General features: G+C 70.9%; 194 protein-coding genes, 5 tRNA genes, 1 other RNA gene, 8 pseudogenes and 1 riboswitch (2 of these 209 only partly in view). Of the genes and pseudogenes, 85 read left to right on the forward strand and 123 right to left on the reverse strand.

Features of this window, described 5'->3' with window-relative positions; translation table 11 throughout:
* The 6 genes and pseudogenes from AC0L6Y_RS09050 to otsA form a co-directional block, all read right to left on the reverse strand.
* On the reverse strand, positions 1-253 hold the 5' portion of the coding sequence (locus AC0L6Y_RS09050) for a Na(+)/H(+) antiporter subunit C (RefSeq protein WP_473551180.1). Its footprint begins 218 nt before the window's first position; only the first 253 of its 471 coding nucleotides appear in the window; its start codon is at positions 251-253; its stop codon lies beyond the left edge, outside the window.
* Positions 250-1,080, reverse strand: coding sequence for a hydrogen gas-evolving membrane-bound hydrogenase subunit E (gene mbhE / locus AC0L6Y_RS09055; protein WP_473558411.1), 831 nt, complete (start codon positions 1,078-1,080; stop codon positions 250-252). The genes AC0L6Y_RS09050 and mbhE overlap by 4 nt, the downstream gene beginning before the upstream one ends.
* A gap of 135 nt (positions 1,081-1,215) precedes the next feature.
* Positions 1,216-1,344 (reverse strand): annotated as a pseudogene (locus AC0L6Y_RS09060) (hydrogenase subunit MbhD domain-containing protein); the annotation flags it as partial.
* A gap of 703 nt (positions 1,345-2,047) precedes the next feature.
* A pseudogene (locus tag AC0L6Y_RS09065) lies at positions 2,048-3,181 on the reverse strand (proton-conducting transporter transmembrane domain-containing protein); the annotation flags it as partial.
* A 61-nt stretch (positions 3,182-3,242) separates the two neighbouring features.
* Entirely contained in the window at positions 3,243-4,028 is a 786-nt protein-coding gene (otsB, locus tag AC0L6Y_RS09070; protein WP_473551183.1) for a trehalose-phosphatase, read from the reverse strand.
* On the reverse strand, positions 4,025-5,482 hold the full coding sequence (otsA, locus tag AC0L6Y_RS09075) for an alpha,alpha-trehalose-phosphate synthase (UDP-forming) (RefSeq protein ID WP_473551187.1): 1,458 nt from the start codon (positions 5,480-5,482) through the stop codon (positions 4,025-4,027). Before otsA ends, otsB begins: the two co-directional genes overlap by 4 nt.
* 127 nt (positions 5,483-5,609) lie before the next feature.
* Between otsA and AC0L6Y_RS09080 the strand changes: the two genes are divergently transcribed.
* The 5 genes from AC0L6Y_RS09080 to AC0L6Y_RS09100 all read left to right on the forward strand — a co-directional run bounded on the left by AC0L6Y_RS09080 (position 5,610) and on the right by AC0L6Y_RS09100 (position 8,767).
* Entirely contained in the window at positions 5,610-6,506 is an 897-nt protein-coding gene (locus AC0L6Y_RS09080; RefSeq protein ID WP_473551190.1) for a sugar phosphate isomerase/epimerase family protein, read from the forward strand.
* A 26-nt stretch (positions 6,507-6,532) separates the two neighbouring features.
* Complete coding sequence (locus tag AC0L6Y_RS09085) at positions 6,533-6,724, forward strand: hypothetical protein (RefSeq protein ID WP_473551192.1); 192 nt, start codon at positions 6,533-6,535, stop codon at positions 6,722-6,724.
* 113 nt (positions 6,725-6,837) lie between these two features.
* Positions 6,838-7,521, forward strand: coding sequence for a hypothetical protein (locus AC0L6Y_RS09090; RefSeq protein ID WP_473551196.1), 684 nt, complete (start codon positions 6,838-6,840; stop codon positions 7,519-7,521).
* Between the two features lie 82 nt (positions 7,522-7,603).
* A complete protein-coding gene (locus tag AC0L6Y_RS09095) occupies positions 7,604-8,365 on the forward strand; it encodes an alpha/beta hydrolase (RefSeq protein ID WP_473551199.1) in 762 nt (253 codons plus the stop codon).
* A gap of 33 nt (positions 8,366-8,398) precedes the next feature.
* Positions 8,399-8,767: a cupin domain-containing protein gene (locus AC0L6Y_RS09100; protein ID WP_473551202.1), complete on the forward strand. Its 369-nt coding sequence runs from the start codon at positions 8,399-8,401 to the stop codon at positions 8,765-8,767.
* Positions 8,768-8,833: 66 nt separating this feature from the next.
* Here the strand turns inward: AC0L6Y_RS09100 and AC0L6Y_RS09105 are convergent.
* Positions 8,834-8,906: transfer RNA gene (locus tag AC0L6Y_RS09105), tRNA-Lys, on the reverse strand.
* A gap of 89 nt (positions 8,907-8,995) precedes the next feature.
* On the opposite strand from AC0L6Y_RS09105, the gene bcp reads away from it, so the two are divergent.
* Positions 8,996-9,475, forward strand: a complete 480-nt coding sequence (bcp, locus tag AC0L6Y_RS09110) for a thioredoxin-dependent thiol peroxidase (protein WP_473551205.1) — start codon at positions 8,996-8,998, stop codon at positions 9,473-9,475.
* Between the two features lie 8 nt (positions 9,476-9,483).
* On the opposite strand, the gene AC0L6Y_RS09115 is transcribed toward bcp, so the two are convergent.
* Positions 9,484-9,876 (reverse strand): hypothetical protein, encoded by a 393-nt coding sequence (locus AC0L6Y_RS09115; RefSeq protein ID WP_473551209.1) that lies wholly within the window; start codon positions 9,874-9,876, stop codon positions 9,484-9,486.
* A gap of 204 nt (positions 9,877-10,080) precedes the next feature.
* Here AC0L6Y_RS09115 and AC0L6Y_RS09120 point away from each other — a divergent pair, with 204 nt between their 5' ends.
* Positions 10,081-10,329, forward strand: coding sequence for a WhiB family transcriptional regulator (locus AC0L6Y_RS09120; protein WP_294179310.1), 249 nt, complete (start codon positions 10,081-10,083; stop codon positions 10,327-10,329).
* Positions 10,330-10,350: 21 nt separating this feature from the next.
* Here AC0L6Y_RS09120 and AC0L6Y_RS09125 read toward each other — a convergent pair whose 3' ends face one another.
* From AC0L6Y_RS09125 to AC0L6Y_RS09135, 3 genes are read right to left on the reverse strand one after another with little or no spacing between them, the layout of a single operon-like run.
* On the reverse strand, positions 10,351-11,847 hold the full coding sequence (locus AC0L6Y_RS09125) for a sensor histidine kinase (protein ID WP_473551215.1): 1,497 nt from the start codon (positions 11,845-11,847) through the stop codon (positions 10,351-10,353).
* A gap of 4 nt (positions 11,848-11,851) precedes the next feature.
* Complete coding sequence (locus AC0L6Y_RS09130; protein WP_473551218.1) at positions 11,852-13,123, reverse strand: nucleotide-binding protein; 1,272 nt, start codon at positions 13,121-13,123, stop codon at positions 11,852-11,854.
* Positions 13,120-13,743, reverse strand: coding sequence for a hypothetical protein (locus AC0L6Y_RS09135; RefSeq protein WP_473551221.1), 624 nt, complete (start codon positions 13,741-13,743; stop codon positions 13,120-13,122). The genes AC0L6Y_RS09130 and AC0L6Y_RS09135 overlap by 4 nt, the downstream gene beginning before the upstream one ends.
* A 123-nt stretch (positions 13,744-13,866) precedes the next feature.
* Between AC0L6Y_RS09135 and AC0L6Y_RS09140 the strand changes: the two genes are divergently transcribed.
* Positions 13,867-14,142 (forward strand): helix-turn-helix domain-containing protein, encoded by a 276-nt coding sequence (locus AC0L6Y_RS09140; RefSeq protein WP_473551225.1) that lies wholly within the window; start codon positions 13,867-13,869, stop codon positions 14,140-14,142.
* Here the strand turns inward: AC0L6Y_RS09140 and AC0L6Y_RS09145 are convergent.
* A complete protein-coding gene (locus tag AC0L6Y_RS09145; protein WP_473551229.1) occupies positions 14,136-14,735 on the reverse strand; it encodes a hypothetical protein in 600 nt (199 codons plus the stop codon). The two genes, AC0L6Y_RS09140 and AC0L6Y_RS09145, sit on opposite strands and share 7 nt — an antisense overlap.
* A gap of 148 nt (positions 14,736-14,883) precedes the next feature.
* On the opposite strand from AC0L6Y_RS09145, the gene AC0L6Y_RS09150 reads away from it, so the two are divergent.
* Positions 14,884-15,333, forward strand: coding sequence for an Rv3235 family protein (locus AC0L6Y_RS09150; protein ID WP_473551232.1), 450 nt, complete (start codon positions 14,884-14,886; stop codon positions 15,331-15,333).
* Here AC0L6Y_RS09150 and secA read toward each other — a convergent pair.
* The 6 genes from secA to mtrA form a co-directional block, all read right to left on the reverse strand.
* Positions 15,330-18,149 (reverse strand): preprotein translocase subunit SecA, encoded by a 2,820-nt coding sequence (gene secA, locus AC0L6Y_RS09155; protein ID WP_473551235.1) that lies wholly within the window; start codon positions 18,147-18,149, stop codon positions 15,330-15,332. The genes AC0L6Y_RS09150 and secA overlap by 4 nt on opposite strands.
* Before the next feature lie 117 nt (positions 18,150-18,266).
* Entirely contained in the window at positions 18,267-18,944 is a 678-nt protein-coding gene (gene hpf / locus AC0L6Y_RS09160) for a ribosome hibernation-promoting factor, HPF/YfiA family (RefSeq protein ID WP_473551238.1), read from the reverse strand.
* A 153-nt stretch (positions 18,945-19,097) separates the two neighbouring features.
* Positions 19,098-19,814, reverse strand: a complete 717-nt coding sequence (locus AC0L6Y_RS09165) for a ComF family protein (RefSeq protein ID WP_473551242.1) — start codon at positions 19,812-19,814, stop codon at positions 19,098-19,100.
* A gap of 62 nt (positions 19,815-19,876) precedes the next feature.
* The gene (locus tag AC0L6Y_RS09170; protein ID WP_473551246.1) at positions 19,877-21,547 is read right to left on the reverse strand and encodes an LpqB family beta-propeller domain-containing protein; all 1,671 of its coding nucleotides are present in this window, start codon (positions 21,545-21,547) and stop codon (positions 19,877-19,879) included.
* A complete protein-coding gene (mtrB, locus tag AC0L6Y_RS09175; RefSeq protein WP_473551251.1) occupies positions 21,544-23,160 on the reverse strand; it encodes an MtrAB system histidine kinase MtrB in 1,617 nt (538 codons plus the stop codon). Before mtrB ends, AC0L6Y_RS09170 begins: the two co-directional genes overlap by 4 nt.
* 10 nt (positions 23,161-23,170) lie before the next feature.
* Positions 23,171-23,851 (reverse strand): MtrAB system response regulator MtrA, encoded by a 681-nt coding sequence (gene mtrA, locus AC0L6Y_RS09180; RefSeq protein WP_473551256.1) that lies wholly within the window; start codon positions 23,849-23,851, stop codon positions 23,171-23,173.
* Positions 23,852-23,985: 134 nt separating this feature from the next.
* On the opposite strand from mtrA, the gene AC0L6Y_RS09185 reads away from it, so the two are divergent.
* The 5 genes from AC0L6Y_RS09185 to AC0L6Y_RS09205 are packed head-to-tail and all read left to right on the forward strand — an operon-like array spanning position 23,986 to position 29,373.
* Entirely contained in the window at positions 23,986-25,170 is a 1,185-nt protein-coding gene (locus AC0L6Y_RS09185) for a DUF7847 domain-containing protein (protein ID WP_473551260.1), read from the forward strand.
* 21 nt (positions 25,171-25,191) lie between these two features.
* Complete coding sequence (locus AC0L6Y_RS09190; protein WP_473551263.1) at positions 25,192-25,839, forward strand: DUF4129 domain-containing protein; 648 nt, start codon at positions 25,192-25,194, stop codon at positions 25,837-25,839.
* Positions 25,836-27,044, forward strand: coding sequence for a DUF4350 domain-containing protein (locus AC0L6Y_RS09195; RefSeq protein WP_473551267.1), 1,209 nt, complete (start codon positions 25,836-25,838; stop codon positions 27,042-27,044). Before AC0L6Y_RS09190 ends, AC0L6Y_RS09195 begins: the two co-directional genes overlap by 4 nt.
* 49 nt (positions 27,045-27,093) lie before the next feature.
* On the forward strand, positions 27,094-28,053 hold the full coding sequence (locus tag AC0L6Y_RS09200) for an AAA family ATPase (protein WP_473551272.1): 960 nt from the start codon (positions 27,094-27,096) through the stop codon (positions 28,051-28,053).
* Between the two features lie 6 nt (positions 28,054-28,059).
* Positions 28,060-29,373 (forward strand): DUF58 domain-containing protein, encoded by a 1,314-nt coding sequence (locus tag AC0L6Y_RS09205; protein WP_473551275.1) that lies wholly within the window; start codon positions 28,060-28,062, stop codon positions 29,371-29,373.
* Positions 29,374-29,403: 30 nt separating this feature from the next.
* Here AC0L6Y_RS09205 and katG read toward each other — a convergent pair whose 3' ends face one another.
* The 3 genes from katG to AC0L6Y_RS09220 are packed head-to-tail and all read right to left on the reverse strand — an operon-like array spanning position 29,404 to position 33,122.
* Complete coding sequence (katG, locus tag AC0L6Y_RS09210) at positions 29,404-31,626, reverse strand: catalase/peroxidase HPI (RefSeq protein WP_473551278.1); 2,223 nt, start codon at positions 31,624-31,626, stop codon at positions 29,404-29,406.
* A complete protein-coding gene (locus AC0L6Y_RS09215) occupies positions 31,619-32,086 on the reverse strand; it encodes a Fur family transcriptional regulator (protein ID WP_473551281.1) in 468 nt (155 codons plus the stop codon). The genes katG and AC0L6Y_RS09215 overlap by 8 nt, the downstream gene beginning before the upstream one ends.
* A 40-nt stretch (positions 32,087-32,126) precedes the next feature.
* Positions 32,127-33,122 carry a stage II sporulation protein M gene (locus tag AC0L6Y_RS09220; protein ID WP_473551285.1) on the reverse strand — a complete coding sequence of 332 codons (996 nt, stop codon included), beginning with the start codon at positions 33,120-33,122 and terminating at the stop codon, positions 32,127-32,129.
* Positions 33,123-33,153: 31 nt separating this feature from the next.
* Between AC0L6Y_RS09220 and AC0L6Y_RS09225 the strand changes: the two genes are divergently transcribed.
* Positions 33,154-34,014, forward strand: coding sequence for an RDD family protein (locus AC0L6Y_RS09225; protein WP_473551289.1), 861 nt, complete (start codon positions 33,154-33,156; stop codon positions 34,012-34,014).
* 18 nt (positions 34,015-34,032) lie between these two features.
* Here the strand turns inward: AC0L6Y_RS09225 and ahcY are convergent, their stop codons facing one another.
* Positions 34,033-35,514, reverse strand: a complete 1,482-nt coding sequence (gene ahcY, locus AC0L6Y_RS09230) for an adenosylhomocysteinase (RefSeq protein ID WP_473551292.1) — start codon at positions 35,512-35,514, stop codon at positions 34,033-34,035.
* Positions 35,515-35,639: 125 nt separating this feature from the next.
* Between ahcY and AC0L6Y_RS09235 the strand changes: the two genes are divergently transcribed.
* The gene (locus AC0L6Y_RS09235) at positions 35,640-37,385 is read left to right on the forward strand and encodes a cell wall-binding repeat-containing protein (RefSeq protein WP_473551294.1); all 1,746 of its coding nucleotides are present in this window, start codon (positions 35,640-35,642) and stop codon (positions 37,383-37,385) included.
* A gap of 10 nt (positions 37,386-37,395) precedes the next feature.
* On the opposite strand, the gene AC0L6Y_RS09240 is transcribed toward AC0L6Y_RS09235, so the two are convergent.
* Positions 37,396-37,611, reverse strand: coding sequence for a DUF3499 family protein (locus tag AC0L6Y_RS09240; RefSeq protein ID WP_473551298.1), 216 nt, complete (start codon positions 37,609-37,611; stop codon positions 37,396-37,398).
* A gap of 42 nt (positions 37,612-37,653) precedes the next feature.
* Here AC0L6Y_RS09240 and AC0L6Y_RS09245 point away from each other — a divergent pair, with 42 nt between their 5' ends.
* The gene (locus AC0L6Y_RS09245) at positions 37,654-38,097 is read left to right on the forward strand and encodes a metallopeptidase family protein (RefSeq protein WP_473551302.1); all 444 of its coding nucleotides are present in this window, start codon (positions 37,654-37,656) and stop codon (positions 38,095-38,097) included.
* Between the two features lie 40 nt (positions 38,098-38,137).
* On the opposite strand, the gene AC0L6Y_RS09250 is transcribed toward AC0L6Y_RS09245, so the two are convergent.
* The 4 genes from AC0L6Y_RS09250 to galE (AC0L6Y_RS09265) all read right to left on the reverse strand — a co-directional run bounded on the left by AC0L6Y_RS09250 (position 38,138) and on the right by galE (AC0L6Y_RS09265) (position 44,089).
* Positions 38,138-39,715, reverse strand: a complete 1,578-nt coding sequence (locus AC0L6Y_RS09250) for a DUF5719 family protein (RefSeq protein ID WP_473551305.1) — start codon at positions 39,713-39,715, stop codon at positions 38,138-38,140.
* Positions 39,708-42,554, reverse strand: a complete 2,847-nt coding sequence (locus AC0L6Y_RS09255) for a glycosyltransferase family 2 protein (RefSeq protein WP_473551309.1) — start codon at positions 42,552-42,554, stop codon at positions 39,708-39,710. The genes AC0L6Y_RS09250 and AC0L6Y_RS09255 overlap by 8 nt, the downstream gene beginning before the upstream one ends.
* Before the next feature lie 94 nt (positions 42,555-42,648).
* Positions 42,649-42,978, reverse strand: a complete 330-nt coding sequence (locus AC0L6Y_RS09260; protein WP_473551313.1) for a WhiB family transcriptional regulator — start codon at positions 42,976-42,978, stop codon at positions 42,649-42,651.
* Positions 42,979-43,108: 130 nt separating this feature from the next.
* The gene (gene galE / locus AC0L6Y_RS09265; protein ID WP_473551316.1) at positions 43,109-44,089 is read right to left on the reverse strand and encodes a UDP-glucose 4-epimerase GalE; all 981 of its coding nucleotides are present in this window, start codon (positions 44,087-44,089) and stop codon (positions 43,109-43,111) included.
* A gap of 177 nt (positions 44,090-44,266) precedes the next feature.
* Here galE (AC0L6Y_RS09265) and AC0L6Y_RS09270 point away from each other — a divergent pair, with 177 nt between their 5' ends.
* Positions 44,267-45,250 (forward strand): GlxA family transcriptional regulator, encoded by a 984-nt coding sequence (locus tag AC0L6Y_RS09270; RefSeq protein ID WP_473551318.1) that lies wholly within the window; start codon positions 44,267-44,269, stop codon positions 45,248-45,250.
* Between the two features lie 13 nt (positions 45,251-45,263).
* Here AC0L6Y_RS09270 and manA read toward each other — a convergent pair whose 3' ends face one another.
* Entirely contained in the window at positions 45,264-46,364 is a 1,101-nt protein-coding gene (manA, locus tag AC0L6Y_RS09275) for a mannose-6-phosphate isomerase, class I (RefSeq protein ID WP_473551321.1), read from the reverse strand.
* A 109-nt stretch (positions 46,365-46,473) separates the two neighbouring features.
* Between manA and AC0L6Y_RS09280 the strand changes: the two genes are divergently transcribed.
* The 4 genes from AC0L6Y_RS09280 to AC0L6Y_RS09295 all read left to right on the forward strand — a co-directional run bounded on the left by AC0L6Y_RS09280 (position 46,474) and on the right by AC0L6Y_RS09295 (position 51,445).
* Complete coding sequence (locus AC0L6Y_RS09280) at positions 46,474-47,652, forward strand: acyl-CoA dehydrogenase family protein (protein ID WP_473551324.1); 1,179 nt, start codon at positions 46,474-46,476, stop codon at positions 47,650-47,652.
* A gap of 82 nt (positions 47,653-47,734) precedes the next feature.
* Positions 47,735-48,868 (forward strand): glycosyltransferase, encoded by a 1,134-nt coding sequence (locus AC0L6Y_RS09285; protein ID WP_473551326.1) that lies wholly within the window; start codon positions 47,735-47,737, stop codon positions 48,866-48,868.
* A 10-nt stretch (positions 48,869-48,878) separates the two neighbouring features.
* Positions 48,879-50,150 carry an O-antigen ligase family protein gene (locus AC0L6Y_RS09290; RefSeq protein WP_473551329.1) on the forward strand — a complete coding sequence of 424 codons (1,272 nt, stop codon included), beginning with the start codon at positions 48,879-48,881 and terminating at the stop codon, positions 50,148-50,150.
* Positions 50,147-51,445 carry an O-antigen ligase family protein gene (locus tag AC0L6Y_RS09295; RefSeq protein WP_473551332.1) on the forward strand — a complete coding sequence of 433 codons (1,299 nt, stop codon included), beginning with the start codon at positions 50,147-50,149 and terminating at the stop codon, positions 51,443-51,445. The genes AC0L6Y_RS09290 and AC0L6Y_RS09295 overlap by 4 nt, the downstream gene beginning before the upstream one ends.
* A gap of 46 nt (positions 51,446-51,491) precedes the next feature.
* Here the strand turns inward: AC0L6Y_RS09295 and galE (AC0L6Y_RS09300) are convergent, their stop codons facing one another.
* Positions 51,492-52,451: a UDP-glucose 4-epimerase GalE gene (gene galE / locus AC0L6Y_RS09300; protein WP_473551335.1), complete on the reverse strand. Its 960-nt coding sequence runs from the start codon at positions 52,449-52,451 to the stop codon at positions 51,492-51,494.
* 19 nt (positions 52,452-52,470) lie between these two features.
* A complete protein-coding gene (locus tag AC0L6Y_RS09305; protein WP_473551338.1) occupies positions 52,471-54,192 on the reverse strand; it encodes a cell wall-binding repeat-containing protein in 1,722 nt (573 codons plus the stop codon).
* Positions 54,193-54,376: 184 nt separating this feature from the next.
* Here AC0L6Y_RS09305 and AC0L6Y_RS09310 point away from each other — a divergent pair, with 184 nt between their 5' ends.
* Positions 54,377-55,675: an oligosaccharide flippase family protein gene (locus tag AC0L6Y_RS09310; protein WP_473551341.1), complete on the forward strand. Its 1,299-nt coding sequence runs from the start codon at positions 54,377-54,379 to the stop codon at positions 55,673-55,675.
* A gap of 696 nt (positions 55,676-56,371) precedes the next feature.
* Positions 56,372-56,578, forward strand: a complete 207-nt coding sequence (locus AC0L6Y_RS09315) for a hypothetical protein (protein WP_473551343.1) — start codon at positions 56,372-56,374, stop codon at positions 56,576-56,578.
* On the opposite strand, the gene AC0L6Y_RS09320 is transcribed toward AC0L6Y_RS09315, so the two are convergent.
* On the reverse strand, positions 56,530-57,714 hold the full coding sequence (locus AC0L6Y_RS09320) for a glycosyltransferase family 4 protein (RefSeq protein ID WP_473551347.1): 1,185 nt from the start codon (positions 57,712-57,714) through the stop codon (positions 56,530-56,532). The genes AC0L6Y_RS09315 and AC0L6Y_RS09320 overlap by 49 nt on opposite strands.
* 40 nt (positions 57,715-57,754) lie before the next feature.
* Here AC0L6Y_RS09320 and AC0L6Y_RS09325 point away from each other — a divergent pair, with 40 nt between their 5' ends.
* The 3 genes from AC0L6Y_RS09325 to AC0L6Y_RS09335 are packed head-to-tail and all read left to right on the forward strand — an operon-like array spanning position 57,755 to position 59,994.
* Positions 57,755-58,456, forward strand: coding sequence for a glycosyltransferase family 2 protein (locus tag AC0L6Y_RS09325; protein WP_473551350.1), 702 nt, complete (start codon positions 57,755-57,757; stop codon positions 58,454-58,456).
* 29 nt (positions 58,457-58,485) lie between these two features.
* Entirely contained in the window at positions 58,486-58,857 is a 372-nt protein-coding gene (locus tag AC0L6Y_RS09330; RefSeq protein ID WP_473551353.1) for a DUF2304 family protein, read from the forward strand.
* 6 nt (positions 58,858-58,863) lie between these two features.
* The gene (locus AC0L6Y_RS09335) at positions 58,864-59,994 is read left to right on the forward strand and encodes a glycosyltransferase family A protein (RefSeq protein WP_473551356.1); all 1,131 of its coding nucleotides are present in this window, start codon (positions 58,864-58,866) and stop codon (positions 59,992-59,994) included.
* On the opposite strand, the gene AC0L6Y_RS09340 is transcribed toward AC0L6Y_RS09335, so the two are convergent.
* The 3 genes from AC0L6Y_RS09340 to AC0L6Y_RS09350 are packed head-to-tail and all read right to left on the reverse strand — an operon-like array spanning position 59,991 to position 63,937.
* The gene (locus tag AC0L6Y_RS09340) at positions 59,991-61,511 is read right to left on the reverse strand and encodes a DUF2142 domain-containing protein (RefSeq protein ID WP_473551359.1); all 1,521 of its coding nucleotides are present in this window, start codon (positions 61,509-61,511) and stop codon (positions 59,991-59,993) included. The two genes, AC0L6Y_RS09335 and AC0L6Y_RS09340, sit on opposite strands and share 4 nt — an antisense overlap.
* A complete protein-coding gene (locus AC0L6Y_RS09345) occupies positions 61,508-62,866 on the reverse strand; it encodes a glycosyltransferase family 4 protein (RefSeq protein WP_473551362.1) in 1,359 nt (452 codons plus the stop codon). Before AC0L6Y_RS09345 ends, AC0L6Y_RS09340 begins: the two co-directional genes overlap by 4 nt.
* A 33-nt stretch (positions 62,867-62,899) precedes the next feature.
* A complete protein-coding gene (locus AC0L6Y_RS09350; RefSeq protein ID WP_473551365.1) occupies positions 62,900-63,937 on the reverse strand; it encodes a glycosyltransferase family 2 protein in 1,038 nt (345 codons plus the stop codon).
* 43 nt (positions 63,938-63,980) lie between these two features.
* Here AC0L6Y_RS09350 and AC0L6Y_RS09355 point away from each other — a divergent pair, with 43 nt between their 5' ends.
* Complete coding sequence (locus AC0L6Y_RS09355; protein WP_473551367.1) at positions 63,981-64,883, forward strand: glycosyltransferase family 2 protein; 903 nt, start codon at positions 63,981-63,983, stop codon at positions 64,881-64,883.
* Between the two features lie 6 nt (positions 64,884-64,889).
* On the opposite strand, the gene AC0L6Y_RS09360 is transcribed toward AC0L6Y_RS09355, so the two are convergent.
* The 6 genes from AC0L6Y_RS09360 to AC0L6Y_RS09385 all read right to left on the reverse strand — a co-directional run bounded on the left by AC0L6Y_RS09360 (position 64,890) and on the right by AC0L6Y_RS09385 (position 72,573).
* Entirely contained in the window at positions 64,890-65,636 is a 747-nt protein-coding gene (locus AC0L6Y_RS09360; RefSeq protein WP_473551369.1) for an ABC transporter ATP-binding protein, read from the reverse strand.
* Positions 65,633-66,451, reverse strand: coding sequence for an ABC transporter permease (locus tag AC0L6Y_RS09365; protein WP_473551371.1), 819 nt, complete (start codon positions 66,449-66,451; stop codon positions 65,633-65,635). The genes AC0L6Y_RS09360 and AC0L6Y_RS09365 overlap by 4 nt, the downstream gene beginning before the upstream one ends.
* A gap of 69 nt (positions 66,452-66,520) precedes the next feature.
* Positions 66,521-68,680, reverse strand: coding sequence for a glycosyltransferase family 2 protein (locus AC0L6Y_RS09370; RefSeq protein ID WP_473551373.1), 2,160 nt, complete (start codon positions 68,678-68,680; stop codon positions 66,521-66,523).
* The gene (gene rfbA, locus AC0L6Y_RS09375; protein ID WP_473551375.1) at positions 68,670-69,539 is read right to left on the reverse strand and encodes a glucose-1-phosphate thymidylyltransferase RfbA; all 870 of its coding nucleotides are present in this window, start codon (positions 69,537-69,539) and stop codon (positions 68,670-68,672) included. Before rfbA ends, AC0L6Y_RS09370 begins: the two co-directional genes overlap by 11 nt.
* 71 nt (positions 69,540-69,610) lie before the next feature.
* Positions 69,611-71,566, reverse strand: a complete 1,956-nt coding sequence (locus tag AC0L6Y_RS09380) for a dTDP-4-dehydrorhamnose 3,5-epimerase family protein (protein WP_473551379.1) — start codon at positions 71,564-71,566, stop codon at positions 69,611-69,613.
* Between the two features lie 77 nt (positions 71,567-71,643).
* Positions 71,644-72,573 (reverse strand): O-methyltransferase, encoded by a 930-nt coding sequence (locus tag AC0L6Y_RS09385; RefSeq protein WP_473551383.1) that lies wholly within the window; start codon positions 72,571-72,573, stop codon positions 71,644-71,646.
* 185 nt (positions 72,574-72,758) lie between these two features.
* On the opposite strand from AC0L6Y_RS09385, the gene AC0L6Y_RS09390 reads away from it, so the two are divergent.
* The 3 genes from AC0L6Y_RS09390 (at position 72,759) to AC0L6Y_RS09400 (ending at position 76,081) form a co-directional block, all read left to right on the forward strand.
* Positions 72,759-73,781 (forward strand): nitroreductase family protein, encoded by a 1,023-nt coding sequence (locus AC0L6Y_RS09390; protein WP_473551386.1) that lies wholly within the window; start codon positions 72,759-72,761, stop codon positions 73,779-73,781.
* A gap of 3 nt (positions 73,782-73,784) precedes the next feature.
* On the forward strand, positions 73,785-74,765 hold the full coding sequence (locus AC0L6Y_RS09395) for a lysylphosphatidylglycerol synthase domain-containing protein (RefSeq protein WP_473551389.1): 981 nt from the start codon (positions 73,785-73,787) through the stop codon (positions 74,763-74,765).
* Positions 74,766-74,845: 80 nt separating this feature from the next.
* A complete protein-coding gene (locus AC0L6Y_RS09400) occupies positions 74,846-76,081 on the forward strand; it encodes a polysaccharide pyruvyl transferase family protein (protein ID WP_473551393.1) in 1,236 nt (411 codons plus the stop codon).
* 10 nt (positions 76,082-76,091) lie between these two features.
* Here AC0L6Y_RS09400 and AC0L6Y_RS09405 read toward each other — a convergent pair whose 3' ends face one another.
* A complete protein-coding gene (locus AC0L6Y_RS09405) occupies positions 76,092-77,036 on the reverse strand; it encodes a glycosyltransferase family 2 protein (RefSeq protein WP_473551397.1) in 945 nt (314 codons plus the stop codon).
* Between the two features lie 133 nt (positions 77,037-77,169).
* On the opposite strand from AC0L6Y_RS09405, the gene AC0L6Y_RS09410 reads away from it, so the two are divergent.
* The 5 genes from AC0L6Y_RS09410 (at position 77,170) to rfbD (ending at position 82,500) form a co-directional block, all read left to right on the forward strand.
* Complete coding sequence (locus AC0L6Y_RS09410; protein ID WP_473551401.1) at positions 77,170-77,664, forward strand: hypothetical protein; 495 nt, start codon at positions 77,170-77,172, stop codon at positions 77,662-77,664.
* Positions 77,665-77,688: 24 nt separating this feature from the next.
* Entirely contained in the window at positions 77,689-79,155 is a 1,467-nt protein-coding gene (locus AC0L6Y_RS09415; protein ID WP_473551404.1) for a hypothetical protein, read from the forward strand.
* A 150-nt stretch (positions 79,156-79,305) separates the two neighbouring features.
* The gene (locus AC0L6Y_RS09420; protein ID WP_473551406.1) at positions 79,306-80,628 is read left to right on the forward strand and encodes a hypothetical protein; all 1,323 of its coding nucleotides are present in this window, start codon (positions 79,306-79,308) and stop codon (positions 80,626-80,628) included.
* Between the two features lie 22 nt (positions 80,629-80,650).
* Positions 80,651-81,646: a dTDP-glucose 4,6-dehydratase gene (rfbB, locus tag AC0L6Y_RS09425; RefSeq protein WP_473551409.1), complete on the forward strand. Its 996-nt coding sequence runs from the start codon at positions 80,651-80,653 to the stop codon at positions 81,644-81,646.
* A gap of 8 nt (positions 81,647-81,654) precedes the next feature.
* Positions 81,655-82,500, forward strand: coding sequence for a dTDP-4-dehydrorhamnose reductase (gene rfbD, locus AC0L6Y_RS09430; protein ID WP_473551412.1), 846 nt, complete (start codon positions 81,655-81,657; stop codon positions 82,498-82,500).
* A 19-nt stretch (positions 82,501-82,519) separates the two neighbouring features.
* On the opposite strand, the gene AC0L6Y_RS09435 is transcribed toward rfbD, so the two are convergent.
* Genes AC0L6Y_RS09435 through AC0L6Y_RS09445 form a run of 3 tightly spaced genes read right to left on the reverse strand, consistent with a single transcriptional unit; the run spans position 82,520 to position 85,492 of the window.
* Entirely contained in the window at positions 82,520-83,869 is a 1,350-nt protein-coding gene (locus tag AC0L6Y_RS09435; protein WP_473551415.1) for an LCP family protein, read from the reverse strand.
* Positions 83,870-83,882: 13 nt separating this feature from the next.
* Positions 83,883-84,350, reverse strand: a complete 468-nt coding sequence (gene purE / locus AC0L6Y_RS09440; protein WP_473558415.1) for a 5-(carboxyamino)imidazole ribonucleotide mutase — start codon at positions 84,348-84,350, stop codon at positions 83,883-83,885.
* Between the two features lie 50 nt (positions 84,351-84,400).
* Positions 84,401-85,492, reverse strand: a complete 1,092-nt coding sequence (locus AC0L6Y_RS09445) for a 5-(carboxyamino)imidazole ribonucleotide synthase (RefSeq protein ID WP_473558418.1) — start codon at positions 85,490-85,492, stop codon at positions 84,401-84,403.
* Positions 85,493-85,632: 140 nt separating this feature from the next.
* Between AC0L6Y_RS09445 and AC0L6Y_RS09450 the strand changes: the two genes are divergently transcribed.
* The gene (locus AC0L6Y_RS09450) at positions 85,633-86,241 is read left to right on the forward strand and encodes a GtrA family protein (protein WP_473551417.1); all 609 of its coding nucleotides are present in this window, start codon (positions 85,633-85,635) and stop codon (positions 86,239-86,241) included.
* On the opposite strand, the gene AC0L6Y_RS09455 is transcribed toward AC0L6Y_RS09450, so the two are convergent.
* From AC0L6Y_RS09455 to AC0L6Y_RS09465, 3 genes are read right to left on the reverse strand one after another with little or no spacing between them, the layout of a single operon-like run.
* Positions 86,140-87,453, reverse strand: a complete 1,314-nt coding sequence (locus tag AC0L6Y_RS09455) for a UDP-glucose dehydrogenase family protein (protein WP_473551420.1) — start codon at positions 87,451-87,453, stop codon at positions 86,140-86,142. The genes AC0L6Y_RS09450 and AC0L6Y_RS09455 overlap by 102 nt on opposite strands.
* A gap of 48 nt (positions 87,454-87,501) precedes the next feature.
* Positions 87,502-87,999, reverse strand: coding sequence for a PH domain-containing protein (locus AC0L6Y_RS09460; protein ID WP_473551423.1), 498 nt, complete (start codon positions 87,997-87,999; stop codon positions 87,502-87,504).
* Complete coding sequence (locus tag AC0L6Y_RS09465; protein WP_473551425.1) at positions 87,996-88,802, reverse strand: biotin--[acetyl-CoA-carboxylase] ligase; 807 nt, start codon at positions 88,800-88,802, stop codon at positions 87,996-87,998. The genes AC0L6Y_RS09460 and AC0L6Y_RS09465 overlap by 4 nt, the downstream gene beginning before the upstream one ends.
* A gap of 68 nt (positions 88,803-88,870) precedes the next feature.
* On the opposite strand from AC0L6Y_RS09465, the gene AC0L6Y_RS09470 reads away from it, so the two are divergent.
* From AC0L6Y_RS09470 to AC0L6Y_RS09480, 3 genes are read left to right on the forward strand one after another with little or no spacing between them, the layout of a single operon-like run.
* Entirely contained in the window at positions 88,871-89,707 is an 837-nt protein-coding gene (locus tag AC0L6Y_RS09470; protein WP_473551428.1) for a polyprenol monophosphomannose synthase, read from the forward strand.
* Between the two features lie 10 nt (positions 89,708-89,717).
* Positions 89,718-91,316 (forward strand): acyl-CoA carboxylase subunit beta, encoded by a 1,599-nt coding sequence (locus AC0L6Y_RS09475; protein WP_473551431.1) that lies wholly within the window; start codon positions 89,718-89,720, stop codon positions 91,314-91,316.
* Positions 91,313-91,534, forward strand: coding sequence for an acyl-CoA carboxylase subunit epsilon (locus AC0L6Y_RS09480; protein WP_473551434.1), 222 nt, complete (start codon positions 91,313-91,315; stop codon positions 91,532-91,534). The genes AC0L6Y_RS09475 and AC0L6Y_RS09480 overlap by 4 nt, the downstream gene beginning before the upstream one ends.
* Positions 91,535-91,985: 451 nt before the next feature.
* Here AC0L6Y_RS09480 and AC0L6Y_RS09485 read toward each other — a convergent pair whose 3' ends face one another.
* From AC0L6Y_RS09485 to AC0L6Y_RS09500, 4 genes and pseudogenes are all read right to left on the reverse strand, one after another.
* Positions 91,986-93,044: a hypothetical protein gene (locus AC0L6Y_RS09485; protein ID WP_473551437.1), complete on the reverse strand. Its 1,059-nt coding sequence runs from the start codon at positions 93,042-93,044 to the stop codon at positions 91,986-91,988.
* Positions 93,041-94,249: a sensor histidine kinase gene (locus AC0L6Y_RS09490; protein ID WP_473551441.1), complete on the reverse strand. Its 1,209-nt coding sequence runs from the start codon at positions 94,247-94,249 to the stop codon at positions 93,041-93,043. The genes AC0L6Y_RS09485 and AC0L6Y_RS09490 overlap by 4 nt, the downstream gene beginning before the upstream one ends.
* A gap of 64 nt (positions 94,250-94,313) precedes the next feature.
* A pseudogene (locus tag AC0L6Y_RS09495) lies at positions 94,314-95,022 on the reverse strand (response regulator).
* Positions 95,023-95,107: 85 nt separating this feature from the next.
* Complete coding sequence (locus tag AC0L6Y_RS09500; RefSeq protein ID WP_473551445.1) at positions 95,108-96,418, reverse strand: class I SAM-dependent RNA methyltransferase; 1,311 nt, start codon at positions 96,416-96,418, stop codon at positions 95,108-95,110.
* 21 nt (positions 96,419-96,439) lie between these two features.
* On the opposite strand from AC0L6Y_RS09500, the gene AC0L6Y_RS09505 reads away from it, so the two are divergent.
* Together AC0L6Y_RS09505 and AC0L6Y_RS09510 are read left to right on the forward strand one after the other, a co-directional pair.
* Positions 96,440-97,111, forward strand: coding sequence for a Maf family protein (locus AC0L6Y_RS09505; RefSeq protein WP_473551448.1), 672 nt, complete (start codon positions 96,440-96,442; stop codon positions 97,109-97,111).
* A 70-nt stretch (positions 97,112-97,181) separates the two neighbouring features.
* The gene (locus AC0L6Y_RS09510; RefSeq protein WP_473551451.1) at positions 97,182-98,942 is read left to right on the forward strand and encodes an acetyl/propionyl/methylcrotonyl-CoA carboxylase subunit alpha; all 1,761 of its coding nucleotides are present in this window, start codon (positions 97,182-97,184) and stop codon (positions 98,940-98,942) included.
* Between the two features lie 74 nt (positions 98,943-99,016).
* Here the strand turns inward: AC0L6Y_RS09510 and AC0L6Y_RS09515 are convergent, their stop codons facing one another.
* Positions 99,017-99,898: a DUF559 domain-containing protein gene (locus AC0L6Y_RS09515; RefSeq protein WP_473551455.1), complete on the reverse strand. Its 882-nt coding sequence runs from the start codon at positions 99,896-99,898 to the stop codon at positions 99,017-99,019.
* A 182-nt stretch (positions 99,899-100,080) separates the two neighbouring features.
* Positions 100,081-101,520: an NAD(P)H-quinone dehydrogenase gene (locus tag AC0L6Y_RS09520; RefSeq protein ID WP_473551458.1), complete on the reverse strand. Its 1,440-nt coding sequence runs from the start codon at positions 101,518-101,520 to the stop codon at positions 100,081-100,083.
* 54 nt (positions 101,521-101,574) lie between these two features.
* Between AC0L6Y_RS09520 and AC0L6Y_RS09525 the strand changes: the two genes are divergently transcribed.
* Together AC0L6Y_RS09525 and AC0L6Y_RS09530 are read left to right on the forward strand one after the other, a co-directional pair.
* Entirely contained in the window at positions 101,575-102,411 is an 837-nt protein-coding gene (locus AC0L6Y_RS09525) for a purine-nucleoside phosphorylase (RefSeq protein ID WP_473551461.1), read from the forward strand.
* A 38-nt stretch (positions 102,412-102,449) separates the two neighbouring features.
* A complete protein-coding gene (locus AC0L6Y_RS09530; RefSeq protein ID WP_473558421.1) occupies positions 102,450-104,057 on the forward strand; it encodes a phospho-sugar mutase in 1,608 nt (535 codons plus the stop codon).
* Positions 104,058-104,067: 10 nt separating this feature from the next.
* Here AC0L6Y_RS09530 and AC0L6Y_RS09535 read toward each other — a convergent pair whose 3' ends face one another.
* From AC0L6Y_RS09535 to AC0L6Y_RS09545, 3 genes and pseudogenes are all read right to left on the reverse strand, one after another.
* The gene (locus AC0L6Y_RS09535) at positions 104,068-104,838 is read right to left on the reverse strand and encodes a GDSL-type esterase/lipase family protein (RefSeq protein ID WP_473551463.1); all 771 of its coding nucleotides are present in this window, start codon (positions 104,836-104,838) and stop codon (positions 104,068-104,070) included.
* Between the two features lie 247 nt (positions 104,839-105,085).
* Positions 105,086-105,838 (reverse strand): PTS sugar transporter subunit IIA, encoded by a 753-nt coding sequence (locus AC0L6Y_RS09540; protein WP_473551466.1) that lies wholly within the window; start codon positions 105,836-105,838, stop codon positions 105,086-105,088.
* Positions 105,838-106,951: pseudogene (locus tag AC0L6Y_RS09545) on the reverse strand (adenosine deaminase). The gene AC0L6Y_RS09540 and the pseudogene AC0L6Y_RS09545 overlap by 1 nt, the downstream one beginning before the upstream one ends.
* Before the next feature lie 66 nt (positions 106,952-107,017).
* Here AC0L6Y_RS09545 and uriH point away from each other — a divergent pair.
* On the forward strand, positions 107,018-107,956 hold the full coding sequence (gene uriH / locus AC0L6Y_RS09550; RefSeq protein WP_473551469.1) for a uridine-preferring nucleoside hydrolase UriH: 939 nt from the start codon (positions 107,018-107,020) through the stop codon (positions 107,954-107,956).
* Positions 107,957-109,708: 1,752 nt separating this feature from the next.
* Here uriH and AC0L6Y_RS09555 read toward each other — a convergent pair.
* The 7 genes from AC0L6Y_RS09555 to AC0L6Y_RS09585 form a co-directional block, all read right to left on the reverse strand.
* On the reverse strand, positions 109,709-111,004 hold the full coding sequence (locus tag AC0L6Y_RS09555; RefSeq protein ID WP_473551472.1) for a thymidine phosphorylase: 1,296 nt from the start codon (positions 111,002-111,004) through the stop codon (positions 109,709-109,711).
* Positions 111,001-111,405 (reverse strand): cytidine deaminase, encoded by a 405-nt coding sequence (locus AC0L6Y_RS09560; RefSeq protein WP_473551474.1) that lies wholly within the window; start codon positions 111,403-111,405, stop codon positions 111,001-111,003. The genes AC0L6Y_RS09555 and AC0L6Y_RS09560 overlap by 4 nt, the downstream gene beginning before the upstream one ends.
* Positions 111,406-111,407: 2 nt before the next feature.
* The gene (locus tag AC0L6Y_RS09565) at positions 111,408-112,682 is read right to left on the reverse strand and encodes an ABC transporter permease (protein WP_473551478.1); all 1,275 of its coding nucleotides are present in this window, start codon (positions 112,680-112,682) and stop codon (positions 111,408-111,410) included.
* Positions 112,679-113,902 (reverse strand): ABC transporter permease, encoded by a 1,224-nt coding sequence (locus AC0L6Y_RS09570; RefSeq protein WP_473551481.1) that lies wholly within the window; start codon positions 113,900-113,902, stop codon positions 112,679-112,681. Before AC0L6Y_RS09570 ends, AC0L6Y_RS09565 begins: the two co-directional genes overlap by 4 nt.
* A complete protein-coding gene (locus tag AC0L6Y_RS09575) occupies positions 113,899-115,410 on the reverse strand; it encodes an ABC transporter ATP-binding protein (protein ID WP_473551484.1) in 1,512 nt (503 codons plus the stop codon). Before AC0L6Y_RS09575 ends, AC0L6Y_RS09570 begins: the two co-directional genes overlap by 4 nt.
* The gene (locus tag AC0L6Y_RS09580) at positions 115,325-116,635 is read right to left on the reverse strand and encodes a BMP family lipoprotein (protein ID WP_473551488.1); all 1,311 of its coding nucleotides are present in this window, start codon (positions 116,633-116,635) and stop codon (positions 115,325-115,327) included. The genes AC0L6Y_RS09575 and AC0L6Y_RS09580 overlap by 86 nt, the downstream gene beginning before the upstream one ends.
* A 191-nt stretch (positions 116,636-116,826) precedes the next feature.
* Positions 116,827-117,951 carry a mannose-1-phosphate guanylyltransferase gene (locus AC0L6Y_RS09585; RefSeq protein ID WP_473551491.1) on the reverse strand — a complete coding sequence of 375 codons (1,125 nt, stop codon included), beginning with the start codon at positions 117,949-117,951 and terminating at the stop codon, positions 116,827-116,829.
* A 102-nt stretch (positions 117,952-118,053) separates the two neighbouring features.
* Between AC0L6Y_RS09585 and AC0L6Y_RS09590 the strand changes: the two genes are divergently transcribed.
* From AC0L6Y_RS09590 to AC0L6Y_RS09610, 5 genes are all read left to right on the forward strand, one after another.
* On the forward strand, positions 118,054-119,211 hold the full coding sequence (locus AC0L6Y_RS09590; protein ID WP_473551494.1) for a glycosyltransferase family 4 protein: 1,158 nt from the start codon (positions 118,054-118,056) through the stop codon (positions 119,209-119,211).
* A gap of 207 nt (positions 119,212-119,418) precedes the next feature.
* Positions 119,419-119,754 (forward strand): succinate dehydrogenase, cytochrome b556 subunit, encoded by a 336-nt coding sequence (gene sdhC / locus AC0L6Y_RS09595; protein ID WP_473558424.1) that lies wholly within the window; start codon positions 119,419-119,421, stop codon positions 119,752-119,754.
* Positions 119,754-120,188 carry a succinate dehydrogenase/fumarate reductase transmembrane subunit gene (locus AC0L6Y_RS09600; protein WP_473551497.1) on the forward strand — a complete coding sequence of 145 codons (435 nt, stop codon included), beginning with the start codon at positions 119,754-119,756 and terminating at the stop codon, positions 120,186-120,188. Before sdhC ends, AC0L6Y_RS09600 begins: the two co-directional genes overlap by 1 nt.
* A gap of 3 nt (positions 120,189-120,191) precedes the next feature.
* The gene (gene sdhA / locus AC0L6Y_RS09605; protein ID WP_473551501.1) at positions 120,192-121,976 is read left to right on the forward strand and encodes a succinate dehydrogenase flavoprotein subunit; all 1,785 of its coding nucleotides are present in this window, start codon (positions 120,192-120,194) and stop codon (positions 121,974-121,976) included.
* On the forward strand, positions 121,976-122,740 hold the full coding sequence (locus AC0L6Y_RS09610) for a succinate dehydrogenase iron-sulfur subunit (protein WP_473551503.1): 765 nt from the start codon (positions 121,976-121,978) through the stop codon (positions 122,738-122,740). Before sdhA ends, AC0L6Y_RS09610 begins: the two co-directional genes overlap by 1 nt.
* A 175-nt stretch (positions 122,741-122,915) precedes the next feature.
* On the opposite strand, the gene AC0L6Y_RS09615 is transcribed toward AC0L6Y_RS09610, so the two are convergent.
* A complete protein-coding gene (locus AC0L6Y_RS09615) occupies positions 122,916-124,499 on the reverse strand; it encodes a sigma-70 family RNA polymerase sigma factor (RefSeq protein WP_473551506.1) in 1,584 nt (527 codons plus the stop codon).
* 217 nt (positions 124,500-124,716) lie between these two features.
* Here AC0L6Y_RS09615 and AC0L6Y_RS09620 point away from each other — a divergent pair, with 217 nt between their 5' ends.
* The 10 genes from AC0L6Y_RS09620 (at position 124,717) to AC0L6Y_RS09665 (ending at position 134,469) form a co-directional block, all read left to right on the forward strand.
* Positions 124,717-125,817 (forward strand): YihY/virulence factor BrkB family protein, encoded by a 1,101-nt coding sequence (locus AC0L6Y_RS09620; protein ID WP_473551509.1) that lies wholly within the window; start codon positions 124,717-124,719, stop codon positions 125,815-125,817.
* Positions 125,818-125,827: 10 nt separating this feature from the next.
* Positions 125,828-126,661 carry an exodeoxyribonuclease III gene (locus AC0L6Y_RS09625; protein ID WP_473551511.1) on the forward strand — a complete coding sequence of 278 codons (834 nt, stop codon included), beginning with the start codon at positions 125,828-125,830 and terminating at the stop codon, positions 126,659-126,661.
* A 97-nt stretch (positions 126,662-126,758) separates the two neighbouring features.
* Positions 126,759-127,763, forward strand: coding sequence for a tryptophan--tRNA ligase (gene trpS / locus AC0L6Y_RS09630; RefSeq protein WP_473551514.1), 1,005 nt, complete (start codon positions 126,759-126,761; stop codon positions 127,761-127,763).
* Complete coding sequence (locus AC0L6Y_RS09635; protein WP_473551517.1) at positions 127,760-128,332, forward strand: GNAT family N-acetyltransferase; 573 nt, start codon at positions 127,760-127,762, stop codon at positions 128,330-128,332. Before trpS ends, AC0L6Y_RS09635 begins: the two co-directional genes overlap by 4 nt.
* Entirely contained in the window at positions 128,329-129,051 is a 723-nt protein-coding gene (locus AC0L6Y_RS09640; protein ID WP_473551520.1) for an HAD family hydrolase, read from the forward strand. Before AC0L6Y_RS09635 ends, AC0L6Y_RS09640 begins: the two co-directional genes overlap by 4 nt.
* 230 nt (positions 129,052-129,281) lie before the next feature.
* A riboswitch (FMN riboswitch) is annotated at positions 129,282-129,411 on the forward strand.
* Between the two features lie 81 nt (positions 129,412-129,492).
* The gene (ribD, locus tag AC0L6Y_RS09645; RefSeq protein ID WP_473551523.1) at positions 129,493-130,551 is read left to right on the forward strand and encodes a bifunctional diaminohydroxyphosphoribosylaminopyrimidine deaminase/5-amino-6-(5-phosphoribosylamino)uracil reductase RibD; all 1,059 of its coding nucleotides are present in this window, start codon (positions 129,493-129,495) and stop codon (positions 130,549-130,551) included.
* A 1-nt stretch (position 130,552) separates the two neighbouring features.
* Positions 130,553-131,182: a riboflavin synthase gene (locus AC0L6Y_RS09650; protein ID WP_473551526.1), complete on the forward strand. Its 630-nt coding sequence runs from the start codon at positions 130,553-130,555 to the stop codon at positions 131,180-131,182.
* Positions 131,179-132,444 (forward strand): 3,4-dihydroxy-2-butanone-4-phosphate synthase, encoded by a 1,266-nt coding sequence (gene ribB / locus AC0L6Y_RS09655; protein ID WP_473551529.1) that lies wholly within the window; start codon positions 131,179-131,181, stop codon positions 132,442-132,444. The genes AC0L6Y_RS09650 and ribB overlap by 4 nt, the downstream gene beginning before the upstream one ends.
* 2 nt (positions 132,445-132,446) lie before the next feature.
* The gene (gene ribH, locus AC0L6Y_RS09660; protein WP_473551533.1) at positions 132,447-132,929 is read left to right on the forward strand and encodes a 6,7-dimethyl-8-ribityllumazine synthase; all 483 of its coding nucleotides are present in this window, start codon (positions 132,447-132,449) and stop codon (positions 132,927-132,929) included.
* A 151-nt stretch (positions 132,930-133,080) separates the two neighbouring features.
* The gene (locus AC0L6Y_RS09665; protein WP_473551535.1) at positions 133,081-134,469 is read left to right on the forward strand and encodes an MFS transporter; all 1,389 of its coding nucleotides are present in this window, start codon (positions 133,081-133,083) and stop codon (positions 134,467-134,469) included.
* Between the two features lie 30 nt (positions 134,470-134,499).
* On the opposite strand, the gene AC0L6Y_RS09670 is transcribed toward AC0L6Y_RS09665, so the two are convergent.
* The 3 genes and pseudogenes from AC0L6Y_RS09670 to AC0L6Y_RS09680 all read right to left on the reverse strand — a co-directional run bounded on the left by AC0L6Y_RS09670 (position 134,500) and on the right by AC0L6Y_RS09680 (position 137,060).
* A complete protein-coding gene (locus tag AC0L6Y_RS09670; RefSeq protein ID WP_473551538.1) occupies positions 134,500-135,315 on the reverse strand; it encodes an ABC transporter permease in 816 nt (271 codons plus the stop codon).
* The gene (locus AC0L6Y_RS09675) at positions 135,312-136,136 is read right to left on the reverse strand and encodes an ABC transporter permease (RefSeq protein ID WP_473551541.1); all 825 of its coding nucleotides are present in this window, start codon (positions 136,134-136,136) and stop codon (positions 135,312-135,314) included. The genes AC0L6Y_RS09670 and AC0L6Y_RS09675 overlap by 4 nt, the downstream gene beginning before the upstream one ends.
* Positions 136,133-137,060: pseudogene (locus AC0L6Y_RS09680) on the reverse strand (ABC transporter ATP-binding protein). Before AC0L6Y_RS09680 ends, AC0L6Y_RS09675 begins: the two are co-directional and overlap by 4 nt.
* A 118-nt stretch (positions 137,061-137,178) precedes the next feature.
* Between AC0L6Y_RS09680 and AC0L6Y_RS09685 the strand changes: the two are divergent.
* On the forward strand, positions 137,179-139,056 hold the full coding sequence (locus tag AC0L6Y_RS09685) for an ABC transporter ATP-binding protein (RefSeq protein ID WP_473551543.1): 1,878 nt from the start codon (positions 137,179-137,181) through the stop codon (positions 139,054-139,056).
* Positions 139,057-139,137: 81 nt separating this feature from the next.
* On the opposite strand, the gene AC0L6Y_RS09690 is transcribed toward AC0L6Y_RS09685, so the two are convergent.
* The 10 genes from AC0L6Y_RS09690 to topA all read right to left on the reverse strand — a co-directional run bounded on the left by AC0L6Y_RS09690 (position 139,138) and on the right by topA (position 150,940).
* Positions 139,138-139,941, reverse strand: a complete 804-nt coding sequence (locus AC0L6Y_RS09690; protein WP_473551546.1) for a TrmH family RNA methyltransferase — start codon at positions 139,939-139,941, stop codon at positions 139,138-139,140.
* A 140-nt stretch (positions 139,942-140,081) separates the two neighbouring features.
* Entirely contained in the window at positions 140,082-140,660 is a 579-nt protein-coding gene (locus tag AC0L6Y_RS09695; protein WP_473551548.1) for an isochorismatase family protein, read from the reverse strand.
* A gap of 9 nt (positions 140,661-140,669) precedes the next feature.
* Complete coding sequence (locus tag AC0L6Y_RS09700) at positions 140,670-142,250, reverse strand: D-alanyl-D-alanine carboxypeptidase/D-alanyl-D-alanine-endopeptidase (RefSeq protein WP_473551550.1); 1,581 nt, start codon at positions 142,248-142,250, stop codon at positions 140,670-140,672.
* A 92-nt stretch (positions 142,251-142,342) separates the two neighbouring features.
* A complete protein-coding gene (locus AC0L6Y_RS09705) occupies positions 142,343-143,326 on the reverse strand; it encodes a Gfo/Idh/MocA family protein (protein ID WP_473551553.1) in 984 nt (327 codons plus the stop codon).
* Positions 143,327-143,436: 110 nt separating this feature from the next.
* Positions 143,437-144,264, reverse strand: coding sequence for a hypothetical protein (locus AC0L6Y_RS09710; protein ID WP_473551556.1), 828 nt, complete (start codon positions 144,262-144,264; stop codon positions 143,437-143,439).
* A 491-nt stretch (positions 144,265-144,755) separates the two neighbouring features.
* A tRNA-Thr gene (locus AC0L6Y_RS09715) sits at positions 144,756-144,831 on the reverse strand.
* A 67-nt stretch (positions 144,832-144,898) separates the two neighbouring features.
* Complete coding sequence (locus AC0L6Y_RS09720) at positions 144,899-146,431, reverse strand: alpha/beta hydrolase (protein ID WP_473551559.1); 1,533 nt, start codon at positions 146,429-146,431, stop codon at positions 144,899-144,901.
* Positions 146,428-147,567, reverse strand: a complete 1,140-nt coding sequence (locus tag AC0L6Y_RS09725; protein ID WP_473551561.1) for a DNA polymerase III subunit delta' — start codon at positions 147,565-147,567, stop codon at positions 146,428-146,430. The genes AC0L6Y_RS09720 and AC0L6Y_RS09725 overlap by 4 nt, the downstream gene beginning before the upstream one ends.
* Positions 147,568-147,576: 9 nt before the next feature.
* A complete protein-coding gene (tmk, locus tag AC0L6Y_RS09730; protein ID WP_473551564.1) occupies positions 147,577-148,197 on the reverse strand; it encodes a dTMP kinase in 621 nt (206 codons plus the stop codon).
* A gap of 1 nt (position 148,198) precedes the next feature.
* Positions 148,199-150,940 (reverse strand): type I DNA topoisomerase, encoded by a 2,742-nt coding sequence (gene topA, locus AC0L6Y_RS09735; protein WP_473551568.1) that lies wholly within the window; start codon positions 150,938-150,940, stop codon positions 148,199-148,201.
* 178 nt (positions 150,941-151,118) lie between these two features.
* Here topA and AC0L6Y_RS09740 point away from each other — a divergent pair, with 178 nt between their 5' ends.
* The 6 genes from AC0L6Y_RS09740 to AC0L6Y_RS09765 all read left to right on the forward strand — a co-directional run bounded on the left by AC0L6Y_RS09740 (position 151,119) and on the right by AC0L6Y_RS09765 (position 161,267).
* Positions 151,119-152,552: an InlB B-repeat-containing protein gene (locus tag AC0L6Y_RS09740; protein ID WP_473551571.1), complete on the forward strand. Its 1,434-nt coding sequence runs from the start codon at positions 151,119-151,121 to the stop codon at positions 152,550-152,552.
* A gap of 76 nt (positions 152,553-152,628) precedes the next feature.
* Entirely contained in the window at positions 152,629-154,071 is a 1,443-nt protein-coding gene (locus tag AC0L6Y_RS09745) for an InlB B-repeat-containing protein (RefSeq protein ID WP_473551574.1), read from the forward strand.
* A 238-nt stretch (positions 154,072-154,309) separates the two neighbouring features.
* Positions 154,310-156,124: an InlB B-repeat-containing protein gene (locus tag AC0L6Y_RS09750; protein ID WP_473551577.1), complete on the forward strand. Its 1,815-nt coding sequence runs from the start codon at positions 154,310-154,312 to the stop codon at positions 156,122-156,124.
* 215 nt (positions 156,125-156,339) lie between these two features.
* Positions 156,340-157,803, forward strand: coding sequence for an InlB B-repeat-containing protein (locus tag AC0L6Y_RS09755; RefSeq protein WP_473551580.1), 1,464 nt, complete (start codon positions 156,340-156,342; stop codon positions 157,801-157,803).
* Positions 157,804-158,011: 208 nt separating this feature from the next.
* A complete protein-coding gene (locus AC0L6Y_RS09760) occupies positions 158,012-159,619 on the forward strand; it encodes an InlB B-repeat-containing protein (protein WP_473551582.1) in 1,608 nt (535 codons plus the stop codon).
* 85 nt (positions 159,620-159,704) lie between these two features.
* Positions 159,705-161,267 (forward strand): InlB B-repeat-containing protein, encoded by a 1,563-nt coding sequence (locus tag AC0L6Y_RS09765; RefSeq protein ID WP_473551585.1) that lies wholly within the window; start codon positions 159,705-159,707, stop codon positions 161,265-161,267.
* A 103-nt stretch (positions 161,268-161,370) separates the two neighbouring features.
* On the opposite strand, the pseudogene AC0L6Y_RS09770 reads toward AC0L6Y_RS09765, so the two are convergent.
* The 8 genes and pseudogenes from AC0L6Y_RS09770 to AC0L6Y_RS09805 form a co-directional block, all read right to left on the reverse strand.
* Positions 161,371-161,748 (reverse strand): annotated as a pseudogene (locus AC0L6Y_RS09770) (Rv3654c family TadE-like protein); the annotation flags it as partial.
* Positions 161,655-162,002, reverse strand: coding sequence for a TadE family type IV pilus minor pilin (locus AC0L6Y_RS09775; protein WP_473551589.1), 348 nt, complete (start codon positions 162,000-162,002; stop codon positions 161,655-161,657). The gene AC0L6Y_RS09775 and the pseudogene AC0L6Y_RS09770, both read right to left, overlap by 94 nt.
* A complete protein-coding gene (locus AC0L6Y_RS09780; RefSeq protein WP_473551592.1) occupies positions 161,980-162,210 on the reverse strand; it encodes a DUF4244 domain-containing protein in 231 nt (76 codons plus the stop codon). The genes AC0L6Y_RS09775 and AC0L6Y_RS09780 overlap by 23 nt, the downstream gene beginning before the upstream one ends.
* Positions 162,211-162,393: 183 nt before the next feature.
* Positions 162,394-166,656 (reverse strand): metallophosphoesterase, encoded by a 4,263-nt coding sequence (locus tag AC0L6Y_RS09785; protein WP_473551596.1) that lies wholly within the window; start codon positions 166,654-166,656, stop codon positions 162,394-162,396.
* 102 nt (positions 166,657-166,758) lie between these two features.
* Positions 166,759-167,463 (reverse strand): hypothetical protein, encoded by a 705-nt coding sequence (locus AC0L6Y_RS09790; protein WP_473551599.1) that lies wholly within the window; start codon positions 167,461-167,463, stop codon positions 166,759-166,761.
* Entirely contained in the window at positions 167,460-168,734 is a 1,275-nt protein-coding gene (locus AC0L6Y_RS09795) for a HupE/UreJ family protein (RefSeq protein WP_473551602.1), read from the reverse strand. Before AC0L6Y_RS09795 ends, AC0L6Y_RS09790 begins: the two co-directional genes overlap by 4 nt.
* A gap of 66 nt (positions 168,735-168,800) precedes the next feature.
* Complete coding sequence (locus tag AC0L6Y_RS09800; RefSeq protein WP_473551606.1) at positions 168,801-169,709, reverse strand: type II secretion system F family protein; 909 nt, start codon at positions 169,707-169,709, stop codon at positions 168,801-168,803.
* The gene (locus AC0L6Y_RS09805) at positions 169,706-170,716 is read right to left on the reverse strand and encodes a TadA family conjugal transfer-associated ATPase (protein WP_473551609.1); all 1,011 of its coding nucleotides are present in this window, start codon (positions 170,714-170,716) and stop codon (positions 169,706-169,708) included. The genes AC0L6Y_RS09800 and AC0L6Y_RS09805 overlap by 4 nt, the downstream gene beginning before the upstream one ends.
* Positions 170,717-171,222: 506 nt before the next feature.
* On the opposite strand from AC0L6Y_RS09805, the gene acs reads away from it, so the two are divergent.
* Entirely contained in the window at positions 171,223-173,202 is a 1,980-nt protein-coding gene (acs, locus tag AC0L6Y_RS09810; RefSeq protein WP_473551612.1) for an acetate--CoA ligase, read from the forward strand.
* 36 nt (positions 173,203-173,238) lie between these two features.
* Here acs and AC0L6Y_RS09815 read toward each other — a convergent pair.
* A pseudogene (locus tag AC0L6Y_RS09815) lies at positions 173,239-173,701 on the reverse strand (RidA family protein).
* Positions 173,698-173,865 (reverse strand): DUF4177 domain-containing protein, encoded by a 168-nt coding sequence (locus AC0L6Y_RS09820; protein ID WP_473551615.1) that lies wholly within the window; start codon positions 173,863-173,865, stop codon positions 173,698-173,700. The pseudogene AC0L6Y_RS09815 and the gene AC0L6Y_RS09820 overlap by 4 nt, the downstream one beginning before the upstream one ends.
* Before the next feature lie 53 nt (positions 173,866-173,918).
* On the opposite strand from AC0L6Y_RS09820, the gene AC0L6Y_RS09825 reads away from it, so the two are divergent.
* The 3 genes from AC0L6Y_RS09825 to AC0L6Y_RS09835 all read left to right on the forward strand — a co-directional run bounded on the left by AC0L6Y_RS09825 (position 173,919) and on the right by AC0L6Y_RS09835 (position 177,557).
* Entirely contained in the window at positions 173,919-176,486 is a 2,568-nt protein-coding gene (locus AC0L6Y_RS09825; RefSeq protein WP_473551618.1) for a transglycosylase domain-containing protein, read from the forward strand.
* Entirely contained in the window at positions 176,483-177,451 is a 969-nt protein-coding gene (locus tag AC0L6Y_RS09830; RefSeq protein WP_473551620.1) for a metallophosphoesterase, read from the forward strand. The genes AC0L6Y_RS09825 and AC0L6Y_RS09830 overlap by 4 nt, the downstream gene beginning before the upstream one ends.
* A gap of 29 nt (positions 177,452-177,480) precedes the next feature.
* Positions 177,481-177,557: transfer RNA gene (locus tag AC0L6Y_RS09835), tRNA-Pro, on the forward strand.
* A 183-nt stretch (positions 177,558-177,740) separates the two neighbouring features.
* On the opposite strand, the gene AC0L6Y_RS09840 is transcribed toward AC0L6Y_RS09835, so the two are convergent.
* The 4 genes and pseudogenes from AC0L6Y_RS09840 to AC0L6Y_RS09855 form a co-directional block, all read right to left on the reverse strand.
* Positions 177,741-178,409, reverse strand: coding sequence for a thymidine kinase (locus tag AC0L6Y_RS09840; protein WP_473551622.1), 669 nt, complete (start codon positions 178,407-178,409; stop codon positions 177,741-177,743).
* Positions 178,410-179,084: a helix-turn-helix transcriptional regulator gene (locus AC0L6Y_RS09845; protein ID WP_473551625.1), complete on the reverse strand. Its 675-nt coding sequence runs from the start codon at positions 179,082-179,084 to the stop codon at positions 178,410-178,412.
* Between the two features lie 90 nt (positions 179,085-179,174).
* Entirely contained in the window at positions 179,175-180,440 is a 1,266-nt protein-coding gene (locus AC0L6Y_RS09850; RefSeq protein WP_473551628.1) for an aspartate kinase, read from the reverse strand.
* Between the two features lie 91 nt (positions 180,441-180,531).
* A pseudogene (locus tag AC0L6Y_RS09855) lies at positions 180,532-182,023 on the reverse strand (malate:quinone oxidoreductase).
* Positions 182,024-182,143: 120 nt separating this feature from the next.
* Here AC0L6Y_RS09855 and AC0L6Y_RS09860 point away from each other — a divergent pair.
* Positions 182,144-184,111, forward strand: a complete 1,968-nt coding sequence (locus AC0L6Y_RS09860) for an acyltransferase family protein (protein WP_473551632.1) — start codon at positions 182,144-182,146, stop codon at positions 184,109-184,111.
* 37 nt (positions 184,112-184,148) lie between these two features.
* Here AC0L6Y_RS09860 and AC0L6Y_RS09865 read toward each other — a convergent pair whose 3' ends face one another.
* From AC0L6Y_RS09865 to AC0L6Y_RS09880, 4 genes are read right to left on the reverse strand one after another with little or no spacing between them, the layout of a single operon-like run.
* Positions 184,149-185,216, reverse strand: a complete 1,068-nt coding sequence (locus tag AC0L6Y_RS09865; protein WP_473551634.1) for an aspartate-semialdehyde dehydrogenase — start codon at positions 185,214-185,216, stop codon at positions 184,149-184,151.
* Positions 185,217-185,227: 11 nt separating this feature from the next.
* Complete coding sequence (locus tag AC0L6Y_RS09870; RefSeq protein ID WP_473551637.1) at positions 185,228-186,001, reverse strand: HAD-IIB family hydrolase; 774 nt, start codon at positions 185,999-186,001, stop codon at positions 185,228-185,230.
* A gap of 38 nt (positions 186,002-186,039) precedes the next feature.
* The gene (gene recR / locus AC0L6Y_RS09875; RefSeq protein WP_473551641.1) at positions 186,040-186,642 is read right to left on the reverse strand and encodes a recombination mediator RecR; all 603 of its coding nucleotides are present in this window, start codon (positions 186,640-186,642) and stop codon (positions 186,040-186,042) included.
* A 2-nt stretch (positions 186,643-186,644) separates the two neighbouring features.
* A complete protein-coding gene (locus AC0L6Y_RS09880; RefSeq protein WP_473551644.1) occupies positions 186,645-188,993 on the reverse strand; it encodes a DNA polymerase III subunit gamma and tau in 2,349 nt (782 codons plus the stop codon).
* A gap of 81 nt (positions 188,994-189,074) precedes the next feature.
* Here AC0L6Y_RS09880 and ffs point away from each other — a divergent pair.
* The 3 genes from ffs to AC0L6Y_RS09895 all read left to right on the forward strand — a co-directional run bounded on the left by ffs (position 189,075) and on the right by AC0L6Y_RS09895 (position 189,940).
* Positions 189,075-189,171, forward strand: an RNA gene (ffs, locus tag AC0L6Y_RS09885) — signal recognition particle sRNA small type.
* Positions 189,172-189,256: transfer RNA gene (locus tag AC0L6Y_RS09890), tRNA-Ser, on the forward strand.
* A gap of 63 nt (positions 189,257-189,319) precedes the next feature.
* The gene (locus tag AC0L6Y_RS09895; RefSeq protein WP_473551648.1) at positions 189,320-189,940 is read left to right on the forward strand and encodes a hypothetical protein; all 621 of its coding nucleotides are present in this window, start codon (positions 189,320-189,322) and stop codon (positions 189,938-189,940) included.
* A gap of 9 nt (positions 189,941-189,949) precedes the next feature.
* Here the strand turns inward: AC0L6Y_RS09895 and AC0L6Y_RS09900 are convergent, their stop codons facing one another.
* From AC0L6Y_RS09900 to AC0L6Y_RS09920, 5 genes are all read right to left on the reverse strand, one after another.
* The gene (locus tag AC0L6Y_RS09900; protein WP_473551650.1) at positions 189,950-191,596 is read right to left on the reverse strand and encodes a helicase HerA-like domain-containing protein; all 1,647 of its coding nucleotides are present in this window, start codon (positions 191,594-191,596) and stop codon (positions 189,950-189,952) included.
* A gap of 29 nt (positions 191,597-191,625) precedes the next feature.
* Entirely contained in the window at positions 191,626-192,903 is a 1,278-nt protein-coding gene (locus tag AC0L6Y_RS09905; protein WP_473551652.1) for a saccharopine dehydrogenase family protein, read from the reverse strand.
* Between the two features lie 49 nt (positions 192,904-192,952).
* Positions 192,953-193,663, reverse strand: coding sequence for a FadR/GntR family transcriptional regulator (locus AC0L6Y_RS09910; RefSeq protein WP_473551656.1), 711 nt, complete (start codon positions 193,661-193,663; stop codon positions 192,953-192,955).
* Between the two features lie 8 nt (positions 193,664-193,671).
* Positions 193,672-195,681: an alpha-amylase family protein gene (locus AC0L6Y_RS09915; RefSeq protein ID WP_473551658.1), complete on the reverse strand. Its 2,010-nt coding sequence runs from the start codon at positions 195,679-195,681 to the stop codon at positions 193,672-193,674.
* Positions 195,682-195,744: 63 nt separating this feature from the next.
* Entirely contained in the window at positions 195,745-197,118 is a 1,374-nt protein-coding gene (locus AC0L6Y_RS09920; protein ID WP_473551662.1) for a sulfatase-like hydrolase/transferase, read from the reverse strand.
* A gap of 113 nt (positions 197,119-197,231) precedes the next feature.
* On the opposite strand from AC0L6Y_RS09920, the gene AC0L6Y_RS09925 reads away from it, so the two are divergent.
* Positions 197,232-198,812, forward strand: a complete 1,581-nt coding sequence (locus AC0L6Y_RS09925; RefSeq protein ID WP_473551666.1) for a GH39 family glycosyl hydrolase — start codon at positions 197,232-197,234, stop codon at positions 198,810-198,812.
* Here AC0L6Y_RS09925 and AC0L6Y_RS09930 read toward each other — a convergent pair.
* From AC0L6Y_RS09930 to AC0L6Y_RS09950, 5 genes are all read right to left on the reverse strand, one after another.
* Complete coding sequence (locus AC0L6Y_RS09930; protein ID WP_473551669.1) at positions 198,800-199,486, reverse strand: phosphatase PAP2 family protein; 687 nt, start codon at positions 199,484-199,486, stop codon at positions 198,800-198,802. The genes AC0L6Y_RS09925 and AC0L6Y_RS09930 overlap by 13 nt on opposite strands.
* A gap of 4 nt (positions 199,487-199,490) precedes the next feature.
* Positions 199,491-200,762 (reverse strand): multidrug effflux MFS transporter, encoded by a 1,272-nt coding sequence (locus AC0L6Y_RS09935; RefSeq protein WP_473551672.1) that lies wholly within the window; start codon positions 200,760-200,762, stop codon positions 199,491-199,493.
* Positions 200,763-200,771: 9 nt separating this feature from the next.
* On the reverse strand, positions 200,772-202,214 hold the full coding sequence (locus AC0L6Y_RS09940; RefSeq protein WP_473551675.1) for a GH1 family beta-glucosidase: 1,443 nt from the start codon (positions 202,212-202,214) through the stop codon (positions 200,772-200,774).
* A 123-nt stretch (positions 202,215-202,337) separates the two neighbouring features.
* On the reverse strand, positions 202,338-203,615 hold the full coding sequence (locus tag AC0L6Y_RS09945; protein ID WP_473551677.1) for an FAD-binding protein: 1,278 nt from the start codon (positions 203,613-203,615) through the stop codon (positions 202,338-202,340).
* A gap of 10 nt (positions 203,616-203,625) precedes the next feature.
* Complete coding sequence (locus AC0L6Y_RS09950; RefSeq protein ID WP_473551679.1) at positions 203,626-204,807, reverse strand: ROK family transcriptional regulator; 1,182 nt, start codon at positions 204,805-204,807, stop codon at positions 203,626-203,628.
* Between the two features lie 113 nt (positions 204,808-204,920).
* On the opposite strand from AC0L6Y_RS09950, the gene xylA reads away from it, so the two are divergent.
* Together xylA and xylB are read left to right on the forward strand one after the other, a co-directional pair.
* Entirely contained in the window at positions 204,921-206,111 is a 1,191-nt protein-coding gene (xylA, locus tag AC0L6Y_RS09955) for a xylose isomerase (RefSeq protein WP_473551683.1), read from the forward strand.
* Positions 206,112-206,205: 94 nt separating this feature from the next.
* Positions 206,206-207,630: a xylulokinase gene (gene xylB, locus AC0L6Y_RS09960; RefSeq protein ID WP_473551686.1), complete on the forward strand. Its 1,425-nt coding sequence runs from the start codon at positions 206,206-206,208 to the stop codon at positions 207,628-207,630.
* Positions 207,631-207,768: 138 nt separating this feature from the next.
* On the opposite strand, the gene AC0L6Y_RS09965 is transcribed toward xylB, so the two are convergent.
* The 7 genes from AC0L6Y_RS09965 to AC0L6Y_RS09995 form a co-directional block, all read right to left on the reverse strand.
* Positions 207,769-208,941, reverse strand: coding sequence for a cystathionine gamma-synthase (locus AC0L6Y_RS09965; protein ID WP_473551689.1), 1,173 nt, complete (start codon positions 208,939-208,941; stop codon positions 207,769-207,771).
* A 16-nt stretch (positions 208,942-208,957) separates the two neighbouring features.
* Positions 208,958-210,313: a cystathionine beta-synthase gene (locus AC0L6Y_RS09970; protein ID WP_473551692.1), complete on the reverse strand. Its 1,356-nt coding sequence runs from the start codon at positions 210,311-210,313 to the stop codon at positions 208,958-208,960.
* Positions 210,314-210,343: 30 nt separating this feature from the next.
* Positions 210,344-212,275, reverse strand: a complete 1,932-nt coding sequence (locus tag AC0L6Y_RS09975; protein ID WP_473558427.1) for an ABC transporter ATP-binding protein — start codon at positions 212,273-212,275, stop codon at positions 210,344-210,346.
* Between the two features lie 89 nt (positions 212,276-212,364).
* A complete protein-coding gene (locus tag AC0L6Y_RS09980; RefSeq protein WP_473551695.1) occupies positions 212,365-213,291 on the reverse strand; it encodes a carbohydrate ABC transporter permease in 927 nt (308 codons plus the stop codon).
* Entirely contained in the window at positions 213,288-214,295 is a 1,008-nt protein-coding gene (locus AC0L6Y_RS09985) for a carbohydrate ABC transporter permease (protein ID WP_473558430.1), read from the reverse strand. Before AC0L6Y_RS09985 ends, AC0L6Y_RS09980 begins: the two co-directional genes overlap by 4 nt.
* Before the next feature lie 122 nt (positions 214,296-214,417).
* Positions 214,418-214,591 carry a hypothetical protein gene (locus AC0L6Y_RS09990; RefSeq protein WP_473551698.1) on the reverse strand — a complete coding sequence of 58 codons (174 nt, stop codon included), beginning with the start codon at positions 214,589-214,591 and terminating at the stop codon, positions 214,418-214,420.
* Positions 214,563-215,765 carry an ABC transporter substrate-binding protein gene (locus AC0L6Y_RS09995; protein ID WP_473551702.1) on the reverse strand — a complete coding sequence of 401 codons (1,203 nt, stop codon included), beginning with the start codon at positions 215,763-215,765 and terminating at the stop codon, positions 214,563-214,565. The genes AC0L6Y_RS09990 and AC0L6Y_RS09995 overlap by 29 nt, the downstream gene beginning before the upstream one ends.
* Before the next feature lie 294 nt (positions 215,766-216,059).
* On the opposite strand from AC0L6Y_RS09995, the gene AC0L6Y_RS10000 reads away from it, so the two are divergent.
* Positions 216,060-217,073 carry a LacI family DNA-binding transcriptional regulator gene (locus AC0L6Y_RS10000; protein ID WP_473551704.1) on the forward strand — a complete coding sequence of 338 codons (1,014 nt, stop codon included), beginning with the start codon at positions 216,060-216,062 and terminating at the stop codon, positions 217,071-217,073.
* A gap of 75 nt (positions 217,074-217,148) precedes the next feature.
* Here AC0L6Y_RS10000 and rplL read toward each other — a convergent pair whose 3' ends face one another.
* The 3 genes from rplL to AC0L6Y_RS10015 form a co-directional block, all read right to left on the reverse strand.
* Positions 217,149-217,538, reverse strand: coding sequence for a 50S ribosomal protein L7/L12 (gene rplL / locus AC0L6Y_RS10005; RefSeq protein WP_473551707.1), 390 nt, complete (start codon positions 217,536-217,538; stop codon positions 217,149-217,151).
* 39 nt (positions 217,539-217,577) lie between these two features.
* Complete coding sequence (gene rplJ, locus AC0L6Y_RS10010) at positions 217,578-218,093, reverse strand: 50S ribosomal protein L10 (RefSeq protein ID WP_473551712.1); 516 nt, start codon at positions 218,091-218,093, stop codon at positions 217,578-217,580.
* A gap of 294 nt (positions 218,094-218,387) precedes the next feature.
* A complete protein-coding gene (locus AC0L6Y_RS10015) occupies positions 218,388-219,335 on the reverse strand; it encodes a hypothetical protein (RefSeq protein WP_473551714.1) in 948 nt (315 codons plus the stop codon).
* A 105-nt stretch (positions 219,336-219,440) separates the two neighbouring features.
* On the opposite strand from AC0L6Y_RS10015, the gene AC0L6Y_RS10020 reads away from it, so the two are divergent.
* A complete protein-coding gene (locus tag AC0L6Y_RS10020; RefSeq protein ID WP_473551716.1) occupies positions 219,441-220,049 on the forward strand; it encodes a YqaJ viral recombinase family protein in 609 nt (202 codons plus the stop codon).
* On the opposite strand, the gene AC0L6Y_RS10025 is transcribed toward AC0L6Y_RS10020, so the two are convergent.
* On the reverse strand, positions 220,026-220,787 hold the full coding sequence (locus tag AC0L6Y_RS10025) for a Pr6Pr family membrane protein (protein ID WP_473558435.1): 762 nt from the start codon (positions 220,785-220,787) through the stop codon (positions 220,026-220,028). The genes AC0L6Y_RS10020 and AC0L6Y_RS10025 overlap by 24 nt on opposite strands.
* Before the next feature lie 63 nt (positions 220,788-220,850).
* Here AC0L6Y_RS10025 and AC0L6Y_RS10030 point away from each other — a divergent pair, with 63 nt between their 5' ends.
* From AC0L6Y_RS10030 to AC0L6Y_RS10040, 3 genes are read left to right on the forward strand one after another with little or no spacing between them, the layout of a single operon-like run.
* Positions 220,851-221,831, forward strand: coding sequence for an NADP-dependent oxidoreductase (locus AC0L6Y_RS10030; protein WP_473551719.1), 981 nt, complete (start codon positions 220,851-220,853; stop codon positions 221,829-221,831).
* 23 nt (positions 221,832-221,854) lie between these two features.
* A complete protein-coding gene (locus AC0L6Y_RS10035) occupies positions 221,855-223,285 on the forward strand; it encodes an NAD(P)/FAD-dependent oxidoreductase (RefSeq protein WP_473551721.1) in 1,431 nt (476 codons plus the stop codon).
* Positions 223,282-223,638, forward strand: coding sequence for a cupin domain-containing protein (locus tag AC0L6Y_RS10040; RefSeq protein WP_473551724.1), 357 nt, complete (start codon positions 223,282-223,284; stop codon positions 223,636-223,638). The genes AC0L6Y_RS10035 and AC0L6Y_RS10040 overlap by 4 nt, the downstream gene beginning before the upstream one ends.
* Here AC0L6Y_RS10040 and AC0L6Y_RS10045 read toward each other — a convergent pair.
* From AC0L6Y_RS10045 to AC0L6Y_RS10075, 7 genes are all read right to left on the reverse strand, one after another.
* Entirely contained in the window at positions 223,631-224,164 is a 534-nt protein-coding gene (locus AC0L6Y_RS10045) for a GNAT family N-acetyltransferase (protein WP_473551727.1), read from the reverse strand. The genes AC0L6Y_RS10040 and AC0L6Y_RS10045 overlap by 8 nt on opposite strands.
* Positions 224,165-224,272: 108 nt before the next feature.
* A complete protein-coding gene (gene rplA, locus AC0L6Y_RS10050; protein WP_286720011.1) occupies positions 224,273-224,962 on the reverse strand; it encodes a 50S ribosomal protein L1 in 690 nt (229 codons plus the stop codon).
* A gap of 2 nt (positions 224,963-224,964) precedes the next feature.
* Positions 224,965-225,396: a 50S ribosomal protein L11 gene (gene rplK, locus AC0L6Y_RS10055; RefSeq protein ID WP_286720013.1), complete on the reverse strand. Its 432-nt coding sequence runs from the start codon at positions 225,394-225,396 to the stop codon at positions 224,965-224,967.
* Positions 225,397-225,545: 149 nt separating this feature from the next.
* Entirely contained in the window at positions 225,546-226,394 is an 849-nt protein-coding gene (locus AC0L6Y_RS10060; protein WP_473551731.1) for a DUF368 domain-containing protein, read from the reverse strand.
* Positions 226,395-226,501: 107 nt separating this feature from the next.
* The gene (gene nusG, locus AC0L6Y_RS10065) at positions 226,502-227,458 is read right to left on the reverse strand and encodes a transcription termination/antitermination protein NusG (protein WP_473551735.1); all 957 of its coding nucleotides are present in this window, start codon (positions 227,456-227,458) and stop codon (positions 226,502-226,504) included.
* 37 nt (positions 227,459-227,495) lie between these two features.
* Complete coding sequence (secE, locus tag AC0L6Y_RS10070) at positions 227,496-227,777, reverse strand: preprotein translocase subunit SecE (protein ID WP_286720020.1); 282 nt, start codon at positions 227,775-227,777, stop codon at positions 227,496-227,498.
* Positions 227,778-227,826: 49 nt separating this feature from the next.
* Positions 227,827-227,899 (reverse strand) — tRNA-Trp (locus AC0L6Y_RS10075).
* Positions 227,900-228,529: 630 nt separating this feature from the next.
* Between AC0L6Y_RS10075 and AC0L6Y_RS10080 the strand changes: the two genes are divergently transcribed.
* Both AC0L6Y_RS10080 and AC0L6Y_RS10085 read left to right on the forward strand, forming a co-directional pair.
* Positions 228,530-230,206, forward strand: a complete 1,677-nt coding sequence (locus tag AC0L6Y_RS10080) for a choice-of-anchor G family protein (protein WP_473558440.1) — start codon at positions 228,530-228,532, stop codon at positions 230,204-230,206.
* A gap of 100 nt (positions 230,207-230,306) precedes the next feature.
* A protein-coding gene (locus AC0L6Y_RS10085) for a pyridoxal phosphate-dependent aminotransferase (protein WP_473551741.1) crosses the window boundary here: on the forward strand, positions 230,307-230,686 show its beginning. 811 nt of this gene lie beyond the right edge of the window; the window shows 380 of its 1,191 coding nt (coding positions 1-380); its start codon is at positions 230,307-230,309; its stop codon lies beyond the right edge, outside the window.

The following is a 230,686-nucleotide window of genomic DNA, read 5'->3' on the forward strand; positions in this document are numbered from 1 at the left end:
CGGCGAAGGTGATCACGATCGCGGTGAGGATGAGCGCCTGCGGCAGCGGGTCGCTGATCGCCTCGGTGCTCTCCTCGTCGTAGATCGGGGCCGCTCCCGGGCGTCCGGCGACGATGAGGATGAGGAGGTTGGTGGCGTTGCCGACCAGCAGGAAGCCGAACAGCACGCGCGTCATGCTGCGCTCCAGCAGCAGGTACACGCCGCAGGCGTAGAGCACGGCCATCACGACCAGCAGCACGAGTGAGACGCTCATACCGATACCTCCCCGGATGCGCGTCGGCTCGCCGTCCCCGCCTCGGCGTCCTCGCTCTGGCGGTCGACCTCGGCGCCGAGGCTGCGCAGCACGTCGAGGGCGAGCCCGACGACCACGAGGTACACGCCGATGTCGAAGAACATCGAGGTGACCAGGTCGATCTCGCCGAAGACCCCGAGCGACAGGGTGAACCAGGTGGAGGTGAGCGCGTCGACGCCGAAGAACAGCGGGATCACCGCGGTGGCGGCCGCGGTGAGCAGCCCGACCCCGAGGATGACGCCCGCGTCGAACGGCGCGGCGGCCCCCAGTTCACGGCGGCCGCCCGCGAGGTAGCGCGCGGTGAGTGCGAGGCCGACCACGAGTCCGCCCGCGAAGCCGCCGCCGGGAGCGTTGTGCCCCACCAGCAGCAGGTACACCGAGACGACGATGAGCGCGTGGAAGATCAGCCGGACGACCACTTCGAGCAGGATCGAGCGGTTCTCGGGCGACAGCGTGCGCCCCGCCAGCAGCCACGATCCGCGGGCGACCGGCACGTGCAGCGGCTCCTCCTGCTGCGCGCGGCGCTTGCGGACCGACGCGCGCGCGGCCCGCCGCCCGACGCGCGGCAGGTCGTCGCGGCGCGAGCTCACGAAGATCAGGCTGGCGACACCGGTCGCCGCGGCGATCACGACCGACAGCTCACCCAGCGTGTCCCAGGCTCGGATGTCGACGAGCGCCACGTTGACGACGTTGCGTCCGTGACCCTGCACGTAGGCGAGCTCGGGCCAGGCGAGCGAGATGGGCTCGTCGACCCGCACCCCGGTCGCCACGATCGCGACGGAGGCCATCGCGAGCCCCACGGTCACGCCGAGCAGCGCGCGCGGAACGCGGTTGGTGCTGCCGTTGTGCTCGCCGAGCCGCGCCGGCAGCCGGCGCAGGACGAGCACGAAGGCGACGAGCGTGACGACCTCGACGAGGAGCTGGGTGAGCGCCAGATCCGGCGCTCCCTGCGTGGCGAAGATGGCGGCCATGCCGGTGCCGGTGACCCCGACGAGGATCGCCCCCGCGAAGCGCTTCTGGGCACGTGCCGCCGCGAGCGCGCCGACGATCATGACCAGGCCCGCGGCGAACTGCACCGGCCCCTGCGCGAGCTCCCAGTTCTGCGACCAGGATTCGACGTTCAGCAGCGCGCCGACGAGCGCGAGCGCCACCACCAGGTAGATCACGCCGAGATAGAACGGCAGCGATCCGCGCTCGCAGCTGCGCGGTCAGCCACGCCGCCACCCGGTCGGTCGCACCGACGATGGCGCGGTACACCCGCTCGGCGAGCGGGGCCCGCGGGCCGCGCTCTTCGCGTCGCCGCAGCACGGCGGCGAGGCCGAGGCCGAGCGCGATGCTGACGCCGGAGGCGGCGAGCGCGAGCCCGACGCCGTGCCAGAACTCGACGTGCGGCGCCTCGGCGGCATCCGCGTATCCGGCGATGGTCGCCGTCGCGAGCGGGTCGACGACCGCGGCGAACGGGCCGAGCGCGAGGGTGAGCACGACGAGCACGACGGCGGGCCCGACCATGAAGCCGCGCTCGGAGCCGCTCGGCACTCGCATCGTGCGGATGCCGCCGGTGTCGCGCGGGACCACCCGCTCGGGCCGCTTGTCGCCGAACGCGCCCCAGACGAAGCGGATGCCGTAGGCGAGCGTCAGCACCGCCCCGGCAACGAGCGCGGCCAGCACGAGCCACGCCACCGGGTCGCCGGCTTCGGCGACCTCGAGAACCGCGGCGAACACGGCCTCCTTCGCCACGAACCCGAACAGCGGCGGAAGCCCGGCCATCGAGGCGACCGCGATGATCGCGGCCGCTGCGAGGACCGGAGCGCGCCGCCCGAGCCCGGTGATCTCGCGCAGGTCGCGCGTCCCCATCCGCTGATCGACGATGCCGACGATGAGGAACAGCGCCGACTTGAACAGCGCGTGCGCGAGCAGCAGCACGATGCCGGCGAGCGCCGCCTCGGCCGTGCCGAAGCCGGCGATCGCGATGAGCATGCCCAACTGGCTGACCGTGCCGTGGGCGAGCACCTGCTTGAGGTCGGTCTGCCGCAGCGCCTGGATGCCGCCGAGCAGCAGCGTGACGAGACCCAGCGTCACGAGCACTTCGCTCCACCCGGGCGTCTCGGCGAAGCCCGGGCCGAGGCGCAGCACCAGGTACACGCCCGCCTTCACCATCGCCGCGGCGTGCAGGTAGGCGCTGACCGGGGTCGGGGCGGCCATCGCGCCGGGCAGCCAGAAGTGGAACGGGAAGATCGCCGACTTGGAGAGCGCGCCGACCAGCACCAGCATGATCGCGACGGTCACGACGGGACCGCTCGGGGACGCGGCGATCAGCTCGCGCAGCGAGGTCGTGCCGCCCTCGGCGACCAGCAGCACGAAGCCGACCAGCATGACGAGCCCGCCGAGCGTGGTCACCAGCAGCGCCTGCAGCGCGCCGCTTCGGCTCGCGCGCTTCTGGTGCGAGTGGCCGATCAGCAGGTAGGAGAAGACGCTGGTCGCCTCCCAGAAGATGAAGAGCAGGTAGACGTCGTCGGCCAGGACGAGGCCGTACATGGCACCGGCGAAGGCCATGAAGGTTCCCGCGAACACCCCGATGCGGGCGTCATCTCCGCGGAAGTACCGCGTGCAGTAGAGCAGCACGAGCGCGCCGACGCCGGTCACGACGAGCGCGAGCAGCAGACCCAGCGGATCCACGACGAAGGAGACGCTCAGGTCGAGCTGGTCGATCCAGACCATCGACTCGACGAGCACCCCGCCCGCGGCGACCTCGGGGGCGCGCACGAGCGCCTGGACGAATCCGGCGGCGGCCACGAGCGCCGCGAGCGGAAACACCCCCCGGCCGATCCAACGTGCAAGGGCGGGCAGCACGACTGCGGCGCCGATGAACGCAAGAAAGATGGAGAGCATCCCGTCCCTTCCGCGCCGCCGGATTCCAGATTACTGAGAGAAAACTGTGAAGAAGCCGCGCTCAGGTGCGAGCGGCCCTCCGCAGGGTCGCCAGCTCATCGAGCACCTGGGCGACCTCGTCGGGGCCCCCGACGCGGAAGCTCGCCGCCGTGTCGCCCGGTCCGCTCTTGAGACCGAGGTCCGCGTCGCCGAGTACGCGGAACGCATCCTCGTCGGTCACATCGTCGCCGGCGAAGAACACGGCGTCGGCGTGGGTGTAGCGGCGCAGGTGCTGGACCGCTTCGCCCTTGTTCGCTGAGCGCACCGAGAACTCGAGCACGTTCTTGCCGCCGCGCACGGTGAGCCCGTCGAGGCGCTCCTCGGCCCGCGCGCGCGTCTCGCGCTGGGCGCGCTCGGCGTCGTCGGGCGTCGCGAGTCGGCTGTGCACCGCGAAGCCGGCGGGCTTGTGCTCGAGCCAGACCTGATCGATGTCGGCGACGGCGGCCTCGAGCACGTCGTGCAGCACCTGGACGCGCTCCAGCTCGTGCGGCTCCAGCGGGTCGCCGTCCCCGTCGGCGTCGAGCCGGTACTCGACACCGTGCGAGCCGACCAGGAGGGTCTCGGGGGTGGCACCGGTCACGTGCTGCAGGCTTCCGAGCGCGCGCCCGGAGATGAACGCGACCCGCGTCTCGGGCAGCGCCAGCAGCCGCTCGACGGCGGCCTGGGCGGCCGGAATCGCGCGGGCGTCCTCGGGCGAGTCGACCTCGGGCGCGAGCGTGCCGTCGAAGTCGAGCGCCACCAGCAGGCGGGGCACCCCGGCGATCGCGCGCAGAGCGTCGCGCAGTGCGGGGGTCACCTCGGTGCTCACGGTGCCGCGACCTGGGCCGGGGCGGCGTCGGCGGCGTCGCGCCCCTTCGTCGCCTCCAGCACCCGCAGGAACTTCGCCGACCAGTTGGCGACGTCGTTCTCGTTGACGCGGCGCCGCATGGCGCGCATCCGCTTGCGGCGGTCTGCCCGCGGCATCGCGGCGGCGCGCATGATCGTGTCCTTCAGCCCCTCGATGTCGTGCGGGTTGACCAGCAGCGCGCTCTTCAGCTCGTCGGCGGCGCCGGCGAACTCGCTCAGCACGAGCACGCCGTCCTCGTCCTTGCGGGCAGCGACGTACTCCTTGGCCACCAGGTTCATGCCGTCGCGCAGTGCGGTGACGAGCATGATGTCGGCGGCGAGGTAGAGCGCCGCCATCTCCTCGCGCGGGTAGCCGTGGTACAGGTAGTGGATCGGCTGGTGGCTGATCGTGCCGAAGTCGCCGTTGATGCGCCCGACCATCAGCTCGATCTCGTCGCGCAGCTGCATGTAGGCCTCGACCCGCTCGCGGCTGGGGCTCGCCACCTGCACCAGGGCGACCTCCTCCACCGACATCCGCTGCTCGCTGAGCAGCTCGCCGAAGGCCTTCATGCGGTGCCGGATGCCCTTGGTGTAGTCGAGCCGGTCGACGCCGAGCATGATCGTGGTCGGGTTGCCGAGGTCGCGTCGGATCTGCGCCGCGCGCTCCTGCACCTCGGGGCGCTGGGCGAGCTCTTCGAACGCGGTGGCGTCGATCGAGATCGGGAACGCCTTGGCGATCACCTGGCGCTTCTCGCCGTCGTCGGTCTTCGGCACCTCGATCGAGGTCGAGCTCGTCTTGTAGGCGAAGAGCCGGCGCACCGCCCGGGTGAAGTTGCCCGCATCGGCGACGCGCTGGAATCCGATCACATCGGCGCCGAGAAGGCCCTCGATGATCTGCCGACGCCAGGGCAGCTGCGAGTAGATGCCGTATGCGGGGAACGGAATGTGGTTGAAGAAGCCGATCGTCAGGTCGGGCCGCAACTCGCGCAGCATGCGCGGGACGAGCTGCAGCTGGTAGTCCTGCACCCAGACCGTCGCCCCCTCCGCCGACACCGCGGCGGTCGCCTCAGCGAAGCGGCGGTTGACGTGCACGTAGCGGTCCCACCACTCGCGGTGGTAGCTCGGCTGGGCGATGACGTCGTGGTACAGCGGCCAGATGGTGTCGTTGCTGAAGCCCTCGTAGTAGAGCTCGATGTCGGTCACCGACAGAGGAACCGGCACGATGCGGATTCCGTCGTTGTCGAAGGGCGCCAGCTCGAGATCGGGCTGACCGGCCCAGCCGACCCAGGCGCCGTCGGCGGCGCGCATCACGGGCTCGAGGGCCGTCACCAGACCGCCGGGAGACTGCCTCCAGGTCGTCGCACCGGACTCGTCGACGACGCGGTCGACGGGGAGACGATTCGAGACGACAACAAAGGAATACAGTTCATCGTCCATGCCGATACGGTATCAGCCGGCCCCTGCCCGAAACCCGAGAAGTCCCCGGGTCCGACGACGGCGCCGCGGTCGCAAACCTTTGCATGGACGACACATCGGCGACATCTTCGCTGGGTAGCGTGCCGCCATGATCGCCATCGGAATGAGCACCTCGTGCGTCTTCCCCCTCGGGGTCGAGCAGGCGTTTCGCCTGGCCCGGCTTGCGGGCTTCGACGGCATCGAGGTCATGGTCACGAGCGACGCCGTCACCCGGGATGCCGCCGCCCTGCGCGCGCTCAGCGAGCGGTACGAGCTTCCGATCCTCGCCATCCACGCCCCGGTGCTGCTGCTGACCCCGTTCGTCTGGGGCCGGAACCCCGCGGTGAAGCTCGAGCGCTCGGCCGAGCTCGCGGCCACGCTCGGCGCGCCGAGCGTCGTGGTGCATCCGCCCTTCCGCTGGCAGTCCGGCTACGCCACCGACTTCGAGCGGATCGTGCGCCGCACGGCCGCCGATGCGGGGGTCGAGATCGCGGTCGAGAACATGTTCCCGTGGAAGGTCGCGGGCCGACAGCTCACCGCCTACGCGCCGAGCCCCGACCCGCTCGACCTCGACGTCGACGCGATGACGCTCGACTTCTCGCACGCCTCCCTCGCCGGGCGCGACTCGCTCGAGATCGCGATGGCGATGGGCGACCGCCTGCGCCACCTTCACCTCTGCGACGGGCGCGGCTCCGTCGAGGACGGCACGGTCTTCGACGAGCACCTGCTGCCCGGGCGCGGCACCCAGCCGGTCGGCGAGACCCTCGACTGGCTCGCGAGCACCGGCTGGTCGGGATCGGTGGTCGCCGAGGTGAAGCCCGCGACGTTGACGAGCGACGCCAAGCGCCTCGCCCAGCTGATCGAGACGGTCGCGTTCGCGAAGCACCACCTCGGCCAGGAGCACGCCACGCGCGAGCCGCTGCTGACCGGCGCCGCCCCGCGCTTCGGGAGGCGCCGACGCGATGAGTTCGACGCCGAGGTCCCGCCCACAGGCGATGCGCGATAGCGTGGAGTAACAGTCAGGAGGCGTCGATGCGCAAGTTTCTCTTCAACACGAGCGTGTTGAGTTCGGTCTTCGGTGCTGTGGGCATCGCCAAGCAGACGAAGGACGGCCCGCGCGACTGGCGGCTGATCCTGATGTGGATCAGCTGGGCCATCTCGGTCGCGATCGCCGTCGGCACGGTCGTCGAGTCGAGCCGCGAGCACGAGCTCGACGAGTACTAGGCCCGCGCGCGCCCGAGGGCGACGAGGGCGCAGCGAAGCCCCAGAAACATCCCAGCGTCGGTTGCTACCGTCGCCCAGTTCGCACTCATCGTGAGCGCGAACGCCCTTCGCCTATGGCCACCTTCTTTCGCCCCCACTACGTCGCGCGCGTGCAGCGGCACTCGCCGCGCACGCGCTTCCGCCTGCCCCTGCTGCTGGCGCCCGTCGCCGCCATCCTCGGCCTGGCGATGATCGTCGTGAACGCTCCGCCCGCGCCGGCCACCGATGCGCAGCTGATCGCCGCCTACAACGACCGCTGGGGGCAGTCGCTCACCGTGCCGTCGACCGTCGAGACGCCCGAGATCGTGCGCGACAGCTACGACGCGACCCCGGGCATCGAGACCCTGAAGGCGAGCGGCACCAACTACGACTGGGCGACGATGGTGCTGCTGTTCGCCGACTTCCCGGTCACCGAGGACAGCGTCACCGTCATCACGCGCTGGATGCGCCAGGAGAACTACGTCGACAACTGGTGGCTGCGCAACAACCCGCTCAACAACGGCTGGGGCGCGGAGGGCGGGACCTTCCTCGGCGGCAACCCCGATCTGGTGGACGCCGCGCAGGATGTCGCCAACGCGCTGACCACCTACGCCGGCTACGCGGGGATGCGCGCCGCCTTCGAGCGGGGCGCCTCCGCCGCGGAGATCGAGAACGAGATCTGGTTCGGCCCCTGGGCGACCGGGCACTACAACGACGGCGCCCACTGGAGCTACGTCGAGGTGCCGGTCGTGACGGCGCCGGCAAGCGCCTGGGGCTGACCTGAGCCTGACGGCCTCGCTCGTCTGATCGAGCCCGTCCCGGAGAGCCCGCCCCGCACGGCTCGCCCCGTAGAGTGCGAGCGTGACTTCTGACTCCCGCGCGCCGCGCCTCCGTCGCATCGTGCGCCGCACCGGTCTGATCGCCCTCGCGCTCGGCGTCGCCGCCCTCGGCGGAGCCGTGATCTGGGCCGCCAACCCGATGCCCGCCGAGCCCGAGCCGCTCGCCGCGGTCGCGGCGGACCCGTCGCTCACCGTGATCGACGGCGACGGCGTCATCGTGCTCGACCCCGCCGAGCCGTCCGGCATCGGCCTGGTGTTCCTGCCCGGCGCGCGCGTGGCGCCCGCCGCCTACGAGTTCAAGCTCTCCGCCCTCGCCGACGACGGCGTCACGGTGGTCATCGCCGAGGTGCCGCTGAACTTCGCGATCCTCGAGACGCGCGACCTCGACGCGCTCACCGCGAGCGCCCCCACGGTCGACACCTGGTACCTCGGCGGGCATTCGCTCGGCGGCGTGCGCGCCTGCCAGCACGCGGCCGACAGCCTCGACCGGGTGGCCGGGCTCATCCTGTTCGGGTCGTACTGCGCGAGCGACCTCGCGGGCTCCGGCCTCGACGTGCTGAGCCTGGCCGGCGAGAACGACGGGCTGAGCACCGCCGAGAAGATCGCCGACGCCGCGGACCTGCTGCCGGCCGACACCGAGTTCGTCGAGATCCGCGGTGCGACGCACGCCCAGTTCGGCGACTACGGCGAGCAGCCGGGCGACGGCGAGGCGACCACGACGGATGCGGAGGTGCGCGCCGCGATCGCCGCATCCATCGCGGCATTCCTGGCCAGCGCCGGCTGACCGCACGGTTCCCGATGACGAAGGAGTCCCGACATGACCACGCCCCCCGACCGCGCTGAACTGACGGTCGTCGCGACCTCGCTCGACGAAATCATCGAGTCGCATCCGATCGTGGCGGATCGCGTCGCGCCGACGCGCCTTCTCACCGCTGATCGCGCGCGCATCATGCACCTCGCCTTCGACACGGGTCAGGAGCTCCGCGAGCACATCGCACAGGTTCCGATCCTGCTGCAGGCGATCGCCGGCCGGTTCACCGTCGATGCCGCCGGACGCCGCGTCGAGCTCGGCCCGGGCGGGATCCTCCACGTCGCCGCCCGAGTCCCGCACGCGGTCTCCGCCGCCGAGCCGTCGCGGCTCCTCATCGTGCTGCTGGACGCGCCGCAGCCCGACGACACGAAGTAGCTCGCCGAACCGCGTCTGGACGGCAAAAAACCCCGGCATCTGGCGAGAGATAGCCGGGGTTTTCCGTACACCCCCCGGGACTTGAACCCGGAACCCACTGATTAAGAGTCAGTTGCTCTGCCAATTGAGCTAGAGGTGCGCGATCCGGAAAGACCGGACCGAGGGACTACGATAGCACCTCCAGGACGGCCTCGCGAACGCGCCGTCTCCCCGCACCGAAAGGCCCCCGTGACCGCTCCGCTCCGCCTCGAACCCGGAACCCTCGCCCCCGACTTCACGCTGACCGATCACGAGGGCGCGAGCGTCACCCTGAGCGAGCTGCGCGGGCAGAAGACGATCCTCTACTTCTACGGCGAGGCGATGACCCCGGGCTGCACGACGCAGGCCTGCGACTTCCGCGACAGCCTCGGCGACCTCGCCGGGGCCGGCTACCGAGTGATCGGGATCTCCCGGGATGCGGTCGCCAAGCTGGAGCGCTTCGCCCGCGAGGAGCACCTCACCTTCCCACTGCTGAGCGACCCCGACCACGCCGTGCACGACCTGTACGGCACCTTCGGCGAGAAGCAGCTCTACGGCAAGACGGTGACCGGGGCGATCCGCTCGACCTTCGTGCTCGACGAGGCGGGCGTCATCGAGCTGGCGCTCTACAACGTCAAGGCCACGGGGCACGTGAACATGCTCCGCAAGAAGCTCGGCCTGGCCGCGTAGCGCGGCGCTCAGCCCCGAGGGGCGAGCCAGCGCCCGGTCACGGGCGACATCAGCAGCAGGAACCCGAGCACCGAGGCGATCACGAGGGGCCAGCCCCAGCCCGGCTGGGCGAAGGCGCCCTGCAGCGCGCCGACGCCGACCGCGAACTGCAGCACCTGCCAGACGAGGGCGGCCGAACGGCTCCAGCCGGCGCCGCGCCACATGCCGACGACGATCGCGCCGACCCAGATCGCGGCGATCGCGACGACGACCGTGAGGGCGATCGCGGACGACAGGGAATCCGGCCGATCCACGAGCAGCTCGAACACCAGGAACACGGTGTAGCCCGCGACGAGCGCGAACTCCGCGAGCAGGATAGACAGAAGGGTCCAGACGGCGGCCGGACGAGGTCGAGAACTCACAGGGTCATCCCATTCAAAACTATTGATTCCACGTTACATCTGTGTAAACCTTGTCCACGGTTGATGTGACGCCGACATCGAGGTTGGCGAGTCCCGAAATCCCACACCCCATTGCCTTTTCGGTCACTCTCGACCGCGCGCGCGCGGTTCTCCTCGGAGATCCGCGGTGCGACCGCGTCCAGCACCACTCGAAGGAGCACCACTATGGATTGGCGTGACAAAGCCGCCTGTCTGACCGTTGACCCGGAATTGTTCTTCCCGGTCGGCAACACCGGACCCGCCGTCGACCAGATCGACAAGGCGAAGGCGGTGTGCGGTCGATGCACGGTGACCGAGATGTGCCTGCAGTACGCCCTCGAGACCAACCAGGACTCCGGCGTCTGGGGCGGCCTCAGCGAAGATGAGCGCCGCGCCCTGAAGCGTCGCGCCGCGCGCGCCCGCCGCGCCTCCTGACGCGCTCCCCCGCAGCACCGGCTAGCGCTCCGCGCGCAGCCACTGCAGGGGAACCTTGATCGTCACCTCGGTCCCTTCCCCCTCCAGCGTGTGCCAGTCGATGGTGCCGCCCAACTCCCCCTGAATCAGCGTGCGCACGATCTGCGTGCCGAGCCCCGCGCCGACCTTGCCCTCGGCCAGGCCCACGCCGTCGTCGCGCACGCGCACGCTCAGCTCGCCATCCTGACGGCGGGCCGAGATCTCGACCTCGCCGTCGCGTCCGGCCAGACCGTGCTCGACCGCGTTCGTCACCAGCTCGGTGAGCGCCAGCGACAGCGGCGTCGCGTACTCGCTGGGCAGGACGCCGAACGAGCCGGTCTTCTTCGGCCGCACCGTCGTGTTGTGGGTCGAGGCCACCTCGGCGACGAGCTGCAGCACCCGATCGAACACGTCGTCGAAGTCGACGTTCTGGTCGAGACCGCCCGAGAGCGTGTCGTGCACGACCGCGATCGCCGCCACGCGCCGCATCGCCTGGGTGAGCGCATCGCGCGAGGCGTCGCTGTGCGCGCGCCGCGCCTGGATGCGCAGCAGGCTCGCCACGGTCTGCAGGTTGTTCTTGACGCGGTGGTGGATCTCGCGAATCGTCGCGTTCTTGGTGATCAGCTCCTGCTCCTGGTGCCGCACCTCGGTCACGTCGCGCACGAGCACGATCGCGCCGGTGCGGGTGCCCCGTTCGCGGATCGGGATGGTGCGCAGGGTGACGGTCACGCCGCGCGCCTCGATGTCAGCGAGCCACGGGGCACGCCCGGTCACCACGAGCGGGAGGGACTCATCCACCTCGAGTCGGCCGGCGAGGATCTGCGTCGTGACGTCGGCGAGCGACTCCCCCTCGAGCTCGCCCGAGAACCCGGCGCGGTTGAACGCGGAGAGCGCGTTGGGGCTGGCGAAGGTGACGATGCCGCCCGGGTCGAGACGGATCAGGCCGTCGGCGGCGCGCGGGGCGCCGCGGCGTGGGCCGGACGGGGCTGCCAGGTCGGGGAAGTCGCCGGAGGCGATCATGCCGAACAGGTCGTTCGCGCACTGGTTGAAGGTCAGCTCCTGACGTCCCGGCGTGCGGGCCTCGCTCAGGTTGCTGTGCCGGGTGAGCACGGCGATCGGGTGCTCGGTCGTCTGGGCGCCCGACGGCGACAGGCGCCGCAGCACGGGCACCGCGCGCACGCGCGTCGGCGTCTCCTCGTACCAGTCGGGGTTCGCGGTGTCGACGATCTTGCCGGTCGTGAACGCCTCGGTCACCTGGGCCCGCCACTCGGGCTTGATCTGCTGCCCGACGATGTCGCGATAGAAGATCGTGGCCGCGGAGCTGGGACGCGAGTGGGCGACGGCGAGGAAGCCGTCGTCCTCGGTGGGCACCCACACGACCACGTCGGCGAAGGCCAGGTCGGCGATCAGCTGACCGTCGCCGACGAGAAGCTCGAGCCACTCGGCGTCCGCCTCGGACGATCGTCCCTGGGCCTGAACGAGGTCGGTGAGCGTCGACATGCTCTCAGGCTAGTCGCCTCTCCCGGGTGAAGAATCCGCGTCGGCCGGGACGCGTCGCCGAGGATTCGAGGATGCGCTCATCGACCAGCGCCCCGAGAGCGGCGCGCGCCGCGGACCGCGGGGCCGCCTCGCCGAGCGGCCGGCCGGCAAGCAGGGCCGCATCGAATCCGCGCGGGTCCCACGGGATCAGCACCGGATCGTCGATGCCGGCGAAGCGGGCGAGCGACTGGCGCACCTGCGCCTCCGGGTTGACGCCGATCGCGCTCGCGCGCACCTTGTTGACGACGACGGTGACACGCTCCGGCGGCACGTGCTCGAGCAGCTCCAGGCGGGCGCGCACCAGCCTCGTGAGGCCGATCGCGTCGGCCGCGCCGACGAGGGCCACCCGGTCGGCGGCGCGCACCGCCGCGAGCGCGGCGGCGTTGCGGCGCGGGGCATGCAGGTCGCTGGAGATCTCCTCGTCGTGCTCGAGGCTCGCGGCGGTGTCGAGCACGAGGGTCGACACCCAGGAGCGCGCGGCTGTGATCGTCGCCGTCACCCGCTCGGCGGTGAGCTCGGGCCAGCGGCTCGCGCGGCCGAGCCCCGTGAGCACCGACATGCCCCCGCGCGACAGCGGAACCCACTCGGCGACCCGCTCGAACTCGTCGCGGGTGAGGGCGTCGTGGCCGGCGAGCCGACACGCGGCCGCGAACCCCGGTGCCTCGTCGAGGAGCCCGAGCGACGGCGCGACCGCGGCGGCGTGCGTGTCGGCGTCGGCGAGGCCGACGACTCCCCCGCGCGCGGCGAGCTCGGCGGCGAGCGCCACCGCGATGCTGGTGCGACCCGGCGCCCCGGCCGGACCCCACACCGCGATCACCTCACCCCGCGCCGGAGTCGCCGCCGCGGGTTCGGGGGCGGCTGCTGCGGGCGCGGGCCCGCGGGGTGCCGGCTCGGTCTGCGCATCCCACTCGAACGGCGCCGCGAGCGTGTCGATGACGCCGAGATCGGCCGCCAGCCGCTGCTCGTCCCGCGTGAGCGCCACCACGATCAGCTTCGCCCCGTGCTCGTCGCACGCGGCCACGAGCGCCGCGTCGAGGTACTGCGGCTGCGCCGCCGTCACGACCGCGTCCGGGCGCAGCGCCGGGATCCGCGCGGCCAGCTCGCTCGCGCCGGAGCAGCGCGCGACCACGCGCACGCCGTGCCGTCGCGCGCTCGCGTCGAGTCGCTGCTCGTCGTCGAGGGGCAGACACAGCGCCACCCCGCCGCCGCGCGGGGCCGGGTCGACCGGCTCGCTCACGGTGCCGTCCAGGCGAGGCCCGCGGGAACCAGCGCGAGGTCCACATCGTCCGCGATCGCCTGCAGGATGCGCGCGACGCGCGCCCGCGGCACGAGAACCTCCACCGTCGCCCCCTGCTCCGAGGCGACGAACCCGTCGCTTTCGCGCACTTCGACGAGCACCGCGTCCGCCACCAGCACGGCGGGCGGAACGGCCGCGCCGTCGGTCACGGCCGCGGCCATCCAGACGTCGACCCGGCTCCCCGGCTCCAGGGAGCGGCTCACGGGCGCGGCGAGCGTCAGCACGAGCGCCGTCGACTCGATCGCGCTCGCGTCACCGAGAGCCGAGAGGCTCAGCAGCTCGCCCGCGCGGATGGGCTCCGTCGCGACGAGGCCCTGCTCGGGGATCTGGCCGACGGCGAGGTAGAGCCCCTCACCGCCGTCGAGGTCGACACGACGCTCCACCAGGTCGGTCGCGAGGATCCGGTCGCCCGGCTGCAGCGCCCCGCTCGCCACGTAGACGCTCGATCGCTGGTCGAATGCGGACACGATCCCCACCACGCCGAGCACCGACACCGTCACGAGGGCGAGGCCGATGAACAGCCGCGGGTCGGCGGCACGGCGTCGCGGCTGGCTCGGCATCGCGACTCCTCTCCTGTGGTTCGAGGCGGATCGGACGGTGCCATGCTGACCGCTCGACCCGGCTCCCGCGGCGACTTATCCACATCACCGTCCGGGCCCGGGGCCGCGCTGGATAATCGAGGCATGACGACGTCCGACACCCCTGACGTGGGTCGTTTCCTGACCCTCGCGGACACCGCCGAGATCCTCAACATCTCGCCGCGCCAGGCCTATTCGCTCGTGCGCTCGGGCGAGCTGCCGGCGATCCAGATCGGCGCCCGCGGAGCTTGGCGAGTGGAACGCGCCATGCTCGACAGCTACATCGCCGCCAAGTATGAGGAGTCACGGCACCTCGCGCGCTGGCGCCAGGCGAACTTCGCCGACGTCGCCGAGCTGTTCGCCCCGGAACGCACTCAGTAGCGGATCACGACGAGCTGGCCGAACGGCACGAGGCGCACCCCGCGCACCGCGGAGGCCCGGCGCGGCTCACCCGGCTCGTGCTCGGCGAGGTCGAGGTGATCGCGCGCGACACGATCGAGGGTGCCGAAGTGCGAGCCGCGCGCCGTGACCAGCTCCACGGGGACCCGGCGACGGCAGAGATCGCGCGCCACGAAGGCGAGCCCGAGCCGCGCCGAGAGCGATGCCGCCGTGGCCGGGACCGCCTCGGCCTCCAGACCGCGCGCGAGCTGGGTGGGGCTCGGGCGCACGGCGGCGATCGACGCCAAGGGGATCACCGCAGATGCCCGCGGCCCGGCGTCGGCGACGAGCTCGCCGGCGATCCAGTCCCGGCCGAGCGCGCTCGCGCGCAGCACGCAGGCGGCGCCGGTCGTCAGCTCGAGAACGATCGGCTCGCGGTCGGCCTGCTCCGGCGACGCCATGGCGAGCACCCGCTCACGCAGGGTCAGCCGTGCGAGGCGGAGCCGCTCCTCCTCCGCCACCAGGTCGGTCTCCTCGGCGTCGAGCTCGTGCTCCAGTTGAGACTCGAGGTCGTCGAAGAGCCGGTCCCAGCGCATGGCGAGACGCTAACCGCGCACTCGACAGATGACGCCGGTTATCCACAATCGACAAAAACTCTAGACACGGCGACGGGTGCGTGATTGAGTGTGCCTACCCCCGGATGGGGGTCAACTCCTGCTCCGATCCCCCGGGGAGTCACCGACGATGAGCGATGTCGCGACCGATCACCTGCCCTCCGACGCAGCCTCCCGCGCCGCGCGCTTGCGATTCGATCCCGAGGACTTCTTCGGCCGTCAGCCCACGCCGACCACGGCGCTTCCGGACCCCGCCCCGCTGCTGGAGAACCTGACGCGCTGCGTCGTCGAGATCCTCGCGGGCGCCCGCGAACTCGAGCAGATCGCCCGGTGGGTGACCGACGACGTCTACCGCCACCTGCTGAAGCGCGTCGTGCTCTCCACGCGGGCACGCCAGGCGCGCGGCGAGACCGTGGTGCGGCCCACCTTCGCCATCGGCACCACCCGCATCTGCGAGCCGCGCGACGGCGTCATCGAAGCCACCGTGATCGTGCGCGGACGCGCGCGCACGCGCGCCGTGGCGATCCGGCTCGAAGGCCTGGACCACCGCTGGCGCGCGAGCGCCATCCACGTGCTCTAGCGGCGCTTGTCCTGTGCTCGTCGCTGGGCGCGGTTGAGGGGCGCCTCGGCGCCCTTGCCGTCGTCGGTGCGCTGCCCGAACGCCCCGCGCGCGGCGGGGGTCGCGGGGGCCGCCTGCTGCGGCGCCTGCGGCGGACGCGCCGGCTGCGCGGACGCCGCCTGCTGCCGCTGCGCACGCGCCGTGGCGGCCTGCTGCAGCTGTCCGCGCTGGTTGCGCACCTCGACCTCGCCATCGGCGGTCGGCGCGGAGTACTGAAGCCCCTGCGCCGGAGCCGCCTGACCTCCCAGCCCCTTCGCGGCGACGCGCGCCGTTCCGTCGGCGGAGGTCACCTCGACCTCGAGGTTGAACAGGAACCCGACCGTCTCCTCGCGGATCTGGCCCATCATGTTCTGGTACAGCGAGAAGCCTTCGCGCTGGTACTCGACGAGCGGATCGCGCTGGGCCATCGCCCGCAGGCCGATTCCGTCCTTCAGGTAGTCCATCTCGTAGAGGTGGTCGCGCCAGCGGCGGTCGATGACGCTCAGCACCACGCGGCGCTCCAGTTCGCGCATCGCGGGTGACCCGAGCTGCTCCTCGCGGCGCTGGTAGGCGAGGGTCGCATCCGACATGATCTCGGCGCGGAGGTCCTTGACGCTCAGGCGGCCCTTGCTGCCGGCCTCGCTCAGAACCTCGTCGATCGTGATCGACACCGGGTAGAGCGTCTTGAGCTCCGTCCACAGCGCCTCGAGATCCCAGTCGTCGCTCGTGCCCTCGACGGTGTACTCGTCGATGACCTCGTCGAGCACCGTGCTGAGGAAGCTCTGCACGCGCTCGTGCAGGTCGTCACCCTCGAGAATGTGCCGGCGGTCGGCGTAGATCGCCTCGCGCTGCCGGTTCAGGACGTCGTCGTACTTGAGGACGTTCTTGCGGATCTCGGCGTTGCGGCTCTCGACCTGCGACTGCGCGGAGCGGATCGCGCGCGACACGGTCTTCGACTCGATGGCGGTGCCCTTGGGCGCGCGCGCCATGAGCGCCTCGGCCGCGCCCGCGTTGAACAGGCGCATCAGGTCGTCCTGCAGCGACAGGTAGAAGCGGCTCTCGCCGGGGTCTCCCTGACGGCCGGAGCGGCCGCGCAGCTGGTTGTCGATGCGGCGCGACTCGTGGCGCTCGGTGCCGAGCACGTACAGCCCGCCCGCCTCGCGCACCTTCTCCGCCTCGGACTCGACCTCGTCGCGGACCGTCTCGAAGACGGCATCCCACTCGGCCTCGTACTCCTCGGGGGTGTCGATCGGGCTCAGGCCCTTGTCGTGCATCCGCGCGACGGCGATGTGCTCCGCGTTGCCGCCGAGCATGATGTCGGTACCGCGACCGGCCATGTTGGTGGCGACGGTGACCGCGCCGAGCCGTCCGGCCTGCGCGATGATCGAGGCCTCACGCGCGTGGTTCTTCGCGTTGAGCACCTCGTGCTTGACGCCGCGCTTGGCGAGCAGGCGCGAAAGGTACTCGCTCTTCTCGACGCTGGTCGTTCCCACCAGCACCGGCTGGCCGGCGCGGTGGCGCTCGACGATGTCCTCGACGACCTGGTCGAACTTGTCGGTCTCGCTCGCGTAGACCAGGTCCGCCTGGTCCTTGCGGATCATCGGACGGTTGGTCTCGATCGCGACGACGCCGAGCTTGTAGGTCGCCATGAACTCGGCGGCCTCGGTCTCGGCGGTACCGGTCATGCCGGAGAGCTTCGAGTAGAGCCGGAAGTAGTTCTGCAGCGTGACGGTCGCGAGGGTCTGGTTCTCGGCCTTGACCTGCACGCCCTCCTTCGCCTCGATCGCCTGGTGGATGCCCTCGTTGTAGCGACGCCCGACCAGGATGCGGCCGGTGTGCTCGTCGACGATGAGCACCTCGCCGTTCATCACGACGTAGTCCTTGTCGCGCTTGAACAGGGCCCGGGCCTTGATCGAGTTGTTGAGGAACGAGATGAGGGGGGTGTTGGCCGACTCGTACAGGTTGTCGATGCCGAGGTAGTCCTCGACCTTCTCGATGCCCGACTCGAGCACGCCGACGGTGCGCTTCTTCTCGTCGACCTCGTAGTCCTCGCCCTCGACCAGCCGCTTGGCGATGTTCGCGAACTCGCCGAACCAGCGGTTGGCCTCGCCCGAGGCCTGACCCGAGATGATGAGCGGCGTGCGCGCCTCGTCGATGAGGATCGAGTCGACCTCGTCGACGATCGCGAAGTGGTGGCCGCGCTGGACCATGTCGCTCGCCTGCCACGCCATGTTGTCGCGCAGGTAGTCGAATCCGAATTCGTTGTTGGTGCCGTACGTGACGTCGGCCGCGTACTGCTCGCGACGCTGCTCCGGCGTCTGACCGCTCAGGATGCATCCGGTCGTCATGCCGAGGGCGCGGAAGATGCGCCCCATGATCTCGGACTGGTAGCTGGCCAGGTAGTCGTTGACCGTGATGATGTGCACGCCGCGCGAGGTGATCGCGTTGAGGTAGGCGGGCAGCACCGCGGTGAGCGTCTTGCCCTCACCGGTCTTCATCTCGGCGATGTTGCCGAGGTGGAGCGCCGCACCACCCTGCACCTGCACGTCGAAGGGACGGAAGCCCAGCGTGCGCTTCGCCGCCTCACGGACGGCGGCGAACGCCTCCGGGAGCAGATCGTCGAGCGACTCGCCGTCGGAGTAGCGCTCGCGCAGCTCCGCCGTCTCGTTGCGGAGCTCGTCGTCCGTCAACTCGGCGAACGCCTCCTCGAGGTGGTTGACCGCCTCGGCGTAGTTCTTGAGGCGACGCAGCGTGCGCCCCTCACCGACGCGGAGAACTCTCTCCAGCACATTTGCCACGGATGACTCCACTCCTCGTGCGGGGCACGACGGCGCCCGCCGTTACCAGCGCGTAACTCTAGCAATGGTAGTGCGGCGGGCGCCTGAGGCTCGGCTGTGTGCGGAGCGGCGGAAAACCTACCGCCGTCGCGCCCGCGCCTTCGCCAGCTCATCGGTGCTGTCGGACTCCTCGTCGAGGGCGATCACGCCGTAGTCCCAGCCGGTGCGCCGGTAGACGACACTTGCGCGGTCGGTCTCGGCGTCGATGAAGAGGAAGAAGTCGTGCCCGACCAGCTCCATGCGGTCCAGCGCGTCGGCGGAGGTCATCCGCTCGGCGGGGAAGACCTTGCGGCGGATGACCACCGGGCTCCAGTCCTCGGCCTCCTCCGGCTCGACCGTCGGGATGGCGCCGGTCGCCACGCGCTCGAGCGTCGCCACGCTGGCGGGCACCACGTCGCCGACCCGGCCGGCGCTCATCGCCTCCTGGAACGACGGCGGGCGGTGCTGGCCGCGGTGGACCTTCTTGCGGTCCTTGGCCTGGCGGATGCGCTCGACGAGCTTGTCGAACGCGAGGTCGAAGGCCGCGTACTTGTCGGCGGCGGCGGCCTCGGCCCGCACCAGCGGACCCGGGCCGATCAGGGTGAGCTCCACACGATCATCGCCCGACTGGCCCCGCGATTCGTGGTGGCGGACCAGCTTGATCTCGAGGGCGAGGGCTCGCTCGGCGAGCTTCTCGATCTTCTCGGACTTCTCCGTCGCGTAGTCCTCGAATCGATCGGGAACGTCGACTCCGCGGCCGGTGATCGTGATGTCCATGGGACCCTCCAGTCAGTTGTCACTCGGGTCGCACGGACTCGTGCGACCCGTTAAGACCGGGGCACCAGGGGGAGCCCCGTGTCTTGCTTGGCGCTTCTCCCGTCAGGCGTTTGAGCGCCTTTGGCCCCACCGTAGTCCCGTGCGCGCGGGTTGTCACGAGGGACTCGGTGGGAGTTCGGTGGGCGTCTCCTTTCGATTCGGAATGCGCCGCGGCGTGGCTGCCACCACGGCCGCCGCGACCACGATCGCTCCCGCGCGCTCGAGCTCGCGCGCGGCCTCGCGCAGCGTCGCACCGGTGGTCACGACGTCGTCGAGGAGCACCACGCGGCGCCCTCGCGCCCGCCCGGTCGCGCGGAAGGCGCCGCGGGTGTTCTCGGCCCGCTCGCTCGCGCCGAACGACTTCTGGGTGCCGCGCCGGGCGTTCGGCACCGGCACGAGCAGGCGCTCCCCGCGCACCCCGACGGCCGCGGCGAGACGCTCCACCGGGCGGAACCCGCGCCGCCGCACCGCCCGTGCGCGGGAGGGAATCGGGCACAGCGCGAGCGCGTCGTCGCCGCCGCTCGCCCGTGCCAGCCGCAGCGCGCCCTCCAGCGCCGCCGCGAACGGCGGGGCGAGAGCGCGCGCCAGCCCGGGTCGGTCGCCGTCCTTGAACGCGAGGATGACGGCACGCAGCTCCCGCTCGTAGCGCGCCCCGGCGACGACCGGGAACTCGCCGGGCAGCACCAGGGTCTGCGGACGCAGCGCCTCGCGACAGTCCGGACACAGGTCGCGGTCGGGCAGGCCGCAGCCGGCGCACTCCACCGGCAGGACCAGCGCGACCGCGTCGAGCAGCACCTCACCGAGCCACGCCCCGCGGTGCCGTGCCGTCATGCCCCCAGTGTCCTCGCGCGGTCGAACGTCGGCGACGCCGCGCGGGGCAGGTGGGGAGACCGCTACTGCTGCGTCGCGAGGAAGGAGGCGCGCAGCCCCGTGTCGAGCCAGCTCGAATCTCCGCTCGGCCGATGCACGACGCCGTCGGCGTCGAGCACGCGGATGCCCTCCACCCCGTTGCCGCCGACGATCTGCTCGCCGTTCTCGAGCGCGCCGAGGCTCTCCAGGCGTCCGCCGAGGGTCGCCGTGGAGACCGTGGTGGACTGCCCCGAGCGCAGCAGCAGCGCGATCGTCGTGCCGTCGACCCAGCTCAGGTCAAGTAGCTCGCCCGCCCCGATCGAGACGAGCGTCGACTCGACGATCGCGATCGGGGCGCCGCTGGCATCCCGGACGATGCCGGCCACGACCAGTCGCGATCCGTCGTCCGTCGCGACCGCGAAGACCACGCGGGTGCCGTCGCGCGACACCGTCACGCCGATCACACGGCCCTCGATTCCGATGCCGATCGGCAGCGGGGTGCCGTCGGGCGAGACCGCGAACAGCTGCTCCAGCTGGTCTTCGGGCCCCGTCCAGATGTAGCCCCACGGGTCGATCGTGGGCGCGATGAGATCCGTCCCCGCGGCGGCGAGTTCGACCCCGTCGGCTGTCACACGGCTGACCCCCTCCGCGGTGAGCACGGCGACCGTCGACCGGTCGCGGCTCACGCTGGCGGCGGTCGCTCCGAGCGCGTCGATCGCGGTGCCGATCTCGTCCAGCGGCCGCACCTCCGACTCGCCGATCGAGCCGAATTCGCCCGCCAGCATCCCCACCGGAATGGGGTCCACCTGCAGGAAGCGGTCGGCGGTGCCGCCGACCTCGGAGATGTCGGCGGGGAAGCCCCCGGAGATGACGGCGGCGCTGTGCACATCGCTCAGCGAGCCGAGGCTCGCCGTGAGCTGCTGCAGAATGCGCCACTGGGTCGCGCTGGAGACCGCCAGGATGTCGGAGCTGAGGGTGACCGTGGCGGTGCCCGACTCGATGTCGACGCTCTCGAGGCGCTCCAGCCCGTTCGGGACGGCCGTGATCAGCACGCCGGATTCGAGCAGCGGCGACTGCCCGGCGATGAGCTCATCGACGATGCGGTTCGAGATGGTCCGCGACACCAGGAACCAGCGGAGCTCGGGAACCAGGAACTCGAAGTCGGGCGAGAAGTAGTACAGCTCGACCGGCTCGAACAGCAGGTCGAAGAACGTCGGCGACAGCACCGTCCCGTCGGGCGCCGCCGAGATCCGCCACTCGCCGTCCTCCTGCGTGAACTCGAAGCTCAGTTGGCGGCTCGACCCCGCGCCGGCGAGGTCGTAGTGCCCCGAGGAGTCGACCTCCGCGGTCACCTCGAGGCTCACCTGAAGCCCGGTCTCGGTCTCGGTCGGGACGACCGCCGAGGTGCTGACGAGCACACCGGCGTTCGGCCGCCACTCGGCCGCGAAGGCATCCGTCAGATACTCGGTGGCGACGGCGTAGCTGTTCTGCGGGCCGCGCCCGGCGCGCAGGAAGCCGATCAGGATCTCACGCGGGGTCGCGCCGACCGTCGGCCCTTCCGGCACCGGGAGCAGGGCCTCGGTGTCCCCCTCATCGGGAATCGCGACCGTGCTGACGCCGCTCGAATCGGGGATGCGGACGCATCCGCTGAGCACGCCGACGACGGCGAGCGCCGCGAGCGCGCGCCACCACCAGCGTGAACGGGTCCGGCTCACTTCGGCGCCTCCAGTCCATCGGTCGGTCGCAGCTCGACCGAGTCGTCCGGCGGAAGATCCAGCGGCGAGCCGAGCACGCGGTCGCCCGGGGTGCGCGGCAGCGTGAGGCGGAAGCAGGTGCCCTGCCCCGGTTCGCTCCACACCTCGAGGACGCCGTCGTGCAGCACCGCGTCCTCGAGCGAGATCGCGAGACCGAGGCCGGTGCCGCCGGTGCGTCGCTGCCGTGAGGGATCGGCGCGCCAGAAGCGATCGAAGACCCGGTCGAGCTGCTCCCCCTCCATGCCGACCCCGTAGTCGCGCACCGCGATGGCGATCGCGGTCGCGTCGCTGTCGACGTAGGCGACGATCGGCCGCCCCTCGCCGTGATCGATCGCATTGCCGAGCAGGTTCTGCAGGATGCGGCGGATGCGCCGCGCATCCACTTCGGCCTCGAAGTAGCCGCCGGGCGCGACCAGGCGGATGTCGCTGCCGTGCTCCGCTGCGAGCGGCGCCATCGCCTCGATCGCGTCCTCGACGAGGCGCACCAGGTTCGTCGGCTCGGTCTCCAGGGTGACCGCCCCCGCGTCGTAGCGGCTCATCTCGAGCAGATCGGCCAGCAGCACCTCGAACCGCTCCGTCTGCGCGTGCAGCAGCTCGGCGGTGCGGGCGGTCGCCGGCTCGAACGCGGCGCGCTTGTCGTAGAGCACGTCGCCAGCCAGCCGGATCGTCGTCAGCGGGGTGCGCAGCTCGTGCGAGACGTCGCTCACGAAGCGCTGCTGAAGTCGCGAGAGCTCGGCCAGCTGGCGGATCTGGCGCTGGAGGCTGTCGGCCATGCGGTTGAACGAGCGCGCCAGCGTCGCGAGCTCGTCCTGGCCGCGCTCCGGCAGCCGCTCCTCGAGCTGGCCGTCGGCGAGCTTCTCGCTGGTGGCGGCGGCGACGCGCACCGGCCCGACCACCAGCCGCACCACGAGGTAGCTCACCAGCCCGATGAGCACCACGAGGGCGATGCCGCCGACGACGAGGGTGAGCTGCACAAAGTCGAGCGTGCCCTGCACATCCGAGAGGTCGTAGACGATGTAGAGCTGGTACAGCCCGGCCTGCGGCACCGTGAGCAGGCTGCCGACGATGATGCCGGGCGCGGTGTCGTCGCCGACCCCGTCGGCGATCACGATCGACTGCCAGGAGAGCTGGGTGCCCGCCGAGGCGGTCGTGCTCTCGGCCAGCTCGGTCGAGACCAGCGTCTCGCTGAAGTTCGGGCTCTGCGCTCCCTCCAGCAGGACGGGACCCTCCTGGTCGGGCACCCGCAGGAAGGCGATCAGCGGGTCGGTCGAGACGGTGTTGCGCACGGCCAGGATCGCGGACTCCTGCGCGCCGACCAGGTCGCCGTCGCTCGTCGACTCCCCCGCCTGCGTGAACTCCTGCTGCGCCAGCAGCGTCGCGCGCCCCGCCTCATCCAGGAGCAGGTCGCGCCGCGACTCGAACAGGTTCGAGCGGACGCTCGCCGTGACGAACAGCCCGATGATGGTGACGGCCAGGGTCGACAGCGCCACCGTCAGGAAGATCGTGCGCAGCTGCAGGGAGCCGCGCCAGCGCCGCCCCAGTCGCTCGAGCCATTCGCGCCCGTCGAACCGCACGGAGGTCTGCCTAGCTCACGGCGCCCGCGCGGTAGCCGACGCCGCGAACGGTGGTGACGATGCGGGGGTTGTCGGGATCGTGTTCGACCTTGGCGCGCAGCCGCTGCACGTGCACGTTCACGAGCCGGGTGTCGGCCTTGTAGTGGTAGCCCCAGACCTGCTCGAGCAGCATCTCGCGCGTGAACACCTGCTGGGGCTTCGCGGCGAGCGCCAGCAGCAGCTGGAACTCGAGCGGCGTCAGCGACAGCTTCTCGTCGCCGCGGCGCACCTCGTGCGCGGCGACGTCGATCGTGAGGTCGCCGATCTCCACCGTCTCGCTCGTCGTCGGCAGCGTCGGACGCAGCCGGGTGCGGATGCGCGCGACGAGCTCCTTGGGGTTGAAGGGCTTCACGACGTAGTCGTCGGCGCCGCTCTCGAGGCCGACCACCACATCCGTCGGCTCGCCCTTCGCCGTGAGCATGATGATGGGCACGCCGCTCTCGGCGCGGATGCGCGAGCACACCTCGATGCCGTCGATGCCCGGCAGCATCAGGTCGAGCAGGACGAGGTCGGGGCGCAGCTCCTGGAAGCGGCTCAGCGCCGAGGTGCCGTCGGCCGCGAACGACGGCTCGAAGCCTTCGCCCCGCAGCACGATGCCGATCATCTCGGCAATCGCCGGGTCGTCGTCGACCACCAGGATGCGCGCGCTCATGAACCTCGCCGATTCCCAAGGCGACCCGGGATTTCGGATCGCGTTGAACTTTCGCTCCAGCGTAGTCGAGCGTGAGAACATGAACGTGAGTGTTGCCCGCATCAGCCGGGATTCTGCCCACGGGAGGGACCGCCGTGACCGACGACCATCAGTGGCATGCCCCGGACGCGCCGCGGGAGCCCGCGGCGTCGCCGTATCACGCGGCCCCCGGGCCGAGCGCCGCGAACGGCGCGACGCCGGCGGGGACTCCCGCGAGCGCGAACGGCTGGGCTCCGCCGCCGAAGCCGGGACTCGTGCCGCTGCGCCCGATGACCCTCGGCACGATTCTGGGCGCCTCGTTCCAGGTGCTGCGCCGCAACCCGAAGCCGACGCTCGGGCCGGCGCTGCTGATCTCGCTGGCGACCGTGCTCCTCACGCTGCTGGTGACCGGGGCGGTGACCGCGTGGTCGATCGGCCGCATCGAGTCGGCGCAGTCCGCGGCCGACCAGGACGCGCTGCTGGCGGGCGGCTTCGCCCTCGGCGCGGTCGGCGTGCTGCTCGCGGCGCTGCTCTCGATCGTCGGGACGGCCGTGCTGCAGGGCATCATCGTCGCGGAGGTCGCCCGCGCCACGCTCGGCGAGAAGCTCGGCTTCCGCGCCCTCTGGGCGCACCTGCGGGGTCGACTCGGCGCGCTCATCGGCTGGGCGTTCGTGCTGGCGGCGGCTCTCGCCGTCGCGATGCTGATCGTGATCCTCCTCATCGCGGGCCTGAGCCTGCTCGGCGAGGCGGGTGTCATCCTCAGCGTGCTGGTCGCCGTCTTCGCGATGCTCGGCGGAGCCGTTCTCGTCGCGTGGCTGTCGACGAAGCTGCTGTTCGTCCCGGCTGCCCTCGTGCTGGAGCGGCGCACCCTCGGCGCCGCGATCGGCCGGTCGTGGACGCTGATCCGAGGTTCGTTCTGGCGCGTGTTCGGCATCGTGCTGCTGGTCGCCGTCATGCTCTCGATCGCCGGTCAGGTCGTCACGACTCCGGTGAGTCTGCTGTTCGGACTGGGCACGGCGTTCCTCACCCCGTCCGGCATGGACGAGTCGGGCTTCATCGCGATGACCATCATCAGCTACCTCGTGCTGTTCCTGGTCTCGGCGGTCGTCGGCGCGATCACGCTCGTGGTGCAGACCGCGACCTCGTCGCTGCTCTACCTCGATCTGCGCTTCCGCACGGAAGGACTCGACCTCGAGCTGGCGCGGACGGTCGAGGCACGCCAGCGAGGCGAGAGCGTCGCGGACCCGTACGCCGCGCCCGCTGCGGGTTCGCCGTCGCCCGGCTCCCCGGCCGCGAGCTGAGGCATGCACCGACTGCGGGGCGTGTGGCCGAGGGAGGTCCCCGTCGATCCGGACGCGCCGGAAGCGCGCGACTGGCTGGTGCGCGAGCTCGCGAACCCCGAGTACGAGGCGGCGCGCCCGACCTGGTTCGACCTGCTCGCCCAGCGCGTGCTCGAGTGGTTCGAGTCGCTGCGCTTCACGCCCGGCGAGGGCGGCTTCCCGTGGTGGCTGGTGATCCTGCTCGGCATCGTGGTGCTGGTCGTGCTGGTGGCGTTCTGGATCTACGGGGCGCCTCGGCGGAACCGGCGCAGCGCCGCCGCGGAGTCGCTGTTCGGCGACGATGACACGCGAGATTCCGCCGCCCTCCGCCGCGCCGCCGAGCAGGCCGCCGCGCGGGGCGACTTCACCCTCGCCGTCACCGAGCTCTACAGGGCGCTCGCGCGCGGCCTGAGCGAGCGCACCCTGGTGTCGCTGTTTCCCGGCACCACGGCGCACGGCTTCGCCCGCGAGGCCGGGGTGGTGTTCCCCGCCGCGCGAGACCGCCTCGAGTCGAGCGCGAGCGACTTCGACGCGGTGCGCTACCTCGACGAGGCGGGCACGCATGCGCAGTGGGAGGCGCTGCGCGCGCTCGAAAGCGAGCTGCGCGCCACCCGTGTCGCCGCACCCGAGACGGCGGGGTCGAGCACGTGAGCGTCACCGCGGCACCGGAGGTGCTCACCCCCACACTTCGCGCCACGGGCGCGCGCGCCCGGTTCTGGATCATCGGCATCGCCCTGATCGTGCTGGTCGGCGTCGTGGCGCTCGCCACCGAACGCGGCGCCAGCACCGCGGCGAACTGGCTCGATCCGGACAGCGCCGCCCCGGACGGCACGCGGGCGCTGGTGGAGGTGCTGCGCGAGCAGGGCGTGGAGGTGCACGTCGCGACGAGCTTCAACCAGATGCGGCGCCTCGTCAACGCGGCCGCCAGCGCCACGGTGGTGCTGCACGATCGCGACGCCGTGCTCGATGAGGAACAGCGCGCGCGCTTTCTGCGCACCACCGCCCGGCTCGTCGTGCTCGAACCCGGACTCGCCGCCACCGCCGATCTCGCCCCCGCGGTCGGGCTGGCCGGCAATGCGCTCGACTCCGAGGAGCGACTGGCGGCCGACTGCTCCCTGCCGGCGGCTCAGCGCGCGGACGAGATCCGCGGCAGCGGATTCGGCTACCGCATCCTCGACGCGTCGAGCGGCGCCGTCGGATGCTTCGCGAATGAGGACGACATCGTCGCCGTCGTGGAGGTTCCCCACGAGGACCGCGGGCTCATCCTGCTGGGGGCGACCTCGCTGCTGACCAACGACGAGATCGCGCTCGCGGGCAACGCGGCCCTGGCCCTCAACCTGCTCGGCGAGGACGCCACGCTGGTCTGGTACGTGCCGGGGGTGGACGATCTGCGGGCGGGCGAGGAGCTCCCCTCGATCCTCGACCTCACGGCGACCTGGGTCACCCCGCTGGCGAGTCTGGCGCTGCTCGTCACGATCGCCGCGGGCATCTGGCGCGGCCGCCGGTTCGGCCCGCTGGTGCGCGAGCGCCTGCCGGTGATCGTGCGCTCGAGCGAGACGATGGAGGGGCGCGCCCGGCTGTACGAGCGCGCCAACGCGCGCCTGCACGCGCTGGATGCGCTGCGCATGGCGGCCCTGGGGCGCCTCGCCACGCGTGTCGGCCTGTCGCGCACCGCGAGCGTCGACGAGATCGTCGCCGCCGTCGCGGCCCTGACCGGCCGCAGCCGCTCCGAGCTCGGCGAACTGCTCGTCGGCGCGCTCCCGTACTCCGATGCCGAGCTGCTTCGGCTCTCCGACGAGCTGAGCCGCCTCGAGCACGACGTCGCCCGGGTCACCGGCGCCCCGCCGACGCGCTGACACCGGACCCACCGCCGCAAACGACCACGACCCCGAGAGAATGAGGACCATGACCGACTCCGCTCCGCTCCGCGACGCCTTCGCCCAGGTTCGAACCGAGGTCGGCAAGGCCGTCGTCGGTCAGGACGGCGCCGTCACCGGCATCCTGATCGCGCTTCTCGCGGGGGGCCACGTGCTCCTGGAGGGGGTGCCGGGAGTCGCCAAGACCCTGCTCGTGCGCACCCTCAGTCAGACCCTGAACCTGCAGACCCGACGCGTGCAGTTCACCCCGGACCTGATGCCGGGAGACATCACCGGCTCGGTCGTGTTCGACCCGAAGTCGGGCGAGTTCGAGTTCCGCGAGGGGCCGGTGTTCACCAACATCCTGCTCGCCGACGAGATCAACCGCACCCCGCCGAAGACGCAGTCGGCGCTGCTGGAGGCGATGGAGGAGCGCCAGGTCTCGACCGACGGCGTGACGCGGGCCCTGCCCGAGCCGTTCCTGGTGGCCGCCACCCAGAACCCGATCGAGTACGAGGGCACCTACACGCTGCCCGAGGCGCAGCTCGACCGGTTCCTGGTGAAGCTCGTGCTCGAGCTTCCCGAGCGCGACCACGAGACGGAGATGCTCGCGCGCCACGCCGCCGGGTTCAACCCGCGCGACCTCGACGCCGCGGGCGTGCGGCCGGTCCTGGACGCCGCCGGGCTCGCCGCCGCCCAGGCCGATGTGCGCACCGTCACGGTCGCCCCCGAGGTGCTCGGCTACGCCGTCGACCTGGCGCGCGCGACGCGCCAGAGCCCCTCGGTGCGGCTGGGGGTCAGCCCGCGCGGCACCACGGCGCTGCTCGCCGCCGCTCGCGCCTGGGCGTGGCTGACCGGCTCCAGCGGCGTGACGCCGGATCACATCCAGGCGATGGCGATCCCGGTGCTGCGCCACCGCATCCAGCTGCGACCCGAGGCCGAGCTGGAGGGCGTCGCCGCCGACTCCGTGCTGCGCTCGATCCTGCAGCAGGTCCAGGTTCCGATCTAGGCGCGCATGGCTCTCTCCGGATGGTTCGTCGCGCTCCTCGCGCTGGGAGCGGTTCCCACGATCGCGGTCGGGGGCCCCTGGGGCCTGCTCGGCTGGCTCACGCTCTGCGGCGCGCTCGCCGCCGTGGACCTGCTCGCGGCGGGGTCGCCGCGGGAGCTGCGGATCTCGCGCGAGACTCCCGCCCGCGTTCGACTCGGCGAGTCGGCCCCCTCGCGCCTGCTGATCGCCAACGAGGGCCGGCGCGCGGTCCACGGCGTCGTGCGCGATGCCTGGCAGCCCTCCGCGCGGGCTTCCCCCGCCCGCCAGCGGATCGTGCTCCCCGCCGGCGAGCGCCGCGCGCTGACGACGACGCTGACGCCGACCCGCCGCGGGGAGCGCCGTGCCGCGCACGTCACCGTCCGCGCGTTCGGGCCGCTGCGACTCGCCGCCCGCCAGGCCACGCTGGCGGCTCCCGGCGCGATCCGCGTTCTGCCGCCGTTCCACTCGCGTCGCCACCTTCCCTCGCGCCTCGCCCGGCTGCGCGAACTGGACGGTCGCACCAGCGTCATGCTGCGCGGGCAGGGCACCGAGTTCGACTCGCTGCGCGAATACGTGCGCGGCGACGACGTGCGCTCGATCGACTGGCGCGCGACGGCCCGGCGACGCGACCCCGCGGGCGGCGGGCTTCAGCTCGTGGTGCGCACCTGGCGTCCCGAGCGCGACCGCCGGGTCGTCATCGTGGTCGACTCCGGTCGCACCTCCGCGGCCCGGATCGACCGTGAGCCGCGCCTCGACACGGCGTTCGAGTCGAGCCTCCTGCTGGCCGCGCTGGCAAGCCGCGCGGGCGATCATGTCGACCTGGTCGTCTTCGACCGCCGCGTGCGCGGGCGGGTTCAGGGCGCGACGGGACCGGAGCTGCTGTCGCGCATGGTCGACGCGATGGCGCCGATCGAACCCGACCTGATCGAGACCGACTGGAGCGCCGTGCCCGGTCTGGTGCGGCACATCACCCCGCACCGCGCCCTGGTCGTGCTGCTCACCTCGATCGACACGCCGGGCTCCTCGCGAGCCCTGCTGTCGGCGCTCCCGCAGCTCACCCGCCACCACACCGTGCTGGTGGCCTCGGTCACCGACCCCGAGATCCAGGCGGCGACGGCGCAGCGTGGGAACCGAAGCGAGGTGTATCGCGCCGCGGCCGCCGAGCGCGCGCTGCTCGACGCCGCCCGGGTGGCCAGCGCCATCCGCCAATCGGGCGCCGAGGTCGTCACCTCGACCCCTGCCGAGTTGCCGCCGGCCGTCGCCGACCGCTACCTGGAGCTGAAGGCGGCGGGCCGACTCTGAGAGCCGGCCCGCCGTCCGCGGTGAGCCCGATCAGACCAGGTCGAAGCGATCCAGCTCCATCACCTTGGTCCAGGCCGAGACGAAGTCGGCCACGAACTTGGCGGTCGCGTCGTCGCTCGCGTACACCTCGGCGAGCGCGCGCAGCTCCGAGTTCGAGCCGAACACCAGGTCGACGCGCGTGCCGCGACCGAGGACCTCCCCGGTGGCATCCGAGGTCGCCTCGAAGGCGTGCTTGCCCGGGTCCAGGGGCTTCCACGTCGTGCCGAGGTCCAGCAGCCGGACGAAGAAGTCGTTGCTGAGCACCCCCGGCCGCTCGGTGAGCACGCCGTAGGCGGAGCCGTCCCAGTTCGCCCCGAGCACGCGAAGACCGCCGACGAGCACGGTCATCTCCGGTGCGCTGAGGGTCAGCAGGTTCGCCTTGTCGACGAGCAGGTATTCGGCCTTCAGCGTGGCGTCGGGGCCGGTGTAGTTGCGGAAGCCGTCGGCGATCGGCTCCAGGTAGGCGAACGAGTCGATGTCGGTGTCCTCCTGGCTGGCATCGACGCGGCCCGCACGGAACGGCACCTCGATCGGGTGACCCGCGTCGGCGGCGGCCTTCTCGACCGCGGCGTTGCCGGCGAGCACGATAAGGTCCGCGATCGACACGTGGGCGCCGCCCTCGGCGTTGAACGCCGCCTGAATGCCCTCGAGGGTGTCGAGCACCTTCGCGAGCTGGGCCGGGTTGTTGACCGCCCAGTTCTTCTGCGGCTCGAGTCGGATGCGCGCGCCGTTCGCGCCGCCGCGCTTGTCGCCGCCGCGGAACGTCGAGGCCGCCGCCCAGGCGGTCGAGACCAGCTCGGAGACGCTCAGCCCGGAGGCGAGCACGCGCTGCTTGAGCGTTGCCGCGTCAGCGGCCGTGATGGGCTCCGCGACGGGGGCGGGAAGCGGGTCTTGCCAGCTGAAGCGCTCCGCCGGCACCTCGGCACCCAGGTAGCGGTCCACCGGGCCCATGTCGCGGTGGGTGAGCTTGAACCAGGCTCGGGCGAACGCGTCCGAGAAGGCGTCCTGGTCTTCAGCGAAGCGGCGGGAGATCTTCTCGTACTCGGGATCGAACCGCAGCGAAAGGTCGGTCGTGAGCATGCGCGGCTCACGCGTTCCCGCGGAGTGCGCGAGCGGCACGGTTCCGGAGCCTGCGCCGCCCTTCGGCCGCCACTGCTTCGCCCCCGCGGGGCTCTCCATGAGCTCCCACTCGTAGGCGAAGAGGATCTCGAAGAACTCGTTGTCCCAGCGCGTCGGGTGGTAGGTCCAGGTCACCTCGAGGCCCGAGGTGATGGTGTCGTCGCCGTGTCCGGTGCCATGGGAGTTCGCCCAGCCGAGGCCCTGGCTCTCCATGTCTGCCGCTTCCGGGTCGGCTCCGACGTGCTCGTCGGAGGCGGCGCCGTGCGTCTTGCCGAAGGTGTGACCGCCGGCGATCAGCGCGACCGTCTCCTCGTCGTTCATGCCCATCCGCGCGAAGGTGTGGCGGATGTCGTGCGCGGCTGCGATGGGGTCCGGAACCCCTTCCGGGCCTTCCGGGTTGACGTAGATGAGGCCCATGTGGGTCGCTGCGAGCGGGCGCTCGAGCTCACGGTCGCGACCGAAGCGCTTGTCGCTGCCGAGCCATGCCGTCTCCGCGCCCCAGTACACGTCGTCATCCGGCTCCCACACGTCGGGTCGGCCGCCGCCGAACCCGACGGTCTTCAGCCCCATGTTCTCCAGCGCGACGTTGCCGGCGAGAATCATCAGGTCGCCCCAGGAGATGCTCTGGCCGTACTTCTTCTTGACGGGCCAGAGCAGACGGCGCGCCTTGTCGAGGCTGACGTTGTCGGGCCAGCTGTTGAGGGGCGCGAACCGCTGCTGTCCGGTGCCGCCTCCACCGCGGCCATCGACCGCGCGGTAGGTGCCTGCGCTGTGCCAGGCCATGCGGATCATGAGCGGTCCGTAGTTGCCGAAGTCGGCAGGCCACCACGGCTGCGAGGTCGTGAGGGCGGCATCGATGTCGGCCTTGACGGCGTCGAGGTCGAGGCTGGCGAACGCGGCCCGGTAGTCGAAGTCGCCGCCGAGCGGGTTTCCGACCTCCGGGTTCTTGGCCAGGATCCGAAGGTTCAGACGCTCCGGCCACCAGGTGGCATTGGCGGATCCCCGGGTCGGGTGCGGCTGCTCACCGTGGACGACCGGGCAGCCCTCCGCCGGCTCTTCCTCGCCGGTGACGATCGGGGCTTCGGTATCAGACATGGTTTCTCCTCGGTGATTCGATGGGGTCAGGGGTGTGAACTCCGCGCGCGCGGCAGTCGGGGCACAGGCCCCAGAAGACGACCTCGGCAAGGTCGATCTCGAAGCCGCCCGCGTCGGAAGGGGTCAGGCACGGAGCATGGCCGGCGACGCAGGCGACGTCGCTGATGGCGGAGCAGCCTCGGCACACGACGTGGTGATGGTTGTCACCGACCCGTGTCTCGTAGAGCGCCGCTGAGTCCGCGGGTTCGATTCGTCGGAGAACCGCGTGCTCGGTGAGATCACGCAGGACGTTGTGAACCGATTGCACGGACAGCACAAGCCCGGCCGAGGTCGCGAACCGCCGAATCGTGTCGGCGTCGGAGTGCGGGTGAGCCTCTACGGCGGCCAGCACGGCGAGTCGCGGCTCGGTCACGCGCAGCCCGGCCGAGCGAAGCCGGTCGGGGTGCTCGGTGCGTGCCATGCCGCGAGCCTATCGTGAATGACTCAAAACAACGAATCGTTCAGGCGCTGACGATCTCGCGGGATCCGGACTCGAACTCGGTGAGATCGCCCGTCTCCCCCGCGCGCACGGCACGACGACCGACGCCCCACTGGTAGCCGACGACGGCGAGCAGGGCGACCGTGCCGATGCCGATCTTGATCGCCCAGGGCCAGTCCTGGCGCGTGACGTAGCCCTCGATGACGCCCGAGATGAGCAGGGCCAGCGCGGTCCCCACGACGATCGTGAAGAAGGCGCGGCCGTCCTCGGCGAGCGCCTGCGCGCGGGTGCGACCGCCGGGGGCGACCCACGACCAGAAGATCAGCAGCCCCGCGGCAGCCGCGAGGAAGATCGCGTACAGCTCGAGCTGACCGTGCGGGGCGATGTAGAGGAAGAAGTGGTCCAGCCGGTCGTAGTGGTCCATGATCGCGGCGGTGATGCCGAGGCCCTGCGCGTTGCTGAAGATCACGTAGGGCACCCAGACGCCGACGATTCCGAACATGATGCACTGGGCCGCGATCCACGCGTTGTTCGTCCAGACCTGCCCGGCGAAGGCCGCCTCGGAGTTGTTCGAGTAGTAGGCGACGAACTCCTGCTCGGCGTAGCGCCGCAGCGTCGCCTCGGGGCCGAGCGAGGCGAACACGGCGGGATCGTTCGCCACCCAGACGGCGTAGGCCGCCGCGATCGCGACGGTCGCGACCGCGACCGCGAGGGTCGCCCAGCGGATCCGGTAGAGCGCCGCGGGCAGCTGCAGTGCGAAGAAGCGGGTCACCTGCTCCAGCGGGTTGCTCGGGGCCCCGGTGAACCGCAGCCGCGCGCTGGACAGCGCCAACGACAGCCGCGTCGCGGGGACGGATTCGCCCACCGTCGTCTTCATCGCCGACAGCTGCGTCGCCCCGGACTGGTAGAGCTCGATCAGCTCATCCGCCTCGGCCCCGTCGAGGTGCCGCTGCTTGGCCACCTGGGCAAGCCGGTCCCAGTCCGCACGGTGGGCGGCAGAGTAGGCGTCGAGGTCCATCTGCTGTCAGGATAACCACATGGAACGTGCGGTGACACCGACTCACCTTGGTTCCGACGAGTCCGTCGATGACGTTGACCGCCGCGAGCTGCTGACCGGCGAGGCGGTGGGCCTCGACCTGCGACCGGCCGGCTTCGCCCTGCGGGCGGCGGGCGCCATCATCGACTTCGTCGCGCTCGTGCTGCTCTATGTCGCGCTGTGGCTCGGCCTGGCCTTCCTCGCCGCGGAATCCGGAGCTGAGGAGGCCGTGTTCACGATCATCGCGATCGCCTCGCTCGTGCTCTGCATCGTCATCATCCCGGTGCTCGTCGAGACCCTCAGCCGAGGCAAGTCACTCGGCAAGCTCGCCGTCGGCGCCCGAATCGTGCGCGACGACGGCGGCGCGATCGGGTTCCGCCACGCCGCCATCCGCGCTCTCGTCGGCGTGCTCGAGATCTACATGACCTTCGGCGGGCTCGCCGCCATCGTCGGGCTCATGAGCGAGCGCAGCAAGCGGCTCGGCGACCTGCTCGCTGGCACCTACGCCCAGTACGAGCGGGTCGACCGCGCCGAGGCTCCGGTGTTCGGGGTGCCGGCGGAGCTCGCCGCGTGGGCGAGCACGGCCGACGTCGCGCGACTGCCGGACGCGCTCTCGCGGCGCATCGCGCAGTTCCTCGCGCACGCGGGCAAGTTCACGCCGGAACGGCGGACCGCCGTCGCCCAGGGCCTCGCCGCCGAAGCAGCCGTGTACGTCTCGCCGATTCCGCACGTCGACCCGGAGCTGCTGCTCGCCGGGATCACCGTCGTGCGGCGCGAGCGCGAGAGCGCTGCCCTCGCGCTCGAGGCCGAGCGCCTGCACCGCCTCGACGCCGCGCTGCGGGACCGCCCGCACGGCTTCCCCGAGCGCGGCTGAGTCTCGCCGCCGCGCCGCCTAGTAGCGGTAGTGGTCGACCTTGTACGGACCCTCGACCTCGACGCCGATGTAGGCGGCCTGCGAGGGGGTGAGGCGAGTCAGCTCGACGCCCAGGGCATCCAGGTGAAGCCGGGCCACCTTCTCGTCCAGGTGCTTCGGCAGCACGTACACGCCCACCGGGTACTCCTCGCCGCGCGTGTAGAGCTCGATCTGCGCCAGCACCTGGTTGGTGAACGAGTTCGACATCACGAACGACGGGTGGCCAGTGGCGTTGCCGAGGTTCATCAGTCGGCCCTCGCTCAGCACGAGGATGCTGCGACCGTGCGGCAGTCGCCACTCGTCGACCTGCGGCTTGATCTGGATGCGCTCCGCGCCCGGCAGCGACTCCAGACCGGCCATGTCGATCTCGTTGTCGAAGTGGCCGACGTTCGCGACGATCGCCTGGTGCTTGAGCCCCAGCAGGTGGTCGAGGGTCACGACGTCCTTGTTGCCGGTCGCGGTCACCAGGATGTCGATCTGATCGATCACGCTCTCCAGGCGCGCCACCTGGAAGCCGTCCATCGCCGCCTGAAGGGCGTTGATCGGGTCGATCTCGCTGACGATGACGCGCGCACCCTGGCCGCGCAGCGCCTCGGCGCTGCCCTTGCCGACGTCACCGTAGCCGGCGACGAAGGCGACCTTGCCGCCCATCAGCACATCGGTGGCGCGGTTCAGGCCGTCGGGCAGCGAGTGCCGGATCCCGTACTTGTTGTCGAACTTCGACTTGGTGACCGAGTCGTTGACGTTGATCGCGGGGAAGAGCAGCCCGCCCTCGCGGTGCAGCTCGTAGAGGCGGTGCACGCCCGTGGTGGTCTCCTCGGTGACGCCCTGGATCTCGTCCGCGACGCGCGTCCACCGACCCGGCTCCGCCTCGATCGTCTGGCGCACCGTCTCCAGGAACACGCGCCACTCGGCGCTCGCGTCGGCCTCCGGCTGCGGAACCGAGCCGGCGAGCTCGAACTCGCGCCCCTTGAGCACGAGCATCGTGGCGTCGCCGCCGTCGTCGAGGATCATGTTCGGGCCGACGAAGTCCTCGCCCGCGGCGGCGGCCTCGGCGCTCCAGTCGAAGATCTGCGTGGTCGCCCACCAGTACTCCTCCAGGCTCTCGCCCTTCCAAGCGAACACCGGGATTCCCGCGGGCGCCTCGGCGGTGCCCGTCGGGCCGACCGCGACCGCGGCGGCGGCCTCGTCCTGCGTGGAGAAGATGTTGCAGCTCGCCCAGCGCACCTGCGCGCCGAGCGCCACGAGCGTCTCGATCAGCACGGCGGTCTGCACGGTCATGTGCAGCGAGCCGGCGATGCGCGCCCCGGCGAGCGGCGCGCTCGCGGCGAACTCCTCGCGCAGGGCCATGAGGCCGGGCATCTCGTTCTCGGCGAGACGGAGCTGGTGACGTCCTGCCTCAGCGAGGCCGAGATCGGCGACCTTGTACGGCGAACGGGTGGAGGCAGCGGGCGTTGTCATGCTCCTATTCTCGCAAGGATCTGCGCCGTGTTACCTGATCACGTCCGCGGCGTTGCTCGGCGACACCCGATCCACTAACTTGAGCAATGCGCGACAAATCGCGGCAATTCTCAGGACGGGATTCCATGCGATCCACACAGTTCACGGTGCGTCGGCATCTCATCGGCACCGCAATCGCCGCGCTCGTCGCGACCACGGCACTGTCGCCGGCGGTCCCCGCCGCTGCGGCCACGACGATGGTGACGATCTCCGGCACCGTGTACTTCGAGCAGCCCGACGGAACACCGGGGCCGATGGCTGGCGGCGTCACGATCTCGGCGCAGGAAGCCCACACCTCGGAACGGCGCTACACCACCAAGCCGGACAGTTCCGGGCAGTTCAGTCTCACCGTTCCGGCGGGCGAGTGGCGGCTCCGCGCGCTCCTCGGAACGCCCATCACATCGCTCGACACCTACCGCACCTGGTGGTACGGCGATTCCCCCGACAGCCTCGACGCCGCCGTCATCGTCGCGACGACCGACACCAGCCATCGCGACATCACGATCCCGCTGGGCTCGTCGCTGGCGGGGACGGTCACGGTGCCGTTCACCGCGCCGTCCGGACACTACGTCCGTGCCACCGCGTATCGCGTCGAGGATGGCCTCGCGGTCGAGGCCTACACGCACACCGTGACCGCAAGCAGCACGGGCAGCGTCTTCACCGTCCGAGCCCTCCCTGCTGGCGACTACGTGCTCCGCTTCGCCGACTCGAAGGCGACCGACCCCGCCTTCCAAGACCAGTTCTGGCCGGAGGGCAGCTTCGGGGCCGACGCCGAGTTGATCGAGGTTCCCCCGCGGAGCGCTCAGACCGGGTTCGACGCGGAACTCGACCCGTTCGAGGCGCTCTATGTCGGCCGCGTCGCCGGGGCGGATCGCATCGCCACCGCGATCGAACTCTCGCGCTGGGCATACGACAGCGCGGACACCGTCTTCATCACCAACGCGTACAACTACCCCGACGGCCTCTCGGCGGCGCCCGTCGCCGGCGACCTGGCCGCTCCGGTGCTGCTCTCGTCCCCCACCTCGCTTCCCTCGTCGGTCAAGTCCGAGATTCGACGGCTCGGAGCATCCCAGATCGTCATCGTGGGCGGGCCTCCCGCGATCAGCAGATCGGTGGAGTCCTCGCTGCGTGCGATTTCGGGCGTGGACAGCGTCACCCGCGTGTCAGGCGCGGACCGGTACGCGACCTCGCGGGCCATCGCACGCTACGGCTTCCCCGACGGCGCCGATGTCGCATTCATCGCCACCGGCCGAAACTACCCCGACGCTCTCGCGGCGGGCCCCGCGGCAGCGCACGTCGGAGGACCCGTCATCCTTGTCGACGGAGACGCGAAGAGCATCGACTCGGCGACGCGTGCGCTCCTGAAGGAGTTGGGCGTTCGCAAGGTCTACATCGCGGGCGGACGCCCGGCGGTCACGTACCAGCTCGAACAGAGCCTGTGGTCGATCTCGGAGATGCGAGAGGTCATCCGCCTCGAAGGTGACAACCGAGAGGAGACCGCCGCGATCATCAACGAGCGCATCTTCCCGTTCGCCGACTTCGCGTTCCTCAGCTCGTCACAGAAGTTCCCGGATGCGCTCGCTGCCTCGGCGATCGGCGCGGCGTTCGATATGCCTGTCTACCTCGCGTCGAAGGAGTGCGTGCGCGCCGATGCGATCGACACCTGGCGCTCGGCCGGCGGTCTCGTCATGATCTCGACAGGGAGCAAGGCCGTCCTCAGCAGCGCCGCCGCGAACCTCACGACGTGCAGCTCCCGGTCGTCCGCAGAGCTCGACTTCGGCGCCGTTCACGATGCGTCGACGCTCGAAACGGAGGTCAGACCCGAGCCGTAGCGCCCGCTCCTCAGGCGACCGTGTTGCGCGAGATCGAGTGCCGCACGACCTGCCAGCCCTGCGGGGCCGAGAGCCGCTCCGCGTGGCGCGCGCACAGGTCGTAGCTGTGCGGTTCGTGCCGACCGGCGAGCGGACCGAGCACCGCCATCGCGTCCGCGTAGTCATAGGTGAGCGTCGCCACGGCGTCCTCGCCGCAGGCGACCTTGCTGCACGGCCGACTCGTCACGAGTGCCAGGCTACCCCTCGATCCGCGTCGTACACTGGCGACATGCCCCGCCCGGTCTCCCGCTCCCTCGACTCGGTCGCCCGCGGTCGAGGCCGCGACCGGCACGGGCGCGGGCTGCGCTCCGCGGTGACCGGCCCCCATCTTCCGCTGCTGCGGTCGCGGGTCGGATTCTTCGACAACTGCGTCTCATCGTCGCTGGAATACGTGCGCGACCTGTGGCCGAACGAGCTGGCGAACGTGACGGTGCACATCGCCAACGCGCCGACCGGACCGCTCGCCGCCTCCGGTGTGGATCGCTGGCATGTTGATCGGCGGGCGCGCGCGATCGTGCTCTACCGCATCCCGATCGAACGGCTGACGCGGCTGCACCGCGACGACGACTGGCACCGGCGCTCGCTCATCGAGAGCTGCGTGTTCCGGGCCGTCGCCGAACTGCTCGGCAAGGACCCCTGGGACATCGCGCCGGAGCGCTACCGGCACTTCTGAGCCGCGTGGAGTCGTCCGCCCCGGCTGCGCGCGCGCCTCGCTACGGGTAGACGGTGATCGGGTCGGCGAGCGGGCGCGACCCGAGGAGCACCCCGGAGGCGAGCTCGCCCGCCTCGGCGTAGCTGAGCGAGGCCCGCAGCCCGGCGGCACCGCTCACCCGGAGGGTGGCGCCGGCGGTCACGGCCGACGAGATCGCCGACCCCGCCGGCACGACGAAGTCGGCGGTCACGCCCCCGACGGTCGCGACGGCGAAGCTCACAGCGGCGTCCGTCGGGTTCACGAGCGTGATCATCGGCTGCGGCGCGTTCGCGACCGCGACGAGGAGGTCGGCGGGCAGCGCGGGCGCCGCGGCGAACCAGGCGAAGTCGCTCGCGGGCGCCGCCACGAAGGGATCGAGCGCCGCGTCATCATCCGAACCCGTGTCGACGGCCGTCGTCGCCCGCGCCGCGGCCACCACGGGGACCTCGGCGTCGACGTAGACGGTGTAGATGCCGTCCGGCAGGGCCGACAGCGCTTCGGCATCGATCCCGGCGCCGAGATCGACCTCGGCGACGCGCTGCGGCTCGAGTTCGAGCGCGAAGGTCGACACCACCTCGGCCGCGGCGCCGTCGATCGGCTCCGCCACGACCCGCACGGTGACCGAGCCCTCCTCGTCGCCCGGGATCAGGAGCCGGATCGCCGCACTCGCGTCGCCCCAGTCCTCGCGCGCGCTGGCCCGGCTGACGCCCAGCGAGTCCTCGATGCGCACACCGGGGATCACGAGCGAGGTGCCCGGCTCGTCCGTCGAGCCGATGATCTCGACGCCGCCGTCGTCCAGACCGCGCACGATCGACTGCTGGAGGGCTGCCGTGATCCGCCCGCCGCGCGCCTCGACCTCGACCACGGGCGAGGCGACGCCGGGCGCGAACCCGGCGAGCGAGACGACGCGCTGCGCCCCCGCCGGGACGGAGATCCCGCTGAGCCCGGGCGCGGTGAGCGCGCCGGTCTCGCCCCACAGCCGGAGCGTCACCTCGGCGTCCACGTCGCTCGGGTTGCTCAGCACGAGGGCGGTGCTGCGCCCCAGGCTCAGCGAGCCGCCGACCAGCCAGGTCGAGCCGCTCGGCTCGACGCACGGCGAGGCCGCGAGTCCGGAGAAGGCGGAGACGGCGGACGTCTGCGCGGTGGCGCCGGCGAGCAGCACGCCGTCGCCCGCGGGCGCCGAGACGACGATCGGCGCGGCGTCCAGACCGTTCAGATCGACCCCCGGGTCCGCGAGCACGGTCTCGTTGGCGGAGGCGCCGCTCGCCGCCGCGACCAGCTCCGCGCTCGACACCGCGACCGCCGTCTCTGCGTTGCCGCCGGTCTCATCGCCGAAGCGCACGAGCCCGCCCGAGCACACGCGCAGCTGATCGGCCGGCTCCGGGGTCACCACGATTCCGGCAGAGGTCGCGCCGATGTCCGGCACCGAGACGAGCCCGACGGCCGCGACCGTCGCCGCCGCGACGGCGAGAGCGACGGTCCCCGCGGCGACGCGTCCGCCGACGCGGACGGCGCGGCCGACGGCTCCGGGCCCATGCCGCGTGTCGGAACCCGGCGTCGGCTCCGGCTGCGGCGTGTCGGACTGCGTCGGCTCAGGCATTGTCGTCCTCCGCGAACGTGTCGGCGGGATCCTCGCCGGGGAGCGCGGCGGGGCTCACCACGCGACGGCGCGGACCCGTCGGCAGGGCCAGCAGCACCGTGATCAGGAGGATGCCCGCCTGCAGCGCCAGCGTGCCCCGCGCGATAACGCCGACGCCCTCCGACTCCGACGTCGTGGCTCGCGGAACCTCGGTGCGCCACAGCGCACCCGACGTCGTCTCGCCGATCGCCACGAGCCGTGAGTTCGCGTCGAGGGCCTCCGTGACGCGCTGGGCGGTGGCGGTCGCGTCCGCGTCGACGGTCGGCAGCAGCACGTACCCGATGCCGAACTCCTCGAGCGCGGCGGTGGGGTCGAAGCCTCCGAACGAGGCCAGGTTGCCGGCCAGCTCCGCCAGCAGGAGCTCCTCCTCGGTGCGCGCCGTCGCGTCGCTCGCCAGGTCGGTGGCGTCGAGCGTCGAGATGGCATCCAGCGTCGTGCCGGCGCCGCGTTCGATGCGGACGGCGATCGACCCGTCGGCCTGGGCCTCGATCACGAGCGTGCCGAGGCTCGGATCCCCCGCCGCCTCCGCGGCGACGAGCGCGGGCAGGGTGCGCTCCCCCGCGGTCACCACCGGCGAATCGTCGAGGGCCACCGCGACGACGGCGGGCGCGACCCCGACGACCGCGAGGGCGATCAGCACGCTGGTCGCCACGACCGAGATCGGTCGGAGCGCGTCGATCGCCAGCACCGCCGCGGCGACGATCCCGAACCAGTAGAGGCTGAGTCCCGAGCCGGGCCACGGCGTCATCGCCTCGGCGCCGGCGGTCGCGACGGTCAGGTGGGCCGCGGCGACGGCGGTGGCCAGCCCGATGACGGCGATCGCGAGCGCGGGAATCGCGCGGCGCGCGCCCGGCAGGACGACCGAGAGAAGGGCGAGCAGTCCGAGCGGCACCAGCAGCAGCGCCGGCAGAGCGAGGCTCGCGGCGGCGGCGAGCGACCCATCCGCGCCGACGAGGCCGAGCGCGGCTCCCCAGGCGTCGAGACCGGCGGCGGGATGCCCGAGCAGCAGCTCCCAGCCGCTCGGCTGCGCGAACGCCGTCGGCACTCCCGGGTCGGCGAAGATCCCGAACGGCGTGCCGCGCGTGATCTGCACCACGGCGAGGGGCGCGAGCATCGCCAGGCCCAGCACGGGGATGCCGACCAGACGCAGCACGGAGCGCGGGCGGAGCGCGATGGCGAGCAGCACCAGCAGCAGCAGCGCCGGGGCGAGGGACGGCGCACAGGCCGCGACGGCCGCGAACAGCAGCGCGGCCCCGGCGGCGGCGCTCCACGAGCGCACCGCCTCGATGCCGGCGAAGATCAGCCACGGGATCAGCACGTGGGCGAGCAGCGCGCCGGGCCGTCCGTCGGCGAGCGCGAAGATGAGCGGGGGCGCGAGCCCCCACAGCACGGCGGCGACGAGCGGCGGTGCGACCCGCTCGCTGACGCGCGTCGCGCACCACCACGCCCCGAGTGCGGCGAGCGGCATCGCCGCGAACCACAGGGCGACGAGCGAGAGCGACGGATCCCACCAGATGAGCGAGCCGAGCACGCCGAGCATGACCGTGAAGGGATCGGCGGGAGCCCAGCCGAGCACGGTGTCGGCGGATCGCCCCACGACGTTCGACCAGAGGAGCTCGACGGTCGCGCTCAGGGGGCGCAGCGCTCCGCCGGTGAGCGCCGCGGCGCCGACGAGACGCCACAGCATCGCCGTCCCGAGCACGGCGAACACCACCAGCAGCGCCACCCCGCCGCCCGCCACGAAGCCGGAGCGCACGATCTCGAGCGACTGCCCGCGCGCCTCGCGCTCGCGCTCGCGGGAGGCCGCACGGCGTTCGCGCAGCTCGCTCCACGACATGCGCAGCGGGGCGATCGCGGCCCAGCCGACCCGGCGACCGCGGCGTAGCCGGATGCGGGCGCCCGGCACCGTGCCGTCGAAGGCGGCACGCAGCGCGGCGCCGATCTCGCCGAACACCGCGCCGGGTCGTTTGGCCAGCAGCTGGCCGAGGGCGCGCACGAGCGCCGTCGGCACCAGGGCGAGCCACAGCCACGGCAGAGCCCAGCCCGGAGCCCAGACCAGCCGGCGATGCAGCTGCGCGACACGGGCCAGCCGGCGACGCGTCGAAGCGGAGGCCGGCGTGCGCCGTGCCGCATCCTCCGGTCGCACGGCGCGCGCCACGCGTGCTCCCGCGACGCGGATGACGCGATGGCCGGCGAGACGGACGCGAACGCAGAAGTCGAGTCCCGCATCCACCTGGGGCAGCCCCGGATCGAAGCCGCCGACCTCGTCGAAGACCGCACGGCGCACCAACATGCCCGCGGTCTGGACGGCCAGGACGTCGGGGCCGCGGTCGTACTGCGCCTGATCGAGCTCATCCTCGACGAGCGGGACGGTCGCACCCCACGGGGACACCGTCTCGCCGAACGAGCGCAGCATGCCGGCATCGTCGGGGTCGACGAGCTTGGGCCCGGCGACGGCGACCGAGGGCGCGATCTCGACGGCGGCCAGCATGCGCTCGAGCGCGTCGGGTGCGGGGATGCTGTCGTCGGCGAGAAGCCACAGCCACTCGTCGCGCGATTCGACCGGCCCGAGGGCGCGCAGCGCCGGGGCCAGCACATCGCCCATGCCGGTGCCGCGCGCCGAGACCTGGCGGGCGGGGGCGGCGGCCGCGAGCGATTCGGTGAGATGCGGGTCGACCGCCGCATCCACCGTGATGAGGGCGTCGACCCGTCGGGTCTGGGCGCTGATCGCCGCGAGCGCGCGGTCGAGGCCGCGATCGTCGCGGCGGACGACCAGGATCGCGGTGACTCGGGGTTGCATCGAGTGAAGGCTAAGCGGGCGCGCGCCGCGCGGACCGGACGACACGCACGGCCCGGCGATCACTCAGCGCGCGGGCCCCGGATCCCGGGATGGATCAGGCGGTGCGGCTGCGGCGAAGGCGACGGCGCTCGCGCTCGGAGAGGCCGCCCCAGATGCCGAAGCGCTCGTCGTTGGCGAGGGCGTACTCGAGGCACTCGGCCTTCACCTCGCAGGTGGTGCAGATCTTCTTCGCGTCACGGGTCGAGCCGCCCTTCTCCGGGAAGAAGGCCTCAGGATCGGTCTGGGCGCAGAGCGCGTCGCTCTGCCAGGAGAGGGCGTTCTCGTCGTCGTCGGCAGCGATCGGTCGCAGGCCCGGCACCCCCAGGCGCACCGGATCGACAAACCAGTCATTGGGGACATTGGGGCGATACTCGTTCGCGGCCATGTCACCCTCCTCTCGCGACGCCCCCCCATGGTTGCTCCCGTTCGGGCGCTGCGTCGTTGGTGATAATTACACCGTTGTGATTAGCCCACGTCAAGTCGCGCATCATATTTAGTCGCGCGGGTTTTGCCCGTTACGACGCGCCGGGCGTGTCGGCTGCGGTCAGCCGAGCGCGCCACGCGCTCTCCACCATCTCCTCCAGGGAGTGCCGCATGCGCCACCCGAGGTCCCGCGCGGCGAGGTCGCCGGCGGCCACGATCCGTGCGGGATCGCCCGCCCGACGCGGACCGATCTCGGGCTCGAATGCCATTCCGGTCACCCGCGCGACGGCGGTCATGATCTCCCGGACCGAGACGCCGTCCCCGCTGCCGAGGTTGTACGCGGTCTCGATCGGCTCACCCGTCTCGAGACGCCGGGCGGCGGCCACGTGGGCCAGCGCCAGGTCGGCGACGTGGATGTAGTCGCGCACGTTCGTGCCGTCGGGGGTCGGATAGTCGTCGCCGTTGATCCGAGGCGTGCGCCCGTCGACGAGTGCGTCGAACACCAGCGGGAAGAGGTTGTGCGGGCTCGTGTCGTAGACCGTCGGATCGCCCGAGCCGACGACGTTGAAGTAGCGGAGGCTGGTGTGGCGCAGACCGTTCGAGATCTCGAGATCGCGCAGCATCCACTCGCCGATGAGCTTCGACTCGCCATACGGCGACTCGGGAGCCTTGGCGGTGTCCTCGGTGACGAGGTCGACGTCGGGTGTGCCGTACACGGCGGCGCTGGACGAGAAGACGACCCGCTCGACGCCGCGATCGACGGCGGCGGCAAGCAGCCGGGCGAATCCGGTCACGTTCTGCTCGTAGGTGTGCAGGGGCCGCTGCACGGACACCCCGGCGTACTTGAACCCGGCGAGATGGATGATGCCGGTCACCTCGTGGCCGTCGAGGGCGCGCTCGACGAGCCCGCCGTCGAGGATGCTGCCGCGCACGAACGGCGTGCCCGCGGGGACGAAGCTCTCGCGACCGCTGGACAGGTCGTCGAGCACCACGCACGCCATGTCGGCGTCGAGGAGCGCGCGTGCGACGTGCGCGCCGATGTAGCCGGCGCCGCCGGTGACAAGCCAGGTCATGCCTTCAGGCTATCGGGGCGTCCGCGTGGGAATCGGACGGTAGCCGTCGCGGGCGACCACGACCAGCGTGGCGATCGTCGCAGCGAACGCCGCGCCGCCGAGCAGGGAGAGGAGAATGAGTGCCATGGCAGAAAATCTATGAATTGCGAGAAAGTGCCGCGAGTGGCAGGATTGCCAGTGTTCATCGATTTTCCGCCAGGAGGCGTCGTGCTGCAGAAGGTCGTCCTGCTCGCCATCCCCGGCGTCGCGCCGTTCGAGTTCGGCGTCATCTGCGAAGTGTTCGGCATCGACCGCAGCGACAGCGGTGCCCCGGCGTTCCGATTCACGATCGCCACCGCCGACCCCGGGCCCGTCCGCACGAGCCTCGGATTCGACATGGTGGTCACCGACGACCTCTCGGCCGCCGCCGACGCCGACTTGGTCGCGGTCACCGCGCAGGCGATCGGGCCGATCGATGAGCGCTACCTGGACGTGATCCGCGCCGCCGAGGCGCGCGGCGCCTGGGTGCTGAGCGTGTGCAGCGGCGCCTTCGTGCTCGCCCAGGCGGGCATCCTCGACGGGCGCCGCTCGACGACGCACTGGATGTACTCGGATCGCCTGGAGCGCGAGTTCCCGGCGACGACCGTCGACGCCGACGTGCTCTTCGTCGACGACCGCAAGGTCGTCACGGGAGCGGGAACCGCGGCCGGCATCGACGCCGCGCTGCACGTGGTGCGCGTCGAGCACGGCGCGGCCGCCACCAACGTGATCGCGCGCCGCATGGTCGTGCCCCCGCAGCGCGACGGCGGGCAGGCCCAGTACATTCCGACCCCCGTCGCCGAGGTCACGGACGACTCGCTCGCGGGCGTCCTCGAGTGGATGCTCGGCCACCTCGACGAGGATCTGACAATCGACCAGCTCGCGCGACGTGCCCTGATGTCGACGCGGACCTTCGCGCGCCGATTCCGGGCCGAGGTGGGCGAGACGCCCGCCGCCTGGGTCAACGCGCAGCGCATTCTGCGCGCCCGCGAACTGCTCGAGCACAGCGGCGAGGGGCTCGAGCAGATCGCCCAGAAGGTCGGCTTCGGCACGGCGGCCGTGATGCGGCACCACTTTCTGAAGACCCTTCAGACGACGCCGACCGCCTACCGCCGAGCCTTCGGCGAGCGCGCCTCCGCGTGAGCCGCGATCGCCGTCAGGAGGCGACGATGAGCGTGCCGCTGCCGGTGGCGGTCAGCCCCGGCTCGCCCTCCAGGTAGGCGCTCGCGCCCGCGGCGAGCGTGCGGTCGCCCAGCCGGACCTCGCCGTCGAGGGCGAGGACGATCGCCGGACCCGCCAGCGGCAGCGCCACGCCGCGCTGGAGCGCGGTCGCATCGACGACCGTGAGCCGGAAGTCGGGCACGTCCGGCCGGAACACGCGCACCCCCGGCTCCGGCTCCTCGGGGTCGAGGTAGGGCGCCGGCAGCGGCCGGAAGTCGAGCACGCTGAGCAGCTCGGGGACGTCAATGTGCTTGGGCGTGAGGCCGCCGCGCAGCACGTTGTCGCTCGCGGCCATCAGCTCGATGCCGAGGCCCTCGAGGTAGGCGTGGATGTTGCCGGCAGGCAGGTAGAGCACCTCGCCCCGCTTCAGCACGACGGTGTGCAGCAGCAGCGAGATCACGATTCCCGGATCGCCCGGGTAGTGCTCGGCGAGACTCCGCACGGTGTGCCAGGACGGCCCCTCGCAGACGGCGGACGCCTCGACGACGGCGGCGATCAGGTCGTCGACCCCCTCCCCGCGCGAGATCAGCCACTGGAACACCTCGCGCAGCGCGGCGTCGTCGCCGATCCGTTCGATCAGCGGCGCGATCCGGGCGTCGTCGGCGACGGGCGCGAGCACGGATCGCGTCTCGGCGACGGTGCGGAAGCCGCTCAGCGCGCGGAACTCGGGCGAGAGCGCGAAGATCAGCTCGGGCTTGTGGTGCACGTCCTTGTAGTTGCGGAACGGCGCGTCCGCGGGCACCCCCGCGGCGTTCTCGCGCTCGAAACCGGCGCGCGCCTGCTCCGGCGTCGGATGCGCCTGCAGCGACAGCGGCGCGCCCGCCGCGAGCACCTTCAGCAGGAACGGCAGCGGCGAGTCGACCGCCTCAGCGAGCGTGCGGTCCTCCCCCACGATGCGCGCCGGAGACCCGGGATGGGTTCCGAGCCACAGCTCGGCCTCGGGCCCCCCGCTCGGCTCGCGCCCCAGAAGCTCCGCGATCGCGGTGCGCGAGCCCCAGGCGTAGTCGCGCGGGGTGTTGGTGATTTCGACGAACACAAGGTCTCCTCGGGCGGGTGGCGTTGCACCAAAGTACCAACCCCTTTGGGTGCCTCGGGTCGCGCGCGTAGGCTCCCGGTGTTCGACGACGACACCGGCGGAGGCCACCATGACATTCAGTCCCCTCGTGAGCGACTTCTACGGATTCGAGGACCAGCTCAGCGCGCCGGAGAAGGAGGCGCTCGCCGGCCTGCGCCGCTGGCTCGAGGCCGACGTCGCCCCGATCGTCGACGAGCACTGGGAGCGCGCCGAGTTCCCGCGTCACCTCCTTCCCGCCTTCCACACCCAGCCGGTGTTCGGCATGCAGTGGGACGAGACCAAGAGCTTCGACAACTCGGCGCTGTATCGCGGGTGGACGGCGCTCGAGATGTCGCGGGTGGATGCCTCGATCTCGACCTACGTCGGCGTCCAGAACGGCCTGGCGATGGGCTCGATCGGCGTCGCCGGAAGCGCCGAGCAGCGGGCCGAGTGGCTTCCCCGGCTCGCCCGCGGCGAGGTGATCGGCGCGTTCGGGCTCACCGAGCCGCTCTCCGGCTCCGACTCGGCGCGCGGGCTCCGCACCACGGCCACGCGCGAGGGCGACGAGTGGGTGCTGAACGGCGCCAAGCGCTGGATCGGCAACGCCACGTTCAGCGACATCACCGTGATCTGGGCGAAGGACACCGCCGACGGGCAGGTCAAGGGGTTCCTCGTGCCGACCTCGACGCCCGGCTACGTCGCCACCAAGATCGAGAACAAGATCGCGCTGCGCATGGTGCAGAACGCCGACATCACCCTCACCGACGTGCGCGTGCCGGAGGAGCTGCGCCTGCAGAACGCCAACTCCTTCCGCGACACCGCGGCCGTGCTGCGGCTCACGCGCGCCGAGGTCGCGTGGGCTGCCGTCGGGGTGTCGGTCGGCGCCTTCGAGGCGGCGCTGCGCTACTCCACCGAGCGCGAGCAGTTCGGCAAGCCGATCGCGCAGCACCAGCTCATCCAGCAGCACCTCGCCAACATGATGGGCAACATCACCGCCTCGATCGCGATGTGCACGCGGGTGTCGATCATGCAGGACGAGGGCACCCAGAAGGATGAGCACGCGGCCCTGGCGAAGGCCTACGCCACGAGCCGGATGCGCGAGACCGTCGCCTGGGCGCGCGAGTCGATGGGCGGCAACGGCATCGTGCTCGACTACGGCGCCGCGCGCCACTTCGCCGATGCCGAGGCGCTCTACAGCTACGAGGGCACCAAGGAGATGAACTCGCTCATCGTCGGGCGCGCGCTCACCGGAGCCGCCGCCTTCGTGTAGTCGGGGCCGCTCGCCTGGCGGGCGCTGAGGACATGTCGCATACTGGGGCCGACGCTGTCGACGACCCGGAAGACCCTCTCGCGTGACGAGCCCTGCCCACAGCGAAGCCCCCGAAGCCGAGTCGAGCGCGCCGCGAACGCTCGTGACCTTTCCCGAGTGGCGGGGCAATCCGTACCAGCGAATGCTGAGCGCCGAGGCGCGCGACCGGGGCTGGCAGAACCGCGGAACGCGCTTCTGCGAGGCCTTCCTGGACGAGATCCGGGCCGCCTCGCCCACGACCGTGCTCCACGTGCACTCGACGGCTCCGATCACCGAAGGCGGCGCCGACGACGCCGACGCGCTGCACCGTGCCGAGCTCGTCGCCGCCGAGCTTCGGCAGGCGCGTGAGCGCGGCGCCCACGTGGTGTGGACGGTCCACAATGAGCACCCGCACGACGCGCGGTTTGTCGACGCCGCCCGGCGACTCCAGCGCGAACTCTGCGAGCTCGCCTCGGTCGTGCACGTCCTCGGTCGTCCCGACGTCGTCGAGGCGCTGACCGGCGTAACGCCGCGCGCCGTCGCACGGATCCCGCACTCGAGCTACCTCGGCGTCTACGGCCCGCGCCGTCGGCGGTCCGCGGCGCGGCGCGCACTCGGCGCGAAGCCATTCCGCGACGCGGTGCTGTTCTTCGGGCGGATCCGCCCCTACAAGGGCGTCGAACTGCTCCTCTCGGCGATGGAGCGGGCGCGCACCGAGGGCTATCGCGGCCAGCGCCTGCTCGCCGGGAAGCCGAGCCGCGAGGTCGACCTCGACGGGATCCTCGGCCGCCTCGAGGGCGCCGCCTTCCCGCACACGGTGGTGCCTGCCTCGATCCCCGACGAGGAGGTCGCCACCTGGTTCTCGGCCGCCGACGTCATGGTGGTCCCGTACCGGCGCGTCCTCAACTCCGGCTCGGTCGAGCTGGCGGCCACCTACGGGGTGCCGTGCATCCTTCCTCGACTGCCGCACCTCGTCGACGCGTTCGCGAACGAGGCCTGGGTGCGGTTCTACGACATCGACGATGCGGATGCGAGCATCTCCGAACTGCTGCGCAGCGGCTTCCACCGATCGCGGCACGCCCGCCGGAGCGCTCGGGATCACGCGCGCCGCTGCACGCCGCAGATGATGTCGTCGGACTTCGCCGATCTGCTCGACGGGATGGTCGCCCGCGACACGGCGGGGGACGCACCCCGATAACCTGAGCACCATGGAACAGGCGAGCAGCTACCACCGCATCCTCGCCACCTTGGGCTTCTTCACTCTCGCCGCCGGCGACTTCTGGCGCAACCTGCTGTCGTGGTGGGGCTGGGGGGCGATCGTCGCCCTGATCCTGATCGCCGTGGTGGTCGAACTGGTCCGGCTGCGCCTCCGGCTGCGCGACCTGCCGGCGACGCTGCTCGTCTTCGTCGCCCTCGCCACCGTCTCGATCGCCTGGTCGGCGTACCCGTCGGCGAGCGCCGCGGGGGTCGCCGCACTGCTGGCCACGGCCGCGTTCGGGGTCTTCGTCGCGACCGCGCTTCCGCGACGGGATGCGCTGGCGGCGCTCGGGACGGCGCTGCGCTGGGTGCTCGGGCTCTCGCTCGTGTTCGAGGTCGTCGTCGCGACCGTCATCCGCGAGCGCGTGCTGCCGTTCTGGGTGGACTGGTCCGGACTGGAGAAGATCCCGGCGGCGTTCTACTGGTCGCGCAACGCACTCCTGGAGGGCGATCGCATCCAGGGCATCGTCGGCAACGCCAACCTGCTGGCGATGATCGCGCTTCTCGCGGTGGTGGTGTTCGCCGTGCAGCTGGCAGCCCGGGAGGCCTCCCCCGCGTGGCTCGTGCTGTGGGGTCTCGTCGCGCTCGGCACGCTGGCGCTCACCCGGTCGACGACGGTCATCCTCGCCGGCGTGGCCGTGGCCGCCGTCGCGGTCTTCGTGCTGCTCGTGCGCCGCAGCCACGGCACGGCGCGCCGCATCCTGGTCGTCTCCGGCGTCGCGCTCGCCGCGCTCGGCACCGCGGCCGCCGTCGTGTTCCGGGCGCCGCTGCTCGAGCTGCTCGGCCGGAGCCCGGACCTCACCAACCGTCTCGGCATCTGGGAGTCCGTCACGCAGCTGGCGCTGGAGCGCCCCGTCGCCGGCTGGGGATGGGTCGGCTACTGGGCCCCGTGGGCCGAGCCGCTGAACGACCTGGTCGTCATCCGCGGCGTCACCTATCTCCAGGCGCACAACGCCTGGGTCGACGTGTTCCTGCAGCTCGGCGTGCTCGGGCTCGTCGCGTTCCTCGGGCTCGTCGCCTGGACGACGCTGCGGGCCTGGCTCACCGCGATCGACGCGGAGGTGCCCGCACCCGTCGCGCTGGCGCCGCTGCTGCTGATGGTGGCGCTGCTGCTGCAGAGCCTCGCCGAGAGCCGACTGCTGACGGAGCTCGGCTGGGCGCTGCTCGTGGTGGTCGCGCTCGGCACCTCGAGCCTGACGCGAGTGCGGGTGGACGCCCGGTGACGCCCCCGCGGTGGCCCGTACGGCTCGCGCCGACGCTGATCGCCTTCGCCGCGTCGCCGCGGGTCACCGCCGCGCTGACGACCGCCGCGATCGGGGTCGCCGCCTCGACGTTCCTCGTGCGTCGCCTGATCGGCTGGCCGGGGCTGGTCGCGATCCTCGTGACGCTCGGTCTGCTCATGGCCGCCTCCTTCGCCGCGCGCCGCCGCGAGATCGCGTGGCGCGGCGTGCTCCCGCTGTCGCTGCTCGGCTTCCTCGGCTGGGCGGTGCTGTCGCTGATCTGGAGCGAGTACCAGTGGGCGACCCTCGGCGGGCTGGCATATCTGGGCGCCTTCACGCTCCTGGCCCTGTACATCGCACTCTCGCGCGACACCATCCAGATCGTGCGCGCCACCGGCGACGTGCTGCGCGTCATGCTCGCCGCCTCGCTCATCCTGGAGGTGTTCTCCGGCATCCTCATCGACGCCCCCATCAGGTTCCTCGCGATCGACGGCCGCATCGCCGAGCTGGGGCCGATCACCGGGATCGCCTCCACCCGCAATCAGCTCGGGCTGCTCGCGATCATCGGCGCGGTGACGTTCGTCATCGAGTGGCGCACCCGATCGGTGACGCCGCTGGTCGGGGGCCTGTCGAGCGCCGCCGCACTGCTCACGATGGGGCTCACGGCGTCGCCGATCATCTACGTCGCGGCGGCGATCGTGCTGCTCGCCGCCGCCGCCGTGTATCTCGTGCGCCGCGTGCGTCCGGAGCGACGCCCCGCCTGGCAGCTCTCCGTGCTCGGCGCCGGCGCGGTGCTCGCGGTCGTCGCGTGGCTGTCGCGCTCCTGGGTCGTCGATCTGCTCTACGCGAGCGGCGAGATCAACTATCGCCTCACCGTGTGGCGTCAGGTCTCGGCGCTGTCGAACATCAACCCGCTCGAGGGCTGGGGCTGGATCGGGCGCTGGGATCGCGAACTCGTCCCGTTCATCGCCATCACCACGCCGACGGCGCACGACCCGCTGTCGGCCTCCAACGCGTTCGTCGACGTCTGGTTCCAACTGGGACTCGTGGGCCTGGCGCTGTTCACCGGACTCGTCGGGCTCGCCGCCGCGCGATCCTGGCTGCTGGCCGGTCGCCGCCGCAGCGTCGTCTACGCGTGGCCCGCCACGGTGCTGGTCGCGCTGATCGTGCTCTCGGCCGCCGAGAGCACCGTCCTGGTCGACTTCGGCTGGCTGATCTTCGTCGTCTGCTGCATGAAGGCCTCGCAGGAGCTCAGCTGGCGCACGGCGCTCAGCTCGGCTCCCACCGCTCAGCCCTGACCACGCAGGCCTGACCCCTCAGGCCTGACCCCGCGGGCCTGACCCCTCAGGCCTGACGCGCCGCCCAGGCGGAGCCGACGATGTCGTCGACGCCCCAGCGCGCGGTCCAGCCGAGCTCGTCGCGGATGCGCGACGGATCGGCCACCACGATCGCCGGATCGCCGGGACGGCGATCGCGCACCTCCGCCTCCAGCGTCGATCCGCTCACGCGCAGCATCGCGTCGACCATCTCGCGGACGCTGGCGCCGCGCCCCGTGCCGACGTTGTACACCGGCGAGGTCGGCGCCTCGCCGACCAGCGCATCGAGCACGACGAGGTGGGCCCCGGCGAGGTCGGCGACATGGATGTAGTCACGGACGCAGGTGCCGTCCGAGGTGTCGTAGTCGTCGCCGAAGATCAGCGGCGGCTGCCCCGCGTCGAGGCGATCGAACACCATCGGCACGAGGTTGTACGCGCCGACATCGGCGAGGTCGGGACTGGCCGCCCCGGCGACGTTGAAATAGCGCAGGCTCACGGCGCGCGCACCCGTGCGCTCCGCGAACTCGGCGACGCGGCGCTCGCCCTCGAGCTTCGTCTCGCCGTAGGGGTTGGCCGGCCGCGTCTCGTCGTCTTCGCGCACCGGCCGCGCGGCAGAGGCGTAGACGGCGGCGGTCGACGAGAACACCAGGCGCGACACGCGCGCCCGCTCGGCGGCGGCGAGGAGGTGAGTCAGGCCTCCGACGTTCTGCGCGCGATACCAGTCGGGCCGCTCGACCGACTCGTCGACGCGCTTGCGCGCGGCGAAGTGGATGATCGCCTCGACCCGGTGCTCGACGAGGAACTCGAACACGGCGTCCGTCGCCGTCTCGTCGGCGAGGTCGCACGCCAGCTGCGGCCAGTCGGCGACGCGGTCGCGCACGCCGGAGACGAAGTCGTCGACGATGACCGGCTGGTCGCCGCGCTCCGCGAGAAGGCGAACGACGTGCGCCCCGATGTAGCCGGATCCCCCGGTGACGAGAACGCGCACGACGCCGAGACTAACCGACTCAGCAGGGCTTGAAGCTGTACGCCGAGGAGGTGAGAACCTTCTTGCTGCCGACGAACACGAGCTGCTCGACGCCCGCGGACGTGAGGTGCGCGACCGACGACGAGGTCAGGCAGGAGCCCGGCGACAGGTGCAGCGCGGCGCCCTGCGCGCCAGCCACGGCCGCCGCCGAGAGCGCATCCGGGAAGTTGACGCCATACGCCAGATACGAGGCGGTCGCCTCGGGGAAGGCGTACTCGTTGATCAGCGTGGCCGTGTCGTAGCGGTCGTCGCCGCCGAGCCGGATCAGCTCCGTGACCGAGGTGCCGGACTTGAGCGAGGTCAGATAGCTGCTCTTGATGACGCTCTTGCTTCCCGCGGCGACCACGCGCGTGGCCCCCAGGTCGGCGATGAGGCTTCGGGTGGCCGAATCCGCGGAGCTCGCCAACGACGGCACCAGGATGACCGGGGCGCCCAGCATGCCGGCCGCGGCGCTCGCCGCCAGGGCATCCGGGAAGTTGTTGCCGATGGCGATGAAGACCTCATCGGCGCCGTCCGGGAACGCGGCGCGCGCGATCGCCCGCGCGGTGGCGTAGCGATCATCGCCCGAGAGCCGGGTCACGGGTGCGATCGCATTCAGTTTCGATGCGACCGAGGACGAGACCGCGGGCGTTCCGCCGACGACGTAGATGATGTCCGGCGCGAGTCGCTCGATCTCGGCGCGAGTCACCGAGGGAAGCGACGACTTCTCGGTCAGCAGCAGCGGAGCGCCGGCGATCGCCGCCGCGGGGCCGGCCGCGAGGCCGTCCGGGAAGTTCTCGCCGCTCGCGACGAAGACGACGGAGACCGACTCCGGGTCGGGATAGGCGCTCTGCGAGACCGCAACCGAGGTCTCGTAGCGGTCGTCGCCGTAGACGCGCGACGCGGTCACGTCCGACGAGAGCTGCCCGGTGGGGCTGCCGAACCAGTCCGTGTAGATCCGCCAGAAGTTGCGGTTGCCGTACGAGGAGCACGAGTTGCCGGTGCCGTAGAGGTTGTCGAGCGCCGCGGAGTTCGGGGTGTACGGCGTGTAGTTGTAGAGCGCGGCCGTGGCCTCGTTGCGGATGGTGACCGTCTTCGAGCCGCAGCTGGCCGAGGGGTGGTAGCGCACCGCCTGCGTGCCGACCTCGTGCCCATCGGATCCGCGGTACTCGCCCGAGGCGTTGGGGTTGTGGATGCGGTAGTAGCCGAAGGCGCGACCGGCCCAGTAGATCTGGTTGTCGATGCCGTAATAGGCGGTGTCGCACGGGGCGGTGTCGGGGCAGCCGTAGCCCATCGCGATCTTCAGCTGAACGGAGGTGGGAGCGCGCGAGGAGACGAGCCCCTGCTCCTTCTCGAGCGTCACGAGCAGCACGCGCGCGCTGATCCCGCACAGCGACTGGATCCGGTACAGGATCGTCGAGACGCGTTCGTTGTCGGCCCCCGAGTAGGCCTTGCACGCCCAGCTCGACGACTTGTCGCTCGTGTCGACGCGCAGGATGTCGAGGCACGAGGAGTTGCTGCAGGTGCCCGACTTGGCTTCCAGGAACGACTGGATCTGCGATTCGGTCATCGCGTCGTCGTCGAAGAACAGATCGTCGCTGATGATGTAGCCGGCGTCGAACTCGCTCGCGACGGCGGCCTCGGCTTCGGTGACGCCCGGGCCGATGACGGTCAGCAGCGTGCCCAGCAGCGCGGCCGAGGCGGCGCCGGCGACGGCTTTCACCGGAGAGAAACGGGATCGAGACGACGAGCGATAACGCAGCATGTCGCCCCCTCCCCAGGTTCCGGAACTGCCGAAACAACAATAACCCCACGTGTCACATTTCCAACAGGCGCCTTTTCGGGGTACACCGGCGTGTCGATAGAGTTGTGCGGGGCGTCCGAGCAGCCCGCAGGATGGGTTCGAGGTGTCAGTCAGCCGCAGCATCGCGATCAACACGGTGGGCAAGCTGATTCCGCCGGTCCTGGCCCTCGCGACGCAGCCCCTTCTCGCGCTGGGACTCGGGGTCTCCGGCCGTGGCGAGCTCGCGGCCGCCACGGCACCGCTCATGCTCGTCACCGCGATCCTGACCTTCGGGGTGCCGGACGCATTCACCCACTACATCGCCCGCCGCGTCGGAGGCGCCCGGCAGCTCGTCCGGCGCGGATTCATCGTGCTCGCCCTGGCGGGCGTGCTCGGTTCGGGGATCGTGGCGGCGCTCGCGCCGGTGCTCGCGCAGGACGAGGAGGGCCTGGCCGCCCTGATCACGATCGCCGGCGCCGGAATCATCCCCTCGCTCCTCGTCTCCGGGCTGCGCGGAATCGCGGCCGGCCACCACCTGTGGCACCGGATCGCCTTCGAGCGCATCCTCGGCGCCGTCCTCCGCTTCATCGGCGTGCTGGTGCTGTTCCTCCCCGGACTGCTCACGCCCCTCACTGCCACGATCGTCTTCGCGGTGACGAACTTCCTGAGCGGAGTCGTGTTCCTGTGGCCGCGGCGCGGTGCCGCCTCGGCCGCCCCGCTCCCCGAGGCGAGCGGCGAACGCGTCTCGGTGGTGAGCTACGGATTCCGGATCTGGCTCGGAACCGCGGCCGGCGCGCTGATGGCGCGGGTCGATCAGGTCGTGATGACGCCGTTGTCGACGCTCGAGCAGCTCGGACTGTATGCGGTGGCCGCGAGCGTGAGCGAAGTGGCGCTCGTGTTCAACACGGCCATCCGCGAGGTGCTGTTCTCCGCGGAATCCGAGAGCCCGCAGGAGCGCCGCATCGCCCTCGCGTCGAGGCTGTCGACCCTCATCACCTTCACGATCGCGCTGGGGATCGCCGTGGTCTCGCCGTGGGCGTTCCCGCTGCTGTTCGGCGAGGGCTTCGCCGCGGGGGTTCCGGTGCTGTGGGTCCTGCTGCTGGCCGTCGTGCTCGGCAACCCGGGCTCCGTCGCCGGCGTGGCCTTGAGCTCGCGCGGCAAGCCGGAACTGCGCAGCGCGGCGCTGGCGATCGCCGTCACCGTGAACGTGGTGCTGGTGGCTCTCCTCGCGGCGCCGTTCGGAGCTCTCGGCGTCGCATTCGCCACCCTCGCGGGCAATGTCGTCGCGGGAAACCTGTGCATGGTGTTCCTGCGCCGGCGCTTCGGCGTGCCGATCCGGTCGTTCTACGCCTTCCAAGTGAACGACCTGCGCGAACTCCGTGTGATGCTGAACAACCTGCTGCGCAGAAAGGCCACCCCGTGACCGACCCCCGCCCGACCCCGCGACTCAGCCTCGGCGCCCGCTTCTGGCGTCTCGCCTCGACGGCGGAGAGCGCGCTCGGGATGCTGCGCGCGCCGGGCCTGGTCCGCCGCTTCGCGCGCCGGAACCGATCCTCGACCTCCCCCGTCACCGGAACCGCGCCCGTGGTCGTCAGCCTGACCACCTACGGCGCGCGACTGGCGAAGGTGCACCTCACGATCGAGTCGATCGCCGCCGGCCAGGTGCGGCCGCGCCGGCTGATCCTGTGGGTCGACGATGAGTCGACCGCGACCGATCCGCCGGAGGAGCTTCGCCGCCTTCGCGACCGCGGCCTGGAGGTGCGTGCGACGCGCGACCTCGGGCCGTACAAGAAGTTCTATCCGACGCTGGCCCTGCGCGAGCCCGGCGAGTCCCTCGTGACGGCCGACGACGACGTCCTGTACCCGGGCTGGTGGCTCAAGCGGCTGGTCGCCGCGCATCGCACCGCCCCCGACGCGGTGCACTGCTACCGCGCCCGCGAGTTCACGTTCGAGGGCACCGCCATGACCTCGTACTCGACTTGGCCGCTGTGCTACTCGACCCGCCCGGGCCTGCACCACTTCCCGACCGGCGTCTCCGGGGTGCTCTACCCGCCGCACGTGCTCGACGCCCTGACCGCCGCGGGAGAGGCCTTCCTGAAAACGGCCCCGCGCAGCGACGATGTCTGGTCTGCACTTCACCTCGGTCTCCTCAGGGGCGTCGATCCACCAGCTGTCGCGTCTGCCGCGCCACTTCCCCGAGATCCCGGGCAGCCAGAAGGTGTCGCTGTTCGCCACGAACCTGCGCCAGGGCGGCAACGATCCGCAGCTGCAGGCGACCTACACGCCCGAGGTGCTGGAGCTCATCCGCCAGTCGCGGTCGGCGTAGCGCTCTCGACCGCATCGGCGGCGGTCTTCGCCACCGCCGTGAGCGCGACGCGGGGAGCCGCCCACGCCGCAAGGGCGGCACGGTCCTCCTCGCTCGCGAGGCCACGCGCTCGGCGCTCGCAGCTCTGCGGCGATCGCGGTCGCGTCGTAGGGCACGGCCGATCCGAGCGGGGCCGCCTCGGCGAAGGCGGCTCCGGCGCCTCCGCCGGCGTGCAGCACCGGCGTGCCGGCGGCCACCGCGGCGTGCAGCTTCGCGGGGAAGAACGGGTAGGCGGCACGACTCCCGGACGGCGGGGAGGCGCTCGACAGCGCCACCGCCGCCCCGCGCAGCCAGCTTGCGGCCTCCTCCGGCGGCACCGGCGCGAGCACCGTCACCAGGCCGGGATCCAGACGTCGCCCCTGCGCGCGGATCGCCTCGATGCGCGAACCCGAGCCCAGAAAGACGAGGCGCAGGCCGTCGACGCTGCCGATCGCGTCGACGAAGATCTCGGCCCCGTGCGCGTCCGAGGCGGTGCCGGCGTAGAGCGCGTAGGGCACCTCGGAGTGCTGGCGCGGGCCCTCGGGGCGGAAGATCGAGGTGTCCGCGCCGTTGCCGATCTCGACGACGCGCTCGGGCGCGGCGCCGAGTTCGCGCACCCGCTCGGCGAACACCGAGGAGACCGCGAGCACCCGAGCCGCGTGCCGGAGCGCCCGGGACTCCATCCAGCGCACCGCGGCGACGATGGCGCCGGGCACCCCGGCCTGAGCGGCCGCATCCGAGACGATGTCCGCCGCGTAGTAGACGTAGGGGATCCGGCGAATCCCGGCCGCCCAGCGCACGGCCGTCCCGGTGGTCGGCGGCGGCTCCACGACGATGACGTCCGGGCGCGGGGCGCGCAGCAGGCGGAAGAACAGCGGCACGTCGAAGCTGAGATACGAGACGTAGCCGCGCACGGCGCCGCTGCGATCCCGCAGCACGGGCCAGCGCCGGATGGTCATGCCAGGCTCGTCCGTCGCGGCGAGTCCGCGCGGCGGCCGCGAGGTGACGACGTTGACGGTGTGCCCTCGCTCGACGAGCTCCCGCGCGAGGGCGGCGAGCCGCACCGCTGCGACGCCGGTCTCGGGGACGAACAGCCTCGTCGCAATCAGGATTCGCATGGCACCGATCAGGCTAGCGTCCTCTGTCAGAATGGCACCCATGCTCAGCACCTCTTCCTCACCCCAGCGCGCCCCGGATCCGGCGGTGTGGGTGGTCGTCCCGCTCTACAACGAAGCGACCATCATCGGCGACGTGGTGACCGAGCTCCTCGAGCACTTCGGCGCCGTCGTGTGCGTGGATGACGGCTCGAGCGACGGGTCCGCGGAGGCCGCGGCACGCGCCGGCGCCCGGGTCGTCCGCCACCCCCGCAACCTCGGTCAGGGCGCCGCCCTGCAGACCGGCATCAGCTACGCGCTGAGCGAGCCGAGCACCGAGTTCATCGTCACGTTCGACGCCGACGGCCAGCACCGCGTCGATGACGCGATCGCGATGGTCGCGCGGGCACGCGAGGAGGACCTCGCGATCGTCTTCGGATCGCGGTTCCTGGACCAGCGCACCAAACCGGGCGCGCTGAAGACCCTCGTCCTGAAGACCGCCGTCACGATCACCAACGTCAGCACCGGGCTCAAGCTCACCGACGCCCACAACGGCCTGCGGGTGCTGCGGCGCGACGCGGCGGCGCGCATCAACCTCGTGCAGGACCGCATGGCTCACGCCACCGAGATCGTCGTCCAGCTGGGCCGAACGCGGCTGCCGTGGGCCGAGCACCCCGTCCACGTCATCTACACCGACTACTCCCGGGCCAAGGGGCAGTCGCTGCTCAACTCCGTGAACATCCTCGTCGACCTCATCGCGAGCTGACCCCCGACCTCGAAAGAGACCTCTGACATATGTGGTTCCAGATCGTCCTCGTCGTCGCGCTGCTCGTGATCGCCGGATACCTGCTGCGCTCGACGCCCGGCCCGCGCCAGCTCGCGATTCGCCGCCTCGTCATGCTCGCCGGACTGCTGGCGGGCATCGTCGCCATCATCTGGCCCGACCTGCTGACCTCGCTCGCGCGCCTGGCCGGCGTCGGTCGCGGCTCCGACCTGCTGTTCTACCTCGCGATCCTCGGCGGGCTGCTCTACGCGGTCAACGAGTACAAGCGCTCGGTTCGGCTCTCGCAGGCCAACACGCAGCTCGCCCGCGAGCTGGCGCTCACCGACGCCAAGCTCCGCGATCGGATTCGCGAGCTCGAGTCGCGGCTCGACGACCGGGGCTGACCGCTCGTGAGCCGCACTCCCGCCGTCGAGGTCATCATTCCGGTGCATGACCCCTCCCGGCCGCTCGGGCGAACGTTGCGCTCACTCCGCCCGGACACGGCGGCGCTCGGCGAGCGGCTTCGCATCACGGTGGTCTGCCACAACGTGGCGGCGAAGGTGATCGCCGACTCCCTCTCGCCGGAGGAGCGCGCCGACGTCCACCTGCTCGAATGCCACGACGGCCGGTCGACCCCCGCGGGGCCCCGCGCCGACGCGATGGCGGCATCGCAGGCGCGCTACGTCAGCTTCATCGACTCCGACGACTGGCTGGAGCCGGGCGCCCTGACGTCGTGGCTGGCGCTCGCGGAACGGCACGACGCGGCGGCGATCATCGCCCCGGAGCGGCACGCGAGCGGACGCCCGGTGCGCAACCCGCCGCTGCGCCCCGGGCACCGCGGCGCGCTCGATCCGCGACGCGACCGTCTCCCCTATCGCAGCGCCCTGCGGGGGCTGTTCTCCCGCCGCACGGCCGAGGAGCTGAGCATCGGATTCGGGACCGCGCCCGGCAACGGCTCGGATCTCGCGTTCACGCTCGGCTACTGGTTCTCCGGTCGCCCCGTGCACTTCGCCACGCGCACCCCGGCCTACGTTCTCGGCGACGACGCCCAGGACCGGGTCACGCGCGCACCGCGACCGCTGGTCGAGGAGATGGCCGCGACGCGCGAGCTGCTGGGCGGCGAGTGGTTCGCCGGGCTTGAGGCCGCCGACCGCCGCCTGATCGCGACCAAGTTCGTCCGCGTGCACCTCCTGCCCGGGCTGGCGCTGCGCACGAAGGCCGCGGCGACCGACGAGCTGCGCGCCGCCGCCTGCCGCGATGCGGCCGACTTCCTCGCCCTTGCCGAGGACGCCGCGCCCGGCTTCGAGCGCTCGCTCTCCTCCCGCGACGCGCGACTGTGCGCGCTGCTTCGAGCCGAACCGGTCTCGTCGCCGCCGCTCCGCGGCGCACTCGACGCCTGGTGGCGCTTCCGCCCCGTGTCGGTCATGCTGACGCCGCGACTGCGCGACCAGCTGCGCCGGGATGCACCGCTGCGCTGGGTCGCCGCGATGCTGCTGCTCTCGCTGCGCCTGCGCCCGGCTGCCCCGCGGCCGAGCCGCTAGTCGGCCTGCGGCGCCCGCTCCTCGGCGGGCGTCACCAGCAGCCGGACGGCGAGAGCCATCAGTCCCGCGAATGCGAGGGAGCCCGCGATCCAGACGACGTTGGGGCTCACGACTCCCGTCCACCACCACTCGGCGCCCGTGGCGAGGTCGATGCTCGCCCCGTCGATCCCGGTGATGAAGCGCCGCATCGTCACCTGCAGCGCGACGAAGTTGGCGCCGGCGAGCGCCGCCGCGAGCAGCCACGCCTGCAGCGGCGTGAGTCGGATCGCGCGCCCGTCCGCTCGGGTGAGCAGCGCGACACCCGCGAAGAGCACGACAAGCGGAAGCAGGTAGCGCGGCTGCACCTCCTGCCCGACCCGATCTCCCCCGGCCTGGAGCACGTACAGCGGAAGCGCGATCAGCACGGCGCCGACGAGCGCGAGCGCGAGCGCCTTGCGCGACCACATGCGGGAGAGCCCCACGAAGACGAGCGCCAGGAACACCCCCACCGCGGCGTAGGAGACGAGGGTCGGCATCGGGGTGTCGAGCCACCCCAGCCCGCCCTCGGTCAGCATGCCGGACCACAGCGACGGCAGGTGCAGGATGTTGTAGGCCAGCAGCGCGGGACCGGTGATGACGGCGTCGAGCCCGCCGCTCGGCGCCGGGGCGCCGCCGAATCCCTGCAGGCCGCTCAGCGACTGGCGCGCGGTGGCGAACAGCACCAGCGCGATCAAGCCGACGATGGCCGGGAGGACGGCCCGCAGCGCCCAGCGGCGCGTGCGCTCGGCCGTGAGGATCGCCACGACGGCGATCGCCAGGCCGACGTAGAGCGCCGCGTCGCCGCGCGAGCCCGCCGCCATCAGCGCCGCGATCGTGAAGCTGATGCCGAGCAGAACGGTGTGCGACCGTCGCGTGCTCTCGACGTAGCCGAGCAGTGCGAGCCAGCTCGTTCCGACCCCGATCACGGCCCAGGCGCTGGGGTTGTTGGAGGCGATCAGGAACAGCCCCAGCGGAACCACGGTGATGAGCCAGCCCCACACCAGGGCGGGGCGCCGGAAGGCGGGAAGCAAGAACCAGAGCGCCGCGCCGAGCCCGAGGAACAGCGCCGCCGACAGCACCCGCATCAGCACCGCGGAGGTCTGGATGTCGCTCGAGGCGAGCAGGCCGTTGACCGCGTAGTAGCCCGGCGGGTACCCGCCGCCGACGTTGCTGCGGCGCGTCTCGACGGTGTCGGTGATGGCCCAGGAGAACTCCGTGCCCTGGCACCCGGCGCTCGCCTCCGGGTCGTAGGCGTAGCACGCGATCCCCGCGAGCGCGCCGGGCACGGTCCGCTCGCCGGGCTCCGCGTTCGCCGGCTCGGCGCACCACTCGCCGGCGCCCGGCGAAGCGCACCAGGTGCTCGTCAGGTGGTAGTCGTCGTCGGGCGCGCTGCCGACGGGCGACGCGAACACCCAGGCCAGCAGGGAGAGCGCGGCGAGCACCGGTACGAGGATCGCCAGCAGCCGGCGCCGGAGGGGGACGCCTCGCGCTCCGCTCATGAACCGGCCCCGCGGCGGGCTCGGATGCGGCGCAGCACCTCGCGCGGGCCGGAGTGCTTCAGGTGGTGCAGCGCCATGCGGACGTTGTGCAGCGGCCCGGCGGTGCGGCCCCCACGGCCGCGTCCGAGCCCCATCCGGTCGCGGCCGGCGCGGTAGTCGGCCGCGTGGTGCGGGTGGTCGACGAACGCGACGAGGGGGGCGAGCACGACCGACCAGGCGAAGCGCTCCCGCACGCGCGCGACGTTGGCGCGGTAGCGCTCGCGCGCCTCGGCGTCGCCGAAGGCGGTCAGCAGCGCGTCGGCCAGCGCGTCGACGTCGTCGGCGGGAACCACGAGGCCCAGCTCCTCGTCGCGCACCAGGTCGGCGAACGCGTCGCCGTCGGTGACGATCATGGGCAGCCCGGCCCACAGGTAGTCCAGGATCCGGGTGCGGAACGCGAAGGTGGTCTCGACGTGCGAGAAGTGCGTGCTGACACCCCAGTCGGCATCGAGCAGATACGCGCCGCGTTCGGCATACGGCACCCAGGTGTCGTTGAACACGACGGCGGTTCCCTCGACCCCGAGCTCCGTCGCCAGGTCGACCGCCTCGCGGACGATTCCCATCTCGTCGACCTTCGGGTGACGGGTTCCGAGGAAGAGCAGCCGCACGTCGGGAACCTGCTGGTGCGCGCGCGCGACCGCGCGGATCAGCGACAGCGGATCGAACCAGTCGTAGACGCCGCCGCCCCAGATGAGGACCTGTGACGCGTCGTCGAACCCCGGCCGAACCCCGCGCAGCGCCGGGCCCGCCGTCGGCGGCGCCTGCTCGAGCCCGAACGGAACCAGATCCAGGAGCCCGCGCAGATCGCGGTCACCCGCGTACGTCGCCGGGGAGATCCGTCCGAGCGCACCGAGGTGGCCGAGGTAGAACTGTCGCTGGCGCTCGCTGGCGCAGACGATGAAATCGGCCCGGGCGAGCTGGTCGCTGAGCGAGTCGCGCGCCGTCGCCACCCGCAGGTCCCAGGTGGCGGGCGCGAGGCCGGTGCCCTGTTCCAGCGTCTCCAGGTGCATCGGCGCGTACACGTCCGCAACCAGGTACCGGTCTGTGGAGCGCAGCGATGGGAACTGGCCGAGCGCGTAGCCCTGGAAGACGATCACCTCGGCCCAGCGCTCGTGCGGGCGGAAGGCTCGATCATCGCCCGCCGCGACGGCGAAGACCGGAACGGCACCCTCCGACGCTTCGACGCGATCGGTCGAGACGATCCGCACCTCGTGCCCGTGGCGCTGAAGCTCCCGCGCCATGTTCCAGACCCGAATCGCCGGCCCCGCCATGCGCTCGCCGACCGGATCGCCGGTCAGGATCACGACGCGCGTCATCGAATCCCCTTCCGGATGTGCCGCCGCTCCATCCTAGGGGCGACCCGATCTGCGGGCCGGTTGGACCAGGTCGCGCAGGATGTCGATCGGTCCGCGACTGTAGCGCGCGTAGCGGCCCGAGAGCGCGCCGCCGATCAGGTAGGGCAGCCGGGCGATGCGCCAGCGCGACAGGTCGCGACGGCACGCCTCGTGGCGGTGCTTCGCCTCGGCGCGGGCGAGCTGCTCCGGCGGCGCGCCCAGCGCCGCCAGTCGCTCGGCGAGCAGCCGCGTGCGCTCGGCCAGCTTGGGGGCGCGCTCGTCCCGCGGCTCGCGCAGCTTGGCCCAGCGATCGGCCATCGTCGGCCGCCGCGCGCCGATCTCGTTCGCGCCGTGCTGGCGGTAGTCGATGAGCGGCTCCTCGACGAGTCTCAGGGCGCCGGGCTCGGCGCTGGACCCGGCGGCGATCGCGGCGAGCCACTCGTCGTGCACCCAGCTCTTCGGGAACGGCGCGGCCGCCGCGGCGAGCTCGCGGCGGAACACGACCGTCGCCCCGGTGACCAGGTTGCGTCGCAGCAGCACGCCGAACGCGTCGCCGCGTGCCAGACCGTCGCGCTCCGCGGCGGTCGCCTCGAGGGCCTCGAGAAGGCGGAGGCCGAGCGGCTGGCCGTCGGCGTCGACGAGTCGGGCATCCGAGTGGACGAAGCGCAGCAGCTCATCGCGCGCGAAGCGCGGCACGATCGTGCCCAGCTTCTCGGCGTGCCAGACGTCGTCCTGGTCGCTCAGCGCGATCAGGTCGCCTCGGCAGGCGGCGATCGCGTCGGCGAAGTTGCCGACGACGCCGAGCGCGGGCGCGTGCCGCCGCACCACGAGCTCCGTCGCGAACGCGGGGTCGGTCGCGCGCGCCTCGGCGAAGATCCGCTCGACGATCGCCACGGTGTCATCGCTCGAGTCGTCGTCGCCGAGCACGATCTCGATGGGCGCCGGAACCTGGGCGAGGATGCTGCGCACCTGCTCGGCGACGAAGCGGGAGCCGTTGTGCGTGCACAGGGCCACCGAGACCGTCGGCAGCGTCGCAAGGTCGCCCGCATTCACGACGCCAGCCTAGGCGAGGCGCACCAGTAGAATCGTCCCCACGATGTCTTCCCCCGCGCCGCTCCCGGATGCGACGTCGCCGCGGATCGGCGTCGTCACCGTGGCCTTCCGCGCCGACGAGGTGCTGAAGGCGTTCCTCGAGACGCTGCCCGGATCTTCGAGCGAGCACCTGGCGTGCATCGTCGTCGACAACTCCCCGACCCCGGTTCCCCGCACGCGGGAGCTGACCGAGGCGGCGCACGCGACCTACGTGCCGATGCCCTCGAACCCCGGCTACGGCGCGGCCATCAACGCGGGCGTCGCGCTCCTGCCGGCCTCGGTCGAGTGGATCCTGATCTCGAACCCCGACGTCGAACTCGCGGCGGGCGTCGTCGACGCGCTGCGGGCCTCGGGTGAGGCGGACGCGAAGATCGGCGCCGTCGGTCCCGCCGTGCTGAACTCCGACGGCAGCATCTACCCCTCGGCCCGCTCCGTCCCGTCGCTGCGCACCGGGGTGGGGCATGCCCTGTTCGCGAACCTCTGGCACGCGAACCCCTGGACGCGGCGGTACCGGAGCGAGACGACCGGCGCGCCGACCGCGCGGAACGCCGGCTGGCTCTCGGGGTCGTGCCTGCTGGTGCGCCGCTCCGCCTTCGACGCGGTGTCGGGCTTCGACGACGGCTACTTCATGTACTTCGAGGACGTCGATCTGGGCTATCGGCTCGGGCTCGCCGGATACCTCAACCGGTATGAGCCGGGCGTCACCGTCATGCATCTGGGCGCCCAGTCGACGGCGACCGAGTCGGCGGCGATGGTGCGCGCGCACCACGACTCGGCCCGGCGCTTCCTGGCGCGGAAGTACTCGCGGTGGTACCTGTGGCCGGTCCGGGCGGCGCTGTCGGTCGGGCTGTCGCTGCGCAGCGCCTGGGTCGCGCGTCGCGCCCAGAAGCAGTCGCGCACCGGCTGAACCGGCTCAGGCCGCGTCGGCCTCGAGCGACTTCTCGTAGCGTGCGGTGACCTCGTCGGCCGGTCCGATGTCGCGCAGCTCGCCCTTGTCCAGCCAGGCGACGCTCTGGCACATCTCGCGCACCTGCGTGAGCGAGTGCGAGACGAAGATGACCGTGCGCCCTTCGCCGGTGAACTCGAGGAACTTCTGCCGCGACTTCTCGCGGAACGCCCCGTCGCCCACCGCGAGCACCTCGTCGACGACGAGGATGTCGGGCTGCGTGTGCACGGCGACCGAGAACCCGAGGCGCACGTACATGCCGGAGGAGTAGTTCTTCACCGGCTGGTCGATGAACTTCTCGACCCCCGAGAACTCGACGATCTCATCGAAGCGCGCGGCGACCTGCTTGCGGCTGAGCCCGAGGATCGAGCCGTTGAGGAACACGTTCTCGCGCCCGCTCAGCTCGGGGTGGAACCCGGAGCCGACCTCGAGCATCGACGCCGCCTTGCCGTTCATTTTCACCGACCCCTTGTCGGGGTAGTAGATGCGGGCGAGCGTCTTGAGCAGGGTCGACTTGCCGGAGCCGTTGCGGCCGATGATGCCGAAGGTCTCCCCGTGCGGAACGGTGAAGGAGACATCCTTGACGGCCCAGAACTCGTCGGCGACGGTCTTGCGGCCGCGCATGATCGCCGACTTGAGCGTCTGGTTGCGCTCGCGGTAGAGGCGGAATCGCTTCGACAGGTGGTCGACGACGACGGCAGGTTCTTCACTCACAGCAGTTCCGCCAATCGTTTCTCGTTCTTGGCGAACACCAGGAATCCGAGGGTGAACACCAGCCCCGCCGCCCCCACGCAGTACAGGGTGTCGGCAAGCTCCGGGAACCGATTGTCGTACAGCAGGTTGCGGAAGACCTGGACGAAGCGCTCCATCGGGTTCAGCTGGTAGACGGTGAGGATCCAGGAGCCGCGCTCGGCGGCGACATCCGCCACCAGGCTGACGGGGTAGATGATCGGCGTCAGATACATCCACATCTGCAGGATGATCGTGACGAAGTGCTGGGTGTCGCGGAAGTGCACGTTGAGGATCGCGAAGATCATCGAGAAGCCGACCGCCATCAGCGCCAGCAGCGCCATGAACAGCAGCGCGACCGGGATCCACGGCAGCGGGAACGCGCCGAACACCCACAGCGCGGCGACCAGGACGCCCATCTCGATGAGCCAGGTGAACCCGACCGACAGCATCACCGAGAGCGGCAGGTGCACGCGTGGGAAGTAGACCTTCTTGATGAGGTTGGCGCTGGTCACCATCGTGGTGAGTCCGCCGTTGATGACGCGACTGAAGTAGAGCCACGGCAGCAGACCGCACATCAGCCACAGCGGGTAGATGTCCAGGCCGCTGGGATCGCCCTGGTCCGGGCGGGCGCGGAAGATCACCGAGAACACGACCGTGTAGACGAGCATCGTCGCGATCGGGTTGAGGAGCGACCAGAGCTGCCCGAACACGGTGCGCCGGTACTGCCCCTTGACCTCCCGCATGGTGAGGTTGATGAGGAGCTCGCGCGTCGCGAGCAGCTCCTTGAGGTAGTTCATTGTGCGCTTTCAGCCAGCCGAAAAGTCAGGTCACAGTGTAGGCGACCGCGGAGGGTCGCCCGTGCACGGTCAGTTCGCGACCTCGATCTCGCCCAGGGCGAGACGCTCGCGGAACTCGGCCGGGCTGAGCCGCTTCGGCGTGTGGCCGAAGCGGGCGGCGCACAACTGCGCCGCGAAGGGATCGGTGACGATCGGGTCGTCCACGCCGGTGATGAGCACCGTGTCGTCGGCGGTCACGCCCACATTCTCCGGCACCCCGAGCATGGCCCCGCGCCCGAGCACGACGACGGTGCGGGCGCGGATCGTCTCGCCGCGCGAGATGAACTCGACGACGCCGTCCTCCTCGACCAGTCGGTGGTAGTGCGCGCACATGAGCTTCTCCTGCCCGCCGTGCATGAAACCGGGGGCATGCATGATCGCGACACGTCGGCCGCTCCCGGTCAGGGCGCGCACGGTCGCGCGGACGGCCGCGCCGTTGTGGTCGAGGGTGCCGCCGCGCCGCGCGTCGACGACGAGCAGCATATCGACCTCGCCGCGGTCGGGGCTCTCCCCGGTGATGCGGGTGGGGGCGCTGCACAGACGCTTCTCGAGCGGGAACGGCATGCGAAGACCGGTCGGGCGGGTGCCGCCGGACTCGATCCAGTTCTTGTACGAGCTGCGGTAGGCGACCCGGGCCGGATGCGTCCAGCCGTCGGCGAGATCGGATCCGCTCAGCGAGGCGAGATCGAAGCGCATGAACATGAGCGGCCCGCGGGTGGTGAGGTGCGGGACCTCGTGGCCGAACGCCGCGCCGATGCGGACGCGGTACTCGGAGTCGGCCGACTTGCGGGTCGAATCGAAGTAGCCGATGCGCCCGACCACCAGCTCGCGACGGAACATCAGCGACGGCTCGCTCAGCCGCAGATACAGGCCGCGGCCCTGCGTGAAGAGCAGGTCGCTGGTCACCCGCAGCGCCGAGGTGAGGTTCGCGGGCTCGTGCGGGTGCGCGAGCAGATGCTGCACCTGGACTTCGAGTCGCCGCGGGTGGCTCCAGTCGTCGGAGTCCTGCATCGTGACGAAGTCGCCGGTGGCGAGGTTCAGCGCCTCGTTCCGCCGCACGTAGGTGCCGCCGTTGACCTCGGAGCGCACCACCGTGATTCGCTCGTCGAGGGCCGCGATGCGCGCGAAGATGTCGTCGAACTCGGGACCCGAGGCGTCGTCCATGACGAGCAGCTCCCAGTCGCGCCAGGTCTGGTGCGTGATCGCCCGGACCGCGTGGATGGTGTCCTCGTTGGGCCGGAACGCGCTCATGATCACGGTGACGCGCGGGCCGGAGGCGCTGGACGGGATCGCCGTCGGCGCCGACAGCCGGTCGAAGGCGACGCCGGTGTTGTTCGACAGCGCCACCGGCTCGAGACCCGAGGCGGCGAACGAGGGGTTGACGAGTGCGAGCCAGGCGGCCTCGTGCTCGGGGCCGGCGCCGGGGGCGACCGGGTTCACCAGGTCGGCGAGCAGGAGGCGACGGTGCCACGAGTCGGACTCCACCAGGTCGAGCACCCGCGCGGCGTCGTCCCAGCGGCGGGCGCCGATGCACAGCTCGGCGAGCCGAACGCGCGTGGTGTCGCTCGCGGCGGCGCTCCGATCGACGGCCAGGTCGAGCAGCCGTGCGGCGGCCGACTCCCCCAAGTCGTGGATCTGGCCGACGCGGGCGAGTCCGACGAGCAGGTCGGCATTGGCTGCGCCGAGCGCCCGCGAGCGCTCGGGCTCCGCGAGACCGCCGAGCGCGACCAGCGCCGCGACATCGAGCGCACCGTTCGTCGCGCGCAGGGCCAGCGCGTCGATGACGGGCCGCGTGCCGGCGTGCAGGGCGTAGGCGAGCAGCTCGTCGGGGGTCGCGGTGGCGATCAGCCGGTTGACCGAGCGGCGGGCCGCGGCGGGGGCGCCGCTGAGCACCGCGCTCTCGGTGGGGTCATCGAGGAAACCGTCCGAGAGGAACCCGGTCACCTGGGGGTTGTGCCGCACGGCGACGCGCGTGGAGAGCCGGCGCCGCAGGAACACCAGCGCGATCACGACCAGCGCGACCAGCTGCAGGAACCACACCAGCAGCAGCCAGGGGTACTCGATCGCGGCGATCACCAGCGCGAGCAGGATCAGCACGAACGGCTGCGCGGCGAGCGCCAGGATGGTCAGGATCTCGGCGCGGCTGAAGCGGAAGAGCGGCGCCAGTCGCTTCTTGATCTCAGCGCGCACGGTGCAGAAGCCTTTCCAGGTAGACGCCGTACCCGCTCTTGCGGAGCGGTTCCGCCAGTGCGGCCAGCTGCTGGTCGTTGATCCAGCCGGACCGCCAGGCGATCTCCTCGATGCAGCCGATCTTGTGGCCCTGACGGCTTTCGATCACGCGCACGTACTCGGCCGCCTCCATCATCGAGTGGATGGTGCCGGTGTCGAGCCACGCGGTTCCGGGCGCGAGCGGGCGCACGGCGAGGCGGCCGGCGTGCAGGTAGTGCTCGTTGACCGACGAGATCTCGAGTTCGCCGCGCGCGCTCGGCGTGATGCCGCGGGCGATCTCGATGACGTCGTTGTCGTAGAAGTAGAGACCGGGAACGGCGTAGCTGCTCTTGGGCTCGACCGGCTTCTCCTCGATCGACAGCGCGTTCATGTCGACGTCGAACTCGACCACGCCGTAGGCGGTCGGATCGGCCACCTCGTAGGCGAAGATCAGCCCGCCCACGAGCTCGGTCTTGGCGTCGAGCGCGCGGTCGAGGTCGGCGCCGTGGAAGATGTTGTCGCCGAGCACGAGCGCGACGCTGTCGTCGCCGATGAAGTCGGCGCCGATGATGAAGGCCTGGGCGAGCCCGTCGGGGCTCGGCTGCACCGCGTACTCGATCGTCATGCCGAGGCGCGAGCCGTCGCCGAGCAGCGCCTCGAACTGGTCGCGGTGCTCGGGGGTGGTGATGACGAGCACGTCACGGATCCCCGCCGTCATCAGGGTCGACAGGGGGTAGTAGATCATCGGCTTGTCGTAGATCGGCATCAGCTGCTTGGAGATGCCCTGCGTGATCGGCCACAGCCGCGAGCCGGAGCCGCCCGCCAGAATGATGCCGCGCATCAGCGGATCGCCAGGTGATCGCGAGAGTCCATTCGGACATCGTATCGACGCACGGGGAACCAGCCTGTGAGTCAGCGCGCGAGGAGCGCCCGCAGCGCCCGTGCGGCACGCACCGGGTGTCGCACCGCGCGCAGTCCGCGGCGCACCAGACGCGTAGCGCGCGCTCGCGCGCGCAGGGCGCCGGTGCCGCGCGGCGCGGCGATGTCGTCGAGGTCGCGACACCAGTCCTGCCAGCGCGCCGGAAGCTGTGCCGGATGCGCGCTGAGCGCCGCGGTGAGGGTGCTGATGGCGGCGGGAAGCGTGAAGGGGCCGGACGCGATCGTCTCGGCGCGGACGGCGGCGGCGCGGCCGTGCCGCGCGACCAGGTCGGCATCCGCCGCGTAGTCATCGAGCGCGCGCGCGAGGGCTGCGATGTCGTCGGGCGCGACCAGGCGCCCGCTCTCCCCGTTGACGATGAGCTCGGCGCCCGCCCCCGAGCTGGTCGCGATGACCGGCCGTCCGAGGGCGAGGCACTCGAGGGTGGATCGCCCGAACGCCTCCTTCTCGGAGGGGATCACGCAGATGTCGGCGGCTGCGACCGTCGGGAACGGGTTCTCCCGCTCCCCCGCGAAGCGCACGCGCGCCGTCGGCGCGATGGTCTGCGCCCGCCGGATGAGCGCCGCATCCGCCCCACGATCGAGAACCTCGCCGACGAAGGTGACGTTGATGCGGTCGTGCGTCGTCGAGCCGAGCGCCTCGATGACCCGCCACTGCCCCTTGCTGTGCGTGACCCGGCCGAGGACGCACACCCGCAGCGCCGGCGACGGCTCTTCCGGCGTCGCCTCGTTGACGTCGAGTGCCCGCGAGCGCACCGCGGCGAGATCGACGGGCGGGTAGACGACCGAGACCTTCTCGGGCGGCATGTGCTCGTCGAGCATCGCCTTCACCGCGAACGAGTTCGCGACGACGGCGTGCGAGAGCTCCCCGATCTCGCGCAGGGCCGCCTCACGGCCGCCCGGGTAGAAGAAGCCCTGGACGCGTTCGCCGAACTCGCGCACGAACCAGACGTGAGGGATGCCGAGCGCGGCGGCGGCGATCGCCCCCCACGGCACGACGAGAGTGTTGGTGACGACGAGCCGGACCTCGCGCTCGGTGAGCAGGCGCCGGATCGCGGCGGTCGCGGCGGCGTTCTCGGCGTCGCGCAGTCGGCGCTGCGCCGATCCGCCGTTGACGTCCCAGACCGCCCAGCCGGTCATCGGCACGTCGAGCGATTCCCACCCGCGCCGGCGCACCTCGTCCGCCAGCGCCGCCGCGGGCGCCGGGCCGATCACGATCGGCTCGAGCTCGGGGTCGGCGGCCCGCCAGGCGTCGATGATCGCCAGCATCGATCGCTCGGCGCCCCCCAGGTGCGCCGACGACTGATGGCTGACGAACGCGACGCGCATCAGGGGGCGAGGTCGCGGTAGCGCGCCTGGCAGTCGTCCCAGGTCGACAGCAGGCCGGCCTCGCGCGCCTCGGCCAGCGTCGGCGCGTCGAGATCCTTCGGCGAGAGCTCGCAGCTCCTCGCGCTCGAACCGCAGATCGAGAGCGATCTCGGGGTCGAACGGCGTGATGCCGTGCTCGCGCTCGGGACGGAACACGTCGCTCACGAGGTAGGTGACGACGGTGTCGTCGGCGAGCGCCACGAAGGCGTGTCCGAAGCCCTCGGGAACGAACAGCGCGGCACGGTTGGCGGCGGAGAGCTCGGCCGAGTCGGACTGGCCGAAAGTGGGCGAGCCGACGCGCAGATCGACGACGTAGTCGATGATCGCGCCGTGCGCGACGGTCACGTACTTGGCCTGGCCGAGCGGCACCTCGGCGAAGTGGATGCCGCGCACGACGCCGCGCGCCGACACCGAGGTGTTGGTCTGCACGACCGGCATCGTGCGCCCGGTCGCCTCGGCGAGCCGGTCGGCGCGGAAGGACTCCATGAAGGCCCCCCGCTCGTCGCCGAAGATGCGCGGCTGGATGAGCTTGGCATCCGGAATCGAAAGCGGGGTGATCAGCACGTCAGGAGCCTAACAACCGACGGCACCGCGCTCGCTGGCGCGCTCGCTTCGGCAGTGCGCACGACGCCTCCCCTAGTTCAGGCCCGCAACGTGAGGCTCGCGGTGCGCTCCCGCTGCTCGCGCGCAACGACCGTGCCCGCCGGAAGCTCGGCTGCCAGCCAGCGTTCGACCATCTCGCGCTCGTCTGGGCGATCGACATCGTCGATGACGATCGTGGCACCCGGAGCGAGCCGATTCCCGAGCAGCTCGAGAGCGGGGTACCGCGCGAGCGGCCCCGTGGAACCGGGAGGCCCATCAACAAACAGCAATGCGATCTCGGTGAGGTCACCCCATCCGGATTCGTCGTACCAGAGCTGTTGCCCCTCGGCGGTCGCCACCGGTGACAGCTGGGCGATCCGGAGCTCAACCCGGTCAGCCACGCCATTTCGCTCAAGCGCGCGCAGTGTCACCTCGGCCCACTCCTCCGAGGTGTCGAGCGACACGATTCGGACATCGCCACCGCGACGAGCGGCGGCGAGCGCCATCCAGAGGGTCGTGGCGCCACTCCCGAGTTCGAGCACCGTGGAGCCGGATGGCAGTTCGCGCACGTACTCGGTCAGCAGCAGTGCCGTGCCGGGAAGCGCGGAGTAGCTCGTGAGCGGGACGTGCTCCGCCTCGCTCGGAAAGCTGTCGTGCAGGGTGCGCAGCGCCGAGGCGTCGCGAAGCACATCGTGCCGAAGCCTGCTCTGAAGGGAGCCGGGTTCACTGCTCAGCAGGCGACGAACTCGCTTGAGATCGGCCTGAAGGATTTCGACCCCGCGCGCGTTCGCGGCCACCCGCGACTCGACCCGAATGGCGATCACGATTGCGACGACGAGGAGCCCCGCGAGCACGGCCGCCACCGCCAGCCAGCCGAGCGCGCGAAGGAGCGAAGAGCCGGTAGCGCCCCCGGCGATCGCGGCTGCCGCGCCGAGCGCGAGCCCGACGGCGGCGACGGCGAGCAGCTGCTGAAAACGACGAGACGACATGGCTCTCACCCTACGGCGTTGACGCCTCGGGCAGGAGGACCGCGGTTCCCGCGTCGGCTAGGCTCTGCACGTCGTGCGTGCCACACGCCGTCATCGCGCCGAAGGACCCCCTCATGCTCAGTCGTCTCAAAAACCTCGCAAAGACTTTGCTCGCAATCACGTGGATTCGCCGCAGCTACGAAGTCGTGAACACTGTCACCCTTGAGGTCTTCGGCTCGAGCCGCGTGCTCACACACCTGCTGTACTTCGTCTGGCCGGTGAGCTTCAATCGCGAGCAAGCCGCCGTCGTGCGCGGTCGACGCGACTACTACCGGAACAAGCGCAGCCGCTCCCGGCGAAGCAACGTCGAACTCCGCCGAAACATTCACCGCTTGGAAAAGGGACTGACGATGCGGCCGCGGCGCGATGTCTTCGCGCTGGACTACATCGGTGAAACGATCGAGTTCTACGAGCACGCGCACGAGCAGAGCCGCCTGGGGACTTCGGAGATGGATTCCAGCGAGCTCAGGTGGGCGCACGATGTCCTGGACGCCTACTTCGCCGCGTGCACCGGGTCCGCTCCCGCGCTCGACGATGCGCGCGCGCGCTTCGCCAGTCTGTCGCCGATCGAGCACGAGGGGCACGCGCTTGCGCCGTTCACTCGCCAGGAGAGCATCGAGTCGTCGGTGACCCTGGAGCAGCTGAGCCAGTTGGCGATGCGACGGCGTTCGGTGCGCTGGTTCGAGCAGCGCCCCGTCGAGCGCGAGAAGATCGACGCGGCCCTCGAGGTCGGAGTCCAGTCGCCAACCGCATGCAACCGACTTCCGTACGAGTTCCGCATCTTCGATGAGCCGGAACTCGTCCGAAAGGTCGCAGGGATCCCGTTCGGCGCTGCGGGCTACTCGCAGAACATCCCGGTCATCATCACCGTCATCGGCAAGCTCGACTCCTACTTCAGTCCGCGCGACCGGCACGCGATCTACATCGATGCGTCGCTCGCCGCGATGGCGTTCATGCTGGCTCTTGAGACGGAAGGGCTCTCGTCGAGCGTCATCAACTGGCCCGACTTCGAGCCTCTCGAACGTCGCATGGAGAAGACCTTGGGTCTGCGCACAACAGATCGCGTGGTGATGCTGATCGCGGTCGGCTACGCGGACCCGCTGGGGGTCATCCCGCGGTCGGTCAAGAAGGAGCTCGGCACCATCCGCAACTACAACCGACTGGGCTGAGTGGTGGCCTTCCGCTCGGCCAACGCGCGCTCCGTGCTGCGGTACTCCCTCAGCGCGATCGTCATCGGCGTCGTCGTGTGGTTCTTCGCCAATTCGCTGATCGCCAATTGGGACCGTGTCCAGGACATCGAAATCACGATCGGCCCCGCCACCATCCTGGGAGTGACGATCTGGGTGGCGGCGGTGCTCGTCTCCGGGTGGCTCTGGGGCGCGACGATGCGAGCGATGGATCCGAACGCCGAGTTCACGAGCCGAGACGCGATCGCCACGCACTGCCTCTCGTGGGTTCTCAAGTACATCCCGGGCCAGCTCGGTTCGTTCGCGAACAAAGTGCTGTGGGCCACCAAACGCGGCATCAGCCGAGCGCTCGTCAGCGTGTCCTTCATCTACGAGAACGTCTTCCTGCAGATCGCGTCGATCGTTCCGTCGGTCATCATTCTTCTTCTGTCGCTCGGCGGCGAGCTGTTCCTTGACAACCCCGTGACGCTCGTGCTGCCGCTTCTGGTGCTCGTCCCGCTCGCGATCGTGGCCATCGGCCCGGTATTCCGGCCGCTCACGGTGTGGGTGGCGCGGCGAGTGCTCCGGCGCGATGTCGATCCGGGTCTGTTCTTGCCAACAGGACGGACTCTCGGTCTCATCGCCGGCTACACGGTCCCGAGATTGCTCAACGGCGCGGGCTTCGTCCTCATCGCCACCGACATCACCGACGTGCCCGCGGAGGCAGTTCTCCCGCTCGCCGCCGCGTATGTTCTGGCGGGCGCGATCGGGATCTTGGCGATCTTCGTGCCGTCCGGGCTCGGGGTACGAGAAGCTGTCATCGTCCTCATCGCGTCGCAGTACCTTCCCGTCGCGGATGCGATCGTGCTGTCCGTCCTCGCGCGCCTCTACGCGACGCTCGCCGACGGATTCGTCGCGGCCGCGTACTTCGCTCTCCGGCCCCGCACCCCCGGCGCTTCGCCGGTAGGCAGCTCCACACCGGACTGAGGAAACGTCGGCGCCGAAGCTGGCCTAATCTGTTCACGGGCGCCCGCGTCGGCGCCACGACCACCACCAGAGAGACCCGCATGACCCACTTCGTCATTATCGGATCGGCCCTGGCGGGCAACAAGGGTGCCGCCGCCATGCTCGAGAGCTCGATCGCCACGCTGAGCGAACGCGTCGACGACCCGACCTTCACGCTGTTCAGCATGTACCCGCGCGAGGACGCCCGACTCAACCGGAACCACAATGTGGAAATCGTTCCTGCCACCCCGCGCCAACTGGGAGTGACGATCAACCTGCTCGCGCTGACCTACCGCGTGCTTCCCCCGGTTCGGCCGCTTCTCCGCAAGCGATCCGCGTCGATCCGCGCCCTCACGCGTGCCGCGGCGCTGCTCGACCAGGGCGGCATCACCTTCTCGGATGGTCGCGAGAAGTTCCTGCTGTACAACGTGGCCTCCATCCTCCCTGCGCTCAACACGCAGACGCCGGTGATCAAGTGCGCCCAGGCGATCGGCCCGTTCACGGGCAAGCTCAATCGCGCCGTGTCGAAGGTCTTCCTCCCGAAGGCCGAGCTGATCGTGACGCGCGGCGCCATCACGCACGACTTCGCGGACGGCCTGGGGCTCACGAATACCGCCCGCGGGGCCGACTACGCCTTCTCGCTTGAGCTGGACGGGACTGAGCGGGCGGAGGTCGAGCGCCTCGTCGATCTGAGCTTTTTCGAGGCCGGGGCTCCGGTCATCGGTTTCTCGCCGAGCGTCGTCATGCAGAAGAAGGTCGATGCCCGCGGCGGCGACTACGTGGGCGGAATCGTCGAGGCGATCCGTGCCGAACTCGCCAAGGGCCACCGGGTCGCCATCATCCCGCACAGCGTGCGGGTGAACACCGACAAGACCCACAACAACGACCTGCCGCTGTGCCGCGTCATCGCGGAGCAGGTCGGCGTCAGCGAGAACGTGCTGTTCGTCGAGGATGACCTGAGCTCCCAACAGCTGCGCTACCTGATCGGCCTGTGCACTCGTTTCGTCACGAGCCGATTCCACGCCATGATCTCGAGCCTCTCGATGGCGGTCCCGACCGTCGTGATCGGGTGGAGCCACAAGTACAAAGAGGTCCTTGACCTCTTCGGGCTCAGCGAGTGGGCGTTCGGCAGCGACGAGTTCTCGGCCGACAAGATCACCTCCGAGCTGGGCCGGCTCGCCGAGCACGATGCCGACGTGCGCTCGGCGATCGCCGGCGCTCTGCCTTCGGTCAAGGAGCTGTCGCTGTCTCAGGCAGACCTGATCGCCGAGGTGGCTCGCCGCTCACCCCGCGCGTAGCGCCCGCGGGTCAGCGCGCGTCGTACTGCAGGCGCTTCGACCGTTCGAGCCCGTCTTCAAGCAGGACGCGGTTGATCCGCAGGAGGTCCGCCAAGAGCCCGAGTGCGAAGCTGAGCAGCCCCCCGACAAGCAATGCGCTGCCGAGGATCAACGACTGGATGTGGTCGCCGGCCGTGTCGCTCAGCCACAGCACGAGGTAGCGCACGAAGGGGATCGCGGAGCCGATGAGGAACACCACGCCGAGCGGCACGAAGAACGCCAGCGGGCGGAACATCAGGTAGCTGCGGACGATGGCGCGACCCGACTCGAGGATGTGCTGCCACATCGAGGAGAAAAGTCGCGACTCGCGCGTCTTCGGGTTCGTGACGATCGGGACGCTTGCCACCTTGAGGCGCTTGTGCCCAGCCTGGATGATGGTCTCCATGCAGTAGCTGAACTCGGTCACGATGTTGAGCTTGAACAGCGCTTCGCGAGAGTACGCGCGGAAGCCGCTGGCGGCGTCCGGCACGTTCGTGCCGGCGGCCTTGTTGACGACCCAGCTTCCCATCCGCTGCAGCAGCTTCTTCAGCGGCGAGAAGTGGGCGATCGTCGAGGTCTGACGGTCGCCCACCACGATGTCGGCTTCGCCGCGCAGCACTGGCGCGATGAGGTCAGGAATCCGATCCTGTGGGTACTGGTTGTCGCCGTCCGTGTTGACCAGGATGTCGGCGCCGTGGGCGAGTGCGTAGTTCGCGCCGTCGGCAAAGGAGCGGGCAAGGCCGCGATTGCGAACATGGTGCACGAAGTGAGTCACGCCGTGCTCGCGCGCGACCTCCACCGTGCGATCGCTGGACCCGTCGTCCACCACCAGAAGATGAAGCTCGTCGACGCCCTCGATCTCGCGAGGGATGCTGGACAGAACCAGCGGGAGAGTCTCTTCCTCGTTGAGGCAGGGGACCTGCACGAAGACCTTCATGGCGCACCTCTGAAAAGCTGTAGGAGGGCTACCTGCCCCGGATGCAAGCGTACCGGGCATCCTTGCAGCCACGATCGCGCACGGCGGCGGCTACAGTAGCGGTTGGTCCAATCGAGGAGAGCTGCAGACTGGTATGACGACTTCCCCGCGCGTGCTGAGCGCGATCCCCGTTCTCGTGATTGCGCTCCTCGCCGGAGCAACGGTCGCGAACGCGACAGGATTCGTCGCCGCCGACGATCGCGTCGACAGCTCGTGGCGGGCCGGCTTCGTCGACAACGGCGGCGACGTCGAACGCGCGTCGTTCTCAACCGCCCGGTACGGCGTCTACTTTGCGCTTTCTGAGCACGCCGCCGGCGCCGCATTCGTGAGCCCCACGCCGTTCAAGGGGAACATCACCGGTCGCATCCTCGGCCTCGCCCGCGCCTCGACGTTCGAGTCGTTCGATTACGACTCCGTCGCGATCGCCGCTGAACTCGAACTCGACGAGTTCGTCGCCGCAGAAGGGGCGTACGCGGATGGGCGAGGCAGCTACGTTCTTGCGGTCCTGGACGACAACCCCGAAACGATCGTGCTCCTTGAACTCGCCGAGTTCGAGTGGCTTCTCGTTCGATCGTCGGCTGATCCCTGACGCCCTAGCCGAGGAGTACGGCCTGTGATCATCGAACTCGTGACCGCGGTCGCCATTCTCACTGGTGGGGTGCTCACGCTGCTCGCCGCGGGAGTGCGCAGCCGGCTGGCGCTGATCGCACTGACCATCCCGACCGGACTCGCTGTGATGATCACAGTCGGGTCGGCACAGGCGATCCTCACCCTTCAGCAGTGGCCCGTCGCCACCCTGCTCCTCACATCGTTCATCCCGGCGTTCGCGGCTGTTGCTCGCCGCCGCGCGATCTCAGCGCCCGAACTTCGTTCGGCCGCGTTGGTGGTCGCAGCCGGCACGGCCCTGGCCGCGGCCTTTGCCGCGATCGACCGCATCAATGTGCACTCCGACACGTTCGAGTACCTGACCATCGGTCTGCTGCTGCAGAACGGCAGCCTGATCGAGGGCGTTTCGTTCTTCCAGCTCGAGAAGCGCCAGCTCGCGCTCGGAGTCCTTCACTCGCCCGCTGGCCTGCTCGGCGAGGACTTCCTTGTCAGCGTCACCCCGATGATCGCCGCGGGATGCGTTGCCGTGCTCGTCGCGATCGCGGTCGCGTCCGCGCGCCGAGCGAGCTTCCCGACCTGGGCGACTGTGGTCCTGGCGACCGCCACCGTGACGGCCTTGCTCTCGATCAATCGAGTGTGGTTCCACGCGTTCTACCTCAACGGCCACCTGCTGTTCGGCCTCTGCGTTCTCGTCCTCGCCGGGCTCTCGTGGCTCGTCGCAACCTCATCGCCGATGATCTCCAGCCGCGCCGCCACGGTCGTGCAGGCCCTGATGGTCGCGGCGATGGTCGTCACTCGCCCCGAAGGCTCGATCATTGCGGGGCTGGCGCTCCTTCCCACGCTGCTCGACAGCTCGCGTTCAACTCGCGAACGACGGCTCCTGCTCGGCGCTCTGGGTGTGGCCATCCTCGTCTGGCAGATCTGGCTCGCCAGCGTCACGTACGTCATCGCGGGCGAGTTGACGCGTTCCATGATGGGCATGATCGCGGCAGGCGTCGTCGCGCTCGCCGTGATCCCTCTGGTCGGGCGCAACTGGGTGGACGGGCGAGCCAAGGTCTGGCTGCTCGCGACTGAAGCTCTGCTCTGGCTCGCTCTGATCGGCCTGGCGGTGCGCGAGCCGCAGGTGCTCACCGCCTCGCTCAAGGCGACATGGCAGAACGTGATGCTCGGAGGGTGGGGGCCCGCGTTCGCCGTCACGATCGCGCTCGCTGCCGTTGTGATCCTGGTGACGAAGATGCCCTCGCGACTGTATCTCCGCTACGCCGTCACGACGTTCATCCCGCTTGCGTACCTCCTCGCGTACCTCCGCGACGCCGCGTACCGATTCGCCGAAGCAGACTCCCTCACCCGGATGATCATTCAGGTGCTCCCGCTCGCCCTTGCCGCCCTCGTCGCCAGCGTCGGGGCGCAGTGGCGGTGGCAGAAGAAGGCGATCGGCGCCGAGGAGAAGGAGCCCGCGTCGCTGCCGGCGTAGTGGTTGCACCCGGGAACCGACTGCCGGCGAGGGCGTGGGGATTCGACACGCCTTCGATCTGGCCGCGGCCCGACGCGGCGACCCGAGCCTTCGCACCATGGCCGCTGAGCTCGATGCCCACCTGCCGGTAGGTTCGACGCGTGATGATCAATGTCTAGCCGCCGCCATCCTCTCGAGCGCTTTCCTCGGACCCCGTGGCTGTCTCGCTCCGATGCGCCGTGGTTCCTGATCGGCGAGCACGCCCGGAACGAGTCCCTGCTGCGGTTCGCCGCGTTCGGCCTCTTCGCCGACGACGAAGCCGCGTCCGCGGGGATCGCCGCGATCAATGCCGCACGGCGCGACTGGGCCCACACGCGCGGCGGCGACGACCTGAGCGACGCCGAGCTCGCGGAGCTCCTGGTGACGGTCGTCCGCGACGCGCTCGCGGCCTCGGGCGACGGTCCGCTGACGCAGGGCATCAGCGGCGGCTTCGACTCGCGCCCGCTGACCTACGCGCTGCGTGAGCTCGGCGAGAGCACGACGATGTACTCCATCGGCCAGCACGGCAACATCGACTACGACGTGGTCGAGTACCTGCGCGCGCACAGCGGCCTCGAGATCGAGATGATCGACACCAACACCTGGGAGTGGAGTCTCGACATGCTCGACGACTACGCCCGGATCAGCGTCAACCTGCAGCTGACGCCCCTGGCGATCACGCGCCTCCTCTTCGACGAGCGCCTCCCCGGGCGTCGCGACGTCAACGGCTACCTCAACGACGTGATCTCCGGCGACAATCGCGAGAAGCGCCCCGGCGCCGTGGTCGAGGACCCCCTGGATGCGTTCGCCCTGCGCAACGACGGGTTCTCGCTGCAGTCGCTGATGGCGCCGCGCGTCGTTCGGAGCCTCGTCCCCACGGCGGCCGTCTCCGACGAGTACGAACTCGACACCTACCGCCAGATCGACCTCGGATACCGCCAGGAGTCGCGGCTCAAGCCGACGCCGTCCGCCGCCGCCACCTTCGTGACCCCCTACGAGGACCCGCGCTGGCTCGGCTACTGGTTCAACCGCACCCCCGACGAGCTCGCCGGGCAGAATCGCTGGATGCGACTGGTGCGCTCGCTGCCCGCCGACCTCTTCCCCGACCTGGTCGGTCTCGATCCCGAACTCGACGGCAAGCTCCTGCGACGCGCGCGCCGCGACCGCATGTACGGGCTGAAGCGCTTCGAACCGCTGGTGGCGATGCCCGACGGCGTCGAGCTCCCCCGCAACCCGCTGCACCACTTCGACGCCTACAGCTGCTCGCGCAACAACGCGGGCTTCCAGGCGATGCTGCGCGAGAGCATGCGCCGGCTTCGCGGCCGCCGCGTGGTGCGCCCGGAGCTCATCGACCGGGTCGAGCAGCTCTTCTTCGGCGCCCACGACCAGACGGCGATCAACATGCTCGGCGGGCTCGTCGCCATTGACGTCGGCTTCGCGGCGAACCGGTTCTGAGCCCCGCCGGTAGGCTGAACCCGTGAAATTGCTCGTCACCGGTGGCGCCGGATTCATCGGCTCGAACTTCGTGCACCATGTGCTCGCGCACAGCGATCACCGTGTCACGGTGCTCGACAAGCTGACCTACGCCGCCAGCCGCGCCTCGCTCGACGGCCTGCCCGAGGACCGCTTCGAGTTCGTGCTCGGCGACATCGGCGACGCGGCCCTCGTTGACGAGCTGATGCCGCGCCACGACGCCGTCGTCCACTTCGCCGCCGAGAGCCACAACGACAACTCGCTGCACGACCCGCGGCCGTTCCTCGACACCAACATCGTCGGCACCTTCACCCTGCTGGAGGCCGCGCGCCGCCACGGCACGCGCTTCCACCACATCTCCACCGACGAGGTGTTCGGCGACCTCGAACTCGACGACCCCGAGCGCTTCACCGAGTCGACCCCCTACAACCCGTCGAGCCCGTACTCGTCGACGAAGGCGGGCAGCGACCTCCTGGTGCGGGCCTGGGTGCGCTCCTTCGGCATCGAGGCGACCATCTCGAACTGCTCCAACAACTACGGGCCGTACCAGCACGTTGAGAAGTTCATCCCGCGCCAGATCACCAACGTGATCCGCGGCGAGCGCCCGCGGCTGTACGGCTCCGGACAGAACGTGCGCGACTGGATCCACGCCGAAGACCACTCCGCGGCGGTGCTCACCATCCTGGAGCGCGGCGCCATCGGCGAGACGTACCTGATCGGCGCCGACGGCGAGAAGGACAACCGCACGGTCGTCGAGCTGATCCTGGAGCTCATGGGCCAGCCCGCCGACGCCTACGACCTGGTCACCGATCGCCCCGGCCACGACCTGCGCTACGCGATCGACTCCCGCAAGCTCCGCGCCGAGCTCGGCTGGCTGCCCCGCTTCGACAACTTCGAGGCCGGGCTCGCCGCGACGATCGAGTGGTACCGCGCCAACGAGGACTGGTGGGCTCCGCAGAAGGACGGCGTCGAAGCCCGCTACCGCGCGCAGGGCCAGTGAGCTCGGCGGTGCGGTGGTTCGTCGCCGGCGCGGGCGGGATGCTCGGGCGCGATCTGCAGGCAACCCTCGAAGGCCGTTCCGTCACACCCGCGACGCGCACTGACCTCGACATCACCGACGTGGAGGCGTGCCGTCGCGCCGTCGACGGCCACCAGGTCGTCGTCAACGCCGCCGCCTACACCCGCGTCGACGACGCCGAGAGCGACGAGGACGCCGCGTTCGCGATCAATGCCACCGGCGCCGGCAACCTGGCCGCCGCCGCGGCCGAGGTCGGCGCCCGGTTCGTGCAGGTGTCCACCGACTACGTGTTCCGCGGTGACGCGAGTAGCCCCTACCCCGAGTCGGCGCCGCGCGACCCGCAGAGCGCCTACGGCCGCACCAAGGCGCGCGGGGAAGAGGTCGTCGAGGAGCATCACCCCGCCGCCCACCTCGTGCGCACGGCGTGGCTCTACGGCCGTCACGGCGCCAGCTTCCCCGCCACGATGCTGCGCCTGGCCGCTGACCGCGAGACCGTCAGCGTCGTGACCGACCAGCTCGGCCAGCCCACCTGGACCCGCGATCTGGCCGACGCGATCGTCGCGCTCATCGACGCGGAGGCCCCCGCCGGCATCTACCACGGCACCAACTCCGGTCAGGCGAGCTGGTTCGACCTGGCCCGGGCCGTGTTCGAGCTCCACGGACTCGATCCCGCCCGCGTGCTGCCGACCGACAGCTCCGCGTTCCCGCGCCCCGCACCCCGACCGGCGTACTCGGTGCTCGGGCACGATGCCTGGGCCGCGGCCGGGCTGGCGGCCCCGCGCCCGTGGCGTGACGCGCTCGAGGCCGCGGTGCGCGCCGGCACCTTCCCCGTCTGAGCCTCGTGCGACCCGCGGGTCACTCCTCCGGCGCGGGCGTCGCCGGGGCGAGAGCCTCGGCCACGCGCTCCCGGATCGCCTCGATGTCGGGGGCGTCCGGATCGAACTCCGGCGGAACGAAGTCCACGGTGGCGATCGGCTGCTCGCGCGACTGCTCGGCGAGTTCGGCGAAGAAGCTCAGCATCGCGGAGGGAATGTCGGTCGACACCACATCACCGCCGGCCTCGGCGATCGCCCGGAAGTTCACGATCACGTTGGCGGGGTTCGCCTGCGCCAGGATCGCCTCCTGCACCTGGCGCTGCCGCTCCATGCGCTCGTAGTCGTTGGAGCCGTACCGCGTGCGCGCGTACCAGAGCGCCGTCTCGCCATCCATGTGCTGAAGCCCGGCCTCGATGTACCCGATCGGGTCGGCGGGCGTGCCGTCATCGAAGGTGTTCGCGCCGATCGGCAGTCGCTCGGCGACGTCGATGTCGATGCCGCCGAGCGCATCGATCAGCTCCTCGAAGCCCTCCATGTCGATCAGCACGTAGTACTGCAGCGAGAGGCCGAGCGTTCCGGACACGGCGTCGCGCATCGCCTCGATGCCGGCGTTGCTGCCGGCGGCCTCGGCATCCGGATACAGCTCCGGGTGCTCCTGCCCGTAGGTGTAGAGGTAGCTGATCAGGCACTCGACGCCGCAGTTGTAGCCCTCGGGAAAGGCCTCGAGCATCGGGGAGTCGGCCGAGAACTGCGCGTTCTCGAGGTTGCGGGGAACGCCGAAGATGGTCACCGCGCCGCTGGCAGCGTTGATGCTGACAACCGAGATGCTGTCGGGGCGCAGCCCCACCCGGTCCGGCCCCGCATCGCCGCCGAGCAGCAGGATGTTGTACCGGCCGTCGACCGGCTCGGCGATCTCGGCGTTCGAGAACGTGCCGGTCAGCAGCGACATCGCCGAGACGGCGTTCACGGCCGCGAACCCGGCCCCGCCGCTCGCGATGACAAGACCGCTGACAGCCAGCAGCGCGACCCCGGCGCGGGCCAGACCCGAGACCCGCACGAAGCGCACGAGTCGCAGCGTGTCGAGCGTCAGCACCACCCACAGCGTCGCGTAGAACGCCAGCACCCCGATGAGCACCGCGAGCACGACCGGATTGGTGACGGCCCGGATCAGGATCGACCGGTCGAGCAGAGCGGCCGCCACGACGACGAGCGCGATCCCCCAGGACACGATCGTGGCGGCGAGGCCGAAACGGCCGAGGCGGCGACTGCCCGCGAGAACCTGCGCTGAGCCGGGCACGAGAAGGTTCAGCCCGACGAGCCACCACGCGCGGCGCGTCATGATCTCCGGGGAGCGGAGGTCCGGGTTGCGGACGGGGCTGGTGGTGCTCACGCCGGGGTCCGCGTCACAGCTCGCGCTGGAGCTTCGCGTTCTTCTCGGCGACGAGGGTCTCCAGGCTCGCGGCGTACTCGGCGAGTCGGGCGGCCAGCGCCGCATCTGTCGCCCCGAGCATGCGGGCGGCCAGCAGGCCCGCGTTGCGCGCGCCGCCGATCGACACCGTCGCCACCGGGATCCCCGCGGGCATCTGCACGATCGACAGCAGCGAGTCGAGACCGTCGAGCTTCGCCAGCGGCACCGGCACTCCGATCACCGGCAGCGTCGTCACCGAGGCGAGCATGCCCGGCAGGTGCGCGGCACCGCCGGCACCCGCGATGATCGCGCGCAGGCCGCGGTCCGCCGCCTCCGTGCCGAACTCGATCATGCGGTGCGGGGTGCGGTGCGCCGAGACGACCTCCACCTCGTGCGGGATGTCGAATTCGGCGAGCGCCGCGGCGGCATCCTTCATCACGTTCCAGTCCGAGTCGGACCCCATGACGACGGCAACGAGCGGCTTGACTTCTGGCACGTCGCCCATGCTACGACTCAGCCCTCGAAGAACCCTGCTGCGGCGCGCGCACCGGCGCGGACGGCCTCCAGGTCGTCGCCCACCGCCGTGACGTGCCCCACCTTGCGTCCGGGACGGGACGGCTTGCCGTAGGAGTGGAACTTGACGGCCGGTTCGGCGGCGAGCGCCGCCCCGTAGCGCTCCGGCATCGAGGATCCGACGGGACCGCCGAGCACGTTGACCATGACGCTCCACGCCGCGTGCGGGCGGGTGTCGCCGAGCGGTTGATCGAGCACCGCGCGCAGGTGCTGCTCGAACTGGCTGGTCACGCAGCCGTCGATCGTCCAGTGGCCGGTGTTGTGCGGGCGCATGGCGAGCTCGTTGACCAGCAGTCGGCCGTCGGCGGTCTCGAAGAGCTCCACGGCGAGCACGCCGGTGACGCCGAGCCCGGTGGCGATCGTCTCCGCGAGTGCGGCGGCCTCGGCGATGAGCTCGGCCGAGGCGCCGGGGGCCGGCGCGGTGACCTCCGCGCACACCCCATCGCGCTGCACCGTCTCGACCAGCGGCCACGACGCGAGCTCGCCGCTCGGGCGACGCGCCACCAGCTGCGCGAGCTCGCGCCGGAAGTCGACCAGCTCCTCCACCAGCAGCGCCCCGCCGGAGGCGTGCTCGTCGACCACCGCGAACCAGTCGGCGACCGCGTCGGCGCTGCGCACCACGCGCACGCCCTTGCCGTCGTAGCCGCCACGGGGCGTCTTCACGACCGCGGCGCCGCCGTGCGCCTCCAGGAACTCGGCCAGCTCCGCCTCGTCGTGCACGGCGGTCCAGTCGGGAACCGGGGCGCCCAGCTCGCTCAGCCGCTCGCGCATCCAGAGCTTGTCCTGCGCGACGGCGAGCGGAACCGGGCCCGGGTGCACCGACACCCCGCGCTCCAGCAGCGCGGCCAGCACCGGCTGCGGCACGTGCTCGTGGTCGAAGGTGATGACGTCGACCTCGGCCGCGAAGGCCAGCACCGTCTCGGCATCCCGATAGTCGCCGACCGCCGTCGCGGCGATCTCGGCCGACATGCCCGGAGCCTCCGCCAGCACCCGGATGTCGATCCCGAGCGCCACCGCCGGGGGCACCATCATGCGGGCGAGCTGCCCGCCGCCGATCACGCCGACTCTCACCGATACTCCTCCAGGATCGCCCCACGCAGTCCGGTTAGACTGCCGCCTCTACGACCCTAGTTGCCCGCATCGGGCGCCAACCCCGAAGCGAGGAATGCCGCGTGCGAAAGCTGTTCGGACAGTTCACGCGCTTCGGCCTCGTGGGCGCGATCGGGCTCGTCATCGACATCGGCCTCTTCAACCTGCTGCGCCTGACCGTGCTGAGCCCGGATGAGCTGCACGAGGGTCCCGTGCTGGCCAAGATCATCTCCACGACGATCGCGATCGCGGCGAACTGGGTCGGCAACCGGCTGTGGACCTTCCGCGAGCACCGCGGTCGCCAGCTCGTGCGCGAGGGCGTCGAATTCGCGCTGGTCAGCGTCGGCGGCATGCTGATCGGGCTGGCCTGCCTGTGGGTCTCGCACTACGCGCTGGGCTTCACGAGCGTGCTCGCCGACAACATCGCCAGCAACGTCGTGGGCCTCGGCCTCGGCACGGCGTTCCGCTTCACGCTCTACCGCGCGTGGGTGTTCGCGCCGCACCGCACCGACACGGCGCCGGCGCTGTTCCCCGACCAGGCCGAGTACGGCGCGCCCGCGCGGCCCGAGTCCGAGCCGCGCGAGACCGCGCTACGGACGGCCGAGGCTCTGGAAGGTCCAGCCGGCCGCGCGCCACGTCGCGGGCTCGAGGCAGTTGCGGGCGTCGATCATGTGGGGCCGCGCGACGCGTGAGGCTGACGCCGCCGCATCCAGCTCGCGGAAGTTCCGCCACTCGGTCGCCACGATGACCAGTTCGGCGCCGTCCAGCGCGTCGTCGATCTCGGCGACGTAGTTCAGCTCGGGGTGCACGCGGCGCGCCGTCTCGATCGCCTCGGGGTCGGTCGCGCGCACGTCGGCGCCGAGGTCGTGCAGCCGGTACGCCACGTCGAGCGCCGGCGCATCGCGCACGTCGTCCGAGTCGGGCTTGAAGGCGAGACCGAGCACCGCGACCTTGCGACCGGTCATGTCTCCGTCGAAGGCGTTCAGCGCGAGCTCGATCACGCGATCGCGGCGGCGCATGTTGATCTCGTCGACCTCACGCAGGAACCCGACCGCGCGCCCGACGCCGAGCTCTTCGGCGCGGGCCGAGAAGGCGCGGATGTCTTTGGGCAGGCAACCGCCGCCGAAGCCGATGCCGGCGTTCAGGAAGCGGCGGCCGATGCGCGCATCGTGGCCGATCGCGTCGGCGAGCTGCGTGACGTCGGCACCGGTCACCTCGGCGATCTCGGCCATCGCGTTGATGAACGAGATCTTGGTCGCGAGGAAGGCGTTGGCGCTGACCTTGACGAGCTCGGCGGTGGCGAAGTCCATCACCAGACGCGGGATGCCGCCCTCGATCGCGCTCGCGTAGACCTCGTCGAGCTGCGCGACGGCGGATGCGCCCTCGTCGCCCGGGCGGACGCCGTACACCAGACGGTCGGGGCGCAGCGTGTCCTCGACCGCGAAGCCCTCGCGGAGGAACTCCGGGTTCCAGGCGAGCGCCGCGTGCGGCGCCTTCTCGCGCACGATCGCGTCAAGGCGTGCCGCGGTGCCGACCGGAACCGTCGACTTGCCCGCGATGAGCGCGCCGTCGGCGAGGTGGGGCAGCACCGACTCGAAGGCCGCGTCGACATAGGTCAGGTTGGCGCCGTGACCGTCGGCGCGCTGCGGGGTGCCGACCGCGAGGAAGTGCACCTCAGCGTCGGCGATCGCCGCGAAGTCGGTCGAGAACGTCAAGCGGCCCGAGGCGAGCTGCTCGCGGAGCAGGTCGTCGAAGCCGGGCTCGTAGAACGGCACCGTGCCGCTCGCGAGCATCTCGATCTTCTTGACGTTGACATCCACGCCGACGACCGTGTGACCGAGCGACGCCATGCTTGCCGCATGAACGGCGCCGAGATAACCGCAACCAATAACCGAAAGCTTCACAATGCCCTATTCTGCCCGACCACTCGGACCCTGATGACCAGCCGGATCTCAGCCCGCTTCGCCCTGCTGACGCCTCGCCGCGATGGGGTTGAGGCTCTCCTCCATGAGGTCGTGCAGCGCTGACTGCACGACCGCCGCGTGCGGCACGTCGTGCAGCACGAACGGATGCTCCAACCCGGTGTTGATGCGCACGTCGCCGCTGCCGAAGACGAACTGCAGCCCCGCCTGCCGGACCGTGACGTCGTAGCTGCGCGAATGCAGAAGCTCTTGGCGCGTGCGCACGACGACGCCGCGACGCGCCACGATACGCCGTGTGGTCACCACGTAGCTGTGATTGAGCCAGGAGACCACCGGCGCGAGCACCCCGAAGACGACGAGAACGCCGGCGACGGCGAATAGCACGGTGTCGTACCACGGCTCCGGCAGGTTGCCCGCGAAGTAGCTCGTGGCCCCGGCGACGACGACCAGCAGCAGGCTCGGCCAGAACAGCGCGCGGCCGTGCGAGCGCAGCCGCGCGACGACGACCTCGGGCTCGGCGGTGTTCACGACGGGTGCCTCACGTGGGTCACGTCGCCCGCGGCGACCGCGACGATCGCTCCGCCGGCCGCGGGGGCGACGCGCAGCCGCCCCGCCGCGTCGAGGCCGACGGCGGTGCCCTCGAGCAGCTCGCCCCCGGGCAGTTCGACGCGGACCGCGCGCCCGAGCGTCGTGCAGACCGCGGTCGCCCGCTCGGCGAGTCCGCTCGCCTCGGCGTCGCCGTCGGCGAGCGCGTAGCTCTCGACGAGGGTGCGGAGCCCGCGCAGGTACTCCGCCACGAGCGCGTCGAGAAGGTTGTCGTCCGCCGCCACCCCGAGCACGTCGAGCGACGTGGCGGTCGGCACCGGCAGCTGCGCGGTCGTCATGCTCGTGTTGATGCCCAGACCGAGCACGGCGGCGTCGCCGCTCGGGACGAGCTCGGCGAGGATCCCACACAGCTTTCGGCCGTTGACGAGCACGTCGTTCGGCCACTTGAGTCCGGCCTCCAGGTCGGGAACCACCGCGGCGAGCGCATCGTGCATGGCGACGCCCGCCGCCAGCGGAATCCAGCTGAAGCGCTCCAGCCCGAGCGGCGCGCCGTGAGAGTCCCGCGGGCGCAGATAGATCGAGATCGCGAGCGAGGCTCCCGCCGGCGCCACCCAGCTGCGGCCGAGACGCCCGCGTCCGGCCGTCTGCGTGTCGGTGAGCAGCGTCGTGAACTCGGCCAGCTCGGTCGCGGTCGCCAGCGTCACGAGGTCGGCGTTCGTCGACGCGCTCTCGTCGCGCCAGAGCAGCTCCGGCACGACTTCGCGACTCGCGCGCCAACTCGTCATGCCGCCAGCCTAGAGCGACATCCCGCGCGCACGAGGAGCCGCGCGCCCCCGCGTAAAGTTGACGAACCATGACGGCTTCGCCTGCCTCCGACGCGCCCGCGCGCGTCGTCATCGTCATGCCCACCTTCAACGAGGCCGAGAACCTCGCCGCGGTAGCGGGCGCGGCGCTCGACGCGCTCCCCCAGGCGCAGCTGCTCGTCGTCGACGACGCCAGCCCCGACGGCACCGGACGACTCGCCGACGAGCTCGCCGCCGCCGACACCCGCATCCACGTGCTGCATCGCAGCGGCCGCGAGGGTCTCGGGGCCGCCTACCTCGCCGGGTTCGCCGCCGTGTTCCGCGATCCGGCGCTCGCCGCCGACGTGATCATCGAGATGGATGCCGACGGCTCGCACCCGGCCAGCGCGCTCCCGGCGCTGCGCGACCGCCTGCTCGCCGACGAGACGCTCGGCCTGGTGATCGGCTCGCGCTGGATCCCCGGCGGCGGCATCGCCGACTGGCCGCGCTACCGCAGCGTCCTCAGCCGTGCCGGGAACACCTACGCGCGTGTTCTCCTCGGGCTCACGGTCCGCGACTCGACCGCCGGCTTCCGCGCCTACCGCGCCGCCGCGCTGCACGCCGCCGTGGACGACGTCGTGCAGTCGCACGGCTACTGCTTCCAGATCGACCTCGCCCGCCGCGTCGATGCGGCCGGTTTCGGGCTCGCCGAGGTGCCGATCACGTTCCACGATCGCGTGCACGGCGCCTCCAAGATGAACGCCCGAATCGTGCTCGAGGCGGTGTGGCGGGTCACCGGCTGGGGGCTCGCGCGCATGCTCGGGCGGGGCATCCGTGGAAAGGTCACCAGGAATCGGCCGACACTTGGGGGATTCCCTCAAGGCGACGCCCCCGGCGGCGCTCGCTAGGCTGAACGGCGTGAGCGCCGACGATCAGACCCCCGACCTGTACACGACTGCAGGCAAGCTCGCCGATCTCAAGGCCCGATACCACGAGGCGGTGACCGCGAGCGGCGAAGCCGCCATCGCCAAACAGCACGCCAAGGGCAAGAAGACGGCGCGCGAGCGGATCACCGAACTGCTCGACCAGGGATCGTTCGTGGAGCTCGACGAGTTCGTGCGCCACCGCACCCACGCCTTCGGCATGGAGAACAAGCGCCCCTACGGCGACGCGGTCGTCACCGGCACGGGCACCATCCACGGCCGCCAGGTCGCCGTGTACGCGCAGGACTTCACCATCTTCGGCGGCTCGCTCGGCGAGGTGGCCGGCGAGAAGATCATCAAGGTGATGGAGCTCGCGCTGCGCACCGGCGTGCCGATCATCGGCATGCTCGACTCCGGCGGCGCGCGCATCCAGGAGGGCGTGGTCGCGCTCGGCAAGTACGGCGAAATCTTCCGCCTCAACACGGCCAGCTCGGGCGTCATCCCGCAGATCTCGATCATCATGGGCCCGGCCGCCGGTGGCGCGGTCTACGGCCCCGCGCTCACCGACTTCGTGATCATGGTCGACAAGACCAGCCAGATGTTCGTCACCGGCCCCGACGTCATCAAGACGGTCACCGGCGAGGACGTCGGCATGGACGAGCTCGGCGGCGCCTACACGCACAGCCAGCGCACCGGCGTCTCGCACTACCTCGCCGACGACGAGACGGATGCGCTCGACTTCGCGCGCGCCCTCGTCTCGTTCCTTCCCGACAACAACCTCGCGGAGCTTCCGGTCTACGAGAGCGAGGTCGAGCTCGAGATCACCGACGCCGACCGTCGACTGAACACGATCATCCCCGACTCGCCGAACCAGCCGTACGACGTGCGCGAGATCATCGAGCACATCGTCGACAACGAGGACTTCCTCGAGATCCAGGCGCTGTTCGCCCCGAACATCGTGATCGGCTTCGCGCGCGTCGAGGGCCGCTCGATCGGCATCATCGCGAACCAGCCGCAGCAGATGGCCGGCACGCTCAACATCGACGCCGGCGAGAAGGCCGCGCGATTCGTCCGGTTCTGCGACGCGTTCTCGATCCCGATCCTCACGCTCGTGGATGTGCCCGGCTACCTGCCCGGCACCGACCAGGAGTGGACGGGCGTCATCCGCCGCGGCGCCAAGCTGCTCTATGCCTACGCGGAGGCGACCGTGCCGCTGGTCACGGTCATCACCCGCAAGGCCTACGGCGGCGCCTACATCGTCATGGGCTCCAAGCAGATGGGCGCCGACCTGAACTACGCCTGGCCGACGGCCGAGATCGCCGTGATGGGCGGCCAGGGCGCGGTCAACATCCTCTACCGCGGCGACCTCAAGAAGGCCGAGGAGGCCGGCGAGGACGTCAACGCGGTGCGCACCCGCCTCGCCAACGAGTACACCTACAACGTGGCCTCTCCGTACCTCGCCGCCGAGCGCGGCGAGCTCGACGGCATCATCGAACCCGCGGCGACACGCATCGTGGTCGTCAAGGCGCTGCGGGCTCTGCGCACCAAGCGCGCGGAGCTTCCCCCGAAGAAGCACGGGAACATCCCGCTGTGAGCGAGAACGAGGGCACGGCGCCGCAGATCCGCATCACGGGAGGCAACCCCTCCCCCGAGCAGGTCGCGGCGGTCACCGCCGTGCTCAGCGCCGCCCTCGAGCAGCTCGCGGGCGAGGATCGCCCCGTCGAGACGGGCCTGAACGGCTGGCAGCGCTCGCAGCGCGGCCTGCGTCGCCCGCTGACGCGGGGCGAGTGGAAGCAGTTCCCCCGGCGCTGAATCAACGGAATCCGTTGCAGGGTTGACGTTTCGCCACGTTTTCCGTTGCGTGCGATCCTGGTTTTTGAGGAGTTGCCCCCAGGTTCGACCGCTCGCGCGCGACAGAAGCCCGGAAAACCAGGGGAGCGGCCGAAAATGTACCCCGAAAGTCAGCCGAAATGGCGACTACCGATTCCGTCGCGCCGAAACCAGGATGGGATCACACGGTGTATCCATGCTGATACATCACACTCCGTCGGCGCTCTAGGGTAAGGCGCCGAAGGAATGGGGGCGAGTCAGGACGACATTCGGGTTGTCGTCCTGACTCGGACGTGAGCGAGGGTCGGACGGAGTGTCCGGCCCTCGACTCCATTTCGGGCGGCATGCCGCCGACGCCGGGTCTGCCGGCGCCGGGTCCGCCTGCGCCGGGTCCGCCGCGTTCGGCCGGCCGTGCCGGGCCGACGCAGCGCCGCTACTCGGCTGCTTCGACCGCCTCCGGGGCGACGCGCGGAATCTCCAGCCAGAGCGCGATCTCGTCGTCCTCCAGGGAGTCCTGCGCCAGCAGGCTCGCGCTGCCGTCGTCGCTCGTCCGCAGCCCCACGACCGTGACCGCGATGTCCGAGCCTTCGGGGACCGTCCGGATCACGACCTTGTCGGCCGAGACCGAGCGCAGGGCCCGCGCGAGCTCCTCGAGCACGCGCGTGAGCTCCACCTCGGGCAGATCGTTGATGCCGCCCTCATCCAGCAGCGTCACCGTCGTGCCACGCCGTCGGGCGAGCATCACCTGCTCCCGCACCGCATCGCTCAGAAGGCGCCGGCCGCGGATCTCGTCGCGGATCGCGCCCTCCAGGTGCAGGCACTCGGCGCGCTGCTCCGGCGTCAGCTCTCCGCCCGAGCGCTGGATGATCCGCAGCATCGGCAGCGCCATCAGGCTCGTCTGGCCGAGCCGGAACTGCCGCTCGTTCAGGTGCGCCTCCTGGGCGGCCTGCCACTCGGTCGCCTCGCGCTCGGCGCGCGCGAACCGCTGCGAGTCCCGGGCCGCCTTCGCGAGCGTGCTCGTGATGATGTGCGCGACCGCCACCCAGCTCACGCTGCCGACGACGCCGAGGCTCACCAGGCCGCCGGGGCCGCTCCACAGCAGCGTCTGCACCACCAGCAGGCCGACGCCCACCCAGGCGAAGCCGGGACGCCGCCGCACCGCCACGATCGCCATCAGCGTTCCGACTGCCGCCACGTACCAGGTCGCGTAGCCGTTGCCGCCGGGCCGGTTCGGATCGAGCACCGACGCGACGAGCACCGGAACCGAGAGCGACACCGCGACCGCGAACGCGGCGGCCCAGAGTGGCAGCGCCGCCGAACGACCCGGAGCCAGCGTCACCACGGTGGCCAGCGCATACAGCCCCATCGCCACGAACACCGGGGCCGCATCGCTCGCGAAGCTCCCCGTCAGCGAATAGAGCGCCAGCACGACGTGGTACGTGGAGAACAGCGCCGCCAGCGCGACGATCAGATACCGGGGAACGCCGATCACGGGGCGACCTCCTCGGCCTCATCCGGCGCCGGAGCCCCGTTGACGTCCGATGCGCCCCGAGGATCCGGCCAGAGCAGGCGCACGCGGGTGCCCTCCCCCGGCGCGGAGACGATCTCGGCGAAACCGCCCGCGCTCGTCACGCGCTCCAGGATCGAGACCCGGACGCCCAGGCGCTCGGTGGGGACGTCATCCAGCACGAACCCCGGACCGGAGTCGCCGACCTCCACCGCCACCGCGCCCGAGCCGTCACCGCGGATGCCGATCCACCGTGACGCGTCCTCGCCCGCGTGCTGCAGGCTGTTGACGACCGCCTGCATCGCGGCACTGAACAGCGCCTCCGCGGCGGTCAGCGGAACCGAACTCGCCCGCACGTCCTCGACGGCGATCCGGATCGACGCCGACATCTTCGACGCGGCCGCCTCGATGCGGCTGGCCAGCGCCGGGCCGCTGACCAGCGCCTCCGCGTCGCGACCGACCGCGACCGCGTCGCGCAGGAACCCGATCGCGTTGCCCGCCATCGTCGCCGCCAGCGCCTTCGACTCGGCCGTGTAGGCGCGCGCCGCGGTGAGCAGCGTCGTCAGCACGCTGTCGTGCACGATCGCGTCCACCTGGATCCGCTCCGCCTCCGTCGCGTGCTCGCGCACCGCGTGCCCGTAGCGCTCGAGCGCGGTGGACTGGGCCCGGTCGACCGTGCGCGCCGCATCCCGCAGGATCGTCGTCACGATCGTCACGAAGCCGCCGAGCAGAATCGCGTAGATCGAGTCGAGCAGCGCCAGATCGAGCGACACCGCGCCGCCCGCCGGGGTCATGCGCACGACGCCGTAGAGCACCGGCACCGCGAACAGGTACACCGTCGCCCACAGCAGCGGCAGCGCGAGCGTCGCCATGACGGTCGCCACCGTCAGCAGGAAGTACAGCCAGAAGCTCGAACTCGGCGCCGCCTCCGCATCGATGACGGCGAACGGCCAGCTGATCAGCGCCACCAGGTACACGAACGGGAACAGCGCGTTCGACGAGGCCAGGGCCCGACCTCGAATCGAGGCGATCCCCGCGATCAGCAGGCTCGCGACCAGCGCGGAGACGATCGCGAACAGCCACACGCGCGACAGGTTCGGAGCCTGATCGACGATCGCGCCGATCGACTGCAGGAAGAACGCGACGCCGAATCCGGCCGCCGAGCGCGCGATCGCGCGCTCCACGCGCACCCGACTCAGCGGATTGCGAACCTGCCGGCTGGGAGGTCCGCCAAGTACCTCGCTCGGAGCCCGACTAGCGGGCATCGCCGCCGTCGGCATCCAGCCCCGGCAGGATGCCGTCTTCGACCGCGCGACGCAGCAGGTCGACCTTCGTGGGGGCGGGACGCCCGACCTCCACGTACTTCACACGGATGCGGTCCAGGTACTCGCGCGCCGTCGAGTAGCCGATGCCGAGCTTCTCGGCCGCCAGCTTGAGCGGCAGGCCCGACGCGTACAGGTGCAGGATCTCGCGCTCGCGTCGACCCAGCTGCGCCTTCGCGAAGTCGCGGTCGGCGTTCGATCGCCGTCGCCCACTCCAGGTTGTTGAGCACCTCGCCGCGCGCGACGGTCGCCGCCGCGGTGATGACGGTGCGCATCGACGAGGCCTTCGGGATCACGCCCGCGGCCCCCGCGGCGAGCGCCTCGCGCACCAGGGTGACGCGGTCGGCGATGCTGTGCACCAGCACTGCCGCGCCCAGACCCTGCGCCGCCTTGACGTTCTCGGTGACAACCGAGCCGTCGCCGAGCGACAGGTCGAGCACCACGACGTTGACCTCACGGCCGGCCAGGCCCTCGACGAGCTCGGCGACCGTGGCGGCGGCCAGCACGAAGTCGTGGCCCTCATCCAGGAACGCGGCCTTCAGCCCGAGGCGCACGGCCTCGTGGTCATCGACGACGGCCACCCGAACCGGTGCCGTCGAGGCTCCGCCGTCTTCGCGCTCGATCGTCTTCGAGACGTCCATACGGTTCCCAGCCTTCCTGAACGACGCATCGCTCGTCGCGCTATCGTACCCCGATGCTCCGCGGGCGCAGTGGCCCCCGGCCGGGTTACACGCGCACGAGCGTGCCTACCGCCTCCACGTGGTGGGTGTGCGGGAACAGGTCGAAGGCCCGCAGGCGGTCCAGGCGGTAGCCGGAGTCCTGCAGCGTCGCGACGTCGCGGGCGAACGCCACCGGGTCGCAGGCGACGTAGACGAACTGCGCCGGACGCAGCTCGGTCAGGGCGTCGAGGACGGCCCGGCCGGCGCCGCTGCGCGGCGGATCGAGCACGACCGTGGCCGCCGAGAGGCGGGCCCGCTCCGCCGCCGAGGCGTCCCCCAGCGAGCGCACCCACTGCTCGACGCGCGCCGTCACGGTGTGGGCGCCGATCCAGTCGGCGAGGTTCTCGGCGGCGTGCTCGGTGGCGCGCTCATCCGATTCGACGCTCGTGATGCGCAGTGTGCTGCCGAACTTGTCGCCGACCGCGGCCGCCAGCAGCCCCACCCCGCCGTACAGGTCGAGGTTGGCCGCCTTCGGGTCGAACAGGTCCTCGACGATCCCCGACTGCACCGCCTCGGTGAGCGCCTGCGGGGCCGCCTCGTGCACCTGCCAGAAACCGGCATCGTCGACGCGGAACTCGCGGTCGCCGACGCGCTCGCGGATCACGCTGCGCGCCTGCTTGCCGATGATCAGGCGCGCGCCGCCGACGCTCGGCGCGAGCACGTTGATGTGGGCCTCATCGCTCGCCGGGCCGCGTCGCCGACCGCGCGGCTTCGGCGCGGGCGCGGCGCCGAGCTCCGGGTAGCGCTCGTCGAGCGGCGCCACCTCGCGCACCGCCTCGGTGGCCAGCGGCAGCGAGCCCACCCGGATGACGCGGTGCGACCGGGACGCGAACGGACCGACCGTGCCGTCGGAGGCGACATGCAGGCGCACGCGCGTGCGCCATCCGGTGCCGTCCGGGTTGCCGGGCAGCGCCTCCACCTCGACGTCGCGGGAGAGCTTCGCCATGCGGGCCAGCGCCTCGCGCAGCACCGAGGCCTTCAGCTCGCGCTGGTGGGCGAGCGTGATGTGCCCGAACTCCGCGCCGCCGGGGCGGATCGCCGGATCGCGATCGATGTCGGCCTCCGGCCAGACGTGCGCCTGCCGGTGCGGGCTCGCCTCCAGCACGCGCACCGTGTCGGCGCGCCAGAACTTGTCCTTCGAGTCGTCGGTGATGCGCGCCAGCACGCGCTCGCCGGGGATCGCGTCCGCGACGAACACCACCCGGCCCTCGTGGCGGGCCACCGCGACGCCGCCGTGCGCGATGTTGGTAACGTCGAGCTCGACCTCCCGGGGCGGTGCCGAGTCGTGGGTGGCCGTCGTCGATCGTGGGGAACTCATTCCATGAGCATAGGAGTCGCGGTGTCCGGATCCCTGAGCGCGCCCCTCCGGCTCTACCTCGCCTCCACCTCCCCCGCCCGACTCGCCACGCTGCGCGCCGTCGGGATCGAGCCGATCGCCCTCGCGCCGGGGGTCGACGAGGAGGCCGCCGTGAGCGCCGCCGAGGCGTCGCGCGGCGGTCCGCTGGCGGCTCCCGACATGGTGCAGCTGCTCGCGCGCCTCAAGGCCGAAGCGGTCGCCGAGCGCACGGTCGATGCGGCTGGCGTCCCGCTGAGCGGCCTCGTCCTCGGCGGGGACTCGGCGTTCGAGATCGGCGGCCAGATCCACGGCAAGCCGCACCACCCCGAGGTGGCGCTCGAGCGCTGGCGAGCGCAGCGCGGCAGCTCCGGGGACCTGCACTCCGGCCACTGGCTCATCGAGATGCGCGAGGGCACTGCCGTCGCCGCCGTCGGCGCCTCGGCCGTGGCGCGCGTCCAGTTCGCCTCCGACATCGACGACGACGAGCTGGAGGCCTACGTCGCCACCGGCGAGCCGCTCGCCGTCGCCGGGGCGTTCACGATCGATTCCAAAGGCGCCGGTTACATCGAGCGCATCGACGGCGACCCGCACGCGGTGGTCGGTCTGAGCATCCCGCTGCTGCGCACGCTGGTGCGCGAACTCGGGTACTCCTGGCACGACTTGTGGAATCGCTAGCGCGGATCACGCCGTTTTTGTTCCCACCGGACAACGGCGAGGGGCGCCGCGCACAATAGGCTGAAGAACTATGGCTCGCATTTCGAAGGTCCTCATCGCGAACCGGGGGGAAATCGCCGTGCGCGTCATCCGCGCCGCCCGCGACTCCGGTATCGCTACGGTCGCCGTCTACGCCGACCAGGATCGGGATGCCCGGCACGTCAAGCTGGCCGACGAGGCCTACGCGCTCGACGGCGCCACCTCGGCCGAGACCTACCTCGTCATCGAGAAGCTGCTCTCGGTCGCCCGTCGCTCCGGGGCGAACGCCGTGCACCCCGGCTACGGCTTCCTCGCCGAGAACGCCGACTTCGCGCGCGCCGTCATCGACGCGGGCCTCATCTGGATCGGCCCCTCGCCCGACTCGATCGAGCGGCTCGGCGACAAGGTCAGCGCGCGGCACGTCGCCGAGAAGGTCGGCGCCCCGCTCGCCCCCGGCACGCTCAACCCCGTCTCGGACGCGGCCGAGGTGCTCGAGTTCGTCGACCAGGTCGGCCTGCCGGTCGCAATCAAGGCCGCCTTCGGCGGCGGCGGACGCGGCCTCAAGGTCGCCCGCACCCGCGAGGAGGTGCCCGAGCTGTTCGAGTCGGCGACCCGCGAAGCGGTCGCCGCGTTCGGCCGGGGCGAGTGCTTCGTCGAGAAGTACCTCGACGAGCCGCGCCACGTCGAAACCCAGTGCCTCGCCGACTCCGCTGGCAATGTCGTCGTCGTCTCGACGCGCGACTGCTCGCTGCAGCGCCGCCACCAGAAGCTCGTCGAGGAGGCCCCCGCGCCGTTCCTCACCGACGAGCAGCGCGACCTGCTCTACTCCTCCTCGAAGGCGATCCTCAAAGAGGTCGGCTACCTGGGCGCCGGCACCTGCGAGTTCCTGATCGGCAAGGACGGCACCGTCTCCTTCCTCGAGGTGAACACGCGACTGCAGGTCGAGCACCCCGTCTCGGAGGAGGTCACCGGCATCGACCTGGTGCGCGAGCAGTTCCGCATCGCCGAGGGCGGCATCCTCGACTACGACGACCCCGAGACGCACGGCCACTCGATCGAGTTCCGCATCAACGGCGAAGACCCAGGACGCGGCTTCCTGCCGATGCCCGGGCCCGTGCACGTGCTGCGCTTCCCCGGCGGCCCCGGCGTGCGCGTCGACTCCGGCGTCACCACCGGCGACGTCATCTCGGGCGCCTTCGACTCGCTGCTCGCCAAGCTGATCGTCACCGGCCACACGCGTGAGGACGCGCTCGAGCGCGCCCGCCGCGCCCTCGACGAGTTCGAGGTCGCGGGACTGCCCACGGTGCTGCCGTTCCACCGCAAGATCGTGCGCGATCCGGCCTTCACCGCGCCGGACGGCCACTTCGGCGTCTACACGCGCTGGATCGAGACCGAGTTCGACAACGACCTGGAGCCGTGGGGCGGCATCCTCGCCGACGCGGCCGCGCCCGAGAAGCGCCACAGCGTCGTCGTCGAGGTCGAGGGCAAGCGCGTGTCGGTGTCGCTGCCGACGCAGCTGCTGCCGACCGCTGGATCCGTCTCCGCGGCGCCTGCGCCCAAGCGGCGTGCGGGCGGCGGCGGACTCGTGACCGCGACCGGCAACGCCGTGAAGGCGCCCATGCAGGCGACGATCATCAAGATCGCCGTCGCCGAGGGCGACACCGTCGTCAAGGGCGACCTCGTGGCCGTGCTTGAGGCGATGAAGATGGAGCAGCCGCTGACGGCGCACCGCGACGGCACGGTCGGCAAGATCGACGCCGCCGTCGGCACCACCGTCTCCGCCGGCCACGTCCTCCTCTCCATCAACGACTGACCCCTCCCGTTTTCAGGAGTTTGTGTGACTGGAGTGACGCGTGACGCCTCGATTGCGTTCAACCGCCACGCTGCTCACGAAATCTCCTGAAAACGGTCGACCGCGGCGAGGATCTCTCGCGCGCAGGTCGGCCAATCGGTGGTGATCTGGCCATAGGTGAGCCGGATGACGACGAAGCCCCGCGCAGCCAGGGCACGATCGCGCGCCCGGTCGCGCTCGAACGCCTCGCGTCGGGAGTGGAACTCCCAGCCATCGGTCTCGATGATCACGCGGGTGCCGCGGATCCACGCGTCCACTCGGCCGACGCCGGGCACCGCGACCTGACGATCGACCACCAGCCCGAGTCGCTCGAGTCGTTGCGAGATGAGCGACTCCTGCCCTTCCTGCGTTCCCGAGCGGATACTGGCCAACCGAACCGTCGCGAGCGACGTCGTCGCACCGAGCGATTCGACCAGTCGACTCGGGTCGAGCCCGTAGCGCCACACGGCTGTCTCAACGCACGCGATCGCCGTCTCATGATCAGCCCACTGCGCGACCTGGACCAGGCAGGTCGGCAGCGGCACCCTCCAGCACTCGCGAGCCGCCGGCGCATCCACCCAGTGCAGTGCGAGCTCCCGATCGGCGATGTCCGGCGTTCTCGCCGCAGCGAGGCGCGGGTCGCGGATCCGAAGCCTCGATGCGTTCGGTGCAACCGCGACGTGCAGGCGACGATCGAAGCCCGACCAGAGCAGGTAGCTGCGGGCGGCGCTCACCCCCGCCAGGCGGCCGCCGACTCGCGCGGCGAGGATCGCGTCCCACGGGGCGTCGTGCGTCGCGTAGTGCGCGCGACGGACGCGGCGAATCTGGTTGGCACGGACGGCCGCGGTGATCGCAAAACCGTCACATCCGCCGTGGATCAGCTGCTGACGAGTGGCAACCCCGCCGAGCCCCGTGATGATCTCGGTCGCCGACGTCACCCGTTGATGGTGGCGTCACGTCGCGGCGCGTGCCCCGCCGTCCGCCAACCTGTGCAAGCTGACCCGCTGTGAACGACCCGTCGCCCCTTCCTTTTTCAGGAGTTGGTGTGACCGGTGGGGCCAGAGTCGACCAACGACACAACTCCCACCTCATCCGTCACACAAACTCCTGAAAACGGGAGTCAGTCGACGATGTGCATGGCGCGGGCGGCGTCGGTGATGCTGCCCGAGAGGGAGGGGTAGACGCTGAACGCGCTCGCCAGCTGGTCGACCGTCAGCCGGTGCTCGACGGCCAGCGCGATCGGCAGAATCAGATCGGATGCCTTCGGCCCCACGATCACCCCGCCGATCACCGTTCCCGAGCCGGTGCGCGCGAACAGCTTCACGAAGCCGTCCTTGATCCCCATCATCTTCGCGCGCGGGTTCGACGGCAGATCGAGCTTGTAGATCTCGCCCTGCGCGATCCCGTCCTCGATCTGCTTCTGGCTCCAGCCGACGGTCGCGACCTCCGGCTGGGTGAAGATGTTCGAGGTGACGTTGCGCAGCTCGGTCGGCGACACCGCATCCCCCATCGCGTGGAAGATCGCGCTGCGTCCCTGCATGGAGGCGACCGAGGCGAGCGGCAGGAAGTCGCTGCAGTCGCCCGCCGCGTACACCGACGGCATCGAGGTGCGCGCCACCCGGTTGACGCGGATGTGACCCGACTCGGTCAGCTGAACGCCCGCCTCCTCGAGCCCGATCCCCGCCGTGTTGGGGATCGCGCCGACCGCCATCAGACAGTGCGAGCCCTCGACGGTGCGGCCGTCGGAGAGCGTCACCAGCACGCCGCCGTCCTCGGTGCGGTCGATGTGGTCGGCGCGCGACTTGGAGAGCACCGTCATGCCGTTGCGCGTGAAGACCTTCTCGATCACCGCGGCCGCGTCGGCGTCCTCACCGGGCAGCACCTGGTCGCGGCTCGAGATCAGCGTGACGCGCGCACCCAGGGCCCGGTAGGCGGAGGCGAACTCGGCGCCGGTGACACCGGAGCCCACGACGATCAGGTGCTCGGGCACGACGTCGAGCGAGTACAGCTGCTTCCAGGTGAAGATCCGCTCGCCGTCGGGCTTCGCGGTCGGCAGCTCACGCGGGCTCGCCCCGACCGCCACCACGATCGTGTCGGCGTCAATCGAGTCGAAGTCGGTGCGCGCCTTGCCCTTGCCGGTGGAGACGACGATCCGGTTCGGGCCGTCGAGCCGCCCGTCGCCGGCGACGATCTTGACGCCCGCCCGGATCAGCTGCGCCCGCATGTCCTCCGACTGCTGGCGCGCGAGCATCAGCAGCCGCTGGTTGACCGCCGCCAGGTTGACGGTGACCTCGGGACGCACGGCGCGGCCGGCATCCGTCCGGGTGAAGAACTGCACGCCCAGGTCGGCCGCCTCGCCGATCGCGCTGGCCGCCTCGGCGGTCGCGATGAGCGTCTTGGAGGGCACGACGTCGGTCAGCACGGCGGATCCGCCGACCCCGACGCGCTCCACCAGCGTCACCTCCCCGCCGAGCTGCGCCCCGGCCAGGGCTGCCTCGAATCCGCCCGGACCGCCGCCGAGAATCGCGATCCGCTGAGTACGCTCGAAATGGGACGACATGCCCCCATTCTTGTGCATTGATCGGATGCCCCGAGCCACCGTAAAGTGAGTGTCATGTCTGCACGACCCACCACGAATCCCCTCGACGACCCGGCCGCCGACCCGTTCGAGATCGCCCGCCTCGCCGCCGAGCAACTGGCCGCCGCCACGGGCGTCGAGCGCCACGACATCGCGCTCACCCTCGGCAGCGGGTGGGGTGCCGCCGCGGAGCTCCTCGGCGAGACCGTCGCGCAGGTCCCGGCGACCGCGATCGTCGGCTTCAGCACCTCGGGCGTCGCCGGGCATTCGGGCACGCTCCGCAGCATCCGCCTGGCTTCCGGAAAGCACGCCCTGGTGATCGGCGCGCGCACCCACTACTACGAGGGTCACGGCGTGCGCCGCGTCGTCCACTCGGTGCGCACCGCCGCGGCGGCCGGCGCGAAGGTCATGGTGCTCACCAACGGCGCGGGCGGCATCAAGGACCACTGGACGCCCGGCACCCCGGTGCTGATCAGCGACCACATCAACCTGACCGCCGACTCGCCGCTTGAGGGCGCCACCTTCGTCGACCTCACCGACCTGTACTCGACGCGGCTGCGCGCGATCGCGCACGAGGTGGATGCGAGCCTCGACGAGGGCGTCTACTGCCAGTTCCGCGGTCCGCACTACGAGACCCCGGCCGAGGTGCAGATGGCGAAGACGATCGGCGGCCACATCGTCGGCATGTCGACGGCGCTGGAGGCGATCGCGGCACGCGAGGCGGGCATGGAGGTGCTCGGGATGTCCCTCATTACGAACCTCGCCGCCGGCATCTCCGCCGAGGCGCTCAGCCACGCCGAGGTGCTGCAGGCAGGCAAGGACGCCGAGCCGGTGATCACGCAGCTGCTGGCGCGCATCGTGGAGCAGCTGTGAGCGAGCGCGCGGAGCTCATCGCGCGGGCCCGTGAGTGGATGGCGCAGGACCCGGACGAGGCGACGCGCGCCGAGCTGGATGCGCTCCTCGCCCTCGTCGACACCGGCAGCGAGCAGGCGGCGGCGGATCTCGCCGAGCGCTTCTCGGGACGTCTGCAGTTCGGCACCGCCGGTCTTCGCGGGGCGATGGGGGCGGGCCCGCAGCGCATGAACCGCGTCGTCGTGGCGCAGGCCGCCGCGGGGCTCGGGTTCTTCCTGAAGACGCGCGAGCCGAACCCCTCGGTCGTGATCGGCTACGACGGACGCCACAACTCGCGCGTGTTCGCGGAGGATTCGGCCGAGATCCTGCAGGGCCTCGGGGTGGCCGCGACCGTCCTGCCCCGGATGCTCCCGACGCCGGTGCTGGCGTTCGCGGTGCGCGAGCTGCGCACCAGCGCCGGCATCATGGTGACGGCGTCGCACAACCCGGCCGCCGACAACGGCTACAAGGTGTACCTCGGCGGGGCCGATGGCGGCTCCCAGATCGTTCCGCCCGCGGACGGGCTGATCGCCGCGGAGATCGATCGGGTCGCGAGCGGCTCGATCGCGAACCTGACCCGATCGTCGGAGTATGCGACGGCCCCCGAGTCGGTGATCGCCGCCTACGTGGAGCGCACCGCGCACGCCGCACGCCACATCGCCCCGCTGACGATCGCCTACACCCCGATGCACGGCGTCGGCCTGGAGACCTTCGAGAGCACGCTCGCCGCGGCGGGGTTCCCCGCCGCCGAGGTGGTCGCGGAGCAGGCGCAGCCCGATCCCGACTTCCCCACCGTCGCCTTCCCGAACCCGGAGGAGCCGGGCGCGATGGACCTGGTGCTCGCGCGGGCCGCCGAGGTCGGCGCCGACCTGGCGATCGCCAACGATCCGGATGCGGACCGCGTCGCCGTCGGCATCCCCACCTCGAACGGCTGGCAGCGTCTCAGCGGCAACGAGGTCGGCTGGCTGCTCGGCTGGGAGGCGGCCCGGGCCGCCGACAGCGGCACGCTCGCCAACTCGCTCGTCTCCTCCCCCGCGCTCGGGGCCGTCGCCGAGCGCTACGGGCTCGAGCACGCGGAGACGCTCACCGGCTTCAAGTGGATCTCCCGTGCCCCCGACATCGTCTTCGGCTACGAGGAGGCGCTCGGCTATCTCGTCAACCCGGACACCGTCCGCGACAAGGACGGCATCTCGGCCGCGCTCGCGGTGCTGTCTCTCGCGGCGGAGCTGCGCGGCCGCGGCGAGACGCTGGCGGACCGGCTGGAGCAGTTCGCCGCCGAGTTCGGCGGCTACGCCTCCGGCCAGATCTCGATCCGTGTGACCGATCTCAGCGAGATCTCGCGGCTCAGTGCGGCGCTCCGGGAGAACCCGCCGCGCGAGATCGGCGGCATCGAGGTCACCGTCGTCGAGGATTTCCTTGCCGGCGTGGGCGACTATCCGCGCAGCGACATCCTGCGCTTCCGGCTCGCCGGGGGCGGTCGGGTGATCGTGCGTCCGAGCGGAACCGAGCCGAAGCTCAAGTGCTACCTGGATGCCGTCTCGCACGAGGGCGACGGCGCGGAGCGTCTGGCGGCGGCGCAGGCGACACTGGACCGCCTCGACGCGGGGATGCGCGAACTGCTCCGTTGACCGCCGAGAGCTAACGCGGCGAGCGATCCAGCCGTCCGAGTGCGGCCACGGTCGCGCGCGCGAGCACGTCGGCCCAGATGCGATGCAGGTCCGGCCACGAGATGGACTCCTCGACGAGCGCCCGCCCGAGGCGCAGGTCCGGGAACGGAACGAAGCTGACGCCGGGGATCGTCGCCGCGAGTCGCACGCTCGCTCGATCCAGCGCGAGCGCCTGCTTGTCGAGGATCGCGCGCGCCGGCTCCGGAACGGGCCGGAAGTCGCTGATCGGGGGGATGCCGGCGAGGATGACCGGGCACTCGCGCCCCGCGTTCTCCCGGATCGCGGCGATCGCACGCGTCAGGTCCGCGTTCCAGTTCTCCCCCGAGGTCGCCAGCAGCACGTCGGGAACGCCGAGCATGAGGATCGCCGCGTCGAGTTCGGAGAGCTCGAGCGCCGCCGCCGCGCTGGCGGCTCCCGCCGCCGTCAGGTCGGGCGAGGCGATCGTCTGCCACCGGACACCGGCGGAGGTCTCTCCCGCGATCGCCGAGGCGGCACGTGCCGGGACCGCCATGCCGTGCCGCAGCACGCCGTAGCCGCCGGCGCCGACATCCCCCATGAAGAGCAGACGGCGCGGGGACGCTCCCTCGATGGCGGTCGCCGGCTCGTCGCGGGGGAACGGGGCGGTCAGCACGTCACGCCGGTACTGCGCCAGGTGGGCGCGCAGAATCGGCCGCACCAGTGCGAGCAGGAGTCGAACCGCGTTCGCACGAGACGAGCGCGATGCCGGAGGGGTGTGAGGCATGTCGAGCCATTCTGCCGGAAAGGGCGAGCGCCGCCCAGTTGAGAGACACTCGACCGCGGCCGCTATGACGCCGAAACCGACCCCCGCCATGTGGGGGTGTTGATTTGGCGAACATCGCCGGAAATCCGGGTTACCTTAGAGCATTCCCAAGTCTTCTGGACTTGGGACGCGTCTGGCTGGTAACCGGATGCGCGCGGCGCTGTGATGCCCTGATCAATCGCAGCGCCGCGCCCCGACTTCGGTCGCGTCAGCCGAGCGCCTTCTCGAGCTTCGCGGTGAGCTCGGCGGTGTCGAAGTAGTTCTCGACGACGACCACGTCGGCGTACGTCTTGCCGATCGCGGTCACGAACTCCGGGCTGGTGAGAATCACCTGCGCGTCGTCCGCTTCGGCGTGCAGCGAGTTCAGGTCGGTGGCGACCACGGTCGCCTCGATGCCGAGACGACCCAGCACGCGCTCGGCGTTCACCTTGAGGATGCCGCTCGTGCCCACGCCCGCACCGCAGATGGCGACGATCTTCATGGCTGCCTCCCGCCCGGCGGCGCGACCGGCGTCGACCGGCGGCACACTCAGAATCGACCGCACCTCGTCGGCGGTCGTCGCCTCGGCGATGCGCTCGACGGCATCCGTGTCGTTGAAGGTGTTGGCCAACTGGGCGACGAATCCGATGTGCCGATCGTTCGCCGTCACGGCGAGGCCGAGCACCACCCGAACCGGGTCGTTGTGCGGGTGGCCGAACGCGACCGGCTCGGCCAGCGTCGCCACCGCGAAGCCGTCGGCGAGCACCTCGGGGCCGGGACGCGCGTGCGCGAGCGCCAGGCCCGGCGCGATCACGACGTAGGGCCCGTGCTCCTCGATCATGCGCACCATCGACTCCGTGTACTCCGGCTTCGCCGCCCCCGTCGCCACGAGACCCGCGCCGACGACCGCGACCGCGGCACGCCAATCGGCGGCAGCCGCGCCGAGCGCGACCGCCGCATCCGGAAGCGGAGGGAGCGACATCACGCGGCCTCGAAGCCCCCCTCGATCAGCTCGATGAGCTCCTGGCGCTCGTCGAGCGGCAGGAACGCGGCCTCGGCGGCGTTGAGCTGGAAGGCGAGCAGATCCTGCAGGTCGTAGCCGAAGGCGTCGACGAGCAGTCCGAGCTCGCGGGTGAGCGTGGTGGCGCTCATCAGGCGGTTGTCGGTGTTGACGGTCACCCGGAAGCCGAGCTGGTAGAGCGTGTCGAACGGGTGCGCCGACATCTCGGTGCCCCAGGTCTGCGATCGCACCGGTCTGCAGGTTCGAGCTCGGGCTGGTCTCCAGCGCGATGCTGCGGTCGCGCACCCACTGGGCGACGCGGCCGAGCGAGACGTAGTCGTTGTCGTCGTCGCGCGACTCCACCGTGATGTCGTCGGCGACGCGGACGCCGTGGCCCAGCCGCAGCGCGTGGCCGTCGACGAGGGCACTCCGGATGCTGTCCGGGCCGTCCGCCTCGCCGGCGTGAATGGTGGCGGGGAACATCTCGCGGGCCAGCAGGTCGAAGGCGTCGCTCATGCGCGACGGCGGGAAGCCCGCCTCGGGGCCGGCGATGTCGAAGCCGACCACGCCGCGATCGCGGTGGCGCAGCGCCAGTTCGGCGATCTCGAGGCCCCGATCCAGGTGGCGCATCGCGCTCACGAGCTGGCCGACGCGGATGTGCGATCCGGCGGCGCGTGCCGCGGCGACACCGGCATCCAGCCCCGCCTGCACGGCCTCGACGGCCGCGTCGAGGCTGAGACCCGCGCTCACGTGCTGCTCCGGCGCCCAGCGGATCTCGCCCCACACGACGCCGTCATCGGCGAGGTCGGCGACGAACTCGCGCGCGACCCGCTCCAGGCCGTCGGCGGTCTGCATCACCGAGGTGGTGACGTCGAAGGTCTTCAGGTACTCGACGAGCGAACCCGAGTCGCTCTTCTCGGCGAACCAGGCGCCGAGCGCCTCCGCGTCGTCCACGGGCGCGCCGCCCGGCAGCTCGATGCCGTGCGCATCGGCGAGCTCCAGGATCGTCGCCGGGCGCAGGCCGCCATCGAGGTGATCGTGCAATGACACCTTCGGAAGGGCCTTCAGGACAGACGGTTCCGCGACATCGCTCATGCCTACCAGCGTAGTTGGGAGTCGCCTGGAAATTCCCCCGGATCCGAAGAGGATTACGCTCAAACCATGACGGCACGAAAGATCATCCTCGACTGCGATCCCGGTCACGACGACGCGATCGCGATGCTGCTGGCGCACGGCAGCCCCGAGGTCGAGCTGGTGGCCGTGACCACGGTCGCCGGCAACGCGTCGCTCGCGAACGTGACCCGCAACGCGCTGTCGGTGGCGCGCATCGCGGGGATCACCGGCATCCCGTTTGCTGCCGGGGCCGCGCGCCCGCTCGTGCGGCGCACCGAGTTCGCGCCGACCATCCACGGCGACTCGGGGCTCGACGGGCCGGAGCTGCCCGAACCCGAGATCGAGCTGGACCCGCGCTCGGCGGCGCAGCTGATCATCGACCTGGTGATGGCGCACGAGCCCGGTGAGATCACGCTGGTCCCGACGGGGGCGCTGACCAACATCGCCCTCGCGGCCCGGCTCGAGCCGCGCATCGTGCCGCGCGTGCGCGAGGTCGTGCTGATGGGCGGCGGCGTGCACGTCGGCAACTGGAACGCGACGAGCGAGTTCAACATCGTCATCGATCCCGAGGCCGCGCACATCGTCTTCAACGAGGACTGGCCGCTCACCATGGTCGGCCTCGATGTGACGCACCAGGCGCTCGCGACGGATGCCGTCCGCGACGCGATCACCGAGCTCGACACCGTGCCGGGCCGGTTCACCCTCGAGCTGCTGGACTTCTTCGCCGACACCTACCGTCGCGAGCAGGGCTTCACGTATCCGCCGGTGCACGACCCGGTCGCGGTCGCGTATGTGATCGACCCGAGCGTGCTGCACGTCGTGAAGGCGCCGCTCGACGTCGAGCTGTCGGGAACGCTCACGCTCGGCATGACGGTCGCCGACCTGCGGATGCCGGCGCCCGCTGACTGCCGCACGCAGGTCTCGCTCGGCCTCGACCAGGAGCGCTTCTGGTCCCTCGTGGTCTCCGCCCTCCGCCGCATCGGCTGACCCGCCGCGCGGGGCCAGGCGGGGCGGGGCGGGTCAGTCGGCGAGGATCTCGACGGAGCGCCAGGAGACCCAGGACGGGCTCGTGCGGGTCGTGACGCGCACCCCCGTCGCATCCGGGACGGGAGCGAACTCGAGTTCGAGCACGTCGCCGTCGCGGGTCTCGCCATCCAGCACCCCGACCTCGCGCCAGGCGCCGTCGGCCCCGCGCACCTCCACGACGTGCACCGTCCGCCCCTCCGGATATTGGGCCACCCGCAGCCGGACGAGGCCGACCGTCGCCGGCTCGGCGAGCGTCACCTCGATCCACTGCGGCGCATCCGCCCCCGACCCCCACTGGGTGTTCGGCTCCCCGTTCGATCGCGGCCGCCGCCGGCTCATCGGGCAGGTCCCGTGACGCGGTTGCGGCCCCCGTGCGCGCGAGATCCGGGTCGACCAGCACCGGCGTGCACGGGTCAGGCCATGCCGCCGGCGCGAGCGCGTCTAGCAGGTGGTCGGAGTCGTCGCGCAGCCCCCAGGCGGCATCGCCGATCGCGATCGGCGCGCGCAGGTAGCCCCACTGCAGCCAGCCGTCGAAGCCCGCCGCGCACGAGTCGGCGGTCCACTCCTGCAGGGCGAGGGCGGCCTCCGCGGCCGAGTCGTAGTCGGCGACGAACGCGCCCACCTCGCCCATGATGACCGGAACGTCGGGGGCGTCCGGCATCCCGAAGTTCTCGGCGATCTGCGCGATCGAGATGTCGGATGCGGGGTAGGCGTGGAAGTCGAAGAAGTCCAGGTCGGCCGCGGTGAGCAGCGGCGCGGTGTCGACGTACCAGTCGCCGCCGATCGAGGTGGGGTTGGGGAACTTCGGGGCGAAGAAGCCGGAGGTGACGAGCGCGGTCGGGTCGTGCTCGCGGATCGTCGCCGACGCCGTGTTGAGGTAGTTCGTGACGCCCGCGATGACGAGCGCCCGCTTCTGCTCGGCGTCCTCGAGGTCGTAGACGCGCCCGTCGGCGCCGGTGACCTCCCCCTCGTCGAGCGACAGCGGCGGCTGGGCCGAGAACACCCACTGCTCGTTGACGATCGACCAGGCGAGGACCGCGTCCAACGGCGCGGAGCGCTCGAGCAGCCCGGTCAACAGGTCGGCCCAGTAGCGGGATGCCGCTTCCGCACCCTCGGCGGTCAGGAACACCGTGTTGCGGTAGCCCGCGAACTCCGCGGAGGAGCCGCGGTCGGCGATCGCCGTGTACGGGCCACCGTCGGGGAGGTCGTTCGAGGTCAGCACGAGGAAGATGCCCGCATCGCGCGCGATCCGCAGCGTCTCTGCGATGTTGTCCAGGAACTCCGGGTTGAGCCCCTCGGCGCCGGCTTCGGCGATGCAGACCGGGCCGACCGTGCAGGTGTCCAGGAAGATGCGCACCGTGGTGTAGCCGCGCGCGGCGAGGCCGTCGAAGTCGGAGCGCACCTGGCCGGCGTCGAAGATGCCGGGCGAGAAGAACCGGTCCTGCAGTCCGCCAGCCGCGGGCACGATGTTGAAGTAGTTCGTTCCGCGCACGGCGAAGGGCCGCCCGGTGCGCGTGTCGACGAATGCCCCGTCGATGATCTGGATCGGATGCTCGGACGCGCCATCGTCGGCGCGTTCGGTCTCCGTGGGCGCGGGTGCCCCGACGCATCCGGTCAGCAGCGCCCCGACGGTCAACGTGAGAGCAACTCCACGCCAGCTCATGCCGTCACCCTACCGACCCCGCCGTCGATCGCCGAGCGGGGCGGCGGGGGCTAGGCGATGCGGTCGGCGATGAGGGGGCCGCCGGTGAGGATCTCGTCGCCGGGGTCGCCGATGCGGTAGGCGCCGTCGAGGGCCTCCAGGGCGCGGTCGAAGCGCGCCGCGTCCTCGGCGCCGAGGGTGAACAGCGGGTCGCCGACGCGCACCTCGTCGCCCGGCTTCTTATGCAGGTCGATGCCCGCCGAATGGATGACCGGGTCCTGCTGGCGCGCCCGACCCGCCCCGAGCCGCCAGGCCGCGATCCCGAACGGGAGCGCCTGCTGCTCGACGAGCACGCCGTCGCGCTCGGCCCGCACCATGTGGGTCTCGCGCGGGCTCGGCAGCGCCGCGTCGGGGTCGCCGCCCTGGGCCTGGATCATGGAGCGCCAGGTGTCCATCGCCTTGCCGGAGGCGAGCTGCCCCTCGACGTCGGCGTCGGGGACGCCCGCCAGGTCGAGCATCTCGCGGGCGAGGGCGAGCGTCAGCTCGCGCACGTCGGCGGGACCGCCGCCGGCGAGCACCTCGACCGACTCGCGCACCTCGTTGGCGTTGCCGATCGCAAGGCCGAGCGGCACGTTCATGTTGGTCAGCAGCGCCCGGGTCGCCACGCCCGCGTCGGTGCCGAGGCGCACCATCGTCTCGGCGAGCTCGCGACTGCGCGCCGGATCCTGCAGGAAGGCGCCGGAGCCGAACTTCACGTCGAGCACCAGAGCGGCGGTGCCTTCGGCGATCTTCTTGCTCATGATCGAGGAGGCGATGAGCGGAATCGACTCGACGGTGCCGGTGATGTCGCGCAGCGCATACAGCTTGCCGTCGGCCGGGGCGAGCCCGGATCCGGCGGCGCAGATGACGGCGCCGACCTCTTCGAGCTGCGCCATGAACTCCTCGTTGGAGAGCGCGGCCCGCCAGCCGGGGATCGACTCGAGCTTGTCGAGCGTGCCGCCGGTGTGGCCGAGCCCGCGCCCGGAGAGCTGCGGCACGGCGACGCCGAAGGAGGCCACGAGCGGCGCGAGCGGCAGGGTGATCTTGTCGCCCACTCCCCCGGTCGAATGCTTGTCGGTGGTGCGCTTGCTCAGGCCCGAGAAGTCGAGCCGCTCGCCGCTCGCGATCATCGCCAGGGTGAGGTCGCGGATCTCATCGCGGCCCATCCCGTTGAGGAAGATCGCCATCGTCATGGCCGACATCTGCTCGTCGGCGACGTAGCCACGCGTGTAGGCGTTGACGAGCCAGTCGATCTGCGGCGTCGACAGCTCGCCGCCGTCGCGCTTGGTGCGGATCAGGTCGACGACGTCAAAAGGCTCGACGCTCATGATTCTCGATACTCCTGCAGGGTTCGGGGCCCGAAGGCGTCGGGCAGCACCTCATCGATGGTCCGGATGCCCGAGACGGTGTCGAGCAGCATGCCCTCGGCGGAGTGCTCGAACAGCAGCTGCCGGCAGCGTCCGCAGGGCATCAGCGCGTTGCCGTGCCCGTCGACGCAGGTGAAGGCGACCAGCTTGCCGCCGCCCGACATCCAGAGCGCCGACACCAGCGAGCATTCGGCGCAGAGCGTGACCCCGTAGGAGGCATTCTCGACGTTCGCGCCGGTGATGACGCGCCCGTCGTCGACGATCGCCGCGACCCCGACCGGGAAGTTCGAGTAGGGAACGTAGGCATGCACCAGCGCGGCGCGCGCCTCGGCGCGCAGCGCATCCCAGTCGATCTCGGACATCGTCAGCTCTTGACGTACGGCTGGCCGTCGGCGGCGGGAGGACGTGACCGCCCGACCAGGCCGGCGACCGCGAAGATGGTCACCAGGTACGGCAGCATCAGCATGAACTCGCTCGGCACCGGCGACCCGATCACGCTGAGCGCGTTCTGCAGGTTGGAGGCGAACCCGAACAGCAGTGCCGCGAGCACGGCGCGGATCGGATCCCAGCGTCCGAAGATCACGGCGGCGAGGGCGATGAAGCCCGCACCCGCGGTCATGTCCTTGTTGAACGCGCCGACGGATCCGAGAGTGATGAACGCGCCGCCGAGACCGGCGATCGCGCCCGCGAGCGACACGTTCCAGAACCGCGTGCGGTTGACGTTGATGCCGACGGTGTCGGCGGCGGTCGGGTGCTCGCCGACCGAGCGCAGACGCAGTCCCCACCGGGTCTTGTAGAGCCCGTAGGCCACCAGGGCGACGATCACGTACATCAGGTACACGATGACCGTCTGGCGGAACAGCGCCGGACCGATCAGCGGGATCTCGCTGAGCAGCGGGATGGCGATCGTCTCGAAGCGGTCGGGCGAGTTGAAGGTGGAGCTGTCTTCGCTCAGCCACTTGGAGAACAGGAAGCCCGTGAGTCCGGAGATCAGCACGTTGATGACGACGCCGACGATCACCTGGTTGACGAGGTAGCGGATCGCGAAGGTGGCGAGGATGAACGAGACGAGCATCCCGGCGACGGCGGCCGCCACGAGCCCGGCGAGCGGGATCCCGGTGATGCTGCCGACGACGGCCGACACGAAGGCGCCCGCGAGCAGCTGACCCTCGATGGCGATGTTGATCACGCCGCCGCGCTCGGAGATCACGCCGCCCATGGCGCCGAAGATCAGCGGCACCGACAGCGCGATGGTGCCGGTCAGCAGACCGGGCACCTGCAGGGTGCTGCCGGCTGCGGCCCAGGCGAGGAAGCCGATGAGCAGCACGGCAGCGCCCGCGATCGGCATCCAGCTCGGAACGCGCTGGCCGCGCCGAACGAGCAGCGCCGACCAGACGGCGACGCCCGCGGTGAGGATCGTCACGACGATGCCCGAGGCGAGCGCCGGGAACTCGGCGACCGGCAGCTGCAGCAGGTCGGTTCGCGCCGAGAAGTTGAAGCGCGTCGGGGCGTCCTCGGCCAGGAGCACGAAGAGCACGAAGGCGACGACGGCGAGTCCGGCGAACGCGATCGGGACCTTCCATCGGCCCTTCTGGGCGACGCCCGTGGCCGCGGTGCTTTCGGGTGCGAGCTTGGTCACGCGGCCACCGCCTTCGACTCGGCGCCGGTTTTGGCACCGGGGAGGCGGAAGATCGCCCGCACGAGCGGCGGCGCCGCGATGAACAGGACGATGAGCGACTGGACGACCAGCACGATGTCGATCGGGACGCCCTGCGAGGCCTGCATCGTGAAGCCGCCGGTCTTGAACGCGCCGAACAGGATTCCGGCGGCGAACACGCCCCACGGTCGGGAGCGGCCGAGCAGCGCGACGGTGATGGCGTCGAAGCCGATTCCCGCATCCACCGCGCTCGTGAAGCCGCTCGTGACCGTGCCCAGCACCTCGGTCGATGCCGCGAGTCCGGCGTAGCCGCCCGCGATGAGCATCACGTAGAGGTACATGCGCTCGACCTTGATGCCCGCGGTGCGCGCCGCATCCGGGTTGAACCCGACGGCGCGGAACTTGAAGCCGAGGCTCGAGCGCTCGAGCAGCCACCAGGCCAGGACGGTGGAGGCGACAACAAGGACGAAGCCCCAGTGCAGGTTGAAGGGCGAGCCGAAGATCGCCGGCAGCACGGCCGTCTCGGCCGCGGGCGGCGACTTCGGGTTGTTCGACGCCGGGTTCTGCAGCACCGGGGTGCGCAGCAGGTAGGAGACCAGGTAGAACGCGACGTAGTTCAGCATGATCGTCACGATCACCTCGTGGGCGCCGGTGCGCGCCTTGAGGAATCCGGCGATGCCGCCCCAGAGCGCGCCGCCGATGATGCCGAGCAGCACCGCGACGACGAGGTGGACGCCGACCGGCAGGTCGAACGCGAAGCTCGCGTATCCGGCGAACGCGGCGCCGATGATGATCTGGCCGCGGCCGCCGATGTTGAACAGGCCGACCCGGAAGGCGATCGCGACGCCGAGTCCGGCGGCGATGAGCGGGGTGGCGAACACCAGCGTCTGCGTGATCGGCCGGATGGCGAGCAGCAGGTCGTCGCGACGCGCGTCGTAGATCGCTCCCTGGAACAGGGCGACGTACGCGCCGCTGATCGACTGCCAGATCGCGCCGAAGGTGTCGGCCGGCCGGCTGAAGAAGTAGCCCGCGGCCTCCTGCACATCAGGGTCGGTGATGGCGATCAGGATGCCGCCGATCAGAATCGCGAGCAGGATCGCCAGCAGCGACAGCAGCGCGTTTCCCGTGGTGATCTCGGTGAGGGCTCGCCGCCACCGGTTCGTCTCGGCGGGCGCCCCCGGCGCCTGTTCCGTCGTCGTCATGCCGCGTCCTCCGCCTTCTCGCCCGCCATCATCAGACCGAGCTTCTCGCGCGGGGTGTCCGCCGGCACGATGCCGACGATCCCGCCCTTGTACATGACCGCGATGCGGTCGGCGAGCGCGGTCACCTCATCGAGTTCCGTCGACACCACCACGACCGGGATTCCCGCGTCGCGCGCCGACACGATCTGCTCGTGCACGAATTCGATCGAGCCGACGTCGAGTCCGCGCGTCGGCTGGGCGGCGACGAGCAGCTTGAGCTCGCGACTCAGCTCGCGCGCCAGCACGACCTTCTGCTGGTTTCCGCCGGAGAGCCGGCCGACCGGCGTCTGCCGGCCGGGGGCGCGGATGTCGAACTCCGCGATCTTCTCGTCGGCGAACGTGGCGAGGTAGTCCAGCTTCAGGCTTCCCCGCTCGACGAACGGGGCCCCGTCGGAGCGGTCGAGCATGAGGTTCTCGGCGATGGTGAACTCGGCGACGAGCCCGTCGACCTTGCGGTCCTCGGGGATGAAGCCGACGCCGGCCTCGAGGACCTCGCTGACGTGGCGTCCGACCAGCTCGACCCCGTTCAGCAGGATCGACCCGCGCAGCCGCGGCTGAAGACCCATGATCGCTTCGGTGAACTCGGTCTGCCCGTTGCCCTGCACCCCGGCGATCGCAACGATCTCGCCGCCGCGCACCTCGAGGTCGAGGTTGTCGACGACACGGTGTCCGCGCGCGTCGACGACGGTGAGCCCGTTCACGACGAACGACTCGTCGCGCAGCGTCGGCGGCTCCTTGTCGACCGTCAGGTCGACGGCGCGCCCGACCATGAGCGAGGCGAGTTCGGCGTTCGTGGCGGTGGGGGCGGCCTCGCCGACCACCTTGCCGAGTCGGATGACCGTGATGCGGTCGGCGACCTCGCGCACCTCGCGGAGCTTGTGAGTGATGAAGACGATGGAGGCGCCGCCCTCCTTGAGCTGGCGCATGATCGCCATCAGCTCGTCGGTCTCCTGCGGCGTGAGCACCGCGGTCGGCTCATCGAAGACGAGCACGCGCGCGTCCTGCGACAGCGCCTTGATGATCTCGACCCGCTGCTGCACGCCCACGGGGAGATCTTCGACGAGCGCATCCGGGTCGATGTCGAAGCCGAATCGCTCCGCCAGCTCCCGCACCTTCGCCCGCGCGCCGTCCAGATCCAGCCGTCCGCCCCAGCGCGTGGTCTCGTGGCCGAGCATCACGTTCTCGGCGACGGTGAAGACGGGGATCAGCATGAAGTGCTGGTGGACCATTCCGATGCCGGCGGCCATGGCGTCACCGGGGCCGGCGAAGTGCTGCACCTTGTCGTCGAGGAGGATCTCGCCCTCGTCCGCACGGTAGAGCCCGTACAGCACGTTCATCAGGGTCGACTTGCCGGCGCCGTTCTCGCCGAGCAGCGCGTGGATCTCACCCGCCTGGACCTCCAGGTCGATGTGGTCGTTCGCGACGAGTGCGCCGAAGCGCTTGGTGATTCCTCGCAACTCGAGTTTCACGTCGATGTCCTTTCGTCGCGGTGCGGCGGCAGTGCCGAGCCCAGCGTATCCGGAGCCGAAAAAGTTGGGGAGAACAGGAGCGGGGAAGCCGACCCGAAGGCCGACCTCCCCGCTCCGTGGTGCGAGTTAGCCCGCGAGGTACGAGGTGACCTCGATGTCGCCGGCGATGATCCCCGCGATGAGCGCGTTCGATCTCGGCAGCGAGCTCGCTGTCAACCTGGCTCTCGTAGTCGTGGAACGGCGCGATGCCGATGCCACCGTTCTCCAGCGTGCCGACGTACGGCGTCGCGTCGAACGAGCCCTCGCCGACCGCCGTGACGACGTCAGCCGTCGCGACCGAGATCTGCTTGAGGATCGAGGTCAGGAACAGGTCCGCGTTGTCGGGGTCGGTCACGGTGAGGTCCGCGTCGACGCCGATCATGACGATCGACTCGCCCGAGTCACGGACGGCCTCGACGGCGCTGAGGTAGATCGGTCCGCCGACCGGGAGCAGCACGTCGGCGCCCTGGTCGATGAGGTTCTGCGCGGCGTTGCGCGCATCCGTTCCGGCCTCGAACGAGCCGATGAAGGTTCCGTCCTGAGCGTCGCGGTCCCAGCCGAGCACCTCGACCGAGGCGCCCTTCTCGGAGTTGTAGTAGTCAACACCCTGGGCGAAGCCGTCCATGAAGATGGAGACCGTCGGGAAGTTCATTCCGCCGAAGGTTCCGACGACGCCGCTCGTGGTGTAGCTCGCGGCAACGTAGCCCGCGAGGAACGCCGCACCGGCGGTGTCGAACAGGATCGGCTTGATGTTGTCGGAGTCGGTGGCACCGTCGAAGTCGGCGTCGCCGAAGTCGTCGATGATCGCGAAGCTGACGTCGGGGTTGGCGAGCGCCGCCTCCGAGGTGGCCGCCGAGAGGTTGAAGCCGACCGTCACGACCAGGTCGCAGCCCTCGGCGACGAGGTTCTCGATGTTCGGCAGGTAGTCGGCGTCGGTGTTGGACTCGACCGCGATGTAGTCGGCTCCGAGCTCCTCGGTCGCCGTCTCGATGCCGCCGAGCGACAGCTCGTTGAACGAGTTGTCGTCGAAGCCGCCGAAGTCGGAGACGATGCAGGGCAGGTAGTCGATCGCGCCGTCGGTGTCGCCGCCGTCTTCGGGTGCCGACGCACAGCCGGTGAGCACGAGCGCGCTCGTGCCGAGCACGGCGAGACCGGCGAGACCGGTCTTGCGGAAAGTGATTGTCACGGTGTCCTCCAAGAATGCGCGCACGGCAGGATGCCGAGCGTTTTCCTCACGTTACCCAATTCGCGGCCGTCTGCCGACCGCCTGCACCGAGTGATGACCGAAGCGTTACAAACCTGGGATTGTGGCGAAACGATTCCGAAATGTTGAGCCCGTCAACACAGTTTTCCGGCTCGAAACGGCGGATTCGTGCGCTACAGGACGCCGTCGCGACCCGACAGCTTGAGGGCGTCGACGACGCTCTTCACGCGCTGCGCGTGCTCGCTCGTCGTCACCAGCAGTGCGTCCGGCGTGTCGACGACGACGATGTCCTGCACGCCGATGAGGGAGATGATCCGGTCGGTGGTCGAGATGACGATCCCGCTGGCCGAGTCCGACAGCACGCGGGCGTTCTCGCCCAGGATCGCCAGGTTGGCCGGCCGCCCGCCGGAGTGCAGCTTGGCGATCGACGCAAAATCGCCGACGTCGTCCCAGCCGAAGCGACCGGGGATGACCGCGAGGCGGCCGGCCTCCGCCGCGGGCTCGGCGACCGAGTAGTCGATCGCGATCTTGGTGAGCTTCGGCCAGACCCGGTCGACCACCGGACCGCGGCGCGCCGGCTCGTCCCAGGCCTCCGCCAGCTCCTCCAGCCCCGCGAGCAGCTCGGGCTGGGTCGCGCCGATCTCCTCCAAGAGCCGGTCGGCGCGCGCGATGAACATGCCCGCGTTCCACAGGTGATGGCCTTCGCCCACGTACCGGCGCGCGGTCTCGAGGTCGGGCTTCTCGACGAAGCTCTCGACGCGCAGCGCATCGGGCGCGCCGTCGATCGCGAGGGCCTCGCCGCAGTGGATGTAGCCGAAGCCCACCGCGGGCTCGTTCGGGGTGATGCCGATCGTCGCGATGTACCCGGCGTCGGCGGCCATCACCGCCTGCTCGACGGCGGCGCGGAACTTCGCCGGCTCGTGGATGACGTGATCGGCGGCGAAGGAGCCGATGATGACGTCCGGTTCGCGGCGACGCAGGATGGCGGCGGCCAGCCCGATCGCGGCGGTCGAATCCTTCGGCTCGCTCTCCAGGACCACGTTCGGGTCGGCCAGCTCGGGGATCTGCTCCTCGACCGCGGCCCGGTGCGCGCGACCGGTGACCACCATGACCCGCTGCGGGCCCGAGATCGGCGCCAGCCGCTCCCAGGTCGCCCGGAGCAGGGTCTGGCCCGAGCCGGTGAGATCGTGCAGGAACTTGGGCGCATCCGCGCGCGAGAGCGGCCACAGGCGCGAGCCCACTCCGCCCGCGGGGATCACACTGTAGAACCGGTCCAACGCCGACGCTCGCTCAGCCATGCGCCCCACCCTACGCACCTTGTGTTAACGCAATTCGACACGGTGCGTACACCCTCTCGTTACCCGCGCTCCTTAACGTCAAGGAAAGCCGGGAGGTGGATCATGGGACGTCGAGTCGCGGTCGTCAGCGAGAGCTTCCTTCCGACCCTCAACGGCGTGACGACGAGCGTCATCAAGCTGCTGGAGCACCTCGCCGATCGCGGCGACGAGGCGATGCTGATCGTGCCGGCGGCGGGGTCGCCGCGGCAGTTCGCCGGGTTCCCCGTGCACGAGGTTCCCGCTCTCGCGTACCGGCAGTTCCCGGTGGGTCTGCCCAACTCGCAGATCAGCGGACTGCTGACGCGCTTCCGCCCCGACGTGGTGCACGTCGCCTCGCCGTTCCTGCTCGGCGCCCAGTCGATCGCGGCGGCCAACCGCCTCGATGTGCCGACGGTGGCGATCTACCAGACGGATGTCTCCGGCTACGCGCGCCGCAACCGTCTCGCCGTCGCCTCCAACTTCGCCTGGCGGATCGTGCGCTGGATCCACGAGGGCGCCGACCTCACCCTCGCCCCGTCCTCGACGTCGATCGCCGCACTGGAGGAGGCGGGCGTTCCGCGCCTGGAGCGCTGGGGACGCGGCGTCGACACCGACCGCTACCACCCGGGGCACCGGTTCACGGCCCGCGCCCGCGAACTGCGCGCCGAGCTCGCCCCGAACGGCGAGGTCATCCTCGGCTACGTGGGGCGCATCGCCCCGGAGAAGAGCCTCGAGCGGCTCGCCGAGCTGGCCGGCATCCCGGGCATCCGCATCGTGATCGTCGGCGGCGGCCCGGCGATGCCGAGCGTCACCCGCGCCCTCGAGGGGATGCCGGTGACCTATCTCGGCGAGCTGCGCGGCGAGGAGCTGTCGGCCGCCTACGCGAGCTTCGACGTCTTCGTGCACACCGGCACCGAGGAGACGTTCGGCCAGACGCTGCAGGAGGCGCACGCCAGCGGGCTCGCCGTCGTCGCGCCGCGCGCGGGCGGACCGATCGACCTGATCGAGGACCAGGTCGACGGGGTGCTGTACGACCCGACGGCGGACGGAGCCCTCGAGGCCGCCGTGCGCCCGCTCGTCGCCGACGCCGAGCTGCGCGCCCGCTGGGGCGAGGCGGGGCGCCGGAAGGTCATCGGACGCACCTGGGGCCGCCTCTGCGACGAGCTGCTGGGCCACTACGACGAGGTGATCGCGGCACGCCGCGGCGCCGCCGCCACATCTCTCGACATCAAGACAAAGTAAGGTCGACCTCAGAAGCGGCCGTCGGTGCGAGCGCACTAGACTGGCCGTGTCCGAAGCAATGCGACCGGCGTGCCACCCGTCGACCGCGACGGAGACCCCGAGGAGGAGTCCGTGTCGAGTTCCGCTGCGCGTCCCGCGGCGGCTCCCACTGTCCCCGTTCCCGCCCCGCGACGTCCTGCTGGGACGCTGTATCGCGGCCGCGAAGGAATGTGGTCGTGGGTGCTGCACCGCATCACCGGGACCGCGATCTTCTTCTTCCTGCTGGTGCACATTCTCGACACCGCACTGATCCGCATCGACCCGCACGCGTACGACGCGGTCATCGGCGCCTACAAGACGCCGATCATGGGCATCGGCGAGCTCGGTCTCGTCGCCGCGATCGGCCTGCACGCGCTGAACGGCCTGCGCATCATCGCGATCGACTTCTTCTCCTGGGGCACCCGCCACCAGCGCCTGATGTTCTGGATCGTCATCGCGCTGTGGGTGCTGCTGCTCGTCGGCTTCGCCCCGCGCCACCTGATGCACGTCTTCGGAGGCGAGTGATGACCGCGGTACCTCTGCCCAACTCCCGACCGCCGCGTCGCGGCGTCAACTGGGAGAAGTGGGGCTGGCTCTACATGCGCGTCTCGGGCGTTCTGCTCGTCGTGCTGATCTTCGGCCACCTGCTCGTCAACCTGTTCCTCGGCGAGGGCGTCAAGGCGATCGACTTCGCCTTCGTCGCCGGCAAGCTCGCGGATCCGTTCTGGATCGTCTGGGATCTGCTGCTGCTCTGGCTGGCGCTCATCCACGGCTCCAACGGCATGCGCACGCTCGTCAACGACTACGCGCACGGCCGCCTGCGGAAGGTGCTGCTCGTCGCGCTTCTCGTCTCGACGATCGTGCTGCTCGTTCTCGGCACGCTCGTGCTGACCACCTTCGACCCCTGCATCGGCGACCCCGCGTCGACCGGTCTCCAAGAGCTCTGCGAGGCACAGTAAGACATGGAGTTCACCGACGGTGACGTCATTGACGGCGTCCACTACCACCAGTTCGACGTCGTCATCATCGGTGCCGGCGGCGCCGGGATGCGCGCGGCCATCGAGGCCGGCCCGAAGGCCAAGACCGCGGTCATCACCAAGCTCTACCCGACCCGCTCGCACACCGGCGCGGCACAGGGCGGCATGGCCGCCGCCCTCGCCAACGTCGAGGAGGACAGCTGGGAGTGGCACACCTTCGACACCGTGAAGGGCGGCGACTACCTCGTCGACCAGGATGCGGCCGAGGTGCTCGCCAAGGAAGCGATCGACGCGGTTCTCGACCTTGAGAACATGGGTCTGCCGTTCAACCGCACCCCCGAGGGCAAGATCGACCAGCGCCGCTTCGGCGGCCACACGCGCGACCACGGCAAGGCCCCGGTGCGCCGCGCCTGCTACGCCGCCGACCGCACCGGCCACATGATCCTGCAGACGCTGTTCCAGAACTGCGTCAAGCTCGGCGTCAACTTCTTCAACGAGTACTACGCGCTCGACCTGGTGATGAACGACGGCAAGCCCGCCGGTGTCGTCGCCTACGAGCTGGCGACCGGTGAGATCCACGTCTTCCAGGCCAAGTCGATCGTGTTCGCGACCGGCGGCTTCGGCAAGATCTACAAGACCACCTCGAACGCGCACACCCTCACCGGTGACGGCGTCGGGATCATCTGGCGCAAGGGCCTGCCGCTGGAGGACATGGAGTTCTTCCAGTTCCACCCGACCGGTCTCGCCGGCCTCGGCATCCTGCTCACGGAGGGCGCCCGCGGTGAGGGCGCGATCCTGCGCAACGCCTCCGGTGAGCGCTTCATGGAGCGCTACGCCCCCACCATCAAGGACCTCGCACCGCGCGACATCGTCTCGCGCTGCATGGTGCAGGAGGTCGCGGAGGGCCGCGGCGCCGGACCGCACAAGGACTACGTGCTGCTGGACTGCACCCACCTGGGCGCCGAGGTCCTCGAGACGAAGCTCCCCGACATCACCGAGTTCGCGCGCACCTACCTCGGCGTCGACCCGGTGCACGAGCCGGTGCCGGTCATGCCGACCGCGCACTACGCGATGGGCGGCATCCCGACCAACATCAAGGCCGAGGTGCTGAGCGACAACGACACCGTCGTGCCCGGCCTCTACGCCGCCGGCGAGTGCGCCTGCGTCTCGGTGCACGGCTCGAACCGGCTCGGCACCAACTCGCTGCTCGACATCAACGTCTTCGGCAAGCGCGCGGGCAACTACGCCGTCGAGTACGCGAAGACCGCCGACTTCGTGCCGCTGCCGGAGAACCCGGCCAGCTTCGTCAGCGACCTCGTCGAGCAGCTGCGCAACTCGACCGGCACCGAGCGGATCGCCGCGATCCGCAAGGAGCTGCAGGACGAGATGGACAAGAACGCGCAGGTGTTCCGCACCGACGAGTCGCTCGAGAAGGTCACCCACACGATCTTCGAGCTGCGCGAGCGCTACAAGAACATCGGCATCCACGACAAGGGCCGGCGCTTCAACACCGACCTGCTCGAGGCGATCGAGCTGGGCTTCCTGCTCGACCTGGCGGAGGTCGTCGTCTACTCGGCGCGCAACCGCAAGGAGAGCCGCGGCGGCCACATGCGCGACGACTACCCGGACCGCGACGACGCCACCTACATGAAGCACACGATGGCGTACCTCACCGGCGACCCGCACTCGCCCGACGCCTCGGACCACATCACGCTCGACTGGAAACCGGTGGTCATCACCAACTACCAGCCCATGGAGAGGAAGTACTGATGGCCACCGCAACCGCCGAGGCTCCCGCACCCGCTCCCGAGGCGCCGATCCAGTCGTTCACGGTCACGCTCATCATCCGCCGCTTCGACCCGGAGACGATGGAGGAGCCGATCTGGCAGGACTTCGACGTCGAGATGTTCCCGACCGACCGCGTGCTGGATGCCCTGCACAAGATCAAGTGGGAGCAGGACGGCACGCTCACCTTCCGTCGCTCCTGCGCGCACGGGATCTGCGGCTCCGACGCGATGCGGATCAACGGCCGCAACCGGCTGGCCTGCAAGACCCTGATCAAGGATCTCGACATCTCGCAGCCGATCTACGTCGAGGCGATCAAGGGCCTTCCGCTGGAGAAGGACCTCATCGTCGACATGGAGCCGTTCTTCGAGTCGTACAAGCAGATCCAGCCGTTCCTCATCGCCGACTCGAAGCCGAAGGGCGGCAAGGAGCGCATCCAGTCGGTCGCGCAGCGCGAGCGCTTCGACGACACGACCAAGTGCATCCTGTGCGCCGCGTGCACGAGCTCCTGCCCGGTGTTCTGGACGGACGGCCAGTACTTCGGCCCCGCCGCGATCGTCAACGCGCACCGCTTCATCTTCGACAGCCGTGACGAGGGGTCGCAGGTGCGCCTCGACATCCTCAACGACAAGGAGGGGGTCTGGCGCTGCCGCACCACCTTCAACTGCTCGGAGGCGTGCCCGCGCGGCATCGAGGTGACCAAGGCGATCGCCGAGGTCAAGCAGGCGGTCCTGCGCGGCAAGGCGTAGCTCGCCCGCGCGGTCCGCGCAGAGGGACCGGCCCGCAGCTGCTGGGATTGCTGCGAGACCGGCCACTCCGTTGCGCCTCCGTAGGGATCCGGAGGCGAAGGCCGAACGGCCTTCCGTGAAAGAGACCGACACCCGTCGGCGCTATGACGCCGATTGAGCGAGAAATCTTCGCGAGTCAGCTGGTGGTCAGCGTGACCGGCAGCGCCGGGGCGGAGTTCAACCGCAGCGGCGCGATCAGGTCGTTCACCAGCGAGTCGAGCGGGCGCAGCAGACTGCCGAGGATGCCGCGCGAGCCGAGCAGCGACTCCAGGTAGCCGCGGTCGACGCTCTGCGACAGCGTGAGTCCCGCCGTATCGCCGGGAAGTCCGCTCACCGAGAGCTGGAAGGTTCCGTTGGCGGCGACCGTCGTCGTGGCGAGGATGCTGCCCGCCGCGGTCAGCGACACCGTGGCACCCGGGGTCGCAGTGCCCGACAGGTTCAGCGTGACATCGGCGGTCACCACCTCGCTGACGACCTCGCTGACGCCGCCGACCACCTCGCCGACGACCTCTCCGACGCCGCCGACCACCTCTCCGACGCCGCTGGCGACGTTGTCGACGGTCTGCGAGACGCCTCCGGTGCTCGCCTCGACCGTGCCGATGTCGCTCGGGTCGACCGGTTCGTCGTCGGGCTCCTCGACCTCCAGAGACGCCAGGATGTCCTCCCCCGGGGCCGGCGTCGACGCGTCCGCGGACGAACTCGACGTCGGCGGCGCCGGGTCCGCGTCGGTCGGCGTCGAGCCCGTGAGCACGAGCCCACCGCCGAGCACGGCGACGACCGCGATGCCGCTGACCAGCGCACCGGGGCCCGCGCTGGCGCCGGCCCCCAGGGCCACACCGCCGACGACGGGCGCCGCGGCGAGCGACGACTGCACGACCGCGTCCACCGCCTCCGGCATCGGCGGAATCGCCAGATCGCTCACCGGCGCGGAGCTCGAGGCGAGCGCCGCGAGCAGCGAGCCGCCGGCCACCCCGCCGAGCATCATCGGCAGCAGCACGAGCGCGAGCCGCGAGCCGACCTCATCGACCTCGTCGGACACGATCGAGCAGCGGGTGCAGCCGGGAAGGTGGGCATCCAGGCGAGCCTTCTCGCGCTTGCCCAGGCCGTTGCGGGCGTTCTCGCCCAGCTTCGCCATCGCCCAGCGGCACTCATCCGAGAGCCCCTCGTCGCTGATGTGGGCCTGCAGCCACGCCTTGCGCAGGCCCTCGCGGGCCCGATACGACAGCGCCGCGACGCCGTTCGCGCTCATCCCCATGATGGGCGCGACCTCGTGCGGGTCCATCCCCTCGACCTCGGTGTACCAGAGCACCGTCTGCCAGCGCTCCGGCAGCGTGCGGAAGGCCGTCGCCGTCAGCGTGCGATCGAGCGCCCACACGGCCGGATCCTCCGGGATCCGCTCGTCCTGGAAGTCCTCGATCATGTCGACCTGGACATCCCGCGACGCGGCCCCCCAGCTGCTCGCGAGATTTCGGATCGTCGTGTACAGGTACGGCCGGAACGCGCCGGTCGGTCCGCCACCCGCCAGAACACGTTGATAGATGCGCACATAGGCCTCGGAAACGAGGTCATCGGCGTCGATCGACGTGAACTGGCGGGCGACGCGAACAGCAGAACGATAGTGACGGCGCCAAAGTTCGGCGAACGCGCTCGTATCCCCCGCGCGCGCTCGCTCGATGTACTCGCCGTCCGAAGTCAATGCCTTCGCGTTGTGGCTGTTCATCCCCCTGAACCACTCCCCCGGCCCCTCTGAAGCCTCCCGGGAATGGAACACACGCAAGATCGCCGTGACGACGGTCCTCTTGCATCTCCATGCCCAGAGAGACGGGCCTCCCAGCAGGATATGACGCCAGTCGGCGAAAAAACATCCTCAAATTCCGAACACCCGGGAAACGGAGAGGTTCCGGCACGCCGCGGACGGGCCTCGATAGGGTCGATGCATGACCGATTCGGAGGATGCGGCTGAGGCCGGGCTCCCCCACCGCGTCAAAGCCTGGGGCCAGCGAACGCTTGAGCGCGCGAAGGCGTTCGCCGAGAAAGCCCAGGAGTGGAAGCCGGTTCGGGTGCTCAAGCACTTCGGCGAGCAGCGCGGGGCGCTCCTGGCGAACGGGCTGTCCTTCCAGGCCATCTTCTCCGTGTTCGCCGCCGTCTGGGTCGGGTTCTCGATCATCGGACTCGTGCTGGGCGCCGATGCCGAACTGCGTGATTCGCTGTTCCGCGTGATCCGGCTCTCGGTGCCCGGGCTGCTCGACCTCGGCAACGGCGGCGCGATCGATCCCGACGAACTGCTGGACGCGGCCGCGATCGGCTGGACCGGCGCCCTCGCCCTGGTCGGCGCGCTGTTCACCGCGATCGCGTGGCTCGGCTCCGCCCGCAACGCCGTGCGCGAGATCGCGCAGCTGCCCTCGCCCCCGGCGAACTTCCTGCTGCTGAAGCTGCGCGACCTCGGCCTCGCCCTCGCCTTCGGCGCCGCCGTGCTGCTCTCGGCGGCGCTGCTGTTCGCCAGCACCCAGGCGCTGGAATGGATCTTCCCCGCGATCGGCGTCGACACCGACTCGCGGATCGCCGCGATCGCCGCCCGCATCATCGGTCTGACCCTGATGTTCGCGCTCGACGCGGCGATCCTCGCGACGCTGTACCGGATCCTCGCCGGCGTGAAGATCCCGCCCCGCCCGCTCATGCAGGGGGCCCTGATCGGGGCGGCGGGCCTCGCGGTGCTGAAGATCCTCGGAACGACGCTGCTCGGCGGGGCCTCCTCGAACCCGCTGCTGGCCTCCTTCGCCGTCATCATCGGTCTGCTGATCTGGTTCAACCTGATCTGCCAGGTGATCCTCATCGCCGCCGCCTGGCTCGTCGTCACGGCGACCGACGACGGCGTGCCGCTCGACCCGGTCGGCGAGCGCGAGCGCCGCGAGCTGGAGGCGCGGCTGCGTCTCGAGATCGAAGAGGAGGTGCGCGCCGAGCTGGAGGCCGCACTGCCGCGGGCGGTGCGCTGGCTGGCGCGGCGTCGGAGCCGTCGGCAGGTCAGCGAGCAGAACTAGGCTCGGAGGCATGCCTCAACCGCTTCGCCTCGCCTCAGTCAACGTCAACGGAATCCGCGCCGCCTACCGGAAGGGCATGGGCGACTGGCTCGCCGCGCGCGACGTCGACATCCTCGCCCTGCAGGAGGTGCGCGCCGAGACCGAGCACATCACCGAGCTGCTCGGACCGGAGTGGAACGTGCTGCACGACGCGGCCACCGCGAAGGGCCGCGCCGGGGTCGCGATCGCCAGCCGGCGCGCCGCCGACATCCACCGGGTGAGCTTCGGCGCCGACGACTTCGACTCGGCCGGGCGCTGGCTGGAGGCCGACTTCGACGTCGACGGCACGCTCGTCACCGTCGTGTCGACGTACGTGCACTCGGGCGCCGTCGACACCCCCAAGCAGGTCGAGAAGTACAAGTTCCTCGACGCGATGGCCGAGCGCCTGCCGCAGCTTGCCGAGCACAACCCGCGCACGGTGGTCGTCGGCGACCTCAACGTCGGGCACCGCACGCTCGACATCAAGAACTGGAAGGGCAACATCAAGAACGCCGGATTCCTGCCCGAGGAGCGCGCCTACTTCGACCGCTTCCTCGGCGCCGAGGGCGATGCCGACTACAACCGCGGCGCCGGCTTCGGCTGGGTCGACGTGCACCGCCGGTTCCACCCGGAGGTGCCGGGCCCGTACACCTGGTGGTCGCAGCGCGGCAAGGCCTTCGACACCGACACCGGCTGGCGCATCGACTACCAGCTCGCCACGCCCGCCCTCGCGGAGACCGCCGTCTCCTACGCGATCGACCGCGCCTCCGCCTACGACACCCGCTGGTCCGACCACGCCCCCGTCGTCGTCGACTACGCCCTCTAGCCCTCCGCCGAGCGCTACCGAACTTGCCAGCGCTGCCGGAGCTCCGGTGGCGCTCGTGAGTTTCGGCAGCGCTCGTGGGGGATGGGAGGATGGGGGAATGAGCCTTCCGCGTCTGTTCTCCGGCATGCAGCCGTCCGCCGACTCGCTCCACGCGGGCAACTACATCGGAGCGCTCCTGCAGTGGAAGCAGCTGCAGACCACGCATGACGCCGTGTTCTGCGTCGTCGACCTGCACGCGATCACCGTGCCGCAGAACCCGGCCGACCTGCGCGAGCAGACCCGCCGCACGGCCGCGCAGTACATCGCCGCGGGGATCGACCCCAGCGCCTCCACGCTGTTCGTGCAGTCGCACGTCGCCGCGCACGCCGAGCTCGCCTGGGTGCTGAACACCATCACCGGCTTCGGCGAGGCCAGCCGCATGACCCAGTTCAAGGACAAGTCGCAGAAGCAAGGCGCGGATGCGGCCAGCGTCGGCCTGTTCACCTACCCGGTCCTGCAGGCGGCCGACATCCTGCTCTACGACGCCGCCGTGGTGCCGGTCGGCGAAGACCAGCGCCAGCACATCGAGCTCACCCGCGACCTCGCGCAGCGCTTCAACTCGCGCTTCGGGAAGACCTTCGTGGTGCCGGAGGTGTCGATCCTGAAGGAGACGGCGAAGGTCTACGACCTGCAGAACCCGGGCTCGAAGATGTCGAAGTCGGGCGAGAGCCCGCAGGGCATCCTGTGGCTGCTCGACGAGCCGAAGGTGCTCACCAAGAAGATCAAGTCGGCGGTCACGGATGCCGACCGCGAGATCCGCTTCGACCCGACCGAGAAGCCGGGCGTCTCCAACCTGCTGACGCTGCTCTCGGTGCTGGGCGGCTCGAGCATCGCGTCGCTGGAGAGCGAGTTCGACGGCAAGGGCTACGGCGACCTGAAGGGCGCGACGGCCGAGGCGGTCGTGGCGGCGTTCGACCCGATCCGCACTCGCACGCTGGAGCTGCTCGACGACCCCGCCGAGCTCGACCGCGTGCTCGCCGGCAACGCCGAGCGCGCCGAGGCGATCGCCGACGCGACGCTGTCGCGCGTCTACGACGCGATCGGGTTCCTGCGCCGCGCATGATGCCGGTCGAGCTCACCACCGCCCGGCTGCTGCTGAATCAGCCGGGCGATCGTGATGTCGACACGATCACCGAGCACTGCCAGGATCCGCTGTTCGAACGTTTCGTGACGACGCCGTGGCCGTACCGGCGCGAGCACGCCGAGGGGTTCGTGCGCGAGTACGTGCCCAGCGGCTGGGAGTCCGACGAGGAGTGCACCTGGGCGATTCGTGGCGCCGCGGGCGGTGCGGATGGGGAAGGCAAGCTGCTCGGCGTGATCGGCTGGCGCCGGCCCGGGTCGATGATCGGCTACTGGCTGGGTGCTCCCCACCGCGGCCGCAGGATCATGAGCGAAGCACTCACCGCGGTCGTCGACTGGGTGTTCCACGAGGGCCAAGCGGATGCGGTCGGCTGGGAGTGCGTCATCGGCAACGACGCTTCGGCGCGCACCGCGCGCGCCGCCGGCTTCACCTTCACCGGCAGCGCCCCGCTGAGCATGCCGCTCCGCGACGGCACAACGCGCCCCGACGGCTGGCACGCGGTGCTCACCGCGACGGATGACCGGAGCATCAAACCGGGGTGGCCCGCGTGAGCGGCGGACCCGTCTCGGTCGTCCTGTTCGATCTCGACGACACCCTCTTCGCGCACCGCCGTTCGGTGGAGCTCGGCCTGCACGCGCACCGCGCGACCCTCGGCGCGGCGATCGCGACCGCCGAGCCCGACGTCGAGTTCACCCGGTGGAATGACCTCGAGGAGCGGCATTACCACCGCTACCTCTCCGGCGAGATCGACTTCCATGAGCAGCGTCGCGCCCGCGCCCGCGGCTTCCTCGAGCCGCACGGCGTGATGCTCGACGACGAGGCCGCCCTCGCCTGGTTCGACGCATACCTTCTGCAGTATGAACGCTCGTGGACCCGCCACGAGGACGTGGATGACTGCCTCACCGCGCTCGCGGATCGGCGCCTCGGCATCATCACCAACGGCGAGGTGCCGTTCCAGACGGCGAAGCTCCGCGCGATCGGCCTCGAGGGAGCGTTCGAGCACTTCGTGGCCAGCGGGGCGGTCGGCGTCGCGAAGCCCGACGCGCGGATCTTCGAGCACGCGTGCGATCTGTTCGAGGTGGCGCCCGCGCAGGCGGCGTACATCGGCGATCGACTGCACACCGACGCGATCGGGGCGGCGCGGGCGGGGCTGCTCGGCGTCTGGCTGGATCGCCCCGGCATCGCGACGACGGAGCAGCGAGCCGAGGCGTCCGCGGCGGGCGTGCCGGTCATCCGCTCGCTCGACGAGCTGCCCGCACTGCTCGCGTAGGTGCCGCACCAGCGTTGAGCGGCGCGGCGCGGCGCGCGCAGTGTGTCGTTTCTCCGGAGTTTTCGTCCCGCAGCGCGGCGACTGGCCCGGAACTCCGGGGGATGCGCGCGAAACCTCCGGAGAAACGTGCAGGGGCGCGGGCAGGGGCGGCGGCGCGGGGTGCGGGCGACAGCGCGGCGGGCGCGGGAATGCGGCGCGCGCAGGCCGCGTTGTAGGCTGTGAACACGAAGCACGTGCTCCGGGGGCGGTGAAATTCCGCGCCGGCGGTCAAAGTCCGCGAACTCGTCGAGGCAACTCGGCGGGCCGAACTGGTGGAACTCCAGTACCGACGGTGAAAGTCCGGATGGGAGGATGCACGAGTTCGCAGGTGCGCCCGTCGCATCCGCGAGCCGCCGACCTCTCGGCACCCCCGGAACTGTCTGAGAACAGACCGAGGACCGGATGCGGAACACCGAGAGCACCCCCAGCACCACGCTGGATGCCGCCATGCGGCGCGCGCTGGAGCTCGCCCGCCGCGGCCCCGCGGTCGGCCCGAACCCGCAGGTCGGCTGCGTGCTCATGGACTCCCGCGGCGACATCGTCGCGGAGGGCTGGCACCGCGGCGCGGGCACGCCGCACGCCGAGGTGGCCGCGCTGTACGACGCGCGGGCGCGCGGGATCGACACCCGGGGCCTCACCGCCGTCGTCACCCTGGAGCCCTGCAACCACACCGGGCGCACCGGCCCGTGCAGCGAGGCGCTGCTCGCCGCCGGCATCGGCGCGGTGCACTACGCCGTCGCCGACCCGGGCGACGCGTCGAGCGGCGGCGCGGCCCACCTCAGCGCCGCGGGCGTGCCGGCGACCCACGGCCCGCGAACGGCCGAGGGCGAGGCGCTGCTGCATCCGTGGCTCACCGCGGTGCGTCGCGGACGTCCCTGGGTGATCGTCAAGTGGGCATCCACCCTGGATGGCCGCGCGGCCGCCGCCGACGGCAGCAGCCAGTGGATCACCGGCACGACCGCGCGCCAGCGGGTGCACGAGGAGCGCGCCGCCGCCGACGCGATCCTGGTCGGCACCGGCACGGTGCTCGCCGACGACCCGAGCCTGACCGCCCGCGGCGACGGCGGCGAACTGCTGGCGCACCAGCCGCTTCCGGTCGTGGTCGGCGAGCGGCGCATCCCGAGCACGGCGAAGCTGCACGCCCACCCCGCCGGACTGCTCGAGACCGGCACCCGCGACCCGCACGCGGTGCTGCGACAGCTGCACGAGCGCGAGATCCGGCGCGTCTACGTCGAGGGCGGCCCGACGCTCGCGAGCGCGCTGATCGCGGCGGGCCTCGCCGACGAGTTCTCGATCTACCTCGCCCCGGCCCTGCTCGGCGGCGACAAGCTCGCCCTGGGCGACCTCGGCATCCCGACCATCGGCGACGCACGCCGCCTGCACATCACCACCGTCGAGCAGCTCGGCGACGACCTGTTCATCTCGGCAACGCCGCGCGCGGCCACCCCCAAGGAGCACTGACATGTTCACCGGAATCATCGAAGAGCAGGGCGAGGTTCTCGCCTGGGAGCCGAGCGCCGACGCCGCCCGGATGACCGTGAAGGCCCCGCTCGCCGCCTCGGATGCGCGCCACGGCGACTCGATCGCGGTCAGCGGCGTCTGTCTGACGGTGATCGATCAGGGCCCCGACTGGTTCACCGCCGACGTGATGGCCGAGTCGATCGCGCAGACGACCCTGTCGCGCATCGCCCCCGGCTCCCGCGTCAACCTGGAGCGCGCCGCGGCCGTCAACTCGCGCCTCGGCGGCCACATCGTGCAGGGTCACGTGGATGCCACCAGCACGGTCGTGAGCGTCACCCCCGGCGAGCGCTGGAGCGTCGTCCGCGTCGCCCTCCCCGCGGAGCTGGAGGCGCTGGTCACCCGCAAGGGCTCGATCGCGATCGACGGCATCTCGCTCACCGTCAGCGCGGTGAGCGACGCCGGTGAGCCGGAGCCGTGGTTCGAGGTCAGCCTCATCCCGGAGACCCTCACCGCCACCACGCTCGGCGCCGCGAAGCCCGGCACCCCCGTCAATCTCGAGAGCGACATCCTCGCTCGCCACGTCGAACGGCTGCTCGCCGTCGAGTCCCTCCGATCGAAGGTGCAGGCATGAGCCTCTCAACCATTCCCGAGGCGGTGGCCGCACTGCGCGCCGGCCGTCCCATCATCGTCGCCGACGATGAGGGTCGCGAGAACGAGGGCGACGTCATCCTCGCCGCGGAGAGCGCCAGCCAGGAGTGGGTGGCCTGGATGGTCAAGAACTCCTCCGGCTTCATCTGCGCCCCGATGACGAACGAGATCGCCGACGCGCTGAACCTGCCGATGATGGTCAGCATGAACGAGGATCCGCGCGGCACCGCCTACACGGTGAGCGTGGACGCGGCGGATCGCCTCAGCACCGGCATCAGCGCGGGCGACCGCGCCCACACGCTGCGCGTGCTGGCGAACCCGGATTCGACGCCGGGGAGCGTGCTGCGACCCGGCCACATCCTGCCGTTGCGCGCCGTCGATGGCGGCGTGCGCGAACGCGACGGCCACACCGAGGCCGCCGTCGACCTGATGAAGCTCGCGGGGCTGCGACCGGTCGGCGCGATCTCGGAGATCGTCGACGAGGACGGCGAGATGATGCGCCTGCCGAACCTGATCCGACTCGGCGAGCGCGAGGGCGTGCCGGTCATCACGATCGAGGAGCTGATCCGGTTCCTCGAGGAGCAGCGCTGCGAGGGCGACCCGGAGGCGATCCCCGAGATCCCGGAGACCTCCCGCGTCGACTTCGAGGTGGAGACGACCATCCCCACGACGCACGGCGCGTTCCGGGTGCGGGCCTACCGCGACCGCTCGACCGGCGCCGACCACGTCGCGTGGATCTCCGGCGATCCCGCCGGCAGCGAGAGCCCCCCTCTCGTCCGGATCCACTCCGAGTGCCTGACCGGTGAGGCGTTCGGCTCGCTCAAGTGCGAGTGCGGTCCGCAGCTGCAGGCCTCCCTCGAGCGCGTGGAGGCGGAGGGCGGCGTCGTCGTGTACCTGCGCGGTCACGAGGGCCGCGGCATCGGCCTGGTGAACAAGCTCAAGGCGTACCGCCTGCAGGAGGATGGGCTCGACACCCTCGACGCGAACGTGGCGCTCGGCCTTCCCGCCGACGCGCGCGACTACGGCGCCGCGACCGCGATCCTGCACGACCTCGGCATCGACCGCGTGCGCCTGCTCAGCAACAACCCGGAGAAGGCCCGCCAGCTCGCCGAACGCGGCGTCGCGGTCACCGAACTGGTGCCGCTCGTCGTCGGCGTCGGCGCACTCAACACCTCCTACCTCGACGTCAAGCGCGACCGCATGGGCCACTCGCTGCCCGCCCACCTCACGAACGGATTGGACTGATCATGGCCGGACACGGCGCCCCCTCCCTCGAAACCTCGGCGATCCCGGACGCGACCGGACTGAAGGTGACGATCGTCTCGGGCCTGTGGCACCACGCGATCGCCGACGGACTGCTCGCGGGCGCGCACCGCGTGCTCGCCGCCGCGAACGCCGACGTCACCGAGGTGCGCGTGCCGGGCAGCTTCGAGCTGCCGGTGGCGGCGAAGGTCGCCCTCAACGCGGGAGCGGATGCGGTGGTCGCCCTCGGCGTGATCATCCGCGGTGGCACCCCGCACTTCGAGTACGTGAGCGCCGCCGCCACGGACGGGCTGACCCGGGTCGCGCTCGACACCGGCAAGCCGGTCGGCTTCGGCGTGCTCACCCTCGACGACGAGCAGCAGGGTCTCGACCGGGCGGGCCTTGCCGGCTCGAAGGAGGACAAGGGCGCGGAGGCCGCGCACGCGGCGATCACGACCGCGCTGACGCTGCGCGAGCTGCGCGGCTAACGGCCGGGCGGACCAACGGCGTACACTCGTCGGGGCTGCCACTAGCGGCCCGAACTTTCGCCTGCGACGACGCGCACCACGGAGCGTCCGCCGCACCCCGCGAACTCCGACCGGTCAGACGCGTTCCGCACAACTCTCGGAGTACTGCACAGTGACCAGCACGTCGGCGCCGTCCGCGCCCGCCAACCCGCGCTCGCGGGTCATCTTCGCCAGCCTCATCGGCACCACGATCGAGTTCTACGACTTCTACGTCTACGCCACCGCGGCGGTTCTCGTCTTCCCGCACCTGTTCTTCCCCTCGGATGACCCGACGACGTCGCTGCTGTCGTCGTTCGCCGTGTTCGGCGCCGCGATGGTGGCCCGCCCGCTCGGCTCGATCGTCTTCGGCCACCTGGGCGACCGCCACGGGCGCAAGGCGACCCTGGTCGGCGCGCTGCTGACAATGGGAATCGCGACCTTCCTGATCGGCGTGCTGCCGACCTACGCCGTAGTCGGCTGGCTCGCGCCTCTGCTGCTCGTCATCCTTCGCATCGGCCAGGGCTTCGCGCTCGGCGGCGAGTGGAGCGGTGCGGCCCTCGTCGCGACCGAGAACGCCCCGGCGGGCAAGCGCGCCTGGTACGGCACCTTCCCGCAGCTGGGCGCCCCGCTCGGCTTCATCCTCGCCAACGGGCTGTTCCTGATCATCGCCGCACTGCTGCCGTCGAGCGACCCCAGCATGCCCAGCGAGGCGTTCCTCGAGTGGGGCTGGCGCATCCCGTTCCTGTTCTCGGCCGTGATGGTCGTCGTCGGCCTGTGGGTGCGTCTGCGCCTGGTGGAGAGCGCCGTGTTCTCGCGCAGCAAGGCGGCGGGCACGCTGCAGCGTCTGCCGCTCGCGACCGTGTTCCGCTCGCACTGGCGCGAACTGCTGCTCGGCACCTTCATCATGCTCGCGACCTACGTGCTCTTCTACCTGATGACGACGTTCTCGCTCAGCTACGGCCGCGCGCCGATCGCCCCCGAGGCGGGCCTGCCCGGCCTCGGCTACGACTACACCAGCTTCGTGCTGATGATGATCGTCGGCGTGGTGTTCTTCGGCATCTTCACCCTCGTCTCGGGCCCCTGGGCCGACCGCTTCGGTCGCCGCCGCACCCTCATCGTCGTGACCGTCGCGATCATCGTGTTCGGCCTGCTCTGGGTGCCGTTCCTCGCCGCCGGCTTCGTCGGCGTGCAGGCGTGGCTGATCGTCGGCTTCATCCTGATGGGCGCCACCTTCGGGCCGATGGGGGCGCTGCTGCCGGAGCTGTTCCCGACGAGCGTGCGCTACACCGGCTCGGGAATCTCCTACAACGTGGCCTCGATCATCGGCGCCGCGCTCGCCCCGTTCATCGCCGTGGCGCTGTGGACGGCCGGCGGCGGCAGCCCGTTCTGGGTCGGCGTCTACCTGAGCGGGGCGGCCGGGCTCACGCTCATCGCGCTGCTGCTCACGCGGGAGACGAAGGACATCTCGATGGATGAGGTCGGCGAGGACGTGCTCGTCGAGGAGCCGCTGCCGCTCCCCTAGGTCGCGCTCACGGCGCGGCGGCAGCGGCCCTCAGTCGAGGAACAGGGCCCGCAGCCGCCGCGTCGTGAACACCAGGCCGATGCCGACCATGGCGAGGTAGTACCCGACATGGATGAGCAGCTCCGGCCCGACCGCGCCCGTCGTGAGGCCCCGCACCAGTTCGACGCCGTGCCAGAGCGGCAGCGCCATGATGAACCACTGGATCGCCTCCGGGTACACCGTGATCGGGAAGAACGTCGCCGAGAACAGGAACATCGGCAGCAGGGCGAACTGCACCCAGTCCATCTGCTGGAACGTCTTCAGGTAGCTCGTGATCGCCATGCCGAGGCTCGCGAAGCCGAACGCGATCAGCAGCAGCGCCGGCAGGGCGAGGATCGCCGTCCAGGCGAGGTTCAGCCCGAGCACCTGCATCACCAGCAGGAACGCGGTGCCGTAGGCGGCGCCGCGCAGCAGCGCCAGCGCCACCTCGCCGAGCGCCACATCGAGCGGGCCGAGGCTCGTGGCGAGCATGCCCTGATACAGCTTGCCGAAGTGCATCTTGAAGAACACGTTCCACGTCGAGTCGTACACGGCGCCGTTCATCGCCGCGACGGCCAGCAGCGCGGGCGCGATGAACGCGGCGTAGGAGACCGGGGTGCCCTGCGCATCCGTCACATCGCCGATGTAGGAGCCCAGGCCGATGCCGAGTGCCAGCAGGTAGAAGATCGGCTCGAAAACGCCCGACAGCACGATCACCCAGTTGGTGGAGCGGGTGGCGAGCAGGCCGCGCGCCATCACCGAGCGGGCGTTGCCCGCGTAGAGCGCGCGCACGCCGGGCTTCGGCTGGGGCCTCGTCAGGGCGCTCACTTGTCGAGCCTCCGCACCGAGATCCGCACGCAGGCCTGCCAGCCGGCGATCGCGATCGCGAACAGGAACGCCAGATGGGTGGCGGTCAGCCAGATCGGCTCGCTCGGTCCGTAGCTGAGCTCGCGGCCGAGCTCGGAGCCGTGCCAGAGCGGCGAGAGCCAGCCGATCCACTGCAGGAAGATCGGCAGCTGGGTGAGCGGGAAGACCGTGCCGCTGAACAGGGTCAGCGGCATGATCACCACGCGCTGGATGATCGCGAACTGGCTGCGGTCCTCGCGGAACGAGGCGGTCAGGGCGGCGATCGGGCTGAAGGCCAGCCCGGTGAGCATCGCCACCGGGATGATGAGCACGCTCCACCCGAGCTGCACCGCGCCGAACAGCAGCAGCACCAGGTAGTAGAGCGTGCTCGTCATCGCCAGGCGGATCGTGACGAACAGGAAGATGCCGTCGATGATCTGCCGCCCCGTGATGGGCGCGGCGTTCATGCCGGTGAAGATCGGGTTCCATTTGAAGCCGAGGAAGATGCCGAACATGAACTCGTCGAGCGCGACCGGCACCGCGGCCATCGCCATCAGCGCGGGGGCCACGAACACGAGGTAGGAGACGCCGTCGACGCCGCTCGGGCCGGCGTTCGCGCCCACCAGCACGGCCAGGCCCACGCCGAACGCGAACACGTAGAACAGGGGCGTGCCGATCCCGGTCGCAAGGATCGTCCAGCGGTAGGCGCGCATCGCCCGCAGTTTGTGCTCGGTGATGTACCAGGCGCCGAAGCGCCGCGGCTTCACCGCCGAGGCGATCGCCTGCTCGGTCACGGTGGTCATTCGATCAGACTCCGCCCGGTGAGGCGCAGGAACACGTCCTCCAGGCTCGAGCGGCGCACCAGGCTCGTGATCGGGTCCAGGCCGCGGTGCGTCAGCTCGACGAGAGCCTCCTCGCCGCTGGAGGAGTAGATCAGGATGCGGTCGGGAAGCACCTCGATCCGGTCGCCGATGCCCGCGAGCCTCGTCGCCGCCTCCGCGTTCCGCTGCGAGCCGAAGCGCACCTCCAGCACCTCACGGCTGGAGTGCTGGCGGATCAGCGCCGCCGGGCTCCCCTCGGCCATGATGCGGCCCTGGTCGACCACGACGAGACGATCGCAGAGCTGCTCCGCCTCGTCCATGTAGTGCGTCGTCAGCACGAGCGTGGTGCCCCGCTCCTTCAGCTGGAACAGCCGGTCCCAGAGGATGTGCCGGGCCTGCGGGTCGAGCCCCGTGGTGGGCTCATCGAGCAGCAGGATCGAACGGGTCGTTGATCAGGGAGCGCGCGATCGTGAGGCGCCGCTTCATGCCGCCGGAGAGGTCGTCGACCTTCGCCGTGACCTTCTCGCCGAGCTGGGCGAAGGCGAGCAGCTCATCGGCGCGCGCCGCCACCTGAGCGCGCGGCAGCCCGAAGTAGCGACCGTAGACGAGCAGGTTGTCGCGCACCCGCAGGTCGGTGTCGAGGTTGTCCTGCTGCGGCACCACCCCCAGCCGGGCGCGGATCTCGGGGCCGTGCTCATTGGGGTCGAGGCCCAGGATCTCCAGCTCGCCGCCGGTGCGCGTCGAGACCGCCCCGACCATCCGCATCGTCGTCGACTTGCCCGCGCCGTTCGGGCCGAGCAGGCCGAAGCTCTCGCCCGGGGCGACCTCGAAATCGATGCCGTCGACGGCGGCGAAATCGCCGTACTTCTTGACGAGGGCCGAAGCGCGGATCACAGGTGCTGACACGAAACCAGAGCCTATGTCACCCGGCCGACGCGGCGGCGAAAGCCGGATGCGCCGGGTTAGGCTCGTTCCGGCGAATCACGGCCCGTCGCCCGGCCCGCCCCTCTCGGAAGAAGTCACCATGTCCTCCCCCGCCCCCGCACGCCGCGGACTGATGCGGCGCCCCGGAACCGACGAGACCGGTCCGCGCGCCAGCTTCGGCCAGCTGCTCCCCTATCTGACCGAGCACCGCGCGGTGCTCGCCGTCGTCGTCGTGCTGAGCCTGCTCGGCGCGGCCGCCTCGCTCGCGCAGCCGCTGCTGGTCAGCCAGGTGATCGGCATCGTCGAATCGGGCGGCGCCCTCGGCATCCTGGTCTGGGCGCTCGTCGGGCTGGTCGTCGCGTCCGGCCTCATCAACGGCTTCCAGCACTACCTGCTGCAGCGCACCGGCACGAGCGTCGTGTTCTCCGCCCGGCGGCAGCTGGTGCGCCGGATGCTGCGCCTGCCGATCGCCGAATTCGACCAGCGCCGCACCGGCGACCTCGTCTCGCGCGTCGGCAGCGACACCACCCTGCTCTACGCGGTGATGACCCAGGGGCTCCTGGATGCGGTCGGCGGTGCCGTGCTGTTCCTCGGCGCGCTCATCGCGATGCTCATCATCGACCCGGTGCTGCTCGGGCTCACGGTGCTCGTGGTGGCGATCGCGGTGACGACGGTCACGCTGCTCGGCAAGCGCATCCGGGTCGCCAGCAAGCAGCAGCAGGAGAAGGTCGGCGACCTGGCGGCCGCCGTGGAGCGCGGCATCAGCGCCATCCGCACGGTGCGCGCCTCGAACGCGACCGAGCGCGAAACGGTAGCGGTCGAAGAGGACGCCCGCGGCGCCTACCGCGCCGGCGTCAAGCTGGCCAAGATCTCGGCGCTCGTCGTGCCGGTCGCCGGCATCGCGATGCAGGTGTCGTTCCTGGTGGTGCTCGGCGTCGGCGGCTTCCGGGTGGCCAGCGGCGAGCTCACGGTCGCGGACCTGGTGGCGTTCATCCTGTTCCTGTTCCTGATGATCATGCCGCTCGGGCAGGCCTTCGGCGCGATCAACTCCGTCAACCAGGCGCTCGGGGCGCTCGGGCGCATCCAGGAGGTCATCGGGCTGCCGAGCGAGGACGAGGGGGATGCGGCGCTCACGCCCGCCGCCGACCTGGCCGACCTGGCCGCGGCGCCCGCGATCTCGTTCGAGGAGGTGCGGTTCCGCTACCCGGAGCAGGCGCACAAGTCGGAGCGCGAGAAGGCGATCGCCGAGGTGATCGGCGAGGACGGCCTCGCCGAGATCGAGGGAGCCGAGACCGACCGCGAGGTGCTGCACGGTGTGTCGTTCGAGGTGCCGCGCGGGGCGCGGGTGGCGCTCGTCGGGCCGTCGGGGGCGGGCAAGAGCACGATCCTGTCGCTCATCGAGCGGTTCTACGACCCGACCGGCGGCGTGGTGCGCCTCGGCGGCGTCGACGTGCGGGCGCTCGACCGGCTGGAGCTGCGGGCGCAGATCGGCTACGTGGAGCAGGACGCGCCGGTGCTCGCCGGGAGCCTCCGCGACAACCTGACGCTCGCCTCGCCGGACGCCAGCGACGATGAGTGCATCGAGGTGCTGCGCACCGTCAACCTCGGCGAGGTGCTCGACCGCGACCCGGCGGGGCTGGATGCGGCGGTCGGCGAGGACGGCGTGATGCTCTCCGGCGGCGAGCGGCAGCGACTCGCGATCGCGCGGGCGCTGCTGACGAAAGCGCCGATCCTGCTGCTGGATGAGGCGACCGCATCCCTGGACGGCACCAACGAGCAGCTGCTGCGGGATGCGATCAACGCGGCGGCGACCAGCCGCACCCTGCTGGTGATCGCGCACCGCCTGTCGACGGTGGTGGATTCGGATCGCATCGTGGTGCTCGACCACGGCCGCGTCGTCGGCACCGGCACCCACCCCGAGCTGGTGGCCTCCACCCCCTTGTACCGCGACCTAGCCCACCACCAACTCCTCGTCTAAGAGCCGCTGGGATGCATCCCGCGCGCCGAGGAGTGCCGCGCGCGTCACTCGGTTGCGTCGGGGATGCATCCCGAACGTGTTCTAGACGAGGGCGTAGAGGGCCACGGCGGAGGCGGCGGCGACGTTGAGGGAGTCGATGCCGTGGTGCATCGGGATCTGCACGTGCACGTCGGCGTGGGCGAGCGCCTCGGGCGACAGGCCCGCGCCCTCCGTGCCGAGCAGCAGCGCCACCCGCTCCGGCGCCCGCGCGGCGTAGTCGCGCAGCGCCACCGCCTCGGGGGTGAGCGCCAGCGCCGCGACCTCGAAGCCGGCCTCGCGCAGCACCGGCGCCGCGAGCTCCCACGACGGCAGCCGCGTCCACGGCACCTGCAGCACGGTCCCCATGCTGACGCGCAGCGAGCGACGGTAGAACGGATCCGCACAGCGCGGCGTCACGAACACGGCATCCGCCCCGATGCCGGCCACCGAGCGGAAGATCGCCCCCACATTGGTCGGGTCGACGACGTCCTCGATCACGACCACCCGGCGGGCGCCCGCCAGCAGCGACTCCGGCGACGGCAGCGCGGGGCGCTCGAGGGAGGCGACGACGCCGCGATGCACCTGATACCCGGTCAGCTCGGCCAGCAGTTCCGGCTCCCCCGTGAACACCGGCACCGTCGCCGCGTGCGCGCCCAGCAGTGCGAGCGATTCCTCGACCGATGAGGCGAGCGACAGCACCGCGCGCGGCACATGCCCCGCCCGCAGAGCGCGCTCCAGCACGAGCAGCGACTCGACGAGGAAGATCCCGTTCTCGGTGCCGCGCGCCCCGCGCAGCTCGACATCGGTGTGGCGCGCGAAGTCGTTCAGCCGCGGGTCGCTGAGCTCCGACAGCTCAACGACGGGCACGTCAGACGAAGACGACGAACACGAAGGCGACGGCGAGCGCGAGCGCGCCGAGCACGGCGAGAGGAAGAAGGATGCGGGCGATCATGCCTCCAGCATCCCACCCCGCCAGGCGGATGCGCGACTCACCCGCGACTCGCGGCTCAGCGAACGACCGCGAGCTCGGCCCCCGCGGCCTCCAGCTCCTCCAGCGCCGCGGCACTGGACGCGAGCGCGACCCCCGCCACCAGGTCGGTGATCACGCGAACGCGCCAGCCGCCGTCGATCGCATCGAGCGCGGAGGCGCGCACGCAGTAGTCGGTGGCGATCCCGACGACGTCGATGTCGGTGATCTCGTGGGCGTCGAGCACCTGGGGCACCGTCTGCCCGTCGTCGGTGGTGCCTTCGAAGATCGAATAGGCGGGAACGCCCTGGCCCTTCTTGATGTGCACGTCGATCAGCGACACGTCGAGCGCCGGGTGATACTCCGCGCCCGGCGTGCCCGCCACGCAGTGCACCGGCCAGGTGGTGACGAAGTCGGGCTCCGCGCCGACGGCGAAATGCCCGCCGTTGTCGTCGTCGCCGTGGTGCCAGTCGCGCGAGGCGATCACGACGCCGTAGCGCTCCGGATGAGCCTCCAGGTGCTCCGTGATCCCCGCGGCGACCGCCGCGCCGCCGTCCACCCCGAGAGCACCACCCTCGGTGAAGTCGTTCTGAACGTCGATGATGAACAGCGCGCGCATGAGGGCCTCCTAGTAGTTGGCGAGGTTGCTTCCGCAACGATAGAAGCCCGCCACCAGACTGTCGATGGCGTCTTTCGCGTCGGCGCTGATTCCGTCGCGCACCGCCGACACCGAGTACGCGATCAGCGAGCCGTCCTTGGCCTCGACGATGCCGGCGAGGCTGTAGGCGGTGGTGATCCAGCCGGTCTTGCCGTAGACGTTGCCGCGGGCATCCGCGTTGTCGCCGCCGAAGCGATCCCGCAGCGAACCGGTGACCCCCGCCAGCGACAGGCCGTCGCGCACGTAGCTGAGCCCGTCATTGCCCTCCCAGACGAGCGCCATGAATTCGGCGACCTGGGTCATGCTGACCGCGTTGTTGGCACTCAGTCCTGACCCGTCGGCCACGACCATGCCGCTGGTGTCGGCGCCGAAGGATCCGACGGCGCTCGGGATCGCGGAGCGCAGCGACGACGCGGATCCGTCGAGTCCGGAGTTCTTGGACACCACGCGGGCGAGCACCTCGGCGAGCGTGTTGTCGCTGTCGAGCAGCATCTGCTTGATCAGGACCGAGACCGGCTGCGACGCCACTTCACCGAGCAGGGTCGCGCCGGACAGCGCCGAACCGCTCGAGGTGGTGACGGTCTCGGCGAGAACACCGCCCGGGTCGGCCGCACGGAGGGCGCTGAGGAACGCCGCGCCGGCGGTCGCGACGGGATCCGTGCCGCGCGGGCTGACCGACTTGGTCGGGTCGGCGCGGTCGCCGTCCACCTGCAGCGCCGTGACCTCCGAGTGATAGCCCGTGGTCTGCTCGCTGCGCGCCCAGCTGGAGTCCCAGTTGTCGGCCGGATTCCAGTAGGTGGCGTCGAGAATCACCTGCGTGATCGGAACTTCGGGATGCTCGGTCTGGTACTTGGCGATCGCCTGCGCCGCGAGGTCGGAGAGCTTGGCCGCACCCGGATAGTAGCTCTCGGAGCCTTCCGGCAGGGCGCTCAGCGTGGCGTCGCCGCGCCCGACGAGCACGATCGTGCCGGGCACGTTGCCGTCGACGACCTGCGTCTTCAGCGTGTAGTCGGGACCGAGGACGGCGATCGCGGCGGCCGCCGTGTACACCTTCATGACGCTGCCCACGCGCACGGCGGTGCCGCTGCGACGCGCCAGCATCTCGACGGAGTCGCTCGAGTCGATCAGTGTCGCCGAGATGTAGACCTTCTTGAGCCGGTCGTCGCTCACCTGATCGGCCACCGAGCAGGTCCGCAGCAGCACGGAGTCGGCGATCTCGGCGGGCAGCTCCCGCTCGGCGATGGGCTCCTCGGTCTCGATCACGACCGGCACCTCGACGTTGGAGGCGACCGCGATTCCGGTGAACACCGCGCCGGTGCCGAGGCCGACGAACGCGACCACGATGGCCGAGATCAACCAGGTCGTCGGATGCGAGCGGATCGCTCCGAGAATGCCGCCGACGAGCCCCACCCGGGGCTCCGGCTCCGCCTGAGCCGCATCCGTCGGCAGCACGACGGTCGCCAGTTCGCTGCCCGGCGTCTCGGCGGATCCGCCTCGGCGCCCGGCGGCCTCTCGTGCCGCTCGGCGGCTGATCGGGGGCTCGTCGCTCACTCGGCCATGATAGGCGACGAGGTCACGAGGTTCTCTCGCGCGACGGTCCGCGCGTAGTCGGCCACAGTCCCGCCGTCACCGCGCGCGCCGCCTCACTCCCCGGGAAACCGCAGCCCGATCTGCGCGCGGATCTCGTCGAGGCTCGCCATGATCGCGACCGACTCAGCGGGGCTGAGCTCCGGCGTCTCCGTGCGTGCGGAGGCGACCATGCTCTCCATGGCGAGCGCCTGGAACTGCATCCCACGTCCCTCGACGGCGATCTCGATGCGCTCGATCACCTCGCCATCGTTCGCGACCACGGTGGCGGTGCTCGGCATGTACCAGACGCGGTCGATCTCGATCCGCCCCTCGGAGCCGACGATGGTCGCGCGGTTCGATCCGGCCCCGTCCATCTGCGTGTGCAGCACCGCGTGCGCCCCGCCGGCGTAGCGGTAGATGATGGAGGTCTGGAGGTCGAGCCCGTCGTCGTTGAGGGTTCCGACCGCGGTCGTCGATTCGGGCGCCCCGAACACGTCCCACGCCAGCGCCACCGGGTAGATGCCGAGGTCCAGGAGCGCACCGCCGCCGCGCGCCGGGTCCAGCAGACGACTGCCGGGCCGATTCGCGAGCTGCTGGTCATGAGTGGCGGTGAGCGAGCGCACCTCGCCGATGGTGCCCGCCGCGATCACCTCTCGGATGCGCACCATGTGCGGCAGGAACCGGGTCCACATCGCCTCGAGCACAGTGACGCCGTTGACCGCGGCAGCGTCGACGACCGCCTGCGCCTCCTCCGCGGTGATCGTGTACGGCTTTTCGAGCAGCACGTGCTTGCCCGCGTTGAGGGCGAGGATGGCGTGCTCTGCGTGGGCGTTCTGCGTGGTCGCGACGTAGATCACGTCGACCTCGGGGTCGGCGACGAGCTCCTCGTAGCTGCCGTGACGGTTCGGAATGCCGAAGCGCTCGGCGAACTCGGTCGCACGCTCGAACGAACGCGAGCCCACGGCGACGACCGGGGCACCCACCAGCTGCAGGTCCTTCGTCATCGAGGCAGCGATGCCGCCCGGTCCGAGAATGCCCCACCGCAGCCGTTCGCTCATGCCTTCACCCTACTGAGGGGCGCGTCCCGAACCGGGCGCGCAAGTATCCGCGGGAACGCCAACGCCGGGGCGCGCGCTGAGATGCGCGCCCCGGCGGGTCTTGGGCGGTCCTAGCAGCTCCCCCAGCGGGCGGCGGCCCGCGTGAAGCTGTAGGGCTCGTTCGGAACGCCACCGTGCGTCATGGCGAGGTAGATGCACACGCCGCCGGTGCCTCCGGTGTAGGTGGGCCGGTAGAGCGAGTTGCGGTGCGCGGTGGAGTTCCACCACTTCTGGGCCACGGTGGCGCCGGTGTTGCCCGAGCCGCCCGCGAGGTTCCCGTCGCAGCCTTCGATCTTCTTGCCGTCGCTGCGCTTGGCTGTGTTGGTGTGACCCCACGCGCTCGACGGGTTGGTGCTCGGGTCCTCCGCCATCCAGAACAGGCGGGTCTCCATGCAGGAGTCGTAGCGGAAGTTCGCCATCGGAACCGGGTTCAGGCAGTTGGCGACGCGGATCGCGTTGTACGCCGCGGCGAACGAGGCGATGTCGCTGGTGGTGGTGCCGGCGACGCCTTCGGAGCTGGTGCGTCCGGGAGCCGAACCCGTGGAGCCGCCCACATTGGACGGGCACGAGGCGCCCTTCGCGGCCAGTGCGGCCTGGCGCTGCGCGGTGCCGCTGGCGGCGCTCGCGGCGCTCACGACGACGGGCGGCGGAGGCGGCGGAACCGGCTTCTGCGCGATGTGCTCGACGTCGACGCTGAGGTCGATCTTCGGCTTGTCGACTTCGAGGATGCTTGCCACCGGCTGCGTGACCGCGGCCAGCGCGGCCGCCGGATTGGCAGCGCTCTGCCCCTGCACGACGAGCGAGGTCGACGCGATCGGAACCGCGCCGATCGCGGATGCCTGCGCCGACTGGGTCAACGCCGGACCGCCGCCGCCGAGAAACGGCAACGCGACGGTCATGACGGTCGTGAAGACCGCACCGAGTACAACTGGTCGCCCAATAGCCACGCGATCCCCCCCGAGATCTCGAAGTCGCCATCCCCCCTCAGAGCGGCGCTGTGATTGGGAGGCTATGCCCTGCCGCGCACCGGCGGCAAGCCGATTTGGGCCCAAACGGGGAGTTTGCCCCCGGACTGGGGGGACGGGGGCAAGTGGAGGTTTTCCCAGGTTGGGGCGGGGTTCTTGGGTTTCGATACGCCGCTCACGCGGCTACTCAACCCGCAGGGCCTTGCGGTTTCGATACGCCGCTCACGCGGCTACTCAACCCGCAGAGCCTTGCGGGTTCGATACGCCGCCATTGGCGGCTACTCAACCCGCTCGACCGCGGTTTCGATACGCCGCTGACGCGGCTACTCAACCCGCAGAGCCTTGCGGTTTCGATACGCCGCCAGGGGCGGCTACTCAACCCGCTCGATCGCCGCCTGCGGCGGCTACTCAACCGGCGGAATGTGTGGAGCCACCTGTGGGAATCGAACCCACGACCTATTCATTACGAGTGAATCGCTCTGCCAACTGAGCTAAGGCGGCCGGGCCGCGCACAAGATGCGCGGCACGACCTCCGATCATAGTCGATTGCCGAGGGCTCTCGTGCCGCTCAGCAGTTCGGGTCGCTCGCCGGCACCGTTCCGTCGATGAAGAAGTCGTCGACGGCGTCGTTCACGCACGAGTTCGACTTGTTGTACGCCGTGTGGCCCTCGCCGTTGTAGGTGATGAGGTGCCCGCTCTCGAGCTGGCTCGCCAGGTTCTGCGCCCACACGTACGGCGTGGCCGGGTCGTTGGTCGTGCCGATCACCAGGATGTCGGGCGAACCGGGCGCAGCGATCTCACCGCGCTCCCGCGTTGAGGGGAACGGCCAGTCGGCGCAGCCGGTACCGCCGTAGGACATCCGCGGTCCGAAGATCGGCGCGGCGGCCTGCAGCTCGGCCGCCTGCTCGCGCATCGTGTCGATGTCACTCTCGCTCGGGTAGTCGAGGCAGTTGATCGCCGTGAACGCCTCCGTCGAGTTGGAGGAGTAGCTGCCGTCCGGGTTCCGCTCGTTGTAGCTGTCGGCGAGCAGGAACGCGGTGTCGGTGAGGCCCTGCGACACCTCGCTGAACAGGATGTCGAGGTAGGGCCAGTTCTCCTGGCTGTAGAGCGGCAGGATGATCGCGATGAACATCGTGTCGGCGCCGAGCTGCCGCCCGTCGCTGTGCGTGAGCGGACTCGCGACCAGCAGGTCGAGCAGATCGCCGGTGTACTCCATCGCCTGATCGACGGTGCCGCCGAAGGGGCAGTCGCTGCGCGTGAAGCAGTCCTCGAGGTAGGCGCGGAAGGCGCTCTCGAAGCCGACCGCCTGGGTGAGGGTCACCTCGAATTCGCTCGTTGCGGGGTCGACGGCGCCGTCGAGCACGAGCCGGCCGGCGGTGTCGGGGTAGAGCTCGGCGAAGGTAGCGCCGAGGAATGTGCCGTAGGAGTAGCCGAGGAAGTTGAGCTTCTCGTCGCCGAGCACGGCCCGAAGCAGGTCGAGGTCTCGGGCGGCGCTCGTCGTGTCGACGAACCCGAGCAGCGCGCCGGTGTGCTCGAGGCAGGCCTGGCCCCAGGCGGCGTTGGCCGCGCGCACGGCGGCGATCCACTCGTCGCTGCCCTCGACGCCCGGGATGATGCCGTAGTTGTACTCGTCGAGCTCGGACGGGTCGTCGTAGCAGTTGATCGCCGAGGAGTGCCCGACCCCGCGCGGATCGAAGCCGACGATGTCGTAGCTGGACTGCAGTCGGGCGCTGGTGGCGTAGTCGATGCTGTCGCGCACGAACTCGTAGCCGGAGCCGCCCGGGCCGCCCGGGTTGATCAGCAGCGAGCCGAGCTTGCTGCCGGTGGCCGGCTGGCGGATGAGCGCGAGCTCGATGGAGTCGGCCGCCGGGTCGTCCCAGTCGAGCGGCGCGGTCGCCGTCGTGCACTGCAGTCCGGTGCCGCACGACTCCCAGGTGAGCACCTGGTGGTAATACGGCACGAGTTCGGCCGCGACGTCTTCACCGGTCGGCGTCGAGGTCACCTCGGGCGAGGGCGGCTGGAACCAGCTCACGCATCCGGTCAGCACGGCGACGGTCGCCAGCGCGACGGCGACGACCCACGGGGAACGACGGCGGATCATGCGGTCCTTTCGTGCCGGGGCGCGCGCACGGCGCTGACCAGCATGGCTTCCAGGGCGAGCGCGGGCGCGACGTTGCCTTCGATGCGGTGTCGGGCCTCGGCGATCGCGTCGAGGGTGGCGAGCGTCTCGGCGGGCGTCGCCTCGGCGGCGGCGCGCTCCAGCTCGGCCATGATCGCCAGGTTGACCGGCTCCAGCTCGGCGCCGAGCTGACGCAGCAGCACGTCGCGGTACAGCGACTGGAGGTCGACGAGGATGCGGTCGATGCCGTCGCGCAGGCTGCGCGTGGCGCGCCGCTTCTGATCCTCGTCGAGGGCCTTGAGCTGGACACGCAGCCCGGGCGGCACCGTCCCGCCCGGCTCGATGCCGAGCGAGCGCAGCGCCTGATCGCGCTCCTCGGCGTCCCGTTCGGCGGTGATCGCCTCGGCGTCGGCCTTGGCCACGTCGAGAAGCTCGGCCGCGGCCAGCACGGCTCCGGACACCGAGCGGATGCCGAGCGCCACCTCGAGCGTGCGCGCCCGGCGGCTGCGCGCCTCGTCGCTGGTCGCCAGGCGGTGCGCCATGCCGATGTGCGACTGCGCCTCGCGCGCCGCGCGCAGCGCCTCGGGGCGCGCGACCCCGTCGCGGCGTTCGAGCAGTTCGGCGACCTCGTCGATCGTGGGCACGCGCAGGCGCAGCATGCGCACCCGCGAGCGCACGGTGGGCAGCAGGTCGGCTTCGCTCGGGGCGCACAAAATCCAGATGGTGCGCGGCGGCGGCTCCTCGAGCGCTTTCAGCAGCACGTTGGAGGTGCGCTCGGTCATGCGGTCGGCGTCTTCGATGATCATCACGCGGTAGCGCCCGGCCGAGGGCGAGAACTGGCTCGCGGTCACGAGTCGGCGCACGTCGTCGATCTTGATGATCACGTTCTCGGTGGCGAGCACCGCGAGGTCGGGATGCGTGCGGGCCGCCACCTGCGCGGCGGTCGCCTCCTCGTCGCCCGGGCGCGCCAGCAGGGCGGCCGCGAAGGCGTAGGCGAGGGTGGAGCGCCCGGATCCGGGCGGGCCGGTGATCAGCCAGGAGTGGGCGAGGCCGTCGCCGGCGGCCGCGGCGCGCACGGTCGCGATCGCCTCGGGCTGCCCCGTCACCTCGTCGAACACCACTCCACGCTAGTCGAGGAGGTCCGACACTCGGTCGCGGATTGCCGCGGCGAGTTCGTCGACGGGGCGGGTCGCGTCCAGCACCAGGAAGCGCCCGGGCTCGGCGGCGGCGAGTTCGAGGTACGCGGAGCGCACCCGGGCGTGGAAGTCGCTCGCCTCGGCCTCGAGCCGGTCGTACCGGGTGCGGGCGCCGTCGAGGCGCTCCCGCCCGACCGTCTCGTCGAGGTCGAGCAGCACCGTCACGTCGGGCAGCAGCCCGCCGGTGGCCCACAGCGACAGGTCGCGGATCTCGGTCGCATCCAGCACCCGCCCCGCGCCCTGGTAGGCGACGGAGGAGTCGAGGTAGCGATCCTGCAGCACGATCGCACCGCGCTCAAGCGCCGGGCGCACGAGCGTCGCGATGTGGTGCGCGCGGTCGGCGGCGTAGATCAGCGCCTCGGCGCGCGGCTCCATCTCACCCCGCCGGTGCAGCACGATCTCGCGCAGCTCGACGCCGAGGGCGGTGCCGCCCGGCTCGCGGGTGCGCACCACCTCGCGGCCGAGGCCGACGAGGTGCTCCTCCAGGAGCGCGGCCTGCGTCGACTTGCCGGATCCGTCGCCACCTTCGAAGGTGAGGAAGAGCCCGCGCACCTCAGCTCTTCTTCTTCGCCGGGGCGCGCTTGGCCGCGGGCTTGCGCTTCGCGGGCTTCTTCGCCGGTCCCTTCGCCCGCTTGTCGGCGAGCAGCTGCACGGCACGGTCGAAGTCGATCGCCTCGACGTCCTCCCCGCGCGGAATGGTCGCGTTGGTCTCGCCGTCGGTCACGTACGGGCCGAAGCGTCCATCGCGCACCTTGATCAGCTTGCCGCTGACCGGGTCCGCCTCGAACTCCTTGAGCGCACTCGAGGGGCGACGAGCGCCGTACTTCGGCTGCGCGAAGATCTCCAGCGCGCCCGGCAGCTCGATCGAGAAGATCTGGTCTTCGCTCTCGAGCGAACGGCTGTCGGTGCCCTTCTTCAGGTACGGGCCGTAGCGGCCGTTCTGCGCGGTGATGTCTTCGCCGCTCTCCGGGTCCTGGCCGACGATGCGGGGCAGGCTCAGCAGCTTGAGCGCCGTCTCCAGGTCGACGGTCGCCGGATCCATGTCCTTGAACAGGGATGCGGTGCGCGGCTTGGGCGCAGCGGCCTTCTTCTTGGGCTTCGGCTTCTCTTCGAGCACCTCGCCGGTGGCCGGGTCGACGACCGGCTCGGCGGCGGGCGGCTCGGGCTCCAGCTCGGTCACGTAGGGGCCGTAGCGGCCGTCCTTGGCGACGATCATCTTGCCGGTCTCGGGGTTCACGCCGAGCTCGCGGTCGCCCGCGACGGGCGCGTCGATGAGCTCCTGCGCCTTCTCGGCGGTCAGCTCGTCGGGGGCCAGCTCCTCGGGCACGTTGACCCGGCGCGGCGTCTCGCCCTCGCCGGCGGGAACCTCGAGGTAGGGGCCGTACTTGCCGATCCGCAGGGTGATGTCGTCGGAGATGCGCACCGAGTTGATCTCGCGCGCGTCGATCTCGCCGAGGTTCTCGACCGTGTCGCGCAGACCGCGGTGCTCTCCCCCGCCGAAGTAGAACTCCTTGAGCCACTCGACGCGGTCCTGCTCGCCGCCGGCGATCCGGTCGAGGTCCTCTTCCATCTCGGCGGTGAAGTCGTATTCGACGAGCTCGCCGAAGTTCTCCTCCAGCAGGCGCACGACGCTGAACGCGATCCAGTTCGGCACCAGGGCGCTGCCGCGCGGGCTGATGTAGCCGCGGTCGATGATGGTCGAGATGATGCTCGCGTAGGTGGAGGGGCGCCCGATGCCGAGCTCTTCGAGCTTCTTGACCAGGCTGGCCTCGGTGTAGCGCGCGGGCGGGCTGGTCTCGTGGCCCTTCGCCTCGAGTTCGGCGAGCGTGAGCACCTGGCCCTCGGTCATCGGCGGCAGCGTGGTCTCGCGCTCGGCGGCGGCCTCCGCCTCGTCGCGCTCCTCGTCACGGCCCTCCTCGTACGCGGCGAGGAAGCCGCGGAAGGTGATGACGGTTCCGGATGCGGTGAACTCGGCGGCGCTCGCTCCGGCCTCGGCGGCGTCGGCCGGTCGGCCCTCGATGGTGACGGTCGCGGTCTGGCCGCGGGCATCCGCCATCTGCGAGGCGACGGTGCGCTTCCAGATCAGGTCGTACAGCTTGAAGTCGTTGCCGCGCAGCGTGCTGGCCAGCTCGGACGGCGTGCGGAACACGTCGCCCGAGGGGCGCACCGCCTCGTGCGCCTCCTGCGCGTTCTTCGACTTGCCGGTGTAGACGCGGGGCTTCTCGGGAATCGAGTCGGCGCCATAGAGCTCGGAGGCCTGAGCGCGAGCCGCCTGGATCGCCTGCTGCGAGAGCGCGGGCGAGTCGGTTCGCATATAGGTGATGTACCCGTTCTCGTACAGGCTCTGCGCGACCGACATGGTCTGACGCGCGGTGAAGCGCAGCTTGCGGCCGGCCTCCTGCTGCAGGGTCGAGGTGGTGAACGGGGCGGCGGGTCGACGCGTGTACGGCTTCGACTCGACGCTCAGCACGGTGAATCGCGCGTCGTCCTTCTTCAGGGCGGCCGAGAGCGCCTCGGCGGCCTTCTCGTCGAGCGCGACCGCCTCGCCCTTCAGGGCGCCGCGGTCGGTGAAGTCGCGACCGCTGGCGACGCGGCGACCGTCGAGCCGCACGAGGCGGGCGTCGAAGCGCTTGCCGGCCTGCTCGGCGTCGGCGCCGGGGGCGAGTCCCGCCGTCAGGTCCCAGTAGGAGGCCGAGATGAAGGCGAGTCGTTCGCGCTCACGGTCGACGACGAGGCGCGTCGCGGCGGACTGCACACGGCCCGCCGAGAGGCCCGGACCGACCTTGCGCCACAGCACCGGGGAGATCTCGAAGCCGAACAGGCGGTCGAGGATGCGACGGGTCTCCTGCGCGTCGACGAGGGCGGTGTCGAGTTCGCGCGGGTTGTTGCGGGCGGCCTCGATCGCCTCCTTGGTGATCTCGTGGAACACCATGCGCTTGACGGGCACCTTCGGCTTCAGCACCTCGAGCAGGTGCCAGGCGATGGCCTCCCCTTCGCGGTCCTCATCAGTGGCGAGGTAGAGCTCGTCGGCTTCCTTGAGCGCCTTCTTCAGATCGGTGACGGTGCGCTTCTTGGCGTCGCTGACCACGTAATAGGGAAGGAATCCGCCCTCGACGTCGATCGAGAACTTGCCGAGCGACCCCTTCTTGAGCTCCGGCGGCAGGTTCTTGGGCTCGATCAGGTCGCGGATGTGACCCACCGAGGCCTGTACCTCATATCCCTCGCCGAGGTACTGCGCGATCGTCATCGCTTTTGCGGGCGACTCGACGATGACAAGCTTCCTGCTGTCTGACACCGGACTCCTTCCGTCCGAGGCACACCATACACATTCGCGCCGAGGCTCTGCTCCGCGCCGCACGGCGGCGATCGACGGTCCGCGCGCTGATTCCCCTTATATAGGTGTCGCTTCCTGCTACGTTCGAGGGAACCTCAACGGGCGGAGCAGCCTCGGCCCGGGATTCCGGAGCGCGCTCGTGACCCACCCGATGCTCGTGCGCCGCGCCGCGCTCGCCGCCGCCCTCGCGCTGCCCCTCGCCCTGGTCACGGCCGCCCCCGCCTCCGCCGCGACCGCCACCGTCACGACCTGGGGCGACCTGCAGACCGCGTTCGCCGCCAACGGCGACACCGTCGTGCTCGGCGCCGACATCACCGCTCCCGCGAACGAGAACCTCGCGGTCGACCCCGGCGAGACGATCACCCTCGACTTGAACGGCTACACGGTCACGATCGCGTCGCCGGCGGCACATCGCGCGGCGCTCGGCGTTCCGGTCGGTTCGACCCTTGCCATCCGCGCGACGGGCGGCGGCGAGCTCACCGCGCTCGGCGGCCTCCACGCCGCCGGAATCGGCGGCGACCGCCTCGGCACCATGGGATCGCTCAGCATCGACGGCGGAACGATCGTCGCGACTGGGGGCGAGCTCGCGGCCGGAATCGGCGGCGGGTTGAGTGCCGACGGCGGAACGACGACGGTGTACAGCGGCACGGTTCGCGCGACTGGAGGGCGTGGCGGCGCCGGCATCGGCGGCGGCGCCGACGGCGACGGCGGGACGACCACCATCCACGACGGCGACGTCACCGCAACCGGTCGCCTCGACATTTCGGGTGGTGCCGGAATCGGCGGCAGCGGCTTCGGATCCGGGGGCACGACGACCGTCCACGGCGGAACCGTGACCGCGACCGGCGCGAGTTGGGCGGCGGGAATCGGCGGCGGCGGGAGGTCCGCCGCATCCGGCGGCGCTGGCGGAACGCTGACCGTCACGGGCGGTACCGTGACGGCGATCGCGGGCCCCGGCCCTGCAGCGGGAATCGGCAGCGGCGCCGGAGAACCCGGCGGCGATGTGACGATCTCCGGCGGTCGGGTGACCGCCACCGGCGGCCACCTCAGTCCCGGCATCGGCGCGTCAGGCGGCTCCTCCGGTTCTCGCGGCACCCTGCTGGTGAGCGGCACCCCGGACGCCTCCGCGGCCACCGACGGCGGCGACGGCGACGTTGCGGGTCGCGCGGCGCCGATCACGAACCCCGCGACCATCCCGACGGGGCGCGGCTATTCCGCCAGCACCTCGCGGGTCGGCACCGGCGGCTCCGTCACGATCCAGTTCCACTACTGGGTCACCTTCGACGCAGCGGGCGGCAGCGGCCCCGCCGGCGTCACCGTGAACGACGGCGACTCGCTCGCCGAACCCGTCGCGCCGACCCGCGACGGCTTCGAGTTCACCGGCTGGAGCTTGGCTGGCGAGCCCTACGACTTCCGCACCGCCGTCACCGAGCCCGTCACCCTGACCGCAACCTGGGCCGCCGTCCTCGCCGCGACCGGCGTGACGGCGTGGCCGCTGCTCGGCGGCGCCGCACTGCTGCTCGCGGCCGGAGCGACCCTCGTGCGCCTCCGTCGCCGCGAGCCCGCCTCGTGAATGTGAGGGCCCCTTGCTATCTTCGGGGAAGACTCGACGGGCGCCCTCCCCGCGTCCGGGAACCGGGAGCCCGCTCGTGACCCCCTCGACACTCGCGCGCCGCGCGACCCTCGCCGCAGCCCTCGCGCTTCCGCTCGCTCTGTTGACGGCGGCTCCCGCCACGGCGGCCACGGTCACCGTCACGACCTGGGGTGACCTGCAGACCGCGTTCGCCGTCAACGGCGACACCGTCGTGCTCGGCGCCGATCTCACCGCCCCCGCGGGCTCGAACCTCTCCGTCGACGCGGGCGAGTCGATCAGCCTCGACCTCAACGGGCACACGCTCACGGTGGACGATCCCGCGACTGACACGGCAGCCATCCACGTGGCGGGCACCGCCTCGCTCACCATCGATGACCACGGCGACGGCACCGGCGAGATCACCGCGGTCGGCAAGCGCTTCGCTGCGGGAATCGGCGGCAGCGACGGGGAGCACGGCGGCACGATCGTCATCAACGGCGGCACCATCACGGCCACCGGCGGCGACTATGCCGCGGGGATCGGCGGCGGCCAGAACGGCAACGGCGGCGCCATCGAGATCACCGGAGGCACCGTCACCGTCACGCCCGGTTCCTTCGGCGCCGGTATTGGCGGCGACTTCGGAGCTGGCATCGGCGGCGGCTACTCCGGCGATGCCGGCACGATCACCATCACGGGCGGCACCGTCGTGTCGCAGAGCGGCGGCAACGCCGCGGGCATCGGCGGCGGCTGGAGCGGCGACGGCGGCACCATCACCATCTCCGGCGGCGACGTCACCGCGCTCGGCGCGGGCTTCGGCGCGGGCATCGGCGGCGGCTGGAACGGCGACGGCGGCAGTGTCACGATCTCCGGCGGCGACACCACCGCAACCGGCGGATTCTCCGGCGCCGGCATCGGCGGCGGCGACTACGGCGACGGCGGCGCCATCACCCTCACCGGTGGGAACATCACCGCAACCGGCGGCGCCGACGCCGCCGGAATCGGCGGAGGCGGCACGACAGCCGCCCCCAGTGCGGGCAGCCCCCCGGGCGCACCCGGCACTCTCGACATTCACGGCACACCGGATGCGGCGGCCGCGACCGACGGCGGCAGCCCGAACGCGGCCGCGATCACCAACAGCGTCGAGCCGGCGGGCGTCGGCTACTCGGCCGCAACCGCCACGGTCGGCACCGGCGGGCAGATCACCGTCGGCTTCCACTACCTCGTCACCTTCGACGCAGCTGGCGGCAGCGGCCCCAGCGGCGTGACCGTCAACGACGGCGACACCCTCACCGCGCCGACCGACCCGAGCCGCGACGGCTACGCCTTCGCTGGCTGGACGCTCGACGGCAGCGCCTACGACTTCACCACCCCGGTGACCGGACCGATCACGCTCACCGCCACCTGGGCGACCGCGCTGGCCGCCACCGGCATCGACGCACTGCCCCTGCTCGGCGGAGCGGGCATCCTGCTTGTCGGCGGTTTCCTCCTCCTCGCAGCGCGGCGCCGCGCCGCGCTGTAGCGGCCGACTCGCCGCACCGCGGGCGGCTGGCGGCCGGTCGCGCCTCGTTTCCGGGTCGGACATCGACACCTGTTAGGTTCGAGTGAAGCTCAACGGGCGTGACGCTTTCTCGCGCCCAGGACCCCGGAGATCACCTGTGACCGTCTCGACGCTCATGCGCCGCGTTGCGCTCGCAACCGCACTCGCACTCCCCCTCGCACTCGCGGCAACCGGCCCTGCGTCGGCGGCGACCGGGACCGTGACCGGCTGGGACGAACTGAAGGCCGCGTTCCTGATCGACGGAAACACGATCGTCCTGGGAGCTGACATCGCCGCCCCGTCCGGCGAATCCCTCGAGATCGAATCAGGCGAAGAGATCACCCTCGACCTGGGCGACGCGGCGCTGACGATCGACGACCCCGCGAGTGAGTTCGCCGCGATCGGCGTCCCCGACGGCGCAATCCTGACCATCACGGCCAGCGGCGACGGCACGCTGACCGCGACCGGCGGATACGCCGGAGCCGGAATCGGCGGCAACTACGACGAGGCGTCCGGAACGATCATCATCGAGGGCGGCGCCGTCACCGCGACGGGAGGCCGCCACGCGGCAGGAGTCGGCAACGGTGCGTATGGCGAGGGAAGCGCCATCACGATCACGGGCGGCACCATCACCGCGACCGGCGGCGACTCCGCTGCAGGAATCGGCGGCAGTCTGTACGGCGGCGGCGGCACGGTCACGATCGGCGGCGGCATCGTCACCGCGACGGGCGGCGACGACGGAGCAGGGATCGGCGGAGGCTACACGGGCGACGCCGGCACGGTCATGATCACCGGCGGCACCGTCACCACCACGGGCGGCGACTCGGCAGCCGGGATCGGCGGCGGCTGGGGCGGCTCCGCGGCCGACACCACCATCACCGGCGGCAGCCTCGCCGCGACCGGCGGAGAGTACGGGGCGGGAATCGGAGGCGGCCGCAACGGCGACGGGGACACGACCACCATCACCGGCGGCAGCATCACCGCCACCGGCGGGTTCTGCGGCGCAGGAATCGGCGGCGGCTGGGGCGGCGACGGGGGCACGACCACCATCGCCGGCGGCAGCGTCACCGCCACCGGCGGGCTCTATGGAGCAGGAATCGGCGGCGGTGCCAACGGCGACGGCGGCGCCACCACCATCACGGGCGGCACCGCCACCGCCGCCGGGGGCATCCAGGCAGCCGGCATCGGCGCAGGCGACACCGGAGTAGCGGGCGGTCTCGACGTGCAGGGGACCCCAGATGCCGGCGCGGCCACCCACGGCGGAAACCCGGGCGGGTCTGAGATCACCAACTCCGCCACCCCCGCCGGTGTCGGCTACTCGGCGGTGACATCGACCGCGTCCGGCGGCGGTCAGGTCGCGATCGGCTTCCACTACCTCGTGACGTTCGAGCTGGCGGGCGGGAGCGGCACACCCAGCGTGACCGTCGACCACGGCGACACGATCCCCACCCCCGCCGATCCGACCCGTGCCTCGTACACCTTCACCGGTTGGACGGTCTCTGGCGCCGCCTACGACTTCGGAACGGCGGTGACCGAGCCGTTGACCCTCACGGCAACCTGGGAGGCGCTTCCGGCCCCCGACGACCCGAGTGACGACACCAGCTCCGGTGGCTCCGGTGAGTCGGGGAGCTCCGGTGAGTCCGACAGCTCCGGCAGCTCCGGTGGCTCCGGTGGCTCCGGTGAGTCCGGCAGCTCCGGTGGCTCCAGTGAGTCCGACAGCTCGGGTGGCTCCGGTGGCTCCGGTGAGTTCGGCAGTTCCGAGAGCTCCGGGAAATCCGACGAATCCGAGATCACGGGCCAGAGCGACAACTCGGCGAGCGACCCGGTCGCCGGCACCTCAGACGGCGGGCCCGGCTCCGATGGCGACACCGAGCCACAAGACGCGACCGATGAAACCCCCTCGGCGAGCTCCGACGCCCACAACGCCGCCGACGCGAACGAGGCGACGCCGCTGCTCCTGGCGCTGCTCGTGCTGGGCGCGGCCGTGGCCGTGGGGGTCGCCCTCCTCGCAATCCGGCGTCGCGGCGCACCCTAGATCCGCGTGAGGACTCGCGGACGGTCACGCCGTACCCGCGCCCTCTCCGTACCGCGCGCCCTCCCTTCAGTGGACAGAGCGTTCCACTGCTACGGTCGAGGGGCTCGAGACGGGGACCTGTGACCCTGTCGTGCCTCGCACGAACCGGAGATCCCCCTGTGATTGCTCGCCCTGTTGTCCGGAACTCCGCTCTCGCCGGCGCCGTCGCTCTCACCATGGCACTCGCCGCCGGAGCTCCCGCCTCGGCGGCCACCGTCACCGTGAGCACCTGGGGTGACCTGCAGACCGCCTTCGCGAGCGACGGCGACACCGTGGTGCTCGGCGCCGACATCGCCGCCCCCGCCGACGAATCACTCGCCGTCGACGCCGGCGAGACGATCACCCTTGACCTGGGCGGCCACACCCTCACGATCTCGAACGCGCCGGAGGATTCAGCGGCGATCAGCGTGCCTGCCACCGCGACCCTCACCATCACCGCGACGGGCGGCGGAGCCCTCAACGCCACCGGAGCGCAGTATGCGGCCGGCATCGGCGGCAACGCGGCCCAAGCTGCCGGCACCGTCATCGTCGACGGCGGCACCGTCAACGCCACCGGCGGCGACTACGCGGCAGGAATCGGCAGCGGAGTCGTCGCCGTCGGAGGCACCGTCACGATCACCGGCGGCCGCGTGACCGCCACCGGCGGGGAAGGCGGGCCGGGCATCGGCGCGGGCGGCTACGCGGGCGGCGGCGCGACCACGATCAGCGGCGGCAGCGTGACCGCCACCGGCGGCGACCATGCGGCCGGCATCGGCGGCGGCACCGTCGGCGAGGGCGGTGTCACCACCATCACCGGCGGCACGGTCACCGCCACGGGTGGCGGGGCCGGCGCCGGCATCGGCGGAGGCAGCGTCGGCCACGGCGGCACCACCACAGTGTCTGGCGGCAGCGTCACCGCCACCGGCGGCGAGGACGCAGCTGGCATCGGCGGAGGAGGCGGCGGCGATCGTCACGGCGGCATCACGACGGTTTCCGGCGGCAGCGTCACCGCCAGCGGCGGCGCCTCGGCAGCCGGAATCGGGGGCGGCGTCGACGGCGACGGCGGCGACGTGACCCTCACCGGCGGCACCGTCACCGCCACCGGCGGGGCGGGCGGCGCTGGCATCGGCGGCGGCGTCGCGGGCGCCGTCGGAAGCCTCGACGTTCACGGTGTTGCGGATGCCGGAGCGGCAACCAGCGGAGGCCCGCCGAACGCCGCGCCGATCAGCAACCCCACCACGCCAGCCGGGGTCGGCTATGCGGCGGCGACCTCAACGGTCAGCGCGGGCGGGCGGCTCATCCTCCGGTTCCACTACCTCATCACCTTCGACACGGCCGACGGCAGCCCCACCGCGGAGGTGACGGTCAGCGACGGCGACATGCTCACCGCACCGACGGAGCCGACGCGCGATGGCTACGTCTTCACGGGCTGGACCCTCGATGGCAGCCCCTTCGACCTGCCCACCTTCGCGACCGGGGCGATGACGCTGGTCGCTGACTGGGCTGACCCGCCCACCGCGACCGAACCCGACGCCGACGCCGACGCCGACGCCACACTGGCCGCGACCGGGGTCGACGCAACCGCGGTGATCGCAGTCGCGGGCATCCTGCTGCTGGTCGGAGCCGGTCTCGTGATGGCGCGGCGACGCACGGCGCGCTGACGCCCGAGCTCCGGCCACGGGGGCGGAAAGCGGGCGCCGATGCTCTGCTGTGCCGTTCGTGCGAACCCACGAACTCGCGCTTGCCGCGCCGCCGTCCGCGAGGGGTGAAACATCCCCAAATCGTCCGGTGTCTGAGGATCCCCCTGCTACGGTCGACGGACGCCCCGGCGTGCACTCCGTTGCCGCCCCATGATGACGGAGTTCTTTCGTGACCACACGCCATGTCGTGCGCACCGCTGCGCTCGCCACCGCTCTCGCCTTCCCGTTCGCTCTCGCGCTGGCTGCCCCCGCAAGCGCGGCGACCCTTACCGCTGGCACGTGGGGTGAGCTGAAGACCGCGTTCGCCACCGCTGTCACCGGCGACGTGATCCAACTCGGCGACGACATCAACGCTGATGCCGGCGAATCGGTCAGCGTCGCTGCGGGGCAGGACATCACGCTCGATCTGAACGGGCACGAGCTCGACATCGTCAGCCCCGCCACCGGGCTCGCTGCCATCGGCGTTCCGAGCGGCACCGCACTCACGATCGAGGGCGACGAACCCGGAAGCCTCCTCGACGCGGAGGGCGCGCCCTCGGCTGCGGGGATCGGCGGCGGCGACGGCGAAGACGGCGGCACGATCATCATCAACAGCGGCATCATCGTCGCCATCGGCGGGCCCTCGGCCGCGGGTATCGGCGGCGGCGAGGCCGGCGACGGCGGCATCACGATCATCAACGGCGGCACCGTGCTCGCCGAGGGATCGTACGGCGCGGGCATCGGCGGCGGCGACGGCGGCTTCGGAGGGTCCGGCGACGGCGGCGTGATCACGATCAACGGTGGCACCATCACCGCGTTCTCCGAGGGGAACGGTGCGGGCATCGGCGGAGGCGACCAGGGCAGCGGAGGCACCATCACGATCAACGGCGGCGACGTGACGGCCACCAGCGACGAAGCCGGCGCCGGGATCGGCGGCGGCAACAACGGCAGCGGAGGCACCATCACCATCAACGGCGGCGCTGTGACGGCCGCCGGAGACGAAGCCGGCACCGGCATCGGCGGCGGCTACCGGGGCGACGGCGGCACCATCACCATCACCGCCGGCAACGTGACCTCCACCGGCGGCGACTTCGCCGCGGGGATCGGCGGCGGTTACCTGGGCGCCGGCGGCACCATCACCATCACCGGCGGCGACGTGACCTCCACCGGCGGCGAATTCGGCGCCGGCATCGGCGGCAGCTACGAGAGCGACGGCGGCACCGTGATCCTCACCGGCGGCAGGATCTCGGCGACCGGCGGCGCGGGTGGCGCGGGCATCGGCGGCGGCGAGGATCCGACGTGGATCGGCCTGCTCGACATCCAGGGCACCCCGGATGCGGGCGCCGCGACCGACGGCGGCGACCCGAACGCCGCCACGATCACCAACAGCGTCGAACCGGCGGGCGTCGGATACTCGGCCGTCACCGCGACCGTCAGCTCCGGCGGGCAGGTCATCGTCGGCTTCCACTACCTCGTCACCTTCGACACGGCCGGCGGCAGCGGCCCCAGCAGCGTGACCGTCAACGACGGCGACACCCTCGCCGCGCCGACCGACCCGAGCCGCGACGGCTACGCGTTCGACGGATGGACGCTCGACGGCAGCGCTTACGACTTCGCCACCGCCGTCACCGGGCCCATCACGCTCACCGCCAGCTGGGCCAGTGCGCTCGCGGCGACCGGTGTCGGCGCGGAGTTCCTGCTCGGCGGCGCGGGCATCCTGCTTGTCGGCGGTTTCCTCCTCCTCCTCCTCGCAGTGCGGCGCCGACTCGTTCCGCGCAACGCCCCCGGCCTTCGGTAGACAACACGTTCCACTGCTACGGTCGAACGGCTGGTGACGGGGCTCTGCGAGCCCGTCATACCGCTCGCACGAACCGGAGACCCCCTTGCTCGCTCGCCCCGCCGTCCGCAACGCCGCGCTCACTGCCGGGCTCGCCCTCACACTGGCGCTCGCCGCCGGAGCCCCCGCCTCCGCGGCCACGGTCACCGTCACCACCTGGGGCGATCTGCAGACCGCGTTCGGCAACGACGGCGACACCGTCGTGCTCGGCGCCGACATCACCGCCCCGGCGGGCGAGTCGCTGGCCGTCGACGCGGGCGAGGCGATCACGCTCGACCTCGGCGGCCACGCCCTCACGGTGACCGGGCCCGCCTCCGAGACGGCGGCGGTTCGCGTGCCCAGCACCGCCACCCTCACCATCCAGGCCACCGGCGGCGGCACTCTCACCGCGACCGGCGCCGTCTTCGCGGCCGGGATCGGCGGCAACGGCGCCGACGGCGCGGGCACGGTGAACATCTCGAGCGGCACCATCACGGCGACCGGAGGCACGTATGCGGCGGGAATCGGCGGCGGCGGCGACGGAGGCGCGGGCGGCGTTATCACCATCTCCGGAGGCACCGTCACCGCGTCGAGCGGCGCGTACGGCGCGGGAATCGGCGGCGGAGCCAACGGCAGCGGCGGCACCGTCACCATCAGCGGCGGCACCGTCTTTGCCACCGGCGGACGGTGGGCTGCGGGCATCGGCGGCGGACAGAACGCCGCGGGCGGCACCACCACCATCAGCGGCGGCACGGTCTCCGCGACCGGCGACGAGCGTGGCGCCGGCATCGGCGGCGGCAGCAACGGCGCGGGAGGCACCACGACGATCAGCGGCGGCACCGTCACCGCGATCGGCGGCTACTGGGCTGCCGGGATCGGCGGCGGCGGCGTGTTCGGCGACGGCGGGATCACCACCATCCGCGGCGGCACCGTCACCGCCACTGGCGGCGACGAGGGGGCTGGCATCGGCGGCGGCAACTCGGGCGCGGGCGGCACCGTCACCGTCACCGGCGGGAGCGTGGACGCCACCGGCGGCGTGCGCGGCGCCGGCATCGGCGGCGGGCGCTTCGGCGACGGCGGCACCGTCACGCTCTCCGGCGGTCACACCTCCGCCACCGGCGGCGACGGCGCGGCCGGCATCGGCGGCGGCAACAGCGGTGCTGCGGGAACCCTCGACGCCCATGGAACCGCGGATGCGGGCGCCGCGACCGACGGCGCAGGCCCGAGCGCGGCTCCGATCACCACCTCGATCGCCCCGGCCGGCGTCGGGTACTCGGCGGTCACCTCGACGGTCGGCACGGGAGGACGGCTCGACCTGCAGTTCCACTACCTCGTGACCTTCGACGCCGCCGGAGGCAGCGGCCCGAGCAGTGTGACCATCAACGACGGCGACACCCTCACTGCAGCGGCTGACCCGAGCCGCGACGGCTACGCCTTCGCCGGCTGGATGCTCGACGGCAGCTCCTACGACGTCACCACACCGGTCACCGCGCCGATCACCCTCAGCGCCACGTGGGTGGCCGTGCTCGCCGCGACCGGGGTCGGCGGAGAGCTCCTGCTCGGCATCGCGGGCCTCCTCGTGGCCGCCGGAATCGCCCTCGTGCTTCTGCGGCGCCGCACGAACGCCTGAGTCCAGTCCCGGCGGGGTGCCGCGAGCATGGACGGCGGCGCGGCGGTCCCGCCGTCGCGCGCGCCCGCAGCAGCACTCCCGCGACACTGGCCCCGACCTCGACGGTGACGACGTAGCCGTCGACCTCGCATGAGCGCAGCTGCGCCCGATTGGCCACCGCCACCCGCTCGGCGACCGGGCAGGGCGAGCCGGGCGCCAAACCGCGGGCCGCATCCGCCGCCGCGAGGGCGGCGTTGTCGGCGGCGCCGATGACGCGCTGCCGCTCGGCGAGCGCCCCGCCCAGGCCGACCGCGGCGAGCGCCAGCACCACCAGGGCGCCCAGCAGCGCGAGGCCGAGCACCGAGCCCGCGCCCGTGTCGGATGCGACGGCCGCGTCACCGAATCGCCTCACAGCCCACCCGCCAGCGCACAGCTGCGCGCCTCCAGGCGGATGCCGAGCAGCCCGCCCGCTCCGCTCGGCGTCAGCGCCAGCTCGGCGCACACGAGGTCCCCGTCCGCTCGGCGCTGAAGGCTCGCCCCCGGCACCTGCGCGGCGAGACGCCCCGTCACCGACGCCGTGGCGTCGCCGCGCGCGAACCCGCGCGCCGCATCCGCCGCCGCGTCGTTCAGCCGAACCGCGAGCGCCCCGAACTGAATGCCCGACATGAGCGCGAGGAACACCAGCAGCACCGCGGGCAGAGCGACCGCGAACTCGGCGACGACGCTGCCGCGGTCAGCCCGCCACGGTGAGCGCATTGCGCACCAGGTCGGTGAGGATCTGCTGCACCTCGCCGGAGCGCAGGATCACCACCAGAAGGCCGGCGAAGCCGACGGCGGCCATGATCGTGATCGCATACTCGGCGGTCGCGGCGCCGCGGTCGTCGTCGCGGAGGACTCGCCAGCGCGCGCTGGCGAGTCGGGTGCCGCGGGTGCCGCGGGTTGCGGGGAGCGGGTGGTCGTACATTCGAACCTCCAGGTCGGGTCGGCGGCACGAGTGAGACCAGCCTGCCCACCGTGATCACGCGACGAGGTGTGACGCGTTCAGTGCGGGCATGGTCCCACTCCGAGCTCCGCTGGGGAGGAACGGTGCAGCGGAGCCGATGAGGAGGCGCCCCGTCCGGAGCACCTCCTCATCGGCATCGCCGAGCTACACCGCGCTGCGACCGCGCAGACGCACCGCCGCGCCCCCGGCGAGCAGCAGCACCGCCGCCACCACCAGCAGCGGCAGGAACACCGTCTGCCCCGTGGTGGCGAGGACGTTGCCGTGGCTGTCGACGGTGAAGCTGGCCCAGCCGATCAGCTCCCCGGAGCGATCGACCACCACGACACGGTGCACGCCCGGTTCGAGATCGTCGGGCAGCGTCGCCGTCGCCGTCGCCGTCGCGTCGGTCTCGTGCCAGCCCAGGAACTGCGGCGTCGAATGGACGAACATCCCGACCCACGAGTCGGCGTACTCCGCCGGCAGGGTGATCGTAACCTTTCGCCCATCAAGCGACAGCGTCACGTCGCCGCTGTCTCCGGCGAGTTCGTCATCCGCGATCGGATCGGGCGTTCCGGTCGGCGGCACGCCCGCAGACCCGTCCGAGCCTCCCGCGGCCGACGTGGTGAACGACCACACCAGCGACGAGACGGTGTTGCCCGCCGCGTCGGTCATGTCGACATACCAGTGCAGGGATCCGTCGACGGGCACATCGCCCACCGGCACCGACACCCGCGTTCCGGGCTCGACATCGTGCACCGTGCCGAGTTCGGCACCGGTGCGCACCGTCGCCGCGACGAAGTCCGTCGCCACCGAGCGCTCGGTCGGCTCGAGGGTGATGTCACGCACGAAGTTCTCCGCGCCGATGCAGGCCTCCGTCATCTCGATCTCGACGTCCGGCGCCTCGGAGCGGGATTCGCAGCCGAGTTCGTCCCACGCGTGGGTGTTCGCCGTGTCGAAGACGGTGAACGTCTCGTTGGTGAAGGTCTGCGCGGCCGGATCCAGCTTGAGGTAGCGCATGTAGCCGCCACCCTCGGTCGAGTACTCGTTGTCGACGTGCTGGTAGTTGCCCTGCACCTGCAGCACGACACGACCGTCGTCGAGGCGATGCACCCAGACGTACGAGGTCTTCTTGTGGCCGGACAGAATCGCGCGCACGTTCGGGAACGGCTGGATGATCTCGCTCATGAAGCGTTCACCCTGACCCAGCAGCACCCCAGTATCGCTGAACTGCTCGTGCGTCCCGATGATGACGTTCGCATCCGGATGCGTGCGGATGACGTCCTTGACCCACTCCCACTCCTCGTCGGTCGCCGACCAGGTGAGGTAGACGAAGAGGTAGTCGGCCTCCGGGGTCGACACGTAGTCGTAGTGCTGGACGTTGTCGCTGATGGTGCCGCCGTACCAGGCGTTGTCGGCGAATCGATGCTCGCCGAAGTACTCGCGGTAGTGGGCGTAGCCGCTCTCGTAGTCGTGGTTGCCCGAGACGACGCCATACGGAACGCCCGCCTCATCCAGGATGCTCATGGCGGCGTCCGCGTTCACCCACTGCGGGTCGCTCGACGGGATGTCGACGATGTCGCCGGTGTGCACCGTGTACGCGATCTTGTCCGCATCACTGTTGTCGGCGATCCACTGGGTGATGGCCGCGTACGACGCCGCGTCACGCGACGAGTAGTACTGCGTGTCGGTGACCCAGGCGAAGTTGACGACTCCGTCGGTGGTCGGCGCGATGTAGCCCGGGCGCACCTGAACCAGGGCGATCGCGCGACCGTCGCGGACGACGTCGGCCGCGGGGACCGAGCCCTCGAGGTTCGTGTACGCGCCGCCGTCGGGCGCCTCGTCGACCGTCACCCACTCCTCGGACGCGAAGTCCCAGGCCGACAGCACGACGCGCTGGCCGGTCGGGGCGTCACCGCGCCAGAAGATCTCGACCACACTGTCGGACGTTGTCCCCTCCGGCATGGCGATCTCGAACTGCTGGAAGGGATAGGCCGCCGTCGAGCCCTGTTCGACGGTCTCGGCGTCGATGCTGTCGAGCCGCCCCAGAACGCCCGCGTCGAGTTCGGCGCCGGCGCCGGGCGACGGGCTGCCGTCCGTGGTCGTTCCGCCGCGGGCGTCGATGTGGCCCGCCTCCACGCCGGAGACCACCTCGGCCTCGGCGAAGCGGACGTCGACATCGGCGCCGGGCGTCGACACCGTGACGCTCAGTTCCACGTCACTTGGCGACACGCTCGCGGCGTGTGCGGCAGGCGCCGGGTCCGTGGCGACATACGTGCCGAGCTCGAAACTGATCGTCTCGCTCGTGCGGTGGCCTGCTGCATCCTCCGCGGTCGCGGTCAGTTCGTGCGAGCCGAGCTCCAGCAGACCGGCGAGCGACGCGCCGTTCTCGACGGCGAGTCCGTCGACCGTGATCGCCACGGGCACCGACCCGTCGGTGGCGTCGGAGCCGGTGACGTCGACGAGGAGCTCGTCGAAGATCGAATACGTGACTCCCGCAGCCGGGCGACGCAGCTCGAGCGCGGGCGCGGTGTTGTCGACGACCACATCGGCCGAGATCTCCCCCGCCGCATCGCTCACCGTGACCGTGCGGATTCCGTCGGGTGTCGTCGTCGTGTCCCACGCGTAGTGCAGGCGGGACGAGGCGTCGGGCGCCGCGGCGGTGAACGTGAACGGATACGCCTCCTCGTACGGGTTCCGGTCGTAGCCGACGTTGATCCGTTCGGCGGCCGATAACGCGTCGGTGTAGACGGTGCCGTCGTCGAGCACGATCTTCAGGTTGCGGAGGTAGACGCGATCGGGGACCCCCGACGAGTTGGGTCCGGAGACGAACGAGACGGTGTTGCTGCCGGGGCTCAGCGTTCCGGTCGGGAAGGCCGAGCTCTCGAGCGTGACGAAGGCGCCGACCCCGCCGCCGCCCGGTGCCGCATCGACCGCAGGCATCGGGAATTCGACGCCGTTGACGAGGATGCTGTAGTCGGTCTTGCCGCCGTCGTAGCTATTGACGTCGACGAGAAGCTTGCCGCCGCTGATCGCGGGCTCCAGCGACCGCTCGGTGCCGTCGATCACCAGCGTCACGGGCGCGGCGCCGTCAACCACGACCGGGATCGACCCGGAGACCAGCTCGCCCTCGGCGAGCGACAGCGACAGTTCGCCGCTGCTGCCCGGCCCGCCGGCGGCGGTCACGTTGATGTCGAAGCTGTAGGAGAACTCGTGCGGATCGCGGTCATAGCCGACGTTGATGATCGTCCCGGCCGAGACGGCATCGACGAACTCGCGGCCGTCGTCGAGCACGACCTTGATATTCGTCAGATAGACGCGGTCGGGCAGACCCGAGCCGTTCATGCCCGGGGTGAAGACGATCGTGTTGACACCCTCGTCCAGCGTGCCCGCCGCGAACGACTCGCTCTCAATCAACGTCGGCGTCGAGCCTGCCGCGGTCGACTGCACGGAGGGCAGCGCGACGGTCGAGCCGTTCACCGACAGCGAGTAGGTCCACTGCCGGTCGTAGCTCGTGACCTCCATCGTGACCTTGCCGCCGGGAACGGCGTCCGCGGCAGTCACATCGACGTCGAAGCTGTATGAGAACTCGTGCGGCACCCGGTCGTAGCCGACGTTGATGATCGTGCCAGCCGAACCCGAATCCTCGAAGACGCGACCGTCGTCGAGCACCACCTTGATGTTGGTCAGATAGACCCGGTCGGGCAGACCCGAGCCGTTCATGCCCGGGGTGAAGACGATCGTGTTGACACCCTCGTCCAGCGTGCCCGCCGCGAACGACTCGCTCTCAATCAACGTCGGCGTCGAGCCTGCCGCGGTCGACTGCACGGAGGGCAGCGCGACGGTCGAGCCGTTCACCGACAGCGAGTAGGTCCACTGCCGGTCGTAGCTCGTGACCTCCATCGTGACCTTGCCGCCGGGAACGGCGTCCGCGGCAGTCACATCGACGTCGAAGCTGTATGAGAACTCGTGCGGCACCCGGTCGTAGCCGACGTTGATGATCGTGCCAGCCGAACCCGAATCCTCGAAGACGCGACCGTCGTCGAGCACCACCTTGATGTTGGTCAGATAGACCCGATCCGGAACGCCCGACCCGTTCATGCCGGGCGTGAACACGATCGTGTTCGCCCCCTCCTCGAGCGTCCCCGCCGCGAACGAGGCGCTCTCGATGAGCGTCGGCGTCGAACCCACGCCCGCCGACTGCACGCTCGGCATCGAGACGTCCGCACCGTTCACCGACAGCGAGTACGACCACTGCAGGTCGTAGCTCGTGACCTCCATCGTCACCTTGCCGCCGGGAACGACCTCGCCGGCCGCGGCCGCGGGTTCGGAGGAGTCGGCGGCCGCGACACCGAGGCCGAGGCCGAGCACCGTGACCGCGAGAACGAGCGCAGCCCCTCGGTGAAGAGAGCGGCGAAGGGAGTGGAACACGGGGGGGCCTTTCGTCAGGGGGATCGAACGGGCAAGCTCGCCCGATCGTGCTGATCCCTCATGTCCCGAACCTGGATGCCGAGTGAACGGAAGCTCAACAACTCAGAGCAGCGGGCGTCCGCGTTCGCGAATCCGCGGGATCACGAGACCGAGAATGACCAGACCCGCCACCCACAGCGCTCCCACCGCCGCCCCCGCCCACGGCACCTCGTCGCCACCGCCGGCCGTCGCCACCGGCGATGCGAGCTGCCAGGTGTGGACGTCATCCGCCTCGGTGTAGATGAAGCTCTCCCCGCCCTCGCTCGTCGCGAGCACCTCGTAGCGGGGATCGAGATCCATCAGAAGGGTCGCGGTGATCTCCACCTCGGAGCCATCGGCGATGTCGTTCGCGCACTCGAAGCGCACCGAGACCCCGGCCGACCCCAGCGCGGACGTGTCGCCCACCACTCCGGCGCACGGCGCCCCGGCCTGCACGACCTGCAGCGTGTCGAGTAGGTACTCGGCGAAGACAGGATCCGCCCCGAGCACGGTCATGTCGTCAACGTCCGACTCTTCGGCGATCAGCGTGCCGGTCTCGTCGTAGACAAACGTGCTCTCAGCATCGATTGCCCCCAGCCGGAATCCCAGAGCGCTCAGGTCGTCGACCGCGCTCGTCCAGTGCAGCGTCACGGTCGCGCCCGCCGTCGAGATGAGAACCGTCTGGGGCGGCCCCTCGGGATGCGCGGCCGCCGGGCCGGCGAGCGCCACCGATGCGACGACGATCGCGCCCGCTGCGAGAGCACGGAGCCCGCTCCCCCGCGCGCTCATGCAGCGGCCCCGCGCATCGCATCACCGGATGTCCGCCGCGGCCACGCGAGCGCGAGCATCACCACCAGGAACAGCCCGTACGCGACGATCGGGGCGGCCGAGATCAGCCCGAACGCGGGCTCCAGGATCGAATCGGCGTCCACCTGCAGCGCCGCGAACCACGCAAGCCCCGCCGCGACGCCGACCACGCCGACCACGATGCGCAGCACCATGTATGCCGGGCTCGCTGCCGCGGCAGCCAGGAACGGCACCGTCAGCACGACCCCGATGAGTTGGGCGAGTTCGATCCCGAGGTTGAAACCGAGCATCGCCAGCACCGCATCCCACACCGGGAGATCCAGCTCCACAATCGTGGTCGCGAACGCGGAGCCGTGGACGAGCCCGACGACGCCCGCCAGGACGGCCTCCCTCCGACCAAGGATCGGGCGGACGCAGTGAATCGCCATCAGAGCGATCGTCGCCGCGACGGCCGACTCGACGAGGCGCACGGGCAGTGCCACCCAGCCGAGCCCCACCACCACGAGCGTCATAGAGTGCCCCAGCGTGAACGCGGTCACGGTCTGGACGACGCGCACCAGCGTCCCGCGCGACGTCTGCCTCGGGTCGCGAACCCAGCGGGTCGGGGCTCGAGAAAGCGAGAGCGGGGCGACGAGGAGCAGGAGCGCGAGAAACAGCAGGTGGTCGTATCCGTCGGCGATGTGCTGCATGCCGTACGCGAGCATGTCGGCGACGGTGGCCGAGGCGGCCGCCGCCGCGATCGTCACCGTGGCGCTGGCTCCGGTGAGGATGCCGACCAGCTCGCGGTTGCCGGAGTCGCGAAGCGCCGAGACGTAGATCGCGTGGCGGTCATCGTCCTCGACGACGAGCGTCGCGGTGACGGTGACGGGCGACGGGAAGCCGGGTGCCGTCGCGGAGCCGGAGGCGACCGCCGTCTCGAGGCCGTTCACGGTCTCGATGACCACGCTGTCGATGGCCGTGTCGAAGGGCACGCCGTCGGAGTCGTGGAACTGCAGCTGGCGGACAATGACGTCCGCGACCGCGTCGCCGTTCGCACTGCTCGGGTCGACCCGCACCCCCGTCGCGCCTTCGAAGTCATCGAGGGGAACCTGGAGTTCGATGTCGAGACCGGCGTCAGTGAACTCGATCAGCAGGGCGCTGCTGCCGGTCGGATGGGCATGAGCCGGCGGAGCGTGCACCTGCGACGCGGTGACCGCCGCGATGAGCCCCAGCCCGGCGATGGCGCCGCGGAGGACAGGAAAGCGAGATCGCATCTGCGGAGTGTCGAGCGCGCGCGTGAATCGGAAGTGAACGCTCGGTGTCGGCGAAGAACGACGGCGCTAGCCGAGCAGCTCGGTGGAGGAGATGATCGCGATCCCGATCGGCACCACCCCGAGTAGCACGAACGCCGGCAGGATGCACAGCCCGAGCGGCAGCACGAGCCGGGTGGCGAACTCTGCGGCGCGCCGGGCGTCGGCGGCACGGGCGCGGCGGCGCTCGGCGACGGCGGCGCTGCGGGCCAGCGCGCCGACGGGAATGCCCGCCCGCGTCGCGGAGGCGAGCTGGCGGTCGAGCTCGGCCGCCTCCGCCGGCAGGTGCACCTCGGCGAGCGCGTCGAGCACCCAACGACGCGCCCGCGCGGGCGAAGCTCCCCCGCCCAGCGCCACCGCGAGCAGGTCAAGTGCGAGCCCCGGCGCCGGGCTGCGTGCCGACGCCGCCCGCCAGAGCCGACGATTCCAGCGGCCGGCGAGCACGAGCAGGCTTGCGCCGACCACGAGGCACCCCCAGCCGAGGCCGCTGCCGACCAGGGCGCCGAGCCCGTCGATGCCGAGAATTCCGCCGAGCAGCAGACCGAGCGGCGGCAGCGCCAGCACGATGCGCGAGGTGGCGCGCGGGCCGGCGAGCGCCGTCTCGAGTTCGCGCTCACCCTGCGCGAGTTCGCGCAGCACCTCCGCCAGCCGCGCCAGGGTCGGCGCGAGCGGGGCGCCCGCCTCTGTCGCGACGCGCCACACGGCGGCGAGCGCGCGCAGGCTGTCGCGCTCGGCGCTCGGACGCTCGTCGAGCACGGCGAGCACCCGGTCGGCGCTCGCCTCCGCCCCGCCCGCGGCGACCAGTCCGGCGAACGTGTCGGGTGCGTCGACGGCCAGCTCCCGCCAGGCGGCGCCGGGGGCAAGCCCCGCCTCGAGCAGCACGGCGAGGCGCTCCACCAGCTCGGCGTGCGCATCCACCGTCGCGCCCGCCTCCGTCACCACTGCTCCACCGCGAGCCGGTCGCGTGCGCCCAGCCGAAGGCGGCCGAGCGCCTCGATCCGGCGGGCGCCGTCGTCCCCCCGCCCAAGGTGGATCACGGCGTCGAACGCGCTCACCGTCTGACGCGCCAGCGCCGACGGCCCCCACCCGGCGAGCGCGCCGAGCGCCTCCAGCCGGGCCGGCACGTCGGCGGGAGAATTCGCGTGCAGCGTGCCAGCGCCGCCGTCGTGCCCCGTGTTGAGGGCCATCAGCAGCTCACGGAACTCGGGGCCACGACACTCGCCCACGACGAGTCGGTCCGGTCGCATCCGGAGCGCCTCCCGCACCAGCCGGTCGAGCCCGATCGCGCCCCGCCCCTCCAGGTTCGGCTGACGCGCCGACAGCGCGACGACGTGCGGATGCGCGACCCGCAGTTCGGCGACGTCCTCCACGACGACGATGCGCTCGCCCGGCGGCGCCTCGGCCAGCAGCGCGGCGAGCAGCGTCGTCTTTCCGGTGCCCGCGGCGCCGGTGATCAGCAGGTTCGCGCGGCGCGACACCAGTTCGCGCAGCCGGTCGAGGCGCACCTCGTCGACGACGTCTCGCTCGGCGAGCTGGGTCAGGCTCCAGCGCTCCGGCCGGGCCTGGCGAATCGAGAGCGCCGCGCCGCCGGCGCTGATCGGCGGCAGCACGGCGTGCACGCGCCGGTGGCCATCGAGCGCCACATCAGCGCACGGCGTCGCCTCGTCGACGTGCCGATCGCCCTGCGCGAGCAGACGGGTGGCGAGTTCGCGGGCCTCGCGCGGCGCGAGATGCAGTCCCGGCACGAGATCGGCGCCTGTACCCCGATCGACCCACACGCTGCCGTCAGGATTGACGAAGACGTCGGTCACCTCCGGGTCCAACAGGCTCGCCAGCGGCCCCCAGACGGCGGGCTGGGGCGCCTCACGCGCGCGCGGCGCCTCGGCGGGAGCGAGCATCGGACGCGCGACGAAGCGCTCCCCCGGCTCGCCCGCGCGCGCATCCATGTCGTCACGGTGCCCGAATGCGAGCAGACGCGCGCTGGAATCGCGCGGAATCGTGGGCTTCTCCCCCGAAAAGCGGCGGGGAACGAGGCGATGCGCCGAATCGGCGGCGTCTGGGCTCCGCGTCGGCGAAGTCCGGGAACCGGTCCCGCGAAGCGCGACCGCAAGACGTGCCGGTTAAACAGAGGGGCGGCGCCCATTGGGGGGAACGGGCGCCGCCACAGCAGCGCAGGATTGGGGGGAATCTTGTGCGCCGCATGCCGAGCTTGCGCCCGGATGGCTTGAGTGTACTCCAAAAGGAGGACACCGCAACGGAGATTCCCCGAGAAAACGCTGATGTTGATGACAACTCGGTGACGATGTTGTTCCGAGGCGCCGTTCGGACGCGAAACACGACGTCACACGCCCCGCGGCCCGGTCCGCCGCGCCCGATAGGATCGTCGCGTTCACCAGATGATTCCACGCGATCGCCAGGCACGGTCGCGGGTCGAGCGAGGATAACGACGTCCATGAATTCGATTGACAGCCTGATGCACGAGAACCGCCGGTTCGCGCCGAGCGCCGAGTTCGCCGCGAACGCGATCGGCTCGACCGAACTCGCCGAGGCCGCCACGGCCGACCGGCTGGGGTTCTGGGCCGAGCAGTCCCGGCAGCTCCTGCATTGGCAGACCCCGTTCACCGAGACCCTCGACTGGTCGAACCCGCCGTTTGCGCGCTGGTTCGGCGACGGCAAGCTGAACGTCGCCGAGAACTGCCTCGACCGGCACGTCGCCGCCGGCAACGGCGACCGGGTCGCCATCCACTGGGAGGGCGAGCCGGGCGACACCCGCAGCCTCACCTACGCCGAGCTCACCGCCGAGGTGAAGCGCGCCGCCAACGCGCTCGAAGCGCTCGGCATCGGCCAGGGCGACCGCGTCGCGATCTACCTGCCGGTCATCCCGGAGGCCGTCATCGCCATGCTCGCCGTCGCGCGCCTCGGCGCCGTGCACTCCGTTGTCTTCGGCGGGTTCAGCGCCGAGAGCCTGCGCGCCCGCATCGACGACGCGGAGGCGAAGCTCGTCATCACCGCCGACGGCGGCTGGCGCAAGGGCCGCGTGTTCGGACTCAAGGGCACCGTCGACACGGCGCTGGCCGCCGACGCCATCGACGGCAACCCGAGCACCGTGCAGCACGTGCTCGTGGTGCGCCGCGGCGAGAACGAGGTCGACTGGACCGAGGGCCGCGACGTCTGGTGGCACGACGCGCTCGAGGCGGCGGATGCCGAGCACGAGCCGCGCGGCTTCGAGGCCGAGAACCCGCTTTTCATCCTCTACACCTCCGGCACCACCGGGAAGCCGAAGGGCATCCTGCACACCAGCGGCGGATACCTGACCCAGGTCGCGTACACCCACAAGAACGTGTTCGACCTGCACCCCGAGACGGATGTCTACTGGTGCACCGCCGACGTCGGCTGGGTCACCGGGCACAGCTACGTCGTCTACGGCCCGCTCGCCAACGGCGCCACGCAGGTCATGTACGAGGGCACCCCCGACACGCCGCACCCCGGCCGCTGGTGGGAGCTGATCGAGAAGTACAAGGTGTCGATCTTCTACACGGCGCCGACCGCGATCCGCTCGTTCATGAAGCTGGGGCGCGAGATCCCGGATCGCTTCGACCTGTCGAGCATTCGCGTGCTGGGCAGCGTCGGCGAGCCGATCAACCCGGAGGCGTGGATCTGGTACCGAGACGTGATCGGCGGCGGCAGCGCCCCGATCGTCGACACCTGGTGGCAGACCGAGACCGGCGCGATCATGGTGTCCGCGCTGCCCGGGATCACGGAGCTGAAGCCCGGAAGCGCGCAGTGCCCGGTGCCGGGAGTCTCGATCGGAATCCTCGACGAGGACGGCACGCCGGTGCCGCACGGCAGCGGCGGACTCCTGGTCGCGACCGAGCCGTGGCCGGCGATGCTGCGCGGCATCTGGGGCGACCCGGAGCGGTTCCGTGAGACCTACTGGTCGAAGTTCGCCGAGGTCGAGGGCGGGCCGATGTACTTCGCCGGCGACGGCGCGCACTACGACGAGGACGGCGACGTCTGGCTGCTCGGCCGCGTCGACGACGTGATGAACGTGTCGGGCCACCGACTCTCGACCGCCGAGATCGAGTCGGCGCTCGTCGCGCACCCCTCCGTCGCCGAAGCGGCGGTCGTGGGCGCCTCCGATGAGACGACCGGCCAGGCCGTGGTGGCCTTCGTCATTCTGCGGCAGGAGTTCGCCGACGAGATGGCGGTGGATGCCCCGGTGCTGCTGCGCTCGCACGTCGCCCAGCAGATCGGCGCGATCGCGCGCCCGCGCGACATCTACATCGTGGCCGAGCTGCCCAAGACCCGCTCGGGCAAGATCATGCGGCGACTGCTGCGCGACGTGGCTGAGGGGCGCGAGGTCGGCGATACGACGACCCTCGCCGACACCAGCGTGATGCAGGTCATCTCGGACAAGCTCGGCGGCGCCTGAGGCGCGCGCGGGCCTGCGCCCGCGCGCGCACAGCGTCTAGTGGAACTCGAGGACGAGCTCGACCTCGACGGGCGAGTCGAGTGGCAGCACGGCCACTCCGACCGCGCTGCGCACGTGCTGGCCGGCCTCGCCGAAGACCTCGCCGAGCAGCTGCGACGCGCCGTTGGCGACGGCGGGCTGGCCGGTGAAGTCGGGGGTGGATGCCACGAACACGACCGCCTTGACGACGCGCGTGACGCGGTCCAGCGATCCGATCGCGTCCTCGGCAGCGGCGAGCGCGTTGAGGGCGCAGATGCGGGCGTATCCGGCGGCGTCCTCGGGCGTGACCTCGCCGCCGACCTTGCCGGTCGCGGGGAGCGCCCCGTCGATGAAGGGGAAGCTGCCCCGCGGTGTAGACGAGATCGCCGGAGACGATCGAGGGAATGTAGGCGGCGACGGGCTTCGCGACGGCGGGCAGGGTCAGGCCGAGCTCGGCCAGACGCGCGGCAACGGCGCTCACGCGGACGCCTCCGAGGCGACCGGGCGCTTCAGGTAGGCCACGAGTCCGCCTTCGGGACCGGTCACCACCTGCACGAGCTCCCAGCCCTCGCTGCCCCAGTTGTTGAGGATCGCGGCGGTGTTGTGGATCATGAGCGGTGTGGTCAGGTATTCCCACCTGGTCATCTTTGTGCTTCCGTTCAGCTTGAAGTTCGGAGTCGTCCCGTACCCTAAAGACTATGCCTGCCCAGAATCTGACGGCTGGCGGGGTGCTCGGTGCGATCTTCGGAACGCTTGGCCTGAGCGCGCTCGCCGGACTGCTTGTGACCGTCATGGTCGCCCCTGCCATCGCCGTGACCGGTGTCACCGCCAGCAGCACCATCGGGATCTTCGACAGTCTTCCCGACTACATCGAGCTCGACGAGGGTTCGCAGCAGAACCAGATCGTCGCCATCGCCGACGACGGCGACGTCGTCAACATCGCGACGGTGTTCTACCAGAACCGTGAGCAGATCAGCCTCGAGGAGATGAGCCCCTACCTGGCGCAGGCGGCCATCGCGGGTGAGGACCGCCGCTTCTACGAGCACGGCGGTGTCGACCTGCCCTCGGTCATCCGTGCGGCGCTCGGCCAGGCGACCGGCGCAGATGCGGGTGGAGCCTCGACGCTCACGATGCAGACGGTGCGCAACATCATCGTCACCCAGATCGTCAACAACCCCGACTACGACGTCGAAACCCAGACGGAGCTGATCGCGGAGGCCCTCGACCCCTCGATCGACCGCAAGCTGCGTGAGATGAAGCTCGCCATCGGGCTGGAGCAGCGGTACACGAAGGAAGAGATCCTCACCGGATACCTGAACATCGCCGGTTTCGGCGGCAACACCTACGGCGTGCAGGCCGCCGCCGAGCAGTACTTCTCGAAGAGCGCCGCGAACCTGACGATCGCCGAGGCCGCGAGCCTCATCGCGATCGTGCAGTACCCGAACGCCCGCAGCCTGGCGACGCCCGACAACTACGCGGCCAACCAGGAGCGCCGCGACGTGATCCTGACGGCGATGCACGAGGAGGGCTACATCACGCTCGAGGAGCGCGACGAGGCGCTCGCGATCCCGGTGGATGAGGAGTTCGTCGACTACTCGGCGCCGAAGAACGGCTGCCTCGCGGCGAAGACGCAGTACCGCTTCGCGTGCGACTACGCCACGCGCCAGGTGGAGACCCTGGCCAGCCTCGGCACCACCGAGGAGGAGCGCGCCGAGAACTGGAAGCAGGGCGGCTACACGCTCGTGCTCACGATCAACCCGAGCCTTGCCAAGACCGCCAACTCGACGGTGAAGAAGTACGCCCCGGCCGATGAGGATCGGTTCGAGTTGGGCGCCGCCGTGTCGAGCGTCGAGGTGGGCACCGGCCGCATCATCGTGATGGCGCAGAACAAGACCTTCGACAACACACTCGACGGCGGAGGCGATTCGACGACCGCCGTCAACTTCAACACCGACCTCGCGGGCGGCGGCGGCAGCGGCTTCCAGCCCGGGTCGACGTACAAGCCCTACGTGCTGCTCGCGTTCCTGGATGCGGGCCACGGCGTGAACGAGGCCTTCGACGCCGGCATCACCGAGTTCAACTACGCCGAGTTCTTCGACTCGAACATCGGCGGAACCTACGGCGGCACGACCTTCAAGGTGCGAAACGACGCGGGCGAGAAGGGGTCGTACACGGTCGTCCGCGGCACCGCCGGCTCGGTCAACTCGGTGTTCATGCAGATGGCCGCCGATGTCGACCAGGCTCGCATCGCCGAGCTCGCTGCGTCGATCGGCGTGCACCGCGGCGATGGCGCGACAGACGGCTCCGACCTGGCGACGAATCCCTCGTGTGCGATCGGTGGCTGCGAGAACAACATCGCGCCGCTGACGCAGGCCGCGGCCTACGCGGCGATCGCCAACGAGGGCGTGTACTGCGAGCCGATCATCATCGACACGGTCATCCAGCCGGACGGCACCGAGGTGCAGGGTCAGCCGCAGGTCTGCGGCCAGTCGCTCGTCTCGCCAGAGGTCGCGAACACGGCCGCCTACGCGATGGCGTCCGTGATGACGGGCACCGCGGCGGCGTCGAACCCGTACGACGGCACCCCGTACATCGGCAAGACCGGAACGACGGATGCCTCGGTGCACACCTGGATGGTCGGCACCTCGACCCGCGTCGCGACGGCCGTCTGGGTCGGCAACATCGTGGGGACGCAGGCGCTGCGAAGCATCTACATCAACGGCATCCAGGCTGCCGTGCTGCGTCACACGATCTTCAAGCCGATCGCGCTGGAGATCGACAAGCGCTTCCCGGGCTCGGCGTTCGCCGATCCTGACCCGGGTCTGCTGACCGGCAACCCGGTGACCGTCCCGGACGGCCTCATCGGCGGCACGCCGCAGGCGGCGAAGTCCGCGATCGAGCTGGCGGAGCTGACGTACAAGGACGCCGGGGAGGTCGACTCCGACCTGCCCGAGGGCACCGTGGCGAAGATCTCGCCGAGCGAGGGCTCGTCGGTGCCGCGTGGCACCGAGGTGAAGGTCTATACCTCGAACGGCAAGTCGGCGGTGATCCCCGACGTCTCGACGCAGGGCTATGACTACTCGACCGCCGAGACGGTGCTGATCGACGCCGGGTTCACGAACGTGATGGAGGCGTGTGTCGTCGCCACCGTGGATGACCCGCCCGCCTCGATCGGCACCGTTGTCGCCCAGAACCCCGAGGCGGGTTCGGTGAAGAACAAGAACTCGGCGATCACGCTGACGGTTCGAGAAGTCGCCTGCGCGTGAGTGCTGAGCTTCGCCGCGTCGGCGCCGGAATCGGCGCCGTCGCGGCGCTCGGCGCGGCCGCGTTCGCCTACGGCGCGCTCGTCGAGCGGGTGCGCTGGACGGTGCGCGAGGAGACGCTGCCGATCCTCGCGCCCGGCTCGCGTCCGATCACGATCCTGCACCTGAGCGACCTGCACCTGGCCCCGTGGCAGCGCTCGAAGATCGACTTCGTGCGCTCGCTCGCGCGGGTGGAACCCGACCTGATCGTCAACACCGGCGACAACCTGGGCCACCGGGACGCGATCCCGGCCGTGGCGGAGGCTCTGGAGCCGTTCCGCGACGTGCCCGGTGTCTTTGTGCACGGGTCGAACGACTACGTCGGCCCGACCTTCAAGAACCCGTTCCGCTATTTCAGCGGCCCGTCGAAGTCGCACAGCGAGGGTGCGAAGCTCGACACCGCCGCCCTGGAGCACCTGTTCGTCGAGGGTCACGGCTGGTCGGACCTGAACAATCGCGCCGCCGCGATCGAGCTGAAGGGCACCGCGTTCGAGTTCGTCGGCACGGCGGATGCGCACCGCGGCTGGGACGACCTCGGCTCGATCCCGGCGAACCTGGAGGCGGTGCGCGAGAACGTGGAGTGGACCGACAAGGTGGCGCTGCCGCCGCTGACGGTCGGCGTGACGCACGCCCCCTACCAGCGGGTGCTCGATGACTTCGTGACGGAGGGCGCCTCGCTGCTGTTCGCCGGGCACACGCACGGCGGCCAGGTGCGCGTGCCGGGCATGCCGGCGCTGGTCACGAACTGCGACATTCCGCGCGAGCAGGCGCAGGGGCTGAGCGTCTGGCGGCACGCGCGCGGCGCGGCGCTGCTGAACGTGTCGGCGGGCCTGGGCACCTCGATCTACGCGCCGGTGCGCTTCGCGTGCCCGCCGGAGGCCGTTGTGCTGACCTTGACCGAGATGCCCGCAGAAATCGGCTATCCTTGACAGGTTGCCGTTCACGGCAAGTGCATCACCGGGGTATGGCGCAGCTTGGTAGCGCGCGTCGTTCGGGACGACGAGGCCGCAGGTTCAAATCCTGTTACCCCGACCAATGCAAAGAGGGACCGGATTTATTCGGTCCCTCTTTGCATTGGTTGCGCGGAGTGGTTCGCACCTGCGAGCAGGTGGGCCCCCGCTGGCGAGGGGCCCCGGGCGCGCGAAGCGCGGTTGGGGGAGCCAGTAGGGGACAAATCCTGTTACCCCGACCTCCGAAGACTCAGGAGACTCAGGAGACTCAGGCGAAGTCGGCGTCGGGTCCGCTGGTGTAGCTGAAGTCGATGCGGGGCCGCCAGCCGCGGTTGAGGGTCCCGCCGCTCTCGTCGAGGTAGCAGGCGCCGCACAGCGACTCGTAGACGACCTCGGCGCCGTCCTCGATGGCGACCTGGTTGCCGTCGAACACGAAGTCGCCGTTGATGGTGCGCGCGTTGAAGACGGCCTTGCGTCCGCACCGGCAGATGGTCTTCAGCTCTTCGAGCGAGTGCGCCACTTCGAGCAGCCGGCGGCTTCCGGGGAAGGCGACGGTCTGGAAGTCGGTGCGGATGCCGTAGGCGAGCACCGGGACATCCTGCTGGATGGCGATCCGCAGCAGGTCATCCACCTGCTGCTCGTCGAGGAACTGGGCTTCGTCGACGAGCAGGCAGCTCAGATCCTGTCCGCTCTCCCGCACCAGCCGGGCGCGCTCGGAGACGAACAGCGCCGCAAGGTCGGCGCTGGGGCCGATGGTGAAGTCGACGGGCCGCGCGACACCCAGCCGCGAGACGATCGAGTTCTCGCCTTTGGAGTCGATGGCGGGCTTGGCCAGCAGCACCCGCTGGCCGCGCTCCTCGTAGTTGTAGGCCGCCTGCAGGAGCGCCGTGCTCTTGCCGCTGTTCATCGCGCCGTAGCGGAAGTAGAGCTTCGCCACCTACTCCTCCTCCAGAATGCCGTCTTCCGTCGCGCGACGGATGAGCTCGATCTTCTTGCTGGCCGGCCGGCCCACCTTGGCGTACTTCTCGCGCACGCGGCGCAGGTAGGTCTTGGCGGTCTCGTACTGCACGTTCATCTCGCGCCCGACCTCGATGGTCGAGAGGCCGCTGCAGTACAGCTTGAGCGCCTGCGTCTCGCCGGGGCTGAGCTTCGGACGGTTCGCCCGCTGCAGGGCGTCCTGGTGCCACTCGGCGGCGATGCCGGGTTCGGAGCCGGCGAGGGCGCGCACGGCGTCGGCGAGCTGCTCGCGCGTGACGATGTCGGCGGCGCCGGCGGCCTTCCAGCGCTCGGCGAAGGCGCCCTCGAGGTCGCGGGTGACGGCGATCACGCGGGCGCTGGCGGCGCGGCTGGCGCGCACCCGCGCTTCGACCGACGGGGTCGCGCTGTCGTCGTCGGCGTCGAAGACGACGGCCTGGGTGGGGAAGGCCTCGTGGGAGACGGTCTCCATCCAGGTGCCGACCGAGACGGCGACGGATTCGGCGAGGCCGGCCAGCTGAAGCCCCTGCTCCAGTTCGGCACGCACCCGCTCATCCGCGGCGACGATGCCCACGCTCGGGACGCGCGAAAGACGAGCGGAGTCGGTCGTCGTCGGCTGAGCCTCGCCTGGTGTCACCTTTTCAGCATAGAGGCCGACGCCGGGCGCGTGCGCCCGCGGGGGCCGCCAGCGGCGGGCGGGTGAGGCGCGAGCACGGCAGTCTGCGACTCAGCGGCCGGTGCCCGCGTGCACGACCGCGTTGACCTCGCCGTCGAGACCGAAGGCGTTGTGGACGATGCGCATGGCGTCGGCGAGCGTGTCGGCGCGCGTGACGACCGAGATGCGGATCTCCGAGGTCGAGATCATCTCGATGTTGATGCCCGCATCCGACAGCGACGTGAACAGCTGCGCCGAGACTCCGGCGCTGGTGCGCATGCCCGCACCGACGACGGAGAGCTTGCCGATCTGGTCGTCGTACTGCAGTGACTCGAAGCCGGCACCCTCCTGCGCCACGCGCAGCGCGGTGAGCACCTTCTCGCCTTCCGCCTTCGGCAGCGTGAACGAGATGTCGGTGACGCCGGTGGCGGCCGCCGAGACGTTCTGCACGATCATGTCGATGTTGGCGCCGGTCTGCGCCACGATCGTGAAGATCTCGGCCGCCTTGCCGGGCACGTCGGGCACGCCGACGACGGTGATCTTCGCCTCGCTCAGATCGCCCGCGACTCCCGTGATGATGGGCTCTTCCATCGTCTCTCCTCTATTGCCGTTGACGACCCAGGTGCCCTCGTTGTTGTTGAACGACGAGCGCACGTGCAGCGTGACACCGTGGCGCCGCGCGTACTCGACCGCGCGAATGTACAGGACCTTCGCCCCCGCGGCCGCCAGTTCGAGCATCTCCTCGCTCGTGACGTGCTCGATCTTGTGCGCCTTCGGCACGACCCGCGGGTCGGCCGTGAAGACGCCGTCGACGTCGGTGTAGATCTCGCAGACATCCGCCTTGAGCGCCGCCGCCAGCGCCACCGCGGTGGTGTCGGATCCGCCGCGACCCAGCGTCGTGATGTCGCGGCTGTCGCGGTTGAAGCCCTGGAAGCCCGCGACGATCGCGATCGCGCCGTCGTCGAGCGCCTCACGCACGCGGCCCGGGGTCACGTTGACGATGCGCGCCGAGCCGTGCCGCGAGTCGGTGATCATGCCGGCCTGGCTGCCCGTGTACGAGCGCGCCTCATAGCCCATGCTCTTGATCGCCATCGCGAGCAGCGCCATCGAGATGCGCTCCCCCGTGGTGAGCAGCATGTCGAGCTCGCGCGGCTCGGGGATCGGTGCGACCTCGTGCGCGAGGTCGATCAGCTCGTCGGTGGTGTCGCCCATCGCCGACACGGCGACGACGACCTCGTTGCCCGCCTTGCGGGTCTCGACGATGCGCTTGGCCACCCGCTTGATGCTCTCGGCGTCGGCGACGGACGAACCGCCGTACTTCTGGACGATGAGGCTCACGGGGTTTGGCTCCTGGATCGCGGGTGCAGACGCACAATTCTAGACGCCCGCGCCGCCGTGACTGAAACCGGCGGTGCGGCGTCGCGGTGAGCTAGTGCGGCGCGGCCGCTGTCAGCTCGAGCTTCGCCGCGGTCGACGTCAGCGTGCGCGCCGCCGCCTTCTCGTCGTCCGACAGCTTCGAGCCGAGGCTCGGGATCATCGACTGAAGACCCGGACGCCAGCCCTCGAAGCGCTCCGGGAAGCAGCGCTCCAGCAGCCCCAGCATGATCGGCACCGCCGTCGAGGCGCCGGGCGATGCGCCCAGCAGACCGGCGATCGAGCCGTCGCCGGCCGCCACCACCTCGGTGCCGAGCTGGATGACCGGGGTGCCGTTCGCATCCCGCTTCATGATCTGCACGCGCTGGCCGGCCGTGATCAGGCGCCAGTCGCCGCGCTTCGCGGTCGGGGCGAACTCCTGCAGCACGCGGTGCTTCGCCGCCCGCGAGGCGAGCAGCTCCCCCACCAGGTACTTGACGAGGTCGAGGTTGCGCAGCCCCGCGCCGACCATCGTGCCGAGGTTGTGCCAGCGGATCGAGCCGAACAGATCCCACCAGGTGCCGGTCTTCAGGAACTTGGGGGTGAATCCCGCGTACGGACCGAACAGGAGGCTCTTGCTGCCGTTGACCACACGGGTGTCGAGGTGCGGCACCGACATCGGCGGGGCCCCCACCGAGGCCTTGCCGTAGACCTTGCCGTGGTGTCGCTCCACCACGCTCGGCTCGTCGGTGCGCAGGAACTGGCCGCTGATCGGGAAGCCGCCGTAGCCCCGGATCTCGCGGATGCCCGAGCGCTCGCAGCAGCGTCAGCGCGCCGCCGCCCGCGCCGACGAACACGAACCGGGCGTTCAGCTCGAACGCCGTCAGGCCCACCTCGCGGCGGCCCCGGATGCGCCAGACGTCGCCCTTCTTCTTCAGCCCCGTCACGCGGTGGCTGAGTCGCAGGTCGGCGCCGCGCGCCCCCAGGTGATCGATCAGATCGTGGGTGAGGGCGCCGAAGTCGACGTCGGTGCCGGACGTGATGCGCGTCGCCGCGATCGGCTGCGACTTGGCGCGGCCCGGGATCAGCAGCGGGGCCCACTCGCGGATCGTGCGCGCATCCTCGGTGTACTCCAGCCCGGCGAAGAGCGGGTGATCTTTCAGCGCCTCGAAGCGCTTGCGCAGGTAGGCGACGTTGTCCTCACCCCAGACGAAGCTGAGGTGCGGCACCGAGTTGATGAAGCGCTCCGGCTCCGGGATGACACCCTGCTCGACCAGGAAGCTCCAGAACTGGCGCGATACCTGGAACTGCTCGTTGATGTCGATCGCCTTGCTCACATCGACCGTGCCGTCGGGGCGCTCGGGCGAGTAGTTCAGCTCGCACAGGGCCGCGTGGCCCGTGCCGGCGTTGTTCCACGCGTTCGAGCTCTCGAGCGCGACATCGCCGAGTCCCTCCAGAATCGTGATCGACCAGTCGGGTTCGAGTTCCGAGATGAGGGCACCGAGCGTCGCGCTCATGATGCCGCCACCGATGAGGGCAACGTCAACGGGTTCAGGCACGACATCCATCCTAGAACCCGGGGCCCCACGCCGCCGTCGGGGGCGGCCGCCGTTCCGTATTAAGATCCAGAGACCTTAACACCCACGACAACGCCCGCGCCGCGGCCTCGGAAGGACCCAGCCAGACTCGTGAGTTCGCAGTTCCGCGGCGACATTCAGGGCCTTCGTGCGCTCGCCGTCCTGCTCGTCGTGCTGTATCACAGTGGCGTCCAGGTGCTCAGCGGCGGCTACGTGGGCGTCGACGTCTTCTTCGTCATCTCCGGATTCCTGATCACCTCCCACATCTGGTCGGAGATCGCGCGCACCGGCCGGCTCGGCTTCGCCGCCTTCTACGCGCGGCGCGCCCGCCGCATCCTGCCGGCCTCGTTCGCGGTGCTCGCGCTGTCGCTGATCGCGGCGGCGATCTGGGTTCCGCCGCTCCAGCTCGAGTCGACCTTCACGGATGCGGTCGCCACCGCGCTGTACCTGCCCAACGTGGTGTTCGCCGTTCGCGGAACCGACTACCTTGCTGAGACCGCCCCGTCGGTGTTCCAGCACTTCTGGTCGCTCGGCATCGAGGAGCAGTTCTATCTGCTGTGGCCGCTGTTCCTCGTCGTCGCGCTCGCCCTCACCCGGAAGTCGCTGCGAGGGCTCACGATCGTCACCGCCCTCGCGGTCGCCGCCTCGTTCGCGCTGTCGGTCATGGCCACGCCCGTGTCGCAGCCGCTCGCCTTCTTCCTGCTGCCGACGCGCGCGTGGGAGCTCGGGGTCGGCGCCCTGCTGGCCCTCGTCACCGTGCGGCGACCGGAGTGGCTTCAGTCGAAGCTGGTCGGCGCCGCGGGGTGGCTCGGGCTGGCGGGCATCCTCGGCGCGAGCCTCGTGCTGACCTCCGAGTCGCTGTTCCCGGGCTGGCTCGCCGCGATCCCGGTCCTCGGCACCGCGCTCGTGATCGCCTCCGGCTTCGGAGATCACGGCGTCGGGCCCGCACGGCTGCTGTCGGTCCGGCCCGCCCTGTTCTTCGGCGCGATCTCGTACTCGCTCTACCTGGTGCACTGGCCGCTGCTCGTCATCCCGCAAGCCGGCGTCGGGCTCGAGCAGCCGCTGCCGCTGCGGGCCACGCTCGCCCTGGGCGCGCTCGCGGTGCCGCTCGCCTGGCTCAGCTACCGGTTCATCGAGACCCCCGGCCGCAGCGCCCGCTTCTTCGCCTCGGCACGGCCACGCCGGACCCTCACGGCGGCGCTCATCGCCTCGGCCGTCGTGGCCGGCGTGGGACTCGCCGGGGCACAGGTGGCGACGCCGGAACCCCCCGCAACGGCGAGATCGGTCGACGCCACCCCGGTCGGCACCCAGGTGGTGGGCACCGCCTTCGTCCCCGCCAACCTGACCCCGGATCTCGAGAACGCCAAGGCCGACAACCCGGCGATCTACCAGAACGGCTGTCACCGCAAGCGCAGCAACATCGACCCCTCGGGGTGCCTCGTCGGAACCGAGACGGACGCCCCGCTGGTCGTGCTCTTCGGCGACTCGCACGCGGCGCAGTGGTACCCGGCGCTCGCGGAACTTGCCGAAGAGGGCACGCTTCGGCTCGACTCGAACACGAAGAGCGACTGCCCGGCGGCGCAGTTCACGCTCCCCGACTACGAGAACTGCGACATCTGGCGTGACGCTGTCATCGCCCGACTCAATGACTCGCCCCCGGACATCGTGATCATCTCGAGCTACGGCGATCAGTACATGAGCGCAGCCGACGACCCGGAGTCGGAGTGGCGGGAGGCGGTGTCCGCCTTCCTCGACGCGCTGCCGAGCAGCTCGAGAACCGTCATCATCGCGGACACCCCGCACACCACCTCGACCCCCGCGATCTGCCTGTCGTCGAACCTCACCGACACGGCGCCGTGCGACTTGGTGCGCGCCGAGGCGGTGGATCTCACGACCCGCGACGCGGAGGCCGACCTCGGAGACGTCTGGATCGACTTCGTCGACTACTTCTGCGACGACACGATCTGCCCCGTGATCCAGGGCAACACGCTCGTGTTCCGCGACGCCCACCACATCAGCGCGACGTTCGCCCTCGAGATGACGGACGTGCTCCGCGAACGGATCTTCGCCGAGCCGTAGGCCCTCAGCCAGACGCGAGATGCGTCCGGACTGCCGTCTAGGCGGGCTGGGCCGCCATCACCTTCGCGGCCGCCAGCTCGGCCAGCTGCACCGCGTTCAGCGCGGCGCCCTTGCGCAGGTTGTCGTTCGAGATGAACAGCGCAAGCCCGCGGCCCTCCGGGGCTCCCTCGTCGGTGCGGATGCGGCCCACCAGGCTCGGGTCGGCACCGGCCGCGTCGAGCGGGGTCGGCACATCCATCAGCTGGACGCCCGGGGCGCCGTCGAGCAGCTCACGGGCGCGCTCGGGGCTGAGCGGGCGGGCGAACTCGGCGTTGATCGACAGCGAGTGACCGGTGAACACGGGCACGCGCACGCAGGTGCCGCTGACCCGCAGCTCCGGCAGCTCGAGGATCTTGCGGCTCTCGTTGCGCAGCTTCTTCTCTTCGTCGGTCTCGTTGAGGCCGTCGTTGACGATGCTGCCGGCGAGCGGCACCACGTTGAACGCGATGTTCTTGGGGAACTTGTTCGGCTCCGGCAGCTCCACGGCGCCGCCGTCGTGCACCAGGCCGATCGCGTCTTGCGCGACCGCGGCGGTCGCCTGCTCCAGCAGCTCCTCGCCGCCGGCCAGTCCCGCGCCGCTGACCGCCTGGTACGTGCTGACGGTCAGGCGCTCCAGGCCCGCCTCGGCATCCAGGACCTTCATCACCGGCATCGCGGCCATGGTGGTGCAGTTCGGGTTCGCGACGATGCCCTTCACGGCCTGATCCATGGCGTGCGGGTTCACCTCGCTCACCACGAGCGGAACCTCCGGGTCCATGCGCCAGGCGCTCGAGTTGTCGATGACGAGCACGCCCGCCTCCGCGAACCGCGGCGCCTGCACCCGGCTCATCGTGGCGCCGGCGCTGAAGATCGCGATGTCGAGGCCGCTCGGGTCGGCGACCGACGCATCCTCAACGGTGATCGGCTCCCCGCGGAAGTCGATCGTGGTGCCGGCGCTGCGGGCGCTGGCGAAGAAACGGATGCTGGCGATCGGAAAGTCGCGCTCGGCGAGAAGGCGACGCACGACGGCGCCGACCTGACCGGTGGCGCCGACAACGCCGAGGTGGACTCCTGCGGAAGTGCTCATAACGGACGATTCTACGGGCGCGCGGCGAGGAACTTCTCGATGAAGGCCGCGGTGTCCTCCCAGCCCTCCACGGCGACGCATTCGACGCCCATCGCCTTCACCGGATAGTCGTTGCCATCCGGGTCGAGGCGGTCGCCGACGAACAGCATGTCGTCGAGCGGAATGCCGGTCAGCTCGGCGAGCTTCGCCATGCCGTAGGCCTTGTCGATGCCGCGGCGCGTGATGTCGACGCTCGTCGACCCGCCCGAGCGCACCTCCAGCTCGGGCAGCCGCTCCTGCACGGCCGCGCGCAGCGCGTTCTTCTTCTCGCCGGACGGATCCCACGCCTTCTTGGCGTCGACCGGCGCGGCCTGACCGAGCGCCGAAAACGTGATCTGCGAACCGCGGTCCTCCAGGATCGGGCCCCAGGTCTCGCTCTCCCAGAAGCCGAGACGCTTCGCCTCCTGCTCCACGGCGGCGAGCGCTGCGGCCTTCTGCTCGTCGCTCAGGTTCTCGGCGTACTGGGCGACCCAGCCGCCCTTCTGGAACAGGAAGTACTGGGTGCCGCAGGTGGGCATCAGGTGCAGGCGGGCCAGGGCATCCGGGTGATCCAGCGGCAGGTTGTCGACCAGCTGCAGCTCGAACTGGGCGAAGTTGCCGCCCGAGATCACGCACACCTCGACCGCGCCGAGCAGCTCGACGATGAGCGTCGCCATGCGCGGGTCGAGCGGGGACTTCGACGCGGCGAGCGTGTCGTCCAGGTCGAAGGCGACGAGGCGCGCGGTGGCGGGAGTGGCTGTGGTCACGGGATCAGATTCTTGCACGCCGGTGTTTCGCGCCGGTCTCAGTTCTGGACGAAGCGGCGGCCCTCGAAGGCACGCCCGAGCGTCACCTCGTCGGCATACTCCAGGTCGCCGCCGACCGGCAGACCCGAGGCCAGACGCGAGACGCGCAGCCCCGGCTGCGCCTGCAGCAGGCGGCTGAGGTAGGTCGCGGTGGCCTCCCCCTCCAGGTTCGGGTCGGTCGCGATGATCACCTCGGTGACGGTGCCGTCGGCCAGGCGCGACAGCAGCTGCGCGATGCGCAGGTCGTCGGGGCCGATGCCGTCGATCGGGCTGATCGCGCCGCCGAGCACGTGGTACAGCCCGCGGAACTCGCGGGTGCGCTCGATCGCCACCACATCCTTCGCCTCCTCGACCACGCAGATCGAGGCGGGGCTGCGGCGCGGATCGCGGCAGACCGCGCAGGTGTCGAGCTCGGAGACGTTGCCGCAGATCGAGCAGAAGCGGATCTTCTCCCGGATGTCGGTGAGGATCTGCGCCAGCCGCTGCGTGTCGAAGCTCTCGGTCTGCACGATGTGGAACGCGATGCGCTGCGCCGACTTCGGGCCGATGCCGGGCAGGCGACCGAGCTCATCGATCAGGTCCTGGATGATTCCTTCGTACATGGCTAGCTCCCGGCCGGGTCAGCGGGGGCGGCGCCCGGGGCGGCACTCGGGGCAGCAGTCGGGGCACCGCCCTCTGCCGACGCGGAGGCCGGGGCGGGCGCCAGCGAGTGCTCGCCGATGAAGTTCGCGCCGAGCAGCTCGCGCACGACCGCCTCGCCGTAGCGCTCGCGCGGGGCGGCCGCGCGAGCGGAGGGGTGGGCGGGGGTGTCGGCGGGCTTGGCGGGCTGCGAAGCGGTGGGCTCCGCCGCGGGCTTGGCGGCGTCGGGTTTCGATACGCCGCTGGCGCGGCTGCTCAACCCGCTCGGGGCGGCGGGGTCGGGTTTCGATACGCCGCTGGCGCGGCTACTCAACCCGCTGGCGGGGGTGCTCGGGCCGCTGGGGGTCGGGGCGGCGGGGGCGGCGCCGGGGATCGAGACGACGTTCCAGCCGTCGGCGTCGTCGGGGCGCGGCGGTTCCGCTTCCGGGTCGGGGACGTCGTCGGGCTCGGGCACCGGCTCGGCGCTCGGTGCCGCCGCCTGCCGACTGGGACGTTTCTCCGGAGGTTTCGGCGCGGTGCGGGCCGCATCCGCCGTGTTTCCAGGGGCGGCCGGCGAATTCTCCGGAGAAGCGCTGCGCTGCGCGGCGGCCGGGGCGGTCGCCTCGACGCGCGGCAGGAACTTGACGCGCACGCCGAGCACCTGCTCGATCGCGACGCGCAGGTGGTCGCTGACGTTGTCGCCCGGCTTCTGCTTCGGGCGGAAGTCGTTCACGTCGTTGTCGCTGCGGAACGAGAGCGTCAGCACCTCGTCGGCGTACGCGCGCGGGGTCGCGGCGAACACCACGAGCCACGAGTTGCGCTTCGCCTTCTTGACCGCCTCGAGGATCTCGGGCCAGGCGTCCTTGATCTGCTGGAACGTGACCGGGCCGACGGGCGCCGGCTTCGCGGCGGCGGCAGGCGACTCAGTGGGTCGCTTCTCCGGAGTTCTCGGCTCCGCGGCAGCGGATGCCCCCGGAACCGCAGGAGCGGCCGGCGAAGCCTCCGGAGAAGCGGCACGCTCCGCGGGAGCGGCGGGCGCGGCAGCAGGAGCGGATGCGGCGGGAGCGGCAGCGGGCGCGGCGGCAGGCGCGGGAGCGGCAGCGCGAGCGGGAGTGGGAGCGGATGCGGCGGGCGCGGCAGCAGGAGCAGCAGCTGGCGCCGGCGCGGCGCCCTCGATGCCGATGCGGCGCTCGAGGCGCTCGACGCGGGCGAGCGCGCCGCGCTCGGCGTCGTCCATCGCGGGAACCAGCAGCCGGGCGGCGAGCAGCTCCAGGTGCAGGCGGGGCGAGGTCGCGCCCGACATCTCGCTGAGGGCCGCGTTCACCAGATCGGCGGCGCGCGACAGCTCGGCGGTGCCGAAGGCGGTGGCCTGCACGCGCATCCGCTCCACCTCGTCGGCGGGGATGCCGCGCAGCACAGCCGCGGCGCCCTCACCGGTGGCGGCCACGACGATCAGGTCGCGCAGGCGCTCCAGCAGGTCGTCCACGAAGCGGCGCGGATCCTGCCCGGTCTGGATGACCCGGTCGATCGCCGCGAACAGCGCCGGGGCGTCGCGGTCGCCGATCGCCTCCACCACCTCGTCGAGCAGGGCGGCGTGCGTGTAGCCGAGCAGCGCGACCGCGCGCTCGTAGTCGACCCGGTCGCCCTCGGAGCCGGCGATCAGCTGATCGAGCAGCGACAGCGTGTCGCGCACCGACCCGCCGCCGGCGCGCACGACGAGCGGCAGCACGCCCGCCTCGACCTCGACGCCCTCGGTCCCGCTCAGCTGCTGCACGTAGTCGAGCATCTGCGCGGGCGGCACGAGCCGGAACGGGTAGTGGTGGGTGCGGCTGCGAATCGTGCCGATCACCTTGTCGGGCTCGGTGGTGGCGAAGATGAACTTCACGTGCTCGGGCGGCTCTTCGACGATCTTCAGCAGCGCGTTGAAGCCCTGCGGCGTCACCATGTGCGCCTCGTCGAGGATGAAGATCTTGAAACGGTCGCGCGCGGGGGCGAAGGCGGCGCGCTCGCGCAGGTCGCGGGCGTCATCCACGCCGTTGTGCGAGGCGGCGTCGATCTCGACGACGTCGAGCGAGCCGGAGCCGTCGCGGCTGAGCTCCACGCACGAGGGGCACACGCCGCACGGGGTGTCGGTCGGCCCTTCGGCGCAGTTCAGGCAGCGGGCCAGGATGCGTGCGCTGGTCGTCTTGCCGCAGCCGCGCGGACCGCTGAACAGGTAGGCGTGATTCACCCGATCGGTGCGCAGCGCCGTCCGCAGCGGATCGGTCACCTGCGACTGACCGATGAGCTCGGCAAAGGTCTCGGGCCGGTAGCGGCGATACAGGGCGGTAACCACTCGCCCAGCGTAGTCGGCACCACCGCGACCGGGCGGGCTGAGTGCGGTTCCGCCTCCGACAGGCGGGTGGGATAGTATTGCCGCGGCTCCCCGCGTGGCGCCAACCAGGCCAACTCCCCCAGGGCGGAAACGCAGCAAGGGTAACCGGGCTCTGGCGGGTGCGCGGGGAGTCCTGCCAGGAGGATTCGCCTAGTGGCCTATGGCGCACGCTTGGAAAGCGTGTTGGGTGAAAGCCCTCGGGGGTTCGAATCCCCCATCCTCCGCTGTTGAACTACCACCACCACGAACTCCGCACCACATCACCTGTGCCGCTCGAAGGGGGGCGTGTGTCGAGCCACCGCGTCACGATCCGCCCCCGTCGCTCGCTGATGGTGACGGCCGTGCTGTCGTTCCTCGCCGCGATGCTGCCGATCTTCGGGGTGCTCTACTGGTTCGCCAGCACGCGCGACGCGATCGTGCCGGTGTGCGTGGTGCAGGCGATCGTGCTCGCCCTCGGCGCCGGCGTGCTGCTGCGCCAGCTTCAGGTGCGGGCGGTCGTCACCGACACCGAGCTGACCGGCAACGGCATCTTCTCGCCGACGATCCGCGTCGAGCTCGACGACATTGAAGACGTGCTGCTGGTCGAGACGCACGTCGGGCCGTCGCCCGACACCGTCACCCAGCTGATCGCCCGCGACATGGACGGGCACACCCTCTTCCGGATGCGCGGCAACTTCTGGCACGACCACGACCTCGAAGCGCTGGTCGCCGCGCTGCCGGTCTCGGTGACGCGCGTCGCCGGCCCGCTCAGCATGACCGAGTTCTTCGAGGAGTACCCCGGCAGCGTCTACTGGTTCGAGAACCGGCCGGGGCTGAAGGCCGCCGCGGCGGCCGCGGGCCTCATCGCGCTGGCCGGCGTGATCGCGCTCGTGACGAGCGTGCTCGGCTTCTCAATCCCCGGAATCTAGCGCGCCCGCTCAGCGCTTGCGCGTCGAGCCGAAGATCGTGTTGACCAGCACGCGCGCGACCTTGACGCCCGCGTTGACGGTCTGCTTCAGCCGGCGCTCGTCCCGCGCCGCCTGCTCGCGCGCCCGCTTCGCCTCGGCGCGCTCGGCCGCCTTGGCGCGCTTCTCCGCCTCGCGCTGCGCTTCCTTCATGCGCTTCTCGACGGCCTTCTGCTCGGCGACGAGCTGACGCTCCAGCGCGGCCGCCGTGGCCGTCGCCTCCGCCGCCTCGGCGCGCGCCTGCTCCGCCTCGGCCGCCTTCGTCGTCAGCTTCTCCCGCGCCGAGCTCGGGTCGATCGCGACCCCGTACTTCGCGGTGAGCGGCGAGGCGTCGACCGCCGCGGCGATCACCGCGGGGTCGGTGGGGCTCATCGAGCCCTGCGGCGCGCGCAGCCGCGTCCACGCGACCGGCGAGGGCGCGCCCTTCTCGTTCATCACCGTCACGATCGCCTCGCCGGTGGCGAGGTTCGTGAGCACCTCGTCGAGCTCGTAGCCCGAGTTCGGGTAGGTCGAGACCGTCGCCCGCAGCGCCTTCGCGTCGTCGGGCGTGTGCGCCCGCAGCTGGTGCTGGACGCGACTGCCCAGCTGGGCGAGCACATCCGAGGGCACGTCCTTCGGGGTCTGCGTGACGAAGAAGATGCCGACGCCCTTCGAGCGGATCAGGCGCACCACGCGCGTGACCTGGTCGAGGAAGTCCTTGGAGGCGTCCTTGAACAGCAGGTGCGCCTCGTCGAAGAAGAACACCAGCTTCGGCTGCGGCAGGTCGCCCACCTCGGGCAGGGTCGAGTACAGCTCGGCGAGCAGCCACATCAGGAACGTCGAGAACAGGGCCGGCTTGTCGTGCACGCTCGGCACCTCGAGCAGGCTGACGATGCCGCGCCCGTCGGGGTTGGTGCGCATGAACTCCGCCACGTCGATCTGCGGCTGGCCGAAGAACACGTCGGCGCCCTGATCGGCGAACATGATCAGCTCGCGCAGGATCACGCCCGCGGTCGCCTTCGACAGTCCGCCAAGCTCGGCCAGCTCGGCCTTGCCCTCGGCGCTGACCAGGTGGCTCACCACGGCGCGCAGGTCGGCGAGGTCGACGAGCGGCAGCTCGGCCTTCTTGGCGTAGTGGAAGACGAGGCCAAGGCTCGATTCCTGCGTGCTGTTCAGGCCCAGCACCTTGCTCAGCAGCAGCGGTCCGAAGCTGTCGATGCTCGCCCGGATCGGCACCCCCGAGCCGAGCCCGCCGAGGGAGAAGAACTCGGTCGGGCTGGCCGCCGGCTGCCAGGCCTGCCCGATGCTCTCGGTGCGCTCCAGCAGCTTCTCGCTCGAGGTGCCCTCGCTCGCGATGCCCGACAGGTCGCCCTTGATGTCGGCGGCGAAGACCGGCACGCCGGCCGCCGACAGCTGCTCGGCGAGCACCTGCAGCGTCTTCGTCTTTCCGGTTCCCGTCGCCCCCGCGACGAGGCCGTGACGGTTCGTCATCGCGATCGGGATGCGCACCGGCACCTCCGCGAGCGCCTCCCCGTTGACGAGGGCGCCCATCTCCAGCGCGGGCGCCTCGAAGGCGTACCCGGCGCGAATGGTCTCGACCGCGGCGGCGTCGAGCGGCCCGACGTTCTTCGGAGCGTTCATGGCGGTCAGCCTAGCCGCGCGCGGCGAACTCAGACCGGGGTGCGCTCCTCCAGGCCCCACGCCTGGCCGTAGCCGCCCTCGGCCTCCGGCTTCGCCATCAGCTCGAGGAACGGGGCCGCCGGGAAGGCCTCCGGGCCGAGCACACCGACCCCTGACCACACGCCGCCGGCGAGCAGTTCGAGCGCGATCACCGGGTTCAGCGCGGTCTGCCAGACGACGCACTGTGCCTCGTACTCGGCCATCGTCCACTCGTTGTCGCTCACGTGGTACAGGTACACGGCGCGCGGGGCGCCGTCCTTGCCGGTGCCGGTGACGTAGACGCCAGCGCAGGTCTTGCCGGTCATCCGCGGTCCGATACTCGCCGGGTCCGGAAGCGCCGCCGCCACGACGTCGCGCGGGGCGACCTCCACCGGGCCGTCGGCGCTGCGCACCCGCAGCGGCGTGGTCTTGTCGAGCCCGAGCAGGTTCAGCGTCTTCAGCACGCCGATGAACTCGTCGCCGAGCCCGTACTTGAAGGTGACGCGCTTCGCGTCGAGCCAGCGCGGCATCAGCAGCACCTCTTCGTGCTCGACATTCACGCACTCGACCGGGCCGATGCCCTCCGGGAACTCGAACACCTCCGGCTCGCTGAACGGCGCCGTCGTGTACCAGCCGGCCTCCTTCTCCCACACCACCGGCGGGTTCAGGCACTCCTCGATCGTCGTCCAGATCGAGAAGCTGGGGGCGAAGATCTCGTTGCCCGCCTCGTCGCGCACCACCAGGTTGGCGCCGTCGCGCGTGCCCAGCTCGTCGATCTCGTCGAACAGCTCGTCGCTCGCATAGCGGGCGAACACGTCGCTCAGCCCCGGCTCGACGCCCATGCCAACCAGGGCCAGCTGTCCGGCCTTCTCCCAGTCGGGCGACTGCGCGAACTGGTCGTCGCCGAGCTTCACGTGGGTGAGCGCGTACGGCTCCTCCGGATGCGGCTCCGACAGGCTCATCGCCATGTCCAGATAGCCGGCGCCCGCGGCGAGCGCCCCCGCGAAGATGGTCGGCACGAACTTCGGCTCCACCGCGTTCATCACGTGCGTCGCGCCGTGCTCCCGCGCCAGGTCGGCGACCGAGTCGGGGCTCGACGCGTCGACGTGGGCCGCCGCGAAGCGCGCGGCGACGTCGGCGCCGTGCTTCTCGGCGATCCAGGCGACGGTGCGCTCGGCGCGGCTCCGGTCGTAGTCGCTGACCACGAGCAGCTCGAAGAAGTCACGTCGCGCGGCGATCTTGGCGATCGCATCGCCGACACCGCCCGCGCCGACCAGCAGGATCCTCATGCGCTGACGCTATCGCGCGGGGCCGCACCGCGGGAAGAGCGGACCGGGCTCAGATGCCGGCCGGCTCCGTATCGTCCTCATCCGCGGCCCCCGCGGCACCCTTGAGCCACAGCTCCACCCCCGCGACGTGCGCGGTCATCAGCGCCGCCGCCAGCTCCGGGTCACCCGCGCGCACCGCGGCGAGGATGTTGGCGTGCTCGGTGAGCGTGCGCTCCACCGCCCCCAGCTCGCTCAGCCCGCGCCACACGCGTGCCCGCACGGTGCTGCTGGAGAGGGTGTCGAGGATCCCCGACAGGTAGCGGTTGTCGGCGGCTGTGGCCAGCTCGCGGTGGAAGTCGATGTCGTGCTGCACGAGGGCATCCACGGTGGAGTCCTCGGCAGCGATCTCGGCGATCGACTCGAGGCGGGCGACCAGCTCGGGGCTGCGCCGCGCGGCCGCCGCACTCGCCGCCGCCGCCTCCAGGATGCGGCGCACCCCGAACATCTCCAGCAGCGTCGCATCGTCGTGGATGTCGACGACGAACGAGATGCCCTCCAGCAGCACGCTGGGGTCGAGGCTCGTGACGTAGGTTCCGTCGCCGCGACGGACATCGAGCACGCGAATCGCCTCGAGCGACTTCACGGCCTCGCGCAGCGAGTTGCGCGAGATCCCGAGCGCCTCGCCGAGCTCGCGCTCCGGAGGAAGCCGGTCGCCCGGCTTCAGCTCACCGGTCTCCAGCATCTGCTTGATCGCGGCGATCGCGTTGTTGGTCTGCGACATGGGACTCTCTATTCGACGGTGATGAGGGTGTGCCCCGAGGCGAATGACACCGTGAACCGAACGTATCCGTCCTCGTGGGTGAACGGCACCTCGACACCCTCAAGAGGACGCGATACACGGCGCGGCGGCTGCTCGCAGCGCACGGCGACCTCGGCCCCCTCGACGGGGAACGGATCGCTCACCGTCTCGACCTCCGACAGCGACCGCCGCGAGGGCAGGTAGCTCAGCAGGTGCACGAAGGTCTGCTGCTCGGTGCGCTCGAGCGCCACCTCAAGGTGGCTCGGGCCGCTCACCCGCGCGGCCGGCTCGGGGAACACCTCGCGCAGCGCGGCCGCGGCGAGCGCGCCCAGCTGCGGCACCCCGGTGTCGCCGTAGGCCTCCATCAGCCCGAAGGCGGCCACCGCGACGCGGTCGCGCACCACGAGCGCGGGGAAGTCGGTCGCCACGCCCGCGGGCGTGTACTCGTGGCCGCTGAAGCGCTCCGGCGTGCGGTCGAAGAACGGCTCGGTGACGGTCGCGTAGACCCGCGAGCCGTCGCCAGCGCGCACCCGGCGGATGCCGCCCGGCACGACGAAATCGAAGTCGGGCAGCCCGGTCGCCTCGGGCACCGGGCGGACGAACTCGCGCTCGAGCGCCGGGTCGCCGGTCGCCTCGACGCCGAGGATCGTCGCCGCGGCCGCCCCCTCGGGAAGCCCGGAGAAGAACACCGAGCCGCCGGCCGCGAGGAACGCCGAGACCCTGGCGCCGACCTCGTCATCCACCTCGACGCCGTCGAGGAAGACGACCGCGCGGTAGGCGCTGAAGTCGGAGTCGGGCGACAGGAAGTCGAAAGCGAGACCGAGCTCGGTCAGCAGACGCAGCGCACCCAGTTCACCCGGGCCGGGGGCGTCGGCGTGGATGACGCTCGCATCCGAGGCGATCGGACGACGGATCACCGCGACCTCGGCGACCCGGCTCGCACCGGCGGTGACCTGCTGCACCGCCTCGACGCGGGAGAAGGTCGACTCGAGCAGCCCGGTGACGGCGTCGTGCGAGCGTCCCGAGGCGGGCAGCGAGTCGCCGATGCAGATGCCGAGCCCCATGCTCACCATCTGCAGCGCCTCGTAGTCCAGCGCGGGGGCCGGGTGCAGGCTCGCGCTGTCGCCCCAGCTGCCGAAGAAGCGGCCGGTCATGCCCAGCGCGCGCGGCTGCAGCGGCAGCACGTTGCGCGCGACGTACGGCGCGTAGGCGTAGCCCCAGCCGCCGGTCGGCAGGGCCTCGATCTCGTCGTGGGTGCTGAACTCGAGCTCTTCGGCGAGCCGCAGTCGCGGGCGCGAGTTGAAGAAGACGCTGCGCCGGTAGCCGTCGCGCGTACCCCCGTCGACCATGTCGCGGAACCGCGCCATGTAGTCGTGCGACACCGCCCGCGCGGTCTCGCGCCGTCCCGCCTCGGTCTCGGGGTCGAATCCGCTGGCCCGCGCGGCGGCCTGGAAGGTGTCGCTGAACCCGGGCTGGTCGAAGCAGATGTCGAAGAAGAACCCGTCGGCGTCGGGGAAGTGCTCGAGCACGTCGGTGGTCTGCTCGGCCAGGAACTCGCGGTACGGGCTCGTCATGTCCATGACGCGCCAGCCGGGAACCCCGTGCGAGTCGACGCGGATCGGCTGGCCGGCGTCGTCCTGCGCGATCCACTCCGGGTGCGTCGCCGCCGCGTACTCGTCGAACAGGATGCTCAGGTAGATGGGGCTGCGGATCCCGACCTCGCGCAGCGCCTCCAGCTGCTCCCGCAGCAGGTCTCGTCCGCCGAGCCCGGGGTGCACCTCGTCGCGATCGGTCTGGTAGTACAGCTGCCCGTGGTGGCACTTCGCGAACAGGGTGACCGAGTCCACCCCGAGGCGCACGAAGCGGTCGGCGAACTCGGCGCGATCGAAGCTGTCGGCGATCGGCGTGATCAGCGGCGAGGTGTGGAAGTCGAGGTGGACGGAGCGCCGCGCGACGTACGCGGCGTCGGGGGCGGTCATCGGGGACGGGTCGTGACCCATGGTGTTGTTCCTCACTTGCCCCTCAGCGGAGCAGATCGAGCCTAAAAATGGGATGTCTGTGCGTCAAGGGGCGGCGGGGCCGGGGGCCGCGCCGAGCGGTGTGGGGTCGCCGAGCTCGGCTTCGGCGTGCCGCAGGGCGGCGCGCAGCTCCGCCACCCGCTCGGCCAGCTCGGGCCGGTCGATCAGGTTGTCGAGCTCCCAGGGGTCGGCCTCGAGGTTGAAGAGCTGGTCGTGACCGGGCGCGGAGTAGCAGATCAGCTTCCACGCGCCGCGGCGCAGGGAGCGCTGCTCCGCCTGGTAGGCGGTGAAGATCTCGGATTCGACCGGAGCGTCGTCGGTGATCGCGGTCGCGAGCGACGGGAACTGCAGATGCTCCGGCGCGGGCACTCCGGCCCACGCGCAGATCGTGGCGTAGATGCTGCCGGAGTACACCGGCTGGTCGCGCACCGCCCCGGCGGGCACGCCCGCCCCCGCGATCACGAGCGGCACGCGAATGCTGTGCTCGTAGAGGCTCTGCTTGCCCCACAGGCCGTGCTCGCCGAGCGCCAGCCCGTGGTCGCCCGAGAACACGACGAGCGCCTCACGCCCTGTGTCGGCCTCGAGTCGCTCGACCTCGGCGAGCAGCCGGCCGATCTGCTCGTCGACGTGGGTGATCATCGCGAAGTACTCGCGCCGGTGCAGCCGCACCGCGTCCTCGGTGCGCGGATGCGGGGCGAGCAGCTCGTCGCGGATGCCCAGCGAGCCGTTGTCGAAGGGATGCTCGGGCAGCGCGTTCGGCGGAACGGCGATCGACTCCTGCGGGTAGCGGTCGAGGAACTCCTGCGGGGCCTGCTTCGGGTCGTGCGGGGCGTGGTAGGCCACGTGCAGGAAGCGGGGTCGGTCGTCGCTGCGCCGCTGCAGGAAGCCAACGGCCGCGTCGGTCCAGCGCTCCGAGGAGTGCTGGACGCTGCCGTCGGGCAGGGTCATCCAGTGCCCGCCGCGGGTCTCGTCGGCCGGGTTCCAGCGATCGTTGTCGCGCGGCCGGCGGTAGGCGTCGTCCTCATCCGACAGCGAGCCGAGCATGCCGCCCGCCCAGGGGCCGACGGTCTCGTAGTCGGCGTCGAGCGCCTCGGTCTCGTTGTGCCATTTGCCGGTGAAGAAGGTGTCGTAGCCCGCCTCGGTGAGGGCCGCGCCGAGGCGGGTGACCTCCATGAAACGGGGCTCGCACTCGAACAGGGTCAGTCCGGTCAGGAGCATCCGTCGCGCGGGAACGCACACCGCCTGCTGCAGCGAGCCCTGGTTGACCGCCTGCGTGAACGTGGCCCCCCGGGCGCGCAGACGGTCCAGGTTCGGCGTCGCCACCTGGGCGCTGCGCAGCGACCAGTGGGTCATGTCGTCCATGAAGATCAGGACGACATGGGGGCGCGCGCGTCGCTGCGCCGCGGAAGCGGGGGCCATGCTCACATCGTAGACATGGGATGTCCTAGAGCACAAAACCCCTTGAAGTGAAAAGGAATGCGTTTTCCACCTTGGCGCCATAGGATGTTTTGGACTCGAAGAGGAGCGACACGATGAGCGAACTCAGCGCAGATGCGCGGCGTGCGGGCGACAGCTTCGCCCACCACTGGAACCTCGTCGTCGGCGCCGGCCGCGCCAACGAGGGCCTCCGCGCCGACTGGCAGCACCACCTCCGCGACGTCGTCGAGACGCACGGCTTCCGGTACGTCCGCTTCCACGGGCTGTTCCACGACGACATGTTCGTCTACCGCGAGAACGCTGCCGGCGAGGTCGAACCGTCGTTCCAGTACGTCGACGTGCTGTTCGACGCGCTGCTGGACACCGGCATCCGCCCCTTCGTCGAGTTCGGGTTCATGCCGCGCGAGCTCGCCACCGACACCGAGACCGCGTTCTGGTGGGGCGCCCACGGCTCGCCTCCCACCGACAGCGACAAGTGGGAGCAGCTGATCGCCCGCACCGTCGAGCACTGGCGCGACCGCTACGGCATCGACGAGATCCGCACCTGGTACTTCGAGGTGTGGAACGAACCCAACCTGCGCCCGTTCTTCACCGGCACCAAGTCGCAGTACATCGACATGTACCGCCGTGCCGCGCGCGCGGTGAAGGCGGTGGATGCGGAGTTGCGCGTCGGCGGGCCCGCCACCAGCAACTTCGTGCCCGACACCCGCTTCGACGGGGAGAAGGAGGACACCTCCGCGCAGGCGGACACGCTCGCGGCCGAGGACCTCGACGCGCTCGACTGGCAGCCGGTCTGGGTGAAGGAGTTCCTCGAGATCGCCGCACGCGAGAAGCTGCCCGTCGACTTCGTCTCCAGCCACCCCTACCCGACCGACTGGGCCTTCGACGAGCACGGCAACGGCTCGCGCCTGACCCGCGGCGTCAACGCCACCGCTCGCGACCTGCGCGTGCTGCGCGACCTCGTCAACGCCAGCGCGTTCCCCGAGGCCGAGATCCACCTCACCGAGTGGTCCTCATCCTCGAGCTCGCGCGACCGCACCCACGACTACCCGCAGGCGGCGACCTTCATCGTCAAAGCCAACCTCGACAGCATCGGACTCGTCGACTCGATGTCGTACTGGACGTTCACCGACATCTTCGAGGAGGCCGGCGGCGGGCAGCTGCCCTTCCACGGCGGATTCGGCATGCTCACCGCGCACGGCATCCCGAAGCCGACCTATCACGGCTACCGGTTCCTCACCGAGCTCGGCGACGAGCTGCTCGCGCGCACCGACGTCGGGGCGCTGACCCGCGACGGCGTCACCGGACGCGTCACCGGCATCGTCTACCACTACCCCGCCGAGGTCACCCTCACCGTTCCCGCCTCCATCGACACCCGCGAGCACGCCGACCGCACGCTCGCGACCGGCCGCGAGCGCACCGTGCGGGTGCACGTCGCCGGGGTGCCGGCCGGTACGCGCTTCCGCGTCGAGACCCTGTCACCGCAGGCCGGCAACGCGATCGCCGCCTGGGATGCGCTCGGCTCGCCCGTGAACCCGAGCCGCGAGGACGTCGCGGCCATTCGGGCCGCCGCCGAGGCGCTCGACGTCGCCGAGCTCGTCGCCGGCGAGGCCGGACTCGAGGCGGAGCTGACCCTGCCCGCGTGGGGCGTGGCGCTGATCTCTCAGCTGGACTGAGCGACCGCCCGAGCCGGGTCGCGCCTCAGCGGCGGCGTCGTTCCTCGCGCTCCGAGCCTCGGGGCCCACAGCGCCCACACGAACACCGCGACCCCGGCGCCGACGACCGCCCCGGCGAGCGTGTCGGTGAGCCAGTGCACGCCGAGGTAGGTGCGCGCGAACGCCATCGCTAGCACCCAGATCGCCCCGGCGATCCCCACGCTCCAGCGCCGCACCAGCAGCGTGAGCAGCACCGCCATCGTGGCCGCGTTCGCGACATGCCCCGAAGGGAATGACGCCGACTCCAGCTGCAGCAGCGCCTCCAGCGGGCGATCGCGATCGGCCAGCAGCTTGACCGCCTGCACCACGAGGGCGCTCGCCGCCGACGCCGTCACGAAGGTGAGGGCCGCAACCGGACGGCGCTCGACGAGGAACGCGATCGCGAGGGCCAGCGGAATCACCAGCACCCCGGCCCAGCCGCCGCCCAGGAAGTCGAGCAGCCGCGCCGGCAGCTCGAACCACGGGCCCGGGTTCTCGCGCAGCTCATCGACCCAGGCCAGATCGAGCGCGCTGGGGCCCTCCACCAGACGCAGCGCGAACAGGCCGCCGACCGCCACGATCGTCAGCACCGCCGCGGCGCTCGCGAGCAGGGTCGCGCCGCGGCGCGAGATGCGGCGGCGACGCGGGGAGGTCATCCCCCTATGTTCCCGCGATCGACGGCACCGTGCGCGGACGCACCACGATCCACAGCACCAGGATCGCGATCCCCAGCGTGGCCAGCTGCACGCTCGCCATCGGCAGCGCCGAGCCGATCCCCAGCCAGCCGACGATCGGCGAGATCAGACCGGCGAGGCCGAAGTTGACCGCCCCCAGCAGCGACGCCGCCGTGCCCGCCTCCTTGCCGTGGTGGGCCAGTGCCGTCACCTGGATCGCCGGGAACGTCGCCCCGGTGAGCGAGATGAGCACGAACAGCGGGATGAGCACCGTCCACAGCCCGCCGCCCAGCAGCGCGAACACGGCGATCGTTGCCGCCGCGAGGAACATCCCGGTGAGTGTCACCGCGATCACCCACTGCGGACCCACCCGGCGCATCACGCGCGACGAGATCTGCGAGCACACCGCCAGACCGAGCGAGTTGACGCCGAACAGCAGGCCGAACTGCTGCGCATCCATCCCGTACACGTCCTGGAACAGGAACGACGATGCCGCCAGGTAGGCGAACAGCGACGAGAAGTTCATCGCGCCGACGATCGCGACGCCGACGAACACGCGGTCGGTGAACAGCGCCCGGTAGCGGTCGCGCGCCGTGCTGTGGCCGACGTCGCGGCGGCGCGCCGGCGGCAGCGTCTCGATGATGAAGAACCAGGCGAGCGCCAGCACCACGACGCCGTAGCCCATCAGCACCCAGAAGATGCCGCGCCACTCCATCACCTGCAGCAGCTGCGAGCCGATCACCGGGGCCAGGATCGGCGCGAGGCCCGTCACCAGGGCGAGCCGGGCCAGCATCCGCACGAGCGGATGCCCGCCGAACAGGTCGCGCACCATCGCCATCGCCACCACGCTGCCGCCCGCGGCGCCGATGCCCTGCAGCACGCGGAAGAAGCCGATCAGGCCCAGGTCGGGGGCGAGCGCGACGCCGAGGCTCGCGGCGATGTGCAGCGTCGTCGCCACGAGCAGCGGCGTGCGGCGCCCCACCTTGTCGCTCCACGGGCCGACGAACAGCTGCCCCAGGCCGAACCCGACCGTGGTCGCGGTCAGCGTCAGCTGGATCGCCGCATCGCTCGCGTCGAACACCGTGGCGATCGCCGGGAACGCGGGCAGGTAGAGGTCGATCGTGAACGGACCGAGCGCGACCAGGGCCCCCAGCACCAGCACGTAGACGAGACGCTGACGCTTGGTGAGCGAGTCACCGGGGTGGAGGATGATCGGCTTGGTCGGCGGGTGCGCCTCGACGCTGATCTCAGAACTCACGAAGCGACGCTAGCCCAGGTCGGGGGTGCGGTGCTCGCGGATGACCTCGGCGAACCAGCGGGCGGAGTCCTTCGGAATCCGCTCCTGCGTCTCGTAGTCCACGCGCACGATGCCGAAGCGCTTCGAGTAGCCGTAGCCCCACTCGAAGTTGTCGAGCAGCGACCAGACGAAGTAGCCGCGCAGGTCCACCCCGCGCGCGATCGCGCGGTGCGCCGCCGTGAAGTGGCGGTTCAGGTAGTCGATGCGGTCGGCATCCGGAACCCGCGTTCCGTGCTCGGTCTCGACCACGCGGTCGGGGAACGCGGCGCCGTTCTCGGTGACCATCAGCGGCTGATCCGGGAACTCCTCGTGCAGGTGCACGAGCAGCTCCTCCAGCCCGTCGGGGGCGATGTTCCAGCCCATGTCGGTGTACGGGCCCGCCTGCTTCAGGAACTCGACGTTGCGGCTGCCCGGCCACGCGGATCCGCCCATGTCCTTGTGACCGTCGTTGTTCGTGCGAGGGGACACGCCGTCCCACATCTTCACCGTCACGGTCGAGTAGTAGTTCACGCCGAGCACGTCGATCGGCTGGTTGATCTGCGCCAAGTCGCCGTCGCGCACGAACGACCAGTCGGTCACCTCGGCGGTGTCGGCGAGCAGGTCGTCGTCGTAGCGGCCGCGCAGCAGCGGGCTCGTGAACGCGCGGTTGGCGAGCGCATCAATGCGGCGGATCGCCTCCGGACTGGTCTCGTCATCACCGCGGATGACATGGAAATTGAGGGTGATCGACAGTTCGGGGTCGTTCGTCGCCGCCCGCCGGATCTCCGGCACGGCGAGGCCGTGCGCCAGGTTCAGGTGGTGCACCGCGGCGAGCGCGTCGGCCCCGTTGGTGCGGCCCGGCGCGTGGGCGCCCGAGCCGTAGCCGAGGTAGGCCGAGCACCACGGCTCGTTGAACGTCGTCCAGGTGTGCACGCGGTCCCCGAGCGCCTCCACCGTGCGCGCGGCGTACTCCTCGAAGCGGTACGCGGTGTCACGGTTCGGCCAGCCGCCTGCATCCTCGAGCGGCTGCGGCAGATCCCAGTGGTACAGCGTCGCCACCGGACGGATGCCGCGGGCCAGCAGCCCGTCGACGAGCCGCGAGTAGAACTCGACGCCCTTCCGGTTGAACGAGCCCGAGCCGGTCGGCTGGATGCGCGGCCAGGCGATCGAGAAGCGGTAGGCCTCCAGCCCCAGCTCTTTCATCAGGTCGAGGTCGGCGTCGAGGCGGTGATAGTGGTCGTCGGCCACGTCGCCGGTGTCGCCGTTCCAGGTCTTGCCGGGGGTGTGGCTGAAGGTGTCCCAGATGCTCGGGCCGCGGCCGTCCTCGTGGGCGGCGCCCTCGATCTGGTAGCTCGCCGTCGCGGAGCCGAACACGAAGTCGGGGGCGAACGCGAGTCCGCCGTCGCGGTAGTCGGGGGAACCGGTGGACGCCATGAGGGCACGGCCTTTCCTGCAGTGGTGGTGGAGCTCGGGGCGGCCATGCCCGCGAGCCGTGTCTCCATCCTGGCGCACGAGGGCGTTCGGTGAGGTCGCCGTGTGGCGGGTTCCTGTGCGGCGCTACGCGCGCGGCGCGCGCACCCCGAGTCGCTCCAGGTGCGCGTTCGAGAACCGGCCCTCCGGGTCGAGCCGCTCGAACACCGCCCGCGCCTCGGCGAGCTTTGGCGTCACCGCGGCGATCCGCTCGGCGTCGACGGCGTGCCATTTGCCCCAGTGCGGGCGCGCGTCGAACGGGGCGAGCGCTGCCTCGATGCGCGGCAGCAGGGCGCGCACCGGCTCGGGCTCGTTCTTCCAGGTGAAGTGAATCGCCAGCACGTCGCGCTCGAACGCGCCCGAGAGCCACAGCGAATCCGCCTTCGCGGTGCGCAGCTCAGTGGCCAGCAGCAGCGGCGCGATGTCGTCGCGCAGTTCGCGCACCGCGGCGAGCGCCGGGGCACCGGTGGCGCGGTCGACGAAGTACTCGGTCTGGATCTCATCGCCGTTGCTCGGCGTCGCGTCGAGGCGGAAGTGCGGCAGTCGCTCCAGCCACGGCCCCGGAACCCCGCCCTGCGTGGTCAGGTTCTCCCCCGTCTCGAAGATCGGGGTGACCCCGCCGGCGCGGGAGGCGTCGAACAGGCGCTCCGGCACCTCGCCGTCACCGTCGCCCGCGCCCTCGATGCGGGACTTCAGCCAGATGTCGCCGGCGCCCTCGCCGAGCCAGTTCGAGAACACGCTCACGCTGTAGCCGGCTCCGGTCACCGCCTCCAGCTCGGCCAGCAGGGAGTTCCAGCTGAGGCCGACGAACACGTCCTGACGCACCCGGTAGCTCGGCTCGACCGCGAGCGTCACCCGCACCGTGATGCCGACGGCGCCGAGCGAGACCACAAGGGCATCGAAGTCGGGGGCGCCGCGCCGCACCGAGCGGAGCTCGCCCGAGGCATCCACGTATTCGATCCCGCGCACCGCCGTCGCGAGCACGCCGTTGCCGTTGCCGGAGCCGTGGGTTCCGGTCGCGATCGCGCCGCCGATCGAGATGTGCGGCAGCGAGCCCAGATTGTGCAGCGCCCAGCCGTGCCGCTCGAGCCATCCCGCCAGCACGCCGTACCGCGTCCCGGCGCCGACCGTCACCTCGCGGGCCGTCTCGTCGAGCACCGGATCGGGGTCGACGTCGAGCACCGTCACCAGTGTTCCGGTCGTGTCGGCGAGGTCGTGGATCGAGTGCCGGGTGCCGAGCGCGCGCACCGTGCCGAGCGCGCGCACGGCCGCCTGAACCTCGTCGATCGAGCGCGCCTCGACGAGGCGCGGAGCGGTGAATCGGTGGGTGCCGGACCAGGTCTGCAGCGGCGACGGGGCGTTCATCTGACGGAGCCTACGCCGAGGGAGAGCCTGCCGACGCCGGGTCGGTCAGGATCGGCTGCCAGGCCAGTTCGGCGGCCCCGATCAGGAGCCGATCCTCGCCGAGCGCGGCCGGCTGGATGCGCACCCCCTCGAACGCGGCCGGCACCGTGGTCGCGGCGACGGTGCGCTCCAGCTCGACCGGGTCGCAGGCCAGCAGGCTCGCCAGGAATCCGCCGAGCACCACCCGCTCCGGGTTGACGACGTTGATCGCGTTGCCGAGCGCAACCGCCAGCACGCGCTGCTGCCGGGCGACCTCGGCGGCGACCGTCGGGTCGTCGGCGGCGAGCAGCGCCCGTTCCAGCTGCGGCTCGTCGGCGCTCGTGAGCCCGAGCGTCGCGAGCAGCCGGGCGCGGCTCACCTCGTCTTCGAGCGTGCCGTGCTCGGTCACGCGGTCGGCGGCGTCCGTGAGACCCGGGCGATTCTGCCCGAACTCCCCCGCGTAGCCGTTCGCGCCGCCGAGCAGCTGGCCGCGCACGATGACGCCGCCGCCGATGCCGCTCGCGCCGCCGTTCAGATAGACCAGCTCCTCGACGCCGCGGCCGGCGCCGAAGATGCGCTCGGCGAGCGCGCCGAGGCTCGCATCGTTGTCGACAACGGTCGGGAGGCCCAGCCGTGCGGCGACGAGCTCGGCAATCGGCTCGTCCCGCCAGCCCAGGTGCGGGGCCCAGCGCACCACGCCGTCGCTCGCGCGCACCAGGCCCGGCACGGCGAGGCCGACGCCGAGCAGGCGGGGTTCAACGGCGGCCGCGGCGCGATACGCGTCGACCGCCTCCGCCACGATCTCGACGGTCTCGAGCGCGGTGACCGGGTGGTCGACCTCGCGCCGCACGCGGTGCTCGACGCGGGCGCCGAGCCCGACGATCGCGACGGTGACGGCGTCGAGCTCCGGGTTCACGGCCACCACGGCCGGACGCGAATGCGGGCGCACGACCGGCGAGGGGCGGCCGACGCGGCGGGGAGCCGGGGCATCGCCCTCTTCGACGAGACCCAGGCTCTCCAGCTCGCCGACCAGCGCGCCGATGGTGGAGCGGTTCAGGCCGATCTCAGCGGTCAGGGTCGCGCGCGAGACGGGACCGCCGCGGTGGACGCGCGCCAGCACGGCCGCGAGATTGCGGCGGCGGACCCCGTCCGTTCCGTCCTTCACGCTGACCATCCGTTCACCATATCCGCGCCGAGGTTCGTGACCGCGCGCTCTTCTCTCCGCGCTCCTCATGCTATAAGTTGGAGCACGCAACATTTTGCGTTCACCGTCGAACCAGGAGCATCATGGCCCTCACGCCCACCCCCGCCGACAAGTTCACCTTCGGACTCTGGACCATCGGGTACAACGGCACCGACCCGTTCGGCGGCCCCACCCGCAAGCCCCTCGACGTCGTCCACGCCGTCGAGAAGCTCGCCGAGCTCGGCGCCTTTGGCCTCACCTTCCACGACGACGACCTGTTCGCGTTCGGGTCGACGCCCGCCGAGCGCGAGAAGGAGATCGAGCGCCTCAAGGGCGCCCTCGCTGCCACCGGCCTCAAGGTGCCGATGGTCACCACCAACCTGTTCAGCGCGCCCGTCTTCAAGGACGGCGGCTTCACCTCCAACGACCGCGAGGTGCGTCGCTTCGCGATGCGCAAGGCGATGCGCCAGCTCGAGCTCGGCGTCGAGCTCGGCGCCACCACCTTCGTCATGTGGGGCGGCCGCGAAGGCGCCGAGTACGACGCGGCGAAGGATGTGCGCAGTGCGCTCGAGCGGTATCGCGAGGCGCTCAACGTGTTCGGCGACTACGTCACCGACAAGGGCTACGACATCCGCTTCGCGATCGAGCCGAAGCCGAACGAGCCGCGCGGAGACATCCTGCTGCCCACCGTCGGGCACGCGATGGCGTTCATCGAGACGCTCGAGCGCCCCGAGCTGTTCGGCCTGAACCCCGAGGTCGGGCACGAGCAGATGGCGGGTCTCAACTTCACGGCCGGCATCGCGCAGGCGCTCTACCAGGGCAAGCTGTTCCACATCGACCTCAACGGCCAGCGCGGCATCAAGTACGACCAGGACCTCGTGTTCGGGCACGGCGACCTGCACAACGCGTTCTCGCTCGTCGACCTGCTCGAGAACGGCGGCCCGAACGGCGGCCCCTCCTACGATGGCCCGCGCCACTTCGACTACAAGCCGAGCCGCACCGAGGACGAGACCGGCGTCTGGGACTCGGCCGCCGCGAACATGCGCACCTATCTGCTGCTCAAGGAGCGAGCCGCGGCCTTCCGCGCCGACCCCGAGGTGCAGGAGGCGCTCATCGCCTCGCGCGTGCCCGAGCTGGCGGTGCCGACGCTCTCGGCGGGTGAGACGTACGACGACCTGCTGGCCGACGCGAGCGCCTTCGAGGACTTTGACGCCGACGCCTACCTCGGCGGCAAGGGCTTCGGCTTCGTGCGCCTGCAGCAGCTCGCCACCGAGCACCTCCTCAACGCCCGCTAATGCTCCTGGTGTGCGGCAGGGATGCATCCCGGGCCCCAGCGAGTGCCGCGTGCGGCACGCGGTCGGGGCGCGGGTCACGCGGTTGGGGTGAGCTGTGAGGCTCGTCGCGGGGGTCGACTCCTCCACCCAGAGCTGCAAGGTCGTGATTCGCGACCTGGAAACCGGAGCCGTGGTGCGGACGGGGCGCGCCGGGCATCCCGACGGCACCGAGGTGCATCCGGATGCCTGGTGGACCGCCCTTCAGGCCGCGATCGCCGACGCGGGCGGCCTCGATGACGTCGCCGCGATCTCGGTCGGCGGTCAGCAGCACGGCATGGTCGTGCTCGACGCTGCGGGCGAGGTGATCCGGCCCGCTCTGCTGTGGAACGACACGCGCAGCGCCGGGGCGGCATCCGCCCTGATCGCCGAGTTCGGCGCCGCCGAGCTCGCGCGGTGCACGGGCAGCGTGCCGGTCGCCAGCTTCACCGCCACCAAGCTGCGCTGGCTGCGCGACGCCGAACCGAAGCACGCCGCGCGCGTCGCCGCCGTCGCGCTCCCCCATGACTGGCTCACCTGGCGACTGCTCGGCTACGGCCCGGCAGGCTCGAGTCCGCTCGGTCCCGACCTCGCCGCGCTGACCACCGACCGCTCCGATGCGAGCGGCACCACCTATTGGAGCCCGGCCGACGGCGAGTACGACCGCGAACTGCTCATCGCCGCGCTCGGGCACGACGCGACCCTGCCGCGAGTGCTCGGCCCGGCCGAGACCGCCGGAACCACGACGGCTCACGGCACGGTGCCGGCGGGGGTCGTCGTCGGCCCCGGCGCGGGCGACAACGCGGGAGCGGCGCTGGGCCTCGGCGCCCGCCCCGGCGACGTCGTCGTCTCGATCGGCACCAGCGGCACCGTGTTCGCGGTGAGCGAGCAGCCGGTGCGCGACGAGACCGGCGCGGTCGCCGGATTCGCGGATGCCTCCGGCGCCTACCTCCCGCTCGTCGCCACGCTCAACGCGGCCCGCATCCTCGACGCGACGGCACGGCTCCTCGGTGTGCACCACGACGAGTTGGGGCGACTCGCCCTGGGTGCCGAGCCGGGCGCTGCGGGGCTCGTGCTGCAGCCCTACTTCGAGGGCGAGCGCACCCCGAACCTGCCCGACGCGACGGCGACCCTGTTCGGCATGACCCTGGCGAGCACGACCCGCGAGAACCTGGCGCGGGCCGCGATCGAGGGCATGCTGTGCGGCCTGGCGGACGGGCTCGATGCCGTGCGCGTGCACGGCGTCACGGCCGAACGGGTGCTGCTGATCGGCGGCGCGGCGCAGAGCACGGCGGTGGCGACGATCGCCGCGCAGGTGTTCGACGCGCCGGTGGTCGTGCCCGAGCCGGCCGAGTACGTCGCGCTCGGCGCGGCCGTGCAGGCGGCGTGGGCGCTGTCCGGGGAGCGTCCGGCGTGGCCGGTGTCGACTGCGGCGACGCCCGCGCCCGATCTGCACCCGGTCATCCGCGAGCAGTACGCCGCGCGCGCCGCATCCGCTGACTGAGGCTCCGACGATCCCGCCCGCGCTCGCGCGCGTCCGCTCGGCGCGCACGAAACACCCGCAACCGCGTGACCCGCGCCCCCACCGCGTGCCGCACGCCTCACGCGCTGGCGGCAGGGATGCATCCCTGCCGCGCCAACGCTACAGGCGGGTGAGGGCGGAGAGGACGTCGGCGAGGAGGTCGTCGGCGGACTCGATGCCGACCGAGAGGCGCACCACGTTCTCGGGCACCTCGAGCTGGGTGCCCTTCACGGAGGCGTGGGTCATCTCGCTCGGGTAGCAGACGAGCGACTCGACGCCGCCGAGCGACTCCGCCAGCTGGAACAGCTCCATCGACTCGGCGAAGCGCCGCGCGGCCTCGCCCCCGCCGCGCACGGCGACCGAGATCATGCCGCCGAAGCTGCGCATCTGCGTCGCCGCGAGCTCGTGGCCGGGGTGCTCGGGCAGGCCCGGGTAGTAGACGCGCTCCAGCTTCTCGTGGCCGACGAGCGCCTCCGCGATGCGCTGCGCGTTCGAGGAGTGCCGGTCCATGCGCACCCCGAGGGTCTTGATCCCGCGCATCGTGAGCCAGGCGTCCATCGGGCCGGAGACGGCGCCGACGCCGAACTGCAGGAATCCGACCTGGTCGGCGAGCGACTCGCCCCGCACGAGCGTCTCGTCCTTCAGCACGACCGCGCCGCCGAGCACGTCGCTGTGACCGCCGAGGTACTTGGTGGTCGAGTGCACGACGACGTCGGCGCCGAACGACAGCGGCTGCTGCAGGTACGGCGAGGCGAAGGTGTTGTCGACGACGACGATCGCGCCGACGCGGTGCGCGAGCTCGGCGACCGCGGCGATGTCGGTGATCTTCATCAGCGGGTTGCTCGGGGTCTCGAGCCAGACGACCTTGGTGGCGTCGGGGCGCAGCGCCTTCTCGACCGCATCCAGGTCGCCCATCTCGACGGTCGACAGCGACACGCCCCACGGCACGTGCACGCGGCTCACCAGCCGGTGCGTGCCGCCGTAGACGTCGTTGCCCATCAGGATGTGGTCGCCGGGCTGCAGCGCGGCCCGCAGCAGCGTGTCCTCGGCGGCGAGGCCGGAGGCGAAGCTGTAGGCGCGGTCGCCGCCCTCGAGGGACGCGAGCAGGGTCTCGAGCGCGGTGCGGGTCGGGTTGCCGCCGCGGGTGTACTCGTAGCCGCCGCGGAAGCCGCCGATGCCGTCCTGCACGAACGTGGTCGTGAAGTAGATCGGCGGGATGACGGCGCCGGTCGTCGGGTCGAAGTCCTGACCGGCGTGGATGGCGCGAGTGGTGAAGTCGTTCTCGGAGTTCATGGGGTTCTCTTCTTGATCAGGAGGCGAGGGCGCGCGCGAGCGCACCGCGAGTCAGGAGGGCGACGGGCTTGCCCTGCTCGAGCACGAGCGCGGCGCCGGTGTCGGCGAGCGCGTCGCGCGCGACGTCGAGCGGCTGGGCCAGGCCGACGAGCGGGAGCACGTCGCCGAGGAGGTCGTCGATCGGATCGGCCGGGGTCACGTCGCCGGCGAGGAGCGCATCCACGAGGGCGCGCTCGGTGACGGTGCCGGCGACCTCGCCGAGCACGACCGGGGTGTCGGCTTTGAGGACGGGCAGCGCCGGGGTGTCGGCCGCGCGCAGCGCCGCGACCGCCTCGGCGACCGTCGCGCCGGGACGCACGTGCGGGAGCGCCGCCGCGTCGACCGTGCCGAGCACGTCGGCGACGGTGCGCCCCTCGCCTGCGACGCCGAAGCCGTGCCGGTCCATCCAGGTGTCGCTGAACACCTTGCCGAGGTAGCCGCGGCCGCCGTCGGGAAGCAGGATCACCATGACGTCGTCCGGTCCGAGGTCGCGGGCCGCCTTGAGTCCGCTCGCGATCGCGAGACCGCTCGATCCGCCGACCAGCAGCCCCTCCTCGCGCGCCAGGCGCCGGGTGAACTCGAAGCTCTCGGCGTCGCTGGAGGCGATGATCTCGTCGACGAGGCTCGCGTCGTAGGCGGTGGGCCAGAAGTCCTCGCCGACGCCTTCGACCAGATACGGCTGCCCGGTGCCGCCGGAGTACACCGAGCCCTCCGGGTCGGCGCCGATGATGCGCACGCCCGGGTTCTGCTCCTTGAGGTACTTGGCCACACCCGAGATGGTGCCGCCGGTGCCGACGCCCGCCACGAAGTGGGTGATCTTGCCCTCCGTGTCGCGCCAGATCTCGGGACCGGTCGACTCGTGGTGGCTGAGCGGCCCGTTGGGGTTCGAGTACTGGTCGGGCTTGAAGGCGCCGGGGAGCTCGCGCGCGAGCCGGTCGCTGACGTTGTAGTACGAGCGCGGGTCCTCGGGCGCGACGTTCGTCGGGCACACCACGACCTCGGCGCCGTAGGCCTTCAGCACGTTGCGCTTGTCTTCGCTCACCTTGTCGGGGCAGACGAACACGCACTTGTAGCCGCGCTGTTGGGCGACGAGGGCGAGGCCGATGCCGGTGTTGCCGCTCGTCGGCTCGACGATCGTGCCGCCGGGGGCGAGCTTGCCCTCGCGTTCGGCCGCGTCGATGATCCGCGTGGCGATGCGGTCCTTGGACGAGCCGCCCGGGTTGAGGTATTCGATCTTGGCGAGCACGGTCGCCTGGATCCCCTCGGTGACCGAGTTCAGCTTGACGAGCGGCGTGTTCCCGACCAGATCCAGGACGGTTGCGGCGTAATGCATGCCACGAGCCTACTTCCGCCGCACCCCGTGTTACCGGCGTTCGTCCGCGGCGGAGTCCGCGGCGGAGTCGGCGCCGGAGCCCGAGCCGGATGCCCCGCCGAGCCGCTGCCGTTCGAACAGGCGGGCGTACACCCCGCCGACCTCGAGCAGCTCGGCGTGGGTGCCGCGTTCGACGATGCGCCCGCCGTCGACGACGAAGATGACGTCGGCATGCACCACGGTCGAGAGCCGGTGGGCGATCGCGATGGTGGTGCGGCCGCGCGCCGCATCGTCGAGCGCCGTCTGCACGACGCGCTCCGAGACCGCGTCGAGCGCGCTGGTGGCCTCGTCGAGCACGAGCACCGCCGGGTCCTTCAGTAGCACGCGCGCGATGGCGACGCGCTGCTTCTCACCGCCGGACAGGCGATACCCGCGCTCGCCGACGATCGTGTCGTAGCCCTCGGGGAAGCGGGAGATCGTGTCGTGGATGTTGGCGGCCCGCGCCGCGGACTCCAGCTCGGCGTCGCTCGCGCCCGGCCGGGCGTAGCGCAGGTTCTCGGCGATGGAGGCGTGGAACAGGTACGTCTCCTGGCTGACGATGCCGATCGCGTCCAGCAGCTCCACCTGCCGCAGGTCGCGCACGTCGTCGCCGGCGAACAGCACCCGCCCCGAGCTCACGTCATGCAGGCGCGGGATCAGATACGACACGGTCGTCTTGCCGGCGCCGGACGGCCCGACGAAGGCCGCGTACTGGCCGGGTTCGATGCGGAACGACACCCGGTCGAGCGTCGGCGGGGTGTCGTCTCCGGCATCCGGATAGCGGAAGGTCACGTCGTCGAACTCGACGACCCCCAGCTGCTCGGGGTTGACCGGGTGCGCGTCCGGGCGGTCGGTGATCGTCGGGGTGAGGTCGAGGTACTCGAAGATCCGCGCGAACAGCGCCTGCGAGGTCTGCAGGTCGAGCGCCACCCGCATGAGCCCGAGCAGCGGCCAGCTGAGGCGCGCCTGCACGGTGGTGAACGCGACCACCGTTCCGGCGGTGACCATTACATCCTGGAAGATCAGCCACGCCGCGACCAGGTAGATGATCGCCGGGATCACCGAGAGGAACACGTTGACGATCGCGAAGAACCACTGCCCGCTCATCGCCTGCTGCACCTGCAGCCGGATCTGGTTCCGGTTCTCGTCGCGGTAGCGGTCGACCTCCCACTCCTGGCGCGAGAAGCTCTTGGCCAGCAGCACCCCGGAGACGCTCAGCGTCTCCTGCGTGATCGCCGTCATCTCGGACAGCGACTCCTGCGTCTTGGTGGCGATGCGAGCGCGCACCTGGCCGACCTTGCGCTGCGCGATCACGAGCACCGGCAGCAGGATGACGGCGACGATGGTCATCTGCCAGCTCAGCACGATCATCGCCACGAGCGCGGCGATCACGGTGACGGTGTTGCCGATCACGCTCTGAATGGTGTTGCTGAGCACCCCGGCGACGCCGCCGACGTCGTTCTGCAGACGCGACTGGATCACGCCGGTCTTGGTGCGCGTGAAGAAGCCGAGCTCCATCGCCTGCAGGTGCGAGAACAGGCGCACGCGCAGCTCGCCCATGACGCTGTTGCCGACCTTCGCCGTCAGGTACGCCTGGCCGACGCCGATGCCGGCGGAGGCCAGCCAGAGCAGCACCATCAGCGCCACGAGCTCGACGAGCACGGGGACGTTCGGGGTCCCCTCGGGCGGGAACAGGCCGCGGTCGAAGGCCTGCTGGGTCAGCAGCGGCGGCAGCACGCTGATCGCGGCGCTGACCAGCACGAGCGCGATGGTGACGGTGAGCGGTCGCCGATACGGGCGGAACAGCTCCCCGATGCGCGGCAGCAGGTTCGGGATGCGCGGGGCCGCGGCGTTCTCGGCGCGCTGCGCCTCCGCATCCGCCGCACTCACCCGGCCGCGCAGCTTGCCGTAGCGGCCGACGCTGCCCTCGCCTCGTCCGCCCATGCTCACCCTGTGAGCCTATTCCGCTCGCGCACCGAAGCGCCGGGTGGCGAGTCCGTGGAGCTCGCCACCCGGCGTCGGCCGGGGTGTGATCAGCCCTTCGTGGATCCCGCGAGAAGTCCGCGCACGAAGTAGCGCTGCAGCGAGAAGAACACGATCAGCGGCACGATGAGCGCGAGGAACGCGCCCGCCGGCAGCAGCTGGGTGTTGCGACCGAAGTTGCCGACCAGCTCGGCGAGTCGCTGCGTCAGCGGCGCCACGTCGACCGTGCCGCCGGAGAACACGAGCGCGACCAGCAGGTCGTTCCAGACCCAGAGGAACTGGAAGATCGCGATGCTCGCGAGCGCCGGCACCGACAGCGGCAGGATGATCCGGAAGAACATCTGCGTGTGGTTGGCGCCGTCGACGCGCGCAGCCTCGATCACGTCACCGGGGATCTCGGAGATGAAGTTGTGCAGCAGGAAGATGCACAGCGGCAGTCCGAAGATCGTGTGCGCGATCCACACCGCGGGGAAGGTTCCGCTGATGCCGAGCACCTGGGAGAAGATCTGCAGCAGCGGGATGAGCGCCATCTGCAGCGGCACGATCTGCAGCGCGAACACCAGGATGAACACCGCGTTGCTGCCGGGGAACTTGATCCAGGCGAAGGCGTACGCGGCCATCGAGGCGAGCACGATCGGGAACAGGGCGCTCGGCACCGCGACGATGATCGAGTTGATGAAGTACGAGCCGAGGTTCGCCGAGGAGGCCCCGCCCGAGAACAGCACGTCGCCGTAGTTCTCGAGGCTGAAGCTCGGGTTGGTGAAGATCGTCCACCACCCGCTGGTGCGGATGTCGACCGCCGGGCGGAACGAGTTGACGAACAGCCCGAAGGTCGGGATCGTCCACACCACCGCGATGATGACCGCGGCGGCGGTCGCGCCGCGCGAGGTCAGCCGCTGCTTGACTCGCTTCAGCTTGGGTCCGTTGCCCGAGGGGTCCGGTTCTGCCACGCCTACGGTGGCTGCCACGCCGCTCATCGGATCTCCTTCTGCTTGCGCATGACTCTCACGTTGTAGATCACAATCGGCAGAACCATGATGAACAGGACCAGCGCGAGCGCCGAGCCCTGACCGAACTCGCCGCGGTTGAACGCCTGCGTGTACATCTCGTTGGCGATGACGCTGGTGTCGAAGTTTCCGCCGGTCATCGTGCGGACGATGTCGAAGACCTTCAGGGTGGCGATGGTGATCGTGGTGACGACCACGACGAGGCTTCCCCGGATCTCGGGGATGGTGACGTTGGTGAACTGCTGCCAGGCGTTGGCACCGTCGAGACGAGCCGCCTCGATCCGCTCGATCGGCACGCCCTTGATCGCGGCCGAGAGCAGCACCATCGCGAATCCGGTCTGGATCCAGACCATCACGACGATCAGGAACAGGTTGTTCCAGGGCGAGTTGATCAGGAACTGCTGGGGCTCGAGCCCCAGCCAGACGAGCACCTGGTTGAGCAGGCCGATCTGCTCAAAGCCGGTGGCGCGGTACTCGTAGACGAAGCGCCAGATGATGCCGGCGCCGACGAACGAGATCGCCATCGGCATGAACACCAGCGACTTGAGCACCTTCTCGCCGCGCGACTTGTCGATGAACACCGCGTACGCGAGGCCGACGGCGGTCGAGACGGTCGGCACCAGCGCGACCCAGAGGAGCGTGTTGCCGAGGGTGGTGACGATGTCCGGCTGCGTGAACATCCAGACGAAGTTGTCGATGCCGATGAACTCGCCCGTGCGGTTGGTGAAGGCGAGGTAGGTGGTGCGCACCGCCGGATAGACGAGCCCGACCCCCAGGAGGATCAGCGCGGGGGCGACGAACGCCAGCAGCTGCAGGAAGTCACGCCCCCGTTTCGGCGCCCGATCGGCGAGGAACAGCACGAGACCGACGACCGCGGCGAACGCGGTGAGGCCGATCGCGAAGACTCCGAATTTCTCCCAGACCGAGCCCCAGAAGTCGCCCCGGGCGGCGAACGGCACGGCTCCGGCCAACATCCCCGGCATCATCATCGTTGACACGCCAGTTCCTCCCTTTGGTATGTGAACGCTACCGAGCAGTCGGCCCACCGAGCAAGAAGCCCGGTGGGCCGACCACGGTTCAACTGATCAATCTCGACTTACGGGAATGTGCTGTCGATGAACGTCAGCACCTCGTCGGTGCTCTTCGTTCCGACCACCCAGTCGACCATGCCGGTCCAGAACGAGCTGGTTCCGACCGCGGCCGGCATCAGGTCCGAGGCGTCGAAGGCGAACACGGTGTCTTCACCCTGCAGGATCTCGATCGAACGCACGGCCGAGCGCGGAGCCCGCGAGCGAGGCGTCAAGACCCTTGTTGGCGCTGATCACGCCGCCGAGAGCCACCCGGTTGTTCGCCCAGGTGTCGCTGGCGAGGTAGGTCTGCAGCGCGTCGACGGCTTCGCCCTCGACGAACTTGGCGACGAACTCGCCACCACCGGTGACCGAGTCACCCGCGGTGGGGTCGGTCTTCGGGGTGATGAACGCCCAGATGTCACCGTCGGGAGCAACGGTCGTACCCTCCGGCCACTGCGCCTCGTAGAACGAGGCCTGGTGGTGGAGCGAGCAGTTGCCGTCGAGGATCGGCAGACCACCGTCGTTGAAGGTGGTCGACACGATCGACTCCACGCCGCCGAAACCGCCGTTGACGTAGTCCGGGTTGAGGATGATCGCTCCGACGAGGTCGAAGGCTTCACGGATCTCGGGCGAGTCGAACTTCAGGTCGCCCGCGACCCACTCGTTGTAGGCGTCGGCGCCCGCGGTCCGCAGGACGAGGTCCTCGATCCAGTCGGTGCCCGGCCAGCCGGTCGCGTCACCGGATCCGAATCCGACGCACCACGGCTTGTAGGTCGCGGTGTTGTTGGCCGACATGTCCTCGGTGAGAGCCATCAGCTCGTCCCAGGTGGTGGGAACCTCGTAGCCGTTGGCCTCGAACTCGGCGGGCGAATACCAGACCCAGCCCTTGACGCTCGCCATCAGCGGCGCCGCGTAGAAGGTGCCGTCGACGGTGCCGTAGCCCTTCCAGCTCTCCGACCAGAATTCGTCGACGTTGTCTTCGACGGTGGAGGCGGCGGGCAGCACGTACCCGTCGCCGACCAGGCGCTGCAGGAGGCCGGGCTGCGGAATGATCATGAGCTCGGGGGCGTCACCGGCGGCGGCGCGCACGTTGATCTGCGTCTCCGCCTCCTGGGTGCCGACCGTGTCGACCGTGATGCCGGTGCAGGTCTCGAAGTCGGTGATGCTCTCGACCAGCTGGTCGAGCTCGACGCCCTGAATCGTCGTGTAGAGCTCGACGGACTCGCCGTCGAACGTGCCGTACTGCTCGTAGGCCGAGCAGTCGGTGTCGCCCGTGCCGCTGTCGGTGGCCGCCGTGCAACCGGCGAGGGCGAGGCCCGCGATCCCGGCTGCCGAGACCGTCGCCAGCAAGCGACGTTTGGTGAGTGAACGCACTGTGGTCCTCCTCGTTGAGGGTCGTGTGCCCGCCTGGGGCGGGCGTCGTGTGGTGGTGCAGGTCGGAGCGCAGACCGCAGAGCGCCGAGATCTCGCCGCGTTGCGGAACCGGTTCCAGTCTCAACGCTAAGCGCTCCCACGACCAGGTGCAAGCACCGAATCAGGCCGACACCATTTCGTGACTCAATGATCCGTCAGGTTGCGCGACCTCCTCGGTCGCGCCGTTCGCGCCGATGGCCCTAGGATGTTGGAACCGGTTCCGGGGTTCATCAATGCATCCGAGGAGGGGTCCGCGTGAGTTCGCTCGCCGAGGTCGCACGCCATGCCGGCGTCTCCAAGGCCACCGCCTCGCGCGCCCTCAGCGGCGCGGCCCACGTCTCCGACGCCACCCGCGCCCGCGTCGCCGCCTCCGCCGCGGAGCTCGGTTTCGTCGCCTCGACGAGCGCCGCGAGCCTCGTCACCGGCCGCACCCGCAACGTCGGCGTCGTCACGCCGTTCATCAGCCGCTGGTTCTTCGGCGAGGTCATCGAGGGAATCGAAGAGGCGCTCATCGACGCCGGCTACGACCTCACCCTGTTCCGCGTGCAGGAGGATCCGGACCTGCGGCAGCGGGTGTTCGACTACTTCCTGGTGCGCAAGCGCGTCGACGCCGTCATCACCGTCTGCGTCGCGCTGAGCCCGGAGGAGATCCAGGCTCTCGCCGCGCTCGGCAAGCCCGTCGTCGGCATCGGCGGCGGAATCGCGGGGATGAGCAGTCTGCGGATCGACGACGTCGCCGCCAGCCGCCTCGCGACCGAGCACCTGCTCAGCCTCGGGCACCAGCGCATCCTGCACGTCGGCGGCGACCAGGAGGAGCGCATGGACTTCCACGTCCACGCCCAGCGCCTCGCCGGATTCCGACAGGCGATGGCCACCGCGGGGCACCGCCCCGGCGACGACTTCGCGGCAGCGACGGAGTTCACCATCGCGGGCGGCTTCGCGACCGGCCTGCGCGTGCTCGGCAACCCGGCCACCCGTCCGAGCGCGATCGTCGCGGCGAGCGACGAGATCGCCATCGGGGTGATCCTCGCGGCGCGCCAGCTCGGCATCCAGGTGCCGCGCGATCTCTCCGTCGTCGGGATCGACGACCACGACCTCGCCGAGATGTTCGGGCTGACGACCGTGCGTCAGGTGCCGCGGGCGCAGGGGCGCGACGCCGTCGGCATGATCATGGCGTCGATCAACGCGGGCGAGATCAGGAGCCACGACCTGCAGCTGCCGCTCACGCTGCGCGTCCGGTCCAGCACGAGCGCCCCCCAGCCCGACTGACGGCGCCCCCGCCACAACGAGAACGGGCGCCACCCGAAGGTGACGCCCGTTCGTGCGACCAGAGGTCGCGGGGAATTACTTGAGGACGACGGTGGCGCCAGCCTCTTCGAGCTGAGCCTTGGCCTTCTCGGCCGTCTCCTTGTTGGCACCCTCGAGGACGGTCGCCGGAGCGCCGTCCACGAGCGCCTTGGCCTCGCCGAGGCCGAGGCTCGTGAGCGCGCGGACCTCCTTGATGACCTGGATCTTCTTGTCGCCAGCGGCCTCGATCACGACGTCGAACGCGTCCTTCTCTTCGACCTCTTCGGCGCCCGCGCCACCGGCGGGGGCACCCGCGGCCGCAACGGCGACCGGAGCGGCGGCGGTGACCTCGAAGGTCTCCTCGAACTTCTTGACGAACTCGCTGAGCTCGATGAGCGAGAGCTCCTTGAACGCCTCGAGCAGCTCGTCGGTGCTGAGCTTAGCCATGATTTCTCCTTGGTTGTTTCTGTGGGTCACTGCCGCGGACTAGGCCGCGGTCTCCTGCTTCGCGCGCAGCGCGTCGACCGTGCGAACGGCCTGCGCGAGCGGTGCGTTGAACATGTAGGCGGCTCCGAACAGCGAAGCCTTGAAGGCACCGGCCAGCTTGGCCAGCAGCACCTCACGGCTCTCCAGATCGGCGAGCTTGCCCACCTCGGCGGCGGTCAGCGGGGCGCCATCGAAATAGCCCCCCTTGACCACGAGCAGAGGGTTCGCCTTGGCGAAGTCACGCAGCGCCTTCGCGACGGCGACCGTGTCACCGTGCACGAATGCGATCGCCGACGGACCGACAAGGTCATCGTCGAACGACGTGATTCCGGCCTCGTTGGCCGCAATCTTGGTCAGCGTGTTCTTCACCACGGCATAGGTCGCGTGCTCACTGATCGACTTCCGCAGCGTCTTCAGCTGCGCGACCGTGAGTCCGCGATACTCGGTGAGCACGACCGCGTTCGAGCTGCGGAAGTTCTCCGTCAGCTCGGCGACCGTTGCTTCCTTGTTCGCCATGGCGCTCCTGTGGTTCTCGTATGCATTGCCGGCATCCGGGTGGATGCCTCGGCCGAGACGAAGAAGGGAACCCGCAGAAAAAAGCTCCGGCGCGAGCGCACGGAGCTGGGGCCCGAAAGAGATCGGGACTTGCTTCACACACCTGCGCGGGACCCTCACGGGGAGGACTTCGTCCGGTGCATCGCTTTCACGACGCAACGGAGACCAGCGGTCTTCGGCCTCCGCAAGACTACGGGACGCGACCCTGCGGCGCAAACCGGAGTCGGCGGCGGATTCAGGCCCGCCCCGGCAGGCCTAGCTGCGGCGCTGCTTCAGCTCGCGACCGAGGCGCGGGGTGTGCGGTTTCGCGGGCGGTCGGGCGGCGGCGGCCTCGTCGCGCTCCGCGGCGCGTTGGATCGCCCGCCCCGTTCGCGCGAGGCTCTGCTGGGGCCGGAGCACCGTCGCGTCGCCTGCGGCCAGCGCCGGCGAGCGCGCGTCGGATCCCTCGGCATCGGAGCGGCCGGTGCGGCGCGTCGGGCTCAGCCGCTTCGGCAGCAGCAGCGCGATCGCGATCGCCGCGAGCAGCAGCACCACGGCGCCTGCCGCGATCGGAATGCCCGTGCCGGTCGCCTCCGGCGCCGCCTCCTCGACCGGCGGCACGATCGCCACGACGTCCAGCGGTGCCGGGCTCTCCAGCCCGGAGCGCCCCGGCACCAGCGGCGTCAGGGTGTCGCCCTCCAGCGCGAACCACGCGTCGGCGCCCTCGTCGTGCACGAGCGAGGCCTTGGCGGGCACCTCCGAGAGCGCGGTCGCGAGCTCCGGATCGGGAACGAAGGCCGCGAGCTCGGGGAGCACCGTCTCCGGCTGGATCCACACGGTGGCCAGCCCCACCGGCTCCTCGTCGACGAGGACCGGGACGATCCACTGGTTCAGCAGTCGCACGACGTCCTCGGTGTCGACCCCGGCGAGGTAATCATCGGTCCACGCGAACACGCGGGTGATCTCGCCGGTCTCCGTCTCATCGGTGAAGTCGGTGCCGCGCTCGCCGCTCGCATCCAAGCCGTACACGTCGCGCAGGTCGGCCAGCAGGTCGCCCTCGGTGATGTACTCCTCGACCTCGTCGGGCACCGATCCGAGACTCCCCGCCGCGCCGGGCGCCGCGGTGGCCGCCACCGGGCCTGCCGTGAGCGCCGCCGCCAGCAGTGCGACGCCGACCGTCAGGCGGCGCGCCGCCATCGCGGTCGCGGGAGGGAAGGCGCGCATGTCAGTCCTTGGTTCCGGGTCTTCGGGCTGAATCTGACGTTACCTCCCCCTCGGCGCGCGGCGTGCGACGCTCTCGGCGCGCCGGACGGGGGTCACAATGGGGTGGTGTCCGCTTCGCATCCCGTCCTGTCGCTGTGGGACGAGCCTGCGCCGCACCACCGCGACCGCGTCGTCACCGATGGACGGGACCGCGTGGCCTGGTTCCGCGCCCGCTCGCGCGGGGTGACCGCGAGCGATGCGGCCCGCCTCGGCAGCCGTCGCGCGATCGCGGCGCTCGCCCGCGAGAAGACCTCCGGATCGGGGTTCCGCGGCAACGCCTACACCGAGCACGGGCGTCGCCGCGAGCCCGAGATCGCCGCCTGGGCGGCGCGGGTCTACCAGATGACGGCGAGCGCCTCGCTGTTCCATGCGGCCGGCAACCCGCTGCACCTCGCGACGCCGGACGGCCTGCGCGAGCGCGATGGACGCGTTGAGCTGTGCGAGATCAAGACGACCAGCAGCGCCTGGACGACGATTCCGCGCTCGTACCTGCGACAGGTGTGGTGGCAGCAGTACGTGCTCGGAGCCGAGCGCACCCTCGTCGTGTGGGAGCAGCACCGCGACTTCGTGCCGGTCGGCCGTGAGCCGCAGTGCCGGTGGGTCGACCGCGACGAGACGCAGATCCGCGCCCTCGTCGAGCTCGCCGACGAGCTACTTGACGCGCTCCGCGCCTGACGTCGCGATCCCCCGCCGCGAGACCCACACGGCGCCCGCGCCGGTCACCGCGATGATGACCGCGATCATGACGACGTAGAAGGCGACCGAGAAGTAGCCGTTGGCCGACAGGGACGGGTTGAGGAACGGGTACGGGTACCACGGCTCCCCGGTGCGACCGTCGATCGCGAAGGGCCCGCGCAGCAGGGTGTAGGCGGCCCAGACGATCGGGAACACGATGATCGTGCGCACGGTCGACCACGGCAGCGGCGCGCGCCCCGGCGCGAACAGCCAGTCGAGCACGAGGTAGAGCGGGCCGACCACGTGCAGGATCTCGTTCGACCAGCCGAGCGTGCTGCCCTGCGGCAGTTCGACGCCGCGCAGCAGCAGGTTGTAGACGATCCCGGTCACCGCCATGTAGGTGACGACCGAGACGCGAATCAGAGCGAACCAGCGCGGGTCCTCCCCGCGGCGCACCAGCAGCAGCACCGCGCCGATTCCGAGCACGACGACGCTGAGCACGTTCGACTCGATCGTGAAGAAGCTGAAGAAGCCGAGCAGCAGGAACGGGATGTCGGCGGCCGGATCCTGATTCCAGAAGTCGATCGAACGTGACCAGCTGGCCGATGATCGCCGCCGCGATCGCCGCCGCGGCGAGCGCTCGGATGACGGTGAATGCGATGCGCATCGGTGCGTTCCTCCCCCGGCGCGACCCCCGCGCCCGCGTCGAGCGTAGCGCGGTGCCCCCGCGACGAACATTTCCGACACCGTGACATGTCCGAAACATCACGGAATCATCGACAAACTTGACTGTTGTCTACCATGCACGACACAAAGCCTTCAACGATGCGCGCGATGACGATGTCCCAGTCGGGGGACGCTGACGTGCTCGAGCTCGCCGAACTCGCACGACCGGTCCGGACGAACGCTGAAGTTCTGGTCCAGGTGGTCGCCGCCGGTGTCAACCCGATCGACGCGAAGACGCGCGCCGGTCGCGGCGGATTCCCCGCCATCCAGAACTTCCCGGTCGTGCTCGGCAACGACTTCAGCGGCGTCGTCGTCGAGGCGCCCTACGAGGCGCATCCGCTGCAGCCCGGCACCGAGGTGTACGGCATGACCACCGTGCCGCGCGTGCAGGGCGCCTACGCGGAGTACCTCAGCGTCAGCGAGCTCAGCCTGGTGCGGAAGCCCGCGACTCTCTCGCACGTCGAGGCCGCGGCGGTGCCGCTGGCCGCCCTCACCGCCTGGGGCATGGTCGTCGAGACCGCTCGGGCGCACGAGGGCCAGCGCATGCTGATCCATGCGGGAGCCGGTGGCGTCGGGCACTTCGCCGTGCAGTTCGCCTCCTACTTCGGCGCCCACGTCATCGCGACCGGCTCTGCCCACAACGCGGACTGGCTGCGCAGCCTCGGCGCCGCCGAGGTGATCGACTACACCGCGGTGCGCTTCGAGGAGGAGCTCGCCCCGGTGGACGCGGTCATCGACCTGATCGGCAACGTCAGCGACGACACCGCGACCCGCTCGCTGAAGGTGCTGCGGCCCGGCGGCATCATCGTCAACGGTCCGACCGGAAGCTGGCCGACCCTCGCCGAGGACTGCGAGGCGGCCGGCGTGCGCGGCACCGGCTACCGCGTCTCGCCGAACGGCGCCACGCTCGCCGTCATCTCGCGGCTGCTCGACTCGGGCGACGTGCGCGTCGCGGTCGAGCAGGTCTTCGACCTGGCGGAGGCCGCCGCGGCGCACCGCCAGATCGAGACCGGACACACCCGCGGCAAGATCGTGCTGCAGGTCGCCGAGAACTGACGGCCGCGCATTACAGTTCAGGCATGACACGCCACAGCCCGACGGTGTTCGACCGCACCACCTGGCCGGACTCGCTGCTCGACGCGGCACTGGCCCCCTCCCGCCAGGCCGTGCCGTGGATCGAGGATCTCGGCGCGCGCGCCGAGCGGCCCCGGCTGCGCAGCGCCGTGCAGACCGACCTCGTCGTCGTCGGCGGCGGGCTCACCGGACTGTGGACCGCGGTGCGCGCCAAGCGGCGCGACCCGGGGCGCCGTGTCGTGCTGCTGGAGGCGAAGCGGATCGGCTGGGCCGCATCCGGTCGGAACGGCGGCTTCTGCGACGCGAGCCTCACCCACGGCGCCGACAACGGTCGCTCGCGCTGGCCGGAGGAGTTCGAGACCCTCGAACGGCTCGGCCTCGAGAATCTCGCCGGCTTCGAGCGCGACCTGGAGGAGCTGAACGTCGACGCCGAGTTCGAGCGGGTCGGCGGGCTCGACGTCGCCACCGAGGAGCACCAGCTCGAGTGGCTCGACGAGATGGCGAACGAGCCCGGACGCCAGCGGGTGACGGCGCTCGGCGCGCGGGCGCTCGTCGACTCGCCCACCTACCTCGGCGGCGTCGTGACGAGCGGCGACTCGCTCGCCCTCGTGCACCCGGGGAAGCTGTCGGAGGGCCTCGCCCGCGCCGCGGAAGAGGTCGGCGTCGAGATCTTCGAGCACAGCCCCGCGACGGGGCTGGACGCCGACGGCGACCGGATGGTCGTGCGAACGGCGCACGGCAGCGTCACCGCCGACCGGGTGGCGCTCGCCACCAACGCCTTCCCCAGCCTGCTCGTGCGCGACCGGCTGATGACCGTCCCCGTCTACGACTACGTGCTCATGACGGAGCCGCTCACCGCCGCGCAGCGCGAGTCGATCGGCTGGCAGGGCCGACAGGGGCTCGGCGACGTCGCCAACCAGTTCCACTACTACCGGCTGACGAGCGACAACCGCATCCTGTTCGGCGGCTACGACGCCGTCTACTTCGCCGGCGGCCGGATCCGCGAATCCTACGAGGACCGCCCCGCGAGCTTCCGCAAGCTCGCCAGCCATTTCCTCACCACCTTCCCGCAGCTGGAGGATGTGCGGTTCGCGCACCGCTGGGCCGGACCGATCGACACCTCCACGCGGTTCTGCGCCTACGTGCGGCTCGCGCGCGGCGGACGCGTCGCCGCGGCGCTCGGCTTCACCGGCCTCGGGGTCGGCGCGAGCCGCTTCGCCGCCGAGGTCATGCTCGACCGGCTCGACGGGCTCCAGACCGAGCGCACCGAGACGCGCATGATGCGCGAGCTGCCGCCGCCGTTCCCGCCGGAGCCGATCGCGAGCATGGGCATCCAGGCGACCCGCTGGTCGCTGGACCAGGCCGACCACCGCGGCGGCCGCCGCAACCTGCTGCTGCGCACGCTCGATGCGCTCGGCCTCGGATTCGACTCGTGAGCGCGCCCGTGCCGGAGCTCCCGGCGGGTGTCGCGGTCGACCTGGCGGCGCTGCCGCTCGAGTTCGAGCGCGTGCCGGCGGCGCAGCGCACCGCGGGCGAGCCGGCGACCGGCTACGCGGTGCTCGGCACGCTCGGCGAGGCGGAGCTCGGCGTGTGGGAGATGACGACCGGCGGGATGCGCGACGTCGAGGTCGATGAGGTCTTTGTCGTGCTCGCCGGGCAGGCCACCGTCGCGTTCGAGGACGGGCGTCCGAGCGTCGAGCTCGCCCCGGGCGTGCTCGTGCAGCTCACCGCGGGCGACCGCACGGAGTGGACGGTGCGGCAGAGCATCCGCAAGCTCGTCGTCAGCTGAGCTCGAGCTCCATCACGAAGTCGTTCTCGTCGCGGTCGCCAACCCGGAACCGCTTGGCTCCCACGACCGCGAAGCCGTGCTTGCCGTAGAAGCGCTGCGCTCGCGCGTTCTCCTGGTTGACGCCCAGCCACACCGATCTCGCCGGCTGCTCGGCGGCCGCCGCGAGGCTCGCGCGCATCAGCTCGGCGGCGATGCCGCCGCCGTGCGCGTCGGGATGCACGTAGCACTTGGACAGCTCCACCGTCGGCCGGGCCGCCACCGCCGCCGCCACGTCGGCGTCGCTCGGCTCGCCCGCCACGAGCATCGTGTAGCCGAGCAGCGCGCCGTCGGATTCGGCGACGAACAGCTGCCGCTCCGGGTCGGCGAGGTAGCCCTCGAAGCTCGTGCGGCTCAGGTGCTGCGCGATGAAGGCCCGCTTCGAGGCCTCGGTGGTGTGCGGCGGACACGCAAGCGGGAAGGTGATCGCGGCGAGCACCGCGAGAGCATCCGCGTCGCTCGCGCGGGCGGGACGGACCGTGACGGTCATCGGATCCTCTCCGGGAATGCACGGAAGGGGCCCGCGAGTGCGGACCCCTTCCGGTGGTGCGTTTGCTGTGGTGCGGGTGACAACAGGTCGTGTCGCCCGACGAGCGAGCTAGAGCGCGCTGACGTCGAGCGGAACCCCGGGACCGAATGTCGTCGAGAGCGACGCCTTCTGGATATAGCGACCCTTCGACGAGCTCGGCTTGATCCGCTGGATCTCCTCGAGCGCGGCGTGGAAGTTCGCCGCGAGCTGCTCGGTGGTGAACGCGGCCTTGCCGATCACGAAGTGCACGTTGGAGTGCTTGTCGACACGGAACTCGATCTTTCCGCCCTTGATCTCCGAGACGGCCTTGGCCGTGTCGGGGGTCACGGTGCCGGTCTTCGGGTTCGGCATCAGGCCACGCGGACCGAGCACCTTGCCGAGACGACCGACCTGACCCATGAGCTCGGGGGTCGAGACCGCGGAGTCGAAGCTGGTGTAGCCAGCGGCGACCTTCTCGATGAGCTCGGCACCGCCGACCTCGTCGGCGCCCGCGGCGATCGCCGCTTCGGCGGCCGCACCGGTCGCGAACACGATGACGCGCGCGGTCTTGCCCGTGCCGTGCGGCAGGATGACCGTGCCGCGGACCATCTGGTCCGCCTTGCGCGGGTCGACGCCGAGCTTCATCGCGACCTCGACGGTCGAGTTGAACTTCGCGGAACCGGTCTCGCGGACGACGGCAACAGCCTCGTCGGGACCGTAGAACTTGCCGGGCTCGAGCTTGTCGAGGGCGGCGCGGTAGGCCTTGGAATTCTTCGCCATGATTACGCCTCCACCGTGATTCCCATCGAACGGGCGGTGCCCGCGATGATCTTCATGGCCGCCTCGACGTCGTTCGCGTTGAGGTCAGCCTGCTTCTGCTCGGCGATCGCGCGAACCTGGTCCTTGGTGAGCTTCGCCACCTTGACGGTGTGCGGCGTGCCGGAGCCCTTCGCAACGCCGGCAGCCTTCTTGATGAGCTCGGCGGCGGGCGGGGTCTTGAGGATGAACGTGAACGAGCGGTCCTCGTACACGGTGATCTCAACCGGGATGACGTTGCCGCGCTGCGACTCGGTCGCCGCGTTGTAGGCCTTGCAGAACTCCATGATGTTCACGCCGTGCTGACCCAGCGCGGGGCCGATGGGCGGCGCGGGGTTCGCGGCGCCGGCGTTGATCTGGAGCTTGATCAGGCCGGTCACCTTCTTCTTCGGTGCCATTGTTCTTCTTTCTGTCGAGCGTCCGACGGACGCGCTCCCGCCACGCCAGCGAACCTGGAGTGGGGTGAGGGATTGACGGCATGCGTCGAGAACGACACAGCCGACAGGTCAGCATACCGGAATCCGGCGGGCGCCGCGAGGCGCGAGCGCTACTCGGTCGGGCTGCCGACCGAGCTCTCGGCCAGCACGTCCGGGCCGCTCGCCACGTGACGACGCACCAGACGGGACTCCGCCACCAGCAGCGCGACGACGAGTGCGGCGCCGGCGAACACCAGCGCGATCACGAGCGGCAGCTGCTCGGCCACGGGGGCGAGCACGCCGCCGTCCTCCGTCTGCCACGGCCACAGCGCGCGCAGCGAGCCGAGCATCAGGCCGGTCATGACGGCGAGCGTCACCTGGCGCCGGCGCTCCAGCAGCCACTGCAGCAGCGGCGCGAAGCTCCCCAGCCCGAGGATCGCGCCCAGGGCGAAGACGCCGAGGTAGACGAGGTCGCGGTCGTTCACGGCGGCCAGCGTCGGAGCGTAGAGCCCCATCGCGAGCAGCAGGAACGAGCCGGAGACACCCGGAAGAACGAGCGCGCACACCGCGATCGCGGCGGCGACCGCCACGAACCACAGCTGCGGCTCCGCCTCCCCCGCGGCCGGAAGACCGGTCAGCACGAAGGCGACGACCGCCGCGAGGGCCGCGAGCAGCACCTCGCGCGCACCCCACCGTCCGACCATGCGGATCGGCACGATGAGCGAGGCGAGGATGAGGCCGACGAACACGGCGCGCGTCTCGACCGGGAACGACTCGATCGCGGGAGCCAGCAGCGCGGAGGCCACCAGCACCGCCGCCGCCATGCCGGCGAGGACGGGAAGGATGACGCGCCAGCTGACGTCGGCGAAGTGACCGCGTGCGCGCGCGAGTCCGCGACCCGAGGGCACGTCGCTGACGGCGGACAGCGTTCCGCGGACCACGGCCGCGGCCGAGCCGATGAGCCGGTCGTAGACGCCCACGATGAGCGCGATCGTGCCGCCGCTGACGCCCGGAACGACTTCCGCCGTTCCGATGAGCGCCCCGCGAACGACGTCGATGCCGACGCCCGCGAGCGAGGTCGCGCGGCTCAGAGCTTCGTCACCTGGTCGAAGCTGAGCTCGACCGGCGTCTCGCGCTCGAACAGCGACACGAGCACCGTGAGCTTGCCGCTCTCGGGCTTGATCTCGCTGATCGTGCCGGGAAGACCCGCGAACGAGCCCTCCTTGATCGTGATCGTCTCGCCGATCTCGAAGTCGACCTCGGCGGGGATAACGCGCGCGGCGGGCTGACCGCCCTTGGCGGCGGCACCCGGCTTGGTCGGGGCCTCGACGACCTGGACGAGGCTCTTCAGCATGTTGAAGGCCTCCTCGAAGCGCAGCGGCGTCGGGTTGTGGCTGTTGCCGACGAAGCCGGTGACCCCGGGGGTGTGGCGCACGACGGACCAGCTGTCCTCGTTGAGGAACATGCGCACGAGCACGTAGCCGGGGATGCGCACGCGAGTCACGAGCTTGCGCTGCCCGTTCTTGATCTCGACGACGTCCTCCATCGGCACCTGGACCTCGAAGACGAAGTCCTCCATGCCCATCGACTGACGGCGCGACTCGATGTTCTGCTTGACGCGCTTCTCGAAGCCCGCGTAGGAGTGGATGACGTACCACTTGCCCGGCTTGGAGCGCAGCTCGGCGCGGAACTCCTCGTAGGGGTCGACCTCGGTCTCCTCCTCGGCCTCGGCGTCCGTGTCGTCGCTGGCCTCGTCATCGGTCGCCTCGACGGCGGCGTCGGCCTCGTCGGCGGAGTCGATGTCGAGCGCGTCGTCCACGATGGCGTCAGCCTCGGGGTCGGCGGCCGCGTCGAGCGCGTCAAGGAGACTCTCGAGGTCGGACTCGACGTCCTCATCCTCGACGACATGGATCGCCGTGTGTTCGGCGGCGTCGACGGAGTGCTCCTCCTGCTCGAGAACGTTGCCCTCCTGGGCCTCGTCCTCCTCGGACGACTGCTCGGCGGCCGTCGCGAGATCAATGTCGCGGCGCTCTTCTTGGCTCACGGTGCTTCTTTCCTTGAAATTAGGTCGAGACGACAGATCAGCCGAAGTAGCTGCCGTCGCCGAACACCCAGGACACGAGCCAGCCGAAGCCGTAGTCGAGTCCGTAGATGATCCCCATCATGATGACGACGAACACCAGAACGACTCCGGTGAAGCTGATCAACTCGCGTCGCGTCGGGGTGACGACCTTCTTGAGTTCGTTGATGACCTGACGGATGAAGAGTGCGACGCGCGCAAACGGCCCTCGCCGTTCGGCGCGATCCCGCTTGGCACTCGCGACGAGGTCCTCACTCGGATCGTCGACCACCTTGCGTGCCACTTTTCTCCACCTTTCGGCCGCTGAATCCCGGGGAAGACCCGAGATCTCGCAGGGCGGACAGGAATCGAACCTGCAACCTGCGGTTTTGGAGACCGCTGCTCTGCCAATTGAGCTACCGCCCTACAGTGTCGGGAATCACCGCCCGTCGCGACCGTTCCCGGGCATGACGAAGCTTGGCGATTTCCACCACCGCGACCAGTGTACGGCATCCCGTCCGGGGCTTTCGTGGGGGCGACGGAACGCCGCGAAAAGTCGCGCGAAAAAAATCCCCAACCGGCGTCATGACGGGTGGACTGGTCTGTCTCTTCCTGTAACGGCGGAGCCACCAACTCCGCCAACCACAACGCAATACCGAACCGGGCGAAACGAAGCTGAGATCAGGCAGAGGTCGTTCGCCCAATGAAGACCCCCCGGGGGAGGCTCGTCCTCCCCGGGGGCCTTCGTTGGCGACCCCGCCGCGATTGATGCTTCCGAGTCCACTCCTTGGATCAGGAAGGCACACATCGTGTTCACCACACACCACTCGCGCACCCCCCGCGCAGCCGCAGGGGTCGCCACCCTTGTGCTCACGGGCGCGCTCGTTCTCAGCGGGTCCGCGGCCAACGCTGCGCACCTCGACAGCCACGTCAACGCCACGTTCGCCGAAGGTCAGTTCCTGACCGGCACCCTCGCCGGCATCTCATTGGACAGCGTGGTCAGCGTCAACGGCGCCCAGGCGTTCAACGACGGCACCGAGTCGAACGCGCACGGAGCTGCACCCCCTCTCCGTCACCGCACTCAGCGCCGTGACGGTCGGGACCGGAACGCCCGTCACCGTCCCGCTCGGCGAGGCCGTCGAGCTCGGCGCCGTGTCGCAGTTCGCGCTCGCGGAGCCTGGTGCGGCCGTGGGCGCCTCCGGTGCCATCACCAGCGACGGCGGGCTCGGGCTCGGCTCCGACGCCTCCCTCCCCAGCGGTTCGGCCACGATCGACCTGCAGGCGCTCATCGGCCCGGCCTTCGCCGAGACGATCGCCGACCTCAGCCTCGAGCTCGAGGCCATCGCCGCCCGCGCCGAGCGCGACGGCACCGACGCGAGCGGCGACTACTACCTCGCCGGCGCAACGCTCAACTTCTCGAGCCCCGCCATCGCGCGGCTGACCGAGAAGGTCAACCGCTCGCTCGATGTCGTCATCGACGAGATCGACAGCCTCAGCGGAGATGACGGCGACCTGCTCGCGCTGGTCTCGGCCCTCGTCGCCGACCTGAACCCGGCGCTCAACCTCGTCGGCACGAACGCCAACGTCTCGGCGACGATCGACTCGAGCCAGCTGCGCAGCGCGGTGTCCGCGATCCTGACCGCCGCATACGGCGACGGCGGCGTCTCGTTCAACCTCGAGACCGGAGTCGTCTCCGTCGACCTCGAGCACTACGTCGGGAGCCTCAACAACCTCCCGGTCAACACCGAACTGCTCACCGACGTCGTGATCTCGCGAGTCCTGCACACCATCACCGACACCGTCGAGGGTCTCGCCGACGACGTCGTCGCCAAGGTGGAGGACGTCATCCGCGATCTCGAGGTCGACGTGCACGCCGACCTCGTCGTCAACGTCGCGCAGGCCCCCGTCGTGAAAGAGGTCTGCACGACCGTCGAGCGTGTGATCCAGGTGCCCGTGCTCGGAGGCCTTCTCGGCACCGTCACCGGCACCGTCGACAAGATCGTGCAGGAGCTCGTCTGCCGCGATGAGACGACGCTGCTCGACCCGCTCAAGACGAGCCTCGTTCTGGACATCTCCGCGACCGTCGACGAGCTCATCAGCGGGGTGGGCGTTGACGCCAACGTCTCCGCCCAGGTGCTGAGCGTGCCGATCCGGGTGAACGCCGATCTCTTCATCGGCGCCATCGGAGACCTCCTGAGCGATCGCCTTCTCGGCGACGGCGCGATCTCCGACCTCCTCGATGCTCTCGAGCTGAACCTGGTGGACCCGGCCCTCGACGCGCTGCTCGACGACTCCTCGTCGGTGCAGGACCTGCTGACCGGCGTCGTGTCGATCATGATCAACGTGCAGGAGACCTCGCTGACCGGGGAGGCCGGAACGGCGCCCGCGGACGACCCGTACTTCACCCAGACCGCCGTGCGCGTCGGGGTGCTGGACGGCGGCGACCTGCTCTCGCTGAGCCTCGGCACGGCGACGGTCGGTCCGTACACCGGCAGCACCGGCGACCCGGGCTGCCTCACCGACTGCGGCAACGGCGGCGGCGGTGGTGGCGGTGGTGGCGATGACGACACCGACCTCGAGAGCCTCCCGCTCGGCGGCGGACTCGCGAGCCTCGCGCTCACCGGCGTCGGGATCGCGCTCCTCGTGTCGATCATCCTCGGCCTCCTCATCGTCGGCAGCGCGCTGCTGATCGCACACCACCGTCGGACCCACGGCGGTGCGGCGCTCGGCTGATCCAAACGAGCGTCGGGAACCACGGAGCCGGAGTCGCCTGGGGGTAGGCGGCTCCGGCTCCGCTCCCCCCAGCGAGGCCCAGCCGAGTAGGCTGGGCCTCGTGCAGCGCGTCTCTCACCGCATCGGATCCATCGCCGAGTCCGCGACCCTCAAGGTCAACGCCAAGGCCAAGCAGCTCAAGGCCGCCGGTCGGCCCGTCATCAGCTTCGCGGCGGGTGAACCCGACTTCCCCACGCCCGAGCACGTCGTCGAGGCGGCCATCGCCGCCGCACGCGACCCCAAGAACCACCGCTACACGCCCGCGGCAGGTCTGCCCGAGCTGCGCGAGGCGATCGCCGCCAAGACGCTGCGCGACTCCTCCCTCGAGGTGGACCCCTCGCAGGTGATCGTCACCAACGGCGGCAAGCAGGCCGTGTACCAGGCCTTCGCCACGCTGCTCGATCCGGGCGACGAGGTGCTGCTTCCGGCGCCGTACTGGAC

The organism is Pseudolysinimonas sp. 10J20-29 (assembly GCF_055809595.1).

Coding starts and splice junctions, on each gene's coding strand:
- mbhE (WP_473558411.1), bottom strand. CDS start 1,080: ATGGCCTCCGTCGCGATCGTGGCGACCGGGGTGCGGGTCGACGAGCCC.
- otsA (WP_473551187.1), bottom strand. CDS start 5,482: ATGGACGATGAACTGTATTCCTTTGTTGTCGTCTCGAATCGTCTCCCC.
- AC0L6Y_RS09080 (WP_473551190.1), top strand. CDS start 5,610: ATGATCGCCATCGGAATGAGCACCTCGTGCGTCTTCCCCCTCGGGGTC.
- AC0L6Y_RS09085 (WP_473551192.1), top strand. CDS start 6,533: ATGCGCAAGTTTCTCTTCAACACGAGCGTGTTGAGTTCGGTCTTCGGT.
- AC0L6Y_RS09090 (WP_473551196.1), top strand. CDS start 6,838: ATGGCCACCTTCTTTCGCCCCCACTACGTCGCGCGCGTGCAGCGGCAC.
- AC0L6Y_RS09100 (WP_473551202.1), top strand. CDS start 8,399: ATGACCACGCCCCCCGACCGCGCTGAACTGACGGTCGTCGCGACCTCG.
- AC0L6Y_RS09120 (WP_294179310.1), top strand. CDS start 10,081: ATGGATTGGCGTGACAAAGCCGCCTGTCTGACCGTTGACCCGGAATTG.
- AC0L6Y_RS09125 (WP_473551215.1), bottom strand. CDS start 11,847: ATGTCGACGCTCACCGACCTCGTTCAGGCCCAGGGACGATCGTCCGAG.
- AC0L6Y_RS09135 (WP_473551221.1), bottom strand. CDS start 13,743: ATGCCGAGCCAGCCGCGACGCCGTGCCGCCGACCCGCGGCTGTTCATC.
- AC0L6Y_RS09140 (WP_473551225.1), top strand. CDS start 13,867: ATGACGACGTCCGACACCCCTGACGTGGGTCGTTTCCTGACCCTCGCG.
- AC0L6Y_RS09145 (WP_473551229.1), bottom strand. CDS start 14,735: ATGCGCTGGGACCGGCTCTTCGACGACCTCGAGTCTCAACTGGAGCAC.
- AC0L6Y_RS09150 (WP_473551232.1), top strand. CDS start 14,884: ATGAGCGATGTCGCGACCGATCACCTGCCCTCCGACGCAGCCTCCCGC.
- hpf (WP_473551238.1), bottom strand. CDS start 18,944: ATGGACATCACGATCACCGGCCGCGGAGTCGACGTTCCCGATCGATTC.
- AC0L6Y_RS09165 (WP_473551242.1), bottom strand. CDS start 19,814: ATGACGGCACGGCACCGCGGGGCGTGGCTCGGTGAGGTGCTGCTCGAC.
- mtrA (WP_473551256.1), bottom strand. CDS start 23,851: ATGAGCGCGCGCATCCTGGTGGTCGACGACGACCCGGCGATTGCCGAG.
- AC0L6Y_RS09200 (WP_473551272.1), top strand. CDS start 27,094: ATGACCGACTCCGCTCCGCTCCGCGACGCCTTCGCCCAGGTTCGAACC.
- AC0L6Y_RS09205 (WP_473551275.1), top strand. CDS start 28,060: ATGGCTCTCTCCGGATGGTTCGTCGCGCTCCTCGCGCTGGGAGCGGTT.
- katG (WP_473551278.1), bottom strand. CDS start 31,626: ATGTCTGATACCGAAGCCCCGATCGTCACCGGCGAGGAAGAGCCGGCG.
- AC0L6Y_RS09215 (WP_473551281.1), bottom strand. CDS start 32,086: ATGGCACGCACCGAGCACCCCGACCGGCTTCGCTCGGCCGGGCTGCGC.
- AC0L6Y_RS09220 (WP_473551285.1), bottom strand. CDS start 33,122: ATGGACCTCGACGCCTACTCTGCCGCCCACCGTGCGGACTGGGACCGG.
- ahcY (WP_473551292.1), bottom strand. CDS start 35,514: ATGACAACGCCCGCTGCCTCCACCCGTTCGCCGTACAAGGTCGCCGAT.
- AC0L6Y_RS09235 (WP_473551294.1), top strand. CDS start 35,640: ATGCGATCCACACAGTTCACGGTGCGTCGGCATCTCATCGGCACCGCA.
- AC0L6Y_RS09245 (WP_473551302.1), top strand. CDS start 37,654: ATGCCCCGCCCGGTCTCCCGCTCCCTCGACTCGGTCGCCCGCGGTCGA.
- AC0L6Y_RS09250 (WP_473551305.1), bottom strand. CDS start 39,715: ATGCCTGAGCCGACGCAGTCCGACACGCCGCAGCCGGAGCCGACGCCG.
- AC0L6Y_RS09255 (WP_473551309.1), bottom strand. CDS start 42,554: ATGCAACCCCGAGTCACCGCGATCCTGGTCGTCCGCCGCGACGATCGC.
- AC0L6Y_RS09260 (WP_473551313.1), bottom strand. CDS start 42,978: ATGGCCGCGAACGAGTATCGCCCCAATGTCCCCAATGACTGGTTTGTC.
- galE (WP_473551316.1), bottom strand. CDS start 44,089: ATGACCTGGCTTGTCACCGGCGGCGCCGGCTACATCGGCGCGCACGTC.
- AC0L6Y_RS09280 (WP_473551324.1), top strand. CDS start 46,474: ATGACATTCAGTCCCCTCGTGAGCGACTTCTACGGATTCGAGGACCAG.
- AC0L6Y_RS09290 (WP_473551329.1), top strand. CDS start 48,879: ATGGAACAGGCGAGCAGCTACCACCGCATCCTCGCCACCTTGGGCTTC.
- AC0L6Y_RS09315 (WP_473551343.1), top strand. CDS start 56,372: ATGTCTGGTCTGCACTTCACCTCGGTCTCCTCAGGGGCGTCGATCCAC.
- AC0L6Y_RS09320 (WP_473551347.1), bottom strand. CDS start 57,714: ATGCGAATCCTGATTGCGACGAGGCTGTTCGTCCCCGAGACCGGCGTC.
- AC0L6Y_RS09325 (WP_473551350.1), top strand. CDS start 57,755: ATGCTCAGCACCTCTTCCTCACCCCAGCGCGCCCCGGATCCGGCGGTG.
- AC0L6Y_RS09330 (WP_473551353.1), top strand. CDS start 58,486: ATGTGGTTCCAGATCGTCCTCGTCGTCGCGCTGCTCGTGATCGCCGGA.
- AC0L6Y_RS09340 (WP_473551359.1), bottom strand. CDS start 61,511: ATGAGCGGAGCGCGAGGCGTCCCCCTCCGGCGCCGGCTGCTGGCGATC.
- AC0L6Y_RS09345 (WP_473551362.1), bottom strand. CDS start 62,866: ATGACGCGCGTCGTGATCCTGACCGGCGATCCGGTCGGCGAGCGCATG.
- AC0L6Y_RS09355 (WP_473551367.1), top strand. CDS start 63,981: ATGTCTTCCCCCGCGCCGCTCCCGGATGCGACGTCGCCGCGGATCGGC.
- AC0L6Y_RS09365 (WP_473551371.1), bottom strand. CDS start 66,451: ATGAACTACCTCAAGGAGCTGCTCGCGACGCGCGAGCTCCTCATCAAC.
- rfbA (WP_473551375.1), bottom strand. CDS start 69,539: ATGCGCGGCATCATTCTGGCGGGCGGCTCCGGCTCGCGGCTGTGGCCG.
- AC0L6Y_RS09385 (WP_473551383.1), bottom strand. CDS start 72,573: ATGTCGTCTCGTCGTTTTCAGCAGCTGCTCGCCGTCGCCGCCGTCGGG.
- AC0L6Y_RS09400 (WP_473551393.1), top strand. CDS start 74,846: ATGACCCACTTCGTCATTATCGGATCGGCCCTGGCGGGCAACAAGGGT.
- AC0L6Y_RS09405 (WP_473551397.1), bottom strand. CDS start 77,036: ATGAAGGTCTTCGTGCAGGTCCCCTGCCTCAACGAGGAAGAGACTCTC.
- AC0L6Y_RS09410 (WP_473551401.1), top strand. CDS start 77,170: ATGACGACTTCCCCGCGCGTGCTGAGCGCGATCCCCGTTCTCGTGATT.
- AC0L6Y_RS09420 (WP_473551406.1), top strand. CDS start 79,306: ATGTCTAGCCGCCGCCATCCTCTCGAGCGCTTTCCTCGGACCCCGTGG.
- purE (WP_473558415.1), bottom strand. CDS start 84,350: ATGGGGTCCGACTCGGACTGGAACGTGATGAAGGATGCCGCCGCGGCG.
- AC0L6Y_RS09445 (WP_473558418.1), bottom strand. CDS start 85,492: ATGATGGTGCCCCCGGCGGTGGCGCTCGGGATCGACATCCGGGTGCTG.
- AC0L6Y_RS09465 (WP_473551425.1), bottom strand. CDS start 88,802: ATGACGAGTTGGCGCGCGAGTCGCGAAGTCGTGCCGGAGCTGCTCTGG.
- AC0L6Y_RS09470 (WP_473551428.1), top strand. CDS start 88,871: ATGACGGCTTCGCCTGCCTCCGACGCGCCCGCGCGCGTCGTCATCGTC.
- AC0L6Y_RS09500 (WP_473551445.1), bottom strand. CDS start 96,418: ATGAGTTCCCCACGATCGACGACGGCCACCCACGACTCGGCACCGCCC.
- AC0L6Y_RS09510 (WP_473551451.1), top strand. CDS start 97,182: ATGGCTCGCATTTCGAAGGTCCTCATCGCGAACCGGGGGGAAATCGCC.
- AC0L6Y_RS09520 (WP_473551458.1), bottom strand. CDS start 101,520: ATGTCGTCCCATTTCGAGCGTACTCAGCGGATCGCGATTCTCGGCGGC.
- AC0L6Y_RS09525 (WP_473551461.1), top strand. CDS start 101,575: ATGTCTGCACGACCCACCACGAATCCCCTCGACGACCCGGCCGCCGAC.
- AC0L6Y_RS09530 (WP_473558421.1), top strand. CDS start 102,450: ATGGCGCAGGACCCGGACGAGGCGACGCGCGCCGAGCTGGATGCGCTC.
- AC0L6Y_RS09535 (WP_473551463.1), bottom strand. CDS start 104,838: ATGCCTCACACCCCTCCGGCATCGCGCTCGTCTCGTGCGAACGCGGTT.
- AC0L6Y_RS09540 (WP_473551466.1), bottom strand. CDS start 105,838: ATGTCGCTCCCTCCGCTTCCGGATGCGGCGGTCGCGCTCGGCGCGGCT.
- uriH (WP_473551469.1), top strand. CDS start 107,018: ATGACGGCACGAAAGATCATCCTCGACTGCGATCCCGGTCACGACGAC.
- AC0L6Y_RS09555 (WP_473551472.1), bottom strand. CDS start 111,004: ATGAGCGTCGAGCCTTTTGACGTCGTCGACCTGATCCGCACCAAGCGC.
- AC0L6Y_RS09560 (WP_473551474.1), bottom strand. CDS start 111,405: ATGTCCGAGATCGACTGGGATGCGCTGCGCGCCGAGGCGCGCGCCGCG.
- AC0L6Y_RS09570 (WP_473551481.1), bottom strand. CDS start 113,902: ATGACGACGACGGAACAGGCGCCGGGGGCGCCCGCCGAGACGAACCGG.
- AC0L6Y_RS09585 (WP_473551491.1), bottom strand. CDS start 117,951: ATGGCTGAGCGAGCGTCGGCGTTGGACCGGTTCTACAGTGTGATCCCC.
- AC0L6Y_RS09590 (WP_473551494.1), top strand. CDS start 118,054: ATGGGACGTCGAGTCGCGGTCGTCAGCGAGAGCTTCCTTCCGACCCTC.
- sdhC (WP_473558424.1), top strand. CDS start 119,419: ATGTGGTCGTGGGTGCTGCACCGCATCACCGGGACCGCGATCTTCTTC.
- AC0L6Y_RS09600 (WP_473551497.1), top strand. CDS start 119,754: ATGACCGCGGTACCTCTGCCCAACTCCCGACCGCCGCGTCGCGGCGTC.
- sdhA (WP_473551501.1), top strand. CDS start 120,192: ATGGAGTTCACCGACGGTGACGTCATTGACGGCGTCCACTACCACCAG.
- AC0L6Y_RS09610 (WP_473551503.1), top strand. CDS start 121,976: ATGGCCACCGCAACCGCCGAGGCTCCCGCACCCGCTCCCGAGGCGCCG.
- AC0L6Y_RS09615 (WP_473551506.1), bottom strand. CDS start 124,499: ATGAACAGCCACAACGCGAAGGCATTGACTTCGGACGGCGAGTACATC.
- AC0L6Y_RS09620 (WP_473551509.1), top strand. CDS start 124,717: ATGACCGATTCGGAGGATGCGGCTGAGGCCGGGCTCCCCCACCGCGTC.
- AC0L6Y_RS09625 (WP_473551511.1), top strand. CDS start 125,828: ATGCCTCAACCGCTTCGCCTCGCCTCAGTCAACGTCAACGGAATCCGC.
- trpS (WP_473551514.1), top strand. CDS start 126,759: ATGAGCCTTCCGCGTCTGTTCTCCGGCATGCAGCCGTCCGCCGACTCG.
- AC0L6Y_RS09635 (WP_473551517.1), top strand. CDS start 127,760: ATGATGCCGGTCGAGCTCACCACCGCCCGGCTGCTGCTGAATCAGCCG.
- ribD (WP_473551523.1), top strand. CDS start 129,493: ATGCGGAACACCGAGAGCACCCCCAGCACCACGCTGGATGCCGCCATG.
- AC0L6Y_RS09650 (WP_473551526.1), top strand. CDS start 130,553: ATGTTCACCGGAATCATCGAAGAGCAGGGCGAGGTTCTCGCCTGGGAG.
- ribB (WP_473551529.1), top strand. CDS start 131,179: ATGAGCCTCTCAACCATTCCCGAGGCGGTGGCCGCACTGCGCGCCGGC.
- ribH (WP_473551533.1), top strand. CDS start 132,447: ATGGCCGGACACGGCGCCCCCTCCCTCGAAACCTCGGCGATCCCGGAC.
- AC0L6Y_RS09675 (WP_473551541.1), bottom strand. CDS start 136,136: ATGACCACCGTGACCGAGCAGGCGATCGCCTCGGCGGTGAAGCCGCGG.
- AC0L6Y_RS09685 (WP_473551543.1), top strand. CDS start 137,179: ATGTCCTCCCCCGCCCCCGCACGCCGCGGACTGATGCGGCGCCCCGGA.
- AC0L6Y_RS09695 (WP_473551548.1), bottom strand. CDS start 140,660: ATGCGCGCGCTGTTCATCATCGACGTTCAGAACGACTTCACCGAGGGT.
- AC0L6Y_RS09705 (WP_473551553.1), bottom strand. CDS start 143,326: ATGAGCGAACGGCTGCGGTGGGGCATTCTCGGACCGGGCGGCATCGCT.
- AC0L6Y_RS09710 (WP_473551556.1), bottom strand. CDS start 144,264: ATGACCGTCGCGTTGCCGTTTCTCGGCGGCGGCGGTCCGGCGTTGACC.
- AC0L6Y_RS09720 (WP_473551559.1), bottom strand. CDS start 146,431: ATGATCCGCCGTCGTTCCCCGTGGGTCGTCGCCGTCGCGCTGGCGACC.
- AC0L6Y_RS09755 (WP_473551580.1), top strand. CDS start 156,340: ATGGCACTCGCCGCCGGAGCTCCCGCCTCGGCGGCCACCGTCACCGTG.
- AC0L6Y_RS09775 (WP_473551589.1), bottom strand. CDS start 162,002: ATGCGCTCACCGTGGCGGGCTGACCGCGGCAGCGTCGTCGCCGAGTTC.
- AC0L6Y_RS09780 (WP_473551592.1), bottom strand. CDS start 162,210: ATGTACGACCACCCGCTCCCCGCAACCCGCGGCACCCGCGGCACCCGA.
- AC0L6Y_RS09790 (WP_473551599.1), bottom strand. CDS start 167,463: ATGAGCGCGCGGGGGAGCGGGCTCCGTGCTCTCGCAGCGGGCGCGATC.
- AC0L6Y_RS09795 (WP_473551602.1), bottom strand. CDS start 168,734: ATGCGATCTCGCTTTCCTGTCCTCCGCGGCGCCATCGCCGGGCTGGGG.
- AC0L6Y_RS09805 (WP_473551609.1), bottom strand. CDS start 170,716: ATGGATGCGCGCGCGGGCGAGCCGGGGGAGCGCTTCGTCGCGCGTCCG.
- acs (WP_473551612.1), top strand. CDS start 171,223: ATGAATTCGATTGACAGCCTGATGCACGAGAACCGCCGGTTCGCGCCG.
- AC0L6Y_RS09820 (WP_473551615.1), bottom strand. CDS start 173,865: ATGACCAGGTGGGAATACCTGACCACACCGCTCATGATCCACAACACC.
- AC0L6Y_RS09825 (WP_473551618.1), top strand. CDS start 173,919: ATGCCTGCCCAGAATCTGACGGCTGGCGGGGTGCTCGGTGCGATCTTC.
- AC0L6Y_RS09865 (WP_473551634.1), bottom strand. CDS start 185,216: ATGAGCACTTCCGCAGGAGTCCACCTCGGCGTTGTCGGCGCCACCGGT.
- recR (WP_473551641.1), bottom strand. CDS start 186,642: ATGTACGAAGGAATCATCCAGGACCTGATCGATGAGCTCGGTCGCCTG.
- AC0L6Y_RS09900 (WP_473551650.1), bottom strand. CDS start 191,596: ATGAACGCTCCGAAGAACGTCGGGCCGCTCGACGCCGCCGCGGTCGAG.
- AC0L6Y_RS09905 (WP_473551652.1), bottom strand. CDS start 192,903: ATGAGGATCCTGCTGGTCGGCGCGGGCGGTGTCGGCGATGCGATCGCC.
- AC0L6Y_RS09910 (WP_473551656.1), bottom strand. CDS start 193,663: ATGTCGCAGACCAACAACGCGATCGCCGCGATCAAGCAGATGCTGGAG.
- AC0L6Y_RS09915 (WP_473551658.1), bottom strand. CDS start 195,681: ATGGGTCACGACCCGTCCCCGATGACCGCCCCCGACGCCGCGTACGTC.
- AC0L6Y_RS09920 (WP_473551662.1), bottom strand. CDS start 197,118: ATGGCCCCCGCTTCCGCGGCGCAGCGACGCGCGCGCCCCCATGTCGTC.
- AC0L6Y_RS09925 (WP_473551666.1), top strand. CDS start 197,232: ATGAGCGAACTCAGCGCAGATGCGCGGCGTGCGGGCGACAGCTTCGCC.
- AC0L6Y_RS09930 (WP_473551669.1), bottom strand. CDS start 199,486: ATGACCTCCCCGCGTCGCCGCCGCATCTCGCGCCGCGGCGCGACCCTG.
- AC0L6Y_RS09940 (WP_473551675.1), bottom strand. CDS start 202,214: ATGGCGTCCACCGGTTCCCCCGACTACCGCGACGGCGGACTCGCGTTC.
- AC0L6Y_RS09945 (WP_473551677.1), bottom strand. CDS start 203,615: ATGAACGCCCCGTCGCCGCTGCAGACCTGGTCCGGCACCCACCGATTC.
- AC0L6Y_RS09950 (WP_473551679.1), bottom strand. CDS start 204,807: ATGGTCAGCGTGAAGGACGGAACGGACGGGGTCCGCCGCCGCAATCTC.
- xylA (WP_473551683.1), top strand. CDS start 204,921: ATGGCCCTCACGCCCACCCCCGCCGACAAGTTCACCTTCGGACTCTGG.
- AC0L6Y_RS09965 (WP_473551689.1), bottom strand. CDS start 208,941: ATGAACTCCGAGAACGACTTCACCACTCGCGCCATCCACGCCGGTCAG.
- AC0L6Y_RS09970 (WP_473551692.1), bottom strand. CDS start 210,313: ATGCATTACGCCGCAACCGTCCTGGATCTGGTCGGGAACACGCCGCTC.
- AC0L6Y_RS09975 (WP_473558427.1), bottom strand. CDS start 212,275: ATGGGCGGACGAGGCGAGGGCAGCGTCGGCCGCTACGGCAAGCTGCGC.
- AC0L6Y_RS09980 (WP_473551695.1), bottom strand. CDS start 213,291: ATGAGCGGCGTGGCAGCCACCGTAGGCGTGGCAGAACCGGACCCCTCG.
- AC0L6Y_RS09985 (WP_473558430.1), bottom strand. CDS start 214,295: ATGTTGGCCGGAGCCGTGCCGTTCGCCGCCCGGGGCGACTTCTGGGGC.
- rplL (WP_473551707.1), bottom strand. CDS start 217,538: ATGGCTAAGCTCAGCACCGACGAGCTGCTCGAGGCGTTCAAGGAGCTC.
- rplJ (WP_473551712.1), bottom strand. CDS start 218,093: ATGGCGAACAAGGAAGCAACGGTCGCCGAGCTGACGGAGAACTTCCGC.
- AC0L6Y_RS10015 (WP_473551714.1), bottom strand. CDS start 219,335: ATGCGCGCCTTCCCTCCCGCGACCGCGATGGCGGCGCGCCGCCTGACG.
- AC0L6Y_RS10025 (WP_473558435.1), bottom strand. CDS start 220,787: ATGTTCGTCGCGGGGGCACCGCGCTACGCTCGACGCGGGCGCGGGGGT.
- AC0L6Y_RS10030 (WP_473551719.1), top strand. CDS start 220,851: ATGCACGACACAAAGCCTTCAACGATGCGCGCGATGACGATGTCCCAG.
- AC0L6Y_RS10035 (WP_473551721.1), top strand. CDS start 221,855: ATGACACGCCACAGCCCGACGGTGTTCGACCGCACCACCTGGCCGGAC.
- AC0L6Y_RS10045 (WP_473551727.1), bottom strand. CDS start 224,164: ATGACCGTCACGGTCCGTCCCGCCCGCGCGAGCGACGCGGATGCTCTC.
- rplA (WP_286720011.1), bottom strand. CDS start 224,962: ATGGCGAAGAATTCCAAGGCCTACCGCGCCGCCCTCGACAAGCTCGAG.
- rplK (WP_286720013.1), bottom strand. CDS start 225,396: ATGGCACCGAAGAAGAAGGTGACCGGCCTGATCAAGCTCCAGATCAAC.